The organism is Arthrobacter gandavensis, from assembly GCF_015355785.1.
Taxonomy (GTDB): Bacteria; Actinomycetota; Actinomycetes; order Actinomycetales; family Micrococcaceae; genus Arthrobacter_B; species Arthrobacter_B gandavensis_A.
The window spans coordinates 153,864-384,549 of record NZ_JADKYW010000005.1 but is presented as its reverse complement, the minus strand read 5'-3'; the positions used below and the strand labels follow the sequence as shown (position 1 = coordinate 384,549).

Annotated in this window: 206 protein-coding genes, 1 tRNA gene, 1 other RNA gene and 3 pseudogenes (1 of these 211 running past the window's edge); 139 read left to right on the top strand and 72 right to left on the bottom strand. The window is 65.1% G+C overall.

What is annotated here, in order from left to right; all coding sequences use genetic code 11:
- Positions 1-476, top strand: partial view of a hypothetical protein gene (locus tag ITX31_RS06825; RefSeq protein WP_194782714.1) — the final stretch only. 931 nt of this gene lie to the left of the window's left edge; 476 of the gene's 1,407 nt are visible here — the last part of the coding sequence; its start codon lies off the left edge, out of view; it ends in the stop codon at positions 474-476.
- Positions 477-525: 49 nt separating this feature from the next.
- Here the strand turns inward: ITX31_RS06825 and ITX31_RS06820 are convergent, their stop codons facing one another.
- From ITX31_RS06820 to ITX31_RS06805, 4 genes are all read right to left on the bottom strand, one after another.
- A complete protein-coding gene (locus tag ITX31_RS06820; protein WP_194782713.1) occupies positions 526-1,284 on the bottom strand; it encodes an ABC transporter ATP-binding protein in 759 nt (252 codons plus the stop codon).
- On the bottom strand, positions 1,281-2,261 hold the full coding sequence (locus ITX31_RS06815) for an iron chelate uptake ABC transporter family permease subunit (protein ID WP_194783548.1): 981 nt from the start codon (positions 2,259-2,261) through the stop codon (positions 1,281-1,283). The genes ITX31_RS06820 and ITX31_RS06815 overlap by 4 nt, the downstream gene beginning before the upstream one ends.
- A 28-nt stretch (positions 2,262-2,289) precedes the next feature.
- On the bottom strand, positions 2,290-3,330 hold the full coding sequence (locus tag ITX31_RS06810; protein WP_194782712.1) for an ABC transporter permease: 1,041 nt from the start codon (positions 3,328-3,330) through the stop codon (positions 2,290-2,292).
- A 79-nt stretch (positions 3,331-3,409) separates the two neighbouring features.
- Positions 3,410-4,360, bottom strand: coding sequence for a siderophore ABC transporter substrate-binding protein (locus ITX31_RS06805; RefSeq protein WP_416354810.1), 951 nt, complete (start codon positions 4,358-4,360; stop codon positions 3,410-3,412).
- Between the two features lie 376 nt (positions 4,361-4,736).
- Between ITX31_RS06805 and groES the strand changes: the two genes are divergently transcribed.
- The 12 genes from groES to ITX31_RS06745 all read left to right on the top strand — a co-directional run bounded on the left by groES (position 4,737) and on the right by ITX31_RS06745 (position 21,556).
- Entirely contained in the window at positions 4,737-5,033 is a 297-nt protein-coding gene (gene groES, locus ITX31_RS06800; RefSeq protein ID WP_055239413.1) for a co-chaperone GroES, read from the top strand.
- Between the two features lie 71 nt (positions 5,034-5,104).
- Positions 5,105-6,715 (top strand): chaperonin GroEL, encoded by a 1,611-nt coding sequence (groL, locus tag ITX31_RS06795; protein WP_194782710.1) that lies wholly within the window; start codon positions 5,105-5,107, stop codon positions 6,713-6,715.
- A gap of 160 nt (positions 6,716-6,875) precedes the next feature.
- Positions 6,876-8,966, top strand: coding sequence for an acyltransferase family protein (locus ITX31_RS06790; RefSeq protein ID WP_323745605.1), 2,091 nt, complete (start codon positions 6,876-6,878; stop codon positions 8,964-8,966).
- 115 nt (positions 8,967-9,081) lie between these two features.
- Complete coding sequence (gene guaB / locus ITX31_RS06785) at positions 9,082-10,599, top strand: IMP dehydrogenase (protein WP_194782709.1); 1,518 nt, start codon at positions 9,082-9,084, stop codon at positions 10,597-10,599.
- 80 nt (positions 10,600-10,679) lie between these two features.
- Complete coding sequence (locus tag ITX31_RS06780; RefSeq protein ID WP_194782708.1) at positions 10,680-11,819, top strand: GuaB3 family IMP dehydrogenase-related protein; 1,140 nt, start codon at positions 10,680-10,682, stop codon at positions 11,817-11,819.
- A 50-nt stretch (positions 11,820-11,869) separates the two neighbouring features.
- On the top strand, positions 11,870-13,591 hold the full coding sequence (locus tag ITX31_RS06775; RefSeq protein WP_194782707.1) for a glycerol-3-phosphate dehydrogenase/oxidase: 1,722 nt from the start codon (positions 11,870-11,872) through the stop codon (positions 13,589-13,591).
- Positions 13,592-13,607: 16 nt separating this feature from the next.
- Positions 13,608-14,099: a PTS sugar transporter subunit IIA gene (locus ITX31_RS06770; RefSeq protein ID WP_194782706.1), complete on the top strand. Its 492-nt coding sequence runs from the start codon at positions 13,608-13,610 to the stop codon at positions 14,097-14,099.
- Positions 14,100-14,154: 55 nt separating this feature from the next.
- Positions 14,155-14,964 (top strand): SURF1 family protein, encoded by an 810-nt coding sequence (locus tag ITX31_RS06765; RefSeq protein WP_194782705.1) that lies wholly within the window; start codon positions 14,155-14,157, stop codon positions 14,962-14,964.
- On the top strand, positions 14,961-15,383 hold the full coding sequence (locus tag ITX31_RS06760; RefSeq protein WP_194782704.1) for a DUF3817 domain-containing protein: 423 nt from the start codon (positions 14,961-14,963) through the stop codon (positions 15,381-15,383). Before ITX31_RS06765 ends, ITX31_RS06760 begins: the two co-directional genes overlap by 4 nt.
- 31 nt (positions 15,384-15,414) lie before the next feature.
- The gene (gene guaA, locus ITX31_RS06755) at positions 15,415-17,043 is read left to right on the top strand and encodes a glutamine-hydrolyzing GMP synthase (RefSeq protein WP_194782703.1); all 1,629 of its coding nucleotides are present in this window, start codon (positions 15,415-15,417) and stop codon (positions 17,041-17,043) included.
- 87 nt (positions 17,044-17,130) lie between these two features.
- On the top strand, positions 17,131-21,063 hold the full coding sequence (locus ITX31_RS06750) for an AAA family ATPase (protein ID WP_228529092.1): 3,933 nt from the start codon (positions 17,131-17,133) through the stop codon (positions 21,061-21,063).
- Positions 21,035-21,556 (top strand): hypothetical protein, encoded by a 522-nt coding sequence (locus ITX31_RS06745; protein ID WP_194782701.1) that lies wholly within the window; start codon positions 21,035-21,037, stop codon positions 21,554-21,556. Before ITX31_RS06750 ends, ITX31_RS06745 begins: the two co-directional genes overlap by 29 nt.
- Positions 21,557-21,593: 37 nt before the next feature.
- On the opposite strand, the gene ITX31_RS06740 is transcribed toward ITX31_RS06745, so the two are convergent.
- The 3 genes from ITX31_RS06740 to ITX31_RS06730 all read right to left on the bottom strand — a co-directional run bounded on the left by ITX31_RS06740 (position 21,594) and on the right by ITX31_RS06730 (position 23,513).
- Entirely contained in the window at positions 21,594-22,370 is a 777-nt protein-coding gene (locus ITX31_RS06740) for an SAF domain-containing protein (protein ID WP_194782700.1), read from the bottom strand.
- Positions 22,371-22,508: 138 nt separating this feature from the next.
- Positions 22,509-22,817 carry an FmdB family zinc ribbon protein gene (locus tag ITX31_RS06735; protein WP_194782699.1) on the bottom strand — a complete coding sequence of 103 codons (309 nt, stop codon included), beginning with the start codon at positions 22,815-22,817 and terminating at the stop codon, positions 22,509-22,511.
- Between the two features lie 105 nt (positions 22,818-22,922).
- Positions 22,923-23,513 (bottom strand): 5-formyltetrahydrofolate cyclo-ligase, encoded by a 591-nt coding sequence (locus ITX31_RS06730; RefSeq protein ID WP_194782698.1) that lies wholly within the window; start codon positions 23,511-23,513, stop codon positions 22,923-22,925.
- Between the two features lie 68 nt (positions 23,514-23,581).
- On the opposite strand from ITX31_RS06730, the gene galU reads away from it, so the two are divergent.
- From galU to ITX31_RS06675, 11 genes are all read left to right on the top strand, one after another.
- Positions 23,582-24,484, top strand: a complete 903-nt coding sequence (galU, locus tag ITX31_RS06725; protein ID WP_091602851.1) for a UTP--glucose-1-phosphate uridylyltransferase GalU — start codon at positions 23,582-23,584, stop codon at positions 24,482-24,484.
- A 4-nt stretch (positions 24,485-24,488) separates the two neighbouring features.
- On the top strand, positions 24,489-25,106 hold the full coding sequence (locus tag ITX31_RS06720; protein ID WP_194782697.1) for a GNAT family N-acetyltransferase: 618 nt from the start codon (positions 24,489-24,491) through the stop codon (positions 25,104-25,106).
- A gap of 96 nt (positions 25,107-25,202) precedes the next feature.
- Positions 25,203-26,156 (top strand): hypothetical protein, encoded by a 954-nt coding sequence (locus ITX31_RS06715; RefSeq protein WP_194782696.1) that lies wholly within the window; start codon positions 25,203-25,205, stop codon positions 26,154-26,156.
- Positions 26,157-26,166: 10 nt separating this feature from the next.
- Positions 26,167-27,432 carry an aminoglycoside phosphotransferase family protein gene (locus ITX31_RS06710; RefSeq protein WP_194782695.1) on the top strand — a complete coding sequence of 422 codons (1,266 nt, stop codon included), beginning with the start codon at positions 26,167-26,169 and terminating at the stop codon, positions 27,430-27,432.
- Positions 27,433-27,503: 71 nt separating this feature from the next.
- Positions 27,504-28,427, top strand: a complete 924-nt coding sequence (locus ITX31_RS06705) for an N-acetylglucosamine kinase (protein WP_194782694.1) — start codon at positions 27,504-27,506, stop codon at positions 28,425-28,427.
- Positions 28,424-28,885, top strand: a complete 462-nt coding sequence (locus ITX31_RS06700) for an NUDIX hydrolase (RefSeq protein WP_194782693.1) — start codon at positions 28,424-28,426, stop codon at positions 28,883-28,885. Before ITX31_RS06705 ends, ITX31_RS06700 begins: the two co-directional genes overlap by 4 nt.
- Positions 28,886-29,012: 127 nt before the next feature.
- On the top strand, positions 29,013-30,182 hold the full coding sequence (locus ITX31_RS06695; RefSeq protein WP_416354791.1) for an ABC transporter ATP-binding protein: 1,170 nt from the start codon (positions 29,013-29,015) through the stop codon (positions 30,180-30,182).
- A gap of 2 nt (positions 30,183-30,184) precedes the next feature.
- Entirely contained in the window at positions 30,185-30,877 is a 693-nt protein-coding gene (locus ITX31_RS06690) for an ABC transporter permease (RefSeq protein ID WP_194782692.1), read from the top strand.
- A complete protein-coding gene (locus tag ITX31_RS06685) occupies positions 30,877-31,626 on the top strand; it encodes an ABC transporter permease (protein ID WP_416354789.1) in 750 nt (249 codons plus the stop codon). The genes ITX31_RS06690 and ITX31_RS06685 overlap by 1 nt, the downstream gene beginning before the upstream one ends.
- Complete coding sequence (locus tag ITX31_RS06680; protein WP_194782691.1) at positions 31,623-32,591, top strand: glycine betaine ABC transporter substrate-binding protein; 969 nt, start codon at positions 31,623-31,625, stop codon at positions 32,589-32,591. Before ITX31_RS06685 ends, ITX31_RS06680 begins: the two co-directional genes overlap by 4 nt.
- Positions 32,592-32,715: 124 nt before the next feature.
- A complete protein-coding gene (locus tag ITX31_RS06675) occupies positions 32,716-33,948 on the top strand; it encodes a pyridoxal phosphate-dependent aminotransferase (protein ID WP_194782690.1) in 1,233 nt (410 codons plus the stop codon).
- A 36-nt stretch (positions 33,949-33,984) separates the two neighbouring features.
- On the opposite strand, the gene ITX31_RS06670 is transcribed toward ITX31_RS06675, so the two are convergent.
- On the bottom strand, positions 33,985-34,209 hold the full coding sequence (locus tag ITX31_RS06670) for an exodeoxyribonuclease VII small subunit (protein ID WP_152226597.1): 225 nt from the start codon (positions 34,207-34,209) through the stop codon (positions 33,985-33,987).
- 24 nt (positions 34,210-34,233) lie between these two features.
- The gene (gene xseA, locus ITX31_RS06665) at positions 34,234-35,505 is read right to left on the bottom strand and encodes an exodeoxyribonuclease VII large subunit (RefSeq protein ID WP_194782689.1); all 1,272 of its coding nucleotides are present in this window, start codon (positions 35,503-35,505) and stop codon (positions 34,234-34,236) included.
- 183 nt (positions 35,506-35,688) lie between these two features.
- Between xseA and ITX31_RS06660 the strand changes: the two genes are divergently transcribed.
- The 3 genes from ITX31_RS06660 to ychF all read left to right on the top strand — a co-directional run bounded on the left by ITX31_RS06660 (position 35,689) and on the right by ychF (position 38,796).
- Positions 35,689-36,513, top strand: a complete 825-nt coding sequence (locus ITX31_RS06660; RefSeq protein ID WP_194782688.1) for a hypothetical protein — start codon at positions 35,689-35,691, stop codon at positions 36,511-36,513.
- Between the two features lie 58 nt (positions 36,514-36,571).
- Entirely contained in the window at positions 36,572-37,645 is a 1,074-nt protein-coding gene (locus ITX31_RS06655) for a 4-hydroxy-3-methylbut-2-enyl diphosphate reductase (RefSeq protein WP_194782687.1), read from the top strand.
- A 65-nt stretch (positions 37,646-37,710) separates the two neighbouring features.
- Entirely contained in the window at positions 37,711-38,796 is a 1,086-nt protein-coding gene (gene ychF, locus ITX31_RS06650; protein WP_194782686.1) for a redox-regulated ATPase YchF, read from the top strand.
- Between the two features lie 84 nt (positions 38,797-38,880).
- On the opposite strand, the gene ITX31_RS06645 is transcribed toward ychF, so the two are convergent.
- Together ITX31_RS06645 and ITX31_RS06640 are read right to left on the bottom strand one after the other, a co-directional pair.
- Positions 38,881-39,525 (bottom strand): NAD(P)-dependent oxidoreductase, encoded by a 645-nt coding sequence (locus ITX31_RS06645; protein WP_194782685.1) that lies wholly within the window; start codon positions 39,523-39,525, stop codon positions 38,881-38,883.
- Positions 39,526-39,852: 327 nt separating this feature from the next.
- Positions 39,853-40,719, bottom strand: coding sequence for an SDR family NAD(P)-dependent oxidoreductase (locus tag ITX31_RS06640; protein WP_194782684.1), 867 nt, complete (start codon positions 40,717-40,719; stop codon positions 39,853-39,855).
- A 148-nt stretch (positions 40,720-40,867) separates the two neighbouring features.
- On the opposite strand from ITX31_RS06640, the gene ITX31_RS06635 reads away from it, so the two are divergent.
- From ITX31_RS06635 to ITX31_RS06625, 3 genes are all read left to right on the top strand, one after another.
- Positions 40,868-41,662, top strand: coding sequence for a hypothetical protein (locus ITX31_RS06635; protein WP_194782683.1), 795 nt, complete (start codon positions 40,868-40,870; stop codon positions 41,660-41,662).
- A gap of 12 nt (positions 41,663-41,674) precedes the next feature.
- Positions 41,675-42,112, top strand: coding sequence for a VOC family protein (locus ITX31_RS06630; protein ID WP_194782682.1), 438 nt, complete (start codon positions 41,675-41,677; stop codon positions 42,110-42,112).
- Positions 42,113-42,174: 62 nt separating this feature from the next.
- Complete coding sequence (locus tag ITX31_RS06625; protein WP_194782681.1) at positions 42,175-42,732, top strand: dihydrofolate reductase family protein; 558 nt, start codon at positions 42,175-42,177, stop codon at positions 42,730-42,732.
- 72 nt (positions 42,733-42,804) lie between these two features.
- On the opposite strand, the gene ITX31_RS06620 is transcribed toward ITX31_RS06625, so the two are convergent.
- Positions 42,805-43,416 (bottom strand): NAD(P)-dependent oxidoreductase, encoded by a 612-nt coding sequence (locus ITX31_RS06620; protein ID WP_194782680.1) that lies wholly within the window; start codon positions 43,414-43,416, stop codon positions 42,805-42,807.
- Positions 43,417-43,744: 328 nt separating this feature from the next.
- On the opposite strand from ITX31_RS06620, the gene ITX31_RS06615 reads away from it, so the two are divergent.
- The 3 genes from ITX31_RS06615 (at position 43,745) to ITX31_RS06605 (ending at position 48,298) form a co-directional block, all read left to right on the top strand.
- Positions 43,745-45,544: an ABC transporter family substrate-binding protein gene (locus ITX31_RS06615; protein ID WP_194782679.1), complete on the top strand. Its 1,800-nt coding sequence runs from the start codon at positions 43,745-43,747 to the stop codon at positions 45,542-45,544.
- 196 nt (positions 45,545-45,740) lie between these two features.
- The gene (locus ITX31_RS06610) at positions 45,741-47,282 is read left to right on the top strand and encodes an ABC transporter permease (RefSeq protein ID WP_194782678.1); all 1,542 of its coding nucleotides are present in this window, start codon (positions 45,741-45,743) and stop codon (positions 47,280-47,282) included.
- Positions 47,279-48,298 carry an ABC transporter permease gene (locus ITX31_RS06605; RefSeq protein ID WP_194782677.1) on the top strand — a complete coding sequence of 340 codons (1,020 nt, stop codon included), beginning with the start codon at positions 47,279-47,281 and terminating at the stop codon, positions 48,296-48,298. The genes ITX31_RS06610 and ITX31_RS06605 overlap by 4 nt, the downstream gene beginning before the upstream one ends.
- Positions 48,299-48,333: 35 nt before the next feature.
- Here ITX31_RS06605 and ITX31_RS06600 read toward each other — a convergent pair whose 3' ends face one another.
- Positions 48,334-48,963, bottom strand: a complete 630-nt coding sequence (locus ITX31_RS06600) for a PH domain-containing protein (RefSeq protein WP_194782676.1) — start codon at positions 48,961-48,963, stop codon at positions 48,334-48,336.
- Positions 48,964-49,054: 91 nt separating this feature from the next.
- Between ITX31_RS06600 and ITX31_RS06595 the strand changes: the two genes are divergently transcribed.
- The 7 genes from ITX31_RS06595 to ITX31_RS06565 all read left to right on the top strand — a co-directional run bounded on the left by ITX31_RS06595 (position 49,055) and on the right by ITX31_RS06565 (position 59,204).
- Positions 49,055-50,872 (top strand): ABC transporter ATP-binding protein, encoded by a 1,818-nt coding sequence (locus ITX31_RS06595; protein ID WP_194782675.1) that lies wholly within the window; start codon positions 49,055-49,057, stop codon positions 50,870-50,872.
- Positions 50,873-51,216: 344 nt separating this feature from the next.
- Positions 51,217-52,848, top strand: a complete 1,632-nt coding sequence (locus tag ITX31_RS06590) for a peptide ABC transporter substrate-binding protein (protein WP_194782674.1) — start codon at positions 51,217-51,219, stop codon at positions 52,846-52,848.
- 142 nt (positions 52,849-52,990) lie between these two features.
- Positions 52,991-53,917 carry an ABC transporter permease gene (locus ITX31_RS06585; RefSeq protein WP_194782673.1) on the top strand — a complete coding sequence of 309 codons (927 nt, stop codon included), beginning with the start codon at positions 52,991-52,993 and terminating at the stop codon, positions 53,915-53,917.
- The gene (locus tag ITX31_RS06580) at positions 53,910-54,863 is read left to right on the top strand and encodes an ABC transporter permease (RefSeq protein ID WP_194782672.1); all 954 of its coding nucleotides are present in this window, start codon (positions 53,910-53,912) and stop codon (positions 54,861-54,863) included. Before ITX31_RS06585 ends, ITX31_RS06580 begins: the two co-directional genes overlap by 8 nt.
- Positions 54,860-56,557 carry a dipeptide ABC transporter ATP-binding protein gene (locus ITX31_RS06575; RefSeq protein ID WP_194782671.1) on the top strand — a complete coding sequence of 566 codons (1,698 nt, stop codon included), beginning with the start codon at positions 54,860-54,862 and terminating at the stop codon, positions 56,555-56,557. Before ITX31_RS06580 ends, ITX31_RS06575 begins: the two co-directional genes overlap by 4 nt.
- A gap of 213 nt (positions 56,558-56,770) precedes the next feature.
- Positions 56,771-58,693: a translational GTPase TypA gene (typA, locus tag ITX31_RS06570; protein ID WP_194782670.1), complete on the top strand. Its 1,923-nt coding sequence runs from the start codon at positions 56,771-56,773 to the stop codon at positions 58,691-58,693.
- A gap of 55 nt (positions 58,694-58,748) precedes the next feature.
- The gene (locus ITX31_RS06565; protein ID WP_194782669.1) at positions 58,749-59,204 is read left to right on the top strand and encodes a hypothetical protein; all 456 of its coding nucleotides are present in this window, start codon (positions 58,749-58,751) and stop codon (positions 59,202-59,204) included.
- Here ITX31_RS06565 and ITX31_RS06560 read toward each other — a convergent pair.
- Positions 59,201-59,707 (bottom strand): ArsR/SmtB family transcription factor, encoded by a 507-nt coding sequence (locus tag ITX31_RS06560; RefSeq protein ID WP_194782668.1) that lies wholly within the window; start codon positions 59,705-59,707, stop codon positions 59,201-59,203. The two genes, ITX31_RS06565 and ITX31_RS06560, sit on opposite strands and share 4 nt — an antisense overlap.
- Before the next feature lie 31 nt (positions 59,708-59,738).
- Positions 59,739-59,987, bottom strand: a complete 249-nt coding sequence (locus ITX31_RS06555) for a hypothetical protein (protein ID WP_194782667.1) — start codon at positions 59,985-59,987, stop codon at positions 59,739-59,741.
- A 124-nt stretch (positions 59,988-60,111) separates the two neighbouring features.
- Here ITX31_RS06555 and fdxA point away from each other — a divergent pair, with 124 nt between their 5' ends.
- The 3 genes from fdxA to ITX31_RS06540 all read left to right on the top strand — a co-directional run bounded on the left by fdxA (position 60,112) and on the right by ITX31_RS06540 (position 63,066).
- Complete coding sequence (fdxA, locus tag ITX31_RS06550; RefSeq protein WP_091602954.1) at positions 60,112-60,435, top strand: ferredoxin; 324 nt, start codon at positions 60,112-60,114, stop codon at positions 60,433-60,435.
- On the top strand, positions 60,432-61,586 hold the full coding sequence (gene dapC / locus ITX31_RS06545; RefSeq protein ID WP_194782666.1) for a succinyldiaminopimelate transaminase: 1,155 nt from the start codon (positions 60,432-60,434) through the stop codon (positions 61,584-61,586). Before fdxA ends, dapC begins: the two co-directional genes overlap by 4 nt.
- A 187-nt stretch (positions 61,587-61,773) precedes the next feature.
- Positions 61,774-63,066, top strand: coding sequence for a citrate synthase (locus ITX31_RS06540; RefSeq protein ID WP_194782665.1), 1,293 nt, complete (start codon positions 61,774-61,776; stop codon positions 63,064-63,066).
- Positions 63,067-63,222: 156 nt separating this feature from the next.
- Here the strand turns inward: ITX31_RS06540 and galE are convergent, their stop codons facing one another.
- From galE to dapD, 3 genes are read right to left on the bottom strand one after another with little or no spacing between them, the layout of a single operon-like run.
- Complete coding sequence (gene galE, locus ITX31_RS06535; protein WP_194782664.1) at positions 63,223-64,242, bottom strand: UDP-glucose 4-epimerase GalE; 1,020 nt, start codon at positions 64,240-64,242, stop codon at positions 63,223-63,225.
- Between the two features lie 51 nt (positions 64,243-64,293).
- Entirely contained in the window at positions 64,294-65,154 is an 861-nt protein-coding gene (locus tag ITX31_RS06530) for a hypothetical protein (RefSeq protein WP_194783544.1), read from the bottom strand.
- 36 nt (positions 65,155-65,190) lie between these two features.
- Positions 65,191-66,162 (bottom strand): 2,3,4,5-tetrahydropyridine-2,6-dicarboxylate N-succinyltransferase, encoded by a 972-nt coding sequence (gene dapD / locus ITX31_RS06525; RefSeq protein ID WP_194782663.1) that lies wholly within the window; start codon positions 66,160-66,162, stop codon positions 65,191-65,193.
- A 33-nt stretch (positions 66,163-66,195) separates the two neighbouring features.
- Between dapD and dapE the strand changes: the two genes are divergently transcribed.
- Positions 66,196-67,290, top strand: a complete 1,095-nt coding sequence (gene dapE, locus ITX31_RS06520) for a succinyl-diaminopimelate desuccinylase (RefSeq protein ID WP_194782662.1) — start codon at positions 66,196-66,198, stop codon at positions 67,288-67,290.
- Positions 67,291-67,368: 78 nt separating this feature from the next.
- On the opposite strand, the gene ITX31_RS06515 is transcribed toward dapE, so the two are convergent.
- From ITX31_RS06515 to ITX31_RS06500, 4 genes are all read right to left on the bottom strand, one after another.
- Entirely contained in the window at positions 67,369-68,241 is an 873-nt protein-coding gene (locus ITX31_RS06515; protein WP_194782661.1) for an amino acid ABC transporter permease, read from the bottom strand.
- Complete coding sequence (locus ITX31_RS06510; RefSeq protein WP_194782660.1) at positions 68,238-68,912, bottom strand: amino acid ABC transporter permease; 675 nt, start codon at positions 68,910-68,912, stop codon at positions 68,238-68,240. Before ITX31_RS06510 ends, ITX31_RS06515 begins: the two co-directional genes overlap by 4 nt.
- Positions 68,913-69,012: 100 nt before the next feature.
- The gene (locus tag ITX31_RS06505; protein WP_194782659.1) at positions 69,013-69,852 is read right to left on the bottom strand and encodes a glutamate ABC transporter substrate-binding protein; all 840 of its coding nucleotides are present in this window, start codon (positions 69,850-69,852) and stop codon (positions 69,013-69,015) included.
- Between the two features lie 90 nt (positions 69,853-69,942).
- Entirely contained in the window at positions 69,943-70,722 is a 780-nt protein-coding gene (locus tag ITX31_RS06500) for an amino acid ABC transporter ATP-binding protein (protein ID WP_194782658.1), read from the bottom strand.
- Between the two features lie 145 nt (positions 70,723-70,867).
- Between ITX31_RS06500 and ITX31_RS06495 the strand changes: the two genes are divergently transcribed.
- The 5 genes from ITX31_RS06495 to ITX31_RS06475 all read left to right on the top strand — a co-directional run bounded on the left by ITX31_RS06495 (position 70,868) and on the right by ITX31_RS06475 (position 74,607).
- A complete protein-coding gene (locus ITX31_RS06495) occupies positions 70,868-71,638 on the top strand; it encodes a TIGR00730 family Rossman fold protein (protein WP_194782657.1) in 771 nt (256 codons plus the stop codon).
- A 35-nt stretch (positions 71,639-71,673) separates the two neighbouring features.
- On the top strand, positions 71,674-72,066 hold the full coding sequence (locus ITX31_RS06490; RefSeq protein ID WP_194782656.1) for a DivIVA domain-containing protein: 393 nt from the start codon (positions 71,674-71,676) through the stop codon (positions 72,064-72,066).
- A complete protein-coding gene (locus tag ITX31_RS06485) occupies positions 72,063-72,638 on the top strand; it encodes a DNA-3-methyladenine glycosylase I (protein ID WP_194782655.1) in 576 nt (191 codons plus the stop codon). Before ITX31_RS06490 ends, ITX31_RS06485 begins: the two co-directional genes overlap by 4 nt.
- Before the next feature lie 184 nt (positions 72,639-72,822).
- Positions 72,823-72,990: a DUF3117 domain-containing protein gene (locus tag ITX31_RS06480; protein ID WP_082413265.1), complete on the top strand. Its 168-nt coding sequence runs from the start codon at positions 72,823-72,825 to the stop codon at positions 72,988-72,990.
- A 66-nt stretch (positions 72,991-73,056) separates the two neighbouring features.
- Positions 73,057-74,607, top strand: coding sequence for a leucyl aminopeptidase family protein (locus ITX31_RS06475; RefSeq protein WP_194782654.1), 1,551 nt, complete (start codon positions 73,057-73,059; stop codon positions 74,605-74,607).
- Here ITX31_RS06475 and ITX31_RS06470 read toward each other — a convergent pair.
- A complete protein-coding gene (locus tag ITX31_RS06470) occupies positions 74,604-75,248 on the bottom strand; it encodes an O-methyltransferase (protein WP_194782653.1) in 645 nt (214 codons plus the stop codon). The two genes, ITX31_RS06475 and ITX31_RS06470, sit on opposite strands and share 4 nt — an antisense overlap.
- A gap of 370 nt (positions 75,249-75,618) precedes the next feature.
- Between ITX31_RS06470 and sigE the strand changes: the two genes are divergently transcribed.
- From sigE to ITX31_RS06455, 3 genes are read left to right on the top strand one after another with little or no spacing between them, the layout of a single operon-like run.
- Positions 75,619-76,230: an RNA polymerase sigma factor SigE gene (gene sigE / locus ITX31_RS06465; protein WP_194782652.1), complete on the top strand. Its 612-nt coding sequence runs from the start codon at positions 75,619-75,621 to the stop codon at positions 76,228-76,230.
- A gap of 5 nt (positions 76,231-76,235) precedes the next feature.
- Positions 76,236-77,147, top strand: coding sequence for a zf-HC2 domain-containing protein (locus ITX31_RS06460; RefSeq protein WP_194782651.1), 912 nt, complete (start codon positions 76,236-76,238; stop codon positions 77,145-77,147).
- Between the two features lie 50 nt (positions 77,148-77,197).
- The gene (locus ITX31_RS06455) at positions 77,198-77,644 is read left to right on the top strand and encodes a Sec-independent protein translocase TatB (protein ID WP_194782650.1); all 447 of its coding nucleotides are present in this window, start codon (positions 77,198-77,200) and stop codon (positions 77,642-77,644) included.
- A 31-nt stretch (positions 77,645-77,675) separates the two neighbouring features.
- On the opposite strand, the gene ITX31_RS06450 is transcribed toward ITX31_RS06455, so the two are convergent.
- From ITX31_RS06450 to ITX31_RS06440, 3 genes are read right to left on the bottom strand one after another with little or no spacing between them, the layout of a single operon-like run.
- A complete protein-coding gene (locus ITX31_RS06450; protein ID WP_194783543.1) occupies positions 77,676-78,779 on the bottom strand; it encodes a P-loop NTPase in 1,104 nt (367 codons plus the stop codon).
- Positions 78,780-78,827: 48 nt separating this feature from the next.
- Complete coding sequence (locus ITX31_RS06445) at positions 78,828-79,424, bottom strand: DUF1003 domain-containing protein (protein ID WP_194782649.1); 597 nt, start codon at positions 79,422-79,424, stop codon at positions 78,828-78,830.
- Positions 79,417-80,703 carry a magnesium transporter MgtE N-terminal domain-containing protein gene (locus ITX31_RS06440; protein WP_194782648.1) on the bottom strand — a complete coding sequence of 429 codons (1,287 nt, stop codon included), beginning with the start codon at positions 80,701-80,703 and terminating at the stop codon, positions 79,417-79,419. Before ITX31_RS06440 ends, ITX31_RS06445 begins: the two co-directional genes overlap by 8 nt.
- A gap of 121 nt (positions 80,704-80,824) precedes the next feature.
- Here ITX31_RS06440 and ITX31_RS06435 point away from each other — a divergent pair, with 121 nt between their 5' ends.
- The gene (locus tag ITX31_RS06435; RefSeq protein ID WP_194782647.1) at positions 80,825-81,793 is read left to right on the top strand and encodes a general stress protein; all 969 of its coding nucleotides are present in this window, start codon (positions 80,825-80,827) and stop codon (positions 81,791-81,793) included.
- Between the two features lie 84 nt (positions 81,794-81,877).
- Here the strand turns inward: ITX31_RS06435 and ITX31_RS06430 are convergent, their stop codons facing one another.
- Positions 81,878-83,449, bottom strand: a complete 1,572-nt coding sequence (locus tag ITX31_RS06430) for an aminopeptidase P family protein (RefSeq protein WP_194783542.1) — start codon at positions 83,447-83,449, stop codon at positions 81,878-81,880.
- 121 nt (positions 83,450-83,570) lie between these two features.
- Here ITX31_RS06430 and ITX31_RS06425 point away from each other — a divergent pair, with 121 nt between their 5' ends.
- The gene (locus ITX31_RS06425) at positions 83,571-84,419 is read left to right on the top strand and encodes a PHP domain-containing protein (protein ID WP_194782646.1); all 849 of its coding nucleotides are present in this window, start codon (positions 83,571-83,573) and stop codon (positions 84,417-84,419) included.
- Between the two features lie 18 nt (positions 84,420-84,437).
- Here ITX31_RS06425 and ITX31_RS06420 read toward each other — a convergent pair whose 3' ends face one another.
- The gene (locus ITX31_RS06420; protein ID WP_194782645.1) at positions 84,438-85,394 is read right to left on the bottom strand and encodes a DNA-methyltransferase; all 957 of its coding nucleotides are present in this window, start codon (positions 85,392-85,394) and stop codon (positions 84,438-84,440) included.
- 25 nt (positions 85,395-85,419) lie between these two features.
- Positions 85,420-87,057 carry a DEAD/DEAH box helicase gene (locus tag ITX31_RS06415; RefSeq protein WP_194782644.1) on the bottom strand — a complete coding sequence of 546 codons (1,638 nt, stop codon included), beginning with the start codon at positions 87,055-87,057 and terminating at the stop codon, positions 85,420-85,422.
- Positions 87,058-87,485: 428 nt separating this feature from the next.
- Between ITX31_RS06415 and ITX31_RS06410 the strand changes: the two genes are divergently transcribed.
- Complete coding sequence (locus ITX31_RS06410; protein ID WP_194782643.1) at positions 87,486-88,199, top strand: ferritin-like fold-containing protein; 714 nt, start codon at positions 87,486-87,488, stop codon at positions 88,197-88,199.
- A 176-nt stretch (positions 88,200-88,375) separates the two neighbouring features.
- A complete protein-coding gene (locus ITX31_RS16065; protein ID WP_194782642.1) occupies positions 88,376-89,410 on the top strand; it encodes a GDSL-type esterase/lipase family protein in 1,035 nt (344 codons plus the stop codon).
- Here ITX31_RS16065 and ITX31_RS06400 read toward each other — a convergent pair.
- Genes ITX31_RS06400 through ITX31_RS06390 form a run of 3 tightly spaced genes read right to left on the bottom strand, consistent with a single transcriptional unit; the run spans position 89,407 to position 90,601 of the window.
- A complete protein-coding gene (locus ITX31_RS06400; RefSeq protein ID WP_228529090.1) occupies positions 89,407-89,709 on the bottom strand; it encodes a hypothetical protein in 303 nt (100 codons plus the stop codon). The two genes, ITX31_RS16065 and ITX31_RS06400, sit on opposite strands and share 4 nt — an antisense overlap.
- Before the next feature lie 6 nt (positions 89,710-89,715).
- Positions 89,716-89,940, bottom strand: coding sequence for a DUF3107 domain-containing protein (locus ITX31_RS06395; RefSeq protein ID WP_152273603.1), 225 nt, complete (start codon positions 89,938-89,940; stop codon positions 89,716-89,718).
- Between the two features lie 46 nt (positions 89,941-89,986).
- A complete protein-coding gene (locus ITX31_RS06390; RefSeq protein WP_323745602.1) occupies positions 89,987-90,601 on the bottom strand; it encodes a TetR/AcrR family transcriptional regulator in 615 nt (204 codons plus the stop codon).
- A gap of 149 nt (positions 90,602-90,750) precedes the next feature.
- On the opposite strand from ITX31_RS06390, the gene moeB reads away from it, so the two are divergent.
- Positions 90,751-91,926: a molybdopterin-synthase adenylyltransferase MoeB gene (gene moeB, locus ITX31_RS06385; RefSeq protein ID WP_194782640.1), complete on the top strand. Its 1,176-nt coding sequence runs from the start codon at positions 90,751-90,753 to the stop codon at positions 91,924-91,926.
- 46 nt (positions 91,927-91,972) lie between these two features.
- Here moeB and ITX31_RS06380 read toward each other — a convergent pair whose 3' ends face one another.
- Positions 91,973-93,313 (bottom strand): glutamyl-tRNA reductase, encoded by a 1,341-nt coding sequence (locus ITX31_RS06380; RefSeq protein WP_194782639.1) that lies wholly within the window; start codon positions 93,311-93,313, stop codon positions 91,973-91,975.
- A 155-nt stretch (positions 93,314-93,468) separates the two neighbouring features.
- Here ITX31_RS06380 and hemE point away from each other — a divergent pair, with 155 nt between their 5' ends.
- From hemE to hemL, 8 genes are all read left to right on the top strand, one after another.
- Positions 93,469-94,527, top strand: coding sequence for a uroporphyrinogen decarboxylase (gene hemE / locus ITX31_RS06375; protein ID WP_194782638.1), 1,059 nt, complete (start codon positions 93,469-93,471; stop codon positions 94,525-94,527).
- Between the two features lie 2 nt (positions 94,528-94,529).
- Positions 94,530-95,990, top strand: coding sequence for a protoporphyrinogen oxidase (hemG, locus tag ITX31_RS06370; protein ID WP_194782637.1), 1,461 nt, complete (start codon positions 94,530-94,532; stop codon positions 95,988-95,990).
- 67 nt (positions 95,991-96,057) lie between these two features.
- Positions 96,058-96,762 (top strand): hydrogen peroxide-dependent heme synthase, encoded by a 705-nt coding sequence (gene hemQ, locus ITX31_RS06365; RefSeq protein WP_194782636.1) that lies wholly within the window; start codon positions 96,058-96,060, stop codon positions 96,760-96,762.
- Positions 96,759-97,949 (top strand): ferrochelatase, encoded by a 1,191-nt coding sequence (locus ITX31_RS06360; RefSeq protein ID WP_194782635.1) that lies wholly within the window; start codon positions 96,759-96,761, stop codon positions 97,947-97,949. The genes hemQ and ITX31_RS06360 overlap by 4 nt, the downstream gene beginning before the upstream one ends.
- The gene (gene hemC, locus ITX31_RS06355) at positions 97,949-98,902 is read left to right on the top strand and encodes a hydroxymethylbilane synthase (protein WP_194782634.1); all 954 of its coding nucleotides are present in this window, start codon (positions 97,949-97,951) and stop codon (positions 98,900-98,902) included. Before ITX31_RS06360 ends, hemC begins: the two co-directional genes overlap by 1 nt.
- A 19-nt stretch (positions 98,903-98,921) precedes the next feature.
- Complete coding sequence (locus ITX31_RS06350) at positions 98,922-99,863, top strand: uroporphyrinogen-III synthase (protein ID WP_194782633.1); 942 nt, start codon at positions 98,922-98,924, stop codon at positions 99,861-99,863.
- The gene (hemB, locus tag ITX31_RS06345) at positions 99,860-100,843 is read left to right on the top strand and encodes a porphobilinogen synthase (RefSeq protein ID WP_194782632.1); all 984 of its coding nucleotides are present in this window, start codon (positions 99,860-99,862) and stop codon (positions 100,841-100,843) included. Before ITX31_RS06350 ends, hemB begins: the two co-directional genes overlap by 4 nt.
- A complete protein-coding gene (gene hemL / locus ITX31_RS06340) occupies positions 100,843-102,159 on the top strand; it encodes a glutamate-1-semialdehyde 2,1-aminomutase (RefSeq protein WP_194782631.1) in 1,317 nt (438 codons plus the stop codon). The genes hemB and hemL overlap by 1 nt, the downstream gene beginning before the upstream one ends.
- Positions 102,160-102,245: 86 nt before the next feature.
- On the opposite strand, the gene ITX31_RS06335 is transcribed toward hemL, so the two are convergent.
- From ITX31_RS06335 to ITX31_RS06310, 6 genes and pseudogenes are all read right to left on the bottom strand, one after another.
- The gene (locus ITX31_RS06335; RefSeq protein WP_194782630.1) at positions 102,246-103,064 is read right to left on the bottom strand and encodes an ABC transporter permease subunit; all 819 of its coding nucleotides are present in this window, start codon (positions 103,062-103,064) and stop codon (positions 102,246-102,248) included.
- On the bottom strand, positions 103,061-104,005 hold the full coding sequence (locus ITX31_RS06330; RefSeq protein WP_194782629.1) for an ABC transporter ATP-binding protein: 945 nt from the start codon (positions 104,003-104,005) through the stop codon (positions 103,061-103,063). Before ITX31_RS06330 ends, ITX31_RS06335 begins: the two co-directional genes overlap by 4 nt.
- Positions 104,006-104,140: 135 nt before the next feature.
- Entirely contained in the window at positions 104,141-104,980 is an 840-nt protein-coding gene (locus ITX31_RS06325) for a MetQ/NlpA family ABC transporter substrate-binding protein (RefSeq protein WP_194782628.1), read from the bottom strand.
- A 248-nt stretch (positions 104,981-105,228) separates the two neighbouring features.
- Positions 105,229-105,906: pseudogene (locus ITX31_RS06320) on the bottom strand (methionine ABC transporter permease); the annotation flags it as partial.
- Positions 105,903-106,883, bottom strand: a complete 981-nt coding sequence (locus tag ITX31_RS06315; RefSeq protein WP_194782626.1) for a methionine ABC transporter ATP-binding protein — start codon at positions 106,881-106,883, stop codon at positions 105,903-105,905. The pseudogene ITX31_RS06320 and the gene ITX31_RS06315, both read right to left, overlap by 4 nt.
- Positions 106,884-107,124: 241 nt before the next feature.
- Entirely contained in the window at positions 107,125-107,937 is an 813-nt protein-coding gene (locus ITX31_RS06310; protein WP_194782625.1) for a 3'-5' exonuclease, read from the bottom strand.
- 70 nt (positions 107,938-108,007) lie between these two features.
- On the opposite strand from ITX31_RS06310, the gene ITX31_RS06305 reads away from it, so the two are divergent.
- Genes ITX31_RS06305 through ITX31_RS06295 form a run of 3 tightly spaced genes read left to right on the top strand, consistent with a single transcriptional unit; the run spans position 108,008 to position 115,166 of the window.
- Positions 108,008-108,427, top strand: a complete 420-nt coding sequence (locus tag ITX31_RS06305) for an MGMT family protein (protein WP_194782624.1) — start codon at positions 108,008-108,010, stop codon at positions 108,425-108,427.
- Positions 108,424-111,696: an ATP-dependent helicase gene (locus ITX31_RS06300; protein WP_194782623.1), complete on the top strand. Its 3,273-nt coding sequence runs from the start codon at positions 108,424-108,426 to the stop codon at positions 111,694-111,696. The genes ITX31_RS06305 and ITX31_RS06300 overlap by 4 nt, the downstream gene beginning before the upstream one ends.
- Positions 111,693-115,166: an ATP-dependent helicase gene (locus ITX31_RS06295; RefSeq protein WP_194782622.1), complete on the top strand. Its 3,474-nt coding sequence runs from the start codon at positions 111,693-111,695 to the stop codon at positions 115,164-115,166. The genes ITX31_RS06300 and ITX31_RS06295 overlap by 4 nt, the downstream gene beginning before the upstream one ends.
- 62 nt (positions 115,167-115,228) lie before the next feature.
- Here ITX31_RS06295 and ITX31_RS06290 read toward each other — a convergent pair whose 3' ends face one another.
- From ITX31_RS06290 to ITX31_RS06275, 4 genes are all read right to left on the bottom strand, one after another.
- Positions 115,229-115,921: a hypothetical protein gene (locus ITX31_RS06290; protein WP_194782621.1), complete on the bottom strand. Its 693-nt coding sequence runs from the start codon at positions 115,919-115,921 to the stop codon at positions 115,229-115,231.
- Entirely contained in the window at positions 115,918-116,844 is a 927-nt protein-coding gene (locus tag ITX31_RS06285; protein WP_194782620.1) for an ABC transporter ATP-binding protein, read from the bottom strand. The genes ITX31_RS06290 and ITX31_RS06285 overlap by 4 nt, the downstream gene beginning before the upstream one ends.
- Positions 116,841-117,221, bottom strand: coding sequence for a GntR family transcriptional regulator (locus ITX31_RS06280; RefSeq protein ID WP_194782619.1), 381 nt, complete (start codon positions 117,219-117,221; stop codon positions 116,841-116,843). The genes ITX31_RS06285 and ITX31_RS06280 overlap by 4 nt, the downstream gene beginning before the upstream one ends.
- A gap of 158 nt (positions 117,222-117,379) precedes the next feature.
- Positions 117,380-118,762, bottom strand: coding sequence for a macrolide 2'-phosphotransferase (locus ITX31_RS06275; RefSeq protein ID WP_323745601.1), 1,383 nt, complete (start codon positions 118,760-118,762; stop codon positions 117,380-117,382).
- A 151-nt stretch (positions 118,763-118,913) separates the two neighbouring features.
- Here ITX31_RS06275 and nudC point away from each other — a divergent pair, with 151 nt between their 5' ends.
- Together nudC and ITX31_RS06265 are read left to right on the top strand one after the other, a co-directional pair.
- Positions 118,914-119,870, top strand: coding sequence for an NAD(+) diphosphatase (gene nudC, locus ITX31_RS06270; RefSeq protein WP_194782618.1), 957 nt, complete (start codon positions 118,914-118,916; stop codon positions 119,868-119,870).
- Entirely contained in the window at positions 119,867-121,990 is a 2,124-nt protein-coding gene (locus tag ITX31_RS06265; protein ID WP_194782617.1) for an ATP-dependent DNA helicase UvrD2, read from the top strand. Before nudC ends, ITX31_RS06265 begins: the two co-directional genes overlap by 4 nt.
- Before the next feature lie 36 nt (positions 121,991-122,026).
- On the opposite strand, the gene ITX31_RS06260 is transcribed toward ITX31_RS06265, so the two are convergent.
- On the bottom strand, positions 122,027-123,079 hold the full coding sequence (locus ITX31_RS06260) for a ThiF family adenylyltransferase (RefSeq protein ID WP_194782616.1): 1,053 nt from the start codon (positions 123,077-123,079) through the stop codon (positions 122,027-122,029).
- A gap of 120 nt (positions 123,080-123,199) precedes the next feature.
- Here ITX31_RS06260 and ITX31_RS06255 point away from each other — a divergent pair, with 120 nt between their 5' ends.
- Positions 123,200-123,772 carry a M48 family metallopeptidase gene (locus ITX31_RS06255; RefSeq protein ID WP_194782615.1) on the top strand — a complete coding sequence of 191 codons (573 nt, stop codon included), beginning with the start codon at positions 123,200-123,202 and terminating at the stop codon, positions 123,770-123,772.
- Here the strand turns inward: ITX31_RS06255 and ITX31_RS06250 are convergent.
- Positions 123,769-125,226: a zinc-dependent metalloprotease gene (locus ITX31_RS06250; protein ID WP_194782614.1), complete on the bottom strand. Its 1,458-nt coding sequence runs from the start codon at positions 125,224-125,226 to the stop codon at positions 123,769-123,771. The genes ITX31_RS06255 and ITX31_RS06250 overlap by 4 nt on opposite strands.
- Positions 125,227-125,488: 262 nt before the next feature.
- Here ITX31_RS06250 and ITX31_RS06245 point away from each other — a divergent pair, with 262 nt between their 5' ends.
- The 4 genes from ITX31_RS06245 to ITX31_RS06230 all read left to right on the top strand — a co-directional run bounded on the left by ITX31_RS06245 (position 125,489) and on the right by ITX31_RS06230 (position 130,602).
- Positions 125,489-126,634, top strand: a complete 1,146-nt coding sequence (locus tag ITX31_RS06245) for a PDZ domain-containing protein (RefSeq protein WP_228529089.1) — start codon at positions 125,489-125,491, stop codon at positions 126,632-126,634.
- A 218-nt stretch (positions 126,635-126,852) separates the two neighbouring features.
- A complete protein-coding gene (locus ITX31_RS06240; protein ID WP_416354786.1) occupies positions 126,853-129,843 on the top strand; it encodes a UPF0182 family protein in 2,991 nt (996 codons plus the stop codon).
- Positions 129,844-129,893: 50 nt separating this feature from the next.
- Positions 129,894-129,970 (top strand) — tRNA-Met (locus tag ITX31_RS06235).
- 98 nt (positions 129,971-130,068) lie between these two features.
- A complete protein-coding gene (locus ITX31_RS06230) occupies positions 130,069-130,602 on the top strand; it encodes a DUF6328 family protein (protein WP_228529088.1) in 534 nt (177 codons plus the stop codon).
- Positions 130,603-130,673: 71 nt separating this feature from the next.
- Here the strand turns inward: ITX31_RS06230 and ITX31_RS06225 are convergent, their stop codons facing one another.
- Together ITX31_RS06225 and ITX31_RS06220 are read right to left on the bottom strand one after the other, a co-directional pair.
- Positions 130,674-131,414 (bottom strand): PspA/IM30 family protein, encoded by a 741-nt coding sequence (locus ITX31_RS06225; RefSeq protein WP_194782613.1) that lies wholly within the window; start codon positions 131,412-131,414, stop codon positions 130,674-130,676.
- Positions 131,415-131,525: 111 nt separating this feature from the next.
- Positions 131,526-133,565 carry a TPM domain-containing protein gene (locus tag ITX31_RS06220; protein WP_194782612.1) on the bottom strand — a complete coding sequence of 680 codons (2,040 nt, stop codon included), beginning with the start codon at positions 133,563-133,565 and terminating at the stop codon, positions 131,526-131,528.
- Between the two features lie 327 nt (positions 133,566-133,892).
- Here ITX31_RS06220 and ITX31_RS06215 point away from each other — a divergent pair, with 327 nt between their 5' ends.
- From ITX31_RS06215 to ITX31_RS06200, 4 genes are all read left to right on the top strand, one after another.
- Positions 133,893-135,539, top strand: a complete 1,647-nt coding sequence (locus ITX31_RS06215) for a S1C family serine protease (RefSeq protein WP_194782611.1) — start codon at positions 133,893-133,895, stop codon at positions 135,537-135,539.
- A gap of 214 nt (positions 135,540-135,753) precedes the next feature.
- Positions 135,754-136,593 carry an electron transfer flavoprotein subunit beta/FixA family protein gene (locus ITX31_RS06210; RefSeq protein ID WP_194782610.1) on the top strand — a complete coding sequence of 280 codons (840 nt, stop codon included), beginning with the start codon at positions 135,754-135,756 and terminating at the stop codon, positions 136,591-136,593.
- A gap of 48 nt (positions 136,594-136,641) precedes the next feature.
- On the top strand, positions 136,642-137,586 hold the full coding sequence (locus ITX31_RS06205; RefSeq protein ID WP_194782609.1) for an electron transfer flavoprotein subunit alpha/FixB family protein: 945 nt from the start codon (positions 136,642-136,644) through the stop codon (positions 137,584-137,586).
- Entirely contained in the window at positions 137,583-138,332 is a 750-nt protein-coding gene (locus ITX31_RS06200) for a PIG-L deacetylase family protein (protein ID WP_194782608.1), read from the top strand. Before ITX31_RS06205 ends, ITX31_RS06200 begins: the two co-directional genes overlap by 4 nt.
- Here ITX31_RS06200 and ITX31_RS06195 read toward each other — a convergent pair.
- From ITX31_RS06195 to ITX31_RS06185, 3 genes are read right to left on the bottom strand one after another with little or no spacing between them, the layout of a single operon-like run.
- Complete coding sequence (locus tag ITX31_RS06195) at positions 138,329-139,132, bottom strand: class I SAM-dependent methyltransferase (RefSeq protein ID WP_194782607.1); 804 nt, start codon at positions 139,130-139,132, stop codon at positions 138,329-138,331. The genes ITX31_RS06200 and ITX31_RS06195 overlap by 4 nt on opposite strands.
- 15 nt (positions 139,133-139,147) lie before the next feature.
- Positions 139,148-139,615, bottom strand: coding sequence for a tRNA (cytidine(34)-2'-O)-methyltransferase (locus ITX31_RS06190; protein WP_194782606.1), 468 nt, complete (start codon positions 139,613-139,615; stop codon positions 139,148-139,150).
- Between the two features lie 23 nt (positions 139,616-139,638).
- Positions 139,639-140,604, bottom strand: coding sequence for a J domain-containing protein (locus ITX31_RS06185; RefSeq protein WP_194782605.1), 966 nt, complete (start codon positions 140,602-140,604; stop codon positions 139,639-139,641).
- Between the two features lie 279 nt (positions 140,605-140,883).
- Here ITX31_RS06185 and ITX31_RS06180 point away from each other — a divergent pair, with 279 nt between their 5' ends.
- Genes ITX31_RS06180 through ITX31_RS06165 form a run of 4 tightly spaced genes read left to right on the top strand, consistent with a single transcriptional unit; the run spans position 140,884 to position 144,734 of the window.
- A complete protein-coding gene (locus ITX31_RS06180; RefSeq protein ID WP_194782604.1) occupies positions 140,884-142,107 on the top strand; it encodes a cysteine desulfurase family protein in 1,224 nt (407 codons plus the stop codon).
- Positions 142,107-143,243, top strand: coding sequence for a tRNA 2-thiouridine(34) synthase MnmA (gene mnmA / locus ITX31_RS06175; protein WP_194782603.1), 1,137 nt, complete (start codon positions 142,107-142,109; stop codon positions 143,241-143,243). Before ITX31_RS06180 ends, mnmA begins: the two co-directional genes overlap by 1 nt.
- Positions 143,244-143,299: 56 nt before the next feature.
- The gene (locus tag ITX31_RS06170) at positions 143,300-143,677 is read left to right on the top strand and encodes a chorismate mutase (RefSeq protein ID WP_194782602.1); all 378 of its coding nucleotides are present in this window, start codon (positions 143,300-143,302) and stop codon (positions 143,675-143,677) included.
- A complete protein-coding gene (locus tag ITX31_RS06165) occupies positions 143,661-144,734 on the top strand; it encodes a hypothetical protein (RefSeq protein ID WP_323745600.1) in 1,074 nt (357 codons plus the stop codon). The genes ITX31_RS06170 and ITX31_RS06165 overlap by 17 nt, the downstream gene beginning before the upstream one ends.
- Before the next feature lie 9 nt (positions 144,735-144,743).
- Here ITX31_RS06165 and ITX31_RS06160 read toward each other — a convergent pair whose 3' ends face one another.
- Genes ITX31_RS06160 through ITX31_RS06135 form a run of 6 tightly spaced genes read right to left on the bottom strand, consistent with a single transcriptional unit; the run spans position 144,744 to position 150,991 of the window.
- A complete protein-coding gene (locus ITX31_RS06160; protein ID WP_194782601.1) occupies positions 144,744-145,424 on the bottom strand; it encodes a DUF4166 domain-containing protein in 681 nt (226 codons plus the stop codon).
- A 46-nt stretch (positions 145,425-145,470) separates the two neighbouring features.
- Positions 145,471-146,763 (bottom strand): DUF58 domain-containing protein, encoded by a 1,293-nt coding sequence (locus tag ITX31_RS06155; RefSeq protein WP_194782600.1) that lies wholly within the window; start codon positions 146,761-146,763, stop codon positions 145,471-145,473.
- 3 nt (positions 146,764-146,766) lie between these two features.
- Complete coding sequence (locus ITX31_RS06150) at positions 146,767-147,789, bottom strand: AAA family ATPase (protein ID WP_194782599.1); 1,023 nt, start codon at positions 147,787-147,789, stop codon at positions 146,767-146,769.
- Positions 147,786-149,003 (bottom strand): DUF4350 domain-containing protein, encoded by a 1,218-nt coding sequence (locus tag ITX31_RS06145; RefSeq protein WP_194782598.1) that lies wholly within the window; start codon positions 149,001-149,003, stop codon positions 147,786-147,788. Before ITX31_RS06145 ends, ITX31_RS06150 begins: the two co-directional genes overlap by 4 nt.
- Positions 149,000-149,680 (bottom strand): DUF4129 domain-containing protein, encoded by a 681-nt coding sequence (locus tag ITX31_RS06140; protein ID WP_194782597.1) that lies wholly within the window; start codon positions 149,678-149,680, stop codon positions 149,000-149,002. The genes ITX31_RS06145 and ITX31_RS06140 overlap by 4 nt, the downstream gene beginning before the upstream one ends.
- Positions 149,681-149,686: 6 nt before the next feature.
- Positions 149,687-150,991 carry a glycerophosphoryl diester phosphodiesterase membrane domain-containing protein gene (locus ITX31_RS06135; protein ID WP_194782596.1) on the bottom strand — a complete coding sequence of 435 codons (1,305 nt, stop codon included), beginning with the start codon at positions 150,989-150,991 and terminating at the stop codon, positions 149,687-149,689.
- A 255-nt stretch (positions 150,992-151,246) separates the two neighbouring features.
- Here ITX31_RS06135 and mtrA point away from each other — a divergent pair, with 255 nt between their 5' ends.
- The 7 genes from mtrA (at position 151,247) to secA (ending at position 161,315) form a co-directional block, all read left to right on the top strand.
- Positions 151,247-151,924 carry an MtrAB system response regulator MtrA gene (gene mtrA, locus ITX31_RS06130; protein ID WP_194782595.1) on the top strand — a complete coding sequence of 226 codons (678 nt, stop codon included), beginning with the start codon at positions 151,247-151,249 and terminating at the stop codon, positions 151,922-151,924.
- Positions 151,925-151,928: 4 nt separating this feature from the next.
- Positions 151,929-153,659, top strand: a complete 1,731-nt coding sequence (gene mtrB / locus ITX31_RS06125; RefSeq protein ID WP_323745599.1) for an MtrAB system histidine kinase MtrB — start codon at positions 151,929-151,931, stop codon at positions 153,657-153,659.
- The gene (locus ITX31_RS06120; protein WP_194782594.1) at positions 153,652-155,364 is read left to right on the top strand and encodes an LpqB family beta-propeller domain-containing protein; all 1,713 of its coding nucleotides are present in this window, start codon (positions 153,652-153,654) and stop codon (positions 155,362-155,364) included. Before mtrB ends, ITX31_RS06120 begins: the two co-directional genes overlap by 8 nt.
- Before the next feature lie 107 nt (positions 155,365-155,471).
- Positions 155,472-156,308, top strand: a complete 837-nt coding sequence (locus ITX31_RS06115) for a ComF family protein (protein ID WP_194782593.1) — start codon at positions 155,472-155,474, stop codon at positions 156,306-156,308.
- Between the two features lie 204 nt (positions 156,309-156,512).
- The gene (gene hpf / locus ITX31_RS06110) at positions 156,513-157,241 is read left to right on the top strand and encodes a ribosome hibernation-promoting factor, HPF/YfiA family (RefSeq protein ID WP_194782592.1); all 729 of its coding nucleotides are present in this window, start codon (positions 156,513-156,515) and stop codon (positions 157,239-157,241) included.
- A gap of 32 nt (positions 157,242-157,273) precedes the next feature.
- Entirely contained in the window at positions 157,274-158,482 is a 1,209-nt protein-coding gene (locus tag ITX31_RS06105) for a winged helix-turn-helix domain-containing protein (protein WP_194782591.1), read from the top strand.
- Positions 158,483-158,573: 91 nt separating this feature from the next.
- Positions 158,574-161,315 (top strand): preprotein translocase subunit SecA, encoded by a 2,742-nt coding sequence (secA, locus tag ITX31_RS06100; RefSeq protein ID WP_194782590.1) that lies wholly within the window; start codon positions 158,574-158,576, stop codon positions 161,313-161,315.
- A 2-nt stretch (positions 161,316-161,317) separates the two neighbouring features.
- Here secA and ITX31_RS06095 read toward each other — a convergent pair whose 3' ends face one another.
- Positions 161,318-161,845, bottom strand: a complete 528-nt coding sequence (locus ITX31_RS06095) for an Rv3235 family protein (RefSeq protein WP_194782589.1) — start codon at positions 161,843-161,845, stop codon at positions 161,318-161,320.
- A gap of 35 nt (positions 161,846-161,880) precedes the next feature.
- Positions 161,881-162,729: a LysM peptidoglycan-binding domain-containing protein gene (locus tag ITX31_RS06090; protein WP_194782588.1), complete on the bottom strand. Its 849-nt coding sequence runs from the start codon at positions 162,727-162,729 to the stop codon at positions 161,881-161,883.
- Between the two features lie 171 nt (positions 162,730-162,900).
- Between ITX31_RS06090 and ITX31_RS06085 the strand changes: the two genes are divergently transcribed.
- Positions 162,901-163,449: a hypothetical protein gene (locus tag ITX31_RS06085; protein WP_194782587.1), complete on the top strand. Its 549-nt coding sequence runs from the start codon at positions 162,901-162,903 to the stop codon at positions 163,447-163,449.
- Between the two features lie 32 nt (positions 163,450-163,481).
- Here the strand turns inward: ITX31_RS06085 and ITX31_RS06080 are convergent, their stop codons facing one another.
- Positions 163,482-163,712, bottom strand: coding sequence for a helix-turn-helix domain-containing protein (locus ITX31_RS06080; RefSeq protein ID WP_194782586.1), 231 nt, complete (start codon positions 163,710-163,712; stop codon positions 163,482-163,484).
- Between the two features lie 179 nt (positions 163,713-163,891).
- Here ITX31_RS06080 and ITX31_RS06075 point away from each other — a divergent pair, with 179 nt between their 5' ends.
- The 4 genes from ITX31_RS06075 (at position 163,892) to ITX31_RS06060 (ending at position 172,267) form a co-directional block, all read left to right on the top strand.
- Positions 163,892-164,539: a hypothetical protein gene (locus ITX31_RS06075; RefSeq protein WP_194782585.1), complete on the top strand. Its 648-nt coding sequence runs from the start codon at positions 163,892-163,894 to the stop codon at positions 164,537-164,539.
- The gene (locus ITX31_RS06070; protein ID WP_194782584.1) at positions 164,536-165,846 is read left to right on the top strand and encodes an AAA family ATPase; all 1,311 of its coding nucleotides are present in this window, start codon (positions 164,536-164,538) and stop codon (positions 165,844-165,846) included. The genes ITX31_RS06075 and ITX31_RS06070 overlap by 4 nt, the downstream gene beginning before the upstream one ends.
- Before the next feature lie 88 nt (positions 165,847-165,934).
- Positions 165,935-170,773 (top strand): NAD-glutamate dehydrogenase, encoded by a 4,839-nt coding sequence (locus ITX31_RS06065; RefSeq protein ID WP_194782583.1) that lies wholly within the window; start codon positions 165,935-165,937, stop codon positions 170,771-170,773.
- Between the two features lie 12 nt (positions 170,774-170,785).
- Entirely contained in the window at positions 170,786-172,267 is a 1,482-nt protein-coding gene (locus tag ITX31_RS06060; protein ID WP_194782582.1) for a sensor histidine kinase, read from the top strand.
- A 128-nt stretch (positions 172,268-172,395) separates the two neighbouring features.
- On the opposite strand, the gene ITX31_RS06055 is transcribed toward ITX31_RS06060, so the two are convergent.
- The gene (locus ITX31_RS06055; protein ID WP_055239553.1) at positions 172,396-172,644 is read right to left on the bottom strand and encodes a WhiB family transcriptional regulator; all 249 of its coding nucleotides are present in this window, start codon (positions 172,642-172,644) and stop codon (positions 172,396-172,398) included.
- A gap of 256 nt (positions 172,645-172,900) precedes the next feature.
- Here ITX31_RS06055 and ITX31_RS06050 point away from each other — a divergent pair, with 256 nt between their 5' ends.
- Positions 172,901-173,326 (top strand): hypothetical protein, encoded by a 426-nt coding sequence (locus ITX31_RS06050; protein WP_323745598.1) that lies wholly within the window; start codon positions 172,901-172,903, stop codon positions 173,324-173,326.
- A gap of 56 nt (positions 173,327-173,382) precedes the next feature.
- Here ITX31_RS06050 and ITX31_RS06045 read toward each other — a convergent pair whose 3' ends face one another.
- Entirely contained in the window at positions 173,383-177,201 is a 3,819-nt protein-coding gene (locus ITX31_RS06045; protein WP_194782581.1) for an FtsK/SpoIIIE domain-containing protein, read from the bottom strand.
- Positions 177,202-177,594: 393 nt separating this feature from the next.
- On the opposite strand from ITX31_RS06045, the gene ITX31_RS16060 reads away from it, so the two are divergent.
- The 5 genes from ITX31_RS16060 to ITX31_RS06020 all read left to right on the top strand — a co-directional run bounded on the left by ITX31_RS16060 (position 177,595) and on the right by ITX31_RS06020 (position 184,560).
- Positions 177,595-179,661 (top strand): acyltransferase family protein, encoded by a 2,067-nt coding sequence (locus ITX31_RS16060; protein WP_323745597.1) that lies wholly within the window; start codon positions 177,595-177,597, stop codon positions 179,659-179,661.
- A 63-nt stretch (positions 179,662-179,724) separates the two neighbouring features.
- Positions 179,725-180,912: a UDP-galactopyranose mutase gene (gene glf / locus ITX31_RS06035; RefSeq protein ID WP_194782579.1), complete on the top strand. Its 1,188-nt coding sequence runs from the start codon at positions 179,725-179,727 to the stop codon at positions 180,910-180,912.
- A gap of 110 nt (positions 180,913-181,022) precedes the next feature.
- Positions 181,023-182,954, top strand: coding sequence for a glycosyltransferase (locus tag ITX31_RS06030; RefSeq protein WP_194783533.1), 1,932 nt, complete (start codon positions 181,023-181,025; stop codon positions 182,952-182,954).
- 2 nt (positions 182,955-182,956) lie between these two features.
- Positions 182,957-183,829: an ABC transporter permease gene (locus ITX31_RS06025; RefSeq protein WP_194782578.1), complete on the top strand. Its 873-nt coding sequence runs from the start codon at positions 182,957-182,959 to the stop codon at positions 183,827-183,829.
- 2 nt (positions 183,830-183,831) lie between these two features.
- Positions 183,832-184,560, top strand: a complete 729-nt coding sequence (locus ITX31_RS06020; RefSeq protein WP_194782577.1) for an ABC transporter ATP-binding protein — start codon at positions 183,832-183,834, stop codon at positions 184,558-184,560.
- 489 nt (positions 184,561-185,049) lie between these two features.
- Here ITX31_RS06020 and ITX31_RS06015 read toward each other — a convergent pair whose 3' ends face one another.
- Together ITX31_RS06015 and rfbA are read right to left on the bottom strand one after the other, a co-directional pair.
- Positions 185,050-186,978: a DUF6541 family protein gene (locus ITX31_RS06015; RefSeq protein ID WP_323745666.1), complete on the bottom strand. Its 1,929-nt coding sequence runs from the start codon at positions 186,976-186,978 to the stop codon at positions 185,050-185,052.
- A gap of 157 nt (positions 186,979-187,135) precedes the next feature.
- Positions 187,136-188,005: a glucose-1-phosphate thymidylyltransferase RfbA gene (gene rfbA / locus ITX31_RS06010; RefSeq protein ID WP_194782575.1), complete on the bottom strand. Its 870-nt coding sequence runs from the start codon at positions 188,003-188,005 to the stop codon at positions 187,136-187,138.
- A 208-nt stretch (positions 188,006-188,213) separates the two neighbouring features.
- Between rfbA and ITX31_RS06005 the strand changes: the two genes are divergently transcribed.
- From ITX31_RS06005 to ITX31_RS05975, 7 genes are all read left to right on the top strand, one after another.
- A complete protein-coding gene (locus ITX31_RS06005; protein WP_194782574.1) occupies positions 188,214-189,506 on the top strand; it encodes a lipopolysaccharide biosynthesis protein in 1,293 nt (430 codons plus the stop codon).
- A 36-nt stretch (positions 189,507-189,542) separates the two neighbouring features.
- Positions 189,543-190,274, top strand: coding sequence for a glycosyltransferase (locus ITX31_RS06000; RefSeq protein WP_416354785.1), 732 nt, complete (start codon positions 189,543-189,545; stop codon positions 190,272-190,274).
- A gap of 54 nt (positions 190,275-190,328) precedes the next feature.
- On the top strand, positions 190,329-191,327 hold the full coding sequence (gene rfbB, locus ITX31_RS05995; RefSeq protein WP_194782572.1) for a dTDP-glucose 4,6-dehydratase: 999 nt from the start codon (positions 190,329-190,331) through the stop codon (positions 191,325-191,327).
- Positions 191,328-191,329: 2 nt separating this feature from the next.
- A complete protein-coding gene (locus ITX31_RS05990) occupies positions 191,330-192,754 on the top strand; it encodes a sugar nucleotide-binding protein (protein ID WP_194782571.1) in 1,425 nt (474 codons plus the stop codon).
- Positions 192,741-193,643, top strand: a complete 903-nt coding sequence (locus ITX31_RS05985; protein ID WP_194782570.1) for a glycosyltransferase — start codon at positions 192,741-192,743, stop codon at positions 193,641-193,643. Before ITX31_RS05990 ends, ITX31_RS05985 begins: the two co-directional genes overlap by 14 nt.
- A 301-nt stretch (positions 193,644-193,944) precedes the next feature.
- Positions 193,945-194,652, top strand: a complete 708-nt coding sequence (locus tag ITX31_RS05980; RefSeq protein ID WP_194783532.1) for a glycosyltransferase family 2 protein — start codon at positions 193,945-193,947, stop codon at positions 194,650-194,652.
- Entirely contained in the window at positions 194,649-195,017 is a 369-nt protein-coding gene (locus ITX31_RS05975) for a DUF2304 domain-containing protein (protein WP_194782569.1), read from the top strand. Before ITX31_RS05980 ends, ITX31_RS05975 begins: the two co-directional genes overlap by 4 nt.
- A gap of 208 nt (positions 195,018-195,225) precedes the next feature.
- Here ITX31_RS05975 and ITX31_RS05970 read toward each other — a convergent pair whose 3' ends face one another.
- Both ITX31_RS05970 and ITX31_RS05965 read right to left on the bottom strand, forming a co-directional pair.
- On the bottom strand, positions 195,226-196,863 hold the full coding sequence (locus tag ITX31_RS05970) for a GH25 family lysozyme (protein WP_323745595.1): 1,638 nt from the start codon (positions 196,861-196,863) through the stop codon (positions 195,226-195,228).
- 443 nt (positions 196,864-197,306) lie between these two features.
- On the bottom strand, positions 197,307-198,194 hold the full coding sequence (locus ITX31_RS05965; RefSeq protein WP_194782568.1) for a glycosyltransferase family 2 protein: 888 nt from the start codon (positions 198,192-198,194) through the stop codon (positions 197,307-197,309).
- Positions 198,195-198,507: 313 nt separating this feature from the next.
- On the opposite strand from ITX31_RS05965, the pseudogene ITX31_RS05960 reads away from it, so the two are divergent.
- Together ITX31_RS05960 and ITX31_RS05955 are read left to right on the top strand one after the other, a co-directional pair.
- Positions 198,508-199,393: pseudogene (locus ITX31_RS05960) on the top strand (CpaF family protein); the annotation flags it as partial.
- Between the two features lie 36 nt (positions 199,394-199,429).
- The gene (locus ITX31_RS05955) at positions 199,430-201,046 is read left to right on the top strand and encodes a recombinase family protein (RefSeq protein ID WP_194782567.1); all 1,617 of its coding nucleotides are present in this window, start codon (positions 199,430-199,432) and stop codon (positions 201,044-201,046) included.
- Positions 201,047-201,172: 126 nt separating this feature from the next.
- Here ITX31_RS05955 and ITX31_RS05950 read toward each other — a convergent pair whose 3' ends face one another.
- On the bottom strand, positions 201,173-201,772 hold the full coding sequence (locus ITX31_RS05950; RefSeq protein WP_194782566.1) for a recombinase family protein: 600 nt from the start codon (positions 201,770-201,772) through the stop codon (positions 201,173-201,175).
- A gap of 173 nt (positions 201,773-201,945) precedes the next feature.
- Here ITX31_RS05950 and ITX31_RS05945 point away from each other — a divergent pair, with 173 nt between their 5' ends.
- The gene (locus ITX31_RS05945) at positions 201,946-202,566 is read left to right on the top strand and encodes a hypothetical protein (RefSeq protein WP_194782565.1); all 621 of its coding nucleotides are present in this window, start codon (positions 201,946-201,948) and stop codon (positions 202,564-202,566) included.
- A gap of 1,272 nt (positions 202,567-203,838) precedes the next feature.
- Here the strand turns inward: ITX31_RS05945 and ITX31_RS05940 are convergent.
- Positions 203,839-204,714: a toll/interleukin-1 receptor domain-containing protein gene (locus tag ITX31_RS05940; protein WP_194782564.1), complete on the bottom strand. Its 876-nt coding sequence runs from the start codon at positions 204,712-204,714 to the stop codon at positions 203,839-203,841.
- Between the two features lie 222 nt (positions 204,715-204,936).
- On the opposite strand from ITX31_RS05940, the gene ITX31_RS05935 reads away from it, so the two are divergent.
- The 9 genes and pseudogenes from ITX31_RS05935 (at position 204,937) to ITX31_RS05895 (ending at position 209,877) form a co-directional block, all read left to right on the top strand.
- Positions 204,937-205,581 carry a hypothetical protein gene (locus tag ITX31_RS05935; protein WP_194782563.1) on the top strand — a complete coding sequence of 215 codons (645 nt, stop codon included), beginning with the start codon at positions 204,937-204,939 and terminating at the stop codon, positions 205,579-205,581.
- A gap of 127 nt (positions 205,582-205,708) precedes the next feature.
- Positions 205,709-206,017 carry a hypothetical protein gene (locus ITX31_RS05930; protein ID WP_194782562.1) on the top strand — a complete coding sequence of 103 codons (309 nt, stop codon included), beginning with the start codon at positions 205,709-205,711 and terminating at the stop codon, positions 206,015-206,017.
- Between the two features lie 73 nt (positions 206,018-206,090).
- Positions 206,091-206,444: pseudogene (locus ITX31_RS05925) on the top strand (CpaF family protein); the annotation flags it as partial.
- Positions 206,441-207,295 carry a type II secretion system F family protein gene (locus ITX31_RS05920; RefSeq protein WP_194782561.1) on the top strand — a complete coding sequence of 285 codons (855 nt, stop codon included), beginning with the start codon at positions 206,441-206,443 and terminating at the stop codon, positions 207,293-207,295. The pseudogene ITX31_RS05925 and the gene ITX31_RS05920, both read left to right, overlap by 4 nt.
- Positions 207,292-208,227 carry a type II secretion system F family protein gene (locus ITX31_RS05915; RefSeq protein WP_323745594.1) on the top strand — a complete coding sequence of 312 codons (936 nt, stop codon included), beginning with the start codon at positions 207,292-207,294 and terminating at the stop codon, positions 208,225-208,227. The genes ITX31_RS05920 and ITX31_RS05915 overlap by 4 nt, the downstream gene beginning before the upstream one ends.
- Before the next feature lie 53 nt (positions 208,228-208,280).
- On the top strand, positions 208,281-208,511 hold the full coding sequence (locus ITX31_RS05910; RefSeq protein WP_194782560.1) for a hypothetical protein: 231 nt from the start codon (positions 208,281-208,283) through the stop codon (positions 208,509-208,511).
- Complete coding sequence (locus tag ITX31_RS05905; RefSeq protein WP_194782559.1) at positions 208,480-208,965, top strand: TadE family protein; 486 nt, start codon at positions 208,480-208,482, stop codon at positions 208,963-208,965. The genes ITX31_RS05910 and ITX31_RS05905 overlap by 32 nt, the downstream gene beginning before the upstream one ends.
- Positions 208,946-209,404, top strand: coding sequence for a hypothetical protein (locus tag ITX31_RS05900; protein WP_194782558.1), 459 nt, complete (start codon positions 208,946-208,948; stop codon positions 209,402-209,404). The genes ITX31_RS05905 and ITX31_RS05900 overlap by 20 nt, the downstream gene beginning before the upstream one ends.
- Positions 209,401-209,877, top strand: a complete 477-nt coding sequence (locus ITX31_RS05895; protein WP_194782557.1) for a pilus assembly protein TadG-related protein — start codon at positions 209,401-209,403, stop codon at positions 209,875-209,877. Before ITX31_RS05900 ends, ITX31_RS05895 begins: the two co-directional genes overlap by 4 nt.
- Positions 209,878-209,977: 100 nt before the next feature.
- Here ITX31_RS05895 and ITX31_RS05890 read toward each other — a convergent pair whose 3' ends face one another.
- The gene (locus tag ITX31_RS05890) at positions 209,978-210,274 is read right to left on the bottom strand and encodes a hypothetical protein (RefSeq protein WP_194782556.1); all 297 of its coding nucleotides are present in this window, start codon (positions 210,272-210,274) and stop codon (positions 209,978-209,980) included.
- 157 nt (positions 210,275-210,431) lie between these two features.
- On the opposite strand from ITX31_RS05890, the gene prfB reads away from it, so the two are divergent.
- The 18 genes from prfB to ITX31_RS05800 all read left to right on the top strand — a co-directional run bounded on the left by prfB (position 210,432) and on the right by ITX31_RS05800 (position 226,147).
- Complete coding sequence (gene prfB, locus ITX31_RS05885; RefSeq protein ID WP_194782555.1) at positions 210,432-211,550, top strand: peptide chain release factor 2; 1,119 nt, start codon at positions 210,432-210,434, stop codon at positions 211,548-211,550.
- 238 nt (positions 211,551-211,788) lie between these two features.
- On the top strand, positions 211,789-212,991 hold the full coding sequence (locus ITX31_RS05880; protein WP_194782554.1) for a substrate-binding domain-containing protein: 1,203 nt from the start codon (positions 211,789-211,791) through the stop codon (positions 212,989-212,991).
- 12 nt (positions 212,992-213,003) lie between these two features.
- The gene (locus ITX31_RS05875) at positions 213,004-213,762 is read left to right on the top strand and encodes an ABC transporter ATP-binding protein (RefSeq protein ID WP_194782553.1); all 759 of its coding nucleotides are present in this window, start codon (positions 213,004-213,006) and stop codon (positions 213,760-213,762) included.
- Complete coding sequence (locus tag ITX31_RS05870; protein ID WP_194782552.1) at positions 213,762-214,526, top strand: ABC transporter ATP-binding protein; 765 nt, start codon at positions 213,762-213,764, stop codon at positions 214,524-214,526. The genes ITX31_RS05875 and ITX31_RS05870 overlap by 1 nt, the downstream gene beginning before the upstream one ends.
- 3 nt (positions 214,527-214,529) lie before the next feature.
- The gene (locus ITX31_RS05865; RefSeq protein ID WP_194782551.1) at positions 214,530-215,408 is read left to right on the top strand and encodes a branched-chain amino acid ABC transporter permease; all 879 of its coding nucleotides are present in this window, start codon (positions 214,530-214,532) and stop codon (positions 215,406-215,408) included.
- Positions 215,405-216,538, top strand: a complete 1,134-nt coding sequence (locus ITX31_RS05860; protein WP_194782550.1) for a branched-chain amino acid ABC transporter permease — start codon at positions 215,405-215,407, stop codon at positions 216,536-216,538. Before ITX31_RS05865 ends, ITX31_RS05860 begins: the two co-directional genes overlap by 4 nt.
- The gene (locus ITX31_RS05855; protein WP_194782549.1) at positions 216,535-218,094 is read left to right on the top strand and encodes a class I adenylate-forming enzyme family protein; all 1,560 of its coding nucleotides are present in this window, start codon (positions 216,535-216,537) and stop codon (positions 218,092-218,094) included. The genes ITX31_RS05860 and ITX31_RS05855 overlap by 4 nt, the downstream gene beginning before the upstream one ends.
- Positions 218,091-218,726 (top strand): TetR/AcrR family transcriptional regulator, encoded by a 636-nt coding sequence (locus ITX31_RS05850; protein WP_194782548.1) that lies wholly within the window; start codon positions 218,091-218,093, stop codon positions 218,724-218,726. Before ITX31_RS05855 ends, ITX31_RS05850 begins: the two co-directional genes overlap by 4 nt.
- Entirely contained in the window at positions 218,723-219,490 is a 768-nt protein-coding gene (locus ITX31_RS05845) for a 3-hydroxybutyrate dehydrogenase (RefSeq protein ID WP_194782547.1), read from the top strand. Before ITX31_RS05850 ends, ITX31_RS05845 begins: the two co-directional genes overlap by 4 nt.
- Positions 219,487-220,404, top strand: a complete 918-nt coding sequence (locus tag ITX31_RS05840) for an alpha/beta hydrolase (protein ID WP_194782546.1) — start codon at positions 219,487-219,489, stop codon at positions 220,402-220,404. Before ITX31_RS05845 ends, ITX31_RS05840 begins: the two co-directional genes overlap by 4 nt.
- Positions 220,405-220,601: 197 nt before the next feature.
- Entirely contained in the window at positions 220,602-221,477 is an 876-nt protein-coding gene (gene ftsE, locus ITX31_RS05835) for a cell division ATP-binding protein FtsE (protein ID WP_194782545.1), read from the top strand.
- Positions 221,474-222,385 carry a permease-like cell division protein FtsX gene (gene ftsX / locus ITX31_RS05830; protein ID WP_194782544.1) on the top strand — a complete coding sequence of 304 codons (912 nt, stop codon included), beginning with the start codon at positions 221,474-221,476 and terminating at the stop codon, positions 222,383-222,385. Before ftsE ends, ftsX begins: the two co-directional genes overlap by 4 nt.
- Before the next feature lie 54 nt (positions 222,386-222,439).
- Positions 222,440-223,870 (top strand): peptidoglycan DD-metalloendopeptidase family protein, encoded by a 1,431-nt coding sequence (locus tag ITX31_RS16055; RefSeq protein WP_323745593.1) that lies wholly within the window; start codon positions 222,440-222,442, stop codon positions 223,868-223,870.
- Positions 223,871-223,954: 84 nt separating this feature from the next.
- On the top strand, positions 223,955-224,428 hold the full coding sequence (gene smpB / locus ITX31_RS05820) for an SsrA-binding protein SmpB (RefSeq protein WP_091603310.1): 474 nt from the start codon (positions 223,955-223,957) through the stop codon (positions 224,426-224,428).
- Positions 224,428-224,787 carry a hypothetical protein gene (locus tag ITX31_RS05815; RefSeq protein WP_194782543.1) on the top strand — a complete coding sequence of 120 codons (360 nt, stop codon included), beginning with the start codon at positions 224,428-224,430 and terminating at the stop codon, positions 224,785-224,787. The genes smpB and ITX31_RS05815 overlap by 1 nt, the downstream gene beginning before the upstream one ends.
- Before the next feature lie 68 nt (positions 224,788-224,855).
- Positions 224,856-225,225: a transfer-messenger RNA gene (ssrA, locus tag ITX31_RS05810) on the top strand.
- 149 nt (positions 225,226-225,374) lie between these two features.
- Positions 225,375-225,602 (top strand): helix-turn-helix transcriptional regulator, encoded by a 228-nt coding sequence (locus tag ITX31_RS05805; protein ID WP_194782542.1) that lies wholly within the window; start codon positions 225,375-225,377, stop codon positions 225,600-225,602.
- Positions 225,603-225,610: 8 nt separating this feature from the next.
- Entirely contained in the window at positions 225,611-226,147 is a 537-nt protein-coding gene (locus tag ITX31_RS05800; protein WP_228529086.1) for a hypothetical protein, read from the top strand.
- A gap of 283 nt (positions 226,148-226,430) precedes the next feature.
- Here ITX31_RS05800 and ITX31_RS05795 read toward each other — a convergent pair whose 3' ends face one another.
- From ITX31_RS05795 to ITX31_RS05785, 3 genes are read right to left on the bottom strand one after another with little or no spacing between them, the layout of a single operon-like run.
- Positions 226,431-227,012 (bottom strand): hypothetical protein, encoded by a 582-nt coding sequence (locus ITX31_RS05795; protein WP_194782540.1) that lies wholly within the window; start codon positions 227,010-227,012, stop codon positions 226,431-226,433.
- The gene (locus ITX31_RS05790) at positions 227,009-228,910 is read right to left on the bottom strand and encodes a hypothetical protein (protein WP_228529085.1); all 1,902 of its coding nucleotides are present in this window, start codon (positions 228,908-228,910) and stop codon (positions 227,009-227,011) included. Before ITX31_RS05790 ends, ITX31_RS05795 begins: the two co-directional genes overlap by 4 nt.
- A complete protein-coding gene (locus ITX31_RS05785; protein WP_194782538.1) occupies positions 228,907-229,275 on the bottom strand; it encodes a DUF6507 family protein in 369 nt (122 codons plus the stop codon). Before ITX31_RS05785 ends, ITX31_RS05790 begins: the two co-directional genes overlap by 4 nt.
- Positions 229,276-229,663: 388 nt before the next feature.
- Here ITX31_RS05785 and ITX31_RS05780 point away from each other — a divergent pair, with 388 nt between their 5' ends.
- On the top strand, positions 229,664-230,359 hold the full coding sequence (locus tag ITX31_RS05780; protein WP_228529084.1) for a uracil-DNA glycosylase: 696 nt from the start codon (positions 229,664-229,666) through the stop codon (positions 230,357-230,359).
- A gap of 11 nt (positions 230,360-230,370) precedes the next feature.
- Here the strand turns inward: ITX31_RS05780 and ITX31_RS05775 are convergent.
- On the bottom strand, positions 230,371-230,686 hold a 316-nt coding region (locus ITX31_RS05775; protein ID WP_194782537.1), incomplete at its 5' end, for a hypothetical protein.

Here is a 230,686-nt window from a genome sequence, read left to right as displayed (position 1 = left end):
ACGAACTGGCCGTTCAGGTGCTTCAGGCCAACGCCGTCCCTAAAGCGATAGCGGACTGGCTGGGCTTCACACCTGCATGGAGCATTGCGCATGATCCGGTGGTCCTCACGACGGACCAGTACGAAGCGAGGATGAAGTCCCCGGAGGCAGAACCCCCGGAAAGCCTGGGAGAGGCGGCCAGGCGCATGTGGGAACAACCCTGGACTGAGTGGGAGATCCTCAATGAGGATACGGGCGGCTGGTTCGGATTCGTGAACGCGGGATCCGCAGGCCAGTACCGGCTGGGACCCGTTGCAGAGACGGGCACGGTGACCCTGGAGCCGGTAAGTTCGGCCGTAGTCTGGGATGTCCTGGTGCGGTTCATCCACGCCGCAGTTGAAGATACGCCCCTCTGGATCCCGGAGCTGACGGGCTTCGATGACCGGGCGGCAGACGGACGAGCCCCGGAAGGAAAGGTCTGGGAGGTGTACAGCTAGGCAGGTCGCGACCCGGCTCGGCCTTCCCCGGCGGTCCTCGAGGACTCGTCTAGGCGAAGTACACGCCGATCCGGTTGCCCTCGATTTCTTCGATCCGGATATCGATCTCATAGATGTCCTTCAGGACCTCCGGCTGCATGATCGCCGACGGCGGCCCCTGATGGAGCAGCTTGCCGTCCGCCATGGCAATGATGTCGTCCGAGTAGCAGGACGCGAAGTTGATGTCGTGGATGACCAGGACCACCGTTTTGCCAAGCTCATCGGTAAGCCTGCGCAGCAGCCGCATCATCTCCACGGAGTGCTTCATATCCAGGTTGTTGAGCGGCTCATCCAGCAGCAGGTAATCCGTGTCCTGCGCCAGCACCATGGCGATGAACGCCCGCTGGCGCTGGCCGCCGGACAGCTCGTCGACGAAGCGGTCGGCCAGTTCGGTGAGATCCAGGAAAGCCATGGCCTGCTCGATCTTGTCCCTGCAGACCGCCGTCGGACGCCCGCCGTTGTGCGGGTAACGGCCAAAGCCGACCAGGTCACGCACCGTGAGCCGGACGGTGAGGTGGTTGTCCTGCCGGAGGATCGCCATCTTGCGGGCCAGATCCTTGCCCGGGGCAGAAGAGACGTCCAGGCCGTCCACGGTGACCGAACCGGCGTCGGCCTTCAGCAGACGGCTCATGATTGACAGCAGCGTGGACTTGCCGGCGCCGTTGGGTCCGATGATTGAGGTGACGCCGCCTTCCTTGATGTGGCAGCTCACCCCGTCCACAACGGCGGTGGAACCGTAGGTCTTGGTGACGCCGGTGACCTGGATCATTTGAGGGAGCCTTTCAGGAGCAGAATCAGGAAGACGATTCCGCCAACGAATTCAATGACAATGCTCAGCGCGGTATCGAAGGCAAAGATGCGTTCGAGGACCAGCTGGCCGCCCACCAGGGCAATGATGCCCAGCAGGACGGCGATGGGAACCACGGCTGTGTGGGAGAAATGGGAGCACAGCTGGTAGGCCAGTGATGCCACCAGCAGGCCGAAGAAGGTCACCGGGCCAACCAGCGCAGTGGAAACGGCAACCAGGACCGAGCAGATTACCAGCACACCGGTCACGGAACGCTTGTGGTTCACTCCCAGGTTGATGGAGGTGTCCCGCCCCAGGGACATCACATCGAGGGAGTGCCGCATCCGCCAGGCGGGAACGCTGACGATTGCCACGGCGATGAGCGAATAGCCCAGCAGCGCGCCGTCGACATTGTTAAAGGACGCGAAGAACAGGTCCTGCAGGATGATGAACTCGCTGGGCTCGATCAGTCGCTGCAGCAGGGAGGACATGCCGCGGAACATCGTGCCGAGCACGATTCCCACCAGCAGCATCAGGTGCAGGGACTTACCGCCGCCGGTGAAGAGCCAGCGGTAGAGCAGGAAGGAGAAGCCCACCATCAGGGCCACTTCCATTCCGTAGCGGAGCGGTTCGGACATGGAGAGCACCAGCCCGCCGCCGAAGGTGAACACCAGAACGGTCTGGATCAGCACGTACAGGGCATCGAAGCCCATGATCGACGGCGTCAGGATCCGGTTGGCGGTCACGGTTTGGAACAGAACGGTGGAAACCCCGACGGCGTAGGCCACCAAAATCATGGAACCCACCTTGATGGCGCGGCGCGGCAGCACGTAGCCGATGTTTCCGCGCAGCTCGATGGTCATGAAGACGGCGACGAGCACCGCGGCAACTACGGAGAGGGCAATGATCCAGAAACGGGGGGAGAGGTTCCGCACCGGGCGGCGGCGCTGCACCGTCATTGCCGAGGGCAGGACGCTGGTGGGGGAACTAGGCACTGGCGGAGCGCTTTCTCAGGAGCAGGTAAAGGAACAGGACGCTGCCCACGGCGGCAACGATCACGCCCACGGGGATTTCATACGGGTAGCGGATGGTCCGGCCGATGACGTCGCAGGCAAGTACAAAACCCGCACCGAAAATCGCAACCCAGGGGATGGCCCGGCGGACGTTGTCTCCCACCAGGAGGGAGACAAGGTTGGGCACGATGAGTCCCAGGAACGGCACGGAACCAACACTGACGACGACGACGGCGCTGATCAGGGACACGATAATCAGGCCGAGGGTCATCACGCGGTTGTAGTTCAGGCCGAGGTTGGTGGTGAACTCCTGGCCCATGCCGGCCACGGTGAACCGGTCCGCGGCAAGGAAGCCGATCAGGGTGAGGGCGCCGACAATCCAGAGCAGCTCGTACCGTCCGCGCAGGACGCCGGAGAAGTCACCGGTCATCCACGAATTCAGCGTCTGGAGCAGGTCGAAACGGTAGGCGAAGAAGGTAGTGACGGCGGCGATGACGCCTCCGAGCATGATGCCGACGAGGGGAACGATCAGCGTGTTGCGCAGCGGGATACGGCGCAGGATCAGCAGGAAGAGGGCGGTTCCGGCCACGGCGAAGAGCGTGGCGGTGGACATTTTCAGGAACAGCGACGCGCCGGGAAGAAGGACCGTGACCACGAGGATGCCAAGCGAGGCGGACTCGATGGTGCCGACCGTGGACGGTTCAACGAACTTGTTCCGTGCCATCAGCTGCATGATCAGTCCGGCCACGCTGAGGGCCATCCCGGCGAGAATGATGCTCAGCGTCCGCGGGACCCGGCTGACCCACAAGATGTTCCAGGCATGTTCGTCGCCGGCCAGCAGTGAGGACAGGGAGACGTCGCTGACCCCCACGAACATGCTGACGACGGCGAGTGCGAGGACACCGGCACCGCCAAGGACCAGCATCGCTGCGGGACCGGGGACCCGCCTCCGCGGTCCGAAGTCAGCGGCGGACGCGGACGGTGCCGTAGCTGCTGGGCTGATCTGTGTTGTCATGAGGGTTCCGTCTCCCCCGCTGGCCGGGACCGTCCGTAGACGGTCCCGGCCAGCGGGGATCTAGCAGGTATGGGGACGGTTAAGAGATGCCGTCCTGGACAGCGCTGATCATGGCTTCAACGTTGTTCAGGCCGTAGCCCACGAGGTACCAGCTGGAGGAATCGAGCATGGTGATGCGGTCATTCCTGGCAGCGTTGGTGCCCATGACGAGCTCGTTGTCCAGGACCGCGGAGGCGACCTCGCCTGCGTTTCCGACTGCGACGTCGCGGTCGATGACGAACAGGTTGTCCGGGTTGGTTTCGGCGACGTATTCGAAGGATACGGATTCGCCGTGCTGTGCTTCGGACTTGATGTCGGCTGCGGTGGCGACACCCAGGACGTCGTGGATCAGGCCGAAGCGCGAGCCTGCGCCGTAGGCGGTCATTTCACCGCCGCTGGTCATGATGATCAGGCCGTTGCCGGCGTCGGCAGAGGTTGCTTTCGTTTCCTCGACCTTCGAGTCGATGGCGGCAAGCTTCTCCTCGACCTCGGCTTCCTTGCCAAAGATCTCGCCCAGGGTCTCGGTGTTGGAAACGAAGGAGTTCCACGGGTCCGCAGCATCGGTGCTGAGGTCGATCGTCGGAGCGATCTTGGAGAACTCGTCGTAGGAGTCGGCCGTGCGGCCGGACATGATGATCAGGTCCGGGGCCCCGGCGCTGATAGCTTCGAAGTCCGGCTCCTTCATGCTGCCGATTTTCTCGTAGTCATCCGAGCCGTACTTTGCGAGGCTTTCGGGGTAGTTCGCGGCAGGAACGCCGTCCACCTCGATGCCCAGGGCGTCGAGCGTGTCCAGGGCGCCGAGGTCGAACGTGTAGACGACCTCAGGGTTCACGGGGACCTCCGTGGTGCCCTGCGTGTGTTCCACGGTAACGGTGGCTGACTCCGCGGATGCCGGTTCGGCGGCGCCGGTCTCTGAGCCGCAGGCGCTGACAGCGAGCAGGGAAACCAGGGCGGTTCCGGCAAGCAGCCGGGACTTAAGGGTGGTCTTCACTTTGGGGGTGCTCCAGATGATCTCTTCGGTTTGGCCTGCCGGGGATGCCTCCACCATTAGGTCACAAAATCGTTTGCTAATTTTGCGCGCCTCTGAAAACTATCTTGTTAGGCAAGGCTAAGCAACTTGCGTGTCGGCCCGCGGGTAACGTGCGGTTCCACTGCCCGGTCTTCCGGTTCTGCTCGCGCCGAATATTCTTGGAGGCTTTGCTGGCACTCACCTTGACCGAGTGCTAACCGTTGCATAAAGTCGGAGCTAGCACTCCCCTTGTGAGGGTGCTAATTCCTGAGGGAAGCGCCCACCGGCACCCGCGACGACGGCAAGCGCCTACCGACGGTCCACAAACCCGTTAGTAACTAAGCAAAGGAGAGCCCGAGTGTCGGTCTCTATTAAGCCCCTTGAGGATCGCATCGTTGTTCGCCCGCTCGAAGCTGAGCAGACCACGGCCTCCGGCCTGGTTATCCCGGACACCGCTAAGGAAAAGCCCCAGGAAGGTGAAGTCGTAGCAGTCGGCCCCGGCCGCGTGGACGACAACGGCAACCGTGTGCCGATCGATGTTGCCGAAGGCGACGTCGTCATCTACTCGAAGTACGGCGGAACCGAGGTCAAGCAGGGCGGCCAGGAGTACCTGGTGCTCTCGGCACGCGACGTGCTGGCCATCGTCGTCAAGTAAGTCTTTGAAGACCCCGGCCAGATTCGGCCGGGGTCTTCTTTTGTAGATGTAGTTCTCGAAAGGACACACACATGGCAAAGCAGTTGGAGTTCAACGACTCCGCCCGTCGTTCACTGGAAGCCGGTGTCGACAAGCTCGCCAACACCGTCAAGGTCACCCTCGGCCCGCGCGGCCGCAATGTGGTGCTCGCCAAGACCTGGGGCGCACCCACCATCACCAACGACGGCGTCACGATCGCCCGCGAGGTCGAACTCGACGATCCGTATGAGAACCTTGGCGCCCAGCTGGCCAAGGAAGTTGCCACCAAGACCAATGATGTTGCCGGCGACGGCACCACCACCGCAACGGTCCTGGCCCAGGCACTGGTCAAGGAAGGCCTGCGCAACGTAGCCGCGGGTGCCGCTCCCGGCGCTCTCAAGCACGGCATCGAAACCGCTGTTGAAGCAGTAGCCGCACGCCTGCTGGAGAATGCCAAGGAAGTTGAAGGCAACCAGGTTGCCCACGTGGCAGCCATCTCCGCGCAGAGCGAGGAAGTTGGCCAGCTGCTGGCCGAGGCTTTCGACAAGGTCGGCAAGGACGGCGTCATCACCATCGAGGAATCCTCCTCGACGTCCACCGAACTGGTCATCACCGAAGGCATGCAGTTCGACAAGGGCTACCTCTCGCCGTACTTCGTCACCGACGCCGAGCGCCAGGAAGCCGTCCTCGAAGACGCGCTCATCCTGGTCAACTCCGGCAAGATCTCCTCGGTTGCCGAATTCCTGCCGCTGCTGGAAAAGGCACTGCAGGCCTCCAAGCCGCTGTTCATCATTGCCGAGGACGTGGACGGCGAAGCCCTCTCCACCCTGGTGGTCAACAAGATCCGCGGCACGCTGAACGTGGTTGCCGTCAAGGCTCCGGGCTTCGGTGACCGCCGCAAGGCCATGATGCAGGACATCGCCACCCTGACCGGTGCCCAGGTTGTGTCCCCGGACCTCGGCCTGAAGCTGGACCAGGTTGGCCTGGAGGTGCTGGGTTCCGCCCGCCGCATCACCGTCACCAAGGACAACACGACGATCGTGGACGGCGCCGGATCCGAAGCTGACGTTGCCGACCGCGTGGCGCAGATCCGCGCCGAGATCGAGCGCACCGATTCCGACTGGGACCGCGAGAAGCTCCAGGAGCGCCTTGCCAAGCTCTCCGGCGGCATCGGCGTGATCAAGGTGGGCGCTGCAACCGAGGTTGAGCTGAAGGAAAAGAAGCACCGCATCGAGGACGCCGTGTCCTCCACGCGTGCTGCCCTGGAAGAGGGCATCGTCGCCGGCGGCGGTTCCGCGCTGGTGCACGCATCCCACGCACTGGATACCGATGCGGAGGTGGCAAAGCTCGACGGCGACGCCGCCACTGCCGTTGGCCTGGTCCGCCGTGCGCTGGCCCAGCCGCTGCGCTGGATCGCAGAGAACGCCGGCGCCGAGGGCATGGTTGTTGTGTCCAAGGTGGGCGAGCTTGAAGTCAACAACGGCTTCAACGCTGCCACGGGCGAATACGTGAACCTGATCGAAGCCGGCGTCATTGACCCGGTCAAGGTCACTCGCTCCGCCCTGCGGAACGCCGCGTCCATCGCCGCGCTGGTCCTGACCACCGAGGCACTCGTCGTCGAAAAGCCGACTGACGAGGAAGATGACCACGGCCACAGCCACTAGGTCCGGGCTGGGCTAAAGGCCCCGTCAGGCGCGGTTTTCTCCGCGGCTGGCGGGGCCTTCGTCCGTTCCGGGAGCGGCCTCGGGGCCACGGGATTCAGCCTTGACACGGTCCGGCCGGTAAACTCGTGCGGTATTTGCCGCTTTGAAAGGACACCAGCAAGTGTCAGCACCCATGCAGCACGCTGCCGCTTTGGAATCCCCGCAGGCCCCGAAACCGCGCGCGGCCGAACGACGCTACCGGCCCGAAGTCCAGGGGGTGCGCGCCCTCGCCGTGGTCCTCGTGGTCCTCTACCACGTCTGGCTCGGCAGGGTCTCCGGGGGAGTGGACGTCTTCCTGCTGATCTCCGCGTTCCTACTGACCGGGTCCTTTGTCCGGAAGGCCGAAAGCGGCAGGCCGCTCGCCCTGGGCAGGTACTGGCTGCACCTGTTCAAGCGGCTGCTGCCCGCCGTCGCCGTCGTCCTGCTGGCAGTGCTCGCCGCCGCGGCGGCACTCCTGCCGCCCAGCGCCCGCCAGGACCTGATTGGGCAGTCCTGGTCCTCGCTCTTCTATTTCCAGAACTGGACCCTGGCCAACAACGCCGTCGACTACCTGGCAGCAGACCATAGCGCGGCCAGCCCGCTGCAGCACTTCTGGTCCCTGTCCATCCAGGGGCAGGTCTTCATCCTCTGGCCGCTGATCTTCGCCGCGGCGCTGCCGGTGTCCCGGCTCATTGGCAGGAGTTACCGGTCCGTGCTGGCCGTGGTCTTCACGGCCGTGTTCGCCGTGTCCCTGGCATATTCAATCTGGCAGACGGGAGCCAACCAGGCCTATGCCTACTTCGATACCCGGACCAGGCTGTGGGAATTCGCACTGGGCTCCCTGCTGGCGCTGGCCCTGCCGTACCTGCGCCTGGGCCGGCGCGCCCGCATCCTGATCGGGTGGACGGGCGTGACCGCCATGCTCAGCTGCGGCATCATCCTGCAGGTCCAGCAGCAGTTCCCCGGCTACCTCGCGCTCTGGCCCACCCTGGCCGCGGCCATGGTGATCGCTGCCGGGGACACCGGCAGCCGCGCCGGCGCAGACCGGCTGCTGAAGACCGGGCCGCTGGTGAACCTGGGGGACAATTCCTACGCCCTCTACCTGTGGCACTGGCCGGTGCTGGTGTTCTGGCTGATTGCCTCCAAACAGGAGAACGCCGGGCTGGTTGACGGCGCCGTCGTCATTGCCGTGTCGCTGCTGCTGGCCGTGCTTACCACCAAACTGGTGGAAGGCCCGCTCCGCGGCTGGTCCTGGCCGCAGGGCTCGCCGTGGCGCTCGGCAGTGGTGCTGGCGGCCTCGTTCGCCCTCGTCGCCGCGCCGCTGACCGGCTGGCAGGAACGCTTGGATGCGCAGGCAGAAGCCGTGCGGCTGCAGTCCATCGCGGACAATCCCGGCGCGCTGTCCCTGGACCCTGACTACGAAACCGCCTCTTCCACCCAGGCACTCGTCAAACCTGCGCCGTCGGAAATGGACGGGGAATGGGCGCAGCTGGACGAAGCGTGCGGGGAAGGCACGGCACCGGAGGCCGGCAGCGTGCTGGAAGAGCACTGCAAACAGATCGGCACAGCCGAGGGCGCCCGGAAAACCGTAGTGGTGCTGGGTGACTCCCACGCCATGCAGTGGACCGCAGCGCTGGGCCCGGTGGCACGCGCCAACGACTGGCACGTGGTGACTGTCCTGAAGATGGGCTGCCGCTACGGAGCCGAAGACCCGGACCGGTCCGAAGACTGCAACGCCTTCAACCAGGCCGCGGGGGAGTACGTCCTGGACCTGATGCCGGACGCTGTGTTCACCGTCGCGTCCTTGACGCAGGAATCCAGTCCGGATGAAACCCTGGCCGGAGGCTACGAGGACGGCGTCCGGGGATTCGCCGAGGCCGGCATCCAGGTCCTCGCCATGCGGGACAACCCGAGGTTCGAGTTCGACATGTTCAAGTGCCTTGAATCCAACGGCTTCGACGTGCATGCCTGCTCCGTTCCGCGCAGCCGGCTGCTCGCGGAAGCCTCTCCGCTGGAAGGACTCGAGGCGCGTATTCCGGGCGTGCGGGTGCTGGACATGAGTGACCAGTTCTGTTTCGAGAACGCCTGCCCGGGGATTATCGGCAACGTGATCGTCTACAAGGACCACGACCACCTGAACCGCACCTACCTGGAGACCACCTCCCATGTGCTGGCCGAACGCATCCTGGCCGCCACCGGCTGGGAAGGCGTCACAGTGCCCGGAACCACATAGCCCAAAGCACCCCGAGGAATAGGGAGGCCTGCTCTTTTCGTTCTACGATTAGATAAACGCGGGCGTGTTGTCCCAGCCACCCCACAAAATCTCCGGTCCCGAAAGAGGCGCGCACTTGAGCCAGCAGTCCCCAGAACACGATCCGTTCGGCTTCGTCGGACTTACGTATGACGATGTCCTTCTGCTGCCCGGTCCCACGGACGTCATCCCCTCCGAGGCGGACACCAGCTCCCGCCTGACCAAGCGGATCACCGTGCAGACCCCGCTGCTCTCCGCCGCGATGGACACGGTCACCGAATCGCGCATGGCGATCGCCATGGCCCGCCACGGCGGCCTGGGCGTCATCCACCGCAACCTTTCCATTGCCGACCAGGCAGAGCACGTGGACCGGGTCAAGCGCAGCGAATCCGGCATGATCACCAACCCGGTCACCATTGACCCGGACGCCACCCTGCAGGAACTCGATGACCTCTGCGCGCACTTCCGCGTCTCCGGCCTGCCGGTAGTTGACCCGGAGAACAAGCTGCTGGGCATCGTCACCAACCGGGACACCCGCTTCATCCCGCATTCCGAGTACGCCAGCCGCAAGGTCGGCGAAGTCATGACGCGGATGCCCCTGATCACCGGCCGCGTGGGAATCACCCCGGAAGAGACCGTCGAGCTGCTGGGCAAGAACAGGATCGAGAAGCTTCCGCTGGTGGACGACGACGGCCGCCTCCAGGGCCTGATCACAGTCAAGGACTTCGACAAGGCCGAGCAATACCCGCTGGCTACCAAGGACGACGAAGGCCGGCTCCGCGTCGGCGCCGCCGTCGGCTTCTTTGGTGACGGCTATGAGCGCGCCATGGCCCTGGTGGACGCCGGCGTGGACGTCCTGGTGGTGGACACCGCCAACGGCCACAGTGCCGGCGTGCTGGAAATGATCGCCCGCCTAAAGAAGGATCCCGCAGCGGCGCACGTGGACGTCATAGGCGGCCAGGCAGCCACCCGCGAAGGCGCCCAGGCGCTGATCGACGCCGGTGCTGACGCGATCAAGGTGGGCGTAGGCCCGGGCTCCATCTGCACCACCCGGGTGGTGGCCGGCGTGGGCGTACCGCAGGTCACCGCCATCTACGAGGCAGCCAAGGCAGCCATTCCTGCCGGTGTTCCGGTCATCGCAGACGGGGGCCTGCAGTACTCGGGAGACATCGGCAAGGCCATCGTGGCCGGCGCCGATACGGTGATGCTCGGCGGCCTGCTGGCAGGCTCCGCCGAAAGCCCCGGAGACCTGGTGTTCGTGAACGGCAAGCAGTTCAAGACCTACCGCGGCATGGGCTCCCTGGGCGCCATGCAGACCCGCGGGAAGAACACGTCCTACTCCAAGGACCGCTACTTCCAGGCCGACGTGCCCAGCGACGAAAAGCTGATCCCCGAAGGAATTGAGGGCCAGGTGCCCTACCGCGGCCCGCTGTCCGCCGTCGCGCACCAGCTCGTGGGAGGCCTGCGCCAGACCATGTTCTACACCGGTGCCCACACCATCGCGGAGCTGAAGGCCAAGGGCCGCTTTGTCCGGATCACGTCCGCCGGGCTCAAGGAGTCCCATCCGCACGACATCATGATGACTGCCGAAGCGCCGAACTACGGCCGCCGCTAAAATATGCCGAAGACAGAAGCAGGCACCGTCTCCCCGGGGACGGTGCCTGCTTCTTTTAGCGACTGGGATAACCTAGAGCAGTGACTAACGAGATAGAGATCGGCCGTGGCAAGCGTGGGCGCAGAGCCTATTCCCTGGATGACGTAGCGATTGTGCCTTCCCGGCGCACCCGCGATCCCCAGGACGTCTCGGTCAGCTGGCAGATAGACGCCTACCAGTTCGAAATGCCCGTCATCGGCGCTCCGATGGACTCGGTGATGTCTCCGGCGTCCGCCATCGCCCTGGGCCGCCTGGGAGGCCTGGGGGTCCTGAACCTCGAGGGCCTCTGGACCCGGTACGAGGATCCGCAGCCGATCCTGGACGAAATCGCTGTCCTCAGTGAAGAGAACTTCAATCCCTCGGCCACCCGCAGGCTCCAGGAGATCTACACCGCGCCGATCCAGGCTGAACTGATCACCTCCCGCCTGGCCGAAATGCGCGACGCCGGCGTGACCGTAGCCGGCTCCCTGACCCCGCAGCGCACCCAGGAGTTCTACAAGACCGTCCTGGCCGCCGGCGTGGACATTTTCGTGATCCGCGGTACGACCGTCTCCGCGGAACACGTCTCCAAGAACGTTGAACCGCTGAACCTCAAGCAGTTCATCTACGAACTGGACGTTCCCGTGATCGTTGGCGGGGCTGCCGGCTACACTCCGGCCCTGCACCTGATGCGCACCGGTGCGGCCGGAGTCCTGGTTGGCTTCGGCGGCGGCGCAACCACCACCACGCGGCGGGCGCTGGGCATCCACGCCCCCATGGCCACGGCCATCTCAGACATCGCCGAAGCCCGCCGGGACTACATGGATGAGTCCGGCGGCCGGTACGTCCATGTGATTGCCGACGGCGGCATGGGCACCAGCGGCGACATCATCAAGGCGATCGCCATGGGTGCGGACGCCGTGATGCTCGGCTCCGCCCTGGCGCGCGCCGAGGAAGCGCCCGGCCGCGGCTGGCACTGGGGGCAGGAAGCCCACCACAGCGAACTTCCGCGCGGAGACAGGGTCCACCTGGACACCATTGGTCCGCTGCAGGAAGTCCTCTGGGGTCCCTCGCACCACACCAACGGAACCTCCAACCTGATGGGGGCACTGAGGCGGGCGATGGCCACTACCGGTTACTCTGACCTCAAGGCGTTCCAACGGATCGACGTCTTGGTGTCGCCATACCTTTACAACACCTGAGCAAGACCAACCCCAGCACGTCGGGGCACGCTTCAGAGAGGATCAAGACCATGGCAACAGATGCACTTAGTCCGGAATACCGCGAAGAAGCTCTGCACAGGCTGCGCTCGACGGCGGAGCCCGGCGGCCAGCTTGACGTCCTGATCGTTGGCGGCGGTGTGGTTGGCGCAGGTGCTGCGCTGGACGCCGTGACCCGCGGGCTGAAGGTCGGCATGGTCGAAGCCCGCGACTGGGCTTCCGGAACGTCTTCACGGTCCTCGAAGCTCATCCACGGCGGCCTGCGCTACCTCGAGATGCTGGACTTCGCGCTGGTCCAGGAAGCGCTCAAGGAACGCGGGCTCCTGCTGCAGCGCATCGCGCCGCACCTGGTGAAGCCCGTACCGTTCCTCTACCCGCTGACCAAGCGTTTCGTGGAGCGACCCTACGTAGGGGCCGGGATTTTCCTCTACGACACCCTCGGCATGACGTCCGGCAACTCCCGCGGCGTGCCCATGCAGAAGCACCTCTCCAAGCGCAGCACCCTGCGGGCGGCTCCGAGCCTCAAGGATGACGCCATGATTGGCTCCATCCGGTACTACGACGGCCAGGTGGATGACGCCCGGTACGTGGCCAACATGGTCCGCACCGCGGCGCACTACGGGGCCTCCGCCGTGAACCGGCTCTCCGTCGTCGACTTCCTCCGTGAGGGGGAGCGCGTCGTCGGCGCCCGTGTGCGCGACCAGGAGACGGGCGAAGAGTTCGATATCGCCGCCAGCCAGGTGGTCAACGCCACCGGCGTCTGGACGGACGAGACCCAGGCCATGGTCACCGACCGCGGCCAGCTGAAGGTCCGTGCCTCCAAGGGCATCCACCTGGTGGTTCCGCGGGACCGCATCCAGTCCACCGTGGGCATGATCCTGCGCACCGAGAAATCTGTGCTCTTTGTCATTCCGTGGGGACGCCACTGGATTATCGGCACCACGGACACCGACTGGAACCTGGACAAGTCCCATCCGGCCGCAACGTCCGCGGACATCGACTACCTGCTCGAACACGTCAACCGGGTCCTGAAGCGCCCGCTGACCCGCGAGGACGTCGAAGGCGTCTACGCCGGGCTGCGTCCGCTGCTGGCAGGGGAGAACGACTCCACGGCCAAGCTCTCGCGCGAACACGTCGTCGCCCACCCCGTGCCCGGCCTGGTGGTCGTGGCCGGCGGCAAGTGGACCACGTACCGCGTCATGGCCAAGGACGCGGTGGACGAAGCTGCCCGGGCACTGGATGAGAAGGTGCCCGAATCCTGCACCCAGACCATCCCGCTGCTTGGCGCCGTCGGCTACAAGGCCGCCTGGAACCGGCGCCACCGGACCGCCGATGAATACGGCATCCATGTTGTCCGCGTGGAACACCTGCTCAACCGCTACGGTTCCCTTGCGGGCGAGGTCCTGGACCTGATCGCCGCGGATGCTTCGCTGGGCGAACCGCTTCCCGGAGCGGACGACTACCTGGGCGCCGAGGTTGTGTACGCCACCACCCATGAGGGTGCCCGCCATATTGAGGACGTGCTCGCACGCCGCACCCGGATTTCCATCGAGTCCTGGGACCGCGGCGTCTCGGCCGCGCCGGTCGTCGCGAAGCTGATGGCACCCATCCTCGGCTGGGACGACTCCCGGGCGGAGGAGGAAGTGCGCCACTACCTCGCCCGCGTGGAAGCAGAACGGCTGAGCCAGGAACAGCCCGACGACGTCTCCGCCGACGCCGCCCGGCTGGCCGTCCAGGATATCGCCCCGCGCTGACGCGGAGCACCGGCACATGAGTGAACTTAGCCTGAACGCGTCCGGCGCCGTCCTTACCGAGCCCGAAATGGTGATCCTGGAAATGGAGGCCAAGGACAGGGACGACGCCGCGGCGCAGCTGGCGGAGCGGATCTACGCCCAGGGCCGCCTGCTGGACCTGGGCGGTTTCCTCAAGGACGTCGCCGCCCGGGAGCACCAAATGGCAACGGGGCTGCCCGGCGGCATTGGGCTGCCCCATGCCCGCAGCAGGCACGTGGTGAAGACTTCGATCGCGGTGGGTGTCTGCAGGTACGGACACAGCGTGGACTTCGGGGCGTCAGACGGACCCGCTACGGTGGTGCTGCTGATCGCAACACCGGCAGCAGCCTACTCGGAGCATCTGGAGGTCCTGGCCACGCTGGCCCGGTCCCTGTTCCGGCCGGCCTTCCGGGATTCGCTGCGCCGGGCTCAGGATCCGGAGGTCATTGCTGAGCTCATCAATTCTTCGCTGGTGTTCTTCGACCACTGAGCAGCCCGGGAGGCGCCATTGGGTTTTCTACACGACTACGAAGTACCGTTAAGTCGTGCTTAAGACTGCCCTGAAACCGCGCTGGATCGCAGGACTCCTGTTTGCCCTGGCTATATCCACCGTGTTTGTGCTGCTCTCCGAGTGGCAGTTTTCGGCAGCCGAAAGCGAGGGCCCGGCGCCCGCGGAGGACACTGAAGCGGTCCGTCCGCTGACCGGGGTCCTCACCCCGGGAGAACCCCTGTACGGCAGCCAGGCAGACCAAATGGTCACGTTCACCGGATCCTTCGATCCCGAGGACCAGGTCCTGATTGCGAACCGGCTGCTGGACGGCGAGGAGGGCTACTGGGTAGTTACCCCCTTCGATGTCGACGGCGCCCCGCAGGACGCCTCGATTCCCGTGGTCCGCGGCTGGACGGAAGAGCAGGGAGACGCCGGTACCGCACCCTCCGGCGAAATCACCGTCACCGGCAGGCTGCTGCCGCCGGAAGCCCCGATTGCCGGACCGGTGCCCGCGGGCACCGTTGCCGCGCTTTCAAGTGCTGAACTCGGCAACATCTGGGACAAGCCGCTCTATTCCGCCTTTGTGACCGCGCATCAGACCACGGCGAATGGTGCCCCGGTCGAATCCGGGCTGCAGACCGTCACCGTAGCGCCGCAGCCGCAGGAAACCACGATCAACTGGCTGAATATCTTCTACGCCGTTGAGTGGGTGGTCTTTGCCGGATTCTCCGTCTTCCTGTGGTGGCGGCTGCTGGCCGATTCGCACCAGCGCAGCCTCGAAGAGGACGAGTACGAAGACGACGAATACGAAGACGACGAGTACGACGAAGAACCAGGCACAACTAGCAGTGAGGTAAAGAATTGAGCGACCCCGCAGTGACCCGGCCGCCCCGCCCCAGGAAGAAGAAGCGCCGTTTTGGGGGCACCCACGCGCAGATTCGAACGGCTCTGGCGTTTTACAAGGTCTCATCCTGGGTAACGGGCATCTTCTTGCTGCTGCTGGTGGCCGAAATGGTCATGAAGTACATGCTCCAGATTCCGCCCGTGATCGTGGGAGGCCTGAACCTCTACACCGCGGTCCTCATCGCGCACGGCTGGCTGTACGTGGTCTACCTTTTCGCCGATTTCCGGCTGTGGCAGCTGATGCGCTGGCCGTTCTCGAAGTTCATCGTGATTGCTCTCGGCGGCGTGGTGCCGTTCCTCTCCTTCATCGTGGAAGCCCGCACCCACAAGCAGGTTCTCGCGGAACTGGCAGCCCACCCCGAGGCCGCCAAGCGCTACTAGGCTCCATCCGGGACACCGGGCACGCCGTTCAATGTGCGGGCGGTGTGCCGGGGCGACTATCCTTGAAACCGTGACTAATCCCGCGACTGCTCCCATTGAAGAGCGCCCCGTCCTGGTTGTGGACTACGGCGCCCAGTACGCCCAGCTGATTGCCCGGCGCGTACGCGAAGCCGACGTCTACTCCGAGGTCGTGCCGCACACCTACAGCACCCAGGAAATCCTGGCCAAGAACCCCGCCGCGATTATCCTTTCCGGCGGACCCTCCAGCGTTTACGCCGAAGGCGCCCCCAAAGTGGATCCCGAACTGTTCGACGCCGGTGTACCCGTATTCGGCATCTGCTACGGCTTCCAGGCCATGGCCGCCGCCCTCGGCGGCAAGGTCGCGGAGACTGGCCTGCGTGAATACGGCTCCACCGATGCCTCCGCAGTAAACGGTTCCCGTTCAATCCTCGAAGGGACGCCGGAACACCAGAACACGTGGATGAGCCACGGTGACAGCGTCCAGGAAGCTCCCGAGGGCTTCGAGGTCCTCGCCAGCACGGCTGGTGCACCGGTTGCCGCTTTCGCCAATGAGGAAAAGAAGCTTTACGGCGTCCAGTGGCACCCGGAAGTCAAGCACTCGGCCCATGGCCAGCAGGTGCTGGAAAACTTCCTGTTCAAGGGTGCGCGGCTGGACCGCAGCTGGACCACCGGCAACATTGTCGAGGAGCAGGTCGAGCGCATCCGCCAGCAGATCGGTTCGTCCCGGGTGATCTGCGGCCTGTCCGGCGGAGTCGACTCCGCCGTGGCCGCCGCCCTGGTGCAGCGCGCCGTCGGCGACCAGCTGACCTGCGTTTTCGTGGACCACGGCCTGCTGCGCGAAGGCGAAGCGGAGCAGGTTGAGCGCGATTTTGTCGCTGCGACCGGCGTCAACCTCTACGTTGCCAATGAGCAGGAACGCTTCCTCAGCGCACTGGCCGGCGTCACCGACCCGGAAACCAAGCGGAAGATCATTGGCCGCGAATTCATCCGCGCCTTCGAAGAAGCCGAACGCGCCATCATGGCCGAGGCCAACGCTGCCGGTGAACCGATCCGGTTCCTGGTCCAGGGCACTCTGTACCCCGACGTCGTCGAATCCGGCGGCGGCGAAGGCGCCGCGAATATCAAGAGCCACCACAACGTGGGCGGCCTGCCGGAGGACATGCAGTTCGAACTCGTCGAGCCGCTGCGCCTGCTGTTCAAGGACGAAGTCCGTGCCGTGGGGCGCGAACTCGGCCTGCCCGCCGAGATAGTAGGACGCCAGCCGTTCCCCGGCCCCGGGCTGGGTATCCGCATCATCGGCGAAGTGACCGGGGAACGCCTTGACCTGCTGCGCCGTGCTGACGCCATTGCCCGCGCCGAGCTCACCTCAGCCGGACTGGACGAGGAAGTCTGGCAGATGCCGGTAGTCCTGCTGGCAGATGTTCGCAGCGTCGGCGTCCAGGGCGACGGCCGCACCTACGGCCACCCGATCGTGCTGCGTCCGGTCTCCAGCGAAGACGCCATGACGGCGGACTGGTCCCGCCTGCCGTACGACCTGCTGGCCCGGATCTCCAACCGCATTACCAACGAGGTGGACGGCGTGAACCGCGTGGTGCTGGACGTCACCAGCAAGCCGCCGGGAACTATCGAGTGGGAGTAGCACCATAGGGCGCGGGGGACGGCTGAAGAGCCGTCCCCCGCGTTGCTATCCGGAGCTATTCGGGCAAATGACGATAGCTTGGAAGGTATGCCAGTTTGGTCGAGATCGTCGCGCGGAAGTGCAGGAAAGAGGGCATCAGTGTCTGAGCAGAATCCCGGGGACAGCGCCTCGGACTTCCTGCTGCCGTGGCTGGCCGGGCTAGGCCAGCACGCCGGGTCGGACACGCTGCTGCATTTCACGGTCACCCCGGAGAACAGCATCGACCTGACCCACGCCCACCCCTCCGGGCTCGCGCAGCTGCTGGCCGGGAGGAAAACCCGGCTCTCAACGCTGCTGCGTGATGCGGACCACTACAGGACCGCCATGCGCGCAGCCCGGGCGCTGCGTGCCAAGATCTACGAACTGGGCTCAGACCGCGGTATCGACGTCGGCTATCTTGCCGCGGGAACCGCTTCCTGGCGCTACGCCTCGGATGAAGCCCTGCGGCCGGAATCCCTGACCGCCCCGGTACTGCTGACCGCCGTCAGCCTGACGGTACATGCGGCCCAGGATGACTACGAGCTCCAGCTCACCGGCAAGGCCGAGCTGAACCCTGCCTTCATCCGCCACCTCGAAAACCAGCAGGGCCTGGACGTCGACGCCGAATCCCTGGCACGGCTGGCCTATGGCACGGCGCGGTTTGATCCGCACCCGGTCCTGGAACGGCTGCGCGGCCTCACCGACGGGGTGCGGGGCATGAACATCGAGCACCGCCTGCTCGTCTCCACCTTCGCGGATCTGCCGGACCTCTCAGAGGATGCGGCCCTGGATCCTTCCCATCCCATTCTCCGGGCACTGATGGACGCCGCCGTGGACGGCAGCGCAGAGGTGGGCGAACCCGCGGACCCGGGGCTTCCGCCGCTGGATGACCGCGCACCGGCCTCCGAGCTCCTGGTACTGGATGCGGACCGCGAGCAGCAGGACGTGCTGGACCTCGCCGGTGCCGGGAATTCCCTCGTCGTCTCGGCACCTCCCGGAACCGGCCAGACACAGACCGCGGTCAACGCCGCCGCCGCTCTGGTGAACGCCGGAAAGTCCGTGCTCGTCGTCGCTGAGCGCCGCGGAACCCTCAACGAATTCGTCTCCGCCCTGGAGAACCTCAATCTCGGTTCACTCGTCCTGCAGCTGGGAGCCGGGCTGGGCGAGGAAGCCCTGCGGGACCGGCTGGTCCGCGCCATCGTGCGGAATGAGAAGGCCGCCGAGCCGAACCTGGGCAACCTGCACAAGGTGCTGCAGGAGAGCCGCCACCAGCTGCGGGACCATGTAAAGTCCCTGCACAACGTCCGGCAGCGCTGGGGATGTTCGCCCTACCAGGCGATGCAGTCCCTGGCCGAACTTACCTCGCTTACGCCGGCCCCGGCCACCACCGTCCGGCTCAAGCGCAGCGTCCTGGACAGCATCACGGACCGCACCGAGCTGACCGGCCGCCTGCGTCGTGCCGCGGAACTGGGAAGTTTCTCCCGTGCCGCCGTCTCAAGTCCCTGGTTCGGAGCGAAACTGCTCAACCGCAAGGAAACCGAAGCAGCGCACCAGCTCACGGAGGAACTGGCCGAAGCACTGCCGCAGCTGCGCACCCGGGTCCAGGAAGTGGCCGAGCACTCACAGATCCGGCTGGGGGAGACCTTCGCGCAGTGGGGCGAACAGCTCCAGCTGCTGGTCGCTGTCCGCGAAAGCCTGGACAAGTTCACTCCGGACATCTTCGACCGCCCCGTTACGGATCTGATTTCCGCCACGGCGTCCTCTTCCTGGCGGCGCGAGCACGGCGTGGACATGAGTTCCATGACCCGTTCGCGGCTGCGCCGGGTCGCGAAGGAATACATCCGTCCCGGCGTGCATATTGCAGACCTGCACACCTCGCTGGTGCAGGTGCAGCAGCAGCGCGGTATCTGGACGCGCTACGCCACGACCCAGCGCCATCCTTCCGTTCCCACGGGCCTCGCCGACCTGAACAGGACCTACCTTGGCGTCAAGGACCAGCTGGACGAGCTGACCCGCATCCTCTCCGGAACTCCGGAAAAACCGAACCTCGCGGACCAGTCACTGGATGACCTGGAGAAGAAGCTCCGTGCCCTCGCCGGGGACAAGGAAACCCTTGAGACCCTGCCCGAGCGCACCCTGCTGGTGGACGAGATGCGCGGACAGGGACTTGGCGAACTGCTCGATGACCTTGAAGCACGCGAAGTGACGCCGCGGCAGGTCGGCTACGAACTGGAGCTGGCCTGGTGGCAGTCAGCCCTGGAAGCGATGATCAGCGGTGACGATTACCTGGCGATGTCCGACGGCGACAGCCTGCGCCGGCTTGAAGCCGAGTACCGCCTGGCTGACAACGCGCACATAGCCTCGGGTGCCTCCCGGCTGCGCTGGGAGCTTGCCCGGCGCTGGCGCGAGGGCATCAAATCCCGGGCCAGGGACGCGGCGCAGCTCCGGGACGTCATCAAGACCGGGCCCCTCACGGTTGATTCCCTCTCCGGCCAGTCCGATGAGCTGGTTTCTTCGCTCCTGCCGGTATGGGCCGCAAGCCCCCTGCTGCTGCCGATGATGCTTCCGGGATCCCGGCGCTTCGACGCCCTGATCATCCTCGATGCAGAGTCCATGAGCCTGCAGGCTGCCGTTCCCGCGATCGCACGCGCCGGGCAGGTCCTCGCCTTTGGGGACGGCAACCTGGGCGGACCACGGCCGTTCACCATCAACATCCAGCAGCCCGGGGCAGGCTCCGGCGGGGACGAACTCCCCAGCGCCTTCGACGCCCTGGCCCGGATCCTCCCGGTCCGCAGCCTCTCCACCGTCTACCGCGGCACCGACAAGCACCTGCTGAAGCAGCTCTCCGCGGAGTTCTACGGCGGACAGCTCTCCTGGGTCCCGCGCGGAGATGAAGTGGCAACCGGTGAACGGCCGCTCACCGTCGAATACCTCGCGGACGGCACGGGCATGCCCAGTGCAGACCAGGAGGGCGTTGAAAGCGTCTCCGCCGAGGTCAACCGTGTAGTCGACCTGGTCTTTGAACATGTCCGGCGCCGGCCGAGCCAGTCCCTGGCCGTCATTACTGCCAGCCCCCGGCACGCTGTCCGGGTGGCGGAGGCGATCCGCGTGCAGATGGCGAATTTCCCCTGGGCAGCGGACTTCTTCGCCCCCGGTGCCGAATCGTTCCGTGTGGTACCGGCTGACCGGGCCGCCGGACTTGTCCGGGACGCAGTGATCTTCTCGCTGGGATTCGGCAGGACCCCGCACGGCCGTGCCCTGCACAATTTCGGCCTGCTCTCCGAGCCCGGCGGGCGGGGACGGTTTGTCAACGCGATGACCCGTGCCCGCTACCGGCTTCACGTGCTGACCTGTTTCCAGCCTTCGGACCTCGACGAGTCGAGGCTGGGACACGGAGCACGTGATTTCTACCAGATGCTGGTGCGTGAGCTCGACGGCGGACCTGTCCGGCCTGCCGGTGAACGTTCGGCCGGCAACTCAATCATGGCGGACGACCCGCTTGTGGCGGACCTGGTGGGACGCCTGCGGCTGCGGGGCGCCGAGGTGTGGGACCACTACGACGACGTGATCGACATTGTGGCGACAGTCCGGCGTTCCGCGGACGCGGATCCAGCTGTTCCTATGGCCATCGAGTCTGACGGAACCGCCCGGTACCGGGGAATGAGCGTACGGGAGCGCAGCCGGCTGCGTCCCCAGCTGCTTGAACGGCTCGGCTGGCGCTACATGCCTTTGTGGACCATCGAAGTCTTCACCGATCCCGCCGCGTGCGCCGATCTGGTGGGCCGGTACCTTGGACTCCCGTCCCCGGTCCCCGGGCCCGAGCCGATTCGAGAAGCTCCTGCGGCAGCCGCCCAGGCGACCGTGGTTCCCCACGGCAGCACGCGGGTCCGTCAGCGCTCAGAGGAACAATCCAACCCAGCCATCCGGGCTTCAGCGGCAGCAGCCGCAGTGGCCGGTGGAATCGACAGGCAGCATGAACCAGGAACAGAACAGCCCTCCTGACACCGGGTCCGGCACTGTGCCGCCTCCCGGCGGTCACGGCCCGGGGGCAGCGGACGGGAACCCTGCCGCGGCCGCCGGGAAGGTTAAACGCCGTTCCCGGCGGAGCACCTCAGCGCCCACCAGGCTGAAGCAGGCAGCGCAGCTGCTGCATACGGCCCCCGCCGCAGCCCAGCGCGCGGACGCGCCGCCAGCCGGTCACGGCACGCCCGGGTCTGCCGCACCGAATGCCGGCGACGGCACCTCCGCAGGAGCGGGCAAGACCTCGCAGGACCAGAAGCCGCCTGATCAGGCGGTGCACGACCAGGCAGTGCATGACAAGACCCTGCATGACAAGACCCAGCATGACAAGACCCCGGCTAGCCAGGTGCCTCCCGGCCAGGGATCCGGAATCCTGCCGCAGACCGCCGGTGAAGACGACCCCCGTGCATGGGGAGACTCTCCTGAGGACAGCTCAGCCTGGCTTCTTGAACAGCGTCCGCCACACTGGGGATAGCCGCAGGTTTGTCGCTCCGCCAGACCCGGACGAGGGGTCAGCCGGCCGGGGGCTCGGAGCCGGGTGCTTCGTTCGGGACAAATCCGTTCGGGACAAAGTAGAGTCCGCCGCGGGCTGAGGCAACGGCCAGCTCCGGGGCTTCCGTCTTGGGTGCAGCGACCACCACCAGCTGCTCGTCAACCGCAGTATCCGCACCCGGCCACGGCCGGGCCCCGTTGTCCGTTCCGGTAATCCACAGCACGGGCAAGCCCGAAGCCAGGACTACCGGAGGGCCGGCGCTGTCGAAACCCTCCTCCGGAGCCGCCACCACATCAACCAGGGTGCCGGGAGAGAGCAGCCGCGCTGTTGCCGGATCGGCTGGACGAAGGGGGAGCGCGGCGGTACCCGCCGGTGATCCGGCCAGCAGTCCGTCACCAACCAGGACAGTCTCACTGACAATACCGCCGCCGCGAAGAGGAACGGCGAGCTGCCGTCCCACCGCCGCCGCGGCGTCGGTAACGGCCCCTTGCGGCACTGCGCCCGGCGGCAGGCTGATTATCCGAACGTCGCCCCGGCCAATGACGTGGCCGGCCGGCAGGTCCGAGGCCGCGGCAGCAGTGCGGACCGTCGCAGGATCAGGGGGCAGCGCTGCCTGGACTGCGATGCCTGCTGCAGCAGCGGCGAGCAGCCCTGCGAGGAGCCGGCGGCGCCGGACCAGGAACCGGTGAAACCTTCCCCTCTGGTGCCTGGCGCCGGGATGCGCTGGAGGAACCCCGGGGGTTCGGATGCCAATCCGTTTTCCGGAGATGCGGCGGCGGCGCGATCTGCTGAACATGCGGCAACGCTAGGTGCCGCAGAGAGAAGCCGGGAGCCGGGCGCAGCAGGCCGGGGACAACAAAGGCGTCCCTGGCTCCTGTGGAGGAGCGGGACGCCCTCTTGCCGGGTACCCGAGAAGGGCAGCCCGAAACGTGGACTAGCCGGCCGCCGGTGCGGACGCCGGCGATGCCGTGGCGGAAGATGCGGCCGGTGCGGCCTTGGCCGATCCCTTAACGGCTTCCTTGGCAGGCGCATCCTTCGCCGGGGCAGCCGGAACAGTGGAAGCCGCATCGCGTGAATCCGTGCGGTAGAAGCCCGAGCCCTTGAAAACCACACCCACACTGTTGAACTTCTTGCGCAGGTTGCCGCCGCATTCGGGGCAGACGGTCAGGCTGTCATCGGTGAAGGACTGCTGGATGTCGAACGCGTGACCGCAATCCTTGCAGGCATAGGCATATGTGGGCACTCTTACTCCTTGTGAAGGGCGAAAGGAAGGCCTCAGCAGTGTCACTTTCCGCCGGGCGGCGGAACGATTGGCACTCTGCGGCCTAGAGTGCTAAGTATACACCCCCTACTGCCGGACCCCCGTGTAACCGGCCGGGCGCAGGACTCCGTCCACCGGCACGTCAAGGGCATCGGCCGGGAGGCCGCCGGCAGGCACGAACTCATGATCATGGACCACTGCCACAACCGGTGCCGTCCCGCCGGCCGCACGGTACCGGGTCAGGAAGCGGTCATAGTAACCGCCGCCTTTTCCCATCCTTGTTCCGTCTGAGGATGCAGCGAGCGCCGGTATCAGCAGCAGGTTCAGTTCCATTATTTCCGGGAGGTCCCACCGCGGGCCGGCGGGCTCTGGAATTCCAGGGAACAGTCCGGGAACCAGGGAACCCCCGGGAATCCACGGGCACCAGGAAAGCCGGTATCCGGGTTCGCAGACAGGGACTACGACGGTATGGCCGGCATCCACCAGTGCCGCAAGCAGCGCCGAGGTGTCCGGTTCGGTTCCAGTGGAAAGGTAACAGCTGACCATGGAGCCCGGTTCCAGCGCTCGGAGCAGGGGCGCAGCAGCACTGGAAAGCTGCTGCGCAGATCCCCAGGCGCGCAGCGCCCGCCGCTTCTGCCTGAAATTGCTGCGTACCTGTTCCTTCGTGTCGCCGGTCATGGACCTATTGTGCCCGCAACGAAGAGGCATTTGGCGCGCTGAGCATTCACTTAGGTACTCTTACGGTCATGACCTCACGCCCTAAAATCACCAAAGCCGTAATTCCCGCCGCCGGCCTGGGTACGCGCTTCCTTCCGGCCACCAAGGCCATGCCGAAGGAAATGCTTCCGGTGGTGGACAAGCCGGCCATCCAGTATGTCGTAGAAGAGGCCGTCAACGCCGGCATGCCGGACATCCTGATGATCACCGGCCGGAACAAGCGCTCCCTCGAGGACCACTTCGACCGCGTGCCCTTCATCGAGCAGACCCTAAAGGACAAGGGCGACGACGAGAAGCTTGCGCTGGTCCGCGAGTCTTCCGAGCTGGGCGAAATCCACTACCTGCGCCAGGGCGACCCGAAGGGCCTCGGCCACGCCGTCCTGCGTGCCAAGCTGCACATCGGCGACGATCCCTTCGCCGTGCTGCTCGGCGACGACCTGATCGATGCCCGTGATCCGCTGCTTGAAACGATGGTGGAAGTCCAGGCCAAGACCGGCGGCTCCGTCGTTGCCCTGATCGAGGTTGAACCGGACCAGATCAGCGCCTACGGCTGCGCGGACATCTCCGTCATTGAGGGAGAGGACTACGTGCGCGTCAACAAGCTCGTCGAGAAGCCCGACGCCGCTGATGCGCCGTCGAACCTCGCCGTCATTGGCCGTTACGTCCTGCACCCCTCCGTTTTCGGTGTCCTTGAAGAAACCGGCCCCGGCCGCGGCGGCGAAATCCAGCTCACCGACGCCCTCCAGACACTCGCGGGGACCGAAGGTGAAGGGGGCGGCGTTTACGGCGTCGTCTTCCGCGGGCGCCGCTACGACACCGGCGACAAGCTCAGCTACCTCAAGGCCGTTGTCACCCTTGCCTCCGAGCGCGAAGACCTCGGTCCGGACCTGCGTGCCTGGCTGAAGGACTTCAACACCTCCGACGAAGGCTAGTTCAATGCTGGGGTCGGCGATCTGGCCGGTGACGCTGGAAAGCGGCGACCTCATCCTCCGGCCGATCCGTTACCGCGACCGCACCGAATGGAATTCGGTGCGGTCGCGCAATGCCCGGTGGATTGGGCCATGGGAAGCCACGAATCCGCTGCCCGGCGGCGTCCTCCCGTCCTACGCCGGAATGGTCCGCAGCCTCAACCAGCAGGCCCGCCAGGACACTGCCCTGCCGTTCGTCATTACTGAACGCCAGGGCGGCGTGCGCAGCTCCCCGGCAATCGTGGGACAGCTGACGGTCTCCTCCATCATCTGGGGATCGGCCCGCATGGCGACCCTCGGGTACTGGGTGGACGAGGCACGCGCCGGCCGCGGTATCGCGCCCACCGCCGTCGCGCTGGCCACTGACCACTGCTTCCGGACCCTAGGGCTGCACCGGATGGAAATCAACATCCGGCCCGAAAACGCTCCGAGCCTGCGAGTGGTCGAGAAACTTGGGTTCCGGGAAGAAGGGCTGCGGCGCCGGTACCTGCATATTGCGGGTCAGTGGGCCGACCACCTCAGTTTTGCCCTCACCGCGGAAGAAGTTCCGGACGGACTCCTTTCCCGCCTGGCACCTGCCCGCTGACCTCGGGTTATATGCGGGCAGGTTCCAGTAGCCGTGATTCGACACACCCCTTTCCAATCCCGCGCCTGATGAGGGTTTTCTTCTACGGTCATAGTTGTGGACTTCCCTCTTAACAGCTCCCTCGTCCTGGCGGCAGCCGTCGGGCTCTGGTTGCTGTGGGTTGCCCCTCAGTACCTGCACGGAAAGCAGGTGCCCGCGCCGTCCCCGGGACGTACCGGCACCGCCGAACGCGCGCCCAGCAGTGCCGCCACCGAACCGAACCCGAGTTCTCAGGGGAACACCATGTACAACACCAGCAACGGCGTCCAGCACACGCCGCACCTGAGAGCGGGCTCTGCGGCAGGTGCTGCCCTCTCCGGCGGCGTTCTTCCGGCTACTGCCGGACCCCTGAAAATCCGCTACGGCAGGCTGTCGCTGGCCGTCCTCGGGCTGTTCTGTGTGGTCGCGGTCGTCGGCGGAGGCGCAGCCGCACTCCTGGGCGCCGTGTCCGGCTGGATCCCCGCCGCTGCTGCCCTCGGTGCCGCTGCCGTGGTGGCTTCGCTGCGGAGCCTCGCAGTCCGCGACAGGCGCGAACGCCGGGCCCGCCGTGCTGCAGCTGCGGCCGTAACGAACCAGGACTCACGCCCGCAGGCCCCGGTGCGCAGCAACCCGAAAGCTGACACGGTGTTCGACGCCGCCGGCAATGATGGAGACGGCCCTGCCGTTCTTCCGGCAGCTGCAGAGCCCGTACGTCCCGCGGCTCCGCAGCCCAAGCCCATTCCACGGCTGACCGCGCAGGAGCTGCGGGCGGCTGCCCTGGCCGAAGCCGCAAAGAGTGCCGAAGCTGCTTCGTGGCAGCCCGTGGCAGTTCCGAAACCGACGTATGTGGACGCTCCGGCGGCTCCCCGCCCGGCACCGGAGCCCCTGGCTGTTCCAGCTGCGCCCAAACCCGTTCTGAAGACTCCCATCCGTTCGGTTGCCGCTCCGGCAGCGGGCAGCACCGCGATCGAGCCCCGGACCGCTACCGGCATCCTGAACCTGGACGACGTCCTGCAGCGCCGGCGGGCCTAGCCCCAGCGCAATGAGGTCCGGCGGCTGCAGGGAACCAGGCCGTCCGGGTTCAGGGCGAAGCCCGCATCCGGTCCCGGCACGCGTCCTGCTCGAAGGAACCGGCCTTGCCGTTCCCCTGGCCGAACTCCTGGCCTCCCGGCGCCTCGTCCTGGACTCATGGGTCCATGAGCGCACCTTTGACCGTCCCGGGGCCGGGGCAACTGCGCTCTACCGCGTTCGTGCAATCGACCGCGAGGGCGGGCCCCTGACTCTCTACGCGGGGGCGACAACGTACGGCGCTGCTGCTGCCGGACCGGTGCTGCGGACCTCGCTGTCCGGAGTTCGGCTTTTCCTCTGGCTTCACCCCTCCGACCCGCTGCTCCCGGATCTGGCATGGGCACTTTCCCCGCCCGACATAGCCCGGCAGATCTTCGGCGCTGCAGATGTCGGTGGCCTGGACCTGACGGTCATTGGCTACAGGCCCCTGCGGCGGGCGGTCGTGCACGCGGTGCAGGGCGGGGACGAGGCATACGTCAAGGTGGTGCTGCCCGCCCATGCAGAAGGCCTGCGGCATCGGCACCGGCTGCTGGCCGAATCCCCGGTCCCCGCCGCCGCACTGCTGGCAGGGACCGAGGGCCGAAGCGCCGTCGCTCTCTCCCCGCTTCCGGGAAGGCCGCTGCTTCACGCGCTGGCGGACGGCTCCAGCCCTCTCACGTCAGCAGACTTGATCCGGATCCTTGACGCGCTCCCGGCCGCGGCGCTGGAACTGCGCAGGCGCCCCGCGTGGGCTGAGCGTGCGCGCGCCTACGGGCGGGCCGCAGCCGATGTCCTGGCCGCGGGCAGGCGACGGATCTTCGGAATCTCCAGCAGAATCGAAGCGATGGTTGAAGGCCTCGACCCCGGACCCGTGGTTCCCGTGCACGGTGACTTCTACGAGGGGAACCTGCTCACGGCGGACGGCAGGATCACCGGGGTCCTGGACGTGGACGGCCTGGGTCCCGGACACCGCATTGATGACCTGGCCTGTTTCCTGGGCCACCTCGCGGTCCTGGCGCGGCTGTCGCCGGAATCGGCGCTGCCGGACGGGCTGGCGGAATACGGGGCAGGCTTCGAATCTGCAGCGGAAGAGGCGGGCAGTTCAGCTGCCGCGCTGAACGCACGTGCGGCCGGTGTGGCGCTCAGCCTCGTTCCCGGAGCGCGGGACGGACGCGGCCTGGACCGGCAGTCCAACGCGGCGCTGCGGCTTGCCGCCGCGGAAGGGCTCCTGGAGCTCGCGGAACGGAGCCCGGGTGCCTGACCTGCACGGCTGGAAGCGTCAAATGGCCGTTCGATATCCGGTGAAGCACCTCACCTGCGTAGGCTAAGGGAATGCAATCGAGCACCAGCGCATCCGGCACCGGCCCAGACCTGCAAATGACGGCCATCGGCCTCGACATCGGGGGCACCAAAACCCACGGAGTCCGGCTCGAGGGCCAGGTCACAGTCGCCGAAGCCGTCAGCGGAAGTGCGAATGTGCAGAATGTTTCACGGGAACAGGCGCGCCACAACCTGGCAGAGATCTTCGCCGCACTGGGTACCGACGGCGTAACCCGCGTCATCGCGGGGTCCGGGGGAGTGGACACGGAGCAGGACGCGGCGGCGCTGGGGGACCTGATCCTGGAACATGTCCCCGCGGCAGAGGTGACCGTGGTCCATGACACGCGGCTGATCCTGGCCGCAGGCGAGGCACCGGACGGCATCGGACTGATCGCCGGTACCGGTTCCGTGGCCTGGGGAATGGCTCCGGACGGCAGGCAGGCCCGATCCGGCGGGTGGGGCTACCTGCTCGGAGACGAAGGCAGCGCCTACTGGATCGGCCGCGAAGCCGTGCGCCACACACTCCGCCTCCATGACCTGGGACAACGGACGGACCGGCTGGCAGCGGAGCTGCTGCTCGCCGTCGGCGTGGAAGCCCCGGATGCGCTGATCGGCCGGTTCCATGCCGACACCGGCCGGCGTTACTGGGCTTCCATGGCACAGGTGGTCTTCGAGGCGGCCCAGGAGGGCCACGCACCCAGCCGCAGCATCATAGCCACGGCAGCCCGGGACCTGGCGTCCCTGGTGGCCGACGTCGCGGCGCGGCTGGGCATCAGCGGGCCGGTAGTAGTGGGCGGTGGAATCGGGGTGCACCAGCCGATGCTCCAGGACCTTCTGCTGGCAGGGTTGTCTGCCCGCGGCCTGGGCGATGTCCGGTTCCTCAGCCAGGACCCCGTGTTCGGCGTGCGTTACCTCCTGCAGGGCGGACCGGCATGAGCGGGCGCGGCTTCGATGTCCGGGTAGGCGCCTATGCCGTGGTGGTCCGGGACGGGCAGATCCTGCTGGCCCACTGGAACCAGCACGGCAACTCCGCCTGGACGCTGCCCGGCGGAGGCCTGGAGTACGGCGAGGACGCTCCTACCGCCGCTGTCCGTGAGGTCCTCGAAGAAACAGGCTTCACCGTAGAGCTGGAAGACCTGCTGGGCGTGGACAGCCACTTCATTCCGGCTGAGCGCCGGATGCGCGGCGAGGGCAGGATGCTCCACGCGCTGCGGGTGATCTACCGGGCCCGGGTCACTGCGGGCAGTTTGGTGCACGAGGCGGCCGGCAGCACCGACGAGGCAGCCTGGTTCCCCCTGGCCGAGGTTGCGGGCCTGGAACGGGTGGGTTTGGTTGACGCGGCACTGAAACTGCTGAACGCTGCGCCCCGGGGCGGAACCGCGCCGCTACGCTAGGCGCGTAAACCAAACTCCTGCTGGACTCGGGGGCAGGAAAGCACATAGCTTAATTCCACGGCTTGTCAGCATACTGCCGTTTTTTACCCGTATGCGAGCCCGTCGCACCCCAACCACGGAGGCAGCTATGTCGATTCCGGACGCCACACCGGCCCGGCCGGGTTCCGCCGAGCCCATGATCCGCTTCCGCAACATCACGAAGTCCTACGCCGGCGCGGAGTCGGCTGCCGTGGACAACCTGTCCCTGGACATTGCCAAGGGCGCCATCACTGTTTTCGTGGGTCCCTCGGGCTGCGGCAAGACGACGTCCCTGCGGATGATCAACAGGATGGTGGAACCGACGTCCGGCACCATCCACGTTGATGGCAAAGATGCGTCCGGGATTGCCCCTTCAGCGCTGCGCCGCTCCATGGGATACGTCATGCAGTCCTCCGGGCTGCTCCCGCACCGCTCAGTCCTAGACAACATAGCCACCGTTCCGCGCCTCAACGGGGTTTCGCGGAAGCAGGCCCGGGCCCGGGCCGCGGAACTGCTCGACGTCGTTGGCCTGGAATCAGCCATGGGCAAGCGCTACCCGGGCCAGCTTTCCGGCGGACAGCAGCAGCGCGTGGGAGTTGCGCGCGCCCTGGCCGCGGATCCTCCGGTGCTGCTGATGGATGAGCCGTTCAGTGCGGTGGACCCCGTGGTCCGCAGCGAACTGCAGCAGGAGCTGCTGCGTCTTCAGCGGGACCTTGCCAAGACCATCGTGTTCGTCACCCATGACATTGATGAGGCGACAATTCTGGGAGACAAGGTAGCGGTCTTTGCCGTCGGGGGGCGCCTTGCGCAATACGACAGTCCGGAAGGAATCCTGCGGGCCCCGGTTGATGACTTCGTTGCCGGTTTCGTGGGCCGCGACCGCGGTTTCCGGCACCTGGGCTTCCAGCCCGGCACCGCGGTACCCGTGTATCCGGTCCAGACCCTGAACCCGGCGGAGCTGGCGGACCCTGCCGTTGCGGTCCACGGCGGCTGGGCGCTGGCCGTTGACAATGCCGGACGGCCGCTGGGCTGGGTGCCGGCCAGCAACCGGGAATCCGTGACCTCCCCGGACAGTCTGGTCCCCGGCGGATCCCTGCACCGCCGCGGAGAGAGCCTGCGCAGCGCGCTGGATGCCGCCCTGTCCTCGCCCTCCGGCCTCGGCGTCGTGGTGGATGACGAGGGAGCAGCCGCAGGCATTGTCCGGGCCGGTGAAATCTTCGAACTGATCGAAGCCGCCCGGCTGCGCCGCGGCAAGGCGCTGCACGGCTCGGCGGTCTGAGCATGGACTGGTTCTGGGCCAACACGGAGATGATCTCCCGGCTGACTGCGCTGCACCTGTTCCAGGCCGTGGTGCCGCTGGTGCTCGGCCTGCTGATCGCCGTGCCGCTGGCCCAGTTCGCCCGGCTGCACCGGTTCGCCGGGGGAGCGATCCTGGCATCCTCAGCGATCCTCTATACGATTCCGTCGCTGGCCCTGTTCGTCCTCCTGCCGGTGATCCTCGGAACCCGTGTCCTGGACATCACCAACGTGGTGGTGGCGCTTACCATCTACGCGGTCGCCCTGCTGGTCCGCTCCACCGTGGATGCGCTGAACTCGGTGGACGACGATGTCCGCCAGGCCGCCACGGCCATGGGCTACCGCCCGGTGCGGCGCTTCTTCGCGGTCGACCTCCCGCTTTCCCTGCCGGTGCTGTTCGCCGGACTGCGGGTGATCTCGGTATCCAACATGTCCCTGGTGAGCGTGGGAGCGCTGCTTGGCATAGACAGCCTGGGCCGGCTGTTCATGGACGGCCTGTACCGCAACTTCCCCACTGAGATCGTGATCGGCATAGCTCTGATCCTGCTGCTGGCCCTCATGCTGGACCTGGTCCTGGTGCTGGCGCAGCGTCTCTTCACCCCCTGGAGCCGGGCCGTCAGACGCGGCGGACCCAAGCTGCCGCTGAACACGGTCGAAGCGCGGACGGCGGCAGGCTGATGGACTACTCATCCAACAACGTCCTCGTGCAGATGTTCGAGTGGCTGACCGCTGAGAGTTCCTGGACCGGTACGGGCAGCATTCCGCAGCGGATCCTGGAACACCTTGGCTACACGGCCCTCGCCGTCGGCATTGCGGCCCTGATCGCGGTGCCGCTGGGACTGTACATCGGGCACACCGGCCGCGGCCGCGTCGTCGTCGTCTCCGGTGCGGGCATCCTGCGAGCCCTGCCAACGCTGGGGCTGGTGTTCCTGTTTGTGCTGCTTGCCGGAATCGGCCTGATGCCGCCTATCTGGGCACTGGTGCTGCTGGCGATTCCGCCGCTGCTGGCAGGAGTGTATGCAGGCATTTCCTCCGTGGACCGTACGGTTGTTGACGCCGCGCGCGCCATGGGCATGAACGAACTTCAGATCCTGTTTCGGGTCGAACTGCCCAACGGGTTCAAGGTCGTCTTTGGCGGCGTCCGTGCCGCCGTGCTGCAGGTCCTGGCCACCGTCTCGGTGGTGGCGTTCATCTCCCTGGGCGGGATGGGCGTGTACCTGATCGAGGGAACCCAGCTGCGGGACAACGGGCGCCTCTTCGGAGGAGCGCTGCTGATCGCGCTGCTGGCCCTCGCCGTTGACTTGGTGCTGGCGGCCGTCCAGCGCCTCGCGCTTTCGCCGGGTCTGCGCAGCGGATCCCGGAAACCGGCCAACCACCGCCGCCGGCAGCCATCGCCTGCCGGCCTCGCAGAAAGAACAACAGCATGAGAACTCTTACCCGTCCGGGCACCCGAAAAACCCTCACCGGTGCCGCAGGCATCGCCACGGTCCTGATGCTCGCCGCGTGCGGCGCCAACTCGGATCCGCAGAGTGTCGAATCGTCCTCCGCGCCCACCGGTGCGCAGGACTCCGCAACACTGGTTGTGGGTTCGGCCGACTTCCCCGAGTCCCAGATCATCGCCGAGATCTACGCCGGCGCCCTGAACGCCGAAGGTATCCAGGCCACCACGCAGCCCGGCATCGGTTCACGGGAGATCTACTACCGTGCGCTCGAAGACGGATCGGTGCAGGTCATTCCGGACTACAGCGGTAACCTGCTGCTCTTCGCTGATACCGAAGCCACTGCGCAGTCCGCCGAAGAGATCATGGACGCCCTTCCGGATGCCTTGAAGGAAGAGTCGCCGGACATGAACATCGCGGTGCTGGAACCGGCTGAGGCCGAGAGCAAGGACGCCCTGGTGGTCACGCAGGCTACGGCCGAGAAGTACAGCCTGACCTCCCTCGAGGACCTCGCCGAGGTCTGCGGCGAAATCACCATCGGCGCACCCACCACTTTCCAGGAACGCGCCTACGGCCTGCCCGGACTGAAGGAAAAGTACGGCTGCGAGCCGGCAGGCTTCGAAGCCATCAACGACGGCGGCGGCGAGGCCACTCTGCAGGCACTGCTGACGGACAAGGTCCAGGCAGCGGATATCTACACCACCACACCTTCCATCGAGGAGAACTCGCTGGTGGTGCTCGAGGACCCGAAGAATAACTTCATTGCCCAGCAGGTTGTCCCGCTGGTCAACCTGGACGCCGTCTCGCAGGAGGCGCAGGACGTGCTCAACAACATCTCCTCGATGCTGACCACTGAGGACCTGATTTCGCTGAACCAGGCGGTCTCCGGAGACCAGAAGCAGGACCCGAAGGACGCCGCCCAGGCGTGGCTGGAAGAAAAGGGCCTGGCCTAATCTCCAACCCTTCCCCCTCATCGAGATGACAGAAACTGCCCGTATGGCGCGCCATACGGGCAGTTTCTGCTATCTCGGCGTAGCGGCTGGGGAGGGACGGAGACGATTATGGCATTCTGTGTAGATGGCCGAATTCACCCAGTCCCAAAAGCTCCACAACGTCCTCTATGACATCCGCGGGCCGCTCCTAGAGCACGCCCAGCGCATGGAAGCAGCGGGACAGCGGATCCTGAAGCTGAACATCGGCAATCCCGCGCCCTTCGGGTTCGAGGCGCCGGAAGCAATCCTGGTGGACATGATCCGCCACCTTCCCTCGGCCCAGGGCTACAGCGACTCCCGCGGTATCTTCTCCGCACGCACGGCAGTGGTCCAGTACTACCAGGGCCGCGGAATCCAGAACATCGACGTCGATGACGTGTACCTGGGCAACGGCGTCAGCGAACTGATCACCCTGTCGCTGCAGGCGCTGCTGGACACCGGCGACGAGATACTGGTGCCGACTCCGGACTACCCGCTGTGGACAGCCTCGGTTTCCCTGGCCGGCGGCACCGCCGTGCACTACCTCTGCGACGAGGAAAACCACTGGTGGCCCGACGTTCCCGATATGGAAGAGCGGATCACTCCGCGTACCAAGGGCATAGTGCTCATCAACCCCAACAACCCCACCGGCGCGGTGTACCCGGAGTACGTGCTGCGCCAGATCGTGGACCTGGCCCGGAAACACGGCCTGATCATCTTTGCAGATGAGATCTACGAAAAGATCCTGTACGACGGCGCGGTGCACATCAATGCGGCGTCCCTCACCGGGGATGATGTCCTCTGCCTGACTTTCAGCGGTCTGTCGAAGGCCTACCGGATTGCAGGGTTCCGCAGCGGCTGGATGACCATCTCGGGTCCCAAGCGGGCCGCCGCGGATTACATCGAGGGCATCAACCTGCTGGCCAACATGCGCCTGTGCGCCAATGTTCCGGCCCAGCACGCGATCCAGACCGCGCTTGGCGGATACCAGAGCATCAATGACCTGATCCTGCCCGGCGGCCGGCTCAAGGCGCAGCGCGACCTCGCCCACAAGATGCTCAATGACATTCCAGGTGTCAGCGTCGAAAACGCCGAGGGCGCGCTGTACCTTTTCCCGAAGCTGGACCCTGAGGCCTATCCGATCGAATCGGATGAGATGTTCGCGCTGGACCTGCTTAAGCAGCAGAAGATCCTGGTCTCCCACGGCACGGCATTCAACTGGATCCGCCCTGACCATTTCCGCATGGTGACGCTCCCGGCGCTGGAGGACATCGAGGATGCCATCTCCCGCCTGGCGGAGTTCCTCAGCACTTACAAGCCCGGTACCTCCAAGCCGTAACCCTTAGTCCCGCTGCCGCCCCGCGGCAGCGGGACCTCACGCCTCGCGTGCTGCGCGGGCAGCCTCGAGGCGCTCCCGGGCGCCTTCGAGCCAGGACTCGCAGCGGGTAGCCAGCGCCTCGCCCCGCTCCCAGAGTGCCAGCGACTCTTCGAGGCTCGCTCCTCCTGCCTCCAGCCGGGTCACCACGGCCACGAGTTCGTCGCGTGCCTGTTCGTAGCTCATGGCCTCGATGTCGGCCGGGAGTGCTGCTGCTTCATTCATGGTGTTCTCCTACGTTGAAGTCGGTTAGCGGTGTCCGGTGGCGACGGCGCCGAGTTCGCCGGCGGCCACCCGGATGCGCAGCCGGGCGTCAGTCTCAACCACGGCGGCGTCCCGGACCACGGAGCCGTCTGCGAGCTGCACGACGGCGTAGCCCCGGTCCAGGGTCTTCTGCGGTGAGAGGGACCGGACCTGCGCGCGGAGGTAGCTGATCTTGTCTGCATCGCGCCGGACCTCTGACCGCATCGCGGAGAACGCACGGTCGCGGAGCCGGGTAACGTCCTCGGCGCGGGAGGCGAGCATGGTTTCCGGGGCGGAGAGGACCGGGCGCGTGCGGATATGGGCCAGCCGGTCTGTTTCCCGGCTGAGCATGAGCTCCATGATCCGCCGCAGCTGCGAGCGTGCCGTGCCGATCCGCGACAGTTCCTCGCCGACGTCGGGCACAACCCGCTTCGCTGCGTCCGTGGGAGTGGACGCGCGCAGGTCCGCTACCTCGTCCAGCAGCGGGCGGTCGGCCTCGTGGCCGATGGCGCTGACTACAGGAGTCTGCGCAGCGGCCACCGCCCGGATCAAATCTTCGTGGCTGAACGGCAGCAGGTCCTCCAGGGATCCGCCGCCGCGGGCAATGACAATCACGTCCACTTCCGGCATGGCATCGAGGGAAGCGAGCGCCCGGGTCACCTCACCGACGGCGTTCACGCCCTGCACCGCAACTTCGCGGAGCTCGAATTCGACGGCGGGCCAGCGCAGGGCAGCGTTGCGCATGACGTCCTTCATGGCATCGGAGTTGCGGCCCGTGATGAGCCCGATCCTGCCGGGGAGCAGCGGCAGCCGCTGCTTGCGGGCGGCAGCGAAAAGACCTTCGGCGGCCAGGGCCTGGCGGAGGCGTTCAATCCTGGCCAGCAGGTCTCCCAGGCCCACGGGCCGAATGTCCCGGGTCTGCATGGACAGCCGGCCGGTCTTCACGTAGAAATCCGGTTTGATCAGTGCCACTACCCGGGCGCCGCGCTCCAGCGGCAGCTCCAGGCGGTTCATGACCGTGCTCCAGACCGTCAGGGACAGCGAAACCTCGGCATCGACGTCGCGCAGGGTAATGAAGGAGGCATTCGCACGGCGGTTCAATTCAATGACCTGGCCCTCGACCCACGCGGCCGGTGCACGGTCAATGTAGGCCTTCAGGTTCCTGGAGAGCAGTGCCAGGGGCCACGGATTGTCCGGAGAGGTCAGGGCAGCCGTGGGCGCCAGGGCGTTTCCGGTATCCGTCTGGTCCGGATCCTGTGCTCCTGCGGCATTCTGCATGTTTCGAACTCCTGTACGTCCAGCGGCAGGCCGGTCCTTTGCGGCGCCGGTCCTAAGGCTATTGTCTATCAGGTGCCTGGGACACATCGTGTCCGCTGCTCCCGGACCGTGGACAGCGGTCTTCGGCCAGGCCCTCGTATTCGGAGCGGGCCGTCCGGTTCCGCGAAAAAGATTTGGGAAACTATGCGCACTTTCGGTTCGGCAGTCCTGGTCCTGATAGCACTGGTGCTCTCCGGGGCCGCAGTGGGCAGTGCCTGGCTGGCCCAGAACGCCGTATCCGCGCAGGGATTTGCCCAGCTTGCCCAGCCGCTGGGTGAAGACGAACCGTTCCAGGCCCAGCTCTCCACAGCGGTAGCGTCCCAGGCGAGTGCCGCGGTGACCGGCGGCCTGCCGGACGGGCTGGGTTCCCTGGTTGGACCAATCATCGAACGAGTGGTCTCCGGGTTCCAGGATGCACCGGGCTACCCCGAGGCCTGGACCCAGACGCTGGAGCGTTCCCATGCCGCTACATTTGATGCCGGGACGCCCACCCTGGATCTTGGCCCGCTCCTGAACCTCGTCAGTGCCCAGATCGCCGGCGAGATCGGTACCGAACCGGCGGATGCGGGGGAGCGGCTGCTGGCGGTCTCCGGCCAGGACCGCAGTGCAGAACTTGAAACCCTGGTGCGCTTCGCCGATTCCTGGCCGCTGCTGGCCGCCGCTGCGGTGCTTGCCGCCCTGCTGGGCCTGCTTATTGCCCGACGCCGGTCCACGACGCTCGCACTAACCGGCGCGGGCCTTGCTGTCCTCGCCGGAGTCCTGTGGCTGGCCTCCGGCGCAGCTGGACGGGTTGTGGAAGGACAGACGCCCGCGAACCCGGTGGCTTCAACGTTCGTGGACGGTCTGGTTCCTCTTGCGCAGGCGGACTTCCAGTCCTGGCTGCTGGTGCTGCTGATTGGCGGCGGAGTGGCTTTTGTCCTGGGACTGGCGCTTCGCCTGGTGGCCGGGTCCCGCCCGAGTGTGCGCTGACAGCGGACGTGCCAGCTCCGGCTCGGGGGTCCGTCCCCCTACCGGCTAGCATGGAGTCATGACCAGCACAGCCGTTTCCGTGCCGATGCCCACCGTGCCACGACGCCGCCGCAGCCCCGAAGAGGTTGCTGCCGCTGCGCCGGTGTCCGGAGTGCGCCGGGTCCTGCTCGCCGCCCCGCGCGGCTACTGTGCCGGCGTCGACCGTGCCGTCATCGCCGTCGAAAAGGCACTGGAGCACTACGGCCCGCCCGTGTATGTGCGCAAGCAGATCGTGCACAACCTGCATGTCGTCAGCACGCTGGAAGAACGCGGCGCCATCTTCGTCGATGAGACGGACGAGGTGCCCGAAGGCTCCCTGCTGATCTTCTCTGCCCACGGTGTCTCTCCCGCCGTCGTGCAGTCCGCCGAAGACCGCGGCCTGCGCACCATCGACGCCACCTGCCCTCTGGTGACCAAGGTCCACCGCGAAGCCGTGCGGTTTGCCCGGGACGACTTCGACATCCTGCTCATCGGACACGAGGGGCACGAGGAGGTCGAAGGCACCTACGGCGAGGCGCCCGACCACATGCAGATCGTGAACGGACCCGAGGACGTGGACAAGATCGAGGTCCGGGACCCGGACAAGCTCATCTGGCTTTCGCAGACCACCCTGTCCGTGGACGAAACCATGACCACGGTGAAGCTGCTGCGGGAGAAGTTCCCGAACCTCCAGGATCCGCCCAGCGACGACATTTGCTACGCCACCTCCAACCGCCAGGCCGCGATCAAGAAGATCGCCCCGGATGCGGACCTGGTGATCGTGGTTGGTTCTGCCAACTCCTCGAACTCCGTGCGCTTGGTTGAGGTGGCGCTGGAGTACGGCGCCAAGGCGTCCTACCGGGTTGACTTCGCCAACCAGGTGGATGAGTCCTGGTTCGAAGGCGTTTCCACCGTGGGCGTGACCTCAGGCGCGTCCGTTCCGGAGAATTTGGTCCAGGACGTGCTGAACCTGCTGGCCGAATACGGCTACGGGGACGTGGAGGAAGTGGTGACGGCCGAAGAGGACATCATCTTCTCCCTGCCCAAGGAAATCCGCGCCACGCTCAAGGCCATGGGGGACTCTTCCCGCGGTCTGGGCGGCCGCCGCAGCTAACCTGGTTCCCGGGTGCGGCTGCCCCGGTTCGGCTCTGGCGGGCTGCCCCGGTAGGATTTACCAACGTGGCTCTTACTATTGGCATCGTCGGCCTGCCCAACGTCGGCAAATCAACCCTGTTCAATGCGCTGACCCGCAATAACGTGCTGGCGGCGAACTATCCGTTCGCTACGATCGAGCCGAATGTCGGCGTCGTATCCCTGCCGGACCCCCGGCTTGCCCAGCTTGCCGAGATCTTCGGTTCAGCCCGCATCCTGCCCGCCACCGTGTCTTTCGTGGACATTGCCGGCATTGTGAAGGGCGCGTCGGAGGGCGAAGGCCTGGGCAACCAGTTCCTCGCCAACATCCGCGAAGCCGAGGCGATCGCGCAGGTTATCCGTGTCTTCGACGATCCCGATGTTGTCCATGTGGACGGCAAGGTTGATCCCCGCTCCGACATGGAGACCATCAACACCGAACTGATCCTCGCGGACCTCCAGACCCTGGAGAAGGCCATTCCGCGCGTGGAGAAGGAAGTGAAGATCAAGAAGCGCGACGCCGCGCAGCTGGCTGCCATGCAGGACGCCCAGGCTGTGCTCGAGCGCGGAGACACCATCTTCTCCTCCATTGAGAAGGACAAGCTGGACATGGACCAGCTGCGCGAGCTGAGCCTGCTCACGGCCAAGCCGTTCATTTACGTCTTCAATGTTGACGACGCCGTGCTGTCCAACCCGGACCGCCAGGCCGAGCTGCGCGAACTCGTGGCTCCCGCCGACGCCATCTTCCTCGACGCCAAGCTCGAAGCGGACCTCGTGGAGCTGGACGAAGAAGAGGCCCGCGAAATGCTGGAGATGAGCGGCCAGGAAGAATCCGGCCTGGACAAGCTCGCCCGCGTCGGCTTCCACACCCTCGGCCTGCAGACCTACCTCACCGCCGGTCCCAAGGAAACCCGTGCCTGGACCATCCACCGCGGCGACACGGCGCCCCAGGCTGCCGGCGTGATCCACACCGATTTCCAGCGCGGTTTCATCAAGGCCGAAGTTGTCTCCTTCGACGACCTGGTTGAAGCCGGTTCAATGGCTGAGGCCAAGGCCCACGGCAAGGTCCGGATTGAAGGCAAGGACTATGTCATGGCCGACGGCGATGTGGTGGAGTTCCGCTTCAACGTCTAGTTTTCCTGCTTGAAGAAGGCCCGGGATGCTGAGCGCATCCCGGGCCTTCCGGCGTGGAGGGACTTCCCGCGGGTGAACGTGCTGTTAGTGCCCGACGGTGAATCGCTGACGCGGATGTGCGTGGTTCTCGATCTCGTCGACAAAGGCCAGGGCGAAGTCGGTACCGGAGATCTCCGAGGAACCGTCGTCTTTGGTCACCAGAATGTCCCCTCCAATCCGGTAGGAGCCGGTGGTCTCACCCGGTGCGAAGGCACCGAAGAGGGCCGCCGGGCTGACGTAGAACCAATCGAGGTCCTCCGGGGCCTGCCGCATTGCCTCGAGGACCTCGGCATGGGATAGGGCTTCGGGCTTCCAGTCGTCGAGGAAATCCGGGGTGTCGACCAGCCGCGGACCGCCATCGGCGACCAGCGAGGAGCCTGCGCCGCCCACGAATGCAAGACGCGCACCGTTCGCGCGCGCGGCGTCGATCAACGCCGGGACATACGTTGTGAGGGGAGCACCGTCAACGTCGGCTCCGTGCACAGCCACAACGAGGACATCGGCGTCCGCCGCAGCCGCGGAGACCACTTCCGGGGCCGCCAGTGACCCGATGCGGTATTCGACGCCGGGCAGCGGCTGTTGCGGTTCATTGCGGGAATAGGAGACTACCTCGTGCCTGCGTGAAACGGCCTCGCGGGCGATGTTCCCACCGGCGTAACCTGTGCCGCCGAAGATGACTACTCGTGCCATGTGCGTTCTCTCCTTGCAGTAGGGAGCCGGCGGTTCCCCGGCGAAGATGGAACCCGCCGCCGAGGCTGTGTATTCCCTTGGTCCTGCAAGCGGCGTTATGCCGGTGGCCCCGCCACTAAATGCGCTTCCACGTGAAGACCACGTGAATCATCGCGGAGAGGCCTGGCTTCCCAGGGCACGTCCCGGTGGAGAAGCGTATCGCCGAAATCGTCCGCTCAGTACTCGGCTGACCCCGGCTGTCTTGCTTCGCCGACAGCACCCGCGACGCGGCGCGGGAACGCTGTCGGCGGGCGGAGGGGGAATTCCGGAACGCGGTGGAGTTTACGGCTACTGGTCCCGTGATCTCGCGATCTGTTGGCGGCTCGGATCGATAACAGTGATGTCCAAAGGCATACGGTTGGCCGGCCGAAGGCGTCCGGCCAGGAGGTTGCGCAGTCCGCGGGTGACCAGCGTCGACCTGGGCACCCTGAACTCGGCGGTATCCGAGGCCACGAGGTCGAGAACAGGACGTGCCGCGGCCTCAGGGCGCTGGCCCCACAGACCGGCAACAATCGGCAGAGCACTCAGCCGCTGCTCGTACCCGGCCTGGGCCGTGACATGTTTCAGAAAATCCGTCATCACCAGCCCGGGGTTCATGCCGTGCACCCGGACGCCGGTGCCCTTGGTTTCCTTGCGCAGGGTCTCGGTGAATTGGCGGACCCAGCGCTTGCTTGACGCGTAGGCATTCTGCAGGGCCACGGGTCCCTGGTCGCCCTGGCCGTAAACGTTGACGAGGTCGCCGTGGCCCTGGGCGAGAAAGACCGGCAATGCGGCCCGCGACCCGTGGAACGTCCCGAGGATGTTCGTGCGGACCACGCGCGTGAAGTCATCCACCGGTGTGGACGCCGTGGGACCGTACACGCCGGAAGTTCCAGCGTTGTTGACCCAGATATCCAGCGTTCCGCAGCTGAGGGCTTTGTCGCGCAGGGCCTCGACGTCGGCTGTCTCACCGGTGTCGCAGCGGCTTCCCGTGACCGCGATACCTTCCGCCGTCAGCCGGTCCACTGCATCAGTGACGTCGGCAGCTGACCTGGACGCCAGCACCACCGTTGCACCCTGACGCCCCAGCAGCCGGGCCACGGCGAACCCAAGACCGCGCGTGGAACCGGTAACGACTGCCACCCGTCCGTGAAGGGTGCCGCTGTGCTTGCTCATCCTTACCTCGTACACACTCTGTCCCGGGAGGGCAAGACACCCGGCCAGCGGTCATGAAATCCATATCCGATTCGCACCGGGTTCCACGGAAACGGCGGTTGCCTGCACGGGTGGTCCTCTTCCGCACCCGACTTGATAGCTTGGGCCGATGAAGCAAACCATGGCCGAGTTGTTCTCCGCGGAGGATCAGTACGCGTACATCATGCTGGTGTGGGCGAGCCGCGCGGAGACACCGGAGGAAGTCGCGGGACGGGCATGGGCCACCATGGGAGTTCTCGAGGACTCGGTTCCCGACGACGATCCCCGGTACCAGGACTTGGCGTGGGTTGCGACTCCCTGGGATGGGTTGGCAGCAGACAATCCTGAGCGCTATGAACTTCCCGCGCCGCGCACCCTGCAGGAACTCACGGCTGAGACACGGCAGCGGGCCAACGTCCGACCGGACGGCAGGTTGAAGGAAGGACTGCCCATCGGCGCTGACCTGACACGGGGCGGTCTCAGCGGCGAAAGCATTGGGTCGTTCTCCGGAAACGTAGGTTCGGGCATGGCCTCCCTCGAAAACAGGGCGACCATCCGTTTCAAACCGGCCTTCCCTACAGGGGACCAGGAAGAACTGGGAACGGTGTTCCGCCGGATCGTCAGCATCTGGCAGCCGGACTGGGCGCTCCTGGATACGCTCCGGACGAGCAGGGAAATCCAGGGATCCCGGGAAACGTATGCTGACTACCTCATCTGGCTTTCAGAAGCGCAGTTTGGTCCAGCGGCACAGCTGAAGGCAGCCACGACTGAGCGTTTCGGTGACGGGACCCTCATAACAGTGAACAACTGGAGCATTGATGGGGTCCGAGCCCTGCACCAGGAGCTGCTGACCGCCGGCATTCCGGCTGTGGACATCACGGAGCCGCTAAATCCGCAAACAGTGCCCCAATTCCCCACGGCCTGACTAGCATGGCGCATGGCCATAAAACTTGAGAACGTCGGAATCTCCGTACGGGACCTCGAATCGGCGATCGCCTTCTTCACCGACCTTGGTCTTGCGGTAATCGGCCGCGACACCGTCAGCGGCGAGTGGACTGACACCGCCGTCGGACTGGATGGAAACCATGCCAACATTGCGATGCTCCAGACTCCAGATGGCCGCGGACGCCTCGAGCTCTTCGAATACATCCGGCCCGAACCGATCGAGAGGGCTCCCATTCATCCAAACGAGATTGGCATGCACCGGGTTGCCTTCTCGGTTGATGACCTGGACGCTGCTCTTGAGACAGCGGCAAAACACGGCTGCCTCCCGCTTCGCGGGGTAGCGACGTACGCGGATACCTTCCGCCTCACCTACCTCCGCGGCCCCAGCGGCATCATCGTGATGCTGGCCGAAGAACTGCAACAGGGCTGACACGGGATTAAACCGCAGCGGCCCATTGCGTGTAGAACTCGGCGCCGCGCAGAATCGGCTTTATGGGCAGGCTCACTTTCAGCTACAACGTCACCCTGGACGGCTGCGTAGACCATCAGGAGGGGATCACCGACGACGAGACCCATGCGCATTACACCCGGCTCTTGGACGAGAGCGGTGCCATGCTATGGGGGCGGACCACCTACGAGTTGATGGAGAGCTACTGGCCGCTGGTCGCCCGCGGTGAGGTGGAGGCGCCGACGGCGATCCGCGAGTGGGCACTCACACTCGAAGACAAACCCAAATACGTCGCGTCAGCAACGCGCAGCGACTTCCCCTGGAATAACAGCCACCTCCTCGACGGTGACTTGGGCGCGGCAGTGCGCGAGCTCAAGGACCAAACTCCCGACGGCGTTCTCCTGGGCAGCGGCAAACTCGCCGCGGCGCTGGACCGGCTGGACCTCGTCGATGATTACAGGTTCCTGGTGCACCCCATGATCACCGGCCATGGGCCAACCCTCTACGGCGGCCTTCTCGACAGCAGCCGCCGCCTGGAACTGATCTCGGCCGAGCCCATGCGCAACGGGGCAATCTCCGTGCACTACCGGCGGGCTGACTGAGCAGCGGCAGCCGGGAACGCCTGCCGCGCTACAGCCGTGCCGGGCAGCTGCCCCAAACTGAGGACTGCGGGCTTAGCTGCTAACGCCCACGGCCTTACCGATGGAATCTGATTCTTCGAGCAGTTCCAGCATGCAGGCAGCCAGGTCCGCGCGGGAAATGGATCCGCGCAGCGTGCCGGATTCGGAAGTCTGCAGTGCCTGCCAGGAACCGGCCGGTTCCTTATCGGTGAGGCCGGTGGGCCGGACGATTGTCCAGTCCAGTCCGGAGTCCTGCACAGCTGCTTCCTGCTCGTTGTGGTCAGCCAGCGGCTTGGCGAGGGCAACTTTCATGGCCACGCGGAGCGGGGAAGGCAGCTGTGACCCGGAATCGCCGGCGCCCAGGGAAGACTGGACCATGAGCCGGCGGACACCCTCGGTCTTCATCGCCTCAATAACGCTGCGTGTGACGGCGGCACGGTGGCGGGGGCTGCCCTTCGCGCCGCCTACGGTGATGACGACGGCGTCCGCACCGGAAATTGCGGACGTTGCAGTTCCTGGATCACCCGCATCTCCGGCGACCACCCGCACCCCTGCGGGAGCCTGTCCGCTGCGGGAAAGGACTGTCACGTCGTGGCCTGCAGCCTGCGCCAGGGAGGCCAGCCGGGCGCCGGTTCCCTTGGAGCCGCCAATGATGGTGAGCTTCACTTGCGTCCTCTTGTCCTTGGATTCCTCAGAGGTCGGGCAAGTAACCCGGCCCCGCTCAGATTTTAGCTCCAGCCGACACCACCCATGGAGTGTGTGCGGGGACACAATAAACCCCCACCATGTCACAAGAGAAGAGTTTGCGGCGTATTGATAATTTCCAGGTTGCAAACGTGTAACAACCGTGTCGCGGCGGGAACCTCGTTGCAAACCTGCCGCTCCGGGCGGTCTACTCTCTTAGTCATATGCGACGAGGCACGCAGGATCTGCGCTGCCCGTGCCTCCGGTAATCCCGCCGGAGACGATGACGCACTGAGAAATAGGAGGCGGAATGCGTTTTGCACGTATTTCCAAAGCAGTGGGTGTGGCGGCTGTTGCCGCTCTCGCACTGAGCGCCTGTGCAGCTAACCAGGGGACCACCGACGGCGGTTCAACTGACAGCGAGAGCACCGGCGGTTCTGTCCGCGTTGTGGAGGTTAACGCCTTCAGCTCGTTCAACAGCGCCACGGCGAACGGCAACGTCGACATCAACGGCAAGATTGCGTACGCCACGCATTCCGGGTTCAACTACATCACCGATGAACTCAAGGTTGAGCCGCTGGAAGACTTCGGCACCTACGAAAAGGTCTCCGAGGATCCCCTCACGATCAAGTACACCGTCAATGAAGGTGTGAACTGGTCCGACGGCGAGCCCGTCGACGCTGATGACCTCATGCTCCTGTGGGCCGTGAACTCCGGTCACTTCAACGACGCCACGCTCAACGAAGAGGGCGAGACGGTCTCCGGTACCACCTACTTCGACTACGCGGGCGACACGTCAGGCCTGAGCCTGACGGACGTTCCCGAAGTTGGCGACGACGGACGCTCCATCACCATGACCTATTCCGAGCCCTTCGCGGACTGGGAAATTGCCTTTGGGGCGATGACCGACGGAGGTGTCCAGACTCCGGCACACGTTGTCGCCGAGAAGGCCGGCCTGGCCGACGGCGACGCGCTGATCGAACTGATCCAGAACACGCCCGCAGGCGACCCGGAAAACCCGGCTCCGGTCAACGAAGAGCTGAAGGCTGTTGCGGACTTCTGGAACACCGGCTTTGACACCAAGTCGCTTCCGTCGGACGCATCCCTGTACCTCTCCAACGGTCCGTTCATTGTCTCGGAGATCGATCCCGAGAACTCCATGACCCTGACCCGCAACGAGGACTACAACTGGGGTCCGGAGCCCAAGATCGACGAGATCATTGTCCGTTACATCGGTGATGCTCCCGCCCAGGTCCAGGCCCTGAAGAACGGTGAAGTGGACATCATTGCTCCGCAGGCTTCGGCTGACACCGTGGACCAGCTCGAAGCCATTGACGGAGTCACCATCAACTCCGGCAACCAGCTGTCCTACGACCACGTTGACCTCAACTTCAGCGGCGTGTTCGCGGACCAGAACGTCCGCACCGCGTTCATGAAGGTCATCCCGCGCCAGGCAATCGTTGACTCGATCGTCAAGAAGCTCAACCCGGATGCAGCTCCGCTGGATTCGCAGATCTTCCTCTCCGACCAGGACGGCTACGAAGAGTCCGCCTCCAACAACGGCTCCTCCGAGTACGCCGACGTCGACATCGAAGGCGCCAAGGAACTGCTCGCGGGTGCAACCCCTGAAGTACGCATCATGTACAACAAGGACAACCCCAACCGTTCCGATGCCTACACGCTGATTGCACAGTCTGCCTCCGAGGCCGGCTTCAAGGTCGTCGACGGCGGCCTGGGCGCCTCTGACTGGGGCTCCGCCCTGGGTACCGGCACCTACGATGCCTCCATCTTCGGCTGGATCAACTCGGGCGTTGGCGTGACCGGCGTTCCGCAGCTCTTCAAGACCGGGGCCGCTTCCAACTACAGCGGTTTCTCCAACCCGGAAGCTGATGCCCTCATGGATCAGCTCATCCTTGAGACGGACACCGAAAAGCAGAAGGAACTGCAGATCCAGATCGACAAGATGATCTGGGACTCCTCGTTCGGCCTGCCGCTCTTCCAGTCGCCCGGCGTTGACGCACACAGCGACAGCATCGGCGGAATCAACTCCTACATGCCGAACCAGACCGGTGTGTGGTGGAACTTCTGGGAATGGGAAGTTCAGGACTAATCCTTAGCTGCAACAGCTAAGCATTACCCGCAGGGCGCCGGGGCCTTTACGGTCCCGGCGCCCTCGCTTTTCCCCTACCCCCACGGCAGCGTATGAGTGATTGGGATTACCCAAATTCCCCGCACTTATGACCTGCACTACACTTCAGCGAGTGCCGGGAGAACCCCCGGACCCGTTCTAATGAGGCTGACACTCTATGGTTACCTATATTGTCCGGCGGCTTTTGACCGCCGTGCTAATCCTCTTCGGGGCTTCGTTCCTGGTCTATCTCCTGACAGCGGCGTCAGGTGATCCCCTGCAGGACCTCCGCGAAAATCCCGCACCAAACCGTGACGAACTGATCCGGGCCCGCACAGAGCTCCTGGACCTCGATGTCCCGGCGCCGCTGCGCTACTTCTACTGGCTCGGCGGGGCCGTCAAGTGCCTCGCTCCGTTCGCGGCCACCTGCGACCTGGGTCAGAGCATCCAGGGCGAGCAGGTCACGGATGCACTGGCACGCGCCATGGGCGCCACCATCCTGCTCGTCACCACCGCCACGGTCCTCGCCATCATCGTTGGCATTTCCCTTGGCATCATCACCGCCCTGCGCCAGTACAGCTCCCTGGACTACGGCGTGACCTTCATGGCGTTCCTGTTCTTCTCCCTGCCAATCTTCTGGCTGGCCGTGCTCCTGAAGGAGTACGGAGCCATCGGCTTCAATAACTTCCTGGCAGATCCGCAGATACCACTGTCAGTGGTCCTGAGCGTCGGCGCAGCCAGCGGCCTGATCTGGGTTGTGTTCGCCGGCGGAAGCCTGCGACGCCGGGCGGTGGCCTTCGCGGGCGGCTTCGCGGTTGCTGCCGGGCTGCTCTATGTCCTCGGAGCCACCGGCTGGTTCGCTACGCCGAGCCTCGGCCCGGTTGTGATCGCCGTCACCGGTGTTGCCATCGCCTACGGGGTGACCCTGCTCACGGCCGGACTGAAGAACCGCAAGGCCCTCTACTCGGCACTGATCACGGTCGCCCTGGGAATCGTGGCGTACTACGCCGTCCAGCCGCTGCTGAACGCAGCCACCTGGCTGATGATCCTGCTGCTGGCAGTGGCGACCGTCGCCGTCGGCTGCCTCATCGGTTACCTCATGGGAGGCTACGATCGCGGCCAGAGCATGCGAAGCGCGTCGCTCACCGGACTGCTGGTAGGCGGACTGATTGTCCTGGACCGCTTCATGTACGCCTGGCCGTCCTACATGGATAACTCCCGGATCCGGGACCGGCCGATCGCGACTGTCGGTGCCTCGACCCCCGGGCTGAACGGGGACTTCTGGATCAGCGGCGTGGATACCTTCACCCACCTGCTGCTGCCTACCATTGCGCTGCTGCTCGCCTCGCTGGCCAGCTACAGCCGCTACTCCCGCGCGTCCATGCTTGAAATCATGAACATGGACTACATCCGCACCGCACGGGCCAAGGGCCTTTCCGAGCGCACCGTGGTCATGCGGCACGCGTTCCGCAACGCCCTGATTCCGCTGGCCACCATCGTGGCCTTCGACATCGGCGCACTGATCGGCGGTGCGGTCATCACCGAACAGGTCTTCGCCTTCAGCGGCATGGGCCAGCTGTTCGTCCAGGCACTGCACCGTGTTGATCCCAACCCGATCATGGGCTTCTTCCTGGTGACCGGCATCCTCGCGCTGGTCTTCAACCTGGTGGCAGACCTCATTTACACCGTCCTTGATCCGCGCGTAAGGGTGAAGTCATGAGCACTACGTATTCCGCCGAAACTCCCTCCAACCCGCCGGGAACAGAACCCGATGCCACCCCGAAGGCGAAGACCAAGGGCCTTTCGCAGGGACAGATAGTCCGCAAGCGCTTCTTCGACAACACCGCGGCGATCATTTCGCTGGTGGTCTTTGCGCTGATCTGCATCCTGGCGTTCAGCTCCATCGGCTTTGCAGGCATTCCCGGCTGGTGGAAATACGACTACCGTCAGTTCACCGAGCAGGTCAACGGCGGTGCCCCGACTTTCGTCAACCTCTTCAACTGGGGCGAGCACCCCTTCGGGCAGGACCGCATTGGCCGTGACATGTTCGCCATGACCATGCGCGGCACCCAGCAGTCAATCATCGTGATGTTCCTGGTGGGCATCATCGCCTGCATCGTCGGCTCGGTCGTCGGCGCGGTAGCCGGCTACTTCCGCGGCTGGGTCGAAGCCGTGCTCATGCGCCTGACCGACGTCGTCATCATCATCCCGATCATCGTTATGGCTGCAGTCCTGGGCCAGATCGCCAACCGCCTGGTGGGCGCCGGCATCGGCGTCATCCTGCTGGGCATTTTCCTGGGCCTGGCAACGTGGACATCGCTGGCGCGCCTGGTCCGCGGCGAGTTCCTCTCGCTGCGAGAACGCGAGTTCGTGGATGCCGCCCGCATTGCCGGCGCTTCCAATAACCGCATCATCTTCAAGCACATCCTGCCCAACGCCGTCGGCGTGATCATCGTGAACACCACGCTGCTGATGTCCACGGCCATCCTGCTGGAAACCTCGCTGAGCTACATCGGTTTCGGCGTGCAGCCGCCGGACACATCGCTCGGCCTGCTGATCAGCCAGAACCAGGAGGCATTCCAGACCCGCCCCTGGCTGTTCTGGTGGCCCGGCCTGTTCATCGTGGCGATCTGCCTGTGCATCAACTTCATTGGTGATGGACTGCGCGACGCCTTTGACCCGCGGCAGAAGAAGTTCAACGCCAAGAAGGTCAAGACCAAGACAGCCGGCAACTAATGGGAACGATTTGCGCCGAAGCGGGGCTGGCCGTCCTAGGCCAGCCCCGCCAGGGCGAACAGCACAGCTGCAGCTGCAGCCAGGCCCAGGAGCCAGCGCCAGTTGAAGCTCACCGCGGCGCGTGCGGCGTCGGTCTGGTCGGGATCGATCCGGCCGGCATTGACCAGGACTTCCCAGCGTTCGCGGACCAGGCGGGCAGCCTGGCCGGAGTCCGTGTTGCTGAGGTCTCCCGGGCGCACCGAACCGCCGGCACCGTAGGTGGTGCCGGGAAGGTTCCGCAGGTGTTCGGGTTTGCCCGCATGGGTGCCCCAGACACCGGGAGCGGGCGCAGCCCACGCCGTGTAGGAACCCTTCGGGGTCACGAGCTTCAGCGCGAACTTGGTATCCACATGGATCAGCGCGGCCCACGGCACCTCAACGGTCCGGAACGGATTGTCCAGCCGGACGCCGCTTTCGGATACCCGCACGCTGGGATACCAGAACAGCCACGCCGCGGCCAAGGGAATCAGGAGCAGGGGAGCGGTGGCCACAACGCCGCCGACGCCGCTGGTCCACGCAGCGGAGAGAACCGCCGCACCCGTGAGGGCAACGGCAATACCCACGAACCACTTGGTGGTTCGCGGACGGAAAACTTCGGTCACGGGCTCGCTCTGCGGGTTCGGCATACCCCAATCGTTACAGCATTTTCAGGCGCCTCCGTAATCGGTCCGGTAATCCGGGACCGGCGCGCAGCCTGGACGGAAGGAAACCACCGCCATGACTGAAACCATCAGCACACCGCAGGCGAGTTCCACGGGCCGGCCGCCGGTCCTGGAAGTCCGCGACCTCTCCGTCGACTTCGGCGTGGACAAGGAATGGGTCCCCGCCGCCATCGGCCTGAACTACCACGTCAATGCCGGCGAGGTCCTGGCGATCGTGGGCGAATCCGGCTCCGGCAAGAGTGCCAGCTCGATGGCTCTGCTTGGCCTGCTGCCGAAGAACTCCCGGGTAACCGGCGAGGTCCTGCTGGACGGCGAGCCGCTCCTTGGCCTGTCCCAGCACAAGCTGCGCCAGGTGCGCGGCAACGACGTCGCCGTCATCTTCCAGGAACCCATGACGGCTCTGAACCCCGTCTACACCGTGGGATTCCAGATCGTGGAGACGCTGCGCCTGCACAATGAACTCTCACCGGATGAAGCCAGGAAGCGCGCCCTGAAGCTCCTGGCCATGGTTGAACTGCCGGACCCGGAAAAGGCCTTCAAGTCCTACCCGCACCAGCTCTCCGGCGGCCAGCGGCAGCGTGCCATGATTGCGCAGTCCCTGTCCTGCGATCCGAAGCTGCTGATCGCCGATGAGCCCACCACTGCGCTGGACGTAACGGTGCAGGCTGAAATCCTGGACCTCATGCGCAACCTGCGCAACAAGCTTGACTCAGCCATCGTGCTCATCACCCATGACATGGGCGTGGTGGCAGACCTCGCTGACCGGATCGCCGTGATGCGCCACGGCGTCATTGTGGAGACCGGCACGGCCAAGGAGATTTTCTCCAATCCGCAGCATCCCTACACCCAGGCTCTCCTTGAATCCGTGCCGCACCTGGGCCAGGGCACTGACGGTGCCGGCGACGTCGACGTCGTTGCCGCGCTGGCAGCCGCCACTCACGTGGACCTTGAATCCGTGGACCGGGCTGAACTCGAGAGGCGCGAGGCGGAAGTCCTCTCCGGCCTCCGGGCCGACGCCGCCGCGCAGGTGGATGCAGCCGGCGGCGAACCCGTGCTCGTCCTTGAAAACGTTGCCATCGAATACCCGAAGCAGGGCCGTGTGGCAGCCTTCCGTGCCGTCGAAGGCGCCAACCTGCGGCTCCTGCCCGGTCAGGTCATGGGGCTGGTGGGCGAATCAGGTTCCGGCAAGACCACCATCGGCCGCGCCGCCGTCGGGCTGTTGCCTGTCGCCGAAGGCGAACTGCGGGTGGTAGGGACTGACATCTCCGAGCTGAAGCCCAACTCCAAGGCCATGCATGCGCTGCGCCGCCAGGTAGGCATGGTCTTCCAGGACCCGTCATCCTCGCTGAACCCCCGGTTGCCCATCGGTGAAAGCATCGGCGAGCCGATGTTCCTGGCCGGTGAAGCCAAGGGCGCTGCCCTGCAGCAGCGGATCGAGGAACTGCTGGACCAGGTGGAACTGCCCCGTGCCTACCGGAACCGTTACCCGCATGAGCTTTCCGGCGGCCAGAAGCAGCGCGTGGGCATTGCCCGGGCCCTGTCGCTGAAGCCCAAGCTCATGGTGGCGGACGAGCCGACGTCCGCGCTGGACGTCTCGGTGCAGGCCAAAGTCCTGGAGCTGTTCCAGAACCTGCAGCGCGAGCTCGGCTTTGCCTGCCTGTTCGTGACGCACGACCTCGCGGTGGTGGACGTCCTGGCCGACCATATCTGCGTGATGCGCAGCGGGCGGATTGTTGAGCAGGGCACGCGTGACCAGATCCTGCGGAACCCCCAGGAGGAATACACGCAGCGCCTCATTGCGGCTGTGCCGCTGCCGGACCCGGACAAGCAGCGTGAGCGCCGCGAGCTTCGAGCCAAACTGCTGTCCTCGTAGGCAATACACGGGCAGCGCTTATGCAGGAGGACCCTCCCCGGAGGGTCCTCCTGCATAAGCGATGTGATTTGTCCACCATTGCGCGTGGCAAACCTAACATCGTCCTCAAATCGTTATATGAGGCACTGCGTCGATATACTTTTTACACGGGGGACGGGCTTCGAAGGCACCTGAACAACAGGTAGCTCCGGCAGGCGTGTCCCCTTTTGGTTGCCCGGAAACCCCGGGAACCGAGGACCATATGCTGAGGTCCGGGAAAGAGCCATGGGGCCCTACCATCAGCTGCTGCCCGGACATCAGCGCCGGAAACCAGACACCGGCTTCCTTTCTATCCAGGAGGCGGAATGCGTTTACAGCGCGTATCCAAGGCTGTCAGCGTGGCGGTGGTCGCCGCCCTTGCGCTGGGAGCCTGCGGCGGAGGAAGCGAGACCCCAAACTCCGCTGCTACCACTACGAGCATTACGGCCAACGGCACCGAGCCGCAGAATCCGCTGCTCCCGGCCAACACCAATGAGGTGGGCGGCGGGCGGATCATGGACCTTCTGTTCGAAGGCCTGCTGAGCTACGACGCCGACGGCAAGACAGTAAATGAAATTGCCGAGTCCATCGAAACCGAGGACTCGCAGCACTACACCATCACCCTGAAGGACGGAAAGACCTTCTCCAACGGGGAACCTGTCACGGCATCATCCTTCGTGGATGCCTGGAATTTCGGGGCTGCAGCCAAGAACGCGCAGCTGAACTCGTACTTCTTCGAGAGCATCGAAGGCTATGACGAGGTCAGCGCGGAAGGCGCAACCGCAGAAACCATGAGCGGCCTGCAGGTCCTGGACGAGAAGACCTTCACCGTCACGCTCTCGCAGCCGGAATCCGACTGGCCGCTGCGCCTGGGCTACACGGCCTTCTACCCGCTGCCCGCCGAAGCCTTCGAGGACCCGGAAGCGTTCGGGGAAAACCCGGTAGGCAACGGCCCCTACATGCTGGCCGGGGAAGATGCCTGGCAGCACGAGGTCCAGATCGAGCTGGTCGCCAACCCCGATTACACCGGCACCCGGGTTCCGCAGAACGGCGGGGTGACGTTCAAGTTCTACTCCTCTTACGACGCCGCGTACGCAGATCTGCAGGCGGACAACCTGGACGTCCTGGACCAGATGCCTGCGGCTGCCCAGAAGACCTTCAAGTCCGACCTCGGAGAGGGCCGCTACTCGGAGAAGCCGACCGCACAGAACCAGACCATCACGATCCCCGGGTACCTTGAAGAGTTCTCCGGCGAAGCAGGTGCGCTGCGGCGCCAGGCCATCTCCATGGCCATCAACCGCCAGGAGATTGCAGACGTCATCTTCACCGGCTCACGCGAGCCCGCCGCGGACTTCACCGCCCCGGTGATCGAAGGCTTCGACACGGAGCTGGCCGGTTCCGAGGTGCTCGCCTACAACCCCGGGCGCGCCAAGGAACTGTGGGATGAGGCCGAAGCCATTTCCCCGTGGCCTGAAGGCAAGGCCTTCACCATCGGCTACAACGCCGACGGCGACCACAAGGAGTGGGTCGACGCCGTCTGCAATTCGCTGAAGAACGTCCTCGGCGTGGAAGCACAGGGCAAGGCCTACTCCACGTTTAAGGAACTGCGTTCGGATGCCACGGCGAAGACCCTCAGCGGAGCCATCCGCACCGGCTGGCAGGCGGACTACCCGTCGCTGTACAACTTCCTCGGCCCGCTCTACGGAACGGGCGCGGGGTCCAATGACGGTGATTACTCAAGCCAGGCATTTGACGACCTGCTGGCACGAGGCCTGTCGGCTGCCACCGCTGAAGAAGGGGCGGCCATCTTCAACCAGGCCCAGGAGGTCCTTCTGCAGGACCTTCCGGTAATCCCGCTGTGGTACCAGGTATCGCAGACCGGCTGGAGCAGCACCGTCACTGACGTGGAAACCGGCTGGAACGGCGTGCCTGTGTACTACAACATCGCACGCAAGTAATCCCGGCCGGCGTGCCCGCGGCCGTTTCCCGCTCCCGTCCTTCCGGGCAGGAACGGGAAACGGCCCGGCCGCCTGCCGTCAGAACAGGATGGTTTCCCATGTCTAAGCCAGCCCTTCGAACTGACGAGGGCAGGTCCCGCCGATGACGAGATATGTTCTGCGCCGGGTCCTGCAGATGATCCCGGTGTTTCTCGGGGCCACCCTGCTGGTCTACTTCCTTGTTTTTTCGCTTCCCGGTGACCCGATTGCGGCACTCTTCGGTGACCGCCCGGTCAACGAGGTGGTTGCGGCGCAGCTGCGTGAACAGTACAACCTGGACCAGCCCTTTATGGTGCAGTATCTGGAGTATCTGAAGAACCTCCTGACCTTTAACCTCGGCAACGACTTCTCCGGCCGTCCCGTGGCAGAGGTCCTGGCCCAGATTTTCCCCGTCACCATGCGCCTGGCGGTGCTGGCGCTGTGCTTCGAAGCGGTGTTCGGCATCGTTTTCGGCCTGATCGCAGGATTGAAGAAAGGCCGGATCTTCGATGCCACGGTGCTCTTCGTTTCCCTCGTGGTCATCGCCATCCCCGTCTTTGTGCTGGGCTTCCTGCTGCAGTTCATCATTGGCGTCAAACTCGGCTGGACAGCCCCAACTGTGGGGGCCAGTGCCGGCTGGCGTGACCTGATACTTCCCGCCGTGGTGCTGGGCCTGGCCTCCTTCGCCTACGTGCTGCGGCTGACGCGCACCTCAGTCATCGAAAACATGAATGCCGACTACGTCCGCACCGCGACGGCCAAGGGCCTCTCCCGCCCGCGCGTGGTCACAGTGCACATCCTGCGCAACTCCCTGATTCCGGTGATTACGTTCCTGGGAGCGGACCTGGGTGCACTGATGGGCGGAGCAATTGTCACGGAAGGCATTTTCAACGTGCCCGGCGTGGGGCAGAAGCTCTACCAGGCGGTCATCCGCGGCGAAGGGCCCACGATCGTGTCCATCGTGAGCGTGCTGGTCCTCGTCTACGTGGTGGCGAACCTGCTGGTGGACCTGCTGTACGCCTGGCTGGACCCAAGGATCCGATATGAGTAAGAGCTACCGCACCCGGGAGCACTTCGTTGCTCCGGCGGATTCGGACGTCCTGCCGGAGACTGACGCTCTCCAGGACGGCAGGGCCCCCCTGAGTATGTGGGGGGAGGCCTGGCGCAACCTGCGGCGCAGGCCGCTGTTCATCATCTCCGCCCTGCTGATCCTGCTGATCATTGCAGTGGCGGCATTTCCGCAGCTCTTCACCCAGAACCCACCCGACGGCGCGTGCTATCTCGCGGACTCCAATGCCGGGCCCCGCCCGGGCCATCCGCTCGGATTCACGCTGCAGGGCTGCGACGTCTATGCCCGGCTCATCTACGGAACCCGGGCCTCCCTGCTGGTGGGCATCATCACCACCGCCTGCGTAGTGCTGCTGGGCGGAACACTCGGCGCGCTGGCCGGCTACTACGGGGGATGGCTCGACGCAGTGATTGCCCGGCTCGGCGACATCTTCTTTGCACTGCCGCTAATCCTGGGCGCCATCATCGTGATGCAGCTGCCCATGTTCCGGGAAAACCGCAACATCTGGACCGTGGTGCTGACGCTCGTAGTCTTCGGCTGGCCCCAGATAGCCCGCATCACCCGCGGCGCGGTGATCTCCGTGCGCAACGCGGACTTCGTCGTCGCGTCCCGGGCCCTGGGGGTCTCCAGGTTCCAGGCCCTGGTGAAGCATGTTCTGCCCAACGCCCTGGCGCCGGTGATCGTCACGGCCACCATCTCACTGGGAACCTTCATTGTGGCTGAAGCCACCCTGTCCTTCCTGGGGATCGGCCTGCCGCCGGACATCATGTCCTGGGGCAATGACATCTCCTCAGCCCAGACTTCGCTGCGTGCCAACCCCGCAGCGCTGCTCTGGCCGGCCGGAGCGCTCTCCGTCACCGTCCTCAGTTTCATCATGCTCGGCGACGCCGTGCGTGATGCCCTCGACCCGAAAGCCCGCAAGCTATGACCTCCACTGCCCACAGCCCGGCAACCGAGCCGGCGCCGCTGCTGGACATCCGCTCGCTCGCGATTTCCTTCACCACGTCCAACGGCATAGTCAACGCCGTGCAGGACGCGAACCTGACCATCCTTCCCGGGGAAACCGTGGCCATTGTGGGGGAGTCCGGCTCGGGAAAATCGACGACGGCGCTCGCAGCCATCGGTCTCCTGCCCGGCAACGGACAGGTCAGCGCCGGGCAGATTCTTTTCGACGGCGAAGACATCACCCATGCCAGTGCCAAGCGGATCGTCCAGCTGCGCGGCAACTCGATCGGGATGGTTCCGCAGGACCCGATGTCCAACCTCAACCCGGTGTGGAAGATCGGCTTCCAGGTGCGCGAGACGCTGAAGGCCAACGGCCGGCCCGCCACGGATACTGATGTTGCCCGGGTGCTGGGCCAGGCGGGCCTGCCCGACGCCGCCTCCCGGGCCCGGCAGTACCCGCACGAGTTTTCCGGCGGGATGCGCCAGCGCGCCCTGATCGCCATTGGCCTCTCCTGTTCTCCACGGCTGCTGATCGCAGACGAGCCGACCTCGGCGCTGGACGTGACCGTACAGCGCCAGATACTGGACCACCTGGAAACACTGACCCGGGAAATGGGTACGGCCGTGCTGCTCATCACCCATGACCTCGGCCTGGCGGCCGAACGCGCCCAGCGCGTGGTGGTGATGTACAAAGGGCGCGTGGTGGAGTCCGGGCCTGCCCTGGAGATACTGCGCAATCCCCGCCATCCCTACACACAGCGGCTGGTGGAGTCGGCGCCGTCGCTCGCTACGAAGCGGATCGACTCGGTCCGGGACAGGGGACTTGAACCGCCGTCAGGACCCGGCACGCGTCCCGCGCGGGAACCCGGCACCCCGGACGTCATCGAAGTCCGCAACCTCACCAAGGTCTTCAAGCTGCGCAGCGGGCTGGGCAGGCACAACGATTTCACGGCCGTGGACGACGTGTCCTTTGCCGTGCCGCGCGGCACCACCACCGCCGTCGTCGGCGAATCAGGCTCCGGCAAGTCCACCGTTGCCCGGATGGTGCTGAACCTGGAGAAGCCGACCAGCGGCAGCATCCTCTTTGACGGAACGGATGTAACCACCCTGGGCAGGAGGGAGCTCTTCGCATTCCGCCGCAGGGTGCAGCCGATCTTCCAGGACCCCTACGGTTCGCTGGACCCGATGTACAACATCTTCCACACCATCGAAGAGCCACTGCGCGTCCACGGCATCGGGGACGCCGCAGGCCGGGCCGCTAAGGTCCGCAGGCTGCTGGACCAGGTGGCGCTGCCGCAGTCTGTGATGCGCCGCTTCCCCAACGAGCTTTCCGGCGGCCAGCGCCAGCGGGTTGCCGTAGCACGGGCACTTGCACTGGACCCTGAAGTGGTCATCTGTGACGAGGCCGTTTCAGCACTGGACGTCCTGGTGCAGGCGCAGATCCTGAACCTGCTGGCCGAACTGCAGGCAGACCTGGGGCTGAGCTATCTCTTCATCACGCACGATCTGGCGGTGGTGAGGCAAATCGCAGATGACGTCTGCGTAATGCAGAAGGGAAAGGTGGTTGAAACAGGAACCACGGATGAAGTCTTCACCAATCCGCGGCAGGACTACACCAAGGCACTGCTCGCGGCTATCCCCGGAGCTGGACTCGAACTGCCCCCGGAAGCTGCCTGAGCGGCCGGGGGAGCGCGGCCGGCCCGGGGCGCATTAGGGAACCTTTGGCAAAACGACTAGAATGGCACGGTGCCCGCTGACGGCGGCCTCTCGGTGACTTCTTACACGTGTGTTCCAACGCAGCATTTGTACAGAACTGCCGGATTCTCCGGATCGATTCCGGACCACTGTGAATTATCCCCGAACTGTTACCAATGAATTGAGTCTTCACGCATGTCAGAAACCAACACGGCTGTGAACAGCGCAGTGCGTAGCGATCTCCGCAACGTTGCTATTGTGGCCCACGTTGACCACGGCAAAACGACCCTCGTCGACGCCATGCTCAAGCAGACGAACTCCTTTGCTGCGCACGGAGATGTCGAAGAACGCGTGATGGACTCAGGTGACCTGGAACGTGAAAAGGGCATCACCATCCTGGCCAAGAACACCACCGTGTTCTACAACGGCCCGGCTGCCAACGGCGAAACCATCACCATCAACGTGATCGACACTCCCGGCCACGCCGACTTCGGCGGTGAGGTCGAGCGCGGCCTGTCCATGGTCGACGGCGTGGTGCTGCTCGTGGACGCCTCCGAAGGCCCGCTGCCGCAGACCCGCTTCGTGCTGCGCAAGGCGCTGGCCGCCAAGCTGCCCGTCGTCCTGCTGGTCAACAAGACCGACCGCCCCGACGCCCGCATCGACGAGGTTGTCAGCGAATCCATGGACCTGCTCCTTGGCTTGGCATCCGACCTTGCGGACGAAGTTCCGGACCTTGACCTTGACCTGGTCCTGAACGTCCCCGTTGTCTACGCTGCCGCCCGCGTGGGTGCTGCTTCCCTGGAGCAGCCCGCCGACGGCCAGGCACCGGACAATGACAACCTTGAGCCGCTGTTCAAGACGATCATCGACCACATCCCGGCTCCGACGTACGATCCCGAAGGCGTCCTTCAGGCCCACGTCACCAACCTGGATGCTTCCCCCTTCCTGGGCCGCCTCGCGCTGCTGCGCATCTTCAACGGCACCCTGCGCAAGGGACAGCAGGTTGCCTGGGCCCGCCATGACGGCAGCCTGAAGACCGTGAAGATCACCGAACTGCTGGCCACTAAAGCCCTTGAGCGTGTTCCGGCCGAGTCCGCCGGTCCCGGCGAAATTGTCGCCGTCGCCGGCATCGAGGACATCACCATTGGTGAAACCCTCACCGATCTTGAGAACCCGAAGCCGCTGCCGCTGATTACGGTGGACGATCCCGCGATCTCCATGACCATCGGTATCAACACCTCCCCGCTGGCCGGCAAGGTCAAGGGCGCGAAGGTCACCGCCCGCCAGGTGAAGGACCGCCTCGACAAGGAACTGATCGGCAACGTTTCCCTGCGGGTCCTGCCCACCGAGCGTCCGGATGCCTGGGAAGTCCAGGGCCGCGGCGAGCTCGCCCTGGCCATCCTCGTGGAGCAGATGCGCCGCGAAGGCTTTGAACTGACCGTCGGCAAGCCGCAGGTTGTCACGAAGGTCGTTGACGGCAAGGTCCACGAGCCGATGGAGCACATGACCATCGACGTGCCCGAGGAATACCTCGGTGCCGTGACCCAGCTGCTGGCAGCCCGCAAGGGACGCATGGTCAACATGGCCAACCACGGCACCGGCTGGGTCCGCATGGAATTCATCGTTCCCGCCCGCGGCCTGATCGGATTCCGCACCCGCTTCCTCACGGAAACCCGCGGCGCAGGCATCTCCGCTTCCATCTCCGAAGGCTACGAGCCCTGGGCCGGTCCGATCGAATACCGTACCAACGGTTCGATGATCGCTGACCGCGCCGGCGTCGTTACCCCGTTCGCCATGATCAACCTGCAGGAACGCGGCTCCTTCTTCGTGGAGCCCACCTCCGAGGTTTACGAAGGCATGATCGTCGGCGAGAACTCCCGCGCCGATGACATGGACGTGAATATCACCAAGGAAAAGAAGCTCACCAACATGCGTGCAGCTTCCTCGGACACGTTCGAGAACCTGACCCCGCCGCGCAAGCTGACGCTCGAGGAATCCCTCGAGTTCGCCCGCGAGGACGAGTGCGTGGAGGTCACCCCGGAGGCTATCCGCATCCGCAAGCTCATCCTGGACGCCAACGAGCGTGCCAAGGCCAACCGCGCCCGCGCGAAGGCCTAGTCCAATCGCCGTGTTCCAGGCACCAGGTCACAGGGTCCCGCACTGGCGGGGCACTGTGGCCGTTGTGCTTGGTGCCCTGGCGGCGGGCATCCTGGGAACGTCACTGCACGCCCACGTGCTCTATGCGGGGGAGACACCGCTGCCCCTTGGGGCGGCCGGAGCGCTGGTCCTCAGTGCCGCCGTCGCCGTCTTTGCCGGGCTGTGGGCGCGTTCAGTAGCCGCCAGCGCGGCTACCGGAATCCTGACCTACGTCCTGCTCGGGGTCTTCTCCCTGGATATTTTCAGCGGTCCGCTGATTGTCACGGGAACGGAATCGGGGCTGGACCTTCCGGTCATTACCGCCGGGCTGATCTGGCTCTTCGGCCAGTCGCTGGCGACGGTCGCGGCCGTGATGGTCACCGCCGTCGTGCTGCGGCGCGAAGCGCGCTTTGAACGCACAGCCCAGCAGGCGCCGGTCCTGCCCTACGGGAGCGACCCCGGCTACCGTCAGGGCCCCGAAAACCGGAGCTAGTCCAGCCGTTCGCTGGTGCGGTCCAGGTGATGGGCCAGCAGAAGGGACGTAGGCGTGCCGTCCGGATCCGGGCCGCGCAGTGCATAGTCGTCGAAAACCGCCCGCAGCTTGTCCATCAGGATGCGGCGGTTTTCTTCGTTAAGGCTCAGGCCCATGCGCACAACCTCAATGTCGGACGGCGGGAGCCCTTCGATTTCCTGCAGGAACGTCTCGATGAAGACCATGTTGGCACTCTCCGGCAGCGAGGTCTTCCAGCTAAGCCCGGTGGCGCGGTAGGGAATTTCCTTGGCGCCGCGGTTACCGGTGCGGGGCGTGCCGGCAGCAAGGAAACCCGTGGCCAGCAGTGTCCGCACGTGGTGCAGGGCCGTGGCCGGATTCAGGTCCAGCGCCTCGGCAATCTCTTTGTTGGTCCGCTCGGCGTGCAGGCACAAACGCAGGATCCGCAGCCGCACGGGGGAGCTCAGCGCTCGTCCCCGGGCCTGGATCATTTCATCGTTTGGCATCAAACCAGCATACGCCGGGCTCGGTGGCGGCTTACTCCGGGGAGCCGGTCCGGCGCGGGCCGCGCCGTTCGGGGGCGGGCGGAACGGGCTTGCCCGCGGTCACCAGGACCCAGGGGATGCGGACCGTTCCGGTGCGGGTAGCCACGGTGAGTCCGACGTCGTCGAGGGCCGTGATGGTTCCCAGCGCGTCCGTGAGGCCGCCGTCAAAGCGGTAACGCACGACGGCGCGCTGGCCCGTGCCCGCTGCACGGAGGCGTTCCTCGGGGGATGGGGCTCTCACCGTTACATAGTACGCGGCACCCTCCCGGCTGGGAGATAATGGAACGGACTACTAACGTGGAAGCATTACCGCGTGGAGATCTGCCGCGACGCGGAAATCCGCACACCAAGGAAGGCAAAGGGACGTGACGTACGTAATTGCGCAGCCATGCGTGGATGTTAAAGACAAGGCATGTATCGAAGAATGCCCCGTGGACTGCATCTACGAAGGTGAACGCTCCCTCTACATCCACCCGGACGAGTGCGTGGACTGCGGCGCCTGTGAACCGGTTTGCCCGGTCGAGGCCATCTACTACGAGGACGACACCCCCGAGGAGTGGGCGGACTACTACAAGGCCAACGTCGAATTCTTCGACGACCTGGGATCCCCCGGCGGTGCCGCAAAGCTCGGCAACACGCACAAGGATCACCCGCTGATCGCCGCACTTCCGCCGCAGAACCAGGGATGAGCACCAAAGCCTCCGGCGGCTTCGGCCTGAACCTGCCGGAATACCCGTGGGAGGCCATGGCACCGTACGTGCAGCAGGCATCACGGCATGCCGACGGCGCTGTAAACCTCTCGATCGGAACTCCGGTCGATCCCACGCCGGACTTCATCCAGGCCGCCCTTGCCGCGGCAGCGGATGCGCCAGCGTACCCCACTACGCACGGAACCGCAGCGCTGCGGCAGGGGATTGCGGAGTGGTTCTCCCGCCGGCGGTCCGTGCCGGGCCTTGACCCGCAGGACATTATGCCCACGGTGGGCTCCAAAGAGCTGGTGGCCTGGCTGCCCCTGCTGCTGGGCCTGGGTTCCGGCGACGTCGTAGTCCGGCCCACCGTCGCTTACCCGACGTATGACATGGGTGCCGTACTGGCCGGGGCGACGCCCGTGGCCGCCGATGACCTTGACGACCTTGATGAACAGACCCGCTCCCGGGTTCGGCTGGTCTGGGTCAACTCTCCTGGCAACCCGACCGGCAGTGTCCGCGGCGTCGAATCGATGGCTGCGCTGGTGGACCAGGCACGTTCTCTTGGCGCCGTTGTGGCATCGGACGAGTGCTACGCCGAACTCGGCTGGGGCGAATGGGACACGGCACGCGGCGGGGCTCCGGTTCCGTCCGTCCTTGACCCGCGGGTCAGCGGCGGCAGCAATGACTTCCTCCTTGCGGTCTACTCAATGAGCAAGCAGTCCAACCTTGCCGGCTACCGTGCTGCCTTCGTGGCCGGTGACGGCGCGATTATCGCGAACCTGGTGAACAGCCGCAAACACGCCGGGATGATTGTCCCGGCGCCGGTCCAGGCTGCCATGCTGGCGGCCCTGTCCGATGACAGCCACGTAGCGGAGCAGAAGGACAGGTACCGGGCCCGGCGTGAGGTCCTGGTTCCGGCTCTGGAGGCATTCGGCCTGAAGATTTCAAGCTCCGAGGCCGGCCTCTACCTTTGGGCGACGGCCGGAGAAGACACCTGGACCACCGTGGAACGGTTCGCCGCGCTCGGCATTGTTGTTGGTCCCGGCGTTATCTACGGGAACGCGGGTGCGGGCTATGTCCGGGTCGCGCTGACAGGAAGCGACGAGCGCGTCGCGGCGGCAGTACGCCGGCTGGAAGCAGCAGCGGGCTGAACCGGCCGTGGCATCATGCACTGATGTTGCGCTTGCACAACAACATGGCTGCGGATTAGTTGTATCGCCCCGTAACCCGGTAGCGTTTTAGCGAAATAGATAAAAGCACGAATGTGTACTATGGGCGCTCTTCTCACGAGGACGCGGGCCCGTAGCAGTGGGTTCTTCAAACTCCTGAAGGAGAAAAATGACTGAGCGACCAAGTGCCGAACTGCACTATGGGACCGACCCTGCGGACAAGCTTGAGCTGCCCCGCATCACTGCCAATGAGGGCAACGACGGCTTTGACGTGTCGAAGCTGCTGAAGCAGACCGGCACCGTTACTTTCGACCCCGGTTTCATGAACACCGCCGCCACCACCTCGGCGATCACCTACATCGACGGCGACGCCGGGATCCTGCGCTACCGCGGTTACCCGATCGAGCAGCTGGCGAAGCACTCGAGCTTCCTGGAAACCTCATACCTGCTGATCTACGGCAACCTGCCCACCCCGGCAGAGCTTGAGGCTTTCGACCACCGGATTCGCCGCCACACGCTGCTGCATGAGGACCTCAAGGGCTTCTTCGGCGGTTTCCCGCGTGACGCGCACCCGATGCCGGTACTTTCCTCAGCCGTCAGCGCCCTCTCCACCTTCTACCAGGACTCCCTGGACCCCTTCGATGAGGAGCAGGTGGAGCTGTCCACCGTGCGCCTCATGGCGAAGCTCCCCGTGATCGCGGCCTACGCACACAAGAAGAGCATCGGCCAGCCCATGCTCTACCCGGACAACTCCATGAACCTGGTGGAGAACTTCATGCGGCTCTCCTTCGGCCTGCCCGCCGAGCCGTACGAGCTGAACCCGAAGCTGGTCAAGGCCCTGGACCTGCTGCTGATCCTGCACGCAGACCACGAGCAGAACTGCTCCACTTCAACGGTCCGCCTGGTGGGCAGCTCCAACGCGAACATGTTCGCTTCGATCTCCGCCGGCATCAGCGCCCTCTTCGGCCCGCTGCACGGCGGGGCCAACGAAGCCGTGCTCAACATGCTGCGGGACATCCAGTCCACCGGCACGCAGCCCGAAGCCTTCATGGAGAAGGTCAAGAACAAGGAAGACGGCGTGAAGCTCATGGGCTTCGGGCACCGCGTCTACAAGAACTATGATCCGCGCGCCAAGATCGTCAAGGCCACCGCACACGAGATCCTCGCGGACCTGGGCGGCAACGACGAGCTGCTGGACATTGCCATGCGCCTGGAAGAGAAGGCCCTCGCGGACGACTACTTCATTGAACGCAAGCTGTACCCGAACGTGGACTTCTACACCGGCCTGATCTACAAGGCCATGGGCTTCCCGGAGAAGATGTTCACCGTCCTCTTCGCCATCGGCCGCCTCCCGGGCTGGATTGCCCAGTGGCGAGAAATGATGCAGGATCCGCAGACCAAGATTGGCCGGCCGCGTCAGCTGTACACAGGTCTTCCGGAGCGCAGCTTCCCGGAGCGCTAGAACACACAGGAAGGGCCCGCATCCTCAGGATGCGGGCCCTTCCTTGCGTCCCTGCCAGACCCGATACGTTCCCACCCCTCCCGAGAGGCAGATACGGCTGTTTTGATGCCTCAAACGGGCCGTAACTGACCTCTCGGGGGTCGGGGCGGAGGAGGACTAGGCCTGGGAGGCGTAGCCCTGCGGGTTCTGTTTCTGCCAGTTCCAGTGGTCCCGGCACATGTCATCCAGTGACCGGCCGGCGGTCCAGCCCAGGTCGGCCTTGGCGGCTGCGGGGTCGGCGTAACTCACGGCAGCGTCTCCGGGACGGCGGGGGGCAAGCTCATGAGGAATCTCCCTGCCTGCTGCCTTGGAGAAAGCGGCCAGGACTTCCAGCACCGAGGAACCGTTGCCGGTGCCAAGGTTCCAGCGCTGGACGCCCCTGCGGGCCGCAATGTAGTCAAGGGCCGCGAGGTGGCCCGCGGCCAGGTCCATGACGTGGATGTAGTCGCGCACTCCCGTGCCGTCCGGGGTGGGGTAGTCGCTGCCGAAGACCATGACCTTTTCACGGCGTCCGACGGCCACCTGGGCCACGAAGGGCAGCAGGTTGTTGGGGATACCCGTGGGATCCTCGCCGATCCGGCCGGATTCGTGTGCGCCGACCGGGTTGAAATAGCGCAGCAGCGCGATGCTCCAGCGCTCGTCTGAAGCGCCGAGGTCCGCCAGGATGTCCTCGATCTGCTCTTTGGTGCGGCCGTAGGGGTTCACGGCGTCCATTGGCTGGTCCTCCGCGAGCGGGACTTCCTCGGATGCCCCGTACACGGTGGCCGAGGAGCTGAAGACGATGGTCCGCAGATCGTGGCGGTCCATGGCCGTGAGCAGGTTCAGCGTTCCGGCGACATTGTTCCGGTAGTAGTGCAGCGGCTTGGCTACCGACTCACCGACTGCCTTGAGCCCGGCGAAGTGGATGACGGCCTCGGGGGAGTGCTCGGTGAAGATCTGCTCCAGGGCGGCAGGATCCAGCAGATCTGCCTGCACGAAGGCCGCGGTGCGTCCGGTGAGCTCCTGGACCCGGGCCAGGGATTCAGTGCTGGAGTTTGCCAGGTTGTCCATTACTACGACGTCGTGGCCAGCCTGCAGCAGCTCGAGGGTGGTGTGGGACCCGATGTAGCCGGTTCCTCCGGTGACTAGTATGCGCATGGTTCAAGCCTAGCGGGTTCGCCCCGGGTGGCCGTGATGCCCGGCGGGACGCTATCCCCGGCCGACTGACACCGGGGCGATATGGATGGCAACCTGGGTCGCCGGAGCATCCGAAGAGCTCCAGGTGGCGCTGCCGCGGGTCCAGGTCCTGGAGTCGAAGGAGACCTCATTGATGTTCAGCGCCTTCGCGTTGGCCACGGACCACTGGGCCAGCGACCAGCCGTACTCGCCGGAGGCACCCACAACCAGGACCTCACCGAGCACCATGGCCTGCTGCTGTCCGTACAGCGAGGACATGGCGGCCAGGACGGTGTTCGGATCTCCGGGTGCCTCGGCGGGACCCAGCGTGCAGCTGAGGGCGGCAGGTGACTGCCCGGCCAGGGCAGAGGCGAAGGCCCTGCCCTCCGGTTCGTGGTCCGCATAGGCGTCGGGAAAGGCGCTGCGCTGGACGGTCTGGGCAGCGACGGTGATCGGCAGGTCCTGGTAGCCGGGGACCTCGATGAGTGCGTCATAAAAGGCATTGGCCGCGTAGACCGGGTCCATGACCTCTTCCTGCGTGCCCCAGCCCTGGGACGGACGCTGCTGGAACAGTCCGCGTGAATCCGGACCGGCGTCGTCTCCGTAATCCAGGTTCCGCAGGCCGGACTCCTGGACCGCGGTGGCCAGGGCGATCGACGCCGCCCGCGGCGGGAGGCCGCGGGCGACGGCGACGGCGGTGATGGTGGATGCGTTGACCGCCTGGTCAGGGTTCAGGGACCAGGAAGCGCCGCTGACGGCCGCAGTGCAGCGTTCGCGCACGGGACGCTCCTCGTCGCGTCCGGAGGCCAGGACCAGAAGGTAAAGCAGCACGGCTGCCACTGCCGCGGCACCAAGAAGCAGTACGCTGGTGCGTCTGCGCCGTGCCGGCGGCATGGTACGGGCCACTGCCCTTCTCTCCCGGACCGGACCCTAGTTGGCGTGCAGTGCTGCGTTAAGCTCAACCGTGCGGGCCAGGCGGGGAAGGGCTTCCACCGCGCCGGTTGCCGAATTGCGGCGGAACAGCAGCCCCGGCACGCCGGACAGGTCAGCGGCCTTAACCGTGCGGACTTCCTTCGTTTCCGGGTCGGTGACACTGACGCGGGTGCCCGCAGTGACGTACAGGCCCGCCTCGACGACGCTGTCATCGCCGATGCTGATCCCCACACCGGAGTTCGCGCCCAGGAGTACCCGCTCACCTACCGTGATGCGTTCCTTGCCGCCGCCGGACAGGGTTCCCATGATGGATGCGCCGCCTCCGACGTCGGAGCCGTTGCCCACCACGACACCGGCCGAGATGCGGCCTTCCACCATGGAGGTGCCGAGGGTGCCTGCGTTGAAGTTCACGAATCCTTCGTGCATGACGGTGGTGCCTTCGGCCAGGTGTGCACCCAGGCGGACACGGCCTGCGTCTGCGATGCGCACGCCGGAGGGCAGGACGTAATCCACCATGCGGGGGAACTTGTCCACGCCGTAGACGGTGACGGCGCCGCGGGCACGCAGGGCGATCCGCACCTGGTCGAAGCCGGCCACCTGGCAGGGGCCGAAGTTGGTCCAGACGACGTTGGGCAGGACACCGAAGATGCCGTCCAGATTGATCGTGTTCGGTGCCGCGAGGCGGGCGGAGAGAACGTGCAGCCGGAGGTAGGCGTCGGCGGTGCCTGCCGGCGCGTCGTCGAGGTCGATCTGTGTTTCGACGACCTCGCCGCGGGTTCCGCGGACCTCGTCAGCCATTGCCGCCGCGGCTTTCCCGAGCTCTGCTGCCAGCTCGCCGTCGTTCTGCAGGGGAGCGAGGGCCGGGCGGGGATACCAGACATCCAGGACCGTGCCGTCTGCGGTAACGGTGGCCAGTCCAAGACCGGACGCGGTGCGTGGGGTGGGGGCTGAGGAAGTGCTTGAAGTCATGGCTTCTACTCTACCGAGCGGTACTGTGGACCGGTGACCGTATTACCTGCCGAACCCCTGAACCTGCTCGACGACGTCGCTGACCTCACGGCGGCACTGATGGACATTGAGAGTGTGTCCGGGAACGAAGCGGCGATCGCCAATGCCGTTGAAACTGCCTTGAAGGGCCTTGACCACCTGGAAGTGGTGCGGGACGGCGATTCGATCATGGCCCGCACGAGCCTTGGACGCAGTGAGCGCGTCATCCTGGCCGGCCACCTGGACACCGTGCCCCTGCCTTCCGTTCCCGGCTCGCGGGGAACCGTGCCTTCAAGCCGTGACGGCGACGTCATCTATGGCCGGGGCGCCACGGACATGAAGGGCGGCGTGGCCGTGCAGCTGGCGCTGGCCGCCAGGCTCACCGATCCAAGCCGGGACGTGACGTTTATCTTCTACGACCATGAGGAAGTCGACGCCTCCCTCAGCGGCCTGGGCCGTCTGGAGAAGTCCTTTCCTGAATGGTTGAGGGCGGACTTCGCCATCCTGCTGGAGCCCACGGACGGCACAGTGGAAGGCGGATGCAACGGGACCATGCGCTTCCAGGCCCGTACCACCGGCAAGGCGGCGCATTCAGCCCGTGCCTGGATGGGGGAGAACGCCATCCACGGCGCCGCGGAGATCCTGGTGCGGCTGCGCGACCACCAGCCGGCGACCGTGCGGGTTGAAGGACTGGACTACCGCGAGTCACTCAATGCGGTGAAGATTCACGGCGGCACTGCCGGCAATGTCATCCCGGATTCCGCAGTCGTGGAGATCAACTACCGGTTCGCCCCGGACAAGGAGCCGGCCCAGGCCGAGGCCTACGTGCGCGAGCTGCTGGACGGCTTCGACCTGGTCCTCACCGACTCCTCGGCGGGAGCCCGTCCCGGGCTGGACCGGCCGGCAGCGGCCAGCTTCGTAGCAGCCGTGGGAGCCGAGCCCAAGCCCAAGTACGGCTGGACCGACGTCGCGCGCTTCAGTGCCCTGGGAATTCCGGCAGTCAACTTCGGTCCGGGAGATGCGCTGCTGGCGCACTCGGACAACGAGCACGTCAGCAGCGAAGCCGTTCGCCGGTGCCTCGCTGCTTTGGAGGCCTGGCTCGCCGCATAGCCTCCTCATTGGGATGACAGAAAGTGCCCTTTGGAAGCAAGCTTCCAAAGGGCACTTTCTGTCATCCCGGTGTGCGGACTACTTGGCCGGTGCGGGCGCCCCTTCGGGCTCCACGGCGTCTTCCGCCTTGAGCAGGCTTCCTGCGCGGGCGCCGAGCCGGAGCGAGAGGCGCTGGGCGGCGAACGTCAGGAGCATGTTAAGGACGATGAAGATCGCTGCCGTGACAAGCAGGGCCGGGAGGATGTTTCCCTCGCCTGCGGCAAGCCGGCGGGCGAAGACCAGCAGCTCGCTGTAGCCGATGAACGCGCCCAGGGCAGAGTCCTTGAGGATGACGACGAACTGGCTCAGCAGTGCCGGCAGCATGGCGACCAGGGCCTGCGGAACCTCGATCACCCGCAGGGACTGGCTGCGGGTCAGGCCGATGGCGAGTCCCGCCTCACGCTGCCCCTTTGGCAGGCCGAAGACTCCAGACCGCACGAGCTCGGCAATCACTGAACCGTTGTAAAGGGTCAGCGCCACCACAACCGCCACGAACGGAACATCCGCCGGCGGGACCGGAGTTGCCTTGGACAGGAACTGATAGAAGAAGATCATCATCAGCAGCACGGGAACGGCGCGGAAGAACTCAACGATCACGCCGGCAACCCAGCTGACGGCCTTGATCGAGGAGAGTCGTCCGAGTCCGAAGATCAGGCCAAAGACGATGGATGTCACGATGGCCACGGCGGCTGCGCGGAGCGTGGCCATCAGGCCCGGAAGCATGTTGTACTGCCAGGTGTCGGCCTCGAGGAAGGGCGTCCACTTGGCTGCTTCGAACTGGCCCTTCTCCGCCAGGCCGTTCACGACGACGGCGAGCAGGCCCAGGATGAAGAGCACTCCCAGGATGTTGGCAATGAGGATACGACGGCGTGCGCGCGGCCCGGGCGCGTCAAACAGGACACTTTGGCTCATCGGGCCACCGCCAGCTTCTTAGAGGCCCAGGTAGTGAGCAGGCCGATCGGGATCACAATAAGCACAAAGCCCATGGCGAAGGTCAGGAAGATCTGTGTCATGAGATCGGGCCGGAACTCGATCATCGTCTTCATCAGGCCCGATGCTTCGGCGACACTGGCCACCGCAGCGACGGTGGTGTTTTTCGCCAGTGCGATCAGTACGTTGCCCAGCGGTGCCACGGCTCCGCGGAACGCCTGGGGGAGGATGATCAGCCAGGCAGCGGGCAGGAAGGACAGCCCGATGGAGCGGGCTGCTTCAGCCTGTCCCAGCGGAACCGTGTTCACACCGCTCCGAATTGCCTCACAGACGAATGCCGCGTGGTAGACCGACAGCGACAGCACCGCGAGACGGAAGAAGTTGAGCTGGAAATCGGGGGAGAGGTTTACCTGCAGCTGGGACCACAAGGCCAGAGTGCCGAAAACCATGATGATGGTCAGCGGGGTATTCCTGAAAATGTTCACGTACGCTGTGCCGAACCAGCGAAGGCTGGCGATCGGCGAAATACGCATCACGGCCAGGACGGTGCCGAGCACCAGGGACCAGAGACCGGCCCAGAACGTGAGTTGGATGTTGACCCAGAAGGCCCCGACGACGTCGTATTCGCCGAAGAGTTCGAGGAAACCTTCCATATGTCACCTCTTCCGTAAAAATGTGTGGAGCGGAGTTCGGGGCAGGGCCTAGGCCCTGCCCCGAACGTTGCCGCCGAAAGTCAAGCGGAGGCGGGCCGCTTTAGGCGCAGGCGTCCATGGTCGGCGGATTCAGATCAGCGTTGAACGTGTAGTCAGCGCCTTCGGTGTTCTTCTTGATGGCTTCTTCCCAAGCGCCGTCTTCGATCATCTTCTCGATGGCGGCGTTGATGTCTTCACACTTGTCGCTGCCCTTCTGGATGCCGACGCCGTACTTCTCCTCGGAGAACGTGTTGCCGACAACCTTGAACTGGCCCTTGTTCGCTTCGGTGGAAGCCAGGCCGGCCAGGATGATGTCATCGGTGGTTACCGCATCAATCGAGCCGCCCTGCATGGCGGTGACGCACTCGGCGTAGCTGGGCTGCTCAACCAGGTTCACGTCGTTGGCGATTCCGTCCTTGACCTTCTGGGCGGAGGTGGAGCCGGTGACCGAGCACAGGGTCTTGCCGTTCAGGTCTTCAGGGCCGGTGATGTCGGAGTCGGAGCGGACCAGCAGGTCCTGGCCGGCAACGAAGTACGGTCCGGCGAAGGCGACCTTTTCCTTGCGGGTGTCGGTGATGGAGTAGGTCGCAAAGATCATGTCGACCTGGTCGTTCTCCAGCATGTTCTCGCGCTGGGCGGACGGCGTCTCGATGAACTCGATCTGGTCTTCGCCGTAGCCGAGCTCGTTGGCCACGTACTTGGCAACGTCTACGTCGAAACCGGAGTAGTCGCCGGATTCCGCGAAGCCCAGGCCTGGCTGGTCGAACTTGATGCCGACGCGGATGGTCTCCGCGTCGCCGGATGCTGCCGAGTCGGAGCCGGAATCGCCGCCGCCGCAGGCGGACAGAGTGAGTGCGGCAGCTGCGGCCATGGCGGCGGCTGCGTAACGGGTCTTGCGCATATTTTCTCCTTGCATTGCGGCCTGGACCCGCGCGGACCCAGGCCTTGCCTCAAAAGGGTGGATGAAAGCTGATGGTGCGTGAGCGGCGCGCTAGTGGGCCAGGATCTTGCCGAGGAAGTCCTTGGCGCGGTCGCTCTTCGGGTTGGTGAAGAACTCTTCCGGTGCAGCCTGCTCCACAATCTGGCCATCCGCCATGAAGATCACGCGGTCGGCCGCCTTGCGGGCGAATCCCATTTCGTGGGTCACCACGATCATGGTCATGCCTTCCTGGGCGAGCTCCACCATGGTGTCCAGGACCTCGTTGATCATCTCCGGGTCCAGTGCGGAAGTGGGTTCGTCGAACAGCATGACCTTGGGCTTCATAGCCAGCGCCCGCGCAATCGCGACGCGCTGCTGCTGGCCGCCGGATAGCTGGGCCGGAAGCTTGTTGGCCTGGTTGTCCACGCCGACCCGCTTCAGCAGCGCCATGGCCTTTTCCTTGGCCTCGGCGGACTTGGTCCGCTTGACCTTGATGGGGCCCAGGGCGACGTTGTCCAGGATGGACTTGTGCGCGAACAGGTTGAACGACTGGAAGACCATTCCGACGTCGGCGCGCAACTTGGCCAGGGCCTTGCCCTCCGCGGGCAGGGCCTTGCCGTCGATGGTGATTTCACCGTCGTCGATGGTCTCCAGGCGGTTGATGGCGCGGCACAAGGTTGACTTGCCGGACCCGGAGGGGCCGATCACCACCACGACTTCGCCGCGCGCCACATCAAGGTTGATGTCCCGCAGCACATGGAGGTCCCCGAAGTGCTTGTTTACGTTCTTCAGCGAGACGAGGGGTGCTGCTTGCTCAGGCACCGGCTGCCCTGATGTTGTGTCACTGGTCATAGGTAGAAGATAGCGAACAAATCAACACCTGGTGTTCCCGATCACTCTGACGTGGGCAAATCGTGACTCAAGAGAAACCAAAAGACGCCGGGCCGGGGACGTGGCGGTGAGGTGGCCGTCACTGGGGGAACGCTAGCCTTGGAAGATGGCTATCAGCGACGAAGAACGCTCCAACAGTCCGGCTTCCGCCAAACGGCGGGGTCCGGTGGAACTGCGGCGCGGTCAGGCCCGGGTCCCGCAGTCCGACCGGTTCCTGCTGGACACCGCGGACGGAACAAGCTTCACCCGCACTGATCCGTGGCGGGTACTGCGCATCCAAAGCGAGTTCGTCGAGGGTTTTGGAACTCTCTCAGAGCTGGGTCCGGCAGTCAGCGTGTTCGGTTCCGCGCGCAGCCTGCCGGGATCCCGCTGGTACCAAACCGGAGAAGCCGTTGGCAGGCTGCTTTCGGAAGCCGGCCTGGCGGTCATTACCGGAGGCGGTCCCGGTTCAATGGAAGCCGCAAACAAGGGCGCCGTCGAAGCCGGGGGAGTGTCCGTCGGCCTGGGAATCGAACTGCCCTTTGAAACCGGCCTCAACGAGTGGGTCGACCTGGGCATCAACTTCCGCTATTTCTTTGTCCGCAAGACCATGTTCGTGAAGTACGCCCAGGGGTTCATTGTGCTGCCGGGCGGTTTTGGAACCCTGGACGAACTCTTCGAGGCTATGACCCTGGTCCAGACGCAGAAAGTCACCTCATTCCCGATAGTGCTTATTGGTACCGAATTCTGGACGCCGCTGCTCGATTGGGTGCGGGGGACACTGCTGGAAGAAGGCATGATCTCCGCCAAGGACCTGGACCTTGTCCATTTGGTGGATGATCCGGCCGAGGCAGTAAAGCTCATCATTGCCGACAGCGCGGGGCACCGCTCGCTCTGACCACAGGGCAACGGATCTGCGACGATGTACCGGTGATGATCCTGCTCGCATTCCTAGCAATAGCCGCCGTAGGAGGCGCAGCAGCGTTTGCTGCCGGCCGGTTCGGCCCACGCCCTGGACGGACCGGCGGAACCCCGTCCCTTCGGGACCTGGCAGCTGTCCCGGGGGAACCTGATCCGCGACTTCCGCCGGTCCTGCTGCCGGAACATCCCGACGCCGCCGACATTGCGGACCTGAGGTTCTCCGTGGCGCTGCGCGGTTACCGCATGGACGAGGTGGATGAGGTCCTGGCCCGGCTGGCCCAGGCGCTGCTGGAAAGGGACGCTGCTTTGGCGCAGCTCCGGGACCCGGGTGCCGGCATCCCGTCCGAAACCGGCCGGCATGTCCTCGCAGAGCCGGGGCTGCCGTCCGAACGGAAGGATCCGTGAGCGCTCTCGCCGGACCGGACGGCCGGCTCCGCTGTCCCTGGGCCGTGTCCAGCGAGGACTATCGGGACTATCACGACACCGAATGGGGCCGCACGGTGCACGGCGAACCAGCCCTGTTCGAGCGGCTGTGCCTGGAGGGATTCCAGTCGGGCCTGAGCTGGATCACCATCCTGCGGAAAAGGGATGCTTTCCGCCGCGCGTTCGAGGGCTTTGATCCGCACCGGGTGGCTGCCTTCGGCGAGGCGGAAGTGGCGCAGCTGATGGGCAATGCGGGCATTGTCCGCAACGAAGCGAAGATCCGCGCCACTATTGGCAATGCGAGGGCGCTGCTTGCCCTGCCGGACGGGGAATCGCTTGGTTTGCTGCTGGACAGGCACCGGCCGCCGGAGAAGCCGGCCCCGCAGTCGCCGGCGGAGGTCCCGGCCGAGACACCGGAATCCCGCAGCCTCTCCAAGGAGCTGCGGCGGCACGGGTTCCGGTTCGTGGGGCCGGTGACGGCCTATGCCATGCTGCAGGCCACCGGGTACGTAAACGATCATCTGGCCGGGTGTGAATTCAGGACAGCTTCCTAGGCCGTGATCCGCACGGATGTGTGTCCCCAGACACACCGAAATTTCGCCTGCTTACGGTTTGTACGGAATAATGGCACCAATTGCCGCTCGGCACCCTAACAACAATGGGGGCGGCGCGGCAGCAGGAAACGGTGATTACTCGGGGAATAACCCCGCGGTGCACTTTTGAAAGGGGAACTTCAATATGGCTGCGATGAAACCGCGTACGGGTGATGGACCCATGGAGGTCACCAAAGAAGGGCGCAGCCTGATCTTGCGGGTGCCTATCGACGGCGGCGGCCGGCTCGTCGTTGAACTCAACGCCGAAGAAGCGGGCAAGCTCAAGGAATGCCTCCTCGGCGTCACCAGCTAGGCTTGGTGCATGCGTCCTAACAGGCAGACTTCAAGGCCTGCGGGAGCCGCGCCGGCTATCCGCAGGATGACAACGGTGACCGGGCTCGCTTCGCTGGCGGAGCGCCCCGAGACCCCGGCCGAAAACTACGGCCTTCGTGCCGAAGGCGTGGATGTCCTCGCCGTCGCCATCGCTCCCGGTCCGCCCGGGGACCGCCAGGTTCCCGAACCCAGGCGCGGAGCGGTGGAAGCCGCCGTGAGCTACGGAATCGACGTGGCGGCCCGTGCCGAAGCTGCAGGCATCACCGGTAAGGCCGGAGAGCACCTGGTTGTCGAGGCGCCGCGGGGGTCGGACGATCTTCCGGGCAAGCTCATCTACCTGGGTGTCGGCGACGAATCGCACCAAAGCCTGAGGCGCGCCGGCGCCAGCCTGGCACGGGCAACATTCGGTGCCCGGAAGATCCGGATGAGCGTCATAGATTCCCTGACTTCCCAGGCCCAGCAGGCATTCCTTGAAGGGTTCTTCCTCGGCGGATACCGGGCGCCCCGAACGGGAAAGCAGAAGCCCGCAGAGCCGATGGCAGCGGAAATGGAAGTTACCGGCCTGCTGCCCCAGGCATTGGAACTTGCCGAAACCTCGGCCCGGGCCGCCTGGCTGGCCCGCGACCTGACCAATACCCCGCCGGACACCGCCACCTCGGAGTGGATGGCCGCCCAGGCCGCTGAGGTGGCATCTTCCCGTGGACTGGGCGTTGAGGTCTGGGATCCCCAGCGGCTCCGGGCCGAAGGATTCGGCGGACTTTCCGCCGTGGGGTCCGGCTCGGCCAACGGTCCCCGCCTGGTACGGATCACCTACCGTCCCGCCACGGCCGCGACGGACCAGAACGTAGTCCTCGTAGGCAAGGGCATCACTTTCGATTCCGGCGGAATCTCCCTCAAGCCGCGCGAATCCATGCCGGCGATGAAAATGGACATGGCGGGCTCCGCCGTCGTCCTGGCTGCCGTCCAGGCCGCTGCCGAGCTCCAGGTGCCGTTCGAAGTAACCGGCCTGCTCGCCCTGGCCGAAAACGCGCTGGGCGGCTCCTCCTACCGCCCCGGCGACATTGTGCGTACCTACAACGGCACCACGGTGGAGATCGGCAACACGGACGCCGAAGGACGCATGGTCCTTGCCGATGCGCTGGCCTACGCCGTGAAGAAGCTCAGCCCCTCGGCGCTGATCGACGTCGCGACCCTCACCGGTGCCGCGGCCCTGGGCCTGGGCAAGCGGCACGCAGCACTTTTCGGCAATGACCCGCAGCTGCTTAGCGCCCTGGAAGCCGCCGCGAGCAGCAGCGGCGAGCCGCTCTGGCAGCTGCCTCTGGTGCCTGAGTATGACTTCCTGCTTGAATCCACCTCCGCGGATCTCGCACATGTTGCCCCGGTGGGAGCGAAGGCCGGCGGCGGTGCGATCCTGGCTGCGCTGTTCCTGGAGAAGTTCGTCGACGGGACACCGTGGATCCACCTGGACATTGCAGGGCCTATGGAAGTGCCGGCGGATACGCACGAATATTCGAAGGGAGCCACCGGCTTCGGGGCACGGCTGCTCATCGCTTTCCTCCGTGCACGGGCGGCCCGCCTGCGGTCACAGGCCGCCTAACGGCCGCCGGCTGTCTTGACCGCCAGCTGCAGACCGTCTCCGGTGGGCAGCAGGGCTGAGACCAGGAAGTCGTTGTCCCGGATGAACCGCCCGACCTGGCGCATAGCCACGGTCAGCTGGCCGCGGGCGGCGGGGTCCGCCACCCTGCCGTTGTCCAATGCACCGTTGATGATCATCAGCCCTCCCGGCTTGAGCAGCCGCGCTGCCTGTTCGGCGTACAGCAGGAACGACGGCTTGTCCGCATCGATGAAGACGAGGTCGTAGGCGTTATCCGTCAGGCGCGGCAGCACCTGGGCCGCCCGGCCTGAAATGGTGCGGGTCCGATTGCCGGGAATGCCCGCCTCTGAGTATGCCTGCCGTGCTGCGCGGAGATGGTCCACATCCGAATCGATGGTGGTAAGCACCGAGCCCGTGCCCAGGCCCCGCAGCAGGCATACCCCGGACACGCCGGCGCCGGTTCCGATCTCCACCACGGTCTGGGCCTTCGACGACGCCGCCAGTACGGTGAGCGCAGCCCCAACCCCGGTGCTGACCGGGTTCACACCGAGCTCGTGTGAGCGTTCCCGTGCACGGAGCAGCACTTCGTCCTCGAACGGCAGCGCCTCCGTGTAGGACCACGTGCTCTGCTTGTCGGCGCTCATGGGCGTACTGTCTCTTTCGCTCAAATAAAAAGTGCAGGGTTCCGCGTCCCGGCAGAACATGGCCGGGCCGGTCCGGGGAACACAGCCGGCAGCTGCCAGGTGCTGTGCAATGCTGCGGCGGGAACCGCGGCATTACAAGCTTAAGGCCACGGCGGTTCGATTCCCGCCAGCCTTTCGTCCCCGTGCGGCGCCCCGGTGTGCTCCGGGTATTTCTCCGGAGCCTGCTTGTTTCCTTTCATGGGGCGTGCTAACAGCGAACTCTCAGAATTATGCGCCACCATGGACGTGGACCTACTGACGATCGCCAGCCCGTTCCGCGCCACGCCGCGCGGTCCAGGGGGCAGAAAAACGTTACGAAGGGAGGAGGACCGTGACGGGGACACTTGACGGCGCTGCTGAAGCATCCGCGGTAAACGACTGGGTGCGTCCGACCTGGCAGGAAGTGGTGGAGACCCACTCTGCCAAGGTGTACCGGCTGGCCTACCGGCTGACCGGCAATAAGCACGACGCCGAGGACCTAACGCAGGAAGTCTTCGTCCGCGTCTTCCGCTCCCTTGCCAACTTCCAGCCCGGAACCCTGGACGGCTGGCTGCACCGCATCACCACCAATCTTTTCCTCGACCAGGCCCGGCGGCGCAGCCGCATCCGGTTCGACGGCATGAGCGAAGAAGCCGAGAGCAGGCTGCCTTCCTCCGGACCTGGGCCGGAGCGCAGCTTCGAGTTCAACAACCTTGACGTTGACATCCAGCGTGCGCTGGAGGAACTGCCCCCGGACTTCCGTGCCGCCGTCGTGCTCTGTGATCTGGAAGGTCTCTCCTATGACGAAGTGGCACACGCGCTCGGCGTGAAGCTCGGTACTGTCCGCTCCCGCATCCACAGGGGCCGCAGCATGCTGAAGGAGAAGCTTGCGCACCGTGATCCGACGCAGCGCCGCGCTCCCTCGGTGAGCCTGAAGCTTCCGCGCGTGGCAGGAGCCGGCTAGAGCATATGCGCCACCCAAAACGTCATCTTCGTTCATTCCTGGACGAGGAGTTACCGGCCCGCCGGCGTGCCGCCATCCAGACCCATCTCTCGCGCTGCGCCGCGTGCCGCTGTGCGGTGGAGGAGGAGCGCCGCCTTCGCAGTCGCCTTCGGGCACTGAAGGTTCCGGCCCCCCGGGAAGACCTGGCCAGCCGAATCGTCGCAGACAGCGCAGCCAGGCCGGCTCCTTCCCCCGGAGCAGGCCGCGCCCGGTACGCCGCAGCAGTCGGCGGGATCCTCGCGATGGTCTCGGGATTTGTCCTGGCCGGCGCCTACATTCTTGGATCGATTGCGGATGACCCGCTTACGGGACCCCAGCAGGCACACCTGCTGGCGGGCTGGAACCAGCTGGCTGAGCAGCGGGCCGGGAGCCTTTCCGCCGAAGACGTGGAAGGGCTGCGCAAAGACGGATGGTCCTGCCCGGACCTGGACGCTCTTGGATTCACGCTGGCCTCGGCCCGGACCCTCCAGGTGGCCGGGCATCCGGCAGTTGCCATGGAACTGAACCGCAACGGCGAGACCCTCACTGTCTATGAACAGCGTCCCCGGCAAGGGGACGCCAATCCCGAGGTGCTGCATGCCGTCAGTGGGCGGCCGGTAGCCGAGGAGGGTTTCAGCGCTGTCACCGTGGCCACCGAAAACGCTCCGAGGATCTGGCGGGATGACGCCCGTCCCGGGGAAGCCGTGCTCTCTGCACGGAATGTTACTTACACACTGACGTCCTCGACTCCAGGGGAAACCCTCTCTTCCGCGGTGGCTGAACTGTCCCTCAGCGAGTCAGCCCGCCTGCTGGTGCCTGCAAAGGACCCCGGCTCCGGGGCCGTGGACCGCGTCCTGAACGGCCTGGCACTGCTGGCCGGCGCCGGGCATCCCCTTTGAGCCCGTTGCCAAAGTGGCCCCAATCCCGCGGGAAAAGGTAACCTTCAAAAGTGTTCGGAATTAATGGCTATGAGCTGATCATCCTGGCGGTCCTTGCCGTGGCCATTCTTGGACCCGAACGCCTGCCCGAATACGCATCCCAGCTGGCGCGCCTGGTCCGCGAGCTCCGCCGCATGGCAACGGGCGCCCGTGAACAGCTGCGCGAAGAAGTAGGTCCGGAAATAGACGAGGTGGACTGGCGGAAGCTTGATCCCCGGCAGTACGACCCCCGGCGTATCATCAAGGAAGCCCTGCTCGACGACGTCGAAGAGGCAGTGCGCCCGGCCGCTGCGCGCAGCAAGGGATCCGCCCGGCCGGCCGCTGCGCCGTATGGAGCCGGCCCTGCAGTGCCTGCTCCCGGCGGCCAGGCAGCGGCTCCGCCCGCGCCGTCACCGCTTCAGCGGATAGAGCGGCTTGGCGCGGGTGAGCCGGCACCGTTCGACGCCGAGGCTACCTAGTACCAGCCGGCTGCGGGCCAGCGGGGCCGAGTCACCGGCGCGGAGTTACCGAAAGGTTGAGTCCGGACAGCCCGCGCGGCCGCCCGGCGAGAGCGGAAGCGATCCGGCGCAGCTCGCCGGCTGCGGTGTCCGCTCCGGCGGCAGCCTCATCGAGTACCACCGGGAGGCCGGCGTCCCCTCCCTCACGCAGCCGCACATCCAGCGGGATGCTGCCCAGCAGCGGAACATCGTAGCCCAGGACGGATCCCAGCCGTTCGGAAACCAGCGCGCCGCCGCCTGAGCCGAAAAGCTCCATCCGTTCGCCGGTGGGCAGCGCCAGCCAGGACATGTTTTCAATGACACCGGCCACCTTCTGGCCGGTCTGCGCCGCTACGGTTCCAGCTCGTTCGGCAACCTCTGCCGCGGCTGCCTGCGGCGTGGTAACCACCAGGATCTCGGAAGAGGGCAGCAGCTGGCCGACCGAAATCGCGATGTCCCCGGTGCCCGGGGGCAGATCGAGCAGCAGCACGTCGAGGTCACCGAAATACACATCGGTCAGGAACTGCTCAAGTGCCCGGTGGAGCATCGGCCCGCGCCAGGCAACCGGCTGGTTTTTGTCCAGGAACATGCCAATCGAAATCGTCTTGATGCCGTAGGCCACCGGCGGCAGGATCATTTCGTCAACACGCGTGGGAGGCGCTGTGATGCCCAGCAGGCCCGGGACGGAGAAGCCGTGGACATCGGCGTCCACCACCCCCACACGCAGGCCCGAGGCAGCCATTGCCGCGGCGAGGTTCACGGTCACGGTGGACTTGCCCACTCCGCCCTTGCCGCTGGCAACGGCGTAGACCTTCGTCAGGGAACCCGGACGGCTGAACGGGACACCGCGGGCACCGCCGGGGCCCCGCAGCTTCTCCTTGAGTTCCTCGCGCTGTGTCTGGCTCATGACGTCCAAGTCGACGTGCACGGACGCGATCCCCGGGACGCCGGTAAGTTCGCGTTCGACGTCGGCGGTAATTGTTCCACGCAGCGGACAGCCGGCGATCGTGAGCAGAACGCCGATCCGGGCGCTGCCGGCGTCGTCGACCTCCACGCTGCGCAGCATGCCAAGCTCGGTGATGGGGCGCCGCAGTTCGGGGTCAATGACCCGTTCCATGGCCGCGCGGGCCAGTTCCACCAGATGTTCGTTGATGTGGGGCACTGCCTAGTCTTCTCCTGCACCCTGGACGGCTTTTGACGGCGGCGTTGGGCTGCCGTCCTGGCCGCGGCGGCGGGTGCTGCGCCGCTGGCCGTCGTCACGGTTGTCATTGGCCTCAAGGAGTTCCTCCAGGAGGCCGCGGATTTCGGAGCGGACGTAGTCGCGGGTGGCGACTTCCCGCAGCGCGATCCGCAGTTCGGCGATTTCGCGGGTGAGGTACTCGGTGTCCAGCAGGTTCCGCTCGGCACGCTCTCGGTCCTGGCGCATGGAGACGCGGTCACGATCGTCCTGCCGGTTCTGCGCCAGCAGCAGCAGGGGAGCGGCGTAGGAGGCCTGCAGCGACAACATCAGGGTCAGCAGCGTGAAGCCCAGGGCCACGCTGTCGAACCGCAGGGGCTCCGGCCCCCAGGTGTTCCACGCGAGCCAGACGACGCAGAACACCGTCATGTAGAGCAGGAACTGGGGGGTGCCCATAAACCGCGCGAAGTTCTCCGTGGCATGGCCGAAGGCGTCAGGGTTGGGAGACAGCCGCGGGAACCACCTGGTGCGGGCGGTGCGCGGAGTGTCGAGGCCGTCAGTACGGGGGCGGTTCTTCTCAGCCATTGTTCCTTCCCTGCCACTTTATGGGACCGGTGTCTTCAGAGGCACGCCAGTCATCCGGGAGCAGGTGGTCCAGGACGTCGTCGACTGTCACTGCTCCCACCAGGCGCCCGCTGTTATTGACCACCGGCAGCGAGTTCAGGTTGTAGGTAGCCAGCATTCGGGAAATCTCCGCGATGTTCGCGAAGTCCCGCACCGGCTCCAGATCCGTGTCCAGGATGTTGCCGAGCGCCTCCGGGGGAGCGGTGCGCAGGAGCTGCTGGATATGCACGACGCCGAGGTAGCGGCCCGTGGGCGTCTCCAGCGGCGGCCGGCAGACGTAGATGGAAGACGCGAGGGCCGGCGTGAGCTCCTCCCGGCGCACGTGCGCCAGGGCCTCGGCGACTGTTGCTTCCGGAGGCAGGATCACCGGGACCGGAGTCATCAGCGAACCGGCTGTGTCTTCCTCATACTGCAGCAGCCGCCGCACGTCGCGGGCGTCTTCGGGCTCCATCAGCTGCAGGAGCTCTTCCTTCTGCTCCTCCGGAAGCTCGTTGAGCAGGTCAGCGGCGTCGTCGGGATCCATTTCCTCCAGGACGTCAGCGGCGCGCTCTACGTCCAGAGACTGCAGGATCTGCACCTGGTCATCGTCGGGCAGCTCCTGCAGCACGTCCGCGAGGCGTTCATCCTGCAGTTCGCTGGCCACCTCGATGCGGCGCTTTCCGCTCATTTCGTGCAGCGCCTCTGCGAAGTCCGCGGGCTTGAGGTCATCATGCTGGGCGACGAACTGGGTGGCGGCCTGCGGCCCGGTGATGTCCCAGTGGCCAACTTCGGGCCACTCGATAATCAGCAGCTCGCCCTTGCGGCGCAGGCCACGAAGGCGTGAGCCGCCTCCGCCGCGCCGCACAAAAAGGCTGGATACATGCCAGTCACCGGCACGGTTCTGCTCAATGGCGATGTCTTCGACGGTTGCCTCGCCGCTTCCGTCGGCCAGGACCACCCGGCTGTCGAAGAGCTCAGCGACCACCAGCATCTCCGCTCCGCGCTGCTGGAACCGGCGCAGGTTCACCAGACCGGTGCAGATGATCTGGCCCGCATCCATGGAGGTGATGCGCGTGATGGGCACAAAGACGCGTTTTTTGCCGGGAACTTCGACGACGATGCCCACGGCCTGGGGCGGGCGGCGAGCCCCGCGGTCCAGCACCACGGCATCCCGAAGGCGGCCAAGCCTGTCCCCGAGGGGATCGAAGACATCCAGGCCCAGCAGCCGTGCAATGAAGACGCGCGTAGGATTAGTGCTCACCCTACTTAGGCTACTTGGCGGCAGCCCCTTAGGCGCATTCGAACGGCCGCACTCACGTGGGAGCGTTCACTGCCAGCGATACATTGGCCCACAAACGGCATAACTGCGAAAGAATAGGGGAATGTCGAACCTATTTGGCGCCTCATCGCCGCGGGACCCAGGACGAACTCTCCCCAAGGGTGAGCTGGTGGGCCGGTACACGGCGTACCTGGATGCCCAGAAGGCGGTCGACTACCTGGCGGACTCCAAATTCCCCGTTCACCTCGTGAGCATCGTGGGTAACGAACTGAAGTCCGTTGAACGGGTCACCGGCCGCCTGACCTATCCACGCGTGGCCATGTCCAGTGCCGCAACCGGCGCGTGGTTCGGTCTGTTCGTGGGCCTTGCACTGATGCTTTTCGGAGGCGGGGACTCGTACCTGTCGCTGATTCCCTCCATGGCCCTGGGCGCCATCTTCTGGCTGTTGTTTGGTGTCCTTGCGTACGCGTTCCAGCGTGGACGCCGAGACTTCACCTCCACCAGCCAGGTAATCGCCACCAGCTATGACGTGATCGTGGCACCGGAAGCCGCCAACGAAGCGCGGCGGCTGCTTTCCCAGCTGCCCATGGTGGGACAGAGCGGACATCCGGCGCCGCCGTCGGGCCAGTCCCCGTACCAGCCTCCCTACCAGCAGCAGCCGCCATACACCGGCCCGGCACCGGAACGTCCCTCCTCCTGGGCAGACCCGTACGGTACCCGCGGGGCCGGCAGGGGCGACGGAGCGCCGGAGGGCAGTGCAGCGGCCTCCGGCCCGGAATACGGTTCACAGCCGGCGCCGGGCCAGACTGAAACTGGCCAGGAGCAACCGGCAACACCATCCGCTGCTTCTGACGGCACGCCCCGTGGACAGTTCCCCGACCTGCCCGACGGCCGTCCGCGCTATGGCGTTCGCCTACCCGCCGCGGAGCAGACGCAGCCGGCTGCGCAGGCCGGGCCCGCTCCGGATCACTCGCCGCAGTCCGGCGCGCAGCAGCCCGAAGCCCCGAAGACACCCGGTACGGACGGAACTGCCGGCGGTGAGGACATTCCGCCCTCGCCGGACAACCGCTAGCCTTCCGTTCACATCCCGAACATACAGAAACTGCCCGTTTGGAGCTTCAAACGGGCAGTTTCTGTCATCTCGAGGGGGCGGGAACTAGGAGGCGTAGATGCCGGCCATCCAGTCCTCAACGTCCGAGGGATCACGCGGCAGGGCAGCGCTGAGGTTTTCGGCGCCGTCGGCCGTGATCAGCACATCGTCCTCGATCCGCACGCCGATCCCGCGGTACTCCTCGGGGATGGTGAGGTCCTCATCTTTGAAGTAGAGGCCCGGCTCGATCGTGAAGACCATGCCTTCCTCGATGATGCCGTCCAGGTAAAGCTCGCGGCGGGCCTGCGCGCAGTCGTGCACGTCCAGGCCCAGGTGGTGGCTCGTGCCGTGCGGCATCCAGCGGCGGTGCTGCTGGCCGTTTTCGGAGAGGGCTTCTTCAAGCGGGACAGGAAGCAGGCCCCAGTCCTGAAGGCGCTCGGCCAGTACGCGGACCGCGGCGGCGTGCACATCACGGAACTTATTGCCCGGCTTCGCTGCGGCGAATCCGGCATCAGCGGCGTCGAGCACTGCCTGGTACACGCGGCGCTGGACCTCTGAGAAGGTGCCGTTGACCGGCAGGGTGCGGGTGACATCGGCAGTGTAGAGGCTGTCTGCTTCCACGCCGGCGTCCAGCAGCAGCAGGTCCCCGGCCCTGACCTCGCCGTTGTTGCGGATCCAGTGCAGCACAGTGGCGTTGTTTCCGGCGGCGGCGATGGTGTCATAACCCAGGTCGTTGCCTTCTTCGCGGGCACGGGCAAAGAATGCGCCTTCCACCACGCGCTCACCGCGAGGGTGGCTGATGGCACGGGGAAGGATCTTCACCACTTCGGTGAAGCCGTTGACGGTGGCGGCGACGGCTTCCTTCATCTGCTCGACTTCCCAGGCATCCTTCACCAGGCGCAGCTCCGAGAGGGCTTCGGTGAGTTCTTCGTCCTTGGCATCCAGGGCGCTGAAGTCCATGTTGTCCGGGTCCATCGCCGTGTTGTAGCGGACGGTGTCCACCAGGGCGTCGACCATCTCGTCAACCTTCCGCAGCAGCCGAACGGAAATACCGCCGAACTGCGGATCGCCAACGTTGGAGGTGATGGCGGTTTCAGCTTCGGCGAGGTTCCGGGTCCGCAGGCCAACCAGGGCGCCGACCTGCTCCAGGTTCAGGCGCGAGCCGATCCAGAAGGCGCCGTAGCGGGCGTTGGAGTAGAACTCCTCGCTGTCCGTGCCTGCCAGCGGACGGAAATACAGGGTGGCAGTGTGGTGGCCGCCGTCGTCGCCCGTTCCTTCTTCCACGGGCTCCATGACCAGGACGGCGTCCGGCTCGTGATCCAGGCCGAGCCCGGTGAGATGGGCAAAGCCGGAGTGGGGCCGGAACCGGTAATCGGTGTCGTTGGAGCGGACCTTCAGGGGGCCGGCCGGAATGACCAGGCGCTCCGTCTTGAAACGCTCGGAGAGTGCACGGCGGCGGGCGGCAGCATGGGGCGCCACGGCGGCCTGTTCCGGAAGCTCATCGGATGAGGGAGCCCAGCCGGCGGACATAAAGTCCTTGAACGCCTGCGACGTGGGGCGCTGGGAACGGTTGTTCACCCGGTCCTCGAGCGGCTGTCCCTCTGACAGTTCCTCAAGGCCGGAATCGGCGGTGTTCATTGAATTGGCTTCAGTACTCACCCATCCATGCTCTCACCGCCGGTTAACAGGGACAAACATGCCCCGGCTGCAGCGGAGCGCCAGCGCCGGATCGGTGTGGGGAACCGCGTAGATTGGAGGGGTGAGAATCGACCTGCATACCCACTCCAACGTCTCCGACGGCACCGAAGCCCCCGGGGCCGTGATGGCCTCCGCGGCCGCCGCCGGTCTGGACGCCGTGGCGCTGACGGATCACGACTCCACTGCAGGGTGGGGAGAGGCGGCCGAAGCGGCACGCACCCTGGGCCTCACCTTCGTCCCTGGCATGGAAGTCTCCTGCCGCACTTCGGACGGGATCAGCGTGCATGTGCTGTCCTACCTCCACGACCCGTCCCATCCGGGGCTGCTGGCCGAAATCGCCAAGTCCCGCTCGGCACGGGTCAGCCGGGCGGAACGCATGGTGGAACGGCTTGCCGAGGACTATCCCATTAGCTGGGCGGACGTGCAGGAACAGGTTGCGCCCGGAGCCACCATTGGCCGGCCGCACATTGCCGATGCGCTGGTCGCCGCCGGGGTGGTTCCGTCGCGGTCGGCTGCTTTCGCCGGAATCCTGACCGGGCGCTCACGCTATTTCGTGGCGCATTATGCTCCCGACCCCGCGCACGCTGTGCGCCTGGTCCGGAAAGCCGGAGGGGTGCCCGTTTTCGCCCACCCGGAGGCGTCCGCGCGCGGACGCGTGGTGGGAGAGCAGACGTACCTGGAGATGATCGACGCCGGGCTGGCGGGCCTGGAGATCGAGCACCGGGACAACCCGGAAGGCGGGCGAGCCTACCTGCGCCGGCTGGCCGCTGAGCACTCGCTGCTGGTAACCGGATCCAGCGACTACCACGGAACAGGGAAGCCGAACCTGCTGGGAGAGAACACCACCAGTGCCGCGGTACTGGAACGGATTATCGAACTCGGCACGGGCGCTTCCGTCATCCGGCCGTAGCAGTCCACGCCCCGGCCGCTACAGTGCTGCGGGCTTCGGCCCCGGGTCCGCGGTCTCGGCAGGTGCGGCCTCCACGACGGCCGTGCGCCGGGCCCGGACGCGTTTGGGTTTGGGCGGCACCACCACCTGTGCAGCATGTCCCAGCCGGCGCTCCATGACCTCGATTGCCTGGGGATTGGCGTCGACGCAGACGAACCGCCGGCCAAGCTTCTCAGCCACGGCGCCCAGGGTTCCGGAGCCGGCGAAGAAGTCCAGCACCCAGTCGCCTTCACGGCTGGACGCGGCAACGGCACGGCGCAGCAGCCCCTCCGGTTTCTGCGTCGGATAGCCGGTCTTCTCCCTCCCGGTAGGAGAGACAATCGTGTGCCACCAGACATCGGTCGGCAGCTTGCCCAGCGCCACCTTCTCCGGCGTCACCAGCCCCGGAGCCATGTACGGTTCCCGGTCCACCTCTGCGTTGTTGAAGTGGTAGGCGGCAGGGTTCTTCACGTAGACCAGGATGTTGTCATGCTTGGCCGGCCACCGGTTCTTCGCCCGGCCGCCGTAGTCGTAAGCCCAGATGATCTCGTTCAGGAAGCAGTCCCGCCCGAAGAGGGCGTCCAGCATGACCTTAACGTAGTGCACCTCGCGGTAGTCGAGGTGCACGTAGAGCGTGCCGTCGTCGGCCAGCAGGCGCCACGCTTCGGACAGGCGGGGTTCAAGGAAGGCCCAGTAATCCTCGAACGCGTCGTCGTAGCTGGAGAGCAGGCCCTTGACCGTGGTGTAGCTGCGGCCCTTGAACCCCGTCCGGTCGCCGGTGCCCTCCGCGCTTCGGACCATTGTGGTCTGCTGCCGGCGCTGTGCACGTCCGGTGTTGAACGGCGGATCGACGTAGATCAGGGTGAAAGAGCCGTCCGGCAGGGTCGGCAGATACTCCGCGTTGTCTGCGTGGACTATCAGCGACCCGCCGTCCGGCGTCCAGTTAGGTGTGCGCATCCGTGGAGAGGAATTCCCTCGCCGCCTATTCGGCGGCGGGGGCCTTACTGACTACCTCGCCGTTGCGGCGGCGGGTACGGCTGCGGTTCCGGCGGGGCCGGTCGGCCTTGGCGGTTTCACCCGATGCAGCAGGAGCCTCGGCGGTCTTCTCCTGGCCGCCGCGGGCACCGTCACGGGAGCCACGGGCGCGGTCGGATCCGCGTCCACGGTCAGCGGAACGGCCACCGGAGCGCGATCCCGATTCAGAACGGGGGGCGCGGCGTCCGCCGGACTTGCCGGTCTCCCCGAGATCCTCGAGCTTTTCGGCATCTATGCCGGCCAACACACGCTTGTTGCGCGGCAGGCGGCCCTTGGTGCCTTCGGGGATATCCAGGTCGGTGTACAGGTGGGGCGAGGAAGAGTACGTCTCCACCGGCTCGGCCTGATCCATGCCCAGTGCCTTGTTGATCAGGCCCCAGCGGGGAACATCGTCCCAGTCCACGAATGTGACGGCCGTTCCCTTGTTGCCGGCGCGGCCGGTGCGGCCCACACGGTGCAGGTAGGTCTTCTCATCCTCGGGGCACTGGTAGTTGATCACGTGCGTAACGTCGTCGACGTCGATGCCGCGGGCGGCGACGTCGGTGGCCACCAGCACGTCGACCTTCTCGTTGCGGAAGGCACGCATGGCCTGCTCGCGGGCGCCCTGGCCAAGGTCGCCGTGAATGGCGGCGGCGGCGAAGCCGCGGTCCACCAGTTCCTCGGAGAGCTTGGCTGCGGTGCGCTTGGTCTTGGTGAAGATGATGGTCCGTCCGCGGCCGCGGGACTGCAGGATCCGAGCCACTACCTCGCTCTTGTCCAGATTGTGTGCCCGGTAGACAACCTGGCGGATGTCCTTCTTGGTCAGGCCCTCATCTTCAGGATCGGCGGCGCGGATGTGCGTCGGCTTAGTCATGTAGCGGCGGGCCATGGCGACTACGGGGCCGGGCATGGTTGCGGAGAAGAGCAGCGTCTGGCGGGCCGCCGGGGTGGCTGCCATCAGAGTTTCCACATCGGGGAGGAAACCGAGGTCCAGCATCTCGTCGGCTTCATCAAGTACCACAATGCGTACATTCTTCAGTGAGAGCTGCCGGCGGTTGTGCAGGTCGATCAGGCGCCCGGGGGTGCCGACGACGATTTCAACGCCTGCTTCGAGCGCTTCGATCTGCGGTTCATAGGCCCGGCCGCCGTAAATGGTGACGATCCGTGCGCCGCGGCGGCGTGCCGCCGTCGTCAGGTCACTGGCAACCTGCACCGCGAGCTCGCGGGTGGGAACAACGATCAGTGCCTGCGGTGCGCCCGGCGCGGGCAGTGCTTCATAGCCTTCATCACCGGGGACAACTACGCGCTGCAGCGCGGGGATGCCGAATCCGAGCGTCTTGCCGGTGCCCGTCTTTGCCTGGCCAATGATGTCGTGGCCGCCGAGGGCAACCGGGAGCGTCATCGACTGGATGGGGAAGGGGTGCGTGATGCCGGCCTCGGCGAGGGAGTCTACGATCTCCGCGCGGACCCCGAAATCGGCGAACGTGAGCTCGGGGATTTCGGCTGCGGCGTCCGTTGTGGCGATGGTCTCGGTGACATCGAGTTCTTCATTGCTGTCATCAGCGGTCAGCTGCGCGTCGCTGACCTGGGAAAGTTCAGTGTTCAATTACGTACCGTTCAGTTAGGCATTCTGCGGCGCCGCGCTCGACGAGGGGGCATAGGGCCCATCCCGGAGCGGATGGCGCGCAGGTGATGCGTCCAGCGGAAGCCGATCGCGGGCTAAGGACTGCTGGCCACTCCAACTGCATTCGGCAAAGGCAGCGGCCGGAAATTATCAAGTTCGCGTAGGTACTGCGGGTCTCACAGCCGGCTGGTTTAGTGTCTCCAACCGGCATTTCAAGAAGGGTTTCAAGAAGTGGGAACGACCGGGCATCCATTTACTACCATTCCAGTCTACCCGGTACGGCCTCAACAGGCCGCATTGACCCATCCAGCGAGTTGGCGGGAGCCGCGCCGGGGCCTGCCGCAGGCGAAGATGACACCGCGGCAGGCGTGCAGCGGATGGGAGCGCCAACACCCCGGTACGCTGGGCGTATGAGTGAGAACAACGCAGGTTCGGCAACAGGGCACGCACCGGATCCCGGTGCGGCGGACGCCTACCGGCAGTTCCTTTCGGACCTGCTCGGAGTCATCGCTTACGGTGAGCTGTCCGCCTTCGAGCGGATGTCCTCAGATGCTCGATTCTCGCCGAGCCTCCGGGACCGTGCTGCGCTCGGACGGCTGGCGGTGCGGGAATACGAGAACTTCGAGCGGGTAGCCGCCCATCTGGAGTCGATGGGACTCAACGCCGAGGACGCCATGGCACCCTTCCAGCAGTCGGTGGATGCGTTCCACGACCGGACCCGCCCGGGAGACTGGTACGAATCCCTGATGAAGTTCTACGTCACGGACGCGATTTCCGATGACTTTTACGCTGCGCTGGGATCGCTGCTCGATCCGGAAAGCTCCGGGCTGATCGCATCCCTGCAGGAAACCGGCAGCGAAGCGGCGGGCGAGGTCCTGTTCGTGCGGCTGCGTGAGTCCTTGAAGGACGACCCGCGTCTCGCCTCACGCCTGGCGCTGTGGGGACGACGCCTGGTTGGCGAGGCGCTGACCCAGGCCCAGCGCGTGGTGATCGAACGTGCCCTGCCCGCAGGGCTGGACGGGTTCCTCAGCCGCGAAGAGTTCGACGCGCAGATTCGGGAGCTCTTCAGCCAGCTGACCCGCAACCATTCACGGCGGATGTCCCTCCTCGGACTCACTGCCTAGGAAAACCGGGGCAGTCAGCCAAGCGCGCCCAAGGAAGCCGCGGCACGTCCTGCTTCCGGGTGCCTTCCGGCTGTAGCGTGGAGAGCGAACCATAAACTCAGTGCGGTTCAGCAGGGATTTGGCGGGGGAACAGTATGGGCTCGATTTCCAGCGCTCTGAGGCGCCGGATTCTTTCTGTGGCTGTAGCTGCAGCGGCAGCCGCGGGCACAGCGGGATGCGGAGCCACACCGGCTCAGCTGCCGGCAGTGCCGGCGCCGGCAGCACCGTCCGCAAACGCCGGTCCTCCCATCCAGCCGCCGCCTCCCCAGGGAGTTCCCGCGGCCGCCTGGGACGCCCGGGCGGAATTCCTGCAGGCCCGTTCGGACAGCGGCCGTCCGCTGCCCGAGCCGGCTGAAGCGCCGGTTTGCACCCTGCCCGGGTCCGGCTGCTACTTCTCCTATGGAGGCGAGACCCTGGTGTGGTCTGCGGAGACCGGCCTGCGCGCCCTTCGCACCGAAGTCTTTGAACGGTGGAAGTCTTCGATCCGGACACTGGGGTGGCCCTTGACGTCCGAGTACAGCTTCGGCGGTGACCGGCGGACAGATTTTGAAAAGGGAACGCTGATGTACTCCCCGCGGCTTGGACGGATCATGTCCTACGAACCTTCCGTGGGCACCGTGGCAGTGGTGATCGGAGATTCGCAGGCAGGCCGTGATACCTGGGTGGGCAAGGGGGTGGCCTCCCTGGGGTACAGCCCGCTGGTCCTGGGTGCCGGCGGAACCGGGTACACCCGGGGCAACGGCACCGTCAGCAACTACCCGGATGCCCTCGAGGCGGAGGAATGGCTGCTGCCCTGGGGTAAACCTGGGCTGGTGGTCATCCAGGGCGGCGGCAATGACGCCTACGGGCCGGGCAATTCGGAGATCCGGCACAACGCAGTGCAGCTGATCCGGGAACTCAAGCGGACCTATCCGGAAACCCGGATCGTGATGGTGGGCGTCATTGGGGACGGAAAGGGCCGCCGGGCCGAGATCGATGATCTGCTGGCCAGAGTGGCCGCGGAGCAGGGGCTTGATTTCCTCAGCCTTCGGGACTGGTGGAAGCGTTACTCCCTGGGTTCGAAGCTGGACGATGGCCTTCACCTGGGGAAGGCAGGACACGACGCCGCAGCCCCGGTTTTTGCCCGGGAGCTCAAGAGCGTCCTGGACCGGGGCGGAAGCGGTCCTGGCTAGAGCCTGAGGATGCGCTCGCGTTCAGCGTTGTCCTGCGGCAGCCGCCGGGAAACCGTGGCCAGGACCGCGGCGACGGCGGCGGCCGGGCCCGCGAGGACCGGAAGCGCCCAGGAGAGCCAGGAGAAATCGCTGCTCGTCACCACCGGGGTGAACTGCAGGATGATCCAGGTGCCAAGCCCCGCGGCGAGGGCAACTCCGGACGGCAGGAACACGCCGTAGGTGCTTCGGCGCGGGTCGGCGCCCCGCACCATGAAACCTGCTGCCGCCAGGGCGGCGGCAGCAAGCAGCACTTCGCCCATGATGCGCTAGAGGGCGCCGAACCCGACGCGGCGGACTTCTTCGGCACCGATTTCCACGTAGCCGATGACTCCGGCCGGAACAATAATGAGTCGGCCCTTTTCATCCGTGAGGCGCAGTTCCTTCGAACCGTTGATAGCTTCGGCGACGGTGTCGGCGACCTGGTCCGCGCTCTGCCCGGACTCGAACACGATCTCGCGTCCGACGTTCTGGATACCGATCTTTACTTCCACCGTGGTGCCTCCTGTTTATGTGAACTCAAGTGGGGACGAATCTACTCTAGATTTCCTTGGGGAAGCGGCTGATTCCGCGCCAAGCTAAACGGTAGACCAGCTCGCTGGCTGCATCGATGTCCAGGTCCCCGTCGGTTTCAAGCCAGTAGCGTGCGCTGACCTGCGCCATCCCGGCCATGGCCCTGCCGAGCAGGGTGGCCTCAATGTGGGAAAGTTTGGTGTCTTCGGCGATGACGTCCGCGATGTCGCTGGCGAAACGCGCGTTGAACTCCTCGATCCGGGAGCTGACCTCATCGTCGCTGGTGAGATCTGATTCAAAGACCAGCCGGTGGCCCTGGCTGTCCTGGGCCACGAAGCGGAAATAGGCGCGCATGGTTTCGCGGACACGGAGCTTGTTGTCCGTGGTGGACGTGAGTGCCGTCTGGAGGAACTGGGTCAGGGTGTCCAGATGGTCGTCAAGCAGTGCGAGGTAGAGTTCGCGCTTACCGGGAAAGTGCTGGTACAGCACCGGCTTGCTGACCTGGGCAGTTTCGGCGATCTCGTCCATGGCGGCGCCGTGGAATCCGTTGCTGACGAAGACTTCCTGCGCAGCCCGCATCAGCTGCCGGCGCCGTTCTTCCCGGGGGAGCCGGGTGGACTTGCCGGCGGGCTGGTTGCTCACGTATTGGGACCTCTCCTGCTTCGCCCGGGCGCCTGGCCCGGGTCACGGAACAACAGTTTACCCGGGGGTAACACCGAGGAAAGGCAACCCGGGCGGCCCAGCTCGGCGGGACCTCGAACCAGGGCGCACTGGGGCATAGATTGGTTCCCATGAGCATTGAAACGGACCCGGCGCTGCCGCCCCTCACCGAGCCGGCCTCCGGGCTGGGGCGTGATGAAAAGGAACGGTATTCCCGGCACCTGATCCTTCCCGGCTTCGGGGAGCAGGGGCAGCTGCGGCTGAAGAACGCCAAAGTCCTGGTGATCGGAGCCGGGGGGCTGGGGTCTCCGGCCCTGCTGTACCTGGCCGCGGCCGGGGTGGGCACGCTTGGAATCGTAGACGACGACGCAGTGGACACCTCGAACCTGCAGCGCCAGGTCATCCACACCGTGCACGACGTCGGAACCTCCAAGGCGCGTTCAGCCCGGGACAGTGTGCTTGCCCTGAACCCGCTGGTGGACGTGGTGCTCCACGAAGTCCGCCTGGATGCAGGGAACGTGCTGGAGGTTTTCTCCGGCTACGACCTGATCCTGGACGGAACGGATAACTTTGCTACCCGCTACCTGGTCAGCGACGCCGCGGAGATTCTGGGCAAACCGTGTGTCTGGGGCTCCATCCTGAGGTTCGACGGACAGGTGAGCGTCTTCTGGTCGCAGCACGGGCCCACGTACCGGGACCTCTACCCGGAGCCGCCGGCTCCGGGCTCGGTTCCGTCCTGCGCGGAGGGAGGGGTCCTGGGCGTCCTGTGCGCCCAGATCGGCTCGGTCATGGTCAACGAAGCGATCAAGCTGATTACCGGGACGGGGCGGACCCTGCTGGGCCGCCTGCTGGTGTTCAACGCGCAGGACATGAGCTGGCGTGAGGTGGGGCTTCGCCGTGATCCGGAGCGGGCACCGGTCACGAAACTGGTGGATTACCCGGCGTTCTGCGGGACGGAGCCTGATTCCGGGGCCGGTGTGCCAGGCATCGGGGCAGTTGAACTTGCCGGGCTGCTGCAGCAGCGCGAAGCCGGAGAGGCTGATTTCGACCTGATTGATGTCCGGGAGCCGGGTGAACACCAGATCGTGAACATAGTGGGGGCACGGCTGGTTCCACGGGCTGCCATCCTGGCCGGTGAGGGCCTCCCGGAGCCTGGACGGACGGTCTATGTGCACTGCAAGTCGGGCGGCCGGTCAGCGGAAGTGACGGCGTTCCTGCGCTCGCAGGGGTATGACCACGCCTTCAACGTGGACGGCGGGATCCTCGGCTGGATTAACCTGGTGGAGCCGGATAAACCGGTCTACTAGCGCCGAAGCGGTGCCTGGAGTTCGCTGGAGGTGCGGGGGCCGCCGGTCAAGCTGACTGTGCAGTGTCCCTTGAACCGTCGTTGTCCGCTGAACCGTCATTGTCCGCTGCACCGTCGTTCGGCTTCTCCTGCGGCGGGTCCACGGTGATGCCGTAGAGCGCTTCGAGGCCGCGGATGTAGTCCTCCTGCTGGCCGCTGGCGGCCAGCTCCCGGGCGCGTACGGCCGGGACATGGAGCAGGGCCTTGACCATCCGCCGCATGGCGAATTCAACTTCCTGCGCCGCGCCAGTGCAGCCGTGCTGGGACCGGACCTTGTCGAGTTCCTTGTCAAGCACACCCAGGGTGTGCCGGCGCAGCGCAACGATCGCGGAATCGAGTTCCCGGCTGAGCTGGGCCTCGGAGAAGGCCTGTGCGGCGTCGGTGACGATCCGGTTGGCCTGCTGGAGGGATTCTGCCTGTTCGGCCGGAGCTGCCAGGCGGACGGATTCGAGCGTGATCAGGTCAACGCCGTCGAGCTCCCGGACAGCGGGATCGAAGTCGTGGGTGAGGGCCAGGTCGATGATGACCAGCGGCCGGCGGGAGCCAGCACGCACGCGGCGGATATCCTCTGCGCTGACCTGGTTCTCCGAACCGGAACAGCCAATGACGACGTCGGCACGGGCAACGGCCTCGCCCAGGGATTCCCGGTCCAGCGCGGTTCCTCCGCGGGTGGCGGTAAAGGATTCCGCGCGTCCCGAGGAGGAGTAGACCGAAACGTCCGTGCAGCCGCGCTCCTTGAGCAGTGCCATGGTTGCCCCGGCGTAAGCGCCGGTGCCGAACACGACCACGGTCTTTTTCCGCCAGTCAATGTCCTCGGATAGATCGGTGGCCAGTTCAAGTGCCACCGACACGATGGACAGTCCGCGCTTGCCCAGGGCGGTCAGGGCACCGACGTCCTTGGCGGTCCGGGAAGCGGTCTGGAACAGGCGGGTCAGGGTTCCGCTGGCAGTTCCGTTGTCCTGGGCCTCGATCAGGGCCCGGCGGACCTGCCCGGCAATCTCCCGTTCCCCTACCACCGCGGAATCCAGGCCTGCGCCGACGGCGAAGAGGTGCTTGGCGACGTCCTGGCCCGTATTGGTAGTGAAGGACCGGGAGACTACGTCTTCATCCAGCCCGGAGTGCCGGCTGATTTCCGTGATGGCGGCGGAGCGGGCTGCTTCGACATCCGCCTCGGAGCGGGCTTCGCAGTAAACCTCAAAGCGGTTGCAGGTGGCCAGGACAACGGCCCCGGCGACGGCAGGGCCGTTTTCCAGCAGGCAGGAAGGGACCTTGGGCGCGCCGGCGCTAAGCCGGGCGACGGTTTCCAGGTCTACGTCAGAATGGGTCGCGATGAGGGATAAGAGAACCACAGTGGCTTAATACTAGCCACCCGGAACGCAAACAGGGTTATTCGCGACGGCGGTCACAGGTGATTTGGGCCGCATCTTCCGGTTCGCGGCCGGCCCGGGAGCCCGTCCCGGCCGCCCGGTTATCCTTCGCGGCGAAATTTGGAGAGAATCTACATATGACTCTCAGCGCCTCTCATCCGCTCATGGACCGCACGGCCGATTCCCCGCTCGTTGCCGCCTACCGCGGCAAGACACCGTCCCGGCGTCCCGTATGGTTCATGCGCCAGGCCGGCCGGTCACTGCCGGAATACCGGAAGGTGCGGGAGGGAATCGGGATGCTTGAATCCTGCCTGCTGCCCGAACTCGCATCCGAGATCACCCTCCAGCCGGTCCGACGGCACGACGTCGACGCGGGAATCTTCTTTTCCGACATCGTGATTCCGCTGAAACTGGCCGGAGTTGACGTGGACATAGTTCCCGGCGTGGGTCCTGTCCTGGGCTCGCCGGTGCGCACCGCGGCGGATGTCGCAGCGCTGCCCGAACTGACGGATGAGGCCCTTGAACCGATCCGGGAGGCCGTTACGCTGACGGTGGCCCAGCTGGGCTCCACGCCGCTGATCGGGTTCGCCGGCGCCCCGTTCACGCTGGCTGCATACATGGTGGAGGGCAAGCCGTCCCGCGACCACCTGGGCCCGCGGACCATGATGCACGCCGATCCTGAAACCTGGCAGGCCCTCACCGACTGGGCCGCTGATGCGTCCGGCAAGTTCCTCCGCGCCCAGCTCGAAGCCGGAGCCAGCGCAGGCCAGCTCTTCGATTCCTGGGCAGGGTCGCTCGGCCTGGCAGACTACACGACCAAGGTGGCGCCGGCCTCGGCCCGGGCGCTGGACCACGTCCGCGGCCTGGGCGCTCCGCTGATCCACTTCGGCACCGGAACCTCTGAACTGCTGGTTGCCATGCGGGACGTGGGAGTCGACGTCGTCGGCGTTGACTACCGGCTGCCGCTCGACGAAGCCAACCGCCGGCTCGGCGGGAGCGTCTCCCTGCAGGGCAACATCGACCCGGCGCTTCTCGAAGCGCCCTGGCCGGTACTTGAGGCCCACGTCCGCCAGGTCCTGGCCGCCGGCGCCGGTGCACCGGGCCACGTGGTGAACCTCGGCCACGGCGTCCCGCCGGAAACGAACCCCGAGGTCCTGACCCGGGTGGTGGAACTCATCCACTCAGTGGAGCCGTAGCCATGCAGGCCTCCCGCAAAACCTCCGCCGCGTCTCCGGCACGGCCCGCCGGCCTCGTCGTTGGCGGAGGCATCTCCGGGCTGATCGCCGCCCGGGACCTGGCCCTCGCCGGCTTCGACGTGACAGTGCTCGAAGCAGCCGGGAGCTTCGGCGGCTGCGTGGGATCCCACCGCGTCGCCGGCCTGGACCTGGACAGCGGTGCCGAGTCCTACGCCACCCGCTCTCCGGCCGTGCCGAAACTGCTCGGGGAACTTGGGCTGCAGGAGCGGATCGCCGCCCCGGATCCCACCGGCGCCTGGCTCCAGCTAGGCGGTCCGGACCCGGCAAAGGCGGCCCAGCGGATGCCCCAGACCGGACTGCTGGGAATCCCGGCGGATCCCCGCACTGACGAGATTGCCAGGGCGATCGGCCGGACCGGGGTGGCGCGCGCCGCCCTTGACAAGGTGCTTCCCATGGCGCCGCTGCTGCGCCGCGAGAAGGTCAGCCTGGGTGAAATTGTCCGGTCGCGGATGGGGGAGGCTGTCCTCAAACGGCTCGTCACCCCCGTGGTGGGAGGAGTCTATTCAGCGGACCCGGATGTCCTGGACGCCGATTCGGTGGCTCCGGGACTGCGCAAGGCCATGGCCGAGCACGGTTCGCTGGGAGCTGCCGTCGGCGCCATGCGCCGGGCGGCCCCGGCCGGATCCACCGTCGCCTCCCTGCGGGGCGGAATGGGAACCCTCACCGATGCGCTCGTCGAGAATCTCCGCGAACTCGGCGCCACCCTGCTGGCCGGGACGCCGGCCACCGGCATCGAACGCAGCGGCACCGGCTTCACGGTCACCACCGATACCGGCAGGCATAACGCCGACGCGCTGGTCGTGGCAGCGGACGGCCCCGGCGCCGTGGACCTGCTCACTCCTTCGGTTCCGGACCTGGCCCCTTTCCGGCCCGGCCCCGGCCCCGGCGTCGCACTGGTAACGCTGGTGGTAGACAAACCGGAACTTGACGCCGCGCCGCGGGGAACCGGGGTCCTGGTTGCCCGAGACGCCGAATCCGTGCAGGCAAAGGCCCTGACGCATGCCACTGCCAAGTGGCAGTGGCTGGCCGACTCCACCGGACCCGGCACCCATGTGCTCCGCCTGTCCTACGGGCGCGGACTGGGCCCGGGACAGGAAGCGGATGTCACGGCGCTGCGCCCCGACGGGGAGCTGTTTGCTGCCGCCCTGTCGGATGCTTCGGTCCTGCTGCAGGTGCCGGTCGAGGAGGCTGATGTCATTGACTGGGCCGTAGTCCGCTGGGTCGGTGCGCTGCCCTCTGCCACGGTGGGACACGCGGACCGGGTTGCATCCGTACGGGCTGCCGTTGCGGAAGTCCATGGCCTGGAAATCGTCGGCGCCTGGCTCGCCGGAACGGGCCTGGCCGCGGTCACCGCGGATACGCGGTACCGGACCTCGCACCTGGCCGAAGCCGTAAAATCGTAAAAATGTTCTACGCTTTGTAGAAGTTCCGTATTCGCCTAAGCCTGCCCAAACCGGCAGACTGTAAGTCATGAGTGAGTCCATGGGTCAGAACGCACCAGCCGAAGCCGAAACACAAGAACAGTTCTTCACACTTTGGACCGTTTTCAAGCGGTCAGACCTTCCGCGTGAAACCAGCGACGGCGCCCCGGGCGCTTTCGAGGAACTCGTAGGCAGCTTCGCTGCCGAGAACGTCACCCTCCGCGGAATCTACGATGTTTCCGGCATGCGTGCCGACGCAGACATCATGATCTGGCTGCACGGCGGCCAGGCAGAAGCGCTGCAGGCAGCCCTGCGGAAGATCCGGCGCTCCGAACTGTTCGCAGGCACGGAGATCGCCTGGTCCGCCATGGGCGTCCACCGCGACGCCGAGTTCTCCAAGAACCACTGGCCGTCCTTCGCCCGGGGCATCGACCCCGAAGCCTGGATCTGCGTCTACCCGTTTGTCCGCTCCTACGAGTGGTACCTGCTCCCGGCCGAAGAACGCGGCGCCATGCTGCGCGACCACGGCATGCTCGGCCGGGACTTCCCACAGGTCCTGGCAAACACCGTCGCTTCCTTCGCCCTGAACGACTGGGAGTGGATCCTGGGGCTGGAAGCCCCGAACCTGGTTGACCTGGTGGACATGATGCGCCACCTGCGCTCCACCGAAGCGCGCAACCACGTGCGCGAGGAAATTCCCTTCTACACCGGCCGGCGCATCCCCGCCGCCGAAGTATCCGAGGTGCTTCGATGACTTCCCTTTCAACCCCCGCAGCCTTCGATCCCCTGGAAGGCGTCAGCGAGGACGGCGTAATGGCCCCGGCCGAATACGACGCAATCCTGCTCGCTTCCTTCGGCGGCCCCGAAGGACAGGAAGACGTCATTCCCTTCCTGCGCAACGTCACCCGCGGCCGCGGCATCCCCGATGAGCGCCTTGAAGAAGTGGCTACGCACTACCGGGCCAACGGCGGCATCAGCCCCATCAACGAGCAGAACCGCGCGTTGAAGGCCGCACTTGAAGGCGAGCTGGACCGCCGCGGCATCAAGCTCCCGGTACTGTGGGGCAACCGCAACTGGGCTCCCTACATCAAGGACGCGCTGCAGGAAGCCCACGACGCCGGTTACCGCCGGCTGCTCATGGTCACCACCAGCGTGTACTCCTGCTACTCCTCCTGCCGCCAGTACCGCGAGGACCTGGGGATCAACCTGGTCGAGACCGGACTGGACAAGACACTGCAGGTGGACAAGGTACGCCAGTACTTCGACCACCCCGGTTTCGTGGCGCCCTTCGTCGAAGGCGTGCGGGACTCCCTGGCCAAGGTCCGCGAGCAGCTTGCTGCTGCCGGCAAGGACGGCGGGAAGATCGAAATCCTGTTCTCCACGCACTCTATTCCGACTGCAGACGCCGAAGCCGCCGGCCCGCGGGACCTCGAGTTCGAAGAAGGCAGCGCCTACGTTGCCCAGCACCTGGCCAACTCACGCGCCATCATGGACCGTATTCCGGAAGCCGCAGGCCTGGACTGGCAGCTGGTCTACCAGTCCCGCTCCGGTTCCCCGCACACGCCGTGGCTTGAACCGGACATCAACGACGCGATCGCCGAGCTGCCCGCCAAGGGCGTCGACGGCGTCGTCATTGTGCCGCTGGGCTTTGTCAGCGACCACATGGAAGTGATCTGGGACCTGGACACCGAAGCCATGGAGACCTGCTCCGATCTGGGACTGGCAGCACACCGTGCTCCCACGCCCGGCATCCATGAGAAGTTCGTCGCCGGCATCGTGGACCTGATCTGCGAACGCACGGTCGAAAACAACATTGCGGACCGGCCTGCACTGACGAACCTCGGCCCGTGGTACGACGTCTGCCGTCCCGGCTGCTGCGCCAACCTCCGCGGCGAAAAGCCGACCATCGCCGGCGCCGACTCGACGGTGGGACGGCAGTAGTGGCGCATTCGCCGGTGCTGATTGGCACCCGCGGCTCCGCCCTCGCCGTCACCCAGACCACCACGGTGGCCAACACGCTGGCAGACCTGGGCGGTTTCGACGTGGACCTCGTCCGGGTCCGGACCGAAGGTGACGTGAACCGGGCTGCCCTGTCCCAAATCGGTGGAACGGGTGTCTTCGTGGCCGCGCTGCGGGAATCCCTTCTCGCCGGGGACTGCGACGTCGCCGTGCATTCCCTGAAGGACCTGCCCACCGCTGAAGCTGACGGACTCATCATCGGAGCCATTCCGTCACGGGTGGACGTGCGCGATGCACTCTGCGCACGGGATTCCCTGACGCTGGCCGAGCTGCCCGCAGGTTCGAAGATCGGCACCGGCTCACCCCGGCGTGCCGCGCAGCTGCGGGCCGCGCGCCCGGACCTGGAAATCATCGACATCCGCGGCAACGTGGACACCCGCCTGGGCCGGGTGGCCGGGCTGGTGGAGGGCGCACCCGGTGACCTCGACGCCGTCGTGCTGGCAGCCGCCGGACTCAGCCGCCTGGGGCGCCTGGACATGGTCTCCGAGTTCCTGGACCCGTCAGTCATGCTGCCGGCACCGGGGCAGGGGGCGCTGGCCGTTGAGTGCCGCACCGCAGACGCCGCCGAAGGCCCGCTGAGCCGGGCGCTGGCGGCCTACGATGATTCCGCGAGCCGGATGGCCGTCACTGCGGAACGGTCACTTCTACAGCGCCTTGAAGCCGGCTGCACCGCGCCGATCGGTGCACTGGCCCGGGTCACCGACCAGGGCCTTGCCCTCGAAGCCGTGGTCTGCAGTGACGACGGAACCCAGGTGCTGCGCCGATACTCCTCGACCTCGCAGGCAGATGAAGACGGCGCACGCGCCCTCGGCATCCGGATGGCCGAAGAGCTCCTGGCAGCAGGCGCAGCGGACCTCACCGAGCTGGCGTCCTAAGCAGCCGGGGACCGTACGGATGACCGGAGACAGCAGCAGGGACACTCCGTTCGCAGCCGGACCCGGAACCCGCCCGGCGGGGAGCCTGGCCGGCACGGACGTAGTACTGCTGCGTTCCCCGGACCGTGCCGGACCCATGGCAGGGGAGCTGCGCTCCCGTGGAGCACGGGTGCGGCTGATGCCCCTGATCGATTTCCAGCGGCCTGCGGACACCGAACCGATGTCCGCAGGCCTGCACGGCCTTGGACGCGGGGAGTTCGACTGGATCATTGTTACCTCCGCGACCACCGTGCAGGCCCTGGGCACCGTAGCCGACGCTGCCGGCAGCTCACTGGCCGTGCTCTGCCGCGGCACCTCGGTGGCGGCAGTCGGCCTGGGCACCAGCCGTGCGCTGAAAGCCGCCGGAATTACTCCGGATCTGCTTCCCTCCAGGGACCAGTCCGCCCGCGGTCTGGCTGCGATCTGGCCGGCCCCGGGCGCTGGACGGAACCGGATATTCCTGCCGCAGGCAAATATCGCCAGTCCGTTCCTGCGAACCCGGCTGGCCGCTGCCGGTTGGGACGTCGTTGCCGTGCCCGCTTATGAAACCGTGGACTACCCGGCTCCCGATGACCGGCGGATCATGCCGCGGGGAAGTGCTCCCGGCGAGGAGCTGCTGGCCCCGGCGGATTACCGCTCCTGGACCGCGGCGGGAAGCGGCGCCGAAGCCGCCCGTCCCCACGCCGCCGTCGTCACTTCCCCGAGCACCGCCAGACGGTTTGTCCGCGATGCCCGGCCGCCCGGAACCGCCCTGCTCGTCGCCATCGGAGATCCGACGGCTGCGGAGCTGGCCGGCCTGGGCCATCCCGCTGCCGCTACGGCGGAGCACCCCACTCCCGCCGGAATAGCCGACGCCGTCGAAGCGGCACTTGCCGCCCCGAATTTTCAACACCCCGACCCGGAAGGCAGAGAACAGCCATGAGCTTCCCCCAGCACCGCCCCCGCCGGCTGCGGACCACGCCGGCCATGCGGCGGATGACCGCCGAATACCGCCTGGACCCGGCCGAGCTCGTGCTTCCGGCCTTCATCCGCCAAGGCCTGACCGAGCCCAACCCCATCACCTCGATGCCCGGCGTGGTGCAGCACACCACCGAGACCCTGAAGCGCGCCGCTGCCGAGGCGGTGGAACTCGGCGTCGGCGGCATCATGCTCTTCGGCATCCCGGCCGAACGCGACGCCGCAGGCAGCGCCGGAACGGATCCGAACGGCGTGCTGAACAGGGCCATTGCGGACGTCCGTGCCGAAGTGGGCGACGACCTGGTGGTCATGAGCGACGTCTGCCTCGATGAATTCACGGACCACGGACACTGCGGCGTGCTGGATGAGAACGGCGTCGTGGACAATGACACAACCCTTGAGATCTACGGCCGGATGGCCGTGGAGCAGGCGCGCGCCGGAGCCCACGTGCTGGGCCCGTCCGGCATGATGGACGGCCAGGTGGCCGTGATCCGCCAGGCACTTGACGACGCCGGCTTCCAGGATGTCTCAGTGATCGCATATGCGGCAAAGTACGCTTCCGCGTTCTACGGGCCCTTCCGCGAAGCAGTGGACTCGCAGCTGAAGGGTGACCGCCGGACCTACCAGATGGACGCCGCCAACCGGCGCGAAGCCCTGCTGGAAGTGGAGTTGGACCTTGAAGAGGGCGCGGACATGGTCATGGTCAAGCCCGCGATGAGTTACCTGGACATCCTCGCCGACGTCGCCGCAATGTCCCCGGTTCCCGTAGCGGCTTACCAGATCTCGGGTGAATACGCGATGATCGAAGCTGCGGCAGCGAACGGCTGGATCGACCGCCGCCGCGCCATCGAAGAATCCGTCCTCGGCATCAAGCGTGCCGGCGCCAACATCATTCTCACGTACTGGGCTGCCGAGCTGGCCGCCTGGCTGAAGGAAAGCAAGTAATGACCCAGACTGTCTCCTCCGAAGAGCTTTTTGACCGTGCCCGTGCCCTGATGCCCGGCGGCGTGAATTCACCCGTGCGCGCGTTCGGGTCCGTCGGCGGTACCCCGCGCTTCCTGGTTTCGGCCAAGGGCCCGTATGTCACCGACTCCGAGGGCCGCGAATACGTGGACCTCGTCTGCTCCTGGGGCCCTGCCCTGGTGGGCCATTCCCACCCGGACGTCCTCGCGGCCGTGCATGCCGCCGTCGACCGCGGGCTCTCTTTCGGCGCCTCCACCCCGGCAGAGGCCGAACTGGCAGCCCTGGTGATGGACCGCGTGAAGCCCGTTGAGCGGCTGCGCATGGTCTCCACCGGGACCGAAGCCACTATGACGGCGGTCCGCCTGGCCCGCGGCTTCACCGGGCGGAACCTGGTCATCAAGTTCGCCGGCTGCTACCACGGGCACCTCGACGGACTGCTGGCTTCAGCGGGATCCGGCGTCGCCACACTGGCCCTTCCGGGCTCCGCCGGCGTTACCGCAGCTACCGCGGCGGAAACCCTGGTGCTGCCGTACAACGACGTCGCTGCCGTGGAGGCAGCCTTCGCCGAGCACGGGGCGAACATCGCCGCCGTCATCACCGAAGCGGCACCTGCCAACATGGGCGTGGTCACACCGGCGGAGGGCTTCAACGCCGCCCTGTCCCGCATCACCACCTCCCACGGCGCACTGCTGATCCTGGATGAAGTCCTCACCGGTTTCCGCACCTCGCCTGCCGGTTACTGGGGACTGACCGGGCAGCAGGAAGGCTGGGCTCCGGACCTGTACACCTTCGGCAAGGTCATTGGCGGCGGCATGCCCGTGGCTGCCCTCGGCGGGCGCGGGGACGTCATGGAATACCTGGCGCCGCTGGGCCCCGTCTACCAGGCCGGCACGTTGTCCGGAAACCCGATCGCCATGGCCGCCGGCGTCGCGACGCTCACCGCGGCGACTTCCGAGGTCTACGCGAACATCGATGCCCGCTCCGCCCAGCTGTCCCAGGCCGTCTCCGACGCCCTCTCCGCTGAGGGAGTGAACCACAGCGTCCAGCGAGCCGGAAACCTGTTCAGCATCGCCTTCGGAACTGCGGAGCATGGTGTGCATGACTACGCCGACGCACTGGCCCAGGACGCATTCCGGTTCAAGCCGTTCTTCCACTCGATGCTGGACTCCGGGGTATACCTGCCGCCGTCCGTCTTCGAAGCCTGGTTCCTCTCCGGCGCGCACGACGACGCCGCGATGGACCGCATCCTGGCTGCCCTGCCGGGTGCCGCGAAAGCTGCGGCGGCCGCCCAGCCGTAGGGGCCCCTCTGCCTCCCTTATCGAGATAACAGAAACTGCCCGTATCAGCACCGATACGGGCAGTTTCTGTCATCTCGATGGAGTACCTAGCCCAGGACATCCCTCCGGTTCAGCGCCCACACCGCCAGCGCCGTGAAGAGGACGCAGGCACCTGCGATCAGTCCCAATCCGGGAAAATCGAAGCCGTCCGCCAGCGGATCGTTCCGGTAGGCCCAGGAAAAGGGCGAAAAGTTCCGCAGCCAGTCCAGATCCGCGTTCTGGTTCGCCAGCGCGTTCATCACGTATCCCGCCGCGGCCACACCGGCGCCGGCGCCCAGGGCAGCGGTCCGCCGGCCGGTGAGGGAACCTGTTGCCATCGCGATGCTGCCGGCAAGATAACCCAGTCCCAGCCACGCCGCCTCCGCTGCCAGGACGTGTGCCGCCCCCAGTCCAAGCTCGGAGGGGCCGCTGAGGGCAAGCACCACTGCCGTCGTGGCCACGGCGAACCAGAGAAGCCTCACCAGGATCCCCAGCGCAGATTCCACGGCGTACCGAACCCTGCCGACGCCGTGGGAGAGGACCAGCTCCAGCCGTCCGGACTCTTCTGCGCCCGCAATCGCCGTGCTTCCCCAGGACACGGCTGCAGCAGTGATAAGAACGAACCCCAGCAGCCCGAAAAACGTCGCCTGGACATACCCCGGACCCGAGAGGATGTCCTCGTAGCCGAGGGCATTGACCAGTTCGGGCGGAAGCGAACTGATCAGGCTGCGCATGTCGGCGCCGTTCATGGAGGGATAGAGCGGCAGGTACAGCAGCAGCACGGCTGCAAGGGCCAGGGTCCAGATGAGCGTGGAGCGCCACGAATCGATGACCGCCCTGCGGAAGACCGGCAGCGGTTTCGGCGTGAACGTCGCCTGCGGGCTCATTCCGGACCCTTCCGCACGTCCCCGGCAGCGGAGTCGGGTCCGCCGTACAGCCGCAGCACTGATTCCTCGAGGTCGGGCTCTTCCACCGACAGGTCCAGTATCCGGTACCGGGCGAGCAGCTTGACGAAGGCATCGACGCCGCCGTCGAGCGTGCCCCTGACACGGGCGGTTCCCTCCTGCCAGGTCACGGTTCCCTGCAGTCCCGCGGCAGCGAGTTCGTCTTCCAGCGTCGGGTCCGTTCCACGGGCAGCTGCCAGCGATGCCCTCACATGGCGCAGGCGGTTCAGGCGCAGGGAAGCTACGTCGCCCTGGGCCACCACTTTGCCTTGGGACAGGACGGCAACCTGGTCAGCGCTTTGCTGGATTTCACTCAGCACATGGGAGCTGAGCAGGACGCTGCGGCCGGCGGTCCGTGCCTCGGCAACCATTTCCAGGAACTCGCGCTGGACCAGCGGATCGAGTCCGCTGGTGGGCTCGTCAAGGACCAGCAGATCCGGATCATGCATGAAGGCCTGTACCAGGCCCAGTTTTTGCCGGTTGCCCTTGGACAGGGTGCGTACCGGCCGGGAAAGGTCCAGGCCCAGACGTTCTGAGAGGGTTTCCATGCGTCCGGCAGGAACCGGTGCGCTGATCTGCGCGAAGTGCTCCAGCAGTGTCCGGCCCCGGGCCCTGCCGTTGAGGCGGAGGTCTCCGGGAACGTAGCCGATTCGGCGGCGCAGGGCCGGGCCCCCGGCCCGTGGCGCAACTCCCAGGACAAGTGCCCGGCCCGAAGAGGGCCGGATGATGTCCAGAAGCATCCGCAGGGTAGTGGTCTTGCCGGAGCCGTTGGGACCGATCAGCCCAAAGACGCATCCCGGCGGGACGCTCAGGTCCAAGGAGTCCACGGCCGGGCGGGACCCGTAGCGCTTCGTCAGGGCGTGGGTTTCTATGACCGGCGGCATTCGACCACCTCCCAATCGGCAGTGGACATCATGCTAGCTCCGCTGCCGTCAGTTTGAACTCCCGAGATTACAGAAACTGCCCGTATCCGGGACGGATACGGGCAGTTTCTGTCATCTCGATGAGGAGGGGCCGGGCTAGAAGGCCGGAGTCACGTCACCGTTCGGCCACTGCTCTTCGATGAAGGCCTTGACCTCCGGGGAATGCAGCAGCTCTTCGAGCTTGTCGATCCGTGCGTCCTTGCTGCCGGTCTTCCAGGCAAGCAGGTTGGCGTACGGGTTGTTGTCCAGGGACTCCACCAGCAGGGCGTCATCAGTGTTCAGCCCGGCATCAAGGATGTAGTTGCCGTTGATGATGGCCAGGTCCACGGTGGGGTCGGAGAGGTCGTTCACCAGCAGCTCAGCCTGGTTCTCCACGAAGTCCAGCTTCATCGGGTTCTGCTCATCGGTCAGGGAGATGACCGAGGCGTCTTCCGGAACGTCCTTCAGGAGGCCGGCGTCCTCAAGCAGGGCCAATGCCCGGGCCTGGTTGGACGGGTCGTTGGTGATGGCAACCCGGGCGCCGTCTTCGACGTCGGCCATATCCTCATGCTTTTCACTGAACACGGCGTAGGGCTCAATGTGGATGCCTTCGCCGTGCTCGAAGTCGTAGCCCTGGTCAGCGATCTGGGCCTCAAGGTAGGAAAGGTGCTGGAAGTAGTTGGCGTCGATTGAGCCGTCGTCCAGCGCAATGTTCGGCGTCACATAGTCATCAAAGGGAACTACTTCGAGGTCCAGTCCGGCATCGGCCGCCAGGTTGTCCGCCACGTATTCCAGGATGACGGCGTGCGGCTGCGGGCTGGCGCCGACAGTCAGGGTGACCGGGTTGGCGGGATCGAGGCTCTCAACAGCGCTGGAGGAGGATTCGGAACCCCCGCAAGCCGTCAGCGCCAGAGCCGCGGCCACGCCGGTGGCCACGAGTGAAAATGCTTTCCGCATCGGATGCGTTTCCTTTCGAAAGTCCTGCCAGTGACTCACAGGCAGGCTGTTGTGCAGCTAGCGGCTACTGGCTGCAGGTCCCGTCCGGGCGATGAGCGCGGACGGAAAACTTAGCTGCCGGCCTAGACCCGGGTTCGCTCGTCCCCGGTTCCCCGGGCGGCGTCAGCACCGCTGGCCGGCATGGCAGTAGCGGCTGTCACGGCACTGCGGGACGAACGACGACGGCGGCGGCCGGCACCCGCTGCGGACCGGTGGTCCACGCGGCGGGCAGCGAAGTCTCCGGCCAGCTGGATGATCTGGACGATTGCCACGATGATCACGATCGTGACGACCATGACGGCCGTGTCGAACCGCTGTACGCCGTAGTTGTACGCCAGCCGGCCCAGTCCGCCGCCGCCGATAATACCCGCCATGGCGGAGTAGCCCACCAGGGTCACCAGGGTGGTGGTGAGGGCAGCGACGAGTCCCGGCAGCGCCTCGGGCATCAGGACCTTGCGGATCACCTGCATACGGGTGGAACCCATGACCAGGGCGGCGTCGATCTTCCCGCCGGCCACGTCACGCAGTGACGTTTCAACCAGCCGGGCAAAGAACGGTATGGTGCCGATGCTCAGCGGAACACAGGCAGCCAGCGGGCCAATCGAGGATCCCGTGACGATCCGGGAGAAGGGGATCAGGATCACCATCAGGATCGCGAACGGAATGGACCGGGTGATGTTGACGATGATGTCGGAGAGGATCCGGTTGGTCACCGGCATGGGCCGCAGCCCGCCGGGAGCGGAGGTGTGCAGGAAGATGCCCAGCGGCAGGCCGATCAGCACGGTAAAGAAACCGGAGACCCCCACCATGAGCAGGGTGTCGGTGATCGCTTCGGGCAGGGCCTTCGTGATGCCGGGATTGTTGGCCAGCTCTTCGAACAGGTTCATGCCGCCACCTCCACTGATACGCCCTGGCCTGCCAGGTAGGTCCGGACTGCAGCCATGTCGATCCGTTCATCAAGCTGTACGCGAAGCCTTCCGAATCGCTGCCCCGAGAGGGTTTCGACGCTGCCGGCCAGGACATTGACGTCCGTGTCGAAGCGCCGGGTGAGTCCGGAGAGCACCGGCTCGGTTGCGTGCTCTCCGACCATCAGCAGTTCCACCACGGGGCCACCGGGCACCGGGGGAGTGGAAGGCAGGGGGATGAGGGCCTTGGCCAGCCGTCCGCCCAGGTGTGAGGCGACTTCCTGCAGCGGCCCGTGTTCCACCACCCGTCCGGCTTCGAGCAGCGACACCGAGTCACAGATCCGCTTCACCACATTCATCTCGTGCGTGATGATCAGGACGGTGAGTTCCAGGCGGTTGGTCAGCTCCGAAATCAGGTCCAGGATCTCATCCGTCGTCCGGGGATCCAGGGCCGAGGTCGGCTCGTCGCAGAGCAGGACGTCCGGATGGGCGGCCAGGGCGCGGGCGATGCCGACCCGCTGCTTCTGCCCACCGGAGAGCTGGGCCGGGTAGGCGCCGGCAAAGTCCTGCAGTCCCACCAGTGCCAGCAGCTCGGTCACGCGCTGCTCGATTTCCCGCTTGGAGGCGCCAACGAGCTCCAGTGGATGGGCGATGTTGGCCGCCGCGGTGCGCGAGTCCATCAGGTTGGCGTGCTGGAACACCATGCCGATGCGGCGGCGTGCCAGGCGGATTTCGGAGTCCTTGACGTTGGTCAGTTCCCGGCCGTCGATGGTGACGGTTCCCGACGTCGGGCGGTCAAGCAGCGTCAGGCAGCGGACCAGTGTGGACTTGCCGGCACCGGAGTGGCCAATGATGCCGTGAATCGAGCCCTTGGGGACGCTCATGCTGACGCCGTCCAGGGCCACTACATCGCGGGAGCCCTGGCGGTAGACCTTGCGCAGGTCAGTAACTGTGATCATTCATCCTCAATGTCTGCTCAACGTTGATGGTGCTGTATGCATGCAGGAAACAGTCCGGGAGAAGGGACGCCAATGGCCCGGCTGTGCGGGAAGTGCCTGCCAATCGCGTGACACGGGGCGCGTGATACCGCGCCCGGGCGCCATCAGCGCCTGACACTGTCGTGAATAGGTCAATGTTACGCGGGCGATGCCCGCTGGCTGAAATCCGCGCGGTCTTCGGTCCAGCGCGAACCCGGCTGTACTAGCGCGGAGCCAGTTCCAGCACCAGCTGGCCGCCGGCCTCCTCTGTCAGGACCGGCACGGCCGCGGCAGGGACGGCCTCGATCCGCAGTGCGTCCGGGACTGCGAGCGGAGCCGGAGAACCCAGCGGTGCGGGCTTCAGCGGCCAGGAACCGTCAATGACAGCCTCCGGATCACGACGGCGCAGGTAGGCCTGGAAACTGGCCGCCTGTTCCGCAGCCCACTGGACCTGCAGAGCATGCATGGTTCCGGCGTCCTGGGCCATGAGCGGATACGAGTTTGCAACCGCCGCTCCCACGGCCAGGGTCGCCATGACGTCTGCAGCAGACGTGTGTGCGTTTTCGAAGGCCACGGAATAGTGTTCAGCCATGGCTGTCAATGTCCGCTTGCCGCGGCGGAAACGGTCCGCCTGCTTGTCCAGGATGTAGGGGTCGATCACGGGGAAGGGTACCGGGGAAGCGCGTCCGTGCCGCTCCGCTTCGCGGGCCAGGACAGTGAAGTCGTAGGCGGCGTTGAACGCAAGAACGGGAATCCCGGCAGCGAACGTGTCCGCGAGGACGGTGCTGATCTCATGGACCGCGTCGGCAGCCCTCAGGCCTTCGCTTCGGGCCTTGTCAGTGCTGATGCCGTGGATGGCGGCGGCCTCGGCCGGAATCTCTACTCCGGGGTCCACCAGCCACTCATGGTGTGTGAGGACGTTCCCGGAGCCGTCCACCAGGATGATCGATGCGGTGACGATCCGCGCCAGCTGTGGGTCCCGTCCCGTGGTTTCCAGGTCGAAGGATGCCCGGGGGAGTTCATGCCAGCTCAACATGTAATCAAACCTACCGGCGGGCACTGACATAACCCCGAATCAGCGCGCCGGGCGTCGCTAAGCTGGAGGCATGCGGGAGGACTATACGGAGGCGGTGCTGGCTGTCGCAGCGCTCATTCCGCCGGGACGGGTGCTGGCCTACGGAGACATCGCGGAGCTGCTTGGCGCTGGAGGCCCCCGGCAGGTCGGTTCCGTGCTGGCACAGTCAGGAGATTCGGTTCCCTGGTGGCGCGTCATCCGCTCATCCGGGCAGCCGCCGGCCTGCCACGGGAACCGTGCCTGGACGCACTACCGCGAGGAAGGGACGCCGCTGAAAGGACAAGTGGAGCCGGACGGAACCGGCTACCGCGTGAGCATCCGCGAGGCGCGCTGGCAGCCCGACGACGCCGGCTGGGAGGCTCTCGATGCGCTCCGGGAAGCGCTGGCCGGCGCCGGCGGTGAGGAGCCGGGCGGGGCAATGTCACCGGGGCATGGTGAAGTGGAGGTATGAGCATCAACCTGCGGCTGGTACCGCCCGCGGCGGCCGGCCTTCCCGCACCGCACCTGAGCGAGGACCAGCGCGCCGCCGTCGAGCGCCCCGCCGGGGGCGGACCGCTGCTGGTCCTGGGAGCCCCCGGCACCGGAAAGTCCACTGTGCTGGTCGAAACCGCAGTACAGCGGATTGAGCGCGGCGGACTGGATCCGGCCGGGGTGCTGCTGCTGGCGCCGTCCCGCCTCGCGGCGGCAGCGCTGCGCGACGCGCTCTCTGCCCGTCTTGAGCGCACCATCAGTGCCGCACCGGCCCGCACCTGGGCCTCCTACGCTTTCGACGTCATCCGCCGGGCCAAGGCGGAGGGCCTGCTGCCGCACGTCACCCGCGCACCCAAGCTGCTCTCCGGCGCCGAGCAGGACGTCATCATCAAGGAACTGCTGGCAGGCCATGGGCAGAACGGGGTGCCGCAGCTGCCCTGGCCCGAATCCCTTTCGCTGGCGCTGGGAACCCGCGGCTTCCGGCAGGAAATCCGCCAGCTCTTCGACCGCGTGATCGAACTTGGGCTGGCCCCTGAGGACCTGCAGGAACTGGGCCGCCGCTACGGCAGGCAGGACTGGGCTGCCGCCGCGTCACTGTTCGGTGAATACCGGGACGTCCTGGACCTGCGCATGCCCGAAGCTTTCGACCCGGCGGGCATCATCACCACCGCAACGGACATCCTTCTCTCCGAACCGGAGTTTCTGTCCGCCGAGCACAGCCGGCTCCAGCTGATCCTCGTTGACGACCTGCAGGAAGCCAACGGAGCCATCCACCGCCTGCTTGGCGTACTGGCCCGGGACCGCGACGCCGTGGTCACCGCCAGCCCGGACACGGTCGTCCAGGGCTTCCGCGGGGCCCGTCCCGATCTGCTCGGCACTCTTGGGCAGGAGCTTGGCACGGAACTGGAAACTGCGGTGCTCAGTACGCAGCACCGGATGTCCGGAGCCGTCGCCGCAGCCTGGCACCGGACCGCCTCCCGTATCTCCGTGGTTCCCGGCCTTGGCCCGGCGCGCACTGCGGCAGGCCGCACGGACAGCGGCGAAGATTCCCCGGGAGCCGGAGCCAGTAACGAACCGGCTGGGAACGCATCCTCCCGGACGGCGTCAGCGACGGCCCACGTGGTGGACTCGCCCATGCACGAACAGCGCTACGTGGCGCAGCGGATCCTCGAAGAGCAGCTGCTGCGCGGCCGCCGCCTGGAGGACATCGCCGTGATCGTCCGGACCGGCGGGCAGCTGGCCCGGATCCAGCGCTACCTGATCAGCCAAGGCATCGAGGTACGGGTGCCGGTGGCGGAAAAGGCTGTCCGGGACGAGGCCGCGGTGCGGCCCCTTCTGGACGCCTTCGCCGTGGTGCTCAACCCCGAACTCCTCACGCCCGAGCTCGCTGTCTCCCTGCTGACCTCGCGGATTGGCGGCGCAGGCTCGCTGGATCTTCGGAGGCTGCGGCAGGCACTGCGCCGGGAAGAGCTCCGCGCCGGGGGCGGGCGCAGCTCCGATGCCCTGCTGGTGGAAGCACTGGTGGACCCGCTCTCCGATGCCGGGCTGGCGCTCGCCGGACTGGGCTGGGAAGCCGGCTCGGCGAAACGGCTGGCCGCAATGCTGCGTGCCGGAGGGCAGGCTGCGGAGCAGCCGGGGGCCACTGCTGAGACCGTGCTGTGGGCCCTGTGGTCAACGTCCGGCTGGTCCAAGAAGTGGGCCGAGGCCGCGCTGTCCGGAGGATCTGCAGGGCTCCGGGCCGACAGGGACCTGGATGCGATCATGGCGCTGTTCCAGACTGCTGAACGCTATGTTGACCAGTTGCCGGGCTCCACGCCTGAGCAGTTCCTGGACTACCTGACCAGCTCAGAGCTGCCCATGGACACCCTGGCGGCACGGGCGCAGCAGCGCGACGCCGTCGAACTCCTCACCCCGGCCAGCGCCGCCGGCCGGGAATGGCCGGTGGTGATCGTCGCCGGTATCCAGGAAGGAGTCTGGCCCAACCTCCGGCTGCGCGGCGAGCTGCTCGGCAGCGGAGACCTGGTGGCAGCCGTCGAGTTCCCGGACGCCGATTACCGCAGGACCCGCAGTCCACAGACGCTGATGCAGGGCACGAGGTACGACGAGCTGCGCAGCTTCTCCACTGCGCTCTCCCGTGCCCGGGATGTGCTGGTCTGCACGGCGGTGGCATCGGAGGACGAGCAGCCTTCCCAGTTCCTGGACCTGGTGGATCCGCTTCCCGACGGCGTGGCCGTACGTCCCCGCACCGAGGTCCTGCGGCCGCTGACCCTCCGCTCCCTGGTAGCTGAACTGCGGGCCCATGCCCAGCAGGTGCAGAGCCACCCGGAGGACGCCGGCGAAGCGGCACGGCACCTCGGGCGCATGCTCCGGCACCCGGTTCCGGTTCCGGGTGCACATCCGCGCACCTGGTGGGGTCTGCTGCCGCTCTCCAGCACCGGGCCGGTGCTGCCGCCCGATGCCCCAATTCCGGTCTCGCCCTCGAAGGTCGACGCCGTCAGCAAGTCTCCGCTGAGCTGGTTCGTCTCAGCGGTCGGCGGGGAACAGGCCACCGATTTTGCCCGTTCCCTGGGAACGCTGGTACACGCGATTGCGCAGGAGATGCCCGAAGCCACGGGCACGGAGTACACGGAGGAGCTCCGGCGCCGATGGCCGTCGCTGGGGATGAAGGACTCCTGGGAAGGGAAGATGGACCTCAAGCGGGCTGAGGCCATGGTGGGCAAGCTTGCGGAGTACGTCATCGAGATGCGCAGGGGCGGGCGGAGCCTGGCCGCCGTCGAGAAGGACTTCGAAGCATCGATTCCGGTGGAGGTCCGCGGCGAAGTCCGTACGGCCCTGCTGCGCGGACAGATCGACCGGCTGGAACAGGACGCCGCCGGAAGGGCCTACATCGTGGACCTCAAGACCGGAAAGTCTGCTCCCAGGAAAGCGGACCTGGAAGGACACCCCCAGCTGGCCTCCTATCAGGAAGCAGTCCGCCAAGGCGCCCTCGCAGAGGTTGCCGCCGTCCCCGGCGGAGCAGCGCTGGTGCAGCTGGGCACGTCAGCCAAGGGCGTCTCGATCCAGGAACAGCCCCCGCTGGGTCCCGAGGATCAGAGCGCCCTGGCCATGATCGAGGAAGCCGCGGCCCTGATGTCCAACAGCACGTTCGATACCGTCCACGATCCGGCCCGCAGCGGATATGGCGGCCACGGCTGCCGTCTGCCGGAAATCTGTCCGTTGTGCACCGAAGGAAAGCAGGTCACCGAATGACGCTGGACGTGAGCAGCAGCGTGGAGACGGGGGCAGGGTTCGTGCCGCAGTTCTCAGCACGGCAGCTGGCGGAGATGCTCCATGATGGTCCGCCGAACGAGGTCCAGTACCCCACGGAGGCCCAGCAGAAGATCATTGAGGGCCCGCTCGAACCGCTGCTGGTGGTGGCGGGAGCCGGGTCCGGCAAGACCAAGACCATGGCAGACCGTGTGGTCTGGCTGGTGGCCAACAAACTGGCGGCGCCGGAGCAGATCCTGGGCGTCACCTTTACCCGCAAGGCCGCCGGCGAGCTCGCCAGCCGGATCCGCGGCAGGCTGCGGCTGCTGGAACGGAAACTGGGCGAGGAAACCAAAGACGCCCAGCTTGAAGCAGCCGTGTCCACCTACCACTCCTACGCCAACGGAATCGTGAACGACTACGGCCTGCGGATCGGCGTCGAACGCGACTCGGTCATGCTGGGCGGAGCCCAGTCCTGGCAGCTGGCGAACGAGGTGGTGGAGGCCTACACCGGCGATTACGAACACTTCACCGCGGCGAAGTCGACGCTGGTGAATTCGGTGCTGCAGATGGCCTCGGAGTGCGCCGAACACCTCCTGGCCCCTGCCCAGGTGCGTGCCGAGATCCAGCACCATCTGGAGCAGGTGCTGGCGCTGCCGTACCAGGCCGGCAAGACGAAGGCGGCTGCCAAAGGCGTTCGGGACCTGGTGGGCAAGCTCCAGACGCGCATTTCAGTGACCGAACTCGTCGAGGCCTACCAGCGGGCCAAGGCCGAGCGGCGGCAGCTGGACTTCGGGGACCTGGTGGCACTGGCCGCCCGGATAGCCGAAGAGATCCCCGAAGCTGCCGAAATGGAGCGCGCCAAGTACAAGGTGGTGCTCCTGGACGAGTTCCAGGACACCTCCCACGCCCAGATGGTGCTGTTCTCCACCCTGTTCGGCGACGGCACTCCGGTCACGGCCGTGGGCGATCCGCACCAGTCAATCTACGGCTTCCGCGGTGCATCGGCGGGGCAGCTGGGGACCTTTCGGGAGCACTTTCCGCGGCTGCTGCCCGACGGCGGCCGGACCCCGGCCGGGGTAGCCAACCTGTCGGTGGCGTGGCGGAACTCAACGTCGATCCTGGCGGCCGCCAACGCCGTTTCCGGGCCACTGAACAAGCCGGCACCCTGGCCTGGAGCCAGGACACCCCTGGACGTCCCTGAACTCGAGGCCAAGCCAAAACCGCCCCTGGGCGACGTATACCTGGGCCGGTACCTCAGCGAGAAAACAGTGACTCTTCCGGACGGAACGGTGAGCGTGGGGGAAGCCGAAGCGCTGGCCGCCCGGATCGCAAACGTCCGTGACTCGTGGTTCCGGCACCCGAGCCACGAGACGGACAACCGCGGCAACACGCTGCCTCCAACGGTGGCGGTACTGTGCCGCGGCAAGAAACAGTTCGATCCCATCCGCCGCGCGTTGGAAGACCTGGGAATCCCCGTGCAGATTGTGGGCCTGGGCGGACTGCTCTCGACTCCGGAGATTGTTGACCTGCTCGCCGTGCTGCGCGTCCTGAGCGATCCCGGACGCTCCGACTCGATGCTCCGCATCCTCGCCGGGGCACGCTGGCGCATTGGCCCGGCGGACCTCATGGCACTGGCCGACTGGTCCAGGCATCTTGTCCGGGTGCGGGAACGCGCCATGAACGTCAGGGAGATCGCCGACGTGCACGGACCGGACGAAGGCGGTGCCGCCGTCGTCGAAACGGACCTGGCGGAAGCCGGCAGCCTGGTCGAGGCGGTGGATTACCTGCCGAAGCCCGGCTGGACCTCCAGTGCCGGCCGCACGCTTACTCCGGAAGGACTCACCCGTCTGAACCTGCTCCGCGATGAGCTGCGGGAACTGCGCGCGTACGTGGGGGAGGACCTTACGACGCTCATGGGCGAAGTGGAGCGGCGCATCCTCCTGGACATCGAGGTTGCGGCCAAACCAGGCATCACGATTCACGAATCCCGGCGGAACCTCGACGCGTTCATTGACGCCGCGGCGACGTTCAGCGCCTCGGCAGACCGCGTGGACCTTGCGGCGTTCCTGGCCTGGCTGGAAGTTGCGGACGAAGAAGAGAACGGACTCCCCGTCACCGCGCTGGAAACCTCGCGCGAAGCTGTACAGCTGCTGACCGTCCATGCCTCCAAGGGCCTGGAATGGGATGTGGTTGCTGTGCCGGGCCTTTCGGAAGGCCAGTTCCCGAATGACAAGGACTCACGCTGGAGCAGCGGCAACGCTGCTGTTCCCTGGAACCTGCGCGGTGACGGTCCGGACCTGCCGCAGTGGGACTGGGAACAGCCGGACCAAAAGTCGTGGCTGGACGCAGAGAAGCTCTTCGCGGACGATGCCCGCGCCCATGCGGAGCGTGAGGAGCGGCGCCTCGCCTACGTGGCGTTCACCCGGGCGAAAGACATTCTTTTCTGCACCTCAAGTGCCTGGGGCGGCGGGCGGAGCAAACCCACCGAGGCGTCGCGCTACCAGCTTGAACTGTACGAGCTGGGCAAGTCCGGCGCCCCCGGATTCCATCTGCTTTCCTGGCTCGAGCCTGAAGACCAGGGGGATGAAAACCCCGCGAACGCAGTTGCGGAACGCGCAAGCTGGCCCAAGGACCCGCTGCCGGCCCAGCGGCGGACAGCGATGGAAGCGGCTGCCGCGGCGGTCCTCGCAGCAGCTGAGGCCCCTGCGCAGACGGCTCTCGAACCGGATGGCGCCCCTGCCGAAGAACGGGCTCGTGCCGAAACTGAAGAAGCTGACAGCGTCTTCGAACCCCGGCGCTGGGGAAGGGACGTTGAGCTTGTCCTGGCCCGGCACCATGCTCCGGAAGAGGTCATGGACGTTGAACTTCCCGCCCATATATCGGCCTCGATGCTGGTGGACCTGCAGGATGACCCCGAAGCCGTCACACGGCAGCTGCGACGTCCGGTACCGCGTGAACCTGGAATGGCGGCACGGAAGGGAACCGCGTTCCACGCCTGGATCGAGAAGTACTTCGGCCGCAGCGGCATGCTCGACATCGACGAGTATCCGGGCACAGCCGATGCCTACGTTGACGAGGCATACCAGCTCGAAGACATGGTCGCCACCTTCGAGGCATCCGAATGGGCGTCCCGGACCCCGGCCTATATTGAAGTTCCCGTCGAAACGCGGGTGAATTCAGTGGTGGTCCGGGGACGGATCGACGCCGTCTTCCAGGACGAGGACGGCGGCTGGGACCTCATCGACTGGAAGACCGGCGCTCCGCCTTCCCGGGAGAAGCTCGCGGTCCGCTCCGTGCAGCTGGCGGTCTACCGGCTGGCCTGGTCCAGGCTGAAGGGCGTTCCCCTGGATCAGGTGCGGGCAGCGTTCTACTACGTCTCCGCGGATAAGGTCATCCGCCCCCACAACCTGCTGGGGGAAGCCGAGCTTGAGAAGATCATCATCGACTCCGCCGGGCAGGGACCAGCCTGATACATTTCAGTGCCGCCGTCCGGCAAAGACGGCGGCACTGAAATGTGTTGTCGGAAACGTGCCTAGGGAGTGGCCCGGCGGAGTGTTCCATAGGAGCCCGCTGCCAGGACAACCCCGGCGAGAAGCAGCCATCCGGTGAGGGCGAGCGGCGTGAGCTGGACGAACCAGGCGCCCACGGCCGGCCAGGAATCCGTCCACGTGGCCGCAGCCACTCCGCCGAGAATGAGAAGACCGAAGGCCGTCAGGGACGCTACCAGGCCAAGAACCCGCCAGCGCTGGTACACGGTAGCGAACCAGAACCCGAACATGAACAGCAGGATTGTGAGGGCGAAGTAGAGCAGGATCTGCGCGTACCAGGGCGATTCAGCGATCCAGGGGAGGGCGAAGATATGCCCGTCCACACCCCAGCCGTTGGTAGCCTGCTCCGCCAGGCCCAGCAGCCAGTAAATGACGCCCACGGCCATCGACAGTGCGGAGTACAACCCCAGCGTCCCCAGGTAAAACGAACGGCGGCTCACGCTCATTGCCTGTGAGAACGGGAAAGCCAGCATCATCGACTGCACTCCGATGGCGAGAAAGTACCACATCAGCGCCTGGCCGGAGAAAGCGAGCCGGGTGGCGCCGTCGTCATTCGGAATGACGGCCAGGATGGCCAGGGCCAGCCCGGTGGAGGCCACGAGCACAATCGCCGGGACGCCGAGATAGATCCATTTGTTCACCATCTGCATGCGGGCAACGGCCCAGGCGCGGTTCATCGTGCCACCTCCACGCTCGTGTCCGCCGCGGCGGGGGAGCCGTAGTGTTCGTTGGCTTTGAGCGTGCGGCGGATGATGAGCTGCTGCAGCGAGACCGGAGCAAGTTCCAGTCCCAGGGACTGTGCCCTCGCCCTGTCACCGGCAGACAGCGGTGCGTCAACTGTGACCGAGGCCAGTGCCCCAAGTCCCTCCCGGTGCAGGACGGGACGTCCGGCAACGAACTCCTCGACCGTGGCCGATTTGCCGGCTACCGCGAAGGCGGAACCCGTGATCGCGTCCACCTCGTCGTCCATCACGATGCGGCCGCGGTCAATGACGATGACGTGCTCCAGGAGGTTCGCCACCTCATCGATCAGGTGGGAGGAGAGGATGATCGTGCGGGGATGGTCCGCGAAGTCGGTGAGGAGACGATCGTAGAAGAGCTGCCGCGCGACGGCGTCGAGTCCCAGGTACGGTTCATCGAAGAACGTCAGTTCGGCCCGCGAGGCCAGTCCAATGATCACGCCTACGGCGGACAGCTGTCCGCGGGAGAGCTTCTTGATCCGGTGCTTTTTCGGCTGGGGGAGCTGGAAGTCTTCCAGCAGCGTTTGCGCCAAGCCGGCGTCCCAGTTCGGGAAGAAGAGGGAGGCCGCGTCGAGGGCGTTGCGGATCGTGAAGTCGTCGGGGTATTTCTGCGACTCCCGCACGAAGCACAGCCGGGAGAGGATGTGCTCGTTCTCGAACGGATTTCCGCCGAACACCCGCACCTTCCCGGAACTGGCGAATCCCTGGGCGGTGAGGATGGACATCAGGGTGGTCTTCCCCGCCCCGTTGCGGCCCAGTAGTCCGTAAATGCGGTTTGGCGCGATGTCGAGATTGACGTCGTCAAGCGCCAGCTGGTCCTTATAGCGGCGTGTTAGCCCGCGGGTTTCTATGACGTTCATGGTGCCGGGGTCCCTTCGTGTTCAGCGGCACTGCGTTGGATAAGGGTGGTGAGCTCCTCCATGCCGATCCCGAGTTTCCGGGCCTCGCGGTGGAGGGGCTGGACGTACTGGCGGTAGAACTGTTCCTGCCGCTTGGCCAGGACAGACTCCCGGGCTCCTGGCGCTACGAACATTCCGATGCCGCGGCGCTTGTAGAGCAGTCCTTCATCAACCAGCAGGTTCACACCCTTGGCAGCCGTCGCCGGATTGATCCGGTAGAACGCCGCGAACTCATTGGTCGAGGGCACCTGTCCCTCCTCGGGTAGGACGCCGTCGAGGATGTCCCCTTCGATACGTTCGGCGATCTGCTGGAAGATCGGCTTGCTGTCATCGATCACTGAATCCTGCTCACCTTCGCTGGTTCATTACTTGACTAACTAACCACATAACGTGGGGGCGGTCAAGCATTTCTCTGTCAGTTCCCGCGCATGAAAAAACCCGCCTGCACTGGCAGCCGGGTTTTTCGCGGAGAGGAGCGGGAGCCCGCTCTACGCTGCTAGTGTGTCTTGGCGTCCTTGGCGTCCTTGGCGTCCTTGGCGTCCTTGGCGTCCTTGGCGTCTGCGGTCACTGAGCTGACCTGCTTGCGGTCCGCTTCCGCGTCGGTGGGTGTGCCGGGGATGACCAGCGGAATCGCCGAAGTAGCCGGTTCCGTGTCCGCAGCGTCACTGCCGGTGCCGGAAGATGGCGGACCAGCGGCATCCCTCTGGTCGCCTGCTTCGGCGCTGCCGGTGTCCTTGGCCGACACCGCGGAATCGAGCGGGTCCTGGGCCGGAGCTTCAGCCTCTTTCGGTTCCGGCTCCGGGATGGGAGCAACGCTTACTTTCCCGCTTCCACCGCTGCCTGGGCCTGACGGGCCTGAGACGCCGGCCGGGCCCGGAACGGCGGCCGTTGAACCTGCAGCCGGGCTGGGGGCCGGGGCGGCCGAAGGTGCCGCGGAAAGGGCTGCAGCCTCCGCCTCAGCCGCCTCCTGGTCGAGGATGTCCGCCTCCAGGGTGGCCAGCATCTCCTCGGCTTCTTCGATCATGGACTGGTTCTCGGCGGCGATGCCACGCACCAGCCACTGGGCCAGCGCGAACTCCGCGGACAGGGCAGCCCTCCGGATCAGGTGCGGATCGACGGCGTCGGGCCTGGCCTCGACGTACGCGTTGTGGACGGTGTCCGTGAAATCTGAGTTGTTCGCTGCGACCAGCCATGCGAAATCATCGGCAGGATCGCCGATCCGAAGGTCGGTCCAGCCGTTCACCGCGCTGACCCGTCCTCCCGAGACCAGCAGGTTGTCCTCGTGCAGGTCTCCGTGAACCACGGTGGGGCTGAAGCGCCACAGGGCCACGTCTTCCAGGGCATGCTCCCAGCGGCGAAGCAGGCTGGCCGGGATCTTGCCCGTCGTTGCCGCCTGGTCCAGTTCATTGAGCTTGCGCTGCCGGAACTCGTTGGCGGTGTAGCTGGGCAGGTCCGCGTTGTTCACCAGGGACTGCGGCAGGGCATGGATTGCAGCCATGGTGCGGCCAATGTCAGCAGCCAGTTCGGCGCCGCCGCCGGCAAGTTCGTCTATGTCCCGGGTAGAGCCCGGCAGGTGCGAATACACGAAAGTGCACAGCTGGCCCTGGCGGACGGTGCCCGCAACGTAGGGGAGGGCGAAGGGCAGTTCGGCCCGCACGCCAGGTACGAAGGCGCGCAGCACAAGCAGCTCGGTCTCCAGGCGCATGCTGGCTTCCACATGCTTGGGTGAACGCACCCGCCACTGCTTGCCGGCGTCGTCCACCAGGAGCGCGGAATCGAAATCCGCCGCGTCGTCGGGCGAACCGGCCACGCCGGTAAGCGCCAGCGCCGGTACGGCGGCGCTGGCCAGGGCTGCCAATTCCATGGGTGTGCGTTTCACACCTTCAACCGTAGGGGCAATGAGTTGGGAGTCACCCATAGGCACCCGGCGAGTCGGAAGAGCGTGAGGAAAAACTCAGGCGGGCGGTTCCGGTATCCACCGCCGGCGGACGGCTTTCGGATTGGGGTCCCCAAGTAAGTACGGTAGGGGTATGAGCAGCCCGTTACGCACGCCAGAGTCCCCGCAGCTTGGACGGCTGCCGCTTGCCCGGGGCGCCATCGACCGCGGCAGTGAGCGCAGGACCTCCAAGGACCTCTTCAGCGAGGTCCGGGCCCTTGAAACCACCCGTGTCCTGTACTTCTCCCGGGGCAAGGCCCTCGTCCGCGGCGAGGCCCTGGTGCTGGATCCCGTTGGGCCGGACGGGTTTGGCGAGGAACCGGTGTACCTTGGCCGCACCCTGGAGGACGGTTCGGTTCCCGCGGGTGCGGACATCGTTCTGGTGACCCTGGCCGAACCAGTGCCCGAAATGGAACGCGACGGCGCCCGGTGGGCAGGCCTGCGGGACGTCGCGGTCACCCTTGGCTCACTGGATGCGGGACTGTTCGTTGAGGCATGCGCCGTCGCCAACTGGCACGCCACCCACACCCACTGCCCGCGCTGCGGCGCCGCAACCCGGATGGAACAGGGCGGCTGGGTCCGCCGCTGCGTCGAGGACGGCAGCCAGCACTTTCCGCGCACGGACCCCGCCATCATCGTGGCGGTAACGGATCCCGCGGACAGGATCCTCCTAGGCCGTGCTGCGGCCTGGCCCGGCAACCGCTATTCCACCCTCGCAGGCTTCGTCGAACCGGGGGAGTCACTGGAGGCAGCAGTCATCCGCGAGGTAGCGGAGGAGTCTGCCGTCACAGCGAGGGATCCGCAGTACCTGGGTTCCCAGCCCTGGCCGTTCCCGTGTTCGCTGATGCTGGGATTCTGCGCCGAGGCCGACGGCACCGAACCGCAGGCCGACGGCATCGAAATGGCAGACGTCCGCTGGTTCACGCGGAAGGAACTCACCGATGCCGTGGCGGCCGGGGAAATTGGCATACCGTCCTCCATCTCGATAGCCCGGAACCTGATCGACCGCTGGTACGGCGGGCCCGTTCCGGAGCCGGAGGCCGGGCAGTGACCGCAGACACGCTTGAAGCCCGCATCCTTGCAGGCCTTGATGATGAGCAGCGCGAAGTTGCCACATCACTCACCGGACCGCTGTGTGTCCTAGCCGGTGCCGGCACCGGCAAGACCCGGGCCATCACGCACCGTATGGCCTACGGCGTCCATTCCGGCCTCTACAAGCCCCAGCAGGTGCTGGCCGTTACCTTCACTGCCCGCGCGGCGGCGGAGATGCGCACCCGCCTGCGGGACCTTGGTGCCGGTGGAGTGCAGGCCAAGACCTTCCACGCGGCGGCCCTGAAGCAGCTGCAGTACTTCTGGCCGCAGACGGTGGGCGGTCCGCTGCCGGGGCTGCTGGACCACAAGGCCCAGCTCATCGCCGAGGCCGCACGGCGCCTCCGTCTCTCCACTGACCGCGCGGCTATCCGTGACGTCGCGGCCGAAATCGAGTGGGCCAAGGTCTCAATGCTCACTCCTGACAGCTATGTCCGTGCCGCCGCCGGGAGGGATGCACCGGCAGGATTCGACCTCACTACCGTTTCACGCATCTTCCAGTCCTACGAGGACGTCAAGGTGGACCGCAATGTCATCGACTTCGAGGACGTGCTGCTGATCATCGTGGGCATCCTGCAGGAGGATGCGCGGGTAGCGGCCACTGTGCGGGACCAGTACCGGCACTTCGTGGTTGACGAGTACCAGGATGTGTCCCCCCTCCAGCAGCGGCTGCTTGACCTGTGGCTGGGGGAGCGCGACGAGCTCTGCGTCGTGGGCGATGCGAGCCAGACGATCTACTCCTTCACCGGGGCAACCTCGCGGCACCTGCTGGAGTTCACCCACCGCTTCCCGGGCGCCGACGTCGTCAAGCTGGTGCGCGACTACCGCTCCACCCCGCAGGTAGTGAATCTCGCGAACCGCATCCTGGCTGCCCGGACCGCCGAGGGCGAGCGCTCGCGGAACGCCCCGCCATGGCCGGAACCGCTGGAACTGATCGCCCAGCGCCCCGCCGGCCCCGAGCCCATGTTCACCGAGTGCGCGGATGACGAAGCCGAGGCGGCGTATGTTGCCGGGCGCATCCGCAAGCTGCTTGACGACGGCGTTGAAGCCAGCCAGATAGCCGTCCTGTTCCGCACGAACGGGCAGTCGGAAGCGTACGAACAGGCCCTGGCCAGTGCCGGCATTGGGTATCAGCTTCGGGGCGGAGAACGTTTCTTTGCCCGCCGCGAAGTCCGTGATGCCATGCTCCAGCTGCGCGCTGCGGCCCGCTCAGTGGGTACGGAACCCGTGCCGCAGCTTGTGCGGGATATCCTGGCCAACCTCGGCTACACGGCGGACCCGCCTGCCGGCGGAGGGGCAACCCGGGAGAAATGGGAATCGCTGGCAGCCCTCGTCGCGCTCGCTGACGAACTCCACGCCAACCGGACCCATGACCCGGACAGCATCTTCACCCTGGCTGACTTCACCGCCGAACTCGAGGAGCGGGCCGCGGCCCAGCACGCACCCAAGGTCCAGGGAGTGACCCTCGCCAGCCTGCATTCCGCCAAGGGCCTCGAATGGGACGCCGTGTTCCTGGTCGGCCTGAGCGAGGGCCTGATGCCGATTTCCTTTGCCGACACGCCTGAAGCCGTTGATGAGGAACGGCGGCTGCTGTATGTGGGCATCACGCGCGCACGGGTGCACCTCTCGCTCTCCTGGTCCACGGCACGCACGCCCGGCGGAAGGGCCAACCGCAAGCCATCCCGGTTCCTGGACGGACTGCGGCCGAACACAGCCCGCGATGCCGGTTCGGCGCGCCAGGCCCGGCCGTCCCGCAGGAAAGTCACCGGACCGGCCAAGTGCCGGGTCTGCGGAAGCCTGCTCACTTCCGGAGCGGAACGGAAAATGGGCCGCTGCGGGAACTGCCCGGCGACCTATGACGAAGCCACGTTTGAGGAACTGCGTGAGTGGCGGCGCGAAGCTGCCGCCGAGGCGGGAGTGCCGGCCTTTGTGGTGTTCACCGATGCGACCCTGGTGGCAATAGCCGAAGATAAGCCTCCAACGCTGAACCGCCTGGCGACGATCCCCGGGGTGGGGCCCTCGAAGCTGGAACGCTACGGCGAGGCAGTCCTGCAGGTGCTGGCCCGGAGTCCGCAGCTCTGACCGGATCTGCGGGCGCCTGCCTGACGGCAGGGGCTACTACGCCGCCGCCGACTGCAGCCTGCACCCGCAGCCTGGATGGAACCCGAGGGGTTCCAGTCCCACGTGTCCGTCGGCAGCGCGGAGCTGGAGTACCGCGGACCAGGTGACCGGCTGGGCGACGCCGTCGATGAAACCCAGCGCCTGCCCGGCCGCCGCAGCGGCAGCCAACGCCGCTGATGCCGTTTCCTCTCCGCCGGGACCTGCACCGTGAACCGGCTCCCGCGCATCCGGAGGCAGTGCTGCGGCCGACGCATACCAGCCCGGATCCGCGTCGCCCCGGTGCCGGTCCAGACAGCCCAGGCACGGCGTTGTTCCGGGAACCACCAGCGGCCCCACCTGATAGCCGTACTGCTGGACAGACACCGCCAGGTGCGGCTGCTCAAGCCTGTCCACGGGCAGAGCGTGCCGCGGCGCGGGCTGGTCCGATGCCAGGATGGTGAGATCTACTGCAGCCCGCGTACCGCTGTCCGGCCACGGGACCTGCAGCACGCGGACCGTGGGATCGATTCGGTAGAGCTGCCGCTTCACGGCCTGGTAACGCGTCATGCCAATGTCCGTCAGCGCAAACGCAGGGCCGACGTCGCCGGGGGAGACGACGCCCGGGTCGCCCAGGAACACAGTGCCTACTCCGGCGGCAGCCAGGATCCTTGCCGTGAGCGCCCCGCACCGGCCAAGGCCAAGCACCTCCACGACGGCGGCGCCGCGCAGGGCAAGCGGATCCAAAGCATCCCGGCCATAGACGGCGGAGAGGCGTTCGACGTCTGGCCGCAGCCGTTCCTCGCGCAGCGGAGGCAGGAGACGGCGCCTGCCGGGCTGGGCCAGGAGCACCGGAGCCAGCACCCGGAGTAGTTGTTCCTGCCGCTGTCCGTCCAGCCCGGCAGCTGCTCCGGCCGCCGTTTCCTCGCCGTCGGGCACTCCCTTTCGGAGGGCGTTGATAAAGGCGTGGTCCTCCACGGTCAGGCCGGCGAGCAGCAGGGCGCCTTCGCCGAGTCCAAACTGCCGGCGGTCAGGACCGAGGTCCAGGACGTAAATGCCCGGGTTGATCCGCATACCGGTCTCCTTCGGTCAGGGATGTGCGTGTACCGGGGCACCATGTAAGCACGCACAGGACAGGTGCGAGGGAGTTATCCACAGGTTTCGAGGGGGAGCCGGGGAGAATAATGTGGACGTATGCCTTCTCCGTCCGTACCCGCCACCACCCCCGCGGGCTTGCCCATTGAAGTCCGGCGTTCGGCACGCCGGAAAAGGACGGTGAACGCCGTGTTCCGGGACGGTGTCGCGGTCGTCTCCATTCCCGCACACTTCACGAAGACACAGGAAGCGGAGTGGGTGCAGCGTATGGTGGACAGGCTGGAGACCCGCACCGCGGCGCCGCCGGCCGCCGATCAGGCAGAGGCTGGCTCAGGGCTGGTGGAGCGCGCCGAAGAGTTGTCCCGGCGCTATCTCAAGGGAGCCGCGCGGCCCGTATCCGTGCGCTGGGTGGGGAACCAGAACTCCCGCTGGGGCTCGGCCACCCCCGCGCGCGGGACTATTCGGCTGTCGGACAAGCTGATAGGCATGCCCGGATGGGTGGTGGACTACGTGCTGCTGCATGAGCTGGCACACCTGCTTGAGCCTTCCCACGGGCCCCGGTTCTGGCGCCTGCTCGAGTCCTACCCCCACACGGAGACAGCCAAGGCCTACCTGTCAGGCGCGGCCTACGCCAGTGCCCGGGGGCTCAAGGGGGACATGTCCGAAGGCTAGGCGGAAGGCCCGCTCTTTCCCGGGCCTTCCCCACCGGGCTCATCGTCGCCGGAGACTTCCCCGGTTTCCGGTTCGCTCCCGGCCGAATCGCCTGAACCGTCGGCACCGTCCGCCGGAGATTCATTGAAGCCTCCCTCGAGCAGGCGGCGCAGGGCGGCGTCGACGTCCGAATCCGATGCATCGAGCAGCTCCCGCCGCTTGCTGAAGCCAGCCGGATCATCGAGGTCCTCGGAAGTCGGCATGAGATCGGGGTGCTGCCAGATTGCCTCACGTCCGTCGATGCCGCGCTCTTCACGCAGGAGCGTCCAGAGCGCTGATGCATCACGCAGCCGGCGCGGCCGCAGTTCCAGGCCTACCAGGGACGCGAAGGTGTGCTCCGCCGGGCCGCCGCTGGCGCGGCGGCGGCGGATCATTTCCCGAAGGGCTTCCGCAGAGGGAAGGTTTGAAGTTGCCGCAGCGGTGACCTCGTCCACCCACCCCTCAACCAGGGCCAGTGCGGTTTCAAGCCGCTCTAGTGCTGCGTCCTGGGCCGGCGTGCGCTCGGGCTGGAAGACGCCGCCGGCCAGGGCCTCCTGGATCGACTCCGGATTGGCCGGATCGATGTCCCGGGCCACGTCTTCGATCTTGGACATGTCGATATGGATGCCGCGCGCGTAGGTCTCGATAATTCCGAACAGGTGCGGGGCAAGCCACGGTGCGTGGGCGAACAGCCGGGCGTGGGCTGCTTCGCGGACCGCAAGGTAGAGGCGCACCTCGGCGGCAGGGACATCGAGGCCCTCGCCGAACTCGGTCACATTGGAGGGGAGGAGCGCCATGGTGCCCTCCGCGAGAGGGAGGCCAATGTCTGTGGAGCTCAGCACCTCACGGGACAGTGCGCCCACCGCCTGGCCGAGCTGGATGCCGAACATTGCCCCGCCCATGTTGGCCAGCATGGAGGAAGCACCGCCCATCATGGACTTCATCTCTTCGGGCATCTGGGTGGTGATGGCATTGGACAGGGCCTGCGAAATGCTCACCGCCACGGGCTCGGTGAGCCGGCGCCAGGAATCCATGGTTGCCTCCACCCACTCGGCGCGGGACCATGCCCTGCCCAGACTGGTGGCTGAGGGAAAGTCGGTAACCGGATCAAGCCACATCTGGGCAACGTGGAGCGCTTCGTCCACCTCTTTTGCCTGCCCCGGCGTGACGGACGGATCTCCGCCTGCCGCCGCGACCCGCCGAGCGTTGTCCTTCGCCAGCTGCCAGTTGACCGGCCCTTCGGAGGGGGCGCTGAACATAGCCTGGACCTGCTGGAAGATCATGGCCATGGCATTGGGATCGGAAGGGAGACCTGCGGCCTTCGCCAGCTCCTGAGGATCAATGCCGCCGGCCTGCCCGCCGCCAAAGAGACGGGCGAGCATCTCGGACAGCGGATCCTGGGGAGTGTCCCCGTGGTCAGAGGGATTTGAGCTCATGGGTACCACCGGTCCTGTGGAAGTTCTAGTGCATCGTCAGCTGGTGGGTCACCGGCTGCATGGATTCCCACGTTACCGGGCCGGGCGGGGCACTGTCCCGCATTCGCCGGATCCGTTCGCTGTTGGCAAAGGAGCACGTGGAAGAATGGTCAAAGACATCGTGCAGGGCCGGGCTCACCCGGGCGTTCCACGGCGTTGAAGATCTTCCACAACCCGGCGCCGGGCCGGGGCCCGGCCAGGCGCCGCAGGAAAGGACAGCCGATTGCGTTCCCCGAACGATGAATCCTCCGCTGGAATCGAGCCGGAGGGTGCAGCCGGCGGTATGCCCGCCGCCGCGCCCGCGTGGTCTGCACGGCGGTCGCCGCGCAGACGCGCGCTGCTGATCGCCGGGGGGACCTCACTGGTCCTGGGCGCTGCCGGGCTGGTTATTCCTGCTCCCTACGTCGTGGAGTCGCCCGGCCCCACTTTCAACACCATTGGGGAAATCGGCGACAGCCCGCTCATCACCATTGACGGCGAGCAGACCTACCCGACGGCGGGCGAGCTTGCGCTGACCACCGTCTATGTCTCGGGCGGCCCCAACGGTGCCGTGAACATGGGCGAGGTAGTCGCGTCCTGGCTTAATCCCGAGGACGCGGTGCTGCCGGTGGATTTCGTTTACCCTCCCGGAACCACCCGCGGAGAAATCCAGGAAGGAAACGCCGCGGCCATGACGTCCTCACAGGAGTCAGCCGTGGCTGCTGCACTGGACCAGCTGGAGGTTCCATTCACCGAGCAGCTTTCCGTTGCCGGCATCATGGAAGATTCCCCCGCGGAGGGGATCCTGGAGACAGGGGACATTCTCCTGTCCGTTGACGGCACCGACGTGACCAGCGTCGAGTCCCTGCGCGAATCCCTGAACGACACGGAAGGCTCGCCGGCCCGGATTACGGTACGGAGGAACGGAACGGAACAGACTCTGGAGGTCACGCCGACGCTGGGGGAGAACGGCACCTATCAGGTGGGCGCTTACCTGAGCATCGATTACACCTTCCCGTTCGACGTCGCCATCGCCCTCGAAAACGTCGGCGGTGCCTCCGCCGGAATGATGTTTGCCCTGGGGATTATCGACAAGCTGACTCCGGGTGAACTGACGCAGGGACGGAACTTTGCCGGCACCGGCACCATCGACGCGGACGGGCAAGTGGGTCCGATCGGCGGCATCGAACAGAAAATGGTGGGTGCCGCAGACTCCGGTGCCGAGTTCTTCCTGGCACCCAGGGCCAACTGCGACGACGTCGCGGGAAACATCCCGGAGGGGCTGGAGGTAGTCAGCGTCGAGACGCTCGAGCAGGCCCTCACTGCCGTGCAGACTCTTGCCGCGGGCAACGGTGCCGGCGGGCTGGAGAGCTGCACGGACGCCGGCTGAAGCGCCGTATCGAATCACGATCCTAATAAGGTTCGTTCGCAGGTGCCTCATAAGTGGCAGTGCGCGGGATTAACAGGGCAGAATAAGGAACCACGGCAAGAAACGGGCAGGCCGTCGGACACAGGGGTCGTTAGTTGCTTTGATACCGAGGCAGCAGATCCGAACTCGCCGAGCTGTCGCAGGTGCCGTGAGCCGACGTACCGAACGATGAGGTAACTGTGACTTCCGGACCAAATGGCCCATTCTCCCGACCAAGCCCCAGCACCACCCGTCGGCGGCGCAGCCCGCTGATTGCCACCCTGATCGTCGTCGCCGTACTGGTGATCGGGTTTGTCTACTTCTCCCAGGTTTACGCTGATGTGCTCTGGTACAACCAGCTTGGCTTCCTTGAAGTGTTCGTCAAGGAAAACCTGACCCGGATCGCCCTCTTTGCGGCGGCTTTCGTGGTCATGTCCGTCTGCGTTTACTTCAGCATTCGCGCCGCTTACTCGTCCCGGCCGATCTACGCCCCGGACAGCGCGCTGCAGGACAACCTGAACCGCTACCAGGCCCAGCTTGAGCCCGTCCGCAAGCTCCTGATGATCGGCATTCCGGTTGTGGTCGGCGGATTCGCCGGCACGGCGGCAATGGCCATGTGGGAACAGGCACTGCTGTTCTTTAACCGCAAGGACTTCGGGCAGACTGACCCCGAGTTCAACATGGACTACAGCTTCTATCTCAACACCCTGCCGTTTATCGGCTTTATTGTGGGCTTCCTGATTTCCGTCGTTGTCATTAGCGGCATCGCCGGGCTCCTGACCCATTACCTCTACGGCGGCATCCGTCTCGAGGAGAAGGGCGTCTTCGTCAGCCGCCCGGCACGCATCCACATTGCCGTCATTGCCGCTTCCTTCCTGCTGCTGCAGGCGGTGAACTTCTGGCTCGACCGCTACAACACGCTCCTGAGCACCTCGGGTTCCTGGACGGGCGCGCTGTATACGGATGTCAACGCCGTAATCCCGACAAAAGCCATCCTCGCCGTTGCCTCGGTGATCGTGGCGCTGCTGTTCATTCTCTCCGCGATCATCGGCCGCTGGCGCCTGCCCATTATCGGTACGGCCATGCTGGTCATCACGGCCATCGTTGCCGGCGGCGTGTACCCCTGGATCGTCCAGCGCTACCAGGTCATTCCGTCTGAGCAGACGCTTGAGCGCGAATACATCCAGCGCAACATCGACATGACCCGCGAAGCATACGGACTGGCCGACACCGAAGTGATGGACTACGACGCAACGGTCGACGCCAACGCGGGCGCTCTGGCGGCCGACGCCGGAACCACTGCGAACATCCGTCTGCTGGACCCCAACGTCGTTTCGGACGCATTCGGCCAGCTCCAGCAGTTCCGCCAGTACTACCAGTTCCCCGAAACACTGAACGTTGACCGCTACGACGTGGAGGGCGATGTTCAGGACACCGTCATTGCCGTTCGTGAGCTGAACATCAACGGCGTTCCGGACGGCTGGGTGAACGAGCACGTCCTGTACACCCACGGCTATGGCGTGGTCGCGGCCCGCGGCTCTACGGTGCAGGCTGACGGCAAGCCCAGCTTCATGGAATCCGGCATCCCCTCCACGGGTGTGCTGGGTGACTACGAGCCCAGGGTGTACTTTGGCGAGTCGTCCCCTGACTATTCCGTAGTTGGTGCTCCCGAAGGCTCTGCTCCGGTGGAAATCGACCGGCCGCAGACCGGCAACGCGGAGGACGACACCCAGACCACCTTCTCCGGTGACGGCGGACCCAGCGTAGGCAACCTCTTCAACCAGCTCGTCTACGCGATAAAGTTCCAGTCCACGGAACTGCTGCTCTCGGACTTCGTCAACGAAGACTCCCAGATCCTTTACGATCGTGATCCCCGCGAACGCGTCGAGAAGGTAGCTCCGTACCTGACGGTGGACGGAAACGCCTACCCGGCCGTTGTTGACGGCCGCGTGAAGTGGATCGTCGACGGCTACACCACCAGCCGCTATTTCCCGTACTCCACCCAGCAGGAGCTTGCTTCGGCAACCACCGACTCCCTGACCGGGGGCGCCTCCGCCGCGCTGCCGGCGGACCGGGTGAACTACATCCGCAACGCCGTGAAGGCGACCGTGGATGCCTACGACGGGTCGGTCACCCTCTATGCCTGGGATGACGAGGATCCGCTGCTGAAGGCGTGGCAGGATGTCTTCCCGTCCACCCTGAAGCCGTACAGCGACATGTCTGCGGACCTGATGGCGCACGTGCGCTACCCGGAGGACCAGTTCAAGGTCCAGCGGGAGCTCATGGGCCGCTACCATGTCACCGATGCCGAGTCCTTCTACAAGAACGACGACGCGTGGTCCGTTCCGTCCGACCCGACCCGGACAAACTCCGACGTCAAGCAGCCGCCGTACTACCTCTCGCTGCAGATGCCGGGGCAGGACAGCCCGGCGTTCTCGCTGACGACGCCGTTTATACCTTTTGTCAGCCAGAACGGTGAAGCCCGGAACGTGTTGTACGGCTTCCTCGCAGCTGATGCGGACGCCGGAACCGGTACCGACGGCGAGAAAGCCGAGTCGTACGGGAAGCTGCGGCTGCTTGAGCTGCCGACAGACACGGCGGTGCCCGGCCCCGGTCAGGCACAGAACCGGTTCAACTCGGATCCGACGGTCTCAAATGCGCTGAACCTGCTGCGCCAGGGTGCCTCCGAGGTCATCAACGGCAACCTGCTCAGCCTGCCTGTGGGAGGCGGCATGCTTTACGTGCAGCCCGTCTATGTCCAGTCTTCCGGAGCCTCCTCCTACCCGACGCTGCAGCGCGTGCTGGTGAACTTCGGTGAAAAGGTCGGCTTCGCTCCGACCTTGGACGAAGCACTCGACCAGGTCTTCGGCGGCGACTCCGGAGCCGTTACCGGCGACCAGGGGAACGTCGGGAACACCCCGGCTGACGGCACCACCCCGGCGCCGTCGGAGACTACGGCCCAGGCCGATCTGGAAACTGCACTTTCCGACGCCGGCGCAGCCATCCAGGAGGGTCAGGAAGCACTGGCCAGCGGCGACTTCGCAGCCTATGGTGCGGCGCAGGACAAGCTGAATGCGGCAATCCAGCGTGCCATCGCGGCACAGGACCGGATTGCCGGTGCTGCAGCCGGTGCCGCTGACGGCTCCGCCGACTCCGGCAGCGAGTCTGGCGGGGACAGCTCCGGAGAGTAACCTGCATGAGTTGCGGCTCCTCCCCGCGGACGGTAGAGTGGATACCGCGCCGCGGGGTGGAGCAGTTCGGTAGCTCGCTGGGCTCATAACCCAGAGGTCGCAAGTTCAAATCTTGCCCCCGCAACCAAGAAAGAATCCCCATCCGGATAACCGGATGGGGATTCTTTTTGTGCAGGAACGTCTGTGGACATCTGCGAACCTGCCCCCGGCTCTTAGACTCTCGGTATGAATGCCCGCCGTCGCCCGGGGCCACATGGCAGCTACCGGCCTGATCCGAAGGGCGATCCGGGCCGCCGTGAGACTGCGCTGCAAAAGGTGGACCGGAACTGGGCTGACCTCCTGCAGGAGCTGCGCGTGCTTCAGACCGGGATCCAGATCCTGACGGGCTTCCTGCTGACCCTGCCCTTCCAGCAGCGGTTTGCTGAGCTGTCGCCGGTGCAGGTGGGGATCTACCTGTCCCTGGTGGTGTTGTCCGTGCTCGTTACCGCGGTCCTGATGTCCACGGTCGTGATGCACCGTTCATTCTTCCACCGCCGCATCAAGTATCAGCTGGTACGCAACAGCGACCTCGTGCTCCGCTGGACCCTCCTCCTTGTGGCCCTGATCCTGATTGGCACACTGGCTCTGGTATTCGACGTCGTCCTCGGCGGGGCGGCTGCCGGTGCTGCCGCCGCGGTTGCGGTCGTGGTCCTGGTTCTGCTGTGGCTTGTGCTGCCCCGTGTCAGCAGAAGCCGGGCACTGCGCCGGCAACGGCATTGAGGGCACCGGAAACTCCGCAGGCCGGTGCCCGCTGCGGGTACACCGGCCTGCGGCCGAAAGGCTGGGCGGGACTAGTTCTGCTCGATAGCCGACTGGTTGCCGGCAGATGCCTTCAGTGCGGCAAGGCGGGCTTCCACCTCGGTCTGCTCACCGAGGTCCTCGAGGGACTCGAACTGCGCATCGAGGCTGGAAGCAGCCAGCTCGTTGGCGCCCCGGACCCGGGCCTCCTCGCGGCGGATCTTCTCCTCGAAGCGGCCTACTTCGGAGGTGGGATCCATGACATCGATGCTCTTGATCGCATCGTGCATCTGGTTCTGCGCGGCCGCATTGCGGGAACGGGCAATGAGCTCGTTTCGCTTGGACTGCAGCTGCTGGAGCTTGTCCTTCATCTGGTTCAGCCCGGTCTTGAGCCGCTCGACGATTTCTTCCTGGGAAGCGATGGTCGGCTCGGCTCCGCGTGCTTCGTTCTCCGAAGCCATCTGTCGCTGGATGGCGACCTTGGCCAGGTTGTCGAACTTCTCCGCGTCAGTAGTATTGCCGCTGGCCCGGAATTCGTCTGCCTTGCGGGAAGCCGCAAGCGCCTTGTTGCCCCAGCTGCGGGCATTCTCCAGGTCCTCGTTGTAGTCGTCCTGGAGCATGCGCAGGTTGCCGATGGTCTGGGCGACGGCGCTTTCGGCCTCGGCGATGTTGTTGCTGTAGTCGCGGACCATCTGGTCAAGCATCTTCTGGGGGTCTTCCGCCTGGTCCAGAAGCGCGTTGATGTTGGCCTTGGCCAGTTGGGCGATCCGCCCGAATATGGACTGCTTTACCATCTGTCTGCCTTTCGCAATTGTTCACGCAGTGCGTGGTTGTGCTGTTGCCAGCCTGTCAAATTCCGTGTCCGGCGGTAACCCGTCCCGGGAAATCCCGCCGGGGGTCCGGGTCTAGAAGTTCCCTCCCGAGGAGCCAAACCCGCCGCCTCCGCCGCCGAAGCCTCCGCCGCCGCCGAAGCCGCCGAAGCCTCCGCCACCCCAGCCTCCGCCGCCGCCGGAGCCGCCGCGCAGGATGGAGTCGATGAGGATTCCGCCGAGGATGGCCCCGCCGAGTCCGCTTCCGCCGCCCCGGCCGCCGTACATGCCTCCGCCGCCGCCCCAGCCGCCCATGCCGCCGAAGCCGTCTACGTCCTGCTGGGCCATTTGGGAGGCCTGTGCGGCCAGAGCGTTCGCCTGCTGGGCGTAGGCAAGTGCGCTCACGGGGTCAGATGACTGCAGTGCGATGGCCTGCTCCAGGTTGCGTTCGGCTTCCGCGAGCCGGGTGCGGGCCTCGCTGCCAACACCTCCGCGGCGGGCGCGGATGTAGTCGGACGTTCCGGCGATCTGCGCCTGTGCGGACATGATGGTGTGCTGGAGTGCGTCGCGAGCGCGGCGCTCCTGTTCCTGGCGGTCCCGCAGGCCTTCCAGGGAAGCGTCAAGCTGGGCATTGGCCGCTTCAAGCCGTCCCAGCAGGTCGACCGGGTCATATTTGCCGCCGCGCGCCGCGGCAACGGCCTCCAGCGCCTGCTCGACGCCGGCAATGGGTCCGGCGAGTGCCGGCTGGGCGCCGCCCTGGGAGAACGCCCGGGCCTGGGCCAGGTCCTGGCGCGCATCGGCCACGGCCCGGTCGAGTTCGGCTGCGGCCGAGTCAAGTCCGGTTCCGGTACGGTCAATGGCGTCCAGCAGGACATTCGCCTGGTGGACGCTTTCCTCGGCGGCACGGACGGCCAGGACGGCCGCCGAAGTATCTCCGGCCTGGAGTTTTTCCTGTGCAGTGTCTGCTGCGTTCTCCACGAAGGCCAGCCGCTCGCGGGCCTGGTCGATGTTGTCCCGCACCCTCACGAGCGCGGTGTCGCTGTAACGGGTTTCGAGTCCGTCCAGCGCCGCACGGGCGGAGTCCAGCCGGGCCGATGCGGCCCGGGCGGAGTCCCGGGCGGTCGCCAGGGCAGCCGGTGCGTTGCGTTCAAGTTCGCGCAGTGCGTCGAAGTCTTCCTTATGGGCCTGCAGGGAATCGTTGACGGCCTCGCACCGCCGGATGATGTCCTTGAGCCAGGTCCGCTGCTGCTCTTCGGTATCCGGGATTTCGTCATCGAGCTGCTGCTGCATCTTGAAGGACTCGCCCATGTGCGCCCGGGCAACGGCGAGGTCGTCGGTGAAGGTGGATACGGCGTCGTCCCCATACTGAGCGGCGGCGAACGCCAGTTCCTGCTCACTGGACTTGATGGCGTCGTCCGCGGCGACGAGCAGGCTCCCCGCGCGCTTGCGCAGGTCAGCCACGCTCATGGCATCCAGGGGATCCTTGGGCGCGGTCTGTTCCCTGCTGGCCACTGCGCGGCGTTTGCCGGATCGGCTGCGGACCAGCAGGAATACGGCGAAGGCCCCAACGAGCACCACGCCCGCGACCACGAACGCCGGCACCAGGCTGCTGCCGCTGCCGGTGGAGACTTCACCGCTTCCGCCGCCGGCAATGTCCTCCAGCGACTTGGCAGCATTGACTGCCGCTGCCGTCCAGTCCTGGGAGGTGATGTTCTGGTTGCCAAGCAGCGGATCCGTCGCGGCGTCGATCATGGCGTTGCGGCGTTGTTCGGTCAGGACGGACTGGTCCCCGGTGGCCACCTCGATCTTGCGTTCCTCAGTGGCGATGCTCAGAAGGGCCTCACGCGAGCCCATGCCCTTGGCGGTGACAACGTCCTGTGCCCAGGCGGCGGGATCCGCGGGATCAGTGAAGCTGTCAACGAACACCACGAAAAGCGTGTAGCCGGTGCTTTGCTGCACATCGCTGATGGCCTGCTGGACTTCCGCGGTGCCGCTGCCCAGGGAATCGTTGGTGTCCACGAGGTACTGGCCCGGAGGAATGGCGACCGGAGAATCGGCGTAGGCCGCCGACGGCGCGAACACCGCCAGGGCGCTCAAAGCCAGTACGGCTGCAAACCGTTTCGTCCTCAACCGCATAAATGAATCCTTAGTCTGTCCGTGCTGTCTGTGCGCTGCACGTGGGTAGGGTTTCCTGGCTGCCGGGCGGATATGGCTTTGATTCTATGGGTGCCCGCACTGCCAGTCCACCACGAAACCGTATCCCATGAGTCTGTACGTTTTCTCGGACTATTGCGGTTGACTAGGGCAGACGGAGACCCGGACGGCGAGGGGCGGGAAACGAAAGCGCATTCGGGAAATTCCCAGCAGACATTCAGAAAGCTCGCGCCTCGTGCACAGACTCCACTGCCATAGTGGATAGGTCGATACTTGTGGGTACACCGAATTTTCGAAAGGACGGCCCATATGAGTGAGCACCTTGGGGGCTCTGAAGGCCCGCAGCGGCCGTTGCCTCCCCGCCCGCCGGTCCCGCCGACGCAATCAGCTCCGGAGGGCGAAAGCCAGGCCGGCCCCGCAGCGGATACCACCCGCCTCCCTGCCGGCGGCCAGCACCCTGCGCCGGAAACCGCCGATCAGCACCCGGGGCCGGAAGCCAGCGGGCAGCACACTGCGCCGGAAGCCGGCGGGCCATGGACGGCGCAGCAGGGCCGGCGGCCGGAGTCCGCAGCCCGGGAAGCGGCGGCTTCCGGAGCTTTCAACACTGCCGGCTACAACAGCGCTGCCGGTCCGGCTCCGCAGACTCCGCCCGCTGCCCACCCGTCCGGATATGCCGGTTCCACCGGCGGTGGCTACGGTGGCTACGGTGGCTACGGGGGCCATTACGGCAGCCCGGGACCCCAGCAGCCCGCCGGCCGGCGACGCTACGGAACGGGAACGATCGTTACCGCCATGCTCATTGCCGGACTGCTGGGCGGAGGTGTGGCAGTGGCGGCGGACGCCGTCCTGGACGACGGCTCGCCCACTGCGGGAACCACCGGCCAGTCCAACACCGTCGTGGTCAATGACAAGGACAACGTCAACGCGATCACCGCTGCCGCCGTCAAGGCATCGCCCAGCGTCGTGACCATTGAAGTTGCCGGTTCGGGTTCCTCGGGCAGCGGATCCGGCATCATCCTGGATGACCAGGGGCATATCCTGACCAACACCCACGTGGTAACCCTCGGCGGCACTGTTGCGGACCCAAGCATCGAGGTCCAGACCGAGGACGGCAGGGTCCTCCCGGCTACCGTCGTCGGAACCGACCCGCTGTCGGACCTGGCCGTCATCAAGGTGGACGCGAACAACCTCACGCCTGCAACCCTCGGCGACTCGGACAACCTGAACGTAGGCGACTCCGTACTTGCCATCGGTGCTCCGCTTGGGCTAGCCGGAACCGTCACCGACGGCATTGTTTCAACACTGAACCGCACCATCAGCGTGCAGTCCTCGGCAGCACCTGACTCCAACACCGATTCAGCGCCGGAGGATGACGGTTTTGGGTTCCGGTTTGCCCCGCCGGACGGTTCTTCCCAGAACCAGAGTTCGGCGTCCAACTCGATCTACCTGAATGTGATCCAGACCGACGCAGCGATCAACCACGGCAACTCCGGCGGTGCGCTGGTCAACACCGACGGCGAGGTCATCGGCGTGAACGTGGCCATCGCGTCAGCGTCGTCCGGATCCAGCGGTGAGGACAGCGGCAGCATCGGCGTCGGCTTCGCTGTTCCGGCGAGCTACGCCCAGCGCGTTGCCGACGAGATCATTTCCGACGGATCCGCTTCGCACGGATTCCTCGGCGTCTCGGTGACCCCGGCGACCGGGTCCGGGTCCTCATCCTTCACCATCGGAGCGCAGGTCGCGGACAACCCGGCCAGCGGCACGCCGGCAGCGCGTGCCGGACTGCAGAAGGGCGACGTCGTTACGTCCGTGGACGGAATCCCGATCACGGATGCCCAGTCCCTTACCGCGGCCATCCGCATGCAGGCCGCCGGGTCAAAGGTAAAGATCGACTACGTGCGGGACGGGAAGAGCCAGAGCACCGACGCAACCCTGGGAGATTCAGCAGAACAGTAGCCATAGACCGGCATTCCAAGGTTCCGCCCCGCCTGCCGTCCGGCCGGCGGGGCGGAACCGTTGTCGCGGACGGCCCGGGGATGCGGCCGGCATCAATTCGCACCGGAACGTTCGAGGCCGGGGGCCGCGTGTGATTAGCTTAAAGCTGTCGCCGCCGACGGGCGGGGGATGCCGGAAAGCACACCGGCGCAATCTTCCTACAGGAAAGGCCGGAATGCAGGAGTCAGCCAACAGGCCGCTTAACATTGTTGTTTTGGTGAAGCACGTCCCGGACACCCAGTTTGACCGCCGTCTCGACGGACCGGACCACACCCTGGACCGTTCCGAGAGCATCCTCTCCGAACTTGACGAGTACGCGCTCGAAGCCGCTCTGCAGCTGGCGGAGGAACGCGGGGGAGACAAGGGCGGAAACTCCGTGACGGCCCTCACCATGGGCCCCTTGGCCGCAGGCAACGCCGTGAAGAAGTCGCTGCAGATTGGTGCCTACAAGGGCGTGCACCTCTCCGACGAAGCGCTGGAAGGGTCCGACGCCGCTGCCACCTCGCTGGCACTGGCCGCCGCAGTCCGGCACCTGGAGGCAACCCAGGGCCCGGTGGACCTGGTCATTACCGGCATGGCCTCCACCGACGGCGAAACGTCGCTGGTTCCCGCGCAGCTCGCTGAGCGTCTCGGCTTCGCCCAGGTGACTTTCGCATCGGAGCTGGAGACCGTGGCCGGCGATGCAGGCCCCGTACTGCGCGCACGGCGCGACGGCGATTCGTATTCCGAGGTCATCGAGGCTCCGCTGCCGGCAGTCGTCTCCGTCACCGACCAGGCGAACGAACCGCGCTATCCAAACTTCCGCGGCATCATGGCCGCCAAGAAGAAGCCGGTCACCGTCCTCTCTCTGCAGGACGTCGGCCTTGATTCGGCGCAGGTGGGCAAGGAGGGCTCCTGGACGTCCGTGGCGGCTTCCGCGCCGCGGCCCGCACGCGGCGCCGGCACCGTCATCACGGATGACGGAAACGCCGGCATCAAGCTGGTGGACTACCTCGCTTCCCAGAAACTCATCTAGCACGTCCCACACGGCGCTGCCGCGCCCGCACATCTAGGAGAGCGCCCCATGGGCTCCGTACTGGTATTTATCGATGTTCCTTCCCTGACCCTTCCCCGTGCCGGCCGGGAACTGCTGGCCATCGCTTCCTCGATCGGCAGTGCCGAAGTAGCCGTTCCCCGCCCGCTGGACGACGACGCCGCCGCGGCGCTGGGTGCCTGCGGCGTCACCCGCATCTACGAACCCGCCCAGGAACTGCCGGACGTCCTGGTCGCGGCCAAGGCTGCCTTCCTCGCCGAAGCCGTCCGTGCCGCGAATCCCGATGCCGTGCTGCTGGGCAATTCATTCGAGGACCGGGAAGTGGCGGCCAGGGTCGGCATCAAGCTCGGTTCCGGAGTCATTACCGATGCCGTGGCCGTGGCTCCGGACCTGTCTGTGACCAAGTCCGTCCTCGCCGGTTCCTACACCTCCACCTGCCGGGTGCAGACCGGAACCCCGATCATCACGGTCAAGGCCAACTCCGTGGAGCCCGCCGAACCCGGCGACGGCGCCGCTCCGGAGCGCAGCCTGGTGGCCGTTCCGGAAGCCGGCCCGGCCGCCGCCGTGGCCGAGCGTTCCGAAAAGCGGGTCAGCGGGCGTCCCGAACTCTCCGAAGCCAGGGTCATCGTGGCCGGCGGGCGCGGCGTGGACGGCGACTTTGGTCCGGTGGAAGAACTCGCGGACGTGCTTGGGGGAGCCGTCGGGGCATCCCGCGCGGCAACCGATGCGGGTTGGATCGAGCACTCGGCGCAGGTTGGCCAGACCGGCAAGACCGTCTCGCCGCAGCTCTACATCTCCGCCGGCATCTCCGGTGCCATCCAGCAGAAAGCCGGCATGCAGACCGCCAAAGTGATCGTGGCCGTGAACAAGGACCCGGACGCGCCGGTCTTCGAGATCGCGGACTTCGGCATCGTGGGCGACTTGGCCACCGTGCTGCCGCAGGCCGCCGAAGAAATCCGGAAGCGGCGCGCGTGAGCGGTTTCCCCGGCTCCGCGCCCGGACGCGTCCTGGCGTTCGCGGCGCACCCGGACGACATCGACTTCGGTGCTGCCGGCACCCTGGCCAAATGGGCGGAACAGGGGGCCGAAATCTCCTACTGCATTATGACGTCGGGAGATGCCGGCGGCTTTGAAACCGGCGGCAGGGAGGACATTATTGCCCGGCGCAACGCGGAGCAGCGTGCTGCGGCAGATGTTGTGGGCGCAGGCGAGATCCACTTCCTGGGCGAGCGGGACGGGTTCCTGGCGGTGAACCACGAGGTAGTGGGCAAAGCAGTGGAGCTGATCCGCCGGGTGCGTCCCGATGTCGTTCTTTCGATGCACCCGGAACGCAACTGGTCCCGGATCCAGGCCAGCCACCCGGACCACCTGGCGTGTGGGGAGATCGTTACCCGTGCCGTGTACCCGGCGGCGGAGAATCCTTTTGCCTATCCGGAGCTGGAAGAAGGCGGACTGCACGCCTGGAAGGTGCCGTGGCTGGTTTTCTACGGCGCTCCGCGTGAACGCGAGAACCACGCCGTGGACATCACGGCTCAAGTTGACACCAAACTGGAAGCCGTCCGGGTGCACGCCAGCCAGCATCCGGACCTGGCCGGAATGGAGTCTGCCGTGCGCTCGTTCCTGCAGGAGAACGCGGCACGCCACGGGCTGCCCGAAGGCACCAGTGTCGAGGTCTTCCATGTGGTGGGAGTCAATACTCCCGCAACCATCGCCGGTTTCTAGGGCTTTACGGCCGTCACCATCAGGGTGTCGGCATTGAGGGTGTATTCCTCGCCAAGTTCTGCCAGGAACGCATCGCGGACCCGGCCCGCGGCGTCCTGTTCTGCCGGAAGCAGCAGCCGCAGCGGGCTGCCCATCACCAGGGACCAGGCGAGGTCCCGGCTTAGCAGCACCGGTACGGACGTGTGTACGGCGCTGACCTCTTTTAGGCCAAGTTCCTGCAGCCAGTCCGAGGCCTTGGATGCAGTGTTGATGCGGAGCATGTTGTCCCGCGAAGACTCGCTGGTGTTCGGCAGCTCCACGCCCTCAGCGGCGCAGTGCCGGAAGAGGGCGGACGTAAATTCCGTCAGCGCGCCCTCCGCCCACGTGCTGAATGCCAGCCTGCCGCCGCTGCGCAGGAGGGAGACCAGGTGCCGAACCCCGGCGTCCATGTCCGGCAGGAAGAAGACGGCGTAGCCGCACAGGACTACGTCATACTCCGTGTCGGAACGGAACCCCAGGACATCGGTCTGGGAGAAAGCGACGTTCTCCAGTGAGAGGGTCCTGGCCTTGGCAGCGGCTATCTCCAGCAGCTCTGCGGAGAGGTCGACGGCATCCACGATCGCGCCCGGACCGGCGCTTTGGGCTGCGGGAACAGTGATTGAACCGCCGCCGCAGCAGGCATCCAGGACACTTTCGTCCAGCTTGACGTCCGCCGCGGCAACCAGGGCGTTGCCCATCGGATTCCACAGTGAGGGGGCCATCCGTTCGAAGTCGCCGGCTCCGGCGTCGAAAATCCTGGCAAGGGGCTGCTGCTCGGGCATGGTCTGTCCTTCGGCTTAGAGCTGGGCACCAGCGAAGCCGTGCTGTCGCCAGGCTTCGTAGACGGCTATGGAGGCGGAGTTCGCGAGGTTCAGCGACCGCAGGGACGGAAGCATGGGCAGCCGCAGCCGCGCGGTCACCCGGGGATCGCGTTTGACTTCCTCGGGCAGGCCGACGGATTCCGGGCCGAAGAGCAGCACGTCGCCGGGCTGGTACGCAACGTCCGTGTAGGAAGTTTCGCCGTCGGAGGTGAAGGCATAGACCCGCTCCGGGCGCAGTGACTCAAAGGCGGCTTCGAGGTTCGGGTGGACATGCATCACGGCGAGGTCGTGGTAGTCCAGGCCTGCCCGGCGCAGCTTGGAGTCTTCGAAGTCGAAGCCCAGGGGCTCCACCAGGTGCAGCTCGGCGCCGGTGATCGCAGCAAGCCGGATCGCGTTGCCCGTGTTGCCCGGAATTTCAGGAGTATGGAAGAGGATGCGGAACACGTCTTTATCCTATGCCCGGGCCGCTACTGCTTCGTCGCTTCGAGCAGTGCGCCCAGCACGGGAAGCAGGACCGTGTTCGGCTGGGGGCCGGTGCTGAAGAAGCGGCGGAGGTCCCTTGCCAGGGTTCCGGGGTTCACGACGTCGACCGGCGCCGACTCCGGCAGGTCCGGCGGCGAGTCGATGATTGGCTCGAACGGGTTTTGGTTAGGGCTGTGCAGGACAAGCCAGCCCGAGACCCGCACGTCGGGGAACTTCTCCTGCAGGGTCCGGACCGCGTCGGCAAGGCGGAGCGAACCTACAGGACGGCCGCGGTGGCGCAGCTGCTTCCCATCCCAGTACCAGGCACCCGGTGACGCCATGATCGAGTCGACGACCGCCATCCGGTAGCCGCCCAGCAGGACGTGCCCGATTTCCAGGTTCCCGCCGCGCGGCCCGCTGTCCGGGATCCGCAGGGAGTTGACGAGCCTGCCGGCCGGGTAGTCCGGCAGCAGGGAGTTCGCGAGCAGCCCGATGGTGAGGTTCTCAGCGTCGAAGCGTGAACCGGCAGAGGAACCCAGGCGCTTGAAGAGGCCCGGTCTCTCGGGTTCGCCGTTGACCTGGCGGCCAATCATGGCCAGCGGGATGGCAGGAGGGCGCTGGGGAGTGAAGTCAGGCTCGAATACCGGCGGCCGGCCGAAATCCGGGCTGGGAGCAGGTCTGCCGGCGGTGCCTCCGCCGGCGCCGCCGGTACCCGCGGGACGGACGGGCGACGCACCGGAAACGGGACCTGCGGAACCTGCCCGGCCCAGCCGGCGGTCGTAGGCGGAGCGCTGTTCCGGGTCCGAAAGCACCTGATAGGCCTCGGAGATGAGGTGGAACAGCTCGCTGCTGCCGCCCTGGTCCGGGTGGGCGCGGCGGGCAGCCTTCCGGTATGCGGATTTGATCTCGTCAACAGTGGCGGACGGCGTGAGTCCCAGTACCTCGTACAGCGTTTGGGCTGGGGGAGTCACTGCTGGTCCTTTCGGTAGCGCATCGGCCTTCCGCGGCAGCGGTTGCCAACACGTTCTCGGTCGCGCCTGGCGGCGCAGGCACCGATATAACGCTGCAGGATGCGGAATGGTTCGCCGGCGGACGGTCCTGTTCGCTCCCGGTGGAGCCCCAATTCTATCCGCTTGAATCCCCGTTCCCGTGCGCCGGTCCGGGGCAGGCGGCGGGCCGGGAAGCCACCAAACCTCCTTGCCGTGCCGGACGCGGAGCACAGGCGGGAACCCGGGCGCTAGAATTGTCTGGTGCCCGTGTACCTCGACCACGCGGCGACCACGCCGATTTCGGCCTCGGCCCTCGCCGCACTCACCTCCGAACTGAGCCGCAGCGGCAACCCATCCTCGCTGCACGGCTCCGGCCGGCGCGCCCGGATGGTGGTGGAAGACTCCCGCGAGGCGCTGGCTGCAGCGCTGGACTGCCACCCGTCCGAGGTCATCTTCACCTCGGGAGGAACCGAGGCGGACAACCTGGCCGTCAAGGGACTGTACTGGTCCCGGCGGGACGCTGATCCGCGCCGGAACCGCATCCTCTGCTCTCCGGTGGAACATCATGCCGTGCTGGATACCGTGGAGTGGCTGCAGAAGCACGAGGGCGCTGAAGTGACCTGGCTGCCGGTGGATTCCGACGGCGTCGTGAGCCTTGACGCGGTGCGCTGCGAACTTGAGAAACACGGAAGTGAAACGGCCCTCGTGACCCTGATGTGGGCGAACAATGAGGTCGGCACGCTCCAGGACATTCCGGCGCTGGTTGAGCTGGCGCATTCCCACGGCGTCCCCGTTCATTCCGACGCAGTGCAGGCTTTCGGTGCCGTGCCCGTCAGCTTCCGCGATTCGGGCCTGGACACCATGGCTGTCAGCGGGCACAAGATCGGCGGCCCGGTGGGCGTCGGAGCGCTCGTGGTTGGACGCGCCGTCAAACTCACGCCGGTGCTGCACGGCGGCGGACAGGAGCGGGATATCCGTTCCGGCACGCTGGACAAGCCCGGTATCGCGGCCTTTGCCGCCGCCGCCCGGGAAGTCACTGAGAACCTTGCCGAGGAGGGCACGCGGCTGCGGACCCTGCGCAACTACCTGATTGCCGCCGTCGAACGCACCGTTCCGGAGGCCGTGCTGCGCGGACCGCGCGACGATGAGGAGGGCACCCGCAGGCTTCCCGGCAACGCGCACTTCACCTTCCCGGGCTGCGAGGGCGATTCCCTGCTTTTCCTCCTGGACCTGGCAGGCGTAGAGTCGTCCACCGGATCGGCGTGCACCGCCGGGGTGCCGCGCCCGTCCCACGTCCTGCTGGCCATGGGGCTGAGCGAAACAGAAGCACGCGGTGCCCAGCGGTTCAGCCTGGGGCATACATCCACCGCCGAAGACGTTGATGCATTGATAGATGCCCTGCCTGAAGCGTACGAACGGGCCAAGAAGGCCGGCATGGCGGGCAGTGAGAGCAGCATACGAACAGCAGGAACGGGTTTTAGCTAATGAAGGTTTTGGCAGCAATGAGCGGCGGAGTCGATTCCGCCGTAGCCGCAGCACGGGCAGTTGAGGCAGGGCACGACGTCGTCGGGGTCCACCTGGCACTGTCCCGCATGCCCGGCACCCTGCGCACCGGCAGCCGGGGCTGCTGCACCATCGAAGATTCGCGTGACGCCTGGCGGGCGTGCGACATCCTGGGCATTCCGTACTACGTCTGGGACTTCTCCGAGCGGTTTAAGGAGGACGTGGTCGATGACTTCGTTGCCGAGTACGCTGCCGGCCGCACGCCGAACCCCTGCATGCGCTGCAATGAGCGGATCAAGTTCGCCGCGCTGCTGGAGAAGGCACTGGCTCTGGGGTTCGACGCCGTCTGCACCGGCCACTACGCCAAGGTGATTACCGACGCCGACGGCAACCCGGAGCTGCACCGCGCCGCGGACTGGGCGAAGGACCAGTCCTACGTGCTGGGCGTGCTGACCCACGAGCAGCTCAGGCACGCCATGTTCCCGCTGGCCGAGACCCCGTCCAAGGCCGAGGTCCGGGCTGAGGCAGAGCGCCGCGGACTGTCCGTTGCCAACAAGCCGGACAGCCACGACATCTGTTTCATTCCCGACGGCGATACCCGGGGATGGCTCGAAGAGCGCATCGAGATGAGCGAGGGCGAAATCGTTGACCCGACGGGCGAAACCCTCGGCACGCATCCGGGCGCTAATGCCTTCACCGTCGGCCAGCGCAAGGGCCTGAAGCTCGGCCGTCCGGCGGCGGACGGCAAGCCGCGCTTCGTGCTGGAGATCCGGCCGAAGGAAAACAAGGTCATCGTTGGACCTGAAAAGCTGCTTGAGATCGACCAGATGCGCGGCATCAAGGTTTCCTGGGCGGGCCTGCCGATCCACGAGGTGGAAACCGGGGCAATGTTCGAGTGCACCGCGCAGGTACGGGCGCACGGCGATCCGGTTCCGGCCACCGCCTGGATGGAAACCGGCGAGGAAGGCCGCAGCGAACTGGTGGTCCGGCTGAAGGATCCGATGCGCGGAGTGGCCCCCGGACAGACCGTGGTGATCTACCAGGGCACCAGGGTGCTGGGCCAGGCCACGATCGACTCGGCACGTTCGCTGCAGTGGGACCCTGCAGCGGTCTCCTAGTCCCGGCCGCCGTAACGTGCACCTGCGTGCCGGAGGCAGGAGCCTAAACTGGACTTATGAGTACTGCACCAGCTGACGATTTCGACCCCACAGCCAGTTCCCTGTCCGGGAAGGTGGCAGGCGAGGTCATGGCCGAGCTGCTTGCCATGCGCAGCAGCATCGACAACATCGACGCCACGCTGGTCTATCTCCTGGCTGAGCGTTTCAAAGCGACCCAGCGGGTAGGGCACCTCAAGGCTGAACACCATCTTCCGCCGGCGGATCCCGGCCGTGAAGTCGCGCAGATCGCCAGGCTCCGGCGGCTGGCCGAAGACGCAAACCTTGATCCGGCTTTCGCCGAGAAATTCCTGAACTTCATCATCAGCGAAGTAATCCGGCACCACCAGGCCATTTCCGAGACCCGCAACGGCGGCAGCAGTGCAGAAGGAGCCTGAGCAGGCTGCTGCGCCCACGCCGGCGGGCGTGAGCGCAACGGCGCAGGGAACCTGGCCCGGGACCGACCCGGTGGAAGCTGCAAGAATCATCCGCGGCGAACTGGGCGAGCCGCACCTGCCGTTCCTGGTTGAACTGCCGGCCCGCGGCGTCGGAGCTGATGCAGCGGGACGGACCGCAGCCATGCTGGTGGATCTGCCGGTCGACCTGCAGCCGCACGGCTGGCGCCTGGTGGACCGCCCCGGAATGGACTACCGGCGTGCGGAATCCCTGCTCTCCCGGGACATCAACACACTGGCAGACGTAATCGGCGTTGAAGAGAATCCCGGCTCCAGGCTCAAGGTTTCCCTGCAGGGACCGCTGTCCCTCGCCGCCGGAGTTTACCTGCACAACGGCGAGCGCGCCCTGTCCGATGCTGGCGCCCGCCGGGAGATCACTGAGTCGCTGGCAGCCGGTGCGGCAGCGTTTGCATCCCGGGTCCAGGCCATCGCCCGCGGCGCAGCGCTCACGGTGCAGCTGGACGAGCCGCTCCTGGACCGGATCCTGGACGGGCGCATACCCACAGCCAGCGGATACCGGACCCTGCGTTCAATTCCGCCGCAGGAAGCGTCCCAGTCCTGGCACCTGCTCCGGGAATCCCTGCTTGCCGCGGGGGCCGCGGAAGTGGTCCTGAACCTGCCCTCTGCCCGCCACCGCCAGTCCAGCTCCGGTTTGGACCTCGCGCTGGGCGCGGGTGCGGACGGAGTCGCGCTGCCCCTGGCAGGCCTGGGCAACAGCGACTGGGAAGGTATCGCCGAAGCAGTCGAAGCCGAAAAGCACATCTGGCTCGGTGCCCTGCCGCTGCCCCCGGCCGGAGAGCATCCCCGCCAGGTGACGTCGCTGGTTCAGGACATCACGGCGGGATGGATGAGGGTAGGACTTCCGCTGCGGGACCTGCCCGCGCTGGGCATCATGCCGGCCGGCAATCTCGCGGACCTTGCACCGTCCGCTGCGCGGCGCGTGCTTGAACGCCTCACCCAGACAGCGTCCGCGCTGGACCAGCTGGCGGCCGAAAGCTAACGGGCAGGGCTAGAGCCTGCGCTCCCACTTCTCGGGTTCGGCGTCCGGCGGCAGAACGCCGTCGAACTCCCGGTACTCGTAGGTGAAGCTGCCGTCATACACGAAAACCGTGCCGAACTGCCGCTGCCGGACGATCGTCCGGATCCGGAAATGCCCGGCGGTTTCATCCCACCACTGCTCGGCGTGTGCATCGGCACCGGCCAGCACGGGCACCGGTATCCGCAGCCGGCCCAGGAACAGCCGGGTATGCGGAGAATGCATGTGCAGCCGCCCGTCCCGGGACACCGAAAGGTCCAGGTCAGTGGCCAGGTTCCGGCGTCGCCCAACATAGTCGGTCAGGCCGGTTGGGGATGTGAGGGAGGTTGTGTCCTCGAAGATCCGGTCCGCGCGGTCGAACTTGAACGTTCGGACCGCAGTGAGCGACGAGCGCCCGAACGGATCAAGATGCGGGTAGTTGCTGATGGTGAACGGCACATGACGGCCAAACTCGGGGAAGAACGCGTTGGCTACCGGAATCGCGGAGAGGAACGGCCGCAGCGCCGGGCGCGGACTGCCGGCGACGTCGAAAATCCCGGTGCCGAAGCCATACCGGCCCTCGCCGGGCTGCAGTGAAAAATAGTCCTGCAGCTGGGGCTGCAGGCGGCCAAACGCGGCGCCGAGCGCCCGCTGGTAGACGGAGCCATCACTCATCCACCCAGCCTACGCCGCCTGTTCCCCGCGCGCCCGGAGGCAGGGGCTAGAGACGGCCGGAAGCCTTCAGCCGGATATATACGTCCGCCAGCTTGGGCGGCAGCTCATGCGGCGGCTCATCGACAACTTCCGCACCCATGGATTTGAGCTGGGCGGTCACCGCAGCACGGTCCAGCAGGGCCCTTTCTGCGGCGGCGGCGCGGAACACCGCCGAGGCGGACGTCCGGTCCCCGCGAAGCTCATCCAGGGCCGGATCCCGCACCGAGGCGACTACCACCACATGCTTGGCGAGCAGGGCAGGCAGCACCGGGAGCAGCCCCTCTTCCACCGCACCGGCGTCCAGCGCGGTAATCAGCACTACCAGTGAGCGCCGGGAGGACATCGAGGCAACCAGGCCGGGAAGCAGGGAAAAGTCAGCTTCGATAAGTTCCGCGTCCAGCGGGGCCATTGCACCGGCGAGACGGTTCAGCAGGTTGGCCTTGGCCGCTGAATCCACGCGTGCCCGGATCCGGCGGTCAAACGCCGCGAAGTCCACGCGGTCGCCTCCGCCCTGGGCCAGCATGCCCAGCAGCAGGGCTGCTTCGATCCCGGTGTCCAGCCGGGGTTCATCCAGGATGCGGGCTGCGGCTGTCCGGGACGTGTCCAGCAGCACGATGACCCTGCGGTCCCGTTCCGGCCGCCAGGTGCGCACCACGGTGTCCCGCCGGCGCGCCGTCGCCCGCCAGTCGATGGAACGGACATCGTCACCGCGGACGTAGTCGCGCAGCGAGTCGAATTCGGTGCCCGCACCCCGCAGCTGCACCGAGGCGTTGCCGTCGATTTCCCGCAGCTTGCGCAGCTTTGCCGGCAGGTGGCGCTTGGAGCGGAACGGCGGCAGCACACGCAGGGTGCCCGGGTAGGGGAGCGTGCGCTGCCGGGCGGCCAGGCCCAGGGGCCCAAACGAGCGAATGGTGACCGAGGCAGTCTTCAGGCTGCCCCGGCGTTCGGGCCGCAGGCTGCCCGCGGCCCGGCGTGCTTCATGAGCGGGAACGGTGATGCGGCGTTCGCTGCGCAGCTGGCCCGCTGACGGCTGCCAGGCATCCCGGACGGCAGCGCGCAGTGTCCGGTTGGATTCGTTGCGGACCACCATGGCTGCGGGCACGTCTTCATCCAGCCGTGCGCTTTCGGGCAGCTCGCGTTCCAACCGGGTTTGCAGCGGCGGCGCCGCCAGGGCCAGGTCCAGGCCGGCCGCTGCCGCCGTCAGGGCCAGCCAGGCCAGGATTGTTCCGGTGCCCGGGAAGAGCACGACGGCGACGGCGCCCAGCGCGGCCAGGATCACCAGGCGGTGGGAAATGGCCATCTGCTAGCGGGGAACCGGAACGGTGGCGAGGATGCTGCCGAGCACGTCGTCCACGCGCACGCCGTCCATCTGGGCTTCGGGACGCAGCGCCACCCGGTGCCGGAGCCCGGGCAGCGTCAATGCCTTGACGTCGTCAGGGGTGATGAAGGTCCGGCCGGACAGCCAGGCCCAGGCCCGTGCGGTGTTCAGCAGGGCCGTTGCACCGCGAGGGGAGACCCCGAGCTGGAAGGACGGCGCGGAGCGGGTGGCGCGGACCAGGTCCACGATGTAGCCCAGGACTTCCGGGGAGGCATCCACCCTCGCCACTGCCTCACGGGCGGCCCGGAGGTCCTGCTCTCCGGCGACCGGACGCACGCCCGCGGCGGTGAGGTTGCGCGGATCGAAACCGCTTCCATGCCGGCGGATCACCTCGATTTCATCGTCCCTGGAGGGAAGGTCGAGGGTCATTTTCAGGAGGAAACGGTCCAGCTGGGCCTCCGGCAGGGGATAGGTTCCCTCGTATTCAACGGGGTTTTGCGTCGCGGCCACGAGGAACGGGTCGGGGAGGTGCCGGGAGACGCCGTCGACCGTAACCTGGCGTTCCTCCATGGCCTCGAGCAGCGAGGCCTGTGTTTTGGGGGGAGTGCGGTTGATTTCATCAGCCAGCAGGATGTTGGTGAAAACCGGGCCTTCGCGGAAGCTGAAATCGGACGTGCGTCCGTCGTAGATCAGCGAACCCGTCACGTCGCCGGGCATGAGGTCCGGAGTGAACTGCACCCTCTTGGTGTCCAGGGACAGCGCTGCGGCCAGGGTCCGGACCAGCAGCGTCTTCGCAACGCCCGGAACGCCTTCGAGCAGTACATGACCGCGTGCAAGCAGGGCAATGATCAGGCCGGTCACCGCGGCATCCTGACCCACCACCGCCTTAGCCACTTCCTGGCGGACGCTGTGCAGTGCATGCCTTGCGTTTTCGCCTGCATCCTCGGCATTGGCCTGGACGCTGCCCGCTCCGGCTGAGCCGGACACCGATGGGTAGTGCTGGGTCATGATTCGGTTATCTCTTCCTCTAGGTACAGCAGTTCCTGTGACCAGGCCACCAGGTCGCTGTCATTTCCAGGTGTGTGCCCGTTGAGCAGTGCATTGATGTCCGCCGCGGAGCGTCCCGTGCTGCGCGCTGCTGCCCGTACCACGTCGGCGGCTGAGCTGCCGGGTCCCAGCCTGAGGCGGGCGGCCAGGCGCACCATGGTGCCGGCCCGCAGATTATCCGCAGCGCGGTCCAGCGCCCTGCTGTCCTGGTACAGCCGTGCCCGCCCCTCGGCGGTTTCGGCAGCGCGGACAACAACGGGCATGGGTTCCATTGCCAGCGGTCCAAGCCTGCGGCCGCGCCAGAAGGCCGCGTAGGCAGCCACCACCAGCGTCCAGGCGAGCAGCGGATCCACCCACTCCGGCAGGAGGCTGAACGGATTCGCCGGTGCGTCGCCGGCCGGGATATCCGCAGGCACCGGCAGGTACCAGACCAGCGTGTCAGCACTGCCAAGGGACCGCAGCGCCAAGGCGGCGTTTCCGTTCTCGGCAATGGTTTCGTTGGCGAGCAGGCCGGTGAATCCCAGCACGGCAGCGGAATCGTCCTCGGATTCGGCGAACAGTCCGGCAGCCGGTTCGCTGCTGCCGGTCACGGTGAAGCAGGTAACCGGGCCGCGGTAGGCGAGTCCGCCCGCGGAGACCGACCCGGCAGCCTCAGCTGCCGGTGCGGAACAGCCGGCATCGACGGAACCGGCGTCAATGACGTCCTGGGGTACCAGGCCGGCCTGGGAGATGTCCGGGGCCAGAGCCAGCAGCTGCGCGAACGTTGGCTCCACGAGGATGCTTTTCCGGGCAGCGTTACCCAGTTCGCTGAGCTGCTGGCCGGAGAGGTACTCGTTGGGGTCATACAGCAGCAGGGCAGCACCATTCCCGCCGAGCAGGCGAAGGGCTTCGCCATAGTCTTCTGCCGGCACCACGTTCACGCCCCGTTCCTCCAGGACACGGACCGCCGCCTGGGCGCCCTCAGGGGCTGCGTTCGAGGCGGAAAGCCTGGTCCGGTCAGTATCCGGCGCAGTGAGCAGGCTTAGTACGACGCCGCCAAGAAGGACGAGCGACAGGATGATCCACAGGCGCCAGGCGCGCAGCCGGCTCCGCAGGGCGGACGAGGCGGCGTCCGATCCGGTGCCGGTCGGGGCGGTTTCTTCCAGCTGTGCCGCCGGGGGAGCTGCGGAGCTCACTTCGGCACCGCCAGGAAGGGCAGCGCAGCAGCGGCCGGGTCGGCAGGCTGGGAGCGCAGCAGCCCGGCATCCAGGTCGGCAGCACGCCGGACGTCAGGCTCTGCTGCCCGGCTGCCGCCGTAACGGATCTCGTCAAAGCGCCGGCTAAGCCACAGGATCTCCTGCGACGCCGCGGGGAAGACGGCGGAAAGCGCTGCCCCGGCCTCGCGGGCGGTGCGGCCGGGGCGGGGTTCGAGGATGACCCGTTCCTCCGAGGTGCGCAGGATCGCCCGCAGCCGTTCGGTCAGCGCCGTGTCCCAGTCTCCGGCCTTTGCTGCTTCCTCGGCCAGCGAACGGTGGGAGGAGGCATCCTGATCCGGGCCGGTTTCGTCGAACAGGCCGGCAGGCTTCTTCCGGGCGTTCAGCCGCGGGCGGACCACCAGGACGGCCAGGGCAAGAAGAACCAGGGCGCCGAGAGCAAGCAGGAGGATGCCGGCGGGAGCGCCAACGCCCTGGATGCCCGAAAGGAGCTCGTCCAGGAATTCGAGGATCCTGGCCACTGCCCGTTCCACCAGGCTTGGCTGCGCGTCCTGGTACTCGGAGCTCGAAAGCTCGTCCTGCAGCCAGCGGCGGGCCTGGTCCGCGTCGGGCTCCACCGGCACCTGACGGAGCGGGGGAGCGAAGATCACTGTCCTCATGCAGCCCTAGGCAGTACCGGTGTACGGGCCCTGAGGCCATTGTCCGGAGCCGGCCGGCGGCAGGTTCCTGCCGGGTACGAAATCCGGTCCGGAGGACGCCGCGGTTTCCTGGTCCTTCATCAGCGTCACGTCGAATCCTTCCCGGCGCATCCGCAGGTCAATGTAGAGCAGGGACGTGACTGCCGCCTGGAAGGCGTAGCCGATTGCTCCGAAGAAGGCCGAGACGGCGGTGGTGAGGACAATTACCGGCAGCACGGCGCTCAGGTCGTCCGCGCCGGCTTCGGCCGTCCCGAAGGAAGCGAAGAGGGTGATCAGCATGGTGATGGGGGTGCTGATCACCGAAACGATGATTGAGACGATCACGCTGGTCAGCAGCAGGATCCCGAAGGTGCGCCACCAGTTGCCCCTGGTGAGGGTCCAGGAACGTGCGATCGAGGCAAAGACCCCGCGCGGCTCGGCCACGAGGGCAGCAGGTGCCAGGGCCAGCTTCACGGACAGCCAGGCGAAGACGGCGATGACGCCGAGGACGCCTGCCACCGTCAGGAAAATACCCAGTGGCCCCAGGAACTCGATGAGCATCACCACAATGAAGATGAAGGCAACCAGGCCGACGGCGGCTGCAGCGAACATCAGCAGACCGAGCCCGGCCAGCCGCAGCATGGATCCTCGGGCCAGGGCCCAGGTCTGGCCGAATCCGGTCTTCAGGTTCAGGATGGCCCGGGCAACCGGGATCACCAGGAGTCCCTGCATCAGCAGGACTCCGATGGCGGAGACGATAGTCAGGGCAGTCCCGCCGGTGAGGGCGGTTGCGCCCAGGGACATCGCCTGTTCATCGGTCAGGTCAGACTCCAGGCCGATATCGCTGATCGGCGCCAGCAGGGACTGTCCGAAGACGACGGTGAGAACCGCGATGACGGCCTGGATGAGTACCGCGATGCCGAAGGTTGCTGCGGGGTTGCGACGGCACGCCTGGAAGGCTCCGTCCAGGATTTCGCCCAATCCGAGGGGTCGGAGGGGGATGACGCCGGGTTTTGGCGGAGCGCTGTACTGGCCCTGGGAATACGGGCCCTGCTGATAGCCGCCGGGAGCTCCGGTGCCGTACGGGGCGCCGTAGGGGTTGGACCAGCCGGGGGCGGCGGCCTGTCCATAGGGCGGAAGGGGCTGGCCAGGCTGCTGCTGGCCCCATTGGGGCTGCTGCCCCCACTGCGGCTGCTGGGACCAGGGCGCCTGGGGAGGCGGGGGCGGCTGCGAGCCGGATCCGGGACGGGACGCGCCCCCCGGCTCTGGTTCGTTGTGATTGTCCTGACTCATGATTGTCCCCCGCCTCTTTAGCGCTCAGTTCCGTTTCTCCTAGTCCGACTATAGTTTCTGGACGCCCTGACCGGGACCCGGCGGGCCGCGGCAAAAATATGCCGTTTGGGATGATAGGGATACCATGGGCTATTCCGGCATGCCTCGTGGGTAACTGCCGCATGTCCGGTGAGAGCGCACGTAATGGCGTGGGTGCCGAACAGCCCAGGACGTCGAATGCCCTGGCGGGCGGGAAGTAACGGGGAACAGGAAAGCATGAAGGCACGGATACTGGTCGTAGACGATGACGAAGCGCTGGCCGAAATGATCGGCATTGTTCTTCGCAACGACGGGTTCGACCCCGTTTTCTGTGCAGACGGGGCGCAGGCGCTGGAGGTTTTCCGCGGCTCCAAGCCGGATCTTGTCCTTCTGGACCTCATGCTTCCGGGCATGGACGGCATTGAAGTGTGCCGCCAGATCCGCGCCGAGTCAGATGTTCCAATCGTGATGCTGACCGCCAAATCCGACACCGCCGACGTCGTTCGAGGCCTTGAATCCGGCGCAGACGACTACGTTCCCAAGCCGTTCAAACCCGCCGAGCTGGTGGCGCGCGTCCGTGCCCGGCTGCGCCCGGTTGATTCGAAGGCACCGGAGACGCTGAACATCGGCGAAATCTCCATCGACGTTGCCGGCCATTCCGTGGCGCGCGGCAGTGAGCGGATTGCGCTGACGCCCCTTGAGTTCGACCTCCTGGTAGCACTGGCCCGGAAGCCCTGGCAGGTCTTCACCCGGGAAATGCTGCTCGAACAGGTGTGGGGCTACCGCCACGCAGCAGACACGCGGCTGGTGAACGTGCACGTCCAGCGTTTGAGGTCCAAGATTGAGCGGGACCCCGAAGCTCCTGAAATTGTCCTGACGGTCCGCGGTGTCGGTTACAAAGCCGGCCAAAACTAGGTCCGTGGCCTCCCCCGGGGAGGAGAACGGCACACCGGTTGCTCCAAGGGCACGGGCCAGGGCTCGGATGCTCCGAACCGGAGCCGTGCTGCGCCGCACAGCCGAGCGGGTCCACCGCGCCACCGTCGCCAAGATCGCCGTCCGCTGGCGCCGCTCGCTCCAGTTCAAGACTGTCCTGGCGACCTTGCTCCTGGTAATCGTGGCCGCGGGCGGCATCGGGGCGTTCCTGTCCCACCAAATCGCCGGGGCCCTCTATGAAGAGCGGCTAACCCAGTTCAAGGCGGAGGCCACAGCCGGCCTGAGCAGCGTCAAGGAGAATTTCCGGACCACGGCCGCTGCTGACCGCGAGGGAACCGAGCGCCTGGTCTCCAACACCCTTTCGCTGCTCGAGGGACGGGGAGCGGAGACGCCGCGCCGCTACCTGCTCGCCCCTCTTCCAGACCAGGAGAACCTCTTCGTCGCAACACTGGGAGACCGGATCACTGCCGGCAGCATTCCCGCGCCGCTCAGCGATGCGGTGGAGGGGCTGGACCCTGACGGGGAAGACGTTGTGCACTGGTCCGCCCTGGCCCTGGAACACGGTGAACCCGGACTTGCTTTCGGCACCAAGGTCACGCTGCCTCCGGACCGCTCGGAATATGCGCTGTACCTGGTCTATGACCTGAACACCATGCAGCAGACCCTCGATGACATCCACCGCATCCTGTGGATTGCCGGGGGCCTGCTCCTGGCCATCATCGGAACCATTGCCTGGGTGGTGACCAAGGCTGGCGTGGGTGCCGTGAGTGCTGCGGCGTCGGTCTCGGAGAAGCTCGCGGCGGGCGAACTCCAGGAGCGAATGGAGGTCAAGGGCGAGGACGAAGTTGCCCGTCTGGCAGCCTCCTTCAACCACATGGCCGCGACGCTCCAGGACCAGATCACGCAGCTGGCGCAGCTTTCGAGAATGCAGCAGGGGTTCGTCTCGGACGTATCGCACGAGCTGCGGACTCCGCTCACCACCGTCCGGATGGCAGCTGAGGTCCTTTACGACGCGAGGGAAGGCTTCGACCCCATTTCGAAACGCTCCACAGAGCTCCTGTACCACCAGGTTGAACGCTTCCAGGCGCTGCTGGCGGACCTCCTGGAGATTAGCCGCTTCGATGCCGGAGCAGCCGAACCGGACCTGGAGGCAGCGGACATCCTGGGCATCGTCCGGGACGTCGTGGAAGCCACCGAGCCGCTGGCAGTCAACAACGGCTCAGAGGTCCGGATCGTCTGCCGGGAGGAGCGGGTGGTGGTCGACGCCGATCCGCGCCGGATCGAACGGATCGTGCGGAACCTCGTGGTGAACGCGCTGGAACACGGTGAAGGCAAACCCGTTGAAATCGCGGTTGCGACGAACGCAGACGCCGTGGGCGTCGCCGTTCGTGACTACGGCATCGGAATGAGCGAGGACGACGCCGCCCGGGTCTTCGACAGGTTCTGGCGGGCCGACCCGGCCCGCGCACGAACAACCGGAGGCAGCGGACTCGGGCTGGCTATCGCTGCCGAAGACGCAAGGCTGCACGACGGATGGCTGGAAGCGTGGGGCAGCCCCGGCGACGGTGCCTGCTTCCGCCTGACCGTGCCGCGCAGGCACGGCGTAAGTTTTGCTGCGTCGCCGGTTCCGCTCTCACCGCAGGACACCCCGCTCCCGTCGCCTCCCAAGGCGCTCGCCGCCCCCGATTCTGCCGAGAGGGAGGACCACAATGCGTAGGGCCCACAAGCGGCAGGCGTCAGCCGCCGCTTTCCTGTCCGCCCTGGTGTTCCTGGCCGGCTGCTCGTCCATACCCACAGTCGGGCCGGTGGGTACGGCGACGGCCAGCGCGGGCGGCAGCTCGCTGACGCAGCAGCTCAGCTACAGCCCGCCCGGCCCCGTCGAGGACGATTCTCCACAGGGGATCATCGGAGGTTTTATCGACGCAGGCGTCGGCGCTGGCGAGGACTACACTGCGGCCAGGGAATTCCTGACGGCCGAAACGGCGGCTTCCTGGGTCCCCAATGAACGCGTGGTGATCTACGGGGCAGACCCCAGCATTGTGCCGATGCCTGAACCCGATGTATTCCAGATCCAGCTCGAAGTGGTCGCATCCGTCAACGCCCAGGGCATCCGGACCGAGTCGGCCCCCGGAACCACCGAGACCATCCAGGTCCGGCTCGTGCAGCAGGACGGGCAGTGGCGCATCAGCGGCATCCCCAACGGCATCATGATCTCGGACATAACCTTCCCGATCATCTTCCGTGCCCACAATCTGTACTTCTACTCCAGCACCTACCGGTACTGGGTTCCGGACACTCGCTGGTTCGTCCAGCGCTCCGGCATGGCAGCGTCCGTGGTCAATGCAATGCTGGCCGGTCCGGCGCCTTACCTGGAAGGAGCCGTCACGAGTGCCTTCCCGGTGGAAACCCAGCTTGCACGCGAAGCCGTTCCCGTGGTTTCCGGCGTCGCTTCCGTGGACTTCGCCGCCGACGTCCTGGAAGACTCCACCGACCTCAACCGCCAGCAGATGAAACTCCAGCTGGAGCAGAACCTGCGCCAGCTCAACAACGTCAACTCCGTTGAGATGACCGTGAACCAGCGCGAGGTGGACCTGGGGCCGGCCAGCAGCGAGCTGATCCCCGTCGAGGACGATCCCGGGGTAGGCAAGACGCAGGTTGGCATCCAGGGCCAGGACATCGTGTTCTTCCACGACCGGCAAGTCCAGGAGATCAGCAACCTGCCTGATGTCTCCTCCTACGACCCCCGGGATCCGGCAGTATCTGCCGGAGAGATGGACACGGTCGCGTTCCTGTCCGGGGACCGTGGAACACTGCTGGTCACCGGGCCGGACAAGGACGTCGCGGCCGTGGCGACCGGGAGTTCACTGACCGGTCCCAGCATCGACCCGGAGGGCTGGATCTGGTCCGCGTCCGCGCAGGGCGAGGGCAGCCGGCTCATTGCCGTGGGGCCGGACCTTGCCGCCTCCGCCCAGACGGGCCTGACACCTTCCTGGCTCGGCGACATGGTTGTGCGGGACCTGAGGATCTCGCGTGACGGCGCCCGTGCCCTGCTGGTCGCCGAGCAGAACGGTGCGTCCCGCGTCCTGGTCGCCGGCGTCGTGCGCTCTTCCAACGGTGCGCCGCAAACCTTGACCACTCCGCTTGAATTGTGGACGGCCGAGCCTGTCACCACCGCAGTGTGGGTGGGCGAGACGAAGGTGGCCGCCCTCCAGAAAGGCCAGGATGAGTCACTGAAACCGGTGATTCTCGACCCTGCGGAAGACAACCAGGAACTGGCCGGGCTGGATGGAAGCTTCAGTATCAGCGGCGGAGACGGACCGGATGACCTGTTCCTGCAGACGGCCGGTGCTGTCTACAAGAAGCTGGGCAACGGCTGGATCCGCGAGATTGACGGCATCCGGGATCCGGCCTTCCCCGGCTAGCGGTCCAGGCCTCCACAACGAACGGAGCCCTGCCCGCAACGCCTCCCCTTTCCCCAGCCGGGTGCGCTGCAGTCCACCTGCAGCTGATCTGCCGGAAGCCTTGGCGCATGGCACATTCCCTGGTGTTGGAGGACTGGCTGGCTGCCCCCGGACCGGCCGCTGTCCTGGCGGCCTGCCGGGAACTGGCCGCGGTAATCCTGCCTGCAGAATGCGTGGTCTGCGGGGCTGCGGACGAGTCCCTGTGCACGGAGTGCCGCATAGCCGTCCGCCATGCGACGCTGCGTCCCTTCAACGCGTCCGCCGGGGCGGGAATGCTCCCGGAAGCGGAAGGGGGAGTGACGGAGAACCGCGGCACCCCGGACCTTGTGGAGCCGATTCCCCTGCCGGTAACGGCCGCCGGCCGGTACGCTGGTGGGCTCTCCCGCGTAGTGCTTGCCTGCAAGAATCATGGGCATACCGACCTGCTGGGCATCCTGGCCGAAGCCATGGCGCGGGCGCTGCACCAGGCGCCGTCATCCGGGTTTCCGGGACGCGTGGCATTGGTTCCCGTCCCGGGCAGCTTCCGCGGCCGGACGCGCCGCGGCTATGACCCGCTGGAGCTCATCCTGGCGAAAGTGCGCATGAGAGGCCTGCTCCCCGCAGGGATGGAGGTCCGCGGAGTACTGGGCTACCGAATCGGAGCCGAGCTGTCTTCGCTGCGCTCCGGAGCGCAGAAGAGCCTTGGTGCGGGTGCCCGGCGCCGGAACGTCCACGGGACAATGACCGCTGGACGGCCGGGGGACCTGCAAGGAATGACTGTCCTTCTCGCGGATGATGTCCTGACCACCGGCGCCACGTTGGCAGAAGCAACCCGCGCCCTGCGGGCCACCGGTGCGCAGGTGGCCGGGGCAGCCGTCATCGCCGCCGTCCGTGCTCCGGCACCCGCGGCCGGGAGTGCGCCGTGAACGGTTCCGGAGCTGGAACCGGAACCCGGCTGGCGCGGCATAGCCTGCGAACAGCGGCCAAGGTCAGAAGGTGAATAAAGCTTCCGGGTGATCTAACGTGTTGGGTATGGATTGCTTCAAGAAACGGAGCAGTCCTGCGGCAACGGCCGCGAAGGAAACTGGCAGCGGCCGTTGTTGTGTCACCGAAGAATATTGGAGGGCACCATGGAATTCATGATCAGCGGACGAAACGTTGCAGTATCCGATCGGTTCCGTCAGTACGCCGCCGAAAAAATCGGCAAGGTCGAGAACCTCGGAGACAAGGTGCAGCGGGTGGATGCCCGGGTCACCAAGCACGAAAACGTCCGTGAAGCCGACAGCTCCCTCACCGTGGAATTGACCGTCCTGGGCCGGGGACCGGTGGTCCGCGCCGAGGCGTCTTCTGCAGATAAGTTTGCGGCCTTCGACCTCGCCTACGGCAAGCTCATGGAACGCCTGCGCCGCGCCAGCGACCGGCGCAAAGTGCACCGCGGGCGCCACACCCCCGTTCCGGTACGGGTCGCGACTGCGGGGCTGGAGCCTGCCAGCACTTCCGAGCCACTGTCTTCCCAGTTCGCAGCAGCTGAAACTGTCCCGGCGGAAAGCAACGAAGCCACCGACCAGGACATGCAGACCGGCGAGTGCCCGGTTCTGATCCGCCGCAAGGTTTTCCCGGGTGCCCCCATGAGCCTTGACGACGCAGTCGACAACATGGAACTGGTTGGCCACGACTTCTACCTGTTCGTAGACGCCGCCACCGGAGCGCCGTCGGTGGTCTACCGCCGCAAGGGCTGGACCTACGGCGTCATTACCCTCGATTCCAAGTGCGCCGAGGGAACCGAGGAAATCCGTGAGGAAATGCGCGGCTACCGCGACGCCACACCGGCTGCCCAGGACGTGGAAGCCGCGTCGTAGAGGTGCAAGTGTCCCGGTCCTAGGATGGGTGCATGCCAGCATCCTTCTCCCTTGACCGGGCACGCCGCACCATCCTCGGCGCCCAGCAGTTAGCCAAACCGCGGCCCGTCCGCCCGACCCCCGGGCAGACGGGCCGCGTTTTTGATGCCCTGGGGCTGTTGCAGATCGACTCGGTGAACGTCCTGGCCAGGAGCCATTACCTCCCGTTGTTTACCCGGTTGGGCGCCTACGACCGAGATGTCCTGGACCGGATGGCCGCGCGGCATCCCCGGCGGATGGTTGAGTACTGGGCGCACGAAGCCAGTTTTATCCGTCCGGACCTCTTCGCTGACCTGCGGACGTGGCAGCGCCGGACCTGGATGCGTGCCACGTCCATGCCGGACGGGCCGCGCAGCGAACTGAGCCAGGCCATTGTTGAACTTCTCGAGCGCAAACACCCCCTCTCCGCGCGGGAGGTAGAGGCGGCCCTTGGCCAGGCCGCCGAGCCCGGCTCTAAAGCGTGGGGGTGGAACTGGAGCGCCTCAAAGCGGGTCTTGGAAGACCTTTTCGAACAGGGGGTCATCTCCTCCGCCGGACGGGGAACTGCTTTCGAGCGGCTCTACGCACCCGCCGCCTCCGTGCATCCTGACGGCGAAGCGGCCCTTGAACCCGCGGACCGCAACGAAGCGCTGCTGCGGCTGACGGAGAATGCGGCGCGGTCACTTGGCCTGGGCACGGCGCCTATGCTGGCAGATTACTTCCGCCTGCCGCTGCGTGACACGCTTGCCGCCGCGCAGTGCCTCGCAGGGCAGGGGAAGCTGGAGGAAATTTCGGTCAACGGCTGGAAAGGTCCCGTCTTCCTCCACCCGGAGGCGCAGATCCCCAGACGCTGCCATGGACGCGGCCTGCTGAGCCCGTTCGATTCACTGGTCTTTGACCGGCGCCGTCTCCAGGCAGTTTTCGGCATCCATTACCGGATCGAAATCTACACGCCGGCCCAGAAGCGCAGGTTCGGGTACTACGTACTGCCGTTCCTGCTGCGCGAGGCGATAGTGGCCCGGGTAGACCTGAAAGCTGACCGGGCAGCACGGGCCCTCCTGGTCCAGGCCGCCCACGCAGAACCCGGCTCGCCCGCAGAAACCGCGGTTGAGCTGGCCGCAGAATTACGGTTAATGGCGCAGTGGCTTGGCCTCGCAGAGGTTATGGTAAGTCCTGTGGGCAACCTTGCGCCCGCCCTGAAACTGGCAATCGACCGAGGATGATTCCCGAGCGGGAACCTTGGCGGCCTGCCGGACGTCTCTCACGTAGACTGGGGACGCCAGATTTCGGCAACACTAGATTGGGAGCAAATCAGTGGCATCACTTCTCGAACGAGTTCTTCGCACCGGCGACAAGAAGACGCTGAAAACACTGCGTAACTACGCCGATGCGATCAACGTGCTCGAGGACGAGTTCAAGGGCATGAGCGATGCCGAACTGCGCGCCGAGACAGACAACCTCAAGGAACGCCACGCGGACGGCGAGAGCCTCGATGACCTGCTTCCGGAAGCCTTTGCCCTTGTCCGGGAAGCTGCCAGCCGCACACTTGGCATGCGCCATTTCGATGTGCAGCTTATGGGCGGAGCTGCCCTGCACCTGGGCAACATTGCGGAAATGAAGACCGGTGAAGGAAAGACCCTGGTGGCCACGGCTCCGGCCTTCCTCAACGCCCTGACGGGCCGCGGCGTGCACGTGGTCACCGTCAACGACTACCTGGCGGAGTACCAGTCGGACCTGATGGGCCGTGTCTTCCGCTTCCTGGGCATGTCCACCGGCTGCATCCTCGCCAACCAGGACCCGGCCACCCGCCGTGAACAGTACGCGGCAGACATTACCTACGGCACCAACAACGAATTCGGGTTCGACTACCTTCGGGACAACATGGCCTGGAGCGCCAATGAGCTTGTCCAGCGCGGGCACCACTTCGCCATCGTCGACGAAGTTGACTCGATCCTCATTGACGAGGCCCGTACTCCGCTGATCATTTCCGGCGCCGCCAGCGGCGACGTCAACCGCTGGTACACCGAGTTCGCCAAGGTGGTCCAGCGGCTCACCCTCGACGCCGACTATGAGGTCGACGAGAAAAAGCGCACAGTGGGCGTGCTTGAGTCCGGCATCGAAAAGGTCGAGGACTACCTGGGCATTTCCAACCTCTATGAGGCTGCCAATACCCCGCTGATCGGGTTCCTTAACAACGCCATCAAGGCGAAGGAACTCTTCAAGCGGGACAAGGACTACGTCATCCTCAAGGGTGAAGTCCTCATCGTCGACGAGCATACCGGGCGCATCCTGGCCGGCCGGCGCTACAACGAAGGCATGCACCAGGCCATCGAGGCGAAGGAGGGGGTGCAGATCAAGGCCGAGAACCAGACCCTGGCCACCGTCACCCTGCAGAACTACTTCCGCCTTTACGAGAAGCTCTCCGGCATGACCGGCACGGCCGAAACCGAGGCCGCGGAGTTCATGAGCACCTACAAGCTTGGCGTGGTGCCCATCCCCACCAACAAGCCGATGGCCCGGCTGGACCAGTCCGACCTGATTTACAAGAACGAAGTAGCCAAGTTCGACGCCGTCGTGAAGGACATCGCCGAGCGGCACGCTTCCGGGCAGCCCGTGCTGGTTGGTACCACCAGCGTCGAGAAGAGCGAATATCTTTCCAAGCAGCTGGCGAAGGCCGGGATCCGGCACGAGGTCCTCAATGCCAAGAACCATGCCCGCGAAGCTGCCATCGTGGCGCAGGCCGGCCGCAAGGGTGCGGTGACGGTTGCGACCAACATGGCCGGCCGAGGCACGGACATCATGCTCGGCGGCAACGCCGAGTTCAACGCGGTGGCCGAACTGAGCAGCCGCGGACTTGATCCGGCAGAGAACCCGGAGGCCTACGAAGCCGCCTGGCCGGCAGCACTGGAGAAGGCGCAGGCCGCCGTGGCTACGGAGCACGACGAAGTACGTGCCCTCGGAGGCCTGTATGTTCTCGGCACCGAACGGCACGAATCCCGACGCATCGACAACCAGCTCCGGGGCCGTTCCGGCCGCCAGGGCGACCCTGGTGAGTCCCGCTTCTACCTCTCCCTGACTGACGACCTGATGCGCCTGTTCAATTCCGGTGCAGCAGAGCGCATCATGAACAGCTCTTCCATGCCGGACGACGTCGCCCTTGAATCGAAGCTCGTGTCCAAGGCGATCCAGAACGCCCAGGGCCAGGTCGAGGCACGCAACGCCGAGCAGCGGAAGAACGTCCTGAAGTACGACGACGTCCTCAATCGCCAGCGCGAAGCCATCTACGGGGACCGCCGCCGGATTCTCGAAGGCGATGACCTGCAGGAGAAGATCGGTTTCTTCCTCGAAGATGTCATCACTGCCGTGGTGAACGAGGCAACGGCTGAAGGCCACGGTGACGACTGGGATCTCGACACCCTGTGGAAGAACCTGAAGATTGTCTACCCGATCAGCCTGACCATCGACGAAGTCATTGACGAGGCCGACGGCCGGTCCAACCTGACCCGGGATTTCCTGCTGAACGAAATCCTTTCCGATGCCCGCCTGGCTTACCAGGCACGTGAAGACTCCATCGGCTCAGCTGCGATGCGTGAGCTTGAGCGGCGCGTGGTGCTCTCGGTGATCGGCCGCAAGTGGCAGGAACACCTGTATGAGATGGACTACCTCAAGGAAGGTATTGGCCTGCGTGCCATGGCGCAGCGTGACCCGCTGGTGGAATACCAGCGCGAGGGCTTCGTCATGTTCCAGACCATGATGGAGGCTATCCGTGAAGAGAGCATCCGCTACCTCTTCAACGTCGAGGTCGAGGTCAAGCAGCCGGAAGTTCCCGAGGCCCTCAAGGGCATGAAGGACGCCCGCGGCATAGTAGGCGGCGGCCCGGTCATCGAGGCGCCCGGACTGGAAGCACCTGAACGCCCTGCCAGCCTGCAGTTCTCCGCACCCAACAGCCAGGGGCAGGTGGAGACCCGGGTGGAACGCACGGCTGCGGCCAAATCCTCGCAGCCGGCGTCCCGGAAGGATGCCCGTCCGGCGGGAAAGAAGAAGCGCCGGAAGTAGTCCTACCCGATTTCCAGGGCGGTAACTTTCCAGAGTCCGCGCCGCTGCTCCAACCGGAGGGCAACGGCGCGGACTCTGTTGGTTTCGGCTGCCGCCACCGCCGCCTCGTAGACCCCCTCGCGCACCGGGCAGAGACGGACACGCAGTATGCGCACATTGCGGTGCAGCCGGTCCTGTCCGCGCCCCCGGACCAGATTGGTTCGAAGCTGCAGGCGCTCGAATTCCTCGAAGTCCAGCCACCGGGCCAGCTGCTGCAGCGGGCGCACCCCTGCCAGTACCTCGAGGGCTCCCATGGTGACGGAGCGGCTGATCGCTTCTATCCGCGCGTCCGTCTCGGGTGAACTGGACCAGTTTGCCGCTGGTTGGGCTGCCGGCATGGTCTCCTCCCTGACCACTGCCGGGCGCCGTTGGGGGACCACTGGCGGAGCGCTGCCGGGTACCGCGCTGAAAAAGGGCCGCGGTTCTCCGCTGGCCATTGCCAGCTCCCCGGATACTTCACCTGGGGCCGGGAGAATTATCAGGATACTCATGGGTTGTCCTTTCCAGGCACGCGGAGGCGGGCGGGCTAGCGGGCCGGCGGGGGCGGAACGGCAAGGACCTGCCCCGGCAACAGGCGGTGTGGATCAGGGCCGATCACTCTGAGGTTCGTTTCGTGCCACGCCGGCCAGTACTCAGCGATCTCATGATCGGTTGCGAGCGGTCCCAGCCGGGCTGCCGCCAGGCCCCAGAGGGTGTCTCCCGCAGTCACGGTCACGGCGTCTTCCCGCTGCTCCGTTCCCCGCGTCCCGCCGGGAATAAGAAGTGAGCCCTCCACCGGTCCCGGGGACGGTTTCCAGAGCGGGTCCACGGCGGAGTCACTGCGATGGGAGTCACCCGGGCCTGCCGGGACGCTGCGGTTTGGTCCTGCGGATGGTTGTGCACCCGCACCCGCCAGCTGCCAGGCGGGATTGGCGGCAGGGGGCGACGAAACCGCGTCAAGGCTCCATGCCGTGACGGGATTCCCTGCGCTGGGCGCTGCGGAGCTGGCCGGTACGGGCGGCGCGGCCAGGACCGGCAGGGGTGACGCAGCCAGCTGCACACCCAGGGCGGCAGCTGCGAGCCGTTTGAGGAACCCGGGGCTCAGCCGTCCGAGGAAGCCTGCCGCCCGGAAGCTGCCGCCGCGCAGCAGGGCGGCCGAGAGAAACGCTGCTCCGAGCCCGACTGTCCACCATCCCAGCACCAGCAGGCCGGCGCCCGCGGCGGCGAGACCGGCCGCGGACTGGAGATCCGTGAGCGACCGGTAGCTGTCCCCAAACCCGGCCGGTCCACCCAGCGCCAGGCCGGCGCACAGCAACATGGTGCCGGCAGCCGCCACTGCAGCAGCCTGGAACATGTCCTCAAACGTCCTGCGCCGTTGTGCTTTATGTGTAGTCATAGCTGCCCTTCACACCGGTTGGGTCTTCAATGCATTTAATGCAGTTTGATACTGCTTGATGCTTATTGACTCTGATAAGCCCACTTGAAGCTCTTTGGGGGTCCTTCCTAGCGTTTGGCTGTGCCCCTGTCCAGAGTGGTGCGCGAAGAATGTGGACGCTAGCCTTGCCCGATGAGGTGGGAGGCGTTGTTCACGGACTTGGAAGCGCAGCTGGCTGCCGCCGGACAGGCGGGACTTGAAGCTGAGATTGCAGACCGCCAGCGCGGCGAACTCGCTGGACTGGACCTGGCGGCCAGGCTCCGGGCGCAGCACGGCCGGATTCTGCGGGTCCATCTGGGACTGGCAGGCGGCCCGCTCACGGGAACGCTTAGCCGGCTGGGAGCGGACTGGCTCCTGCTCGACTCAGCGTTGGGCTCACATATCGCGGCACTGGATGCGGTGCAGTTGATCGAAGGGATGGACCGCTATGCCGACCCATCGGTTCCGGTGATGCAGCTGCCGCTGGCCTCCGCGCTGAGGGGACTGGCCCGGGACCGACATCCGGTGGACCTGCATCTGCGGGGACGGGCCGCGGTCCTGCACGGCAGCATCGACCGGGTGGGGAAGGACTTCCTTGAATTTGCCGTTCTTGAGCCCGGGGACCCGCGGCGGATGGACAAAGTCACGTCTGCACCTGCGGTGCCCTTTTCCCGGATTGCTGCTGTCAGCTCCGCCCGCTAGAAAACCGAGGGGAAAAGAGCCTGCGCCGGGGGCTAGGCTTCTGCGGCCTCGTCCTGGGGGAGCGTTGCCCTGGCTGCCTCCGCGCGGCGGTACGCACCCGCTATGTACTCCTCGAGCTTGGCATTCTCAACCCGCCACTGGCCCCGGCCGCCCACTTGGATGGCAGGAAGCTCGCCGGAACGCACCAGCGCATACGTCTGAGAGGAAGATATGTTCAGTACCTCGCCGACATCAGCGAGGGTGAGGAACCTTTTCTCCACCATGGTGCCCACCATCAAACCCTTTCCGGCACTGTGCCGCTGCTGACCTAGTCTGCCATCTGCTGGTGCTGGACGGCCGTTATCCACAAAATACGTACTCCACCCGTTTCCATACTGCCGTTTGAGGGTCACAATGACCTCCAACACTCCGCGGGGAGGCGGAGGAAACCGAGGGGGAACCAATGAGTCTCAAGACCGCTGCGCCGGACGCACCCGCGCCGCGCCTGAAAAAACCGTCGTGGAAAGATCCACGGCTGCTGCTTGGCGTTCTCCTGGTCCTGGCTTCGATTGCCGGGGTGAGCGCACTGGTTGCCAGCCAGGACCAGACTATCCAGGTCCTGGCTGCCTCGCGCGAGATACCCGTCGGATCGGTGCTGGGGGAGGACGATTTCGACGTGGTGCAGGTGTCCCTCGGCGGACTGGCGGGCACCTACATGTCCGCAGCCGATCCACTTCCTGAAGACGCCGTAGCGGGAAGCATCATCCGCCGGGGCGAGCTGGTTTCCCGGGCCGATCTCATCAAGGCGGAAGACCTCGACCGCAAACCCCTCGGACTCGACGTCCAGGCACCGCTGCCCAGCGGCATCCGCGCGGGGGACCGGGTGGACGTCTGGGCTTCCCTTCCGGACGGGCAAAACGGGTACCGTGAACCGCTCCGCCTCCTCACCGCGGCGGAGATCTCCGAGCTCTCCGTCAACGAGTCGGTCATTGCCGGCGCTGATACCACCCGCCTGCTGGTCCTGGTCGAGGATGAAGACCTTCCCGCCCTGCTGGGTGCATTGTCCAACCAGGCGAAGATCGCCGTCGTCCCCAATCCTTCAGCCGGATGAGTGCCATTCCGGTAGTGACCTCCGGCAGCGGCACGGCAGAGCTGGTGCAGGGGCTGGAACGCCTGCAGGGGCCGGTCACCGTGATTCGCCGCTGCAGTGAGCTTTCGGAACTGATCGCTGCCTGCCAGAGCGGCATGGCCCGGGCGGCTATCGTCGACGACGACGCCGGAGAACTGACTGCCAGCCTCGCGGACCGCGTCGCTGCGGCGGGGGTCGCCCTTGTGGTCCTGGCTGATGACCCGGACGCCCGTGCCAGGCTGGACCGGCTCGGCGTCGAACATGCTTCAAGGAGCCTTGACTCCACGGCGCTGGCGGAGCTGGTCTCAGCAGCTGTCCTGGCCATGGAATCCCGGGCCCCGGGGCCCGGCGAGCGGTCCGCACTGGCAGATCCGGCGGACGGTCTCCGTCGCTGGGAACTCGGCGGAGAACCCGGAGGCACAGCTGATGACGCCTGCCCGCGCCGGGCCGGCAGCGTGGTTGCCGTGTGGGGCCCCGCAGGCGGTCCCGGCCGCACCACCCTGGCATTGAACCTCGCGGCCGAGGCCGCGGCTGCCGGCAGCGAAGTACTGCTGGTGGACGCTGACACCTACGCGCCGAGCATCGCCGCCGTCCTCGGGCTGACCGATGAATCGGCAGGCCTCGCGCAGGCGTGCCGTCTCGCCGAACAGGGAATGCTGGAGCCGGCGGCCCTGGAAGGAACTGCCGTGCGGGCGCAGCTGAAGAGCGGCAGGCTGCGGGTCCTGACCGGAATCACTCGCTCGGACCGCTGGCTTGAGATCCGGGGAACCTCGCTGGCCCGGGTGCTGGCGCAAGCCCGAAGCATCGCAGACATTACGGTGGTGGACTGCGGTTTCAGCCTCGAGGCAGATGAAGAGCTGAGCTTCGACACGATGGCGCCGCGGCGCAACGCGGCAACCCTGGCGGCCCTGGAAGCCGCTGATACCGTTTACGCCGTCGGAGCCGCCGATCCGGTAGGCGTTCCGCGCCTGGTGCGTGCGCTCGCGGAACTTGAAACGGCCGTACCCTCGGCGGTGCCTCTGGTGGTGTTGAACAAGGTGCGGCGATCGGCCGCCGGGCGTTCCCCGGAACGCCAGCTTGGTGAAGCGTGGCATCGTTTCGGTCCCGGGCAGATCAGTGCCTTCCTTCCGGCCGACTGGGAAGCAGCCGACGCATCCCTGCTGGCAGGGGCGGCGCTGCTGGAAGCGGCTCCCGGCTCGGCGCTGAGGACGGCGATCGCCGCTCTGGCCAATGTTCCCGCAGGCGGCAGCCCCAGACGGCGAAGGAGGCGCGCGGCAGCCACGAAGTGACCTTTTCTTTGCCGACGGGATAGGCTCATAGCAAACGGGCCGCAAAGGGGCGGCCGGTACTAAGCGGCGAATTTCGGAGGCGTATTAAATGTCGTCTGGATCCAACACCACGGATCTTTCCAGCTCGGATATCTCCCTTGAGGATTTCATCGGGAACTACTACGAGCATCTGGCGGCTGAAGACGCCGCACTCTACCCTCCACAGGCCTTGCGGGAACGCGCCGAGGCGCACCGGGCACTGGCATGGACCCGCGCGGAAGGCACGGCAGCGGTAGACGTCTTCGACCAGGGGGATGCCAGCGTCATCCTCATTGTCACCGACGACATGCCGTTCCTCGTCGATTCGGTCACGGCCGAGATCGTCCGGCGGAACAGCGGCATCCGCCTGATGGTCCATCCGACCTTCCTGGCGACCCGCCACCGGGACAGCGACACCCTGCAGCAGGTTAAGCGGGTTCCGAACGCGGCCGGCATCTCCAGCGGGGACACCGCTGCACTCCCTGACATCTCCGGCCTGCTGGGCAACGGCGACCAGACCACGCGCATCGAGTCCTGGATTGCCGTCGAAGTGCCACGCCTGAGCGATGAGGACCGCCGCCGGGAGATGGTGGACGGATTGCTTCGGGTCCTGGACGACGTCCGCGTTGCCGTCAGGGACTGGTCCGGCATGCGGGCCAAGGTCCACGAGATTGCGGCTGAACTCTCCGCAGCCGGGCCGGGAATCCCTGACCTGCAGCAGGCACGGGAGCTGCTCACGTGGCTCGACGACGGCAACTTCACGTTCCTCGGATACCGCGAATACGACCTCATCAACGAGAACGGCGAAGACGTGCTCCGCGCTTCTTCGAACACGGGCCTTGGACTGCTGCGCAAAAGTTCGGAGGCCGGCAAGGTCCAGCATCTGACAACGGCCGGCAGGGCGAAGGCGCGGGAGAAACGTGCCCTCGTAATCACCAAGGCGAATTCACGTTCCACCGTGCACCGCGCGGCCTACTTCGACTACATCGGGGTCAAGCGGTTCGACGCCGAAGGCAACGTCACCGGTGAACGGCGCTTCATTGGCCTGTTTGCGACCGGCGCCTACACCGGGTCCGTCCGGGACGTGCCCATCCTGCGCGACAAGGTCAAGGAAGTTGTCCGCCGGGCAGGATTCCCCGCGGACTCGCATTCAGGCAAGGACCTGCTCTCCATCCTCGAGACCTTCCCGCGCGACGAACTGTTCCAGATCGACGTCGACGGCCTGCTGGAGACGTCCCAGGGCATCCTCCGCCTGCAGGAACGGCGGCGTACCCGGCTCTTCCTGCGCCCGGACGTCTACGGACGCTTCATGTCCGCGCTGGTCTTCCTGCCGCGCGACCGCTATACCACCTCGGTCCGCCTGCGGATCCAGGACGAGCTGCGGTCAACGTTCAACGCCGACTCCATTGACTACGAGGCGCGCCTGACCGAATCCGCGCTGGCCCGCCTGTTCTTCCGCATCCGTCTGCCCAAGGGCGTTGAAATCACGGACGTCGACGCAGCTGCGCTGGAACGCCGGCTGGTCAACGCCACGCGCTCCTGGTCCGAGGGAATCGACGAGGTGCTGCGCGGGAAGTTCGACCGGGTCCAGGCCGAGGAGCTGTCCGCCCAGTGGGGCGACGCGTTCCCCATGGACTACCGCGTGGGGTACGAGGTTGAGGACGCACTTGCGGACATCGCCCGGTTTGAAGACCGGCTCCGGAACCCGGAGACCGCTCCGGAGCTCTTCGTGTACCTTCCGGCCCGCAGCGGCGAGAACACCGACAGCGCCGATGCCCGGCTCAAGCTGTACCTGCTGGAACCGAAGTCCCTGACCCAGATCCTTCCTTTCCTGCACAACCTGGGCCTTGAGGTGCTCGACGAACGTCCGTTCGAGATCCGGCGGCGCGACGGCGTCGAGCTGTTCCTGTACGACCTCGGACTGCGCTACGGAGCCGGCGTGGATCCGCTGGAAACCGGTACCCTCCTGGCGGAGGCTTTCCGTGCGGGCATTTCAGGCGCCAGCGAATCGGACGCGCTTGATCGCCTGATCCTGGGCCAGGGCCTGGGCTGGCGGGAAGTGGTGATGTTCCGCAGCTACGCCAAGTACATGCGCCAGATGGGCAACACCAACTCCTACGGCTTCATCGCGGACACGCTGCTGGCCAACCCCCGGGTCACTGCTGCGCTTGGCCGGATGTTCCGGGCCCGGTTCGATCCGGCCCTCGAAGAGTCCGGGCGCGCGGCGGAGATGGAGGCTGCGCGCAGCGAACTGGATGCCGGGCTGGAGCAGGTTCCCACCCTGGACGCGGACCGCGTACTGCGGACGTTCGCCAACCTCATCGAGGCGACTCTGCGCACCAACTTCTACCAGGACAAGGCCTACGTCAGCCACAAGCTCAACACAGCCGTGATCGACGGAGCTCCGTTCCCGCGGCCCAAGTATGAGATCTGGGTTTACTCCCCGCGCGTAGAGGGTGTGCACCTGCGCTTCGGCGAGGTGGCCCGCGGCGGCCTGCGCTGGTCGGACCGGCGCGAGGACTTCCGAACCGAAATCCTGGGCCTGGTCAAGGCCCAGACGGTCAAGAACGCCGTCATTGTTCCCACCGGCGCCAAGGGCGGCTTCTATGCCAAACAGCTGCCGGACCCGTCGAAGGACCGCGGCGCCTGGATGGAAGAGGGCAAGGAAAGCTACCGCACCTTCATCCGCGGGCTGCTGGACATCACTGACAACCTGGTGGTCACCGAAGACGGCGAGCAGGTCCACCCGCCGGAAAACGTGGTGCGGCACGACGGCGATGACAGCTACCTGGTGGTCGCAGCGGACAAGGGCACCGCCTCCTTCTCCGACATTGCCAACGCGCTTTCCGCTGAATACGGTTTCTGGCTCGGTGACGCCTTCGCTTCCGGCGGCTCCGTGGGCTACGACCACAAGGCCATGGGCATCACCGCCCGCGGTGCCTGGGAATCGGTGAAGCGGCACTTCAGCGAACTCGGCGTCGACACCCAGAACGAGGACTTCACGGCCGTGGGCGTGGGTGACATGAGCGGGGACGTCTTCGGCAACGGCATGCTGCTGTCCGAACATACGCGGCTCATTGCGGCCTTCGATCACCGGCACGTGTTCCTGGACCCGAACCCCGACGCCGCGCGGTCCCATGCGGAACGGCGGCGGCTCTTCGAACTGCCCCGCTCGTCCTGGGCCGACTACGACGAGAACCTCATCAGCGAGGGCGGCGGAGTGTTCCCGCGCCAGACCAAGAGCATTCCGATCAGCGCGCAGGTGCGGGAGGTGCTCGGCCTTGACTCCGGCGTTACCCGGCTCAGCCCGCCGGAGCTGCTTCGGGCCATCCTCAAGGCGCCGGTAGACCTGCTTTACAACGGCGGCATCGGCACCTACATCAAGGCATCCGCCGAAACCAACGCTGAAGTTGGGGACAAGGCCAATGACTCCATCCGCATCGACGGACGGGATGTCCGGGCCAAGGTCATCGGCGAGGGCGGCAACCTGGGAATGACTCAGCGCGGCCGCATCGAGGCTGCGCTGTCCGGTGTCATCCTGAACACCGACGCAATCGACAACTCGGCCGGTGTGGACTGCTCCGACCACGAAGTCAACATCAAGATCTTCGTTGACCGTATGGTGGCCGCGGGCAGGCTGGACGCCTCCGAGCGTTCAGCGTTCCTGCACTCGATGACGGACGAGGTCGGCCGCCTGGTGCTGCAGGACAACATTGACCAGAACATGCTGCTGCTCAACGACCGCCAGCGCGTCATCGAGTGGAGCCCGAGCTTCGAGCGGCTCATGGACTGGCTGGAGGAACATGCCGGCCTGGACCGTGCCCTGGAAGCACTGCCCACCAAGGATGAACTGCGGGCACGGGTGGCTGACGGCCAGGGCCTGACCGCGCCGGAACTGTCCGTCCTGGCCGCTTACGCCAAGATCGAGCTGACCCGCGCGCTCACGGCGTCGGACCTGGCGGATGATCCGTTCTTCCGCGGAACCCTCCGCAGGTACTTCCCCAAGCAGCTGGTGGATCGCTTCGATGACCAGCTGGATACGCATCCGCTGCGGCGCGAAATCATCTCCACGATGGTCGCCAACGACATGATCAACATTGGCGGAATCACCTTCGCCTTCCGGGTCATGGAGGAGACCTCGGCCACTGAGGCGACGGTTGCCCGTGCGTTCAGTGCACTGCGGGAGATCTACGCGATCGACGACGTGGTTGCCGCGCTGGGTAAACTGCCGGCCAGCTTCCCGACGGAAACCTGGACCGCCATCCACCTGGACATGCGCCGCCTGCTGGACCGCGCCGTGCGGTGGTTCGTGAACCACGTTGGCCGCGGCAGCTCCATCGACGAGGACATCCAGGCTTTCAAGCCGATTGTCGAGCCGCTGCGCAAGGACCTCATGCGCTTTATGCGCGGAGGGGACCGCGAGCGGGTGGAAGCAGCGCTTGAAAAGGCGTCAGGCTGGGATGTGCCGGAGGATCTTGGCACGTACTGGGCCGAACAGTTCGAAAGCTACGGCCTGCTCGATGTCGCCCTGGCTACACGGCAGGTCGAGGAACCGGCAGAGAACATTGCCGCCGTCTACTACGCGGTCTATGACCGTTACGGAGTAGACGATCTGCTGGAGCGCATCACCAAGCTCCCGCGCGGGGACCGCTGGCAGGCACTGGCCCGTGCCGCCCTGCGTGACGATCTGTACTCCACGGTTGCGGACATGACCGTCGCCGCCCTGCAGGCCACGCCGTCGATGCAGGGTGAAGACCCGGTGACCCGCATGGAGGCATGGGAGCAGGAGAACGCAGACAACCTCGAGCGCGCAACCAAGATGTTCGCCGAGGTAAACCAGCTCGAGCAGGATGACATGGCATCACTTTCAGTTGCCCTGCGCCTGCTTCGCTCGATCGTAAGGCGCTGACGGACGTCCGCTATGGCAATATTCACCGATCCGATCAAGGACCATGCGGAGTTCGGTCCCGGCGACGCCGAGTGGCTGCATCTGCTGGTGGGGGACTGGCAGCTGGTGGCAGACCTCGCGTTCGCCGACCTGGCACTGTGGTTCCCGCTGCCGGAGGGCACGTACGTGGCTCTGGCACACGCCCGGCCCTCGACGTCGCACACCGTGTTCCACAGCGACTTCGTGGGCGAGCGCATCCGCGCCGACCTGCAGCCGCTGGTGGACAAGGCGTGGAAATCGCAGACCATCGAGCGCTCCAGCGAAACGAACTGGACCACGGAAACGGCCATGCGGGTGGAAGCGATTCCGTTCGTGCGCAACGGGCGCACGCTCGCCGTCGTCACCTCCCACATGGACCTCTCCAGTTCCAGGATGCCGTCCCGGCTTGAACTGACCTACCGGCAGTGTGCCTATGACCTGCTCCGGATGGGAACGCTGGGTCTGTGGCCGGACTTCGCCACCCCCACGGGTTCGCGCCGCGGCGCCCCACGGGTCGGTGACGGGCTGATCCGGCTCGATGCCCAGGGCGTGGTGCAGTACGCCAGCCCCAACGGTGTTTCCGCGTTCCGCCGGCTGGGTGACATGGAGACGCTGGAGGGCCGGCCGCTGGCAGAGATCACGACGGCGCTGCTCAAGGACCGCAGGATGGTGGACGAGACTCTGCCTCTGGTGGTCACCGGGCGGATGCCGTGGCGCACCGAGATCGAGTCCCGCGGTGTGAGCCTCTCCCTGCGGGCCATCCCGCTGCGCGATGAGAAGGAACGGTTCGGCGCTCTGGTGCTGTGCCGCGATGTCTCTGAGCTGCGCCGGCGGGAAATGGAGCTGGTCTCCAAGGACGCGACGATCCGCGAGATCCATCACCGCGTGAAGAACAACCTGCAGACCGTTGCGGCCCTGCTTCGAATGCAGTCACGGCGGATGGAGAGCGAAGAGGGGAAGCAGGGCCTGGCCCAGGCGATGCGCCGCGTGTCCACGATCGCGCTGGTCCACGAAACGCTCTCCCAGGGGTTGACGCAGAACGTCGATTTCGACGAGCTCATTGACCGGCAGTTCCGGCTTTCGGCTGAGGTGGCGTCCCCGTCCCAGGCGGTTCGCACCGAGCGGCAGGGGACTTTCGGCGAGCTTCCCAGCGACCTGGCGACCCCGCTCGCGCTGGTGATCAACGAGCTGGTGACAAACGCCGTCGAGCATGGATTGGCGGGCAAGGAGAACGGCACGGTGTGGCTGAACGCGATGCGCCATCTGGGAGCCGACGGCGAGGAAAACCTAACGGTAACCGTGTCGGATGACGGCGTTGGCCTGCCTCCGGAACCCCGCAGGGAAGGACTCGGCCTGCAGATTGTGCGGACCCTCGTCCAGAGTGAACTCGACGGAACCATTCTCTGGGCTCCGCGCCCGGGCGGCGGCACCGAAGTTACGATCGAAATGGAACTCGATGGTGCCAGGCGGCGCTGAAGCGTCCCCTTAGACTCCGGCAAACACGAAGGGCCGCAGCCTGCAGGCAGCGGCCCTTCATGTTTGCCGGGCGGGGGGCCCGGCAGAAGTCTTGTAGTATCCGAAGACCTCAGGGGTCTTCTGCTTCCTTAGGAAGCGCGGCGTGCCCTTGCGGCACGGCGCTTGAGAGCACGGCGCTCGTCTTCACTCATGCCGCCCCAGACGCCGGCGTCCTGACCGGTTTCGATAGCCCACTGAAGGCAGGTGTCGATGACCGGGCACCGGCGGCAAACGCTCTTGGCCTCTTCAATCTGAAGAAGGGCCGGGCCGGTGTTCCCTACGGGGAAGAACAGCTCCGGATCCTTGTCCAGACATGCTGCGCGGCTCCGCCAATCCATGCTAATCACTATCTCCTCTGAAAAGTTGACTCAGCTTGTTTGTGAAAACATTCACGAGCAACCACAAATTAAAGGGGCCGGTCTCGGCCCCTTATCCCCTCTACTAGGGTGTCACGCGACGGAAACGCAAACAAGGGTTAACAAGCTGTTAATCTGCCGGAAATGATGAGTGATGCGTCACAAAGGCCCGTGGCCTCGGTCCTCTAGGATCCCTAACCGGTCGCTGCTCCTTGACTATCTCCGGTAGGGTGCCAGTGTGTCAAGACCCCAAAATTTCACGGCCCATGCACCGCGCCCCGGAGCAGTCACCCTGATTTCTGCCGTTCTGGTCTTTGAGTCACTCGCCCTTTTGGGTGTTGCGGGCTGGTACGTCTTCAACCTCCTGAACTCCACGCCGACGTCCCTGGGCGGGGCAGTTTTCAGTCTCTTCCTGGTTGTCCTGGTGGCTGTCTGGCTGCTCGTGGTGGGGCACTTCTTCTTCCGGGGTATGCGCTGGACACGGGCCGCAGCCCTGGTCTGGCAGCTGTTCATGATCGTGATCGCGGTGCCCACGCTGCAGGGCGGGGTAGTGGTGGTGGGGCTCGCCCTTCTGCTGCCAGCCGCCGCCGTGATCCTGCTGATGTTTACCAAGCCCGTTATCGCCTGGACTTCCCAGGCCGGCGGGGACGCGAAGACCTTCTAGGATCCCTGCACTCCAGTCGCGGTGTGCGGAGACCCTGTGGAAGCAGCGTGCTCGTGTTAGCCGGGGGCTGCGAACTGTACTTCCACGTGGGAGCCGCCGGTTAAGAGATACCCGCGTCCCGGTATCGGCCTGTCCTCCACCGCCAGCCGGAGCCCAAAGAACCCACCGTCAGAATCTCGGGTGGGTGCCAGCAGCACGCCGTTGCCCGGTGTCCTGCTCCTGTCTACCGCAGGGAGCCGGGAGAGCAGGTTGTACGCGGGAACGGCGCTGAGGACTATACCGGCACCACGCGAGGCCAGCTGGGTCATGAGCTCGTGGTCTTCTGCAGGCAGCTGGTCCGCGTCATCGGCCAGGACCAGCCAGCCGCTAAGGCTGCCGGCAGGCGGCGGAGGACCGTCGTCGGCTCCAGCGCTGCCATTGGCGGTGCCGATCCGGTAGAGCCGGGGCGGGGCAGCTTCCGGACCGTGCCCGGAGGAGAGCCGCGCAGCCACCGCGAAGGTTTCCAGGAGCGTTGTCTTCCCGGAGCATGCCGGCCCCAGGACCGTAAACACGGATCCGGGCGGGACATGTGCCTCTACGGTTTTGAGATTATCTCCGCCCATACCCACCGGGAACCTGCCTGGCCCGGATGCAGGGTCGAGATGACTGCACAGGACGCTGCGCGGGAGCCCGTCGATCCGGCGCGGAGGGGGTGTTCCTTCCGGAAGCGGCGCAGGCCCTGCCGGCCAGTCGCGCTGGTAGCACTGCGCAACGGTCTTCGCCCCGTCCGCCGTCCGGGGGACCGGAGTCTCCGCTGTTCCGGGTTCCAGGGGGCCCTGGACGAATGCACGGCCGGGCACCGGCCCCAGCTCCGGCATCCGTGGCCAGGCCAGAAGGGCGTCCTCCGAAAGGCCTGCAGGGAACCACAACCGGTTGGGCAGAAGCTGGAAGAACCGTGCGGTGCTTAGTTCCCGGTTGCCGGATACCAGCAGGCAGATGTCCGCGGCGGCTCCGTCCCGAGCGAGGGAAAGCAATGTATCCTCACCGGTTGATGCCCGGGCTGAGCGGAACGACTCCTGCCATCTGCCCCACCCGGAGACCAGGAGAGTGATGCCGGCGCCGTTTCGTGAGGCGGTGATCCGTTCAAGAAGCGTGTCGGCCAGCAGGGACAAGACCCGGGAAGCGCGGGCCGTTTCATGGGGTTGCACACAGGCTCCCACCTGCGGATGGCCGGCCATCCAGGAGAGTGAGCCGTCGCCGTCGAGCACGTAGAGGTGCCGTCCCGGCAGCTGTGCCACGTGCTGCCGGGCGAACGCGCATGCGGCAGCCGCAGGCCCGGCCCGGGGCAGCCCGACCAGGGCAAGGTGGGAATGTTCATTGGGGTCCCAGTCAAGCCAGTCCTGAGCCTGCTGAGCGGGCTGGTCCGCCAGCCCGATCCGAAGACGGCCTGGCGGCGGGACGGGGCGGGAATCCAGGTCAGCAGGGAGCGGCGGCTGGACGGGAGCCGGCGGACGTTCCGGGAATCCGGCTTGCGCGGCCGCGGTCTTGAGCCCCTCGACAATCCTTTCCAGGCCGGGGCCGGCGGAGGCGGGCGTCCTTGCCGGGGATGACAGGAAATCCGCAAGGGTCTGCACCAGGGGCGGGCTTTGACCGTCTGCTGCCGTGGAAACGGTCTGGAAGGTCCGGGGAGCCGCGCCGGCCAGGCGCAGGATCGCCATTCCCGGCGAGGAAGCCGGGATGGCGGCGGCGTCGTCACAGCCAACGATGTCGCGGGAGTCCACGGGGGACTGTACGCGCAGGCAAATGGACGCAGCAACGTTGGCGCGTATATCAGCCGTGACGGAACCCTGCGGCCGTTGCGTGGCGATGACGAGATGAAGGCCGAGGGAACGCCCAATGGCCGCGATTTTCATCAGTTCCTGCAGCGCATTAGGCACTGCGTCCGCCAGCATCCGGAACTCATCGATGACGACGATGAGCCGGGGGAGCGCGTCCTTCGGCGCCGAGCGGGCGTTAAATTCATCCAGGTCAGTGGCTTGCGCATCGGCGAGGAGGGACTCCCTGCGCCTTAGCTCAGCCCGCAGCGAGGTGAGGGCACGTGCCACGTTCTCCTGGGACAGGTCGGTCAGGAAGCCCGCCGTGTGGGGGAGATCCGCCAGGGGTGCCAGGCCCGATCCGCCCTTGAAATCGATCAGCAGGAAGTTCAGGCGCGGGGGCGGCGCCTGGCACGCAAGGGACGCGATCAGGGTCCGCAGCAGCTCGGACTTTCCGGAGCCTGTGGTGCCGGCGATGAGGAGATGAGGTCCGTCCGCTACCAGATCCAGGCTCACGGGCTGCCCGCCGGCATGACCAATGACCGCGCGAAGCGGCCGGACTTCTTTCCACACGTTCTCCGCTGGTTCCGGGAAAAGAGGGGGACGACCATCAGGCACGATCCCGGAAGACGAGGCAGCCAGCTGCAGCGCTGCCCGGTGGAAGCTGCGCACTCCTGCCAGGTCCGGAAGGAAGTGCTGCCGATGGTCGTCCCGGGTGAGGACTCCGCCGTCCCGGACCAGGGCGATTGTCGCGTCGGCGTCTGGCCGGACAGGCGAGTTGCCGGGGTCGCGGCAGGCGATGAGACAGGTGATCCTGCGGGTCTGTTCGGGGAGGGCGGCCCAGATCCGCCAGGCCGTGTTCCATGTTCCCGGGGGTGCGACGACGATCAACGGAAGGCCGGGGTGCTGGGCCGCGAGCGTGACCAGCGCGGCCACCGCAGCGTTCTCGTGCCGGGCAGGGACCAGTGCGATGCCCGGGAGGAACCGGGCATCGCAGATGAGTTCATCAGCTCTGGTGCCGAGCAGCGCAACCGCGGGCCCGTCCGGCACGCTGCCGCTGCCCAGTTGGAGCAGCAGGGAACGGCACAGCCCCTGGACGTCCTCGGGGGGACCCATGAGGCACACCGTACTGCCGGCTTCTGCCTCCAGGATTACGGGCACGGCATCGTGCAGGGGCGGGCGCCAGGCGTTATTCGGGTCTCGGAGTGCCAGGTCTGCCGGAAGGGAACCGGTGCCAAGGCGGAGGGCCACGGGCCGGTTCCGTGTGCCGCCTTCCGCTGTGCTGTTCGGTGCTGGGTCCCATTGAATGGAGCCAGCCGGCGTGGAGTCCCCGAGAACGGAGGCTGTCAGTGCCGAGAGGCACCGTTGGCCCAGAGTGGGGTGCAGGGCATGGCGGCGCCGGCGGTCCGCTGCTGCCGCGTGCTCTTCGGCATTTCGAAAGGCGGTACGGCGCCGCCGGTGGACCAGGAGCCCGGCACCGGCAGTGAGCGCTCCGATCCCCGAAAATGCCAGAAAGAACCACATTCCGGTGGATACTGCGAGCACAGTCCCAAGTCCGAGGGGAAGGAACGCTGCCGCCAGGGTGCCCGCGCCCGGACGCTGCGGCGGAGTGCCCTGGACCTCGACAGGGCCGTCCATTGCCGGCAGTGAGCTGCCAGTTCCACCACACTCTGCTGCTCCGGGCGAAACCGCTGTGCCGGTACCGGGGATGTGCAATTGGAACAGGGTGTTTCCTGCCCGAACGAGGGATGCAGTTGACAGCCGTGCCCGGCTAACTCGCTTGCCGTCTACCCACAGTCCGTTGCTGGAGCCGCCGTCGTAGATCTCCACGCCCGTGGCATTCACCTCGAGTGCAGCGTGGATACGGGACATTGCGGGGTCGCTGATCAGGATGCCGGTGCCCGCCGGACAAGTTCCTTGTTGCTTTCCGGGGCGTCCCAGCCAGTATCTGCCCGGCTTCAGTTCCTCGATGCGTCCGGCATCCGGTCCAGTGTGGGTCACCAGGACCAGCCCGGGGAGGGCGCGTTTGGCCCAGAGTTCCCGCCGCTCGGTGCCCGGGGGGATGAGAATGCGGCTCCCCATAACGTCAGCAATGGTGAAAGCAGGGGCAACGGATGGCCTGGATTGAGACGGGGAAGGGCGCAGCATGTCATTCACATGGCCGGCCAACTCCGCGTCCGTTACGGAACGTATGGAATTAATCACGATTGGCAGAAGGCCGGATGTGGGTACGGATGAGGGGCCGTCAGGCACGAAGTGTGCCGCTACAGCACCGTGGATTGCCACGTATTCACCTCCCTAAAAGGGTACAACCGGAGGGCTCCAAGCTATTCGACAGTGCTGACGCAGGGTGGGGGACCGGGGCGGCTGTGGATATCTTCCGGGTTGGGGACGGGTCGTGTTGCGGGGTCCAGTGATGGAGGAGCGGTAGACTCACCACGGGGGAGACCACGAAAAGTTACTTGAAAGGCCCGTGTGCACCAGGAAGTACTAGCCACTCGGAAACATGAGCAGGCGCGTGCTCGCCCGAAACCGGGGTTCAGGCCCGAAGTCCAGGGACTTCGGGCACTTGCTGTGCTCATGGTGGTGACCTACCACATTTGGTTTGGGCGTGTCTCAGGCGGCGTGGACATCTTCCTGCTGATCTCCGCGTTCCTGCTCACTCTTTCTTTTGTGCGCAAACTTGAAGCCGGCCGGGCGCTGGACCTCGGACGCTACTGGCTGCACATGTTCAAACGTCTGCTGCCCGCCGTCGTCGTGGTGCTACTGGGCATACTGGTTGCTGCCGCGCTCTTTGTTCCTCGCTCGCGCTGGTCGGAGATCCTCTCCCAGACCTGGTCATCTCTCTTCTATTTCCAGAACTGGGCACTCGCGGCAAACTCGGTTGACTATTACGCAACCGACCAGAGCATCGCGAGTCCGCTGCAGCACTTCTGGTCGCTGTCAGTACAGGGTCAGGTCTTCATCCTCTGGCCGCTGCTTTTCGCGCTGGCAGGGTTCATAGCCAAAGCTGCGAAGATCCGCGTCCGCAGAGCAGTGCTACTGGTGTTCGGCTCGGTATTCGCTGTGTCCCTGACGTTCTCGATTTACGAAACGTATACGAACCAGGTCCACGCTTACTTCGATACGAGGACGCGCCTTTGGGAATTCGCCTTCGGTACCCTGCTGGTCCTGGCGCTGCCGTATCTGAAGATTCCGCGGCCGCTACGGGTTGCGGCAGGCTGGATCGGTCTGGCAGCGATGCTCTCGGGCGGCTTTATCCTCGATGTGCAGGGCCAGTTCCCCGGCTATGTAGCGCTGTGGCCGCTGGTTGCTGCCGCTCTCATAATCCTTGCGGGACAGACGGAGAGCCCAGTTGGCGCCGATAGGCTCTTGACCTGGAAGCCTTTGATCCGGCTCGGCGACATGTCCTACGCCCTCTACCTCTGGCACTGGCCCGTCCTCATCATCTACATGATCTGGCGTGGTCGTGAGGAAGTGGGGCCGGTGGGGGGTACCGCCATCATCTTGCTGTCCCTTCTGCTGGCGTACCTGACTACGCGGTTTGTGGAGCGGCCCCTGCGTTCCATGCAGTGGGCGGAGAAGAAGAAGCGAAGAGCGGCCGTTGTTGTTGCCGTTTGTGTGCTCCTCATCGCCTTACCGGTGGCCGGGTGGCAGGTCAACCTGAGAATTCAGGCTGGCACTCTGGCCGAGGGCGCCGATCGCAACAACCCGGGGGCCTTGGCCATGCTGCCAGGCTATGTGAACACAGCAGACGATGACGCTCCGGTGCTGCCCCGCCCTGAAATGGCAAGTAAAGAGTGGCCGGACCTGCCAGAAGGTTGTACGGATACGCGACGAATGGAAGTTGTGTGTGACCTGGACCTTGCCAGCGAAGATGCGCCCCGCGTGGTGGTTGCAGGGAGCTCCCATGCTCAGATGTGGTTGTCAGCCGTTCGTCCGATGGCGGAGGAACGAGGCTGGAACCTAGGGATCCGTATCAAAGGATTCTGCCCGATCACATTCGAAGAAGAAACAGCCGAAGACTGCTTGAGCTTTAACAGGCAGACGATGGAGGAACTGTTGGAATCGCCGCCTGCTCTTGTGATTACTACGGGTAGCATAACTGTCCTCGATGGTGACGAGTACATGGACCAAACATGGGCTTCATCCGTTGCACAACTCCGGGAAGCTGGGTCGTTAGTGGTTGCTGTACGAGACACGCCTCGTATGGATATGTCCGCGCCAGTTTGCGTTGAGGAGAACGAATCGCAGCCCGATGTGTGTGGGATCGACGCCCGCAGGACGTTGGCGGATACTAATCCTGCTGAGATAGATTCTCGAGTTCCCGAAGTCGCGCATCTCGATTTCACAGAGTACCTATGCGCGGAAAATTTCTGCCCAGCGGTCATCGGGAACGTCTTGGTCTACCTCGATAACCACCATCTAACGAGGACGTACATAGAGAGTCTGCGTCCGATCTTTGAACAGAAGCTTGACGATGCGCTCGCAGCTGGTGGGACTTCCGCCAATCTCGGCCGTGAAGTGCCTCCTCTCGAATAGTCAGATATCCTTGACCGTCGGGTGCGCGTCGAAGACCGCACCGAAACTTAACAGGAGTGACAAGTGAACGTTGACCTCGTTGTGATTGGGTCAGGCTTTTTCGGCCTTACCATAGCCGAGCGCGCTGCAAAAGAACTGGGCCTGAAGGTGGCGGTCCTGGACCGTCGACACCACATCGGTGGCAACGCCTACAGCGAGAACGAAGCGCAGACCGGAATCGAGGTGCACCGATACGGTGCCCACCTCTTCCACACCTCCAATGAGCGGGTCTGGAACTACGTGAATGAGTTCACCCAGTTTACGAACTACGTGCACAAGGTCTACACCAGCCACAAGGGCGAGGTGTACCCGATGCCGATCAACCTCGGTACCATCAACCAGTTCTTCCGCTCTTCCATGGGTCCGGCCGAAGCCAAGGCCCTCATTCAGGAGCAGGCCGGCGAACTTGCCGGCACTGATCCCCAGAACCTCAACGACAAGGGGATTCAGCTAATCGGCCGTCCGCTCTACGAAGCGTTCATCAAGTACTACACTGGCAAGCAGTGGCAGACGGACCCCAAGAACCTGCCAGCCGAGATTATTTCCCGACTCCCGGTCCGTTACACCTATGACAACCGGTACTTTAATGACAAGTATGAGGGCCTGCCCGTAGATGGCTACACGGCCTGGATCGAACGCATGGCAGACCACCCGAACATTCAGGTGCACCTCAAGACCGACTTCTTTGACGACGGACACGAGTTCTCCCGCGCAACCACCCTGGGCCAGGTTCCGGTCGTCTACACCGGACCTGTAGACCGGTACTTCGATTACACCGAAGGGGACCTGTCCTGGCGCACAATCGACCTCGAAGAAGAAGTTCTGCCGATCGAAGATTTCCAGGGCACCTCGGTCATGAACTATCCGGATGAAGACGTCCCCTACACGCGCATCCATGAGTTCCGGCACTTCCACCCCGAGCGGGACTACACCAAGGACGCAACGGTGATCATGCGTGAGTTCTCCCGGTTCGCCGAAAAGGGTGACGAACCGTACTACCCGGTCAACACCGTTGAGGACCGGTCCAAGCTGCTTGCTTACCGCGACCTCGCGAAGGGTGAAAAGGACGTTCTCTTCGGCGGGCGCCTCGGAACATACAAGTACCTGGACATGCACATGGCGATCGGCTCGGCTCTGTCCATGTACGAGAATAAGATCAAGCCCCACTTCACCGGGGGAGCCAAGCTGGAAAGCGGAGGAGTCGACGCGTGAGCAAGGTCGATGCAGCGACGGAGCTGCAGCAGTCAGGCCCCGTGGACGCTACCGGCCCAGGGGACTCGTGGCACACTGTGCAGCGGGTTATTTTCCCGGACCAAAGCCAGATGGACACTGCCCTTCTTTACGTGGACACCGGTACGGCCCGCGGGGCTGCGTTTAACACCATGGACGGGTCCATGACGACCACGTCCAAGGACGGGAAACCGTCCGCAGCCGCATCATCAGCCGCTGCACCGCAGGGAGAAGTGAACGTTGAGGACTTCACTTCCCGGATATCAGGAATGGCGCGTCCCGGGCAGCGGCTCTCCTTCGGAACGTATTTCAACGCCTTCGCCGCGAGCTACTGGCGGCGGTGGACGAAGCTTGAGAACATCCGGCTGCAGGTCGCAACCGGAGGCAGCGGCGTCGTCAGCGTTTATCGCTCGAACGCGCGCGGCTCGCTTCAGCACGTAGAGACTCGTCGGGTAGCAGGAGAAACAGTCTCCACGTTCGACCTGCCGCTGAAGCCGTTTGGGGACGGAGGGTGGTACTGGTTCGACCTCGTTGCCGGCTCAGTGCCCCTGGCCCTGAACTCTGCCGAGTGGCAGGCTCCCGGCCCCGCCAAAGCCCCCGGTTCCGTCACGCTCGAAATCACCACCCTCAACAAGGTGGACTTCTGCCTCAACAACCTGCGCATCCTGGCAGATAACCCGGACGCCCTCGCGTACCTCAAAGAGGTTGTGATCGTCGACCAGGGCACCAGGAAGGTTAAGAACGCTCCAGGCTTCGCGGAGCTTGAAGCCAGGTTTGACGGAAAACTGCGTCTGATTCATCAGGGCAACCTGGGCGGATCCGGCGGTTTTGCCCGCGGCATGTATGAAGCGGTCCAGAATGACAGCGACTATGTGCTCCTCCTGGACGACGACGTAGTGGTCGAACCGGAGAGCATCGCGCGTATGGTCACGTTTGCCGACCACTGCAACAAGCCGACAATTGTCGGTGGCCACATGTTCGACCTGTATAATCGCACAGTTCTGCACACCTTCGGCGAAACGGTCAATCCTTACCGTTTCCAGCCCGACCATCCCATCAAGGACCAGGTTCTAGGCCACGACTTCGCCATGACGAACCTGCGGACAACCCCCTGGATGCACCGCCGGGTTGACGTCGACTACAACGGCTGGTGGATGTGCCTCATTCCGACGAAGGTCGTCCGGGACATTGGGCTTTCCCTCCCGGTATTCATCAAGTGGGATGACGCCGAGTATGGCCTGCGCGCAAAGGCTGCCGGCTACGACACTGTTTCGCTTCCCGGATCTGCGGTATGGCACATTACCTGGGCCGACAAAGATGACGCCGTGGATTGGCAGGCTTATTTCCACAGCCGGAACCGCATCATTACGGCACTTCTGCACAGCCCCTATCCCCACGGCGGACGCGTTGTCAGGGAAGGCAGCTTCATCGATGTGAAGCACCTGATCTCGATGCAGTACTTCACTGCCCAGACCCGCGTGATGGCACTGCGGGACCTGCTGGCAGGACCCGAGAACCTCCACGGGATCCTCGCTCACAAGCTGCCCGAGATCCAGTCCATGAGGAACGACTACTCCGAGGCGAGGTTCGAGCCGGATCCTGACGCGTTCCCCACCCCCGGGGTCAGCAAGCCGCCGCGGCGCGGTCGCGGTTTCCAAGCACCTTCCTACGTAACGCTGGTCCCGTGGGCCGCTAAAACGCTCGTTCGGCAGCTAACGAAGCCTGTCTCCAGCAGCAGTGTAGAGCGACCTGAAGCCCGTGTGGCTCACGTAGACAACAAGTGGTGGCGCATGTCGCAGTACGACAGTGCAATAGTCACCAACGCAGACGGAACGGCCGCATCCTGGTACCACCGGGATCCCGCGAAGCTCAAGGAACTGCTCGTTGAGGGCATGCGCCTGAACGCGATCGTTCTGAAGAACTGGCAAAATCTCAGCGAGATCTACCGTGAGGCGCTTCCTTCGATAACCTCACTGGAAGCCTGGGGCAAGACATTCGATGAATACTCGGAAGAGAGCAAATAAGGTTGTCTTCTGAACGGCTGGAGACTCCCGGTCGCGGAGCGGGTTTCGTTGACCTGGTCCGCTCCCGGTTTCTCCTGAAGCTTCTGGTCTCCAAGGAACTGAAAGTACGCTACCGCGGGTCCGTGCTGGGCTTGTTGTGGTCCTACGTCAAACCGGGCGTTCAGTTCGTTGTCTTCTACGTTGCCCTGGGGGTTTTCCTGAACCTCGAACAGAGCGACAGTAACCCCAGAGGGCTGCCGAACTATGCCATCTACCTTTTCTCCGGCATCGTACTGATCAACTTCTTCACCGAAGCGCTGGGCAACGCGTCCCGGTCAATCGTAGGTAACGGCGGTCTGATAAAGAAGATCTATCTTCCCCGCCAGCTGTTTCCCGTGGCGTCTGTCTGGGTCTCGGGCGTGCATTTCGTGCCGCAGATACTGATCTTGTTGGTGGCCTGCTTGCTTAACGGCTGGCGTCCGGGAGTGCTGGAATTAGCGGCTGCCCTTGGCGGGTTTGTGATCGTTGGTCTGCTGGCTACGGGTCTTGGCTTGTTGTTCGGTGCGGTCAACGTGTACTTCCGTGATGCTGAGAACCTCGTAGACATGCTGCTCATGATCGCTACCTGGGCATCCCCGGTTTTGTACTCATGGGTGATGGTGCGGGACAAACTGGGAGAGACCGCCTTCAACATCTACCAGTTGAATCCAATAACCGTAGGCGTGGAGACCTTCCACTTCGCTTTTTGGCTGCCAACTACGGATGGGGCAGAGCAGATCCCTCCTCATCTCCTCTCCCTGTGGCTGCCCGTTGGACTGGCCATTTCTGCAGCCGTGATGCTCTTTGGCCAGTTCGTTTTCCGCCGCCTTGAAGGCCGATTCGCGCAGGAGCTTTAAGCTTGGTCAATGCCATTGAAGTACGAGACGTCAACAAGCAGTTTGTCCTGCGGCATACGCGTTCCATGAAGGAAGCCTTCGTGTGGCTGGTCAAGGGACGCAAAGGGGACCTGTCAGAGAAGTTTCATGCGCTGAAAGGCGTGTCCCTCAATGTTGAACAGGGGGAGACAGTTGCCCTGCTGGGACTCAACGGTTCCGGCAAATCCACCCTCCTGAAGCACATCTCAGGAGTTATGCGTCCTGATAGTGGGACCGTGGGCACCAGGGGGAGGGTCGCCGGACTAATCGAGGTGGGAGCAGGCTTTCACCACGATCTGAGCGGACGTGACAATGTGTACCTGAACGGGGCGATCCTTGGCATGTCTGAGGAAGAAATCAACGAGAAGTTCGATTCCATCGTTGAATTCTCCGAGATTGGTCAGTTCATCGACACGGAGGTGAAGTTCTATTCCTCCGGCATGTACCTTCGACTTGCTTTCTCGGTGGCGGTGCATACGGATCCTGAGGTGTTTCTCGTCGACGAAATTCTTGCGGTCGGCGATGAACCGTTTCAGAAAAAGTGCATCAACAAGATCAAGGAGCTCGCCGCAGAGGGGAAAACCCTGGTGGTAGTCAGCCACGACCTAGACTTGGTGTCCCGCATCTGTGAGCGGGGAGTGCTGCTCGAGCACGGTGAAGTGATCATGGACGGTCCGGTTCATGACGTCGTTAGCCGGATGCGAGCAAACTGACTCATACGCCCAAAGGCCGAAGGTTGTGGTTTGCATAAAGATGGTCCTTCCCCTCGACGTATCTTTTTCCAGCCCGTCGGTACATTTGGAGAGTTTGCTCTACCCAAACGCTTCATTACGTGGCCCTTCGAATGCCGTGCGCGGAAAGCCCGAAGTCCGTTCGGAACGGACGCCTTTATCAACACACGTTCGGCGCAAACTTCTAGGGGCGCTGGGGCAGCTCACTTAGTTCCCGCAAACTGATGCGACGACGCCGTCATGGAAGTTACGGACAGCCGCGGATTCAACGGCGGTCCAACGTCTTAGGCCGGAGCAATGTCCCGCGGCTCTCGCAGCTTAGGAACAAATTTGGGTAGTCCAGCTTCCTGGTACTAGCTTACGACGAGCGATTCTTTGTCTGCGTGACGGTGATAGCCTGCAAGCTGCCGCCTCACACTAACCTGGAGGTCGGTAAACACTACGGGCCCCGCACGGCCATCAAGCATCAGTTTATTCGCAGCCGGTGATCCTGTATAGATTCGCCTCTGGCCCCGTGGACTTGACTAGCTCGAAGCCGGGTTTGTCGGCAAGGTCCGTCAAACCGGCGTATTCGGCACCAGTGTCAGAAATGGCGCGTGTGCCGAAATCTAGGACATATTCTACGTTTTCCTCCGCAAGGGCCGCACACACCTCGGAGCTGAACTCGGGCAACTTTCCGGAGATGAGGATCCGCTCGGGGTCGTTACTGGCGAATATGTGCGGAGTCAGGACTTCCCTGCCACCGAGGGCATACGCCATGGAACCGCCGTTCGAAGGATTGTTCGCAATTACCGCATCTTCGGGAACGTAACCGTCGATGACCTCAACCAGATCTCGTTCGGCGGGCGAGAGCAATGGTGAGGACTCGTCGAAGGCATACACCGGCATGGCGAACTTGATGTAGTCCTTCACGGGACCAAAGTACCCCAGCACGGCCATGCCTGCGGTCAGGACAGTCAGTGCGAGGACAGGGACGGAGCGCGCGTACGCCCATCGCTCTTCCATCCTGTGCGCCGTACGTTCAGGCAGGGCAGTGCGGATCCATTGGATAATCGCCCAGGCTCCAACAGCCCCAAGGGCGGTGGCGAATACCGGGAGGAAAGCCGCCAAACGGTTGGTGTCCTGGTACCAGTTGCCTGTCAGGAAGTTACGCAGGAAACCGCGGTTCTGGGAGGCATCAACTACGAAGAACCAGACGGCCAGGGCGTAACTTGCAACCAGCCACCGGTGCTCCCGGATCTGGAACAGGTAGACTCCTCCGGCGATTGCCAGGATAGTAACGAACCAGTTGGTGGGGGTTCCCATGGGACTATTGGTAAGGGCCTCACCTATGGCACCGCCTGTGGTGGTGTAGGGGCCCCAGGAATCATAGAACGCGGGCCTGAGGAATAGCCATATGAGCGTGGCTGTAACAGCACCGATGATCGACAGCACAATGAAGATGATCAGCGTGGGGCGTGGCCCGGCCAGTTGCTGCCTGAACGAAGGCCACCAATTTGTCAGGATGAGCGGCAGGGCAAACGCCAGAAGGGCGTTGATCACGCTCATATGTGCCGTGGAAGCTCCGGCCAGGGCAAGCAGGAAGGCTATCCACCATGACCGCTGAAGGGGCTGGTCCTGGTCGAAGTTGCCCATCCGGAAGAGACGTACGACTATGCCCAGCAGGAGCGGAAGCATGCTGGTAGCAAGTGTGTTGGGGAACAGAGGCCCCCAAACGAGCAGAAGGAACGGAAAAGCGATCTGAACGGCGGAGAGGACCCCCGCCGCGAGCGTGATCAGGGGGTTATTTCCAAAGACGCTGCGTGCAAAGAAGACGCAGGAAAGCGTCCACACAAGACTTGCCGCAACGATGTTGATTGAGTTTTCCGCCAATGTGACACTGGAGCCGCTCACTTCCACCGTCAATGCGGCGAAGGAATGCCACACTGCCGGGTACACGCTTCCGGCGGCTTCATCGCCCAGTCCGCCCATGGTGAGCGACGAAGCGTTTCCGCTTTCCACCACGTACCGGATGGCGTTGAGATGGAACACGTTGTCGAAGTTCTGGGCGAAATTCTCCGGCTGGCCGATCAATTGCATAAGCCGCCTGGAAACCATGGCTGCAGCAAGTGCAACCGCCGCCAGCGGCACTGCCACGCTGCGCCACGCATCCGCGGCACGCACGTCGGGCGGATCCTGGCGGGTCGCTCCCTTGGACCCGATGGCCGTGGCAATCCAGCCCGCCAAACATGTCAGGACTGTGCCCGCGGCATAAATCCAAACAGACCATTCCAAACCGACGATGTCTGCAAGGACGCCGAAAACGCCCACAACGGCCGCTGAGAAAGCGGGTGCAAGAGCGAATGCCGAGAATCCGCGGAACTTTAGGGCCAAAGCGACAAGGAAACCGGGTAGCAACACCAGGCCTGCGGTCGCCAAAAGGACAGGCAGAACAGGTATCCAGGACAAGTGGTCTCCTCGAAAGGTATAACGCGGAAGCCGGCTAAGGCAGATTTAAGTTCTTCCAGACGGTGTGGCTAGTGCCACTCCTCCCGGAGACTGGCGGTTGGGGCCGGCTTCAGCGCCCGTGCTGCAAGACGCTGGCCAGATAGTCTCCATAGCCGCTCTTTGCGAGCTTTTCAGACCGCGCACGAAGCTCGTCATCGCTTAGGAAGCCCATCCGCCATGCCACCTCTTCGGGGGAGCCGATCTTTAGCCCCTGACGGTTCTCAACGGTACGGATGAAGTTCGAGGCCTCATTGAGGGAGTCGAATGTCCCGGTATCCAACCAGGCAGTGCCGCGGGGCAGAATGTCGACCTGAAGCTTGCCTCGGTCCAAGTAGACCCGGTTGAGGTCTGTGATTTCGAGCTCTCCACGGGCGGATGGCTCGAGCTCCCGGGCGATTTCTACTACCTCATTGTCGTAGAAGTACAGTCCAGGCACGGCGTAGTTACTCTTCGGCTTGGCCGGCTTCTCTTCAAGGGAGAGAGCCCTTCCGTCGGAATCGAATTCCACGACACCGTACGCTGTGGGGTCGGCGACCCAGTAACCGAAGACGGCGGCGCCGTCGATGTTCCCGAAGCGCCGCAGTTGGCTGCCCATGCCGTGACCATAGAAGATGTTGTCACCGAGGACCAATGCAACGGGTTCGTCGCCGATGTGTTCAGACCCCAGGACAAACGCCTGGGCCAGTCCGTCCGGTGAAGGTTGCTGGACGTAGCTAAGGTTCACGCCGAACTGGGATCCGTCTCCGAGCAGGCGCTGGAACTGGTCCGCGTCGTGGGGAGTCGTGATAATCAGAATGTCCTGGATGCCGGCAAGAATCAGGGTCGACAGGGGATAGTAAATCATCGGCTTGTCGTACACCGGGACCAGCTGTTTGCTGATGCCGAGGGTGATCGGGTGCAGCCGCGATCCGGTTCCGCCGGCCAGAATTATTCCACGCATAGCGCAATCATCCCCCAGTGTCCGGGGGACGGCAAAATCGCTGGCCGGTGCAACCGGTCGTCCGGTATGGGCGGGCCAGGTGCCTGGTCCGGTATTCTGGCCGTGGAGTCCGCCACGGCTTATGCCGTGCCAGCGGCAGTCAAATCCGGAGCCACTGGCCGCAACGCCGCGTCGTCCGCCCTCACCGAGAAACGAAGTTAGGTCTATTTTGGATAAAGACCCCGCATCGCCGAAAGCCGAAGCGGCGACAATCGGTGCGTCGTCAGCGGTCGGGCTGGGTTCAGCCTCATTGCTCTCGGCGGTAGTCGGCTACGTTGTGCTGCTGATCGCCGCACGCATCCTGGACCAGGAATCCAATGCCATTTTCCTGACGTTCTGGTCATTCCTTTTCCTCCTGTTCGGGATTCTGGGCGGAATTCAGACGGAAACCACCAGGTCGGCCAACCAAGGCAGAACAACGGCGCCCAGTCCGCGGAATCCGCGAATGGGATGTGTCGCCTTATCAATCGGTACGGGAACGGCCGTGATTCTCGCGCTTTCCGCGCCATGGTGGGGTTCGCTTATATTCGGCAGCTACTCCGGCCTGGTCATTGTTGTCTGCGTAGCGGCCGTTGTTTACTCCGGACACGTGGCCCTGATGGGGTCGCTGGCCGGGCAGCAGCGTTGGGGGACGTACTCAAAGCTCATTCTTTCCGAATCGGTCCTTAGGCTCGCGGGCGTGATACTGGTGGTTCTGCTGGGCACCTCGGTGTTGGGACTGGCATGGGGAGCCGCTGTCGGTGCCGCCGCGTGGCTTTTCTTCGTGCTGTTCTCGAAATCCTCAAGGCAGTCGTTCCTCCGCCGGGCGGACAGAGGCACGGGCGCCTACTACAAGACCGTTGGCTACGCGTGCCTCGCAGGTGCCGCCAATGCAGCGTTGGTGGTCGGCTACCCCATCCTGCTGCGTGTTTCCACACCGGATGCAGAGTACTTGGCCTCGGCCGCATTGTTGATGGCGCTTTCCCTGACCCGAGCGCCGCTGCTCATTCCGCTCAACGCTTACCAGGGTGTTGCGATCACTCACTTTGTTTCCCGCCGCACCCGTGGAATCCGTGCGATTTTCCCCATCCTGGGCACTGTCCTTGGGGTGTCAGTCCTGGGCGCGGCCCTTGCCTGGCTTATCGGTCCCTTCCTGATGACTACGGTGCTCGGACCTTCCTACGAGATGTCCGGCATGGTCCTTGCGGCGCTGACTTTCGACGCCGGACTACTGGGCTTGCTGACCATAACAGGGGCGCTGGCGATCGCTTCGGGAAGGCACATGGCATTCTCCGTCGGATGGGTGGCTGCGACTGCAGTGTCCCTCGGACTCCTCTGGCTTCCCCTTGATATCCAGACGAAAACCGTTCTGAGCCTGGCCGCAGGGCCGCTCGTAGGCGTACTGCTTCATTCACTGTTCATTGCCTGGTCAGTCGGGCACAACAAGGAGGCCAATGGCCTCCGGGTATCGGAGGACAACTAGATGCACCCCCCTGAGAACATCCGAGTCAGCGTTTGCATGGCTGCTTACCGCGGAGAGGCCTACATCAAGGAGCAGATCGATTCGATCCTCTCCGAACTGGGGCCAAATGATGAGCTCATCGTTGTGGACGACGCGTCCGGGGACGGCACAGTCGCGTCAGTTAAGGCATTTTCAGGTGACAACCGGGTCCGCCTGATTCTCAATGAACGAAACATGGGATACGTCCGAACATTCGACCGAGCCGTGGGGTTGGCTAGGGGCGAGTATATTTTCCTCTCCGACCAGGACGATATATGGATGCCCGGACGGCTGGAGCGCATGGTGGATGCCCTTCAGGAATCCGCCGTTGTTGCCACGAATTTCTCGATTCTGGGCGAGGAGAACCCCGGGAAACGCATCCTCCTGCGAAGCACCGACAGCCGACGGAACATCCGCAACATTTTTGCCATCATCATCGGCTACCGGCCCTACTACGGCTGCGGAATGGCGATACGCGCAGATGCACTGCCCCTTTTTGCCCCCATCCCGGACTACGTCTTTGAATCCCATGACCTCTGGCTGGCCCTGACTGCCAACGCGTCCGGCCAGATGGCCCATCTTGACGAGCCGGGTCTGTACCGCAGGCTGCATGACAACAACGTGACGCCCTCCACTCTCCGTCCGCTGTACAAAATACTCAGGGCCCGGGTGCTAGCCTTCCGGATGCTGGCCGAGGCCATCCGACGCCGGCAGACAAACCCGGTGCTGGCGCGTCCCGTGCATTTCTGAGGGCGGCGCGGCGGCTCGAAGCAGCGACCAGTCGCCAACGGGTAGGCTAGTGGCATGCAAAATTTCCTCGTGACCGGCGGTGCCGGCTTTATCGGTTCGAATTTTGTGCACTATGCACTGGCCAATACTGACGTCTCCATAACGGTCCTGGACAAGCTGACATATGCTGGCAACATGGCTTCGCTGCAGGGGTTGCCCGAGGACCGTTTCACTTTCGTCCAGGGTGATATCTGCGATGCTGACCTCGTAGACCGTCTGGTCGGAGAGACCGACGTCGTGGTCCACTACGCAGCAGAGTCCCACAATGACAACAGCCTGCATGATCCGCGTCCTTTCCTGGACACCAACATCATCGGCACGTACACGCTGATTGAAGCGGCCCGTCGGCACGGCACGCGCTTCCATCACATCTCCACGGACGAGGTCTACGGAGACCTGGAACTTGATGACCCGGAGCGGTTCACCGAGGCCACCCCGTACAACCCTTCCAGCCCGTACTCCTCCACCAAGGCAGGCTCGGACTTGCTGGTGCGTGCGTGGGTGCGTTCCTTCGGCCTGCAGGCGACCATCAGCAACTGCTCCAACAACTACGGCCCGTACCAGCATGTGGAGAAGTTCATTCCGCGGCAGATCACCAACGTGATCGACGGCATTCGGCCCAAGCTCTACGGGGCCGGTGAAAACGTCCGTGACTGGATCCACGCCAACGACCATTCCTCTGCCGTCCTGACCATCATCGAGAAGGGTGAAATTGGGCAGACCTACCTGATCGGCGCTGACGGGGAGAAGAACAACAAGGACGTTGTTGAGCTGATCCTGGAGCACATGGGTCAGTCAGCCGACGCCTATGACCAGGTCATTGACCGGCCGGGCCACGACTTGCGCTACGCCATCGATTCCGCCCGGCTGCGCACCGAACTGGGCTGGGAACCGAAGTTCTCCAACTTTGATCAGGGCCTCGAGGCCACGATCGCCTGGTACCGGGAGAACGAGGCGTGGTGGCGGCCGCAGAAGGCGGAGACTGAAGCCAAGTACAAGGTCCAGGGCCAGTAACGGTGATGGTTGAATTCTCGAAGGCGCTTACCGCCCGCGAAACCCCCATTCCCGGCGTCGTGCTTTATGACCTTCCCGTTCACGGTGACAACCGCGGCTGGTTCAAGGAAAACTGGCAGCGGGAAAAGATGCTGGCCCTGGGTCTCCCGGACTTCGGCCCGGCCCAGAACAACATCTCCTTCAACGAAAAATCCGGAACCACCCGCGGCATCCACGCCGAGCCCTGGGACAAGTACATCTCGGTGGCTACCGGACGCATTTTCGGTGCATGGGTGGACCTGCGTGAAGGTCCCAGCTTCGGCACCGTGTTCACGGCAGAGCTGGACCCCAGCCAGGCGATCTTCATTCCCCGTGGAGTGGGCAACGCCTTCCAGACGCTGGAAGACAACACCGCCTACACCTACCTGGTCAACGACCACTGGAGCGCAGATGCCCAGGGACAGTACACGTTCCTGAACCTCGCAGACGAGACGGCCGCCATCGCCTGGCCGGTCCCGCTGGAACAGGCCGAGCTTTCGGACAAGGACAAGGCACATCCGCGTCTGGCCGATGTAGTCCCCATGGCTCCGCGCCGCATCCTGGTGCTCGGCGCGGACGGTCAGCTGGGCAAGGCCCTTCGCAAAGCGTACGACGGCGATGCCTCCGTGGAATTCGCCGGCCGGGCGGAGTTCGACCTGACGGATCCTGCTTCCTATGAGCGGAGCTGGAAGAACTATTCCGCGATTATCAACGCGGCGGCCTACACTGCCGTGGACGCAGCCGAGACTCCCGAAGGCCGGCGCATGGCCTGGGAAATCAACGTCAGCGCTGTGGCCAGACTCGCCAGGGTGGCCGCCGCGAACCGGCTGACGCTGGTGCATGTCTCCAGCGACTACGTCTTCGACGGCACCAATGAGATCCATTCAGAGGATGAGCCCTTCTCTCCGCTTGGGGTTTACGGCCAGACCAAAGCCGCGGGTGACGCCGTCGTCTCCGTGGTCCCGCAGCACTACATTGTGCGGACCAGCTGGGTGATCGGCGAGGGCAGCAACTTCGTGCGCACAATGGCATCGCTCGCCGAACGGGGCATCAGTCCGTCCGTCGTCAACGACCAGGTTGGCCGGCTGGCCTTTACCGAAGACATTGCCGCAGGCATCGTGCACCTGCTCGCCAGCGGGGCGCCGTATGGAACCTACAACCTGAGCAACGCCGGTGAACCGGCAAGCTGGGCAGAGATCGCAGCGTCCGTCTTTGAACTGGCGGGACGGAACCGCGGTGATGTCAGCGGAGTCTCAACCCAGAAGTATTTCGAGGGGAAGGAAAGGGCGCCCCGGCCGCTCAACAGCGCTTTCGATCTCAGCAAAATCAAAGGGACCGGCTTCGTTCCTGCCGACTATGCAGTCCGGTTGCCGGCCTACGTTTCTGGAGTAACCAATGCAGCAATCTGAGGCCACGGTTGGGATATACATCCCCTTCTGGGGCGAGCTCGAATATCTTCGAGTAGCTGTGGAGAGTGTCCTGTCCCAGACGAATCCTGACTGGACACTAACGGTAGTCAACGATGCCCATCCTGACTATTCAGTCGATGCCTACTTCGCGACGCTGGACGACCCGCGGATCAGGTACATCCGCAACGAGTCGAACTGCGGAATTACCGAGAACTTCCGCCGATGCGTGCAAGTGGCGGTAGAACCCCGCGTCGTCGTCATGGGCTGCGACGACTTCCTCCTTGAGGGATACGTCGAAGCCATCACCAAGGCCCACGCCGATCACCCGGACGCGGATCTCATCCAGCCCGGTGTTGTGGTCGTGGACGAAGAAGGAACAGTGGTCGCGCCCTTGGTGGACCGGGTGAAACAGAGGCTCCTGCGGCCTCGACATGAGTCCCCGCTGCTGCTCTCCGGCGACAAGCTTGCAGCCAATCTAATGCGCGGCAACTGGCTTTACTGGCCGTCTCTGGCCTTCCGGCGTGAAGCGGTCCAAACACACGATTTCCGCGATGGTTTCCCGGTTATTCAGGATCTGGCACTGATCCTGGATGTTCTCTTGGACGGCGGGGAGCTGCTGGTTGTCCCCGATGTTGTCTTCGCCTACCGGAGACACAATTCCAGTGCATCGTCGCTGGAGCTGCTGGACGGATCGCGATTCGCCGGGGAACGGAAGTTCTTCGAACATGCGGCGCTTCTGGCCAAGGCGAAGGGGTGGCCCAAGACCGTCTCAGCAGCAAGGCTTCACGTCACCTCCCGCCTGCATGCGCTGGTAGTCCTGCCAGGTGTGCTGCTGCGAAGGGATATCCGAACAGCAAAGGTGATCCTGCGACACGCTTTTGGCAACTAGGCTTGCCCTGCGAGCATGGCATGTGGCGGCGACTGGGCCGGCGTTGACGGCGCAGGTCGGCATTTGGCCGTGGCTGAGTATTTCTATAGCCTGTGATTACGTATGCCCGGGTTTGTGACTCCCGAACCGGGACGCTGCACAGGATGGTACGGGCCTGCTTTCCACTGAGACCGGTCGGATGCCACCCCCCCCAGTCCAGGGGCACAATTTCCCTGGACCGAGATTTTGAACGACTGCAGAATGGTTTAGGATTCCCGTGGATAATGCTGAGGTTCGGTCGCAGGACCGGTTGCTGGTCATCATGCCTGCCTGGAACGAATCCGAGTCGGTGGGAGACACCGTCGCCGAAGTGATCCGTACGGTTCCGAACTGCGACGTCCTGGTTGTCGACGACGGGTCCATGGACAACACCGCGGATCTGGCTGCGGCCGCCGGCGCGACCGTCCTGCGGCTGCCTTTCAACCTGGGTGTTGGCGGGGCGATGCGTTCGGGCTATAAGTACGCCAAGCGCTGGAACTACACCCGCGCCATTCAAGTTGACGCTGACGGCCAGCACGATCCCAAGGATCTGGTAAACGTCGTGAAGGGCCTGGAAAAGGCAGATATCTCCATAGGTGCCAGGTTCGCCGAGAAGGGCAATTACGAGGTTCGGGGGCCGCGCAAATGGGCCATGTCCTTCTTGGGATGGTTCATTTCCCGGGTTGCCAAGACCCATCTGACTGATGTCACATCGGGTTTCCGTGCAGCAAATTCCCGGGCCATCGCCCAGTATTGTGAGCACTATCCGGCTGAGTATCTGGGCGACACCATCGACTCGCTGGTGGTAGCCGTTCGGTCTGGACTGACCGTGACTCAGGTTCCGGTTGAAATGCGGCCCAGACAGGGCGGCCAGCCCAGCCATAACCCTGCTAAGGCAGCGCTTTACCTGGCACGCAGCGGTTTTGCCCTTGTGATAGCGATGACCCGAAAAAAGACCCGAATCCCAGAACAAAGCGGAGCAGCGAAATGACCAATACCCTGGTGCCGTTTATCATGGCGCTTCTAGTCGTCGGTTCGGTCGTCTGGCTCCTGCGCCAGCGGAAACTCAGGGAGAAGTACGCCGTACTGTGGATCCTTGTTGGACTAGCCACGCTGATCCTTGCCGGATTCCCGCAACTGCTCACCATCGCCGCAGATCTGGCCGGATTTGCGCTTCCGTCGAATCTCCTGTTCGTGTTGGCTATTCTTTTGCCAATCGGCGTTTGCCTGCACCTTTCCCTGGAGATTTCAGTCGTTGAGGACGAAACTCGCGCCTTGGCCGAGGAAGCGGCGATCCTGCGGGCCCAGCTAGACGCCGTCCAGGCCCGGGTTGACCGGATGGATCCTGCCCACTAGCCTCGCCAATCAGGTGATAAGGACGAAATGCACGGCAACGGTGTCCCCGGGCGTCACTCCGAAGGGCACTAGAAAACCAGCCACAGTGACGAACACTTTCAGCGGCGGCAGCGGCGTGACTCGAATCAACGGGGCTGCGGCACCTAAACAGTAATGGGGACCGCCTTCATTATGAAGGCGGTCCCCATTGCGATGGTACCTTGAACTGTTAGCGGATAACCCCCACAGAGGTTCCGCCCCCGCGGCTCCAGCGACCAGTCAGCGGACGGTCGTCCGGGTTGCCGAAGGCGAGTTTCCTGGTGGCTGCGAGGGTTGCATGGTCATCGGTTAGGTACCAGACGTTGTTTCGCTGAACCCCCACGGTAGTCCGTCCGTCGTTGTTCCAATCGCCGGATATTGCAGTGTCACCGGCATTGCCATAGATGAAGGACTGATGCACCGAAGGACGGATGTTGCTATCGGTCAGGTAGAACCGGGTACCGACACCTTCCATGCGAGCTACACCGAGGGTGTCGTATCCGTCGCCGTTCCAGTCCCCGACAATAGGGGTGTCGTATGCTGCGCCGAATGCAAATGTTCCGTCCGCTCGACCCGTCGTGTTGGAGTTCCGGAGATAAACCATTCCGTTACGGAATACCCCCAAGGTGTCGTATCCGTCGCCGTTCCAGTCACCACAGATCGGGCGGTCGCCTTTTTCTCCATAGTGGACCTGCGTTACAGGTGCGGAGCCGGTAAGCGCGTTCCGGATGTACCAGACCCCGTCTCGGAAAGCTGCAGGTGTCGCTATCCCGTCGCCGTCCCAGTCGCATGTGACAAATTCGTCCGTTGTGTGCCCGTAAGCGACACTGCCCACGGGAGTGCTGTTGTAGTAGAGCCGTGCAACTCCAGGGACCCGAGAACCGCGTGCAAAGTCACGTAGTTGCTGTAGGGAACCGTTGTAGACGTTCGAATCCCCTTCGAAAGGACCAGTGCTGCTGTACTGCCAAAGGGTGTAATTTCCCCACCCCTTTGGTAAGATCCCAGCGGTCTTGGCGTAGCTGGCGATATGGAGCGGCTGGCTCGAGAAAGCGCTGGAGTTACCGGTACAGGTTTTCCACCAGTCGGTGGTGGTATAGATCATCGGCAGTCTTCCCGTACGCTCAGCAACCCTCGTGGAGAAGTCTCTGATCCAGGAGACCATCTGGCTGGACGTCATGTCGTAGCAGGTGTCCCCCAGTTCAGGGTACGGGTTATACTCCACATCCAGCAGTGGCGGCAGGGTGTTTCCGTCTGCGGTCCACCGTCCGCCGTTGTTCACGAAGTAGTCGGCTTGTGCTCTGCCGCTGGAGACGTTTGGGATGGCGAAATGGTATGCCCCGTGCAGCATGCCGGCCCCGACTGCACCGGAGGTCTGACGCGCGTATAGAGGGTTGATGTATGAGGTTGCCTCGGTGGCCTTGACATACGCATATCGTGCGCCCAAGCTCCGTGCTCGGTTCCAGTCCACAGACGGCTGGTGGCTGCTGACATCCATCCCTTGAAGGCCGGCTGGCGTCCAAGTCGAGGCCAATGAAACGGATGGGTGGTCTGTGGCGAGCCGCGCCATCGACGCTGGGCTGACTGTCAGGTCTCGGGATTCCGGCTGGCCCTGTGGCGCGTCCGGTGAGGTTGCTAGCTCCGGATCAGCAAGATTGTCCTCGATTAGCGTCTGCTCCACTTCGACCCGTTCCGCCAGTTCGTCGGCGCTCGGTATCTGTGGGTCCAGGGTGGTTTCCATCCGCTCAAGCCCCTGCCCCATTTTTGCGCCCAATATGCCGATAAGTGACTCTAGGTCGATCTCTTCAGGTCCGGATGGCTCAAGGACCACATCGGGCAGACTCGGTGAGTCGTTGGGAGCGGGGGTGCTCGAACTGGGGCTTTGAACGGCCGAAGGATCATCGGCAGTGGGCGCAGGAGACGACGCGTCGTCAGCAGGGTCAGGTAGCGGAGTCTGGTCGGGGGCACTCGTGGCCGGCGCGGAAGGGACCGGCGGTTCAGAGGTTTCTGAAGGCAAAACAGCAGCATGTGCCGGTGCTGCAATTGTCAGGGCGATAGTGAGTGAGAGTGCAGAGAGGGGCCATCTTCGAGAAAACACAGTAGCTCCAGAGAGGGGGTGGGAGAGAAGTCCAGAACGGGACTGACAAGGATTCTATCCCCGAGGCGTGGCCAAAGTGACGATTGAGAACTGATCAGTCGTTTAGGGAGGGACAAGAACAATGCGATGATCCGCTTGTGACGGTGGCGATAGCAGGTATTCGGCAGGATTCTTCCTCATGTGAACACGTGCCGGAGAAGTGACGAGGCCGTGACTCGGTCCATCGTGCGTAAGTTGCGGATGAGAACGACTAAGGCGTGAAGCCTGGAGGTCCAGTGCATCCTCGCCGCGCGCGACGCCTTGGACCAGCCGAGAGAGCTGAATCTGTGCTCTTCATTATGAAAGAAGGCTTTCTCCTCCCTGAACCTTCTTCCATCCGCTTCTCGAACGGACGAATCCGACGCGTTGTGCCTCCTGTACAGAAAGACCACGTCGTGGAGGATGAGCAGCGATCCGCCACCCGCGGCTATGTCTAGCAAGAGCGCGAGATCCTGCACGACGTCGTAGACGGGGTTGAAACCGTAGGACTGAATGATCTCTCGCCGCCAAGCGAGCGAGGGAAAGTAATGCCACCCCGAATGCAACAGGCTGCAGGCCATCCTTTCACCCGCAAGAATGTGTTCGTGTCGAAGCAGCCCAGGACGCGTTATGAGCTTCACAGCATCCGTAAGCGTCCAGATGGGTTGTCCTTTTTCACCTATGACACGCACACCTGGTTGGACGACGGCGATGTCGGGATGGGCCGAGAATGCTGCTGCAGGGGTTTTCAGGTACCCGCTAAGCATGACATCGTCTGACCCCATCACCACGACGATTCCAGCCCTGGCAAGACCTAGCGCTTTTTCGTAGTTTCGATTAGCTCCGAGGTTTTCCTCGTTCCTTATGTAGGTGATACGAGCGTCACCCAGCGATTTGATCCAGATCATGGGCTTTTCGCTGGGATAGGCATCATCTACGATGATGAGCCGCCAATGAGGGTAATCCTGTTTCTGCACACTGCGGACGGCGGCTTGAAAGAGATCGGCATTTCCGTAGTAGGGGAGGAGAACGTCGATAGCTTCCATAAATACCACCGGCTGGTAGAGGGTTGTGGCAAGGCAGGTTCCTCAGGGAAAAGACGTTAGGTCCTCCGTCCCGGTTCCTGCAATAGACCCGAGTAACGTACATATGCGCCGATGCCGATCCGCCGAGGAGACGATCCAACGGACCTCTGCTCGAGGTGACCATCTTGAGACTTATCCACATTAGGTACCCTTCACTCTCGTCAGCGGCTGCAAATTCCCTTATCCTCGCCCGCATGGCATCACTGGCCTGCAGGAACAGTCTCATTCTCGTAGCCTCGGCAGGAACGCCGGGGCGGGATCCGGGGGAGCACGTATGGATGCGGTGCGAATTGTCGAAGACGAGGTGCGCGAGCTCATCCGCGTACGCGGACTGGACCCGGCACACCAGGCCGGTGAGGTCCGGCGTTTGGTCGACGCCGCGGTCCAGGATTACGACGACCGTTCACTTCTAGGCTCCCTTCCTGCGCTGGGCCATCCTGAGCGGGCGGCAAAGCAGGTCTTTGACGCGGTCGCCGGATATGGGGCCCTGCAGCCCCTCCTCGATGACCGGAGCATAGAAGAAATCTGGATCAACTCGCCCGGGGAAGTGTACGTAGCACGCGACGGCCGGTCGGAACTGACCGCACTCAACCTGACAACAGAGCAAATCCGGGACCTGGTGGAGCGCATGCTGAAGTCCTCCGGCCGGCGGCTTGACCTGTCTTCGCCCTTCGTTGACGCCGCCCTTCCGGACGGTTCTCGGCTGCACGTGGTCATCCCGGATGTGACGCGGCGGCACTGGGCGGTCAACATCCGCAAGTTCATCGTCCGGGCCAGCCGGCTGGAACACCTGGTGGAACTTGGAACTCTGACACCCCAAGCAGCGCGGTTTCTCTCAGCGGCGGTGGCCGGAGGACTCAACATCCTGGTCTCAGGGGCCACCCAGGCTGGCAAAACCACACTGCTGAACTGCCTGGCAGCCTCCATCGGTGCGAGGGAGAGGGTGGTGACGGTGGAGGAGATCTTCGAGCTGCAGCTGCCGCTGCGCGACGTCGTAGGGCTGCAGTGCAGGCAGGCCAATCTTGAAGGATCCGGGGAAATCCCGTTGCGGCGTCTGGTCAAGGAAGCCCTGCGCATGAGGCCCGACCGGCTGATCGTTGGGGAAGTCCGGGAAGCCGAGAGCCTGGACATGCTCATCGCTTTGAACTCCGGGTTCCCGGTTAGGACTCAGGCACACTCCAGGGTAGGCTCAAGCGATGCAGCGCACAGCTTTCATATATTGCCGAATCAGTGACGACAAGACGGGTGCAAAGCTCGGTGTGCAAAGGCAGGAGGAAGACTGCCGTGCGCTCGCAGCGGACAGAGGTTACGAGGTCGTCCGAGTCTTCCAAGACAACGACATGAGCGCATACTCGGGCAAGGCACGCCCGGAGTACGCCGCCATGCTGAAAAGGGTGACGGCGGGAGAAGTGGACGCAGTGCTTTGCTGGCATCCGGACAGACTCCACCGCCGTCCAGTCGAGCTTGAGGCATACATCGACGCTTGCCGTGAGGGTGGCGCAGTCACCCATACGGTTAAAGCAGGGGAGATGGACCTCGCCACAGACTCAGGCCAGATGATCGCACGGATGCTGGGTGCCGCTGCCAGGTATGAGTCCGACATCAAGGCCACCAGAATCCGCCGCGCATCGGAGCAGGCAATCCGTGCAGGTAAATGGACGGGTGGAACCCGGCCGTTCGGATGGACGATCTCTGACGGTATCCCCGAGCTTCACCAGCAAGAGTCGAAAGCACTCGCTGAAGCATGCACCCGTGTGCTGAAGGGCGACAGCTTGGGGTCGATCATCCGGGACCTGAACGAGCAAGGACTCAAGACAACACGGGGGAAGGAATGGGGGTACCCACAGTTGGCCAAGGCGCTGCAACGGCCACGAAATGCCGGGTTGGCTGACTACCATGGGGAGATAGTGGGCCCTTCGACCTTCCCCGCCATCGTCTCGGAAAACGTATGGCGGGGAGTGTGCGCAGTTCTTAGCGACCCTTCCAGAAGGCGCTCGCAGTCCAACAAAGCTGTGCACTTGCTCGCAGGAATCGCACAGTGCCACTGCGGTGCCTACGTTCGCTCGGCCACGGTCAGTGGCCGCGACGGCCAGAAGCACCGAATCTATCGGTGCGTGGTGCGGGGTCCTGGCCATGTGAGCAAGCGGATCGAATTCGTGGACCACGTGGTGAACACTGTGATTATTGCAGTACGGTCAGCCCATGCGGCTGCGAAGGGCACAGACGCGGGGCCCGATCCCGAAGCCGAGCGATTGCAGATGGAGGCCACAGCGCTCCGTAAGCGCCAGGACGAGGCGGGCACCCAGGCTGCCCTCGGGAAAATACCTATGCAGATGCTTAGCAACATCAACGCCGTGATCGAGAAAGAACTGGCGGTTGTCACGGCTGCAATGATCCGCATTGAAGAGGCGGCGGTTCGCAGACCGCCGACCGACGAGGATTTTCGATCCGTCTCGATGACCTCAACCGAGGCTGCCGAATGGTTGAGCATGCATATCGATGACCGAAGGGACTACCTCCGCAGCATCTGCAATGTCTTGTTGCTCCCGCACGGCAAGGGCTCCACCAAGGTGTTTAACCCCGACACGGTCCAGGTGGTCATCAAGGCCCCAGGCGAGGGGCCGGGCCCCCTCGCCCAGAGAGAGATCGAGCGACAGACCCGGCAGGCGGAGGCCCTGCGGGGGCAAGGTGCTGGTGCGTTCATGACTTTCCATGTGGGAGGAGAGGCAACGGCCTATCGTATACAAGAAGATGCGGACGGGGCGGCAGATCACGAGAGCGAACCGCATGCTCAGTGGATTCCCCTGCAATGAATCCTAGAAGCTCTCTAAGCCCATTTAAGGGGTTAGGGAGTCAAAGATTGGTGAGAAGACGACTGGGTTCGCATGAAGGCCCCTACGGTGCCTTTCTAGGCCATTGGAGGGGTGCCAGGATTCTTTCTAGCCCTTCCGTCCCGACGATATAGACAAAGCTTCCATGCGGCGGTATAGCGTAGCTCTAGACATCCCAAGGTCCCGTGCAACTTCTGCGGCGGGCTCGCCTGACTGAATCAGGCGAGCGGCCTTTCTGATCTGACTGTCCGTGAATTGCTTCCGTCGCCCTCCCAGATCTTTACCAGCGGCTCGTCTTTTCACGACGCTGTCGGTGATGCGCTCACGTTTAATCTCAAGTTCCATTTGCCCGAGTGCAGCCATGACGGTGAACACCATGGCCCCCATGGGGGTGCTGGTATCAACATCCCCGCCGCCCAAGTTAAGTACCCGCAGCCCGGCACCCTTGCCCTTTATCTCCTCGGCCAACTTGAGCATGTTTACCGTGGAGCGCCCAAGGCGGTCCAGGGTTGTGACTGCCAGGGTGTCCCCTTCGTGCAAGGCGCTCAGTGCCTTGTCCAGCTCCAGCCGTGAGGCCTTAGCTCCGCTCACCCCGTGGTCCACGTACATGTCGTCTCGCCGCACCCCAGCGGCGAGCAGATCAGCCTGTTGCCTGTCTGTGCCCTGCGCCTTGGTGGAAACCCGTGCGTATCCAATCAGCTTTCCCATTTATCTGCTCACATCCATGTGTCTCGCAAGAGTGTTTCGTTGTCCTAAAGTTAACAGGTGGTTGTGAGACATTCAAATGAGACAATTTGTGCGGACCTGTGCTGCGAAATATGTCTCTCAACCAAAGTGTCCCAAAACTCATAGGTTACGAGACGAGGTTGTACGGTGGGGACATGATAGATGCCTCATTGGTCGTCTCGGTTTTGGCGCTCGCGTTCACAATTGTTTCCTTCTACTGGTTGCAGGCGCGTAAGGGCTGTCTCAAGCTCTACCCCGTGTCTACCTTCAGCGGCGCTGCGGCGGACCCGTACTTCTTGCTGCGGCTGCCAATCATGATCTACAACAGCGGAGCAAAACCTCGTGTAGTGAGCGGCCTCCGGCTTCGCCTTCAAGGCGAGGAGTCGGCACTCTTGGAATGCCACACCTTCCGTACGGGTGCCCGGCCAAAATCTGAGGACATAGAGGATTTCTTCCACCCCTACGTCGTCCCAGGTCGGGAGGTCATAACCAAATTCGCTCATTTTCGAGGTGAGGGATTCTCACGACTGCTCACGGATGTGCCCTCGTCGTTCGTCGTCGAGGTGCAACACGAGGGTAAGAGTAAATGGAAGGCGCTCGGCGAACTCGTAGTTCATACCGAGACCATGTTTACGGGCAACTACATTTCGTACAGCAACAACTCAGGTGTCTGGCGCGCAGAACAGCTTGATGAGGCTAAGAAGTGGAGAAAGAAACTTGCCGAGGAACGCGAGCCCACCAAGCATGAAGAGGAAGAAGGTCGAGGAACGTCGTAACGGGGGAGGGGACCCGGCGAGGGGCAGCCCCATCCCCCGGTCGTCCTAGCCGCCCCCTAGCCGGGCGGGTTGGGAAGTTTCTCCTGGGGTTGCCGGGTCGTCACAATACCGAAGGTTCCCTTGTCCGCCCGCGCTGGGCGGAAAAGTTCCCACTGCCCAACTTGCATGCCTTCGTAGGCAGGGTGCAGCCGGGCTGCCGCAGGGAACTGGTAGAGGTGTGGAAGTAAGTCCTCACTGAAAGCCATGGGTGGCCGCATCCCGTCGCGTCCGAACGGGGGGAGATCTCCGTAAGGCAGATCGTTGGCTGCTGCCCACCGTTCCATGTTGCGATTCCGGGGGTGTATCCCAGCAGCATCACGCCAGTACGAAAGTGCGCCCGCCAGCGCGCGGGCATGCCGAAGCTGAGAGTTGAGCGTTTGGCTTACGGGCCACAGATGATCAGGACGAACGCAACGCTTCACGTTGCAAAGATGATCTAAAGTCTTCCGTCGCCCGTGTCCACCGAAGAACCAAACGTAAGAGAAGCGGTGGGCATACCAATGTCCACCCGCGTGCATCTGCCCATAGCCGTCTTCGTTCGGCTGCTCCACCCAGATCCAGCAACCCGTGCCCCAGTCGGCTTCAATCCCTGCCCTGAGCCGTGCCAAGGACTTTTCCTGCCGTTTAGGGCTTCGGGTCGTGAGTGCGAGCCGCTCGTGGGGACGGCAGTAACCGTGGGCAGCGGGGAGGCTTCTGCATCCCTGGGCTTTGCATTTGGGTTGGCTTCGGAGCCACTTTCGGTAGTGCTTATCACAACGGCCCCTGCGGCTGCTGCCCTCTTGGCACCCCACCTCAAGGCAGGGCCGAGAGCCAGCCGCCGTGCTCCTCATGCTGTCCCATGTTTTTTGCTTGGTCGTCCCAAGGACTCCACGGTCGACCGCAGCTGATACGCGGATTTTGATCGGCTGAGGGCGGGGTGTCGCAGGCCTACCCTACTAGGGCTTTCAGAGTTCCTGTCTTCTAGCAGCACGGGCCGCCCCCAAGCGGTCTGTGCTGTCTCTCCATTCTGCCGCATTGTCCTTCGCTGCCCATCCTGTTCCCTCCGTAGGTGTCACTGCTCGGCAGGGTCGCTGACGCTGCCGAGCAGACCAGGAAAAACTAACACAAAAATGGCAGCACGAATGCCGCGCGTGTTTACATTGGATGACATCCCGTGTATAAGCTTCACCTTCGTGAAGCTTTCCAGCTATAGGTGCTCGGTGAACAACGTAAACCTGTGACCCACGACTGGGGTTAGCTGTCGATTATGCTCCTCCCGTCCGGCATGAAAACCATCGCGGAACCGTCGCGTCGTTTCAGGCTTATCCTCTTGCCACTCGCCAGAGCAACGGTCAGCAGGTCTGTCTGGGTCGCAGCGCTCACACTCCCCGATCCTCCGGGCAAATAAACCTCAAAGCCTGAATCATCTGAATCCCAGCTGAGAGAGCGCGTCCCCAGCGCCTTCATAATTTTCATTGTGACTTCGTCATCAGAAAAAAGTGCATCTTCGTTTTGGGGAGGGGTTCCGGCGGTACGGTCGAATGTTTTCTGCATACGTGCTACGTCACGTTTCAGGGACCGCACCGTAGTTAGCACTTCATCCAAGAGGTCAGCTTCGCCGCGTTTAGGAGTTGGCTCTGTGCTTCCATCCGAAGGTGCAGCCGAAATCACCTTCTCAAGTTTCGGCCAGTGCTCCTTGAATAGGACTTCAACTGTGCCCTCGCCTAGGGGTTCTTTCATGGCCTTATTCAACGATTTGATAAGGCTTAGGACGGCTTCTCTGTCCGAAGCCTCTGAGTTCTGAAACTGTTTGATAGGGCCATTCACGTCGCTGTCGGTGAGTCCAACGAGGAGGGGAGCCACCTTAGAGGTGTTGAGTGATTTCCCAAGGGCACCTGCTTCGAAGTTGATCCAAGGAGAATTCTGATTAGAAGGTGTGACCACGAGGATCCCATAGGTGGACGTTTCAAGTTCGTCAGCTATTTTGTTGAGTCCCCGGTCGCCCTTATCAATGTCTTCTGACGATACGAACGGCGTAACTTTGCCATCGAGTAGTTGAGGTAGCCAAGTGCGAAGCGCGAGGGCCACATGCTTTGACTGCTTTCCCGACCAACTGATGAATACCTGCACTGGAAACCTCTCGATGATGGGGGCCCAATGCTGATGGCCGCCCGCTAATGTCTGTGACCAGAATAACCATCAGTAGGCGTAACCCCCTTATCGAAGTAACGCCTGAGTTATGGACATTGGGTGAAGCCTCTGATCGACCGCTGCCCGCGAAGCTCCGACAGAGCGGGCATTGGTCTACGGTAGCGTGATCGCAGGTGTAGCAGTCCGCAACGGGGGAAGTAGATGGAAGCTCCAATCTGGGCCGCATGGATTGCGGCAGGTGCGTCAGTGCTGGCGCTGTTGGGCAACGTCGCCCTCCAACTCTGGCAAGGCAAGAGATCGGCCGACCATCAGGCGAAGCTCCAGGCACAACAACTGGAGTTCCAGCAAGCGGCTCTTAGTCAGACTGCTGAGTCGGCCTATATGGACTGGCTGAGAGACAAGCGTCTCGATGCCATGATCCGATTGCAGGATGCTTTTGAAGAAGTCATGACCGTTCGCGATCTTTGGGGTTTCAGCGAAAGCCGGGGCGACAATACGACGGAGTGGAACAGAAGGGTGAACGCGGCCAATAACCAAATGGCCTCAGCTGCCTACCGTGTGCGTCTTGTTTTCGGTATAAATCTTGACCTCTTGAAGCGATGCACGGAGTTGGCGGCGCTCGCAGACAAGATGTGCAGACTCCTTTTGCTGCCTTGGGAAAGTGGCCAAAAACTGAGCAACTGGGAGAGTCAAATCCTGCGGGATCACCGCCGGTGGCGGGATGAGTTCGACGAAAAATACTCGGTCATCTGGACTCAGCTGCACCTGTTAACTACACCGCTGCCCAAGAGCGAGTGGGAACAAGTCCGGAGAAATCTTGCTGACCAGGAAGAAGCGCGCCACTGACACTATCTGAATAGCGGGCATCAACACTTCCCGCATGCCTCCATGTGTCATGAACTGCACGCGCTGATCAGACGGGGTTGTTATCTTTAGCGGGGGGAATCGGCCCCTATCGAACAGGAAGGCCACCATGGCACAGGTATGGATTTGGAACACTTTCGGCACGCAGATGCTCCGCGCCGACGCGATCATAAGGATCGAGTCCTCCGTTTCAGGAACTGAGGCACAAGTGAGCGTCACGACTACGGCCGGACAGGCATTGGTCTGGGCCAAGAATGTAACGCGCGAAGAGGGCGAAAACTTTGATTACGAGGTCGCGACGGGTGTGGCACAGGGCATGGCCGTTCAGGTGGCCCAGACCTTGGCGGTGCAAGAAACCTCGAATGCCCCCGTGAAGGTGCTCAATTTCATGGCCGAAGAAGAAGCTCAGGCGTCGTAGCAGCGAACACTTAGAGAACCCACCTGCGGGTGGGTTCTCTTTGGGTCATTTCTGAAGTGTGTGTGTAAGTTGTTCGGCCTTGCCTGGGATGTGCACGGTCCACGCCAATAGCGCGCACGACGCCGTCACAAAGATCTCCACGCTGCCGCTGCTGGCCGGAGCCAATATCTCCAGCTCCTTCGTGGTGCCGACTGTTGCTTCCTGCATCGATCTCGTGGTCCATTGTGTCCGGAGCCCTGCCGGCAAGCGTGAAGTTGCGGAAATCCTGGCACTGGGCCGGCGGGTGGAAAACGGAGTCATTGAATCGAGCCTCGTGTTCCAGCGCGAGAATGGAAGACTGGAGGCCTCACCGTCCTCGTTGCCGTCGCCGGACAAGTTCGCACGTGCGGGGATGAACCTGGCCGAGCTCCTGGAACCGGCAGCATGAGCGCCGTAGCGGGACTGACACTGGGAATGGGCCTGTTCCTGGTGTGGTGGTCCTGCTGGGCTGTTCCCGAGCGAGCGCCGAAGCTGCGTCATTCCGGGCGGCTCGAGGAGCTGCTGCGGGCATCGGGTGTCACCCGAGTGACGCCGGGTGGACTCGTTCTGAGCAGCGCCCTGCTGGGCGTACTGGTATTGCTCGGGGCCTGGGCCCTCACCGGCTCTCTCCCGATTGCGGGCTGCTTCGGAGTCTTCGCCTCGGCTCTCCCTGTTACTGCTGTGCGGTGGCAGGCTGCGAGAAGGAGTGCGTCCCTGCTGGAGCTGTGGCCCGATGCAGTCGACCATCTGCGCTCCGCCATCCGTGCCGGCATGTCCCTGCCGGAAGCCCTTATACAGCTTGGCGTCAACGGACCTGAAGAACTTCGTGCGCCGTTCCGGGAATTCGGTGCCGACTACCGCTCCGGGGGCTCATTTGACGACGCGCTGGACGCCCTCAAAGACCGTCTCGCGGACCCCGTGGGGGACCGGATCGTAGAATCCCTGCGCATAACCCGGCAGGTTGGCGGGTCGGACCTCGGACGGCTGCTGGGGACGCTGGCCGAGTTCCTCCGTGAGAATGCACGGACACGCAGCGAGTTGCTGGCCAGGCAGTCCTGGACGGTTAATGCTGCCCGGCTGGCAGTGGCAGCGCCGTGGATAGTCCTTGTCCTCATGGCCACTGCGCCTGAAGCTGTAAAGGCCTACAACACGCCGGCAGGGGCAGCAGTACTGGCCGCCGGCATGGTCATCTCCGTGGGCTGCTATCGGCTGATGCTGCGCATCGGGGCGCTGCCTGCCGAGAGGAGGGTCCTTCGGTGAGCGGCGTCTGGCCCCTGGCCATGCTGACGGGAGCATGCCTTGGCACCGGCCTGTGGCTGTCCGTCGTACGCCTGCCGTTCTTGCGGCCCATCTCTTTCGCCGACCGGATCGCGCCGCAGCTGCGCTCCGTTTCTCCGGGTTCCAGGCTTCTCGCATCCGCGGATATCACCCCGTTCGGTCCCCTTGAACGGGTGTTTCGCCCTCTGCTTGCCGAACTGGCGGGAAGGCTGGAACGCCTGAACCCGACGGCGTCCTCCCTGCAAAAGCGTCTGGACCGCGCGGGAGGACACATGAGCGTCCTTGAGTTCCGCTCCGCGCAGCTCCTGTTAGCCGGCACAGGACTGCTTGCGGGCGGAGCCTGCGGCATGTGGCTGGCAGTCAACGGACAAATCTCGGTTCCTGCAGTCGGGACACTGTCCCTGGCCACAGGCGTACTGGGCTACCTGCTCCGTGACTACCTCCTGACCAGACAGGTGAGGAAGCGGGAGGCGCTCATGCTTGCAGAGTTTCCAAGCCTCGCTGAGATGATGGCGCTGGCGGTCGGGGCGGGGGAAAGCGCGGGCGGTGCCCTGGAGCGTGTAACCCGTGTCTCAGGCGGCGAGCTGTCCAGGGAATTCGGTCGGGCGCTCGCGGAGACCCGCTCCGGAATTCCGCTCCTGGCAGCCTTGGGCAATATCTCGAAACGTACCCAGCTGGCCCCGCTCTCCAGGTTCGTGGACGGTATGTCCGTGGCCATCGAGCGTGGCACCCCGCTGGCAGATGTGCTGCGGTCGCAGGCCCAAGATGTCCGTGACATGGCCAAGCGGGAGCTTATGGAGGAAGCCGGCAAGAAGGAGATCGCGATGATGGTTCCGCTGGTCTTCGGTGTCCTTCCATTGACCGTCCTCTTCGCGGTCTTTCCAGGTCTTTCCCTTCTCAGTATTGGACTGTGATGACACCAACGACAGCCAACCCACGATCCCGGAACACCAACGAAAGGACTTCCATGAGAACACGAATCGCGCTGCGGACGCTGCCCGCCCTGCTGGCGGTCACACTCATGACCCGGCTGCAGGCTGCGCTGCATCCCCCAATCTCTGAGCGGGAGCGGGGCGACGTCCCCGGTTGGGTCATGATCACACTCATGTCCGCCGTACTGGTTGCCGCGATCCTTACCGTGGCGCGGCCTGCATTGGTTTCCCTCTTTGAATCAGCAATCGCCCAAGTCCAGAAGTAGGGACGCCTGCACAAGCAGGGGACCATCCAGAAGCAGCGACGTTCCCCGAGCGGGGGGCGTCGACGGAAGCAACGACGGGAGCGAGGACCGCGAAGCCGGATCCGCCGTCGTTGACTTCGTCCTGGTGGGGGCACTGCTGACGGTCATTGTGGTCGCGGTAATACAGCTGGCGCTGGTGCTGCACGTGCGCAACACGCTCACGGATGCTGCAGCGTCAGGCGCACGCTACGGGACCCTGGCGGACCGGAACCCGCAGGATGGCGTGGAACGAACCCGGCAGCTGATCTCAGGCTCCCTGAGCCCCGGATTCGCGCAGGACATTTCCTACGCGCGGTCGGAGGACTCAGGACACGCGATGCTCAGGGTCACGGTGCGGGCTCCGCTGCCGGTCATTGGCCTGATTGGACCACAGGGAGGAATCGAGGTGGCAGGACATGCCTACTGGCCGGACTGATTCGATGGTTCCAGGTGCAGATCGCCGGGACTCGAACGAGGACGGAAGCGCAGCGGTTGAGTTCGTCTTCCTCGGAGTCCTGCTGCTGGTTCCGCTGGTCTACCTCATCCTCACCGCCGGACAGGTCCAGGGAGCCGCCTACGCGATGGTTGGAGCCGCGGAGCACGCTGCGAAGGTCTACGCCGCTTCTTCTCCAGAAGACGGACCTGATGGACAGGCGCGGGCGGCAGCGGAACTGGCACTCGCGGATTTCGGATTCGACCCGGGTGTCCTTGAGCTCCAAATAACGTGCAGCCCTGAATGCGGAGTCCCAGGATCAACAGTATCCGTCACTGCGGCCATGAACGTTCCACTCCCGTTCGCCGGCGTTCTGGGGATGGATCTGGCACCTGTACGGGTCGATTCGACGGCTATGCAGACAGTTGAGAGGTACCGATGACCCAGATACGCCGGGCGGGTCCGGAAGCAGCGTCGGACGCTCACGACTCAGGCCAGGTCGGAGTGCTGATCATCGGATACGTTGTGCTGGCGTTGCTGGTAATCACGGTCATCGCGGGGGCTTCCTCGGTATATGTCGGCCACAAAAAGCTACTGTCGGCGGCCGACGGCGCAGCCTTGGCGGCGGCCGATACTTTCTCGCTGGCCCAGGTTCAGGGCTCAGACAGTTCGGAGCCGATTGCGCTGCTGGATTCGGGGCGCGTCACGGCGCAGGTCCAGCGTTACCTGGGGGAGAGCCGAGCCGGGGAGGTAACTGCGTCCCTCAGGATCGAACCGGAAACCGGCACCCCGGACGGGCGCACCGCGCGCGTTGTCCTGTCCGGCGTCGTCCATCCGCCGATCGTGAACTTCCTCATCCCGAACGGTATCCGGATTACCGCAGAGAGCGACGCGCGGGCCCGCCTGACGCGCTAACGCCGGGCTGCCGCCGCACGCTGCCGCCCCGCCGTCGCCAGGCACACGCCCGGCCAAACAAAGGCTTGCCTCGGACCCGCTAAACCTCCGCCCGACGAACCTAGGAAGCCTTCGCCTGTTCCTGCGGCGGGTAGTGGCCCCAACCGCCGTGATCGACCTCGAGCAACGTGCCGTCGTCGGCATAGCAAAGGGTCACGCGCTCGCCGTACAGGTCGCAGGCCGGGTCAGGGCAGCGGTCACGCAGCGATCCAACGTAATCGGCCGCCTCGTACTGGTCCCAGTCGTCCAGCTTGCCAATTGCCCAGGGATCGCCCTGTTCGGCCAGCTCTTCGAGCTCGTCGCGGCCGTAGCTGTGTCCGCGCTCGGGGTGGCGGATAGGGGAGGGGGAAGCATTCATCGAGTCGGAAGCTCCTTTCCGGATTGGAGAGCACCAATGTACTCCCGGGCTCTGACATCCAGGCGAACAAAGCTTCGGTGCGTCACGGATCGGCTCGGTCATCCACCGGACACAGCCAAGGCAGGAAAACCGGGGCATGGCGTAGTCTGTAATCACCATGGCTGAAATTGATTTTCCCGCAGAAATCCGCGCCCTCCGCTCTACGTTTGCCTCCATCGAGGACGTCTCAGACGTCGCCGCGATGAAGGAGGACATCGCTGAACTCAGCGAGATGGCGGGGGAACCCAATCTGTGGGATGACCCGGACGCTGCCCAGAAGATCACGTCCAGGCTTTCGCACAAGCAGAGCGCCCTGGAGCGGCTCCAGAAGCTGGAAGCCCGCATTGACGACCTCGAAGTGTTGGTGGAGCTGGCCCAGGACGAATCCGACGCCGACAGCAAGGCCGAGGCCGCGGGAGAACTGGAGTCGCTGCGTAAGGCGCTCTCCGAGCTCGAAGTGGTGACCCTGCTCTCCGGTGAGTACGACGAACGCGAAGCCGTAGTGACCATCCGTGCCGGAGCAGGCGGTGTGGACGCCGCAGACTTCGCGGACATGCTGCTGCGCATGTACCTGCGCTGGGCAGAGCGCCATGGCTATCCGACCCAGGTCCTGGACACTTCCTACGCCGAAGAAGCCGGGCTGAAATCCGCAACCTTCGAGGTCAAGTCGCCCTACGCCTTCGGCACACTGGTAGTGGAGGCCGGGACACACCGGCTGGTGCGCATCAGCCCGTTCGACAACCAGGGACGCCGCCAGACCTCCTTCGCGGCGGTCGAAGTGATTCCGCTGATCGAAGCCACCGACCACATCGACATCCCGGACAACGAAATCCGCGTGGACGTTTTCCGCTCCTCCGGCCCCGGCGGGCAGTCCGTGAACACCACGGACTCCGCCGTCCGCCTGACCCACATCCCCACCGGCACGGTGGTTTCAATGCAGAACGAAAAGTCCCAGCTGCAGAACCGGGCGGCTGCAATGCGCGTACTCCAGTCCCGGCTCCTGCTGCTGAAGAAGGAACAGGAAGACGCCGAGAAGAAGGCGTTCGCCGGCGACGTGAAGGCGTCCTGGGGCGACCAGATGCGCTCCTACGTTCTCAACCCGTACCAGATGGTCAAGGACCTGCGCACCGAACACGAAGTAGGTAACACCTCCGCGGTGTTCGACGGCGAAATCGACGACTTCATCGACGCCGGCATCCGCTGGCGTGCCAACGGCAGCGTCTCAGCGCGTAATTAGCGCGTCGTTCACGAGACGCGCCGCGGAGCACCCTCCGGCGAAAGCCCGGGTCCCCTGAGGGATCCGGGCTTTTTCGTGTGCTCAGAAATAAGCCATTGACGCACATGTGATCTGTGCCATACATTTTCCGTAACCTGAATCGCCTTTCAGGTTAGCGCTCCACCTCCGGCCTGCCCGGCACCCAAAGCAACGCACCGCATGCATCCACTGCAGCCACCGCACTGAAAGGCACACCACCGTGAAGGCAACAACGAAGTTCCTCCTCGCCACGGCCCTGACCACAGGGCTGGCGCTGTCGGCCTGCGCCCCGTCCACCGACGCAGGCACGGCGCCCGCAGAAGGCGGCGACGCGCCGTCGAGCGTCGACGTCGGAATCGTCTACTCCAAGACCGGGCCGCTGGCGGCCTACGGCGAGGCCTACTACGAAGGCCTGCAGGCAGGCATCGACCACGCGACAGACGGCACCGGCAAGGTGGGGGACACCGAGCTGAACATTACCTACCACGACGACGGCGGCGACCCGGACAAGGCGGTGACGGTCGCCAAGGACCTCATCGGGCAGGATTACAAGATCCTCGCCGGAACCGTGGTCTCCGGCATTGCGCTCAAGCTGGCCGAACAGGCCGAGCAGAACCAGGTTCTTTACATCTCCGGTCCAGCGGCAACGGACGCCATCCAGGGCATCAACGAGTACACCTTCCGCTCCGGCAGGCAGTCGCTGCAGGACGTGGCCACAGCGGGGTCTTTCGTGGATGACCTTTCCGGCAAGAAAGTAGTGGTCTTCGCCCAGGACAACGCGTTCGGCCAGGGCAACCTCGCCGCCGTCGAGGCAGTCCTCGGCGCGGAAGGCGCCGAAGTCTCCAGCATCCTGGTGCCCGAGGACGCCACCGAGTTCACTCCCTTCGCCCGCCAGCTCATCGACGCAGCACCGGACATGGCCTTCGTTGCCTGGGCCGGCGCCACGTCGGGTTCAATGTGGCAGGCGCTGGACCAGCAGGGCGCCTTCGAGGCCGCCCCGATCGTCACCGGTCTCGGCGACGCAGCCACCTTCGGAGCATACGGTGCTGCCGGCACCAAGATCTCCTTCCTCAACCACTACTTCCCGGGCGCCGGGAACAACGAGGTGGAGAAGGCGATGATCGAGTCGGTGGAAGCAGCCGGAAAGAAGCCGGACCTGTTCACACCCGACGGCTTCGTCGCCGGGCAGATGATTGTCCAGGCCGTCCGCGAAGGCGGCAGTGACGTCGACGCGATGGTCTCCGCACTCGAGGGCTGGAGCTTCGAGGGGCCTAAGGGAACCACCACGGTCCGCGCCTCTGACCACGCCCTGCTGCAGGACATGTACCAGGTCACGCTCAATGACCAGGGCGGGACGTGGGTCCCCACGCTTGTCGAAACGGTTGCCGCGGACTCCGTGGCGCCGCCGGAAGCCGCGAAGTAGGCCGTGGACCCCATGGACGCACCCATCGCGCTGGAACTCGCCGGCGTCGGGCTCAGCATTGGCGGGGCCCGGATCCTTGACGACGTGAACCTGAGCGTCCGGCGCGGCGAAATGCTCGGCGTGATCGGACCGAACGGAGCCGGCAAGACAACCCTGTTCAACGTCATATCCGGACTCCTCCGCCCCACCGAGGGCACCGTGGCGGTTTCGGAGAACGACGTCGGGCGGCTGGCCGTGCACCGGCGGGCGGCGGCTGGACTGGGACGGACGTTCCAGACGTCCAGCCTCTTCCCGCAGCTGAGCGTCCTCGAAAACGTGCGGCTGGCCGCCCAGGCCAAACTGGGCGGCAGCCTCTCGCTGCTGCGCTTCCCGCGCAGCAGCGACGAAGCCACCCGGATCGCGGCCGGCTGCATCGCGGAAGTGGTACTTGAGGCCAAGGCCGGGGCGGGTGCCGGCGGACTGTCCCACGGGGACAAGCGCAAGGTCGAAATCGCAATGCTGCTGGCCGCGGATCCTGCGGTGATCCTGCTTGATGAGCCAATGGCCGGCGTCGGATCCGGTGACGTTGCCGGACTCTCCGAGGTTATCCGCCGCATGCACCGGGACTCCGGGCGCACCGTGCTGATGGTGGAACACCACATGGAAGTGGTCCTGGGGCTGGTGGACCGCGTTGCAGTGATGCACCACGGTTCCCTGCTGGCCGTCGATTCCCCCGAAGCAGTCATGGCCAACCCGCTGGTCCAGAGCGCCTACCTGGGAGAACCCGTCTGATGAACACCAATACCGCGCCCATCCTGCGGGTGCACCATCTTTCCGCTTCAATTGGCGGGCAGCAGGTCGTCGAGGACGTCAGCTTCGAGGTTCCGGCCTCCGGGGTCACCGGGCTGCTCGGCCGCAACGGTGTGGGCAAAACCAGCACCATCAAGGCCATCATCGGACTCATTCCCCGCACCGGACATGTGGAGCTCGACGGCGAGCGCATCGACGGCGCCGAGACGCACCGGATCATCGCCCGCGGGGTGGGCTACGTACCCGAAGACCGTGAGGTTTTCTCCCGGCTCACCGTCGCCGAAAACCTCCGCCTGGCCGAGCGGGACGAACACCCCAGGCGGCAGCTGGTGGAGGACCTGTTCCCGGACCTGGTGAAGCGCTCCGCCCAGATGGCCGGAACGCTCAGTGGCGGCCAGCAGCAAATGGTCTCGCTGGCCCGTGCCCTGCTGAACACCAATAAGGTGCTTTTGGTGGATGAGCCGACCAAGGGCCTGGCACCGAAGATCGTGCAGGAAGTCGCCGAGGCTCTCGCTGAAGCCGCCCGGACGGTTCCGATCCTGCTGGTCGAACAAAACCTGACGGTCGTGCGGCAGCTCGCTGCCACCGTCACCGTTCTCTCCGGTGGAAAAGTGGCGCTGACAGGCATGAACGCCGGGGATTTCCTCGATGACACGGATCTCAACCACCGGTTGCTCGGCGTGCACACGGGCGCCTCAGCTGAGAACCCGAACCCCGCCGGCACCGCCGCACCGAAGGGAGCCTGAGGCATGAGCACCATCATCCTGCTCACCGTCACCGGCCTTGGCCTGGGGGCACTCTATTTCCTGGTCGCCTCGGGCCTGTCCCTGATCTACGGACTGATGGGCGTGCTGAACTTCGCCCACGGCTCCTTCCTGACCCTTGGCGCGTTCATCGGCTGGCAGGCGGCGCAGGCACTTGGCGCGGGCGGCTGGGGCGTCTTCCTGATATCGCTTGCCGTCGGCGCCGCCACCGGTGCCGTGTTCGCTGCGCTGACTGAGCGGATCCTCATTAGGCCGCTGTACCAGCGCCACATCGAGCAGGTGCTCGTGACCGTGGGCCTGTCCCTGGCCTCGGTGGCCCTGTTCGAGGGAATCTGGGGAACGGACCCGTCCTTCATCACCGGCCCGTCCTGGCTGAAGGAAACCACGGACATCTTCGGCGCCCGGATCCCCAACGACCGGTTCGTGGCAATCCTGGCCGCCGCGCTGGTCCTCGGCGGGCTGCTGCTGTTCCTGAAGAAGAGCCGGTACGGCATGATCATCCGGGCAGGCGTCGAAAACCGGTCCATGGTCACGGCCCTCGGCATCGATGTCCGCAAAGCCTTCACCCTGGTCTTCACGATCGGCGGGGCGGCAGCGGGCATGGGCGGCGTGCTGGCCAGCCACTACTTCGGCTATGTGTCACCCCTGCTGGGCGGTTCGCTGCTGATCTTCGCGTTCATCGTCACGGTAATCGGCGGCCTCGGGTCGCTCACCGGCGCAGCACTGGCCTCCGTAGCTGTAGGGATCCTGCAGCAGTTCGCAAACTTCTACTGGGGCGTGGGCGACTTCGTGGTGGTCCTGCTCCTCGCCGCGGTCCTGCTGGCCCGGCCCGCGGGACTGATGGGAAAGGCGGTAACGGCATGAGCGCGTCCCAGGTCCGGGAGGACACCAAGACCCCGCCTCCGGCGCAGCAGGCAGGCAAGGCACGACGACGACGGCGGCCGGCCGCCTGGGCAGCCGGCGCCGCCGGAGTGCTGGCGCTTGCCGTGCTGCCGCTGTTCAACCTCTCGCTGCCGGGACTGCTGCCCGGGCCCACCTACACACCGGGGTCCCTGCAGCTCATGGCGCTGTGCATGCTGATGGCGGCCGCAGCGCTGACCTACCACCTGCTGCTCGGTGTAGCCGGCATGCTGTCCTTCGGGCACGCACTGTACTTCGGTGCCGGCGTCTACGGCCTGGCGATCATCCTGGACCGCACCGGCCTGCCGCTGCTGCCGGCCATGGCGCTGACCCTCGTGGTGGTGATCGTGCTGGCCAACCTGACCGGCGCCGTCGCGCTCCGGGTCACCGGCATACCGTTTGCCATGGTGACCTTGGCGTTCGCCCAGGCTGGATCCGTCATGGTGCGGCGGAACCCGGAAGGCGCCACCGGCGGAGAAGAAGGACTGAGCCTCGCCACGGAGCACGTGCCGGCCTTCCTGGTAGGGGTAACGAATACCCGCAACCTATACTGGCTGGCGCTCGCCGCCCTCGTAGCGGTGTTCCTGGTGACGGCCTGGATCCAGCGCAGCCGTGCCGGTCACGTCGCAGCGGCCGTGCGGGAGAACGAAATGCGGGTCCGGGTGCTGGGCCTGCAGCCCTACCTGGCCAAGCTGCTGATCTTCGTCGTCGCAGGCACCCTGGCCGGAGTGGTCGGCATGACCTACCTGCTGCTGCAGTCCGGTGCGGTGCCGCGGGCGGTGTCCTCCGACTTCACGATCACCCTGCTGGTCATGGTGGTTCTGGGCGGTGTCGGCTCACGCTGGGGAGCCGTGCTGGGAGGGGTGGTCTACACCCTGCTGGACCAGCGACTCACAGCGCTCGCCAACTCCGACGCCATCGACGGGCTGCCGCGGATCCTGCAGATCCCGCTCTCCGAGCCCATGTTCATTCTCGGTACGCTGTTCATCCTGGTAGTGCTGTTCCTGCCGGGCGGACTGGCCGGGGCCGCAGCACGGCTGCGCAGCCGCGAAGCCACGCGCCGGCCACAGCAGATCCTGGAGGAAGCCGGATGAGTTCCCTGCACACCCTGGGCCGCTGGACGGCTGACCGCGCACTGGCCACCCCGGACCGCACGGCGATAGACGACCGCGGTGTATGCCTGAGTTACCGGGACCTGGAGGCCAGATCGACAGCCCTGGCCGGGGCGCTCAGGGACGCCGGCTACCGGCGGGGGGACCGCATCGCCACGGTCACCGGCAACAGCGCTGACCACGTGGTTGCCTTCTTCGCCTGCGCCAAGGCCGGGCTGGTCCTGGTTCCGCTGTCCTGGCGGCTCCCGGCACGTGAACTCGCCGGCCAGATCGCCCTCGCAGACCCGGCACTTCTGCTGGTGGAGGAGGAGTTCTCCGCCGTAGCGATGGAGGCAGCGGCCCGGCTGCCCGTACCGCCGCCGTCGGCCGCCCTGGGCCGCACCGGCGTTGAGTCCGGGCCGCCCGCTCCGCTGCGGCTGCTGGAGGAACCCGGCCGCAGCGGAGACACCGTCCTGGACGATGACCCGCTGCTCATGGTGTTCACCTCCGGCACCGAAGCGGAACCCAAAGCCGTGGTGCTCAGCCATGCGAACTGCTTCTGGACCAACCTCTCGCTTTCCCGTACTGCAGAGATCGGCAGCAGGGACGTGGTGCTGGCGGTCCTCCCGCAGTTCCACGCCGGAGGCTGGAACATCCAGCCGCTGCTGGCCTGGTGGACCGGTGCCACCGTGGTGCTTGAACGCACTTTCGACGCCGGCCGGGTACTGGCGCTGATCGAGGACCGGAAGGTCACCACCATGATGGGCGTTCCCGCGCATTACCTGATGCTCGCCTCCCATCCGCGCTTCGAACGCACGGACCTCTCCAGCCTGGGCCGCGCCGTCGTTGGCGGAGCGCCCATGCCGGCGCCGCTGCTGCGGACCTGGCATTCGCGCGGTGTCGCCCTGGCACAGGGCTACGGCCTCAGCGAAGCCGGTCCGAACGTGCTGTGCCTTCCGGAGGAGGAAGCCGGGGCCCGCGTCGGCATGGCAGGCAAGCCGTATCCGCACGTGGACGTCGCCGTCGCGGATCCGGCAACCGGGGAACACCTGGACGGTCCGTGCACGGGGGAGCTGCTGGTCTCCGGGCCCGGAGTCTTCTCCGGCTACTTCCGCAATCCGCAGGCCACGGCCGTCGCCCTGGCAGAAGGCTGGCTGCGCACCGGGGACCTGGTGGAGCGCGACGCCGGCGGGTACCTGCGGGTGATCGATCGACTCAAGGACATCTACATTTCCGGCGGGGAAAACGTCTCCCCGGCAGAAGTGGAAGCAGCCCTGCTGGAGCATCCGGCGGTGGCCGAGGCGGCCGTCGCCGGCGAACCGGACCCGCGCTGGGGCGAAACCGGCGTTGCCTACGTGGTGCGCCGTCCCGGCACGGCCCCGGACGCCCGGGACATCCTGGAGCATTGCGGGGTCCGGCTCGCCCGGTACAAGGTGCCCTCGCGCGTCGAATTCGTGGATACCCTGCCGCGTACCTCGCTGCACAAGGTAGCCCGCTCCCGGCTGCCCAGCGCCGGCAAGCTCCAACCCGCAACCCCCGACCGGCAGGACACCGCATGAGCACCACACCCAGGACAGCACGAGGTACCAGGACCCGGGCCCGGCTGCTCGAAGCCGCCGAACAGGTCTTCGCATCGGTGGGGTACCACGACGCTTCGATCGTCAAGATCACCGAACAGGCAGGGATCGGGCTGGGCACCTTCTACCTCTACTTCGAGGGCAAGCAGGCCATCTTCGACGAAGTGGTGGAGGACCTGAACCGCCGTGTCCGCCAGGCAATGACAGAGGCGGCGAAAGCCGGGGGAAACCGGATCGAGGCCGAACGCGCCGGATTCCGGGCCTTCTTCCGGTTCACGGCCGAACATCCGGCGCTCTACCGGATCATCAGGCAGGCGGAGTTCGTTTCCCCCGGCGCCCTGCGCATGCACTACACGCGGATCGTTCACGGCTACGTGGAGGGCCTCAAGGCAGCGCGCGACGCCGGGGAGATCCGCCCGATGGACGTGGACACGGTGGCGTGGGCACTCATGGGTATCGGCGAGATGCTCGGCATGCGCTGGGTGCTCTGGCACGCCGACCGGACCGGAGGCGGCCCGGCCCCCGAAATCCCGGAAGCGGAATTCGAGGAAATGATGCGGTTTATCGAACGAGGCATGGCGCCTGAGGCGCCGTCAGACGGAGGCGGAGCATGAGCACTGAAGCAGTTCTTTCGGCGGGCCTGGAGGGCAGGACGGCGCTGGTCACCGGGGGAGGCTCCGGAATCGGGGAGGCCTGCGCGCGAACCTTCGCGGCCCTGGGCGCAAAGGTCACCGTTGCGGACGTCAACAGGGAAGCGGCAGAGCGCGTGGCTGATGCCACCGGTGGAACGGCATGGGAGGTGGATCTCAGCGACACCAGGGCGCTCGAAGACCTGGCTCTGGACACCGACATCCTGGTCAACAACGCCGGCATCCAGCGAATCAACCCCATCCAGGACTTCGATCCCGAAACGTTCCGTCTGATCCACCGCCTGATGGTCGAATCGCCCTTCCTGCTGATCCGGGCGGCGCTGCCGGCGATGTATGAGCGCGGATTCGGCCGAATCATCAACATCTCTTCCGTTCACGGGCTGCGGGCCTCCGCTTTCAAGAGCGCCTACGTCAGCGCCAAGCATGCACTTGAAGGACTCAGCAAGGTCACTGCATTGGAGGGCGGCGAACACGGCGTCACGTCCAACTGCATCAACCCCGCCTATGTGCGCACCGCCCTGGTCGAGGCGCAGATCGCCGACCAGGCCCGGATCAACGCGATTCCCGAAGCGGAAGTGGTCGCGTCGATAATGCTCACGGAGTCTGCCGTGAAGCGGCTGGTGGAGCCGGAGGAAGTCGCGTCCCTGGCAGCCTGGCTCGCCGGACCGGGCGCGGGAATGGTCACCGGCGCGTCCTACACCATGGACGGCGGGTGGAGCGCGCGATGAGCACTTACACCACCGCCGCGGTTCCCGTTCGCGGCGGCACCCTGCACACGGGCATCTGGGGGCCGAACGACCCGGAAGCACCGGCAATCCTGGCCATCCACGGCGTCACTGCTTCGCACCGCACCTGGACCATGGTGGCTGACTCGCTGCCTGGCATGCGCGTGATCGCCCCGGACCTGCGCGGCCGGGGACGCAGCAACACCCTGCCGGGCCCGTACGGGATGCCGGTGCATGCCGATGACCTGGCCGCGGTGCTGACGGCACTGGCGGTGCCCCGCGCCGTCGTCGCCGGCCATTCAATGGGGGCGTTCGCGGCCCTGGTGCTGGCAAACCGCCACCCGCACCTGGTGGAGTCGCTGGTACTGGTCGACGGCGGCCTGCCGCTGGACGTGCCGGCCGGGCTAAGCGACGAGCAGGTCATCCAGGCCGTGCTGGGTCCCGCCGCCGAACGGCTGGAGCAGGTGTTCGGGTCCCTGGCGGACTACGAGCAGTTTTGGGCCCCGCACCCTGCGTTCGCCGGGCGTTGGAATGACCTGCTGCGGGACTATCTCGCTTATGACCTGCAGCCGCACGGCAGCGGGTTCCGCGCTGCCACTTCCGTCCAGGCGCTCACTGAGGACACCGCGGAGCTGCACCGCGGCACGGCCCTCCTCCAGGCGCTGAAGGAGCTGGACCATCCGGTACGGCTGCTCCGAGCCCCGCGCGGGCTCATGGACGAGGAACCCGGGCTGTATTCACCGGACTACATCAGTTCCTGGCAGGGAAAGCTGCCGCAGCTGCAGATCAGCGACGTACCCGGCACGAACCACTACACGGTTGTCATGGATGATCCCGGTGCCTCTGCCGTTGCGGCAGTGCTCGCCGGCGAGGTGGTGTCCCGGCGGCTGCCGGCAGGAGAGCCGCCGGCGGGCTGACCGGGCCGGCGGGCTGACCGGGGCCGGCGGGCTGACCGATTTTTCCGCCGTCGCCGGGGCGCAGGCTCCCGGCGACACACCACCTCCCGGTCTGCCCGGCAGCAGGATCCGCTGGCTATAGTCGAAAGGCCGGTTCCCTGCTCCCAAGGCCAAAGGCCCTTGCCGTACCGGCTGTTACGTAAGGGCATGAAACAGCAATGATCACTTTCGACAACGTCACCAAGGTCTACGACCGGAACTCCAGGCCTGCCCTGAGTTCGGTCAGCCTGGACGTGGACCGCGGAGAGTTCGTCTTTTTGGTGGGCGCCTCCGGGTCGGGCAAATCGACGCTTATCCGGCTGGTGCTCAAGGAAGAGCATGCGACGCGGGGAACCGTGTATGTGGCCGGCTCCAACGTAGCCAAGATTCCCAGCTGGCGCGTGCCGCGCCTGCGCCGCGGCATCGGCGTCGTGTTTCAGGACTTCCGCCTGCTGCCCAACAAGACCGTCTTTGCCAACGTTGCCTTCGCCATGCAGGTCATTGGCCGCTCGCGGGCCGTCATTCGAGACTCGGTTCCGGAGGTCCTGAAAACGGTTGGCCTGGAAGGCAAGGACAACCGGCTTCCGCACGAACTCTCCGGCGGCGAGCAGCAGCGCGTTGCCATCGCCCGTGCCATCGTGAACCGGCCCGGGATCCTGCTCGCTGATGAACCCACCGGCAACCTCGATCCCACTACATCACTGGGCATCATGAAGGTCCTGGACCGGATCAACCAGAACGGCACGACAGTCGTCATGGCAACGCACGACCACGACATCGTCAACGCGATGCGCAAGCGCGTCATCGAACTTCGCAACGGCAAGATTGTCCGTGACGAACGCGAGGGCATTTACCTGGCGACGGCGATGCAGCCGGTAGTGCCGGCGGCAGGTACGGATGCCGGCAGCGAGAAGGAGCCTGCGTCCGACGGCGCCGCATCGGCCGCCGCACCGGCCTCCACTCCCAGCCGCCCCGAGTCGGCAGGCACCTCCGAGGCCGCGAACCGGAACAGCGCGAAACAGAACAGCACGGCCGGATCGGAGATCTCCGAATGAGGATGGCTTTTGTCCTGGGCGAAATCGGCTCGGGGATTCGGCGCAACCTGTCCATGGTGGTATCCGTCATCCTGGTAACCTTCGTATCCCTCACCTTCGTGGGCGCCGCCGGTCTGCTGCAGCTGCAGATCAACCAGATGAAGGGCTACTGGTACGACCGCGTGCAGGTAGCGGTCTTCCTCTGCGTGGACAATGACGTTTCACCGTCCTGCGCCTCAGGCGCCGTCACTGACGAGCAGCGCGGGGCTATCGAGGCGAAACTGAACTCTGCGGAGTTCGAGCAGTACATCGACACCGTGCATTTCGAAGACCAGGAAACAGCCCTGGGCCATTTCCGGGAACAGTTCGCCAATTCTCCGATCGTTGACAGCGTTACCGCGGACCAGCTGCCGGAAACGTTCCGCGTTTCCCTGGTGGATCCGGAAAAGTACGAGGTCATCAATGAGGCGTTCTCCTCGATGCCGGGCGTGGAGTCAGTCAGTGACCAGCGTGAACTCCTGGAGAAGGTTTTCTCCTTCATGAACATTGCGTCGCTGGTGGCGCTGATCGTGGCCGTGCTGATGCTGGTGTGCGCCATCCTGCTGATCGCCACCACCATCCGCCTGTCCGCATTCAGCCGGCGCCGGGAAACCGGCATTATGCGCCTGGTTGGCGCTTCCAAGGCGGTGATCCAGCTGCCGTTTGTCCTCGAGGGCGTGATTGCGGCGCTGGTCGGTGCTGTCCTGGCTTCCGGTACCCTCTGGGCCGTCGCCCACTTCTTCATCGGCATGCTGGCCCGCCAATACCCGGCTACTGCCTTCATTTCCGCACGTGAGGTGCTACTTTTGAGCCCGGTGCTCCTGATTCTGGGTACATTACTGGCGGGGGTCTCCTCGCTGCTGACGCTTAGACGCTATATCAAGGTTTAGAGTGTGGGCTCTGGTCGAAATGAAAGCAGAAACGCTACATGTATGGTCTCGCCAATGAATGACAACCGTGGCTTCCAGCCGAGGGGCGCAGCAGTACCTGCTGCGCGGCTGGATGCTGCCCGGAAAACCGCCGCGGCAGGGGCAGCGATGCTCCTGGCAGTGGTACTTTCCCTCGCCGCCGTCCTCACTCCCGCCCGCGCTGATGAGCTGAACGACCGCAAGAATGCACTGGAGGCTGAGCAGCAGCGGGTCCAGGCAGAGTACGAGTACCTTGATGCGGATATTGCCGAGACCGTGGCCCGGCTGAACATCTACCAGAACGAAGAGCTGCCCGCCGCGCAGTCCGTGCTGGCTGATGCCGAAGGCAGGGTGACCACCGCCTCGGCCAAGGTCGGGGCGCTTACTGACCGGGTTGCCCTGGCACAGGAAAGCCGCAACAAGATTGCTGCCCAGATCCAGGAGGACCGCAGGGCCCTGGATGAAACCCAGAAAGTGATCGGGCAGATTGCCAGCCAGGCCTACAAAAGCGGGGGAGTGCCCTCCAGTCTCAGCCTGATGTTTGGGGCCAACGGTGCTGACAGCCTCACCGATTCAATGGGCATGGCCGGCCAGGCGCTGCGCGGACAGAATGCTGCGGTTGAACGCCTCTCCCAGCAGGCCGCGACCAACGTGAACTCCGAGGCGCGGCTTACCGCTGTTGAAGAGGAGATCTCCTCGCTCAAGGCGCAGGCCGAAGAGGCACTGCGTGCGGAGCAGGCGGCCCGCGATGAAGCGGCCGCGGAGAAGGAAAAAGTTGACGGTCTCATCGCCAGCGCAGAGGCGCTGAACGGTGAACTCGAAGCCAAGAAGCCCGTCGTCCAGGCGAAGCTCGCGTCCATCCAGTCCGAGCAGGCTGCCGTCCAGGCCGAAATCGCCGAACGCCAGCGCATCCTGCTCGAAGAGGCACGCCGCGCCGAGGAAGCCAGGATCGCCGAAGCGAACCGGCGCGCTGCAGCCGAAGCCGCACAAAACAACCAGCCTGCTCCACCTCCACAGACCGTCCAGCCAACCAACCCGTCAGCCTTCGGCCTGCGCTATCCTGTCAGCGCGCCCCTGACTTCGGGCTTCGGCTGGCGTGCAACGCCCGCAGGAACCATCGATTTCTCCGGAACCGGCGGGTACCTGCACTCCGGCATCGACTTCGGCGCCCAGTGCGGCACTCCGGTGTACGCGGCTGCAGCTGGAGAGGTCTGGCGCTCGGATACCGGCGGCGGAGAGATGATCGGGACCGGCAACAGGATCGTGCTGAACCACGGCGTGATCGGTACAAGCGCCCTGGCAACGAATTACTATCACCTGAGCAGCCGGACGGTTTCTGCAGGGCAGTGGGTCAACGCCGGGCAGCTGATCGGCTACGTGGGCACCACCGGCAACTCGACGGGCTGCCACCTGCACTTCGAGACTATGCTCAACGGGCAGCTGGTAAATCCCACGGGACTGCTCTAGGGCCTAGAATGGGTATTTCGCCTCCGCCCATCCGGCGGGAGCGAAACATGCCACTCGGAACAAGCAATGAAGGAGAGTTGAACCGTGCCCAAAGAAAGTGGCCGAAAAGTCGTGGCCACCAACCGCAAGGCCCGGCACAACTACGAGATCCTAGACACCTATGAGGCCGGGATGGTTCTGATGGGTACCGAGGTCAAGTCACTGCGTGAGGGCCGTGCGTCCCTGGTGGACGGGTTCGCAACGTTCTATAACGATGAACTGTGGCTTGAGGCTGTCTACATTCCCGAGTACCTGAACGGCAGCTGGACCAACCACTCCGCCCGCCGCCGGCGGAAGCTGCTGCTGCACCGCGAGCAGCTGGACAAGATCTCGCAGAAGATCCGCGAGTCAGGCTTCACGATCGTGCCTCTGCAGCTGTACTTCCTGGACGGACGTGCCAAGGTTGAAATCGCCGTCGCCCGTGGTAAGCGGGACTACGACAAGCGGCAGACCCTGCGGGAGAAACAGGATAACCGCGAGGCCCTGCGAGAGATGCGGGCCAAGAACCGGGGAGCGTAGTGAGCGGAACGTTCTGGGAGGCGCAGCCCGAGGAGGACGCCCCGGAACAGGCCCGGAAGCCGCTCTGGGCCTGGGTTGTCGCTGGAATCGACCTGCTGATTGTGGCTGCGGTTGTTCCAGTGGTCATCCTGGTCGTGGTGCCGTTCTTCGTAGTTTTCTACGTCTACCTGGCACAGCTGCTGGTGTGGGTTTCGCCTGTGCTGCTGGCTGCGAATGCCGTACTGTTCGGCTGGGCATTCCGCCGTAAGTACGCCGGCATGACTGCCTTGGCGATCCTTTCAGTGCTGTTCGTGCTGCTCTCAGTGCTGGTGCTCGTGCTCTGGGGTGCGCCGGTCACGGTGTTCGGCCTGACGTTCTAGCGCAGATGCGTTATAGTTAACGGTCCGGCCGGTTGCGGTGCGGACACATCAGTTTGGTAACTGAATACGGGGATGACAGGTTTCGACGATGTTAGTCGCGACAGGTGAAGCGGGCCGAGGATGCAGAGTTATCTCGTAAACGCTCTCTGCAAACCAATAAGTGCCGATTCTAAGCGCACTGACTTCGCTCTCGCTGCCTAAGCAGCGGGCATAGTCCGTCAGACCGGGAATGCTCTCGTCCCGTATCCTGGCGTCATTTAGAGGGCCACTGCTGAGTACTCTTGCCGTTGGAGTGCTCGGGACTTTTAGACGGCTGGGCCCGGATCAGCCACTTGTTCACATGATGGCTGGGGCCGAGAAAATCCGACGTGGACTGCGCCCGGAGAAGCCCTGACAACACGACATCGGACGGGGGTTCAATTCCCCCCATCTCCACGAACCACAAAGCACCTCGGCCTTCGGGCCGGGGTGCTTTTTGTGTTCCGGCTACGTTCGGTTGTGCCCGTCGGCACTGACGAGCCGAGCTATATGGAGCCGCATGTTTGGAATCCTTGACATTTAATGTCAAAGATTCCTAACATTGCAGCATGGTTCCTCGAAAGGCTGATTTTGCGAGTCCGGTGCGGGACCGCCGGAAGCAGAAGCGCCTGACGCAGGCCGAGCTGTCCGAACTGGTGGGAGTGAGCCGGCAGACGATTATCGCCGTCGAACAGGGCGATTATGCTCCGTCGGTTTATCTTGCCCTGAGGATAGCCCGGGCCCTGGACGGGACTGTCGAAGAACTGTTCATCGACGAGGCGGGAGACAGGAAATGACACGCAGGGTGAGTAGGCTCGACCGGGCCGCCGAGAAAATCATGGACTGGGAAAGCCCCGCCTACGGCGATGAACGCGAGCGCTCCGTTTTTATGGAGTCCAATGCATTCGGCTTGACCGTAGGACTATATTCAGGGCTTCTGGGAGCCGTCATCGCGGCAGGCTTTGGTCTTTTCCTGCTTCCAACAGCACTATTGGTGCTGACGGGCGTGGTTCCTTCCCTCGCTGCGGTTTGGTACGCCCGGCGGCACGGCGTGAATCCGCGGCAGCTCGCGGACAATGCCGGAGCCAGGTTCACGATGGTGGGCATCGTCGTCTTCGGAATTGGCATGGTCCTCGTGTTCGCGGCCATGGCTTATGCCGTGTTCACGGGACATCCGCTGATCAATCCGCTGCGGTTCACTCTGACGCCCGGGGAAGGGTTCGTTGGAGGCATGGCGCAGGGTGCCGTCGTCGGCGGCATGATTGGCGGTGCTGCCGCCGTAGCCGGTGGGATATCCGGCTACCGGCGTGCTAACGGCGGGAGGCCTGGTCGCAAAGGCTGACGGGCGTCAGCCCGGCCGGTTCCTTCCGGTGAGGCGCTGGACCGAACGCGTGAGAAATCATCTTTGGGCTCTGGACGACGAGCCGGCGGGGTGGAGCTGACGAACTTCGATACGTGCGCACCGCGGGCTCACATAGCGCGCTATGGGTATGCAGCTACGTCGTGTCCCCGTCGGATCGATCGGATGCGGATCACTTTTGCACTTTCGGCGGCGGGGCAGCGGCAACCAGATAGACCTCCGCGCATGCGTACCCCGACTCAAAAGGGCACTGCGGGCACCTGGCCTAGGAGGCTCCGTCGTCGTAATACTGGCTGGAGAGACCGTAATCAGGATCCAGCTCGGACCTGACCATACGGTGCTCCGGCGGGTTCTCACGGCAGCTGGACGTCAGCAGGATTTCCACCCACGCACGCTCGCTTTGGCTATAGGTAGCCGTGACCCCGATGTCGTCCTTGAGATACATGAGGACCCGCACGTCGCCGCCTTCTTCGGGCGGATAGGACACCTCGTTCTGGCGCTCCCAGCCTTCCTCGTCAAGCCACGCTCCTACGCGGTCCAAGACGGCGTTGGCTGTTTCGGTATCAGCTACGGGGCTCGATGCCTTGCCGAGCCATCTGGTCTCGAGCTGCTGTTCCTCAATTTCCGGGCGCAGGCAGGATTCCTCCCGCAGGTCCTCGACCTGGAGGCCGGCCCCGGCCCGCTCCACCAGAGCAGGCAGCAGCTCCTCGAACTCGGTGAGATAGTCCGGTGACTCCTGCGCAGCGCCAGAATCAGGGGGTGTTTCGGTGTTCAAGGCACAGCCTCCAAGGGATACAGCAAGGATCATGGCCCCGGCCATTGCGGCAGCCGAACGTCGTGGCGTCACTTCTCAAGACTCTCCGTGGTCACGGTCTGCAGCTTCATATTGGCGTAGTCTTCCGGTCGTTCTTCAATGGGACTCTCCGAATAGGCGTAGCCAAATCCGTAGTGGAACTCGTCTTCAACGTACAGGCTCACACGGTTTCCGTTGATCACCGACTGAATGTTGGCCGCGGAGGTTGAGCCCTCGGCAAAATAATCCGTGTGCCCGCGCATGAGGGAATCCGGTTTCTTTGGATCCACAAAACCGGATTCAAGCCGCACGGCACCCATCTGGGTATGAGGGTTGCCGCCGCTCCAGAACGACCCGCTGTGGAAGCCGCCGCCTCCTATCTGCGCCACTGAGATCGGATCGTCCCTGGTCTGAATCCAGTACCGGTTGGAGTTCGGGCTGGCTGTGTCGCCGGGACTGGACACTTCGTGTCCGGTGCCTGCCGGGGCGACATACAGGATGTTCGACGCCGTCAGTCCCTCCCGCTCTGCGGTCCCGAGCAGTGAGCCTCCGGCACTGTAGCCAATGTAGGTGCTGCGCGTATCCTGCGGAACTTCCAAGTCCAGGGCGTGGTCGAAAGCAGCAAGCAGGGGCCCGCCGTTCTCGTTGTAACTGGCAGTGAGGTTGTGGTGCAGCTCGTTGGGAAGATCGGTGCCCTGCCAGTAAAAGGAAACCTTCTGCGGCTCGGGTTTCCCCTCTACGGCATCGAGCCGATCCAGATAGCCTGCGAGTGAACCGAGGTCGGCGCCGGTGCCCGGAACAAGGACGGCACTCCTGGTGACGGTGTCCGAGGGCGTTCCCTGCATCGTGACGATGCGGCCGTCCCCTTCGGTGCTGACCATGACCACCTGGGTGCCTTGAGCAACCGCGTAATCCAGCCCCTTAAGCAGCCTTTGCAGGCTGTCCTGCTCGGCTTCCCAAGCCGTGTGGTCATGGTGCCACTGGGTCGCTGCGGCGCGGTCGTAGCCGTAGTCCGTGAGTTTCGGCTCCTCCAGCGTGGCGAGTTCCTGTTTGACCGCCTGCCGGGAACCGGCCACAGTGATGGTGTTCGCATGGACCCGGGAAGCAAACGGCACGCCGTTGAGGGACCCGAACACGGCAGGGTACAGCAGCAGGAGTTTCTCCCGGTCTGCCGCCGGCAGCTGCAGCCATGCGGTGCGGATGGCAGCAATCCCCTCGGGAGAGAGGCTGTCCTGCAGCAGGGTGGACATGGTTGCTTCCGGGCTTTCCTCGGGGAAGGGCCCGGTCAGCCTGTTTGCAGCCAGCAAGGCAGCGGCCTCCGGGTTCGCTGCGGTCCAGGCCTGCAGCTCGGCGGTGTCCAGGCCCCGCAGTGACTCGAAGAGCTGCGCGGAGGTTACCGCACCCAAGCGGTGATCGAGGGTGACAGTCAGGGCCGCCCAGTCCACTTCCGGCAGCACGGGTCCGCCGGATGGGGCCAGCATGGGGATTCCCTCTCCGGTGCCCCCGGATATCGCGGCCAGCCGGGCAGCAGTCTCCTGCTGGAGGCTATTCCACTTCTGGGTCAGGTCCCTGGCACGGGAATTGAAATCGTCCAGGGCACGCTGGGCAGAGGGATCGTCTTCAGCTGGGTCTGATGACGGCCGTTCAGCCTCCAGTGTGCGGTATTCGCTGCCCAAGATGCCGGCGGCTGCAGCGAAGTCCTGGATGATGCCGGCAGCTGTAACGAGAGCGGAACGCCAGGCAGCCATGGGAGCGGCGAGTGAATCCATGGCTGTATGCACCAGGTCCTGGGTTCCGGGCTCCCGGTACGCCGGAATCACCCGGTTCCAGGCATTCGCGGCATCGGTTAGGTAGCTCTCCGCTACCCGGGCCCGCACCCGCAGGTCTTCGGCGGCCGTATCGAGGCTGGTCCAGTTCCCGCTGATATCGGGGAGAGCGGCGCCGGGCATCATTGCTCCAGGAAACGCAGTCTGCCCGTCTGCGGAGGGGACACCGGGGAGTACTCGGTGGGCAGCTTCGTGAGCGCTGACTGCGCGGCAGCACTCATTTGCCCATCGGCCTCCACGAATGCCGCAGCTGCGTCCGCCAAAGCCGTGGTTTTGCGGAAGACCAGGCTGGAGATGTTCCGGGCGACGTCCCGCCGAGGCTCCCAGAACCGGGAAAACGCCCCGGCGACAACCTCGGCTGAGCCAAAACTGCCGGCGAGCTGGTCAGCACTGGTCCCCGCATCCGTTCCGGCGGCAAGCAGGGCCTGGCCATCCGCGGCGATATCTACGATGGCAGCGTGGATGACACCCGGCTGGATCTCGTACTGCATGTTCCCCCTGGAGATGATCGACATCATCGTTATTGCAGACTCTGCTACATCTTCCGGCCAGAGTCGATGGGCAGAACTACCCATGTCTAACCCGTCCGGGCCCCCGGGGCGCCTGCCGATTCCTGCCGAACGGACGCCTTGGGTGCCGTCCGGCCCAGCTCCCTGGCTCCGGCCCCGGCCAGCCCTTGGTAAGCTTGCAGGAAGCCCTCCGCCCGCCGCGCTGCCCACGCAGTATCCGGTTTCCGGCGCGGAGCGCCCCTTTCCACCGCACCCACCACTGACCTGCTGCTCCGAACTTTGCGCGCCTTATGCGAACCCGGAGCACTGTGATGTGCCCCCACGCCCCGCGGCGGGAAGACACGCAATACCGTAGGAGAAGCGCCACCCCATGCAGTCCGCCCCCGCTGAAACGTTTGCAGAAACCTCCGTTGAGACCCGCACGGAAAGCCCCGCAGGAACACCCGCTGACTCAAGCATCCCTTCCCTGTTCGAGCGCCGCTATGAACCAAATGTCGCAGAAGTGAACCAGCTGTGCGACACCCTGGCCGACTTCAAGCCCGGCAGCGAAGTTCCGTACGCCGACCCGCAGCATGACGTGGACGAAGCCCGGATTGTCAGCCTGTTCTCGAACAATGGTCCTGCGCACCCGTCAGGCTTCATCACCGCAGGCAGTGATGAGGCGATCACCCGCCTCCTGGGCGTTCACTGGCAGGTGGGACTGCAGCCGAAATACGTGATGCCGTGGAACGTCCACCCCTGGTACACCCCGGGAGAGCCCCACACGAAGCTCACGAAGGAAGAAGTCGCGGAGGGCCTGAAGCCGCTGCTGCGTTTCCTGGCGCTCGTGCCGCGTGCGTCGGTGATCGTTGCGCACGGTACAGAGGCCCAGCGGCTGGCCGCTGCTTTCCTGAAGACTGAAAACCGGATGATCTACCGGCGCAGCCTGAAGGTCTACAAGGCACGTTCGGCGGAGGGCCGTTCCTTCGGTGCCACCGAGGAACGCCAGCAGGAATCACTGGCTGAAATGCGGATTGTCTATAAGGACGCGATGGCCCGCACCGGCCTGGCCGCGACCGGCCGCTAAAAACCGAAAGCCTAGTTCGATCCGTCCACCGGAACATCGACGATTCCGGTGAAGCGGGAGCCAACACCCTCATATTCACTGCGGACGCTGCCTGCGGGCACCTCCGGCAGCTCCTCGGCACTGTGGCCGCCGCAGGCGACGAAGCTGAAGTCCGGCCACCACTTCTTGGGGCGGGCCGTTTCACGGGAGCCGCAGACCGTGCACTCCAGCTGGACCCAGACGGGCCGCTTGCCCGTACGGTTGGCCCGCGATTGTGCCAGCCAGGCCGGGGGATTGGCGTCGAGTTCATTCAGCTCGGCCTGTTCCAGCCGCGCCGGGATTCCGTGC

Coding starts and splice junctions, on each gene's coding strand:
- ITX31_RS06820 (WP_194782713.1), bottom strand. CDS start 1,284: ATGATCCAGGTCACCGGCGTCACCAAGACCTACGGTTCCACCGCCGTT.
- ITX31_RS06815 (WP_194783548.1), bottom strand. CDS start 2,261: ATGACGGTGCAGCGCCGCCGCCCGGTGCGGAACCTCTCCCCCCGTTTC.
- ITX31_RS06810 (WP_194782712.1), bottom strand. CDS start 3,330: ATGACAACACAGATCAGCCCAGCAGCTACGGCACCGTCCGCGTCCGCC.
- groL (WP_194782710.1), top strand. CDS start 5,105: ATGGCAAAGCAGTTGGAGTTCAACGACTCCGCCCGTCGTTCACTGGAA.
- ITX31_RS06775 (WP_194782707.1), top strand. CDS start 11,870: ATGGCAACAGATGCACTTAGTCCGGAATACCGCGAAGAAGCTCTGCAC.
- ITX31_RS06770 (WP_194782706.1), top strand. CDS start 13,608: ATGAGTGAACTTAGCCTGAACGCGTCCGGCGCCGTCCTTACCGAGCCC.
- guaA (WP_194782703.1), top strand. CDS start 15,415: ATGTGCGGGCGGTGTGCCGGGGCGACTATCCTTGAAACCGTGACTAAT.
- ITX31_RS06750 (WP_228529092.1), top strand. CDS start 17,131: ATGCCAGTTTGGTCGAGATCGTCGCGCGGAAGTGCAGGAAAGAGGGCA.
- ITX31_RS06745 (WP_194782701.1), top strand. CDS start 21,035: ATGAACCAGGAACAGAACAGCCCTCCTGACACCGGGTCCGGCACTGTG.
- ITX31_RS06740 (WP_194782700.1), bottom strand. CDS start 22,370: ATGTTCAGCAGATCGCGCCGCCGCCGCATCTCCGGAAAACGGATTGGC.
- ITX31_RS06730 (WP_194782698.1), bottom strand. CDS start 23,513: ATGACCGGCGACACGAAGGAACAGGTACGCAGCAATTTCAGGCAGAAG.
- galU (WP_091602851.1), top strand. CDS start 23,582: ATGACCTCACGCCCTAAAATCACCAAAGCCGTAATTCCCGCCGCCGGC.
- ITX31_RS06720 (WP_194782697.1), top strand. CDS start 24,489: ATGCTGGGGTCGGCGATCTGGCCGGTGACGCTGGAAAGCGGCGACCTC.
- ITX31_RS06710 (WP_194782695.1), top strand. CDS start 26,167: ATGAGGTCCGGCGGCTGCAGGGAACCAGGCCGTCCGGGTTCAGGGCGA.
- ITX31_RS06705 (WP_194782694.1), top strand. CDS start 27,504: ATGCAATCGAGCACCAGCGCATCCGGCACCGGCCCAGACCTGCAAATG.
- ITX31_RS06700 (WP_194782693.1), top strand. CDS start 28,424: ATGAGCGGGCGCGGCTTCGATGTCCGGGTAGGCGCCTATGCCGTGGTG.
- ITX31_RS06695 (WP_416354791.1), top strand. CDS start 29,013: ATGTCGATTCCGGACGCCACACCGGCCCGGCCGGGTTCCGCCGAGCCC.
- ITX31_RS06690 (WP_194782692.1), top strand. CDS start 30,185: ATGGACTGGTTCTGGGCCAACACGGAGATGATCTCCCGGCTGACTGCG.
- ITX31_RS06685 (WP_416354789.1), top strand. CDS start 30,877: ATGGACTACTCATCCAACAACGTCCTCGTGCAGATGTTCGAGTGGCTG.
- ITX31_RS06680 (WP_194782691.1), top strand. CDS start 31,623: ATGAGAACTCTTACCCGTCCGGGCACCCGAAAAACCCTCACCGGTGCC.
- ITX31_RS06675 (WP_194782690.1), top strand. CDS start 32,716: ATGGCCGAATTCACCCAGTCCCAAAAGCTCCACAACGTCCTCTATGAC.
- ITX31_RS06670 (WP_152226597.1), bottom strand. CDS start 34,209: ATGAATGAAGCAGCAGCACTCCCGGCCGACATCGAGGCCATGAGCTAC.
- xseA (WP_194782689.1), bottom strand. CDS start 35,505: ATGCAGAATGCCGCAGGAGCACAGGATCCGGACCAGACGGATACCGGA.
- ITX31_RS06660 (WP_194782688.1), top strand. CDS start 35,689: ATGCGCACTTTCGGTTCGGCAGTCCTGGTCCTGATAGCACTGGTGCTC.
- ITX31_RS06655 (WP_194782687.1), top strand. CDS start 36,572: ATGACCAGCACAGCCGTTTCCGTGCCGATGCCCACCGTGCCACGACGC.
- ITX31_RS06645 (WP_194782685.1), bottom strand. CDS start 39,525: ATGGCACGAGTAGTCATCTTCGGCGGCACAGGTTACGCCGGTGGGAAC.
- ITX31_RS06640 (WP_194782684.1), bottom strand. CDS start 40,719: ATGAGCAAGCACAGCGGCACCCTTCACGGACGGGTGGCAGTCGTTACC.
- ITX31_RS06635 (WP_194782683.1), top strand. CDS start 40,868: ATGAAGCAAACCATGGCCGAGTTGTTCTCCGCGGAGGATCAGTACGCG.
- ITX31_RS06630 (WP_194782682.1), top strand. CDS start 41,675: ATGGCCATAAAACTTGAGAACGTCGGAATCTCCGTACGGGACCTCGAA.
- ITX31_RS06625 (WP_194782681.1), top strand. CDS start 42,175: ATGGGCAGGCTCACTTTCAGCTACAACGTCACCCTGGACGGCTGCGTA.
- ITX31_RS06615 (WP_194782679.1), top strand. CDS start 43,745: ATGCGTTTTGCACGTATTTCCAAAGCAGTGGGTGTGGCGGCTGTTGCC.
- ITX31_RS06610 (WP_194782678.1), top strand. CDS start 45,741: ATGGTTACCTATATTGTCCGGCGGCTTTTGACCGCCGTGCTAATCCTC.
- ITX31_RS06605 (WP_194782677.1), top strand. CDS start 47,279: ATGAGCACTACGTATTCCGCCGAAACTCCCTCCAACCCGCCGGGAACA.
- ITX31_RS06600 (WP_194782676.1), bottom strand. CDS start 48,963: ATGCCGAACCCGCAGAGCGAGCCCGTGACCGAAGTTTTCCGTCCGCGA.
- ITX31_RS06595 (WP_194782675.1), top strand. CDS start 49,055: ATGACTGAAACCATCAGCACACCGCAGGCGAGTTCCACGGGCCGGCCG.
- ITX31_RS06590 (WP_194782674.1), top strand. CDS start 51,217: ATGCGTTTACAGCGCGTATCCAAGGCTGTCAGCGTGGCGGTGGTCGCC.
- ITX31_RS06585 (WP_194782673.1), top strand. CDS start 52,991: ATGACGAGATATGTTCTGCGCCGGGTCCTGCAGATGATCCCGGTGTTT.
- ITX31_RS06580 (WP_194782672.1), top strand. CDS start 53,910: ATGAGTAAGAGCTACCGCACCCGGGAGCACTTCGTTGCTCCGGCGGAT.
- ITX31_RS06575 (WP_194782671.1), top strand. CDS start 54,860: ATGACCTCCACTGCCCACAGCCCGGCAACCGAGCCGGCGCCGCTGCTG.
- typA (WP_194782670.1), top strand. CDS start 56,771: ATGTCAGAAACCAACACGGCTGTGAACAGCGCAGTGCGTAGCGATCTC.
- ITX31_RS06560 (WP_194782668.1), bottom strand. CDS start 59,707: ATGCCAAACGATGAAATGATCCAGGCCCGGGGACGAGCGCTGAGCTCC.
- dapC (WP_194782666.1), top strand. CDS start 60,432: ATGAGCACCAAAGCCTCCGGCGGCTTCGGCCTGAACCTGCCGGAATAC.
- ITX31_RS06540 (WP_194782665.1), top strand. CDS start 61,774: ATGACTGAGCGACCAAGTGCCGAACTGCACTATGGGACCGACCCTGCG.
- galE (WP_194782664.1), bottom strand. CDS start 64,242: ATGCGCATACTAGTCACCGGAGGAACCGGCTACATCGGGTCCCACACC.
- ITX31_RS06530 (WP_194783544.1), bottom strand. CDS start 65,154: ATGCCGCCGGCACGGCGCAGACGCACCAGCGTACTGCTTCTTGGTGCC.
- dapD (WP_194782663.1), bottom strand. CDS start 66,162: ATGACTTCAAGCACTTCCTCAGCCCCCACCCCACGCACCGCGTCCGGT.
- ITX31_RS06515 (WP_194782661.1), bottom strand. CDS start 68,241: ATGAGCCAAAGTGTCCTGTTTGACGCGCCCGGGCCGCGCGCACGCCGT.
- ITX31_RS06510 (WP_194782660.1), bottom strand. CDS start 68,912: ATGGAAGGTTTCCTCGAACTCTTCGGCGAATACGACGTCGTCGGGGCC.
- ITX31_RS06505 (WP_194782659.1), bottom strand. CDS start 69,852: ATGCGCAAGACCCGTTACGCAGCCGCCGCCATGGCCGCAGCTGCCGCA.
- ITX31_RS06500 (WP_194782658.1), bottom strand. CDS start 70,722: ATGACCAGTGACACAACATCAGGGCAGCCGGTGCCTGAGCAAGCAGCA.
- ITX31_RS06495 (WP_194782657.1), top strand. CDS start 70,868: ATGGCTATCAGCGACGAAGAACGCTCCAACAGTCCGGCTTCCGCCAAA.
- ITX31_RS06490 (WP_194782656.1), top strand. CDS start 71,674: ATGATCCTGCTCGCATTCCTAGCAATAGCCGCCGTAGGAGGCGCAGCA.
- ITX31_RS06480 (WP_082413265.1), top strand. CDS start 72,823: ATGGCTGCGATGAAACCGCGTACGGGTGATGGACCCATGGAGGTCACC.
- ITX31_RS06475 (WP_194782654.1), top strand. CDS start 73,057: ATGACAACGGTGACCGGGCTCGCTTCGCTGGCGGAGCGCCCCGAGACC.
- ITX31_RS06470 (WP_194782653.1), bottom strand. CDS start 75,248: ATGAGCGCCGACAAGCAGAGCACGTGGTCCTACACGGAGGCGCTGCCG.
- ITX31_RS06460 (WP_194782651.1), top strand. CDS start 76,236: ATGCGCCACCCAAAACGTCATCTTCGTTCATTCCTGGACGAGGAGTTA.
- ITX31_RS06450 (WP_194783543.1), bottom strand. CDS start 78,779: ATGGAACGGGTCATTGACCCCGAACTGCGGCGCCCCATCACCGAGCTT.
- ITX31_RS06445 (WP_194782649.1), bottom strand. CDS start 79,424: ATGGCTGAGAAGAACCGCCCCCGTACTGACGGCCTCGACACTCCGCGC.
- ITX31_RS06435 (WP_194782647.1), top strand. CDS start 80,825: ATGTCGAACCTATTTGGCGCCTCATCGCCGCGGGACCCAGGACGAACT.
- ITX31_RS06430 (WP_194783542.1), bottom strand. CDS start 83,449: ATGAACACCGCCGATTCCGGCCTTGAGGAACTGTCAGAGGGACAGCCG.
- ITX31_RS06420 (WP_194782645.1), bottom strand. CDS start 85,394: ATGCGCACACCTAACTGGACGCCGGACGGCGGGTCGCTGATAGTCCAC.
- ITX31_RS06410 (WP_194782643.1), top strand. CDS start 87,486: ATGAGTGAGAACAACGCAGGTTCGGCAACAGGGCACGCACCGGATCCC.
- ITX31_RS06400 (WP_228529090.1), bottom strand. CDS start 89,709: ATGGGCGAAGTGCTGCTTGCTGCCGCCGCCCTGGCGGCAGCAGGTTTC.
- moeB (WP_194782640.1), top strand. CDS start 90,751: ATGAGCATTGAAACGGACCCGGCGCTGCCGCCCCTCACCGAGCCGGCC.
- hemE (WP_194782638.1), top strand. CDS start 93,469: ATGACTCTCAGCGCCTCTCATCCGCTCATGGACCGCACGGCCGATTCC.
- hemG (WP_194782637.1), top strand. CDS start 94,530: ATGCAGGCCTCCCGCAAAACCTCCGCCGCGTCTCCGGCACGGCCCGCC.
- hemQ (WP_194782636.1), top strand. CDS start 96,058: ATGAGTGAGTCCATGGGTCAGAACGCACCAGCCGAAGCCGAAACACAA.
- ITX31_RS06360 (WP_194782635.1), top strand. CDS start 96,759: ATGACTTCCCTTTCAACCCCCGCAGCCTTCGATCCCCTGGAAGGCGTC.
- ITX31_RS06350 (WP_194782633.1), top strand. CDS start 98,922: ATGACCGGAGACAGCAGCAGGGACACTCCGTTCGCAGCCGGACCCGGA.
- hemB (WP_194782632.1), top strand. CDS start 99,860: ATGAGCTTCCCCCAGCACCGCCCCCGCCGGCTGCGGACCACGCCGGCC.
- hemL (WP_194782631.1), top strand. CDS start 100,843: ATGACCCAGACTGTCTCCTCCGAAGAGCTTTTTGACCGTGCCCGTGCC.
- ITX31_RS06335 (WP_194782630.1), bottom strand. CDS start 103,064: ATGAGCCCGCAGGCGACGTTCACGCCGAAACCGCTGCCGGTCTTCCGC.
- ITX31_RS06330 (WP_194782629.1), bottom strand. CDS start 104,005: ATGCCGCCGGTCATAGAAACCCACGCCCTGACGAAGCGCTACGGGTCC.
- ITX31_RS06325 (WP_194782628.1), bottom strand. CDS start 104,980: ATGCGGAAAGCATTTTCACTCGTGGCCACCGGCGTGGCCGCGGCTCTG.
- ITX31_RS06315 (WP_194782626.1), bottom strand. CDS start 106,883: ATGATCACAGTTACTGACCTGCGCAAGGTCTACCGCCAGGGCTCCCGC.
- ITX31_RS06310 (WP_194782625.1), bottom strand. CDS start 107,937: ATGTTGAGCTGGCATGAACTCCCCCGGGCATCCTTCGACCTGGAAACC.
- ITX31_RS06305 (WP_194782624.1), top strand. CDS start 108,008: ATGCGGGAGGACTATACGGAGGCGGTGCTGGCTGTCGCAGCGCTCATT.
- ITX31_RS06300 (WP_194782623.1), top strand. CDS start 108,424: ATGAGCATCAACCTGCGGCTGGTACCGCCCGCGGCGGCCGGCCTTCCC.
- ITX31_RS06295 (WP_194782622.1), top strand. CDS start 111,693: ATGACGCTGGACGTGAGCAGCAGCGTGGAGACGGGGGCAGGGTTCGTG.
- ITX31_RS06290 (WP_194782621.1), bottom strand. CDS start 115,921: ATGAACCGCGCCTGGGCCGTTGCCCGCATGCAGATGGTGAACAAATGG.
- ITX31_RS06285 (WP_194782620.1), bottom strand. CDS start 116,844: ATGAACGTCATAGAAACCCGCGGGCTAACACGCCGCTATAAGGACCAG.
- nudC (WP_194782618.1), top strand. CDS start 118,914: ATGAGCAGCCCGTTACGCACGCCAGAGTCCCCGCAGCTTGGACGGCTG.
- ITX31_RS06260 (WP_194782616.1), bottom strand. CDS start 123,079: ATGCGGATCAACCCGGGCATTTACGTCCTGGACCTCGGTCCTGACCGC.
- ITX31_RS06255 (WP_194782615.1), top strand. CDS start 123,200: ATGCCTTCTCCGTCCGTACCCGCCACCACCCCCGCGGGCTTGCCCATT.
- ITX31_RS06250 (WP_194782614.1), bottom strand. CDS start 125,226: ATGAGCTCAAATCCCTCTGACCACGGGGACACTCCCCAGGATCCGCTG.
- ITX31_RS06230 (WP_228529088.1), top strand. CDS start 130,069: ATGAATGCCCGCCGTCGCCCGGGGCCACATGGCAGCTACCGGCCTGAT.
- ITX31_RS06225 (WP_194782613.1), bottom strand. CDS start 131,414: ATGGTAAAGCAGTCCATATTCGGGCGGATCGCCCAACTGGCCAAGGCC.
- ITX31_RS06220 (WP_194782612.1), bottom strand. CDS start 133,565: ATGCGGTTGAGGACGAAACGGTTTGCAGCCGTACTGGCTTTGAGCGCC.
- ITX31_RS06215 (WP_194782611.1), top strand. CDS start 133,893: ATGAGTGAGCACCTTGGGGGCTCTGAAGGCCCGCAGCGGCCGTTGCCT.
- ITX31_RS06210 (WP_194782610.1), top strand. CDS start 135,754: ATGCAGGAGTCAGCCAACAGGCCGCTTAACATTGTTGTTTTGGTGAAG.
- ITX31_RS06205 (WP_194782609.1), top strand. CDS start 136,642: ATGGGCTCCGTACTGGTATTTATCGATGTTCCTTCCCTGACCCTTCCC.
- ITX31_RS06195 (WP_194782607.1), bottom strand. CDS start 139,132: ATGCCCGAGCAGCAGCCCCTTGCCAGGATTTTCGACGCCGGAGCCGGC.
- mnmA (WP_194782603.1), top strand. CDS start 142,107: ATGAAGGTTTTGGCAGCAATGAGCGGCGGAGTCGATTCCGCCGTAGCC.
- ITX31_RS06170 (WP_194782602.1), top strand. CDS start 143,300: ATGAGTACTGCACCAGCTGACGATTTCGACCCCACAGCCAGTTCCCTG.
- ITX31_RS06160 (WP_194782601.1), bottom strand. CDS start 145,424: ATGAGTGATGGCTCCGTCTACCAGCGGGCGCTCGGCGCCGCGTTTGGC.
- ITX31_RS06155 (WP_194782600.1), bottom strand. CDS start 146,763: ATGGCCATTTCCCACCGCCTGGTGATCCTGGCCGCGCTGGGCGCCGTC.
- ITX31_RS06150 (WP_194782599.1), bottom strand. CDS start 147,789: ATGACCCAGCACTACCCATCGGTGTCCGGCTCAGCCGGAGCGGGCAGC.
- ITX31_RS06140 (WP_194782597.1), bottom strand. CDS start 149,680: ATGAGGACAGTGATCTTCGCTCCCCCGCTCCGTCAGGTGCCGGTGGAG.
- ITX31_RS06135 (WP_194782596.1), bottom strand. CDS start 150,991: ATGAGTCAGGACAATCACAACGAACCAGAGCCGGGGGGCGCGTCCCGT.
- mtrA (WP_194782595.1), top strand. CDS start 151,247: ATGAAGGCACGGATACTGGTCGTAGACGATGACGAAGCGCTGGCCGAA.
- ITX31_RS06120 (WP_194782594.1), top strand. CDS start 153,652: ATGCGTAGGGCCCACAAGCGGCAGGCGTCAGCCGCCGCTTTCCTGTCC.
- ITX31_RS06115 (WP_194782593.1), top strand. CDS start 155,472: ATGGCACATTCCCTGGTGTTGGAGGACTGGCTGGCTGCCCCCGGACCG.
- hpf (WP_194782592.1), top strand. CDS start 156,513: ATGGAATTCATGATCAGCGGACGAAACGTTGCAGTATCCGATCGGTTC.
- ITX31_RS06105 (WP_194782591.1), top strand. CDS start 157,274: ATGCCAGCATCCTTCTCCCTTGACCGGGCACGCCGCACCATCCTCGGC.
- ITX31_RS06095 (WP_194782589.1), bottom strand. CDS start 161,845: ATGAGTATCCTGATAATTCTCCCGGCCCCAGGTGAAGTATCCGGGGAG.
- ITX31_RS06090 (WP_194782588.1), bottom strand. CDS start 162,729: ATGACTACACATAAAGCACAACGGCGCAGGACGTTTGAGGACATGTTC.
- ITX31_RS06085 (WP_194782587.1), top strand. CDS start 162,901: ATGAGGTGGGAGGCGTTGTTCACGGACTTGGAAGCGCAGCTGGCTGCC.
- ITX31_RS06080 (WP_194782586.1), bottom strand. CDS start 163,712: ATGGTGGAGAAAAGGTTCCTCACCCTCGCTGATGTCGGCGAGGTACTG.
- ITX31_RS06075 (WP_194782585.1), top strand. CDS start 163,892: ATGAGTCTCAAGACCGCTGCGCCGGACGCACCCGCGCCGCGCCTGAAA.
- ITX31_RS06070 (WP_194782584.1), top strand. CDS start 164,536: ATGAGTGCCATTCCGGTAGTGACCTCCGGCAGCGGCACGGCAGAGCTG.
- ITX31_RS06065 (WP_194782583.1), top strand. CDS start 165,935: ATGTCGTCTGGATCCAACACCACGGATCTTTCCAGCTCGGATATCTCC.
- ITX31_RS06060 (WP_194782582.1), top strand. CDS start 170,786: ATGGCAATATTCACCGATCCGATCAAGGACCATGCGGAGTTCGGTCCC.
- ITX31_RS06055 (WP_055239553.1), bottom strand. CDS start 172,644: ATGGATTGGCGGAGCCGCGCAGCATGTCTGGACAAGGATCCGGAGCTG.
- ITX31_RS06045 (WP_194782581.1), bottom strand. CDS start 177,201: ATGGGGAGCCGCATTCTCATCCCCCCGGGCACCGAGCGGCGGGAACTC.
- ITX31_RS06030 (WP_194783533.1), top strand. CDS start 181,023: ATGGACACTGCCCTTCTTTACGTGGACACCGGTACGGCCCGCGGGGCT.
- rfbA (WP_194782575.1), bottom strand. CDS start 188,005: ATGCGTGGAATAATTCTGGCCGGCGGAACCGGATCGCGGCTGCACCCG.
- ITX31_RS06000 (WP_416354785.1), top strand. CDS start 189,543: ATGGCTGCTTACCGCGGAGAGGCCTACATCAAGGAGCAGATCGATTCG.
- rfbB (WP_194782572.1), top strand. CDS start 190,329: ATGCAAAATTTCCTCGTGACCGGCGGTGCCGGCTTTATCGGTTCGAAT.
- ITX31_RS05985 (WP_194782570.1), top strand. CDS start 192,741: ATGCAGCAATCTGAGGCCACGGTTGGGATATACATCCCCTTCTGGGGC.
- ITX31_RS05980 (WP_194783532.1), top strand. CDS start 193,945: ATGCCTGCCTGGAACGAATCCGAGTCGGTGGGAGACACCGTCGCCGAA.
- ITX31_RS05975 (WP_194782569.1), top strand. CDS start 194,649: ATGACCAATACCCTGGTGCCGTTTATCATGGCGCTTCTAGTCGTCGGT.
- ITX31_RS05965 (WP_194782568.1), bottom strand. CDS start 198,194: ATGGAAGCTATCGACGTTCTCCTCCCCTACTACGGAAATGCCGATCTC.
- ITX31_RS05955 (WP_194782567.1), top strand. CDS start 199,430: ATGCAGCGCACAGCTTTCATATATTGCCGAATCAGTGACGACAAGACG.
- ITX31_RS05950 (WP_194782566.1), bottom strand. CDS start 201,772: ATGGGAAAGCTGATTGGATACGCACGGGTTTCCACCAAGGCGCAGGGC.
- ITX31_RS05945 (WP_194782565.1), top strand. CDS start 201,946: ATGATAGATGCCTCATTGGTCGTCTCGGTTTTGGCGCTCGCGTTCACA.
- ITX31_RS05935 (WP_194782563.1), top strand. CDS start 204,937: ATGGAAGCTCCAATCTGGGCCGCATGGATTGCGGCAGGTGCGTCAGTG.
- ITX31_RS05930 (WP_194782562.1), top strand. CDS start 205,709: ATGGCACAGGTATGGATTTGGAACACTTTCGGCACGCAGATGCTCCGC.
- ITX31_RS05920 (WP_194782561.1), top strand. CDS start 206,441: ATGAGCGCCGTAGCGGGACTGACACTGGGAATGGGCCTGTTCCTGGTG.
- ITX31_RS05910 (WP_194782560.1), top strand. CDS start 208,281: ATGAGAACACGAATCGCGCTGCGGACGCTGCCCGCCCTGCTGGCGGTC.
- ITX31_RS05900 (WP_194782558.1), top strand. CDS start 208,946: ATGCCTACTGGCCGGACTGATTCGATGGTTCCAGGTGCAGATCGCCGG.
- ITX31_RS05895 (WP_194782557.1), top strand. CDS start 209,401: ATGACCCAGATACGCCGGGCGGGTCCGGAAGCAGCGTCGGACGCTCAC.
- ITX31_RS05890 (WP_194782556.1), bottom strand. CDS start 210,274: ATGAATGCTTCCCCCTCCCCTATCCGCCACCCCGAGCGCGGACACAGC.
- prfB (WP_194782555.1), top strand. CDS start 210,432: ATGGCTGAAATTGATTTTCCCGCAGAAATCCGCGCCCTCCGCTCTACG.
- ITX31_RS05875 (WP_194782553.1), top strand. CDS start 213,004: ATGGACGCACCCATCGCGCTGGAACTCGCCGGCGTCGGGCTCAGCATT.
- ITX31_RS05870 (WP_194782552.1), top strand. CDS start 213,762: ATGAACACCAATACCGCGCCCATCCTGCGGGTGCACCATCTTTCCGCT.
- ITX31_RS05865 (WP_194782551.1), top strand. CDS start 214,530: ATGAGCACCATCATCCTGCTCACCGTCACCGGCCTTGGCCTGGGGGCA.
- ITX31_RS05860 (WP_194782550.1), top strand. CDS start 215,405: ATGAGCGCGTCCCAGGTCCGGGAGGACACCAAGACCCCGCCTCCGGCG.
- ITX31_RS05855 (WP_194782549.1), top strand. CDS start 216,535: ATGAGTTCCCTGCACACCCTGGGCCGCTGGACGGCTGACCGCGCACTG.
- ITX31_RS05850 (WP_194782548.1), top strand. CDS start 218,091: ATGAGCACCACACCCAGGACAGCACGAGGTACCAGGACCCGGGCCCGG.
- ITX31_RS05845 (WP_194782547.1), top strand. CDS start 218,723: ATGAGCACTGAAGCAGTTCTTTCGGCGGGCCTGGAGGGCAGGACGGCG.
- ITX31_RS05840 (WP_194782546.1), top strand. CDS start 219,487: ATGAGCACTTACACCACCGCCGCGGTTCCCGTTCGCGGCGGCACCCTG.
- ftsE (WP_194782545.1), top strand. CDS start 220,602: ATGATCACTTTCGACAACGTCACCAAGGTCTACGACCGGAACTCCAGG.
- ftsX (WP_194782544.1), top strand. CDS start 221,474: ATGAGGATGGCTTTTGTCCTGGGCGAAATCGGCTCGGGGATTCGGCGC.
- ITX31_RS16055 (WP_323745593.1), top strand. CDS start 222,440: ATGAATGACAACCGTGGCTTCCAGCCGAGGGGCGCAGCAGTACCTGCT.
- ITX31_RS05805 (WP_194782542.1), top strand. CDS start 225,375: ATGGTTCCTCGAAAGGCTGATTTTGCGAGTCCGGTGCGGGACCGCCGG.
- ITX31_RS05790 (WP_228529085.1), bottom strand. CDS start 228,910: ATGATGCCCGGCGCCGCTCTCCCCGATATCAGCGGGAACTGGACCAGC.
- ITX31_RS05785 (WP_194782538.1), bottom strand. CDS start 229,275: ATGCAGTACGAGATCCAGCCGGGTGTCATCCACGCTGCCATCGTAGAT.
- ITX31_RS05780 (WP_228529084.1), top strand. CDS start 229,664: ATGCAGTCCGCCCCCGCTGAAACGTTTGCAGAAACCTCCGTTGAGACC.